This window comes from Acinetobacter sp. ANC_7655 (assembly GCF_056784015.1).
Map to the genome: position 1 here is coordinate 573,990 of NZ_JBWYJB010000001.1, position 216,812 is coordinate 790,801.

The following is a 216,812-nucleotide window of genomic DNA, read 5'->3' on the forward strand; positions in this document are numbered from 1 at the left end:
CATTGTATTATACGAAGAAATTGTTAAATTGCACTAAATATCTTCAGTTGATTGGCAAAATATTTGCTGGATTGATTGGCTTACCATCTAAACGAACTTGAAACTCAAGCATCGTACGGGTTGCACCACTCGAGCCCATTTCTGCAATTTGTTGCCCTGCACTTACGTTTTGCCCACTCTTCACTAACATCCGGTTATTGTGCGCATACGCAGTGATATAACCATCAATATGTTTAATGAGCACCAAATTACCATATTCTTTTAAACCATCAGCAGCGTAAACCACTTGACCATCAGCTGCTGCAAAAATTGGATCACCAACATTGCCACCAAAACGTAATCCCTTGACATTACTTGCCACATTGAAGTTTTCAATGACTGGACCATTCGAAGGTTTCACCCAGCGTAATGAAGTTGCTTTAGTCGAAGTCGTCGGTACTGCAGCAGTTACCGCTGGTACTGGTGTGGTTTGTGGTGGTGGCGTAACCACAGCTGGTTTTGTTGGTAACTGAATGGTTTGACGTTGAATCTGAGTTTCAGTCGCTGTCAAAGGACGCGTGGTCGAACGTGTCACTTGTCGATTGCCAGAGGGTTTTAATCTTAAAGATTGATTTACATAGATGCGATAAGGCGGTGCAATATCGTTCATCTCCGCAATGCTCAAATAGCTCAATCCATAACGTGCCGCAATTTTACTTAAAGTGTCGCCAGAACGAACTGTATAGAAGTCAGGGGCAACAGCATAACGAGCAGAATTGTGGATTTGGGGTTTCGATGCACAGCCCGACAAACCAAGAAAAGAAGCGACAGCAACCGCGATCAATGCTGAGTGAATAGATGGTTTAGACAACTTCAAAACTGTTTTGGGTCTGGCCAAAAGCATGATTTCCCTCTCTGACAAAAGATTAAAAAGACTGAATTCGGCTTAAGAGTAGCAAAATTAATGCTAAATTCACCGTTTCAAATATATTTTTCACAAAGTTATAACACATCCTACCTGTGGTCGTTCAATTAAAGCTCTAACTGAGATTCAAGTGAAGCCAACACCTGATAGTTGGTAGCATCCATTTGGATCGGTGTCACACTGACATATCCATTTGCAATGGCATAAAAGTCTGACTGATAACCCAGTTGGCTTTTTTCGGGATCTGTTACGGCCTCTCCAGCCAAACCAATCCAAACAACTTGACGACCTCTCGGGTCCACTTGTGTGGTAATCGGTTTCGTTTGTTTTCTTCTTCCTTGATAAGTCACCAATGTCCCTTTTATTTCAGCCGTATCTGGAATATTAATATTGAAAATATGACGCGGTGGTAACTCAGGCAAACCATTTTTAATAAACTCATATACCCAATTTGCAGCTTGTGCATAATCTTGAGCATCTTGATACGAACGAACATTTGGACCAGCCAATGAAACTGCGATTGCAGGTTGTTTCATGAGTCGGCCTTCAAACGCGGCCCCAACTGTACCTGAATACAACACATCATCGCCTAAATTCGCACCACTGTTGATCCCGCTTACAACTAGATCAAATTCAAAATCAAATAGACCATTCATGGACAGATAAACACAGTCCGCTGGTGTACCATTAATTGCCCATACATCTTCTGAAATTTGCACGGGTCGCAATGGACGATCAAGCGTTAATGCACTTGAAAAACCACTCCGCTCACTTTCTGGAGCAACCACGACCACTCGACCCAAAGGTTTTAATGCTTGTGCTAATGCTTGTATTCCTGGTGCGAACACACCGTCATCGTTGGCAATCAAAATATTCAAAACAATTCACTCAATTCATGTAATCCCATCTGTTCGATAGCCTAATCAAAATCCCCCAACACAACAATGAGCACACGCATAGATGTTGAGGTTTTAAACGCCTTTAATCTTGAAAATCTGCTTACCCTTTAATCTTGAAAACTCGGCATGTAGTCATCCCCCTGTTCATACCTGAACTTTTCTTCTTTACTTTCTGAGTTCCAACAGCATTAATACACTTTCTCTATTTTTTAAACACGAAAAAAGATTATTCTATTCTTATAACTAACTTACTAATTTTTGAGTCATTTATGCAAAACCGTTTTTTACAATTGATTTCAACCGCATTTATCAACAGCTCAATGTTATTTTCAAGTTTCACTTTCGCCAATGCTCAAGACTTAAAAGAAAATATCGAAGTTACTCAACAAAAAGTGACTAAAGATGAACTCGCTGCAATCTATGTCTTTTCAGAATCATGCCCAAGTTTAGTGGAAGAAGATGCGGCGTTTAAAGCAGGCTATCAAAAGCTATTAAAAGACTATTTACCTAACGAAAATTCACCTCAAACCACGCTGAACAATCTAATTAAACAACAGGATTATCAGCAAGCATTAGCTCAAGCGAGACAAGATGCGAAAAAAGCTGGAGATAAAGCAAATCAACAAGTGTGCGAGGATATAAAAAAATATCAGTCTTCAGTTAAATAGAGCACGAAATAGTTACAATTCGATTGAAATAAGCCGACTCCACTGCTAGAAGTCGGCTTTGCTTTGTCCTAGAATGCAAAGCTGATTTTTGCGTTCATACAAGATTGGAACTACATAGAATGACCCGAAAAAGCGCCATTGCTGCATTATTACTATTACCTTCATTTACTTATGCAGCAACTGTTTTATCTTCACCACCAGAACTCAATAACAAGTCTTACGTTTTGATGGATTATGAAACAGGTCAAATTCTCGCAAGTAAAAATGAAAATGAAAAACTTGCTCCTGCTTCAATGACCAAAATGATGACCAGTTTCATTATTGAACAAAAGTTGTTGAACGGTGAACTCACGGAAGATGAAAAAGTTCGTATGAACGAGTCTGCTTGGTGTCGTGGTAGTAGTACAGAATCTTGTATGTATGTACCTCTCAACGGCACAGCAACCGTATTGGAAATGTTACGCGGGATTATCATTCAATCTGGTAATGACGCATCTAAGGCGATGGCTGAGCATATTTCTGGTAATGAAGGTACATTTGTACACAGCATGAACCAAGAAGCAAAGCGTATTGGCATGACCAACACGAACTTTATGAACTCAACAGGTATGCCTGCTGAAGGTCATTATTCTACAGCGAAAGATATGGCTACCCTTGCGAAGCACATCATTCATGACAGTTCAAAGTATTATCCTATTTACTCTGAAAAAGAGTTTACTTTTAATGGGATCAAGCAAGGTAACCGTAACGCGTTGCTATATACAGATCCGAGTGTAGATGGTCTTAAAACAGGTCATACTTCTGAAGCTGGTTATTGTTTAACGACTTCAGCTAAACGTGGCCCAATGCGTTTAATTTCAGTGATTTTTGGTGCTCCATCAATGCAAGCACGTGCAACACAAACACGTGATTTGTTATCTTGGGGTTATGCAAACTTTGAAACTGTCAGTGTTCAACCCGCTCACAAAGAGTTGACCACTTCTAAAGTTTGGTTTGGTCAATCTAATCAAGTGAGTGTGGGGCTTGCTGAGAACTTCAACGTGACTATGCCAAAAGGTCAAGCAAATGCCATTCAGACTCAAATCGCGGTTCAACCGAACTTAAATGCCCCTCTTCAACAAGGGCAAGTTGTAGGTAAATTAACAGCGACACTTGACGGCAAAGTTATTGCGGAGAAGCCGCTTGTTGCTTTGCAAGCTGTTGAAGAAGCTGGTTTCTTCTCGCGTATGATTGATCATATCAAACAGTTCTTTAGTAATTTATTTTAATTCGCAGCTTGACTAAAGATATAAAGGCACTCAAATTCTTTTGGGTGCTTTTTTGTTTATAATGAATAAAAACAGGCAATTTTTTATGACTGAAAGTATCCGCAAATACTTAGAGACTTACCCAAAATTTGATACAACAAATTATATTGATCCAACTGCGTTAGTGATTGGTGATGTTGTCTTGGCTGAGAATGTTTCGGTCTGGCCTTATGCTGTGATCCGTGGTGATGTTAATTTTATTCGGATTGGTAAAAATTCCAATATCCAAGATCATTCCATGTTGCATGTCAGTCATAAGAAAGCGGATAAACCTGAAGGTTCACCGCTCATTATTGGTGAGGACGTTACTGTGGGTCATCATGTGAAATTACATGGTTGTACTATTGGTAATCGTGTTTTAGTCGGTATTGGAACGATTATTTTGGATGATGTTGTTGTTGAAGATGATGTGATGATAGGTGCGGGTTCGCTTGTTCCACCCAACAAAGTATTAGATAGTGGTTATTTGTATGTGGGTAGCCCAGTGAAAAAAGTGCGTCCACTGACTGATAAAGAAAAAGCGTTTCTGCCGTATTCAGCGCAGAATTATGTAAAGGTTTCGGGAAATTATAAATAATTTTGAATTCGCATAACAGCCATTATGTTAAATGGAAGATGGAAATGTATGGAATATAAAAAATTTTACTACCTAAATAAATAAAACATCAAAAATGTAAATTATTTACCATAAATATTTTTTATAGCTTAGATACTTGACCCTCACGTAACGTTAGCCTCTAGCATAAAACATGCCTAAGGGATAAAGGAGTCAAAAGATGTTATTACAAGTCGGTGAATTGGCGAAGCGAACAGGGTTAACTATTCGTACCCTTCATCACTATGATGATATCGGTTTACTTCAGCCTTCGGCCCGCTCCGACGCCGGTTATAGACTTTACAGTCGTCAAGATATTACTCGCTTATACCAAATTCAGGCATTGCGAGGGCTTGGAATGACATTGGCAGAAATTGGCGCGGTTCTTAATAGTCCAAACCTTGCACTCGCCCCATTAATTGATCGGCAGATTCAGGCAATCGATCAGATGATCATTAAGCAGACTCAACTGCGCTATCGTTTGAGCAGTCTCAAAAATCAACTGATGAATGGTGAAGAGCTGGAACTGGACAATTGGCTAAAAACATTGGAGCTTATGTCTATGTACGAACAATATTTTACAAAAGAGGAACTTGCAGAACTGACTTTTTTACAGGCAGATAGTAAACAACAAAAAGAATGGGAAGCGCTTGTCATCGAAGCCAATGCACTCTTTAAGGCCGGAGAATCTTCTAGTAGTGAAACTGCCCAAAACCTGGCTTCACGCTGGATGCTGACCCTCGAACAGAATACGGCTGCTAATCCTGAATGGTTGGCTAAATTGAATAGCATGCATTCAGCTGAATCGGCATTTCAGGAAAAATTGGGTGTGCGTCCGGAAGTGGTTGAGTTTCTACTTGAAGCATTTGCCGAGAGTAAGCTGAACGTTTTTGCACGTTATTTATCCGAGCAGGAATTTGCTTTTATGAAGCAACATTATGTACGTGAGATGAAAAATTGGCCCCAGTTATTGATTGGATTGGAGAAGGCCATTCGTGCTGGGATTGAACCTGACAGTGAACAAGCAAAATGTTTAGCACAGCAATGGCTCTCCATGTTACAGGGTTACGCAGGCAAAAATCCAGCGACACATGCGAAGATTCGCAATGCCATGCAAAATGAACCAAGTCTTGCCGAGGGAACCTGGCTCAAACCTACCACTTTGCAATTTTTAGAAAAAGCAGTAGCAGCTTTGATGCGTTGTGCTTAGTACATGCTTACCTCTATTCAAATAATCAAAGTAGTGTGGCTATCCCATAATACGGGGTAGTCATCAAGTTTATGATTTCAAAATATTTTATATAGAGAAAGTAGATTAAATGGTATTATCACAAACTTATCCAACTACACTATATAAGTTGGTTATTTTCGATTTTGATGGAACCTTAGCAGATTCATTTCCTTTCTTTGTTTCAACTATAAATCATCTGGCTGACATGCACTCTTTCAAGAAGATTCATTTAGATGAAGTGGAATCTTTTAGAGAAATACCTTCCCGAGAGCTAATGAAAACTCTTGGAATACCAGTATGGAAACTACCTGCGATTACTCAGAATTTTATAAAACTCATGAAGGTAAATCCTTCAAAGATTCCTCTATTCGACCATACCGATGAAATGCTTTCCCACCTTAATGAACATGGAATTACAGTGGGCCTGGTTTCTTCAAATGGATACGAAAATGTGACCCGTATTCTTGGTTCAAGCTGTCGATACTTTAATTACTTTGAATGTGGTGCATCTTTTTTTGGAAAAGCATCTAGGTTAAAGCAGCTTTTAAAAAAAGCAGGCTATAAACCCTCAGAAACTATCTATATAGGTGATCAGATTACCGATTATGAGGCAGCTAGATCGGTAGGAATTGCTTTCGGTGCAGTTTCATGGGGTTACAGCACAGAAAGACTTTTAAAGAAATTGTCACCTGATGAGACATTTGAAAATGTGTCTGCCATAAAGAGGATTACTGTCAGCAAAAAATAACCCTACTAAATTATGCTTATAAGCAGAGAATCGCCATTCTAGATACCCGAGGTAAATTATGCTTTCTTTAAAGATAACTACACATATTGATATTCATGCGACACCGGAGCAAGTTTGGCAGGTACTGACTGATTTTAAATCGTATGAGAGTTGGAATCCCTTTATCCGTAAAGTTTAAGGAAAGTTAAACATAGGTGAAAAACTAAAGATTAGGATTCAACCAACTAAGCAAAAAGCAATGGAATTTAAGCCTACACTATTGGAAGTTAAAAATGCTCAGTCTTTAAGCTGGCTAGGTCACTTTCTAATCTCTGGTCTTTTAGATGGTGAGCATCATTTTAAACTTTGCTCCCAAGAAGATGGCAGCACTTGTCTCATACATTCTGAGACATTTAGTGGTCTACTTGTACCTATGATGCGTAATAATTTGAAATCTATAAGGAAAGATTTTGAATACATGAATCAATCTCTAAAATTATTTGTAGAATCAAAACTTTAGATTTGAAATCATAGGGTAATAAATTGTTATTTTTATTAAAACAGATCCATGTAGGCACTTCGCTTCTTTATTCTTTCAATTTTTAAATTCCCCTAAAATTAACATAATACACCTTATGCGAAATTATCTTTTTTATTTCATATAAATCATAATCTTAAATTACATTCAAAAGCCCAATTTACTTAAATTGGGCTTTTTTGTTGATTCTTCATGTTCCACGCCCTTTATTAAATTATTGATCCAAAGAACTTCTTAGTTAAACTTAAGATAGAACGCCTTCAAAGAAATCCCCTCCCATCATAGCCACACACCTCAAAATTTTATACAATATGCCTTCCCTTCATCTGGTGCTTTTTTATGACCGCTTGGACTGCTCACGTCACTGTTGCAACAGTGGTTGAAAAAGATGGTAAATATCTGTTTGTAGAAGAACAAACGGAAGGTGTCATGCACACCGTTTTTAATCAACCTGCAGGTCATGTAGAAGCTGGTGAAACCCTTATTCAAGCCGCGGTTCGTGAAACCATGGAAGAAACAGGTCACCAAGTTGAAGTCACAGATTTATTGGGTATATACACCTATACCCCACCTATGTTTCCGGATCGTACCTATTACCGCTTCTGTTTTTTAGCAAAATCAACACAGTATTTTGCCAATGCAACATTAGATACAGGTATCGTAGGTGCAGTTTGGATGAGCCTAGATGAGCTATTAGAAACGGCTCGCGCGCGTAGCCCATTGGTCATCAAAGCCATTCAAGATGCCCAATCAGGACAAAAATTTCCTTTATCGCTCGTTTATGAGCACCAAAATTCTCCCTTAATTTCAAATTTGGATGCCTAATCCTATGCAACAACGTGTCATCGTCGGTATGTCAGGTGGTGTAGACTCATCTGTCTCTGCGGCTTTATTACTTCAACAAGGATATCAAGTTGAAGGTCTTTTCATGAAAAACTGGGAAGAAGATGACGGCACAGAATACTGCACGGCTATGGATGATCTTGCAGATGCGCAAGCCGTCTGTGATCGTATCGGCATCAAATTACATACAGCCAACTTCGCAATGGAATATTGGGATCGTGTATTTGAGCACTTCTTGGCTGAATATGCTGCGGGGCGCACCCCAAACCCAGATATTTTATGTAATAAAGAAATTAAGTTCCGTGCATTCCTCGATCATGCCATGAAATTAGGTGCTGACTTCATCGCAACAGGACACTATGCTCGTCGCGGTGAAACCATGACCAATTCTAAAGGTGAGCAATATGCGCCTTTACTCCGTGGCGTGGATAACAACAAAGACCAAACTTATTTCCTACATGCCGTTCATGGTCGTGAAATTAACAAGACCTTGTTCCCTGTCGGTGAGATCGAAAAGCCTCAAGTTCGTAAAATTGCTGAAGATTTAGGTCTTGTAACAGCGAAGAAAAAAGACTCTACAGGTATCTGTTTTATTGGTGAACGCCGATTTAATGACTTCTTGAAGCAATATTTACCTGCTCAACCGGGTAAAATTGTCCTTGAAGATGGTAAAGAGGTTGGTGATCATCACGGCTTAATGTACTATACGCTCGGTCAACGTGGTGGTATTGGTATCGGTGGAATGAAAGGCGCTGAAGAAGGTGCTTGGTTCGTATTACACAAAGATATCGAAGGCAATCGTTTAGTTGTTGGCCAAGGTCATGAGCATCCCCTCATGCAAAGTACCATGTTATGGTCTGAAGCGATTGATTGGGTTGCAGGTGAGCAAGAGATTCCAGAAAATGGTTTCCGTTGCACAGCGAAAACTCGCTATCGACAACCTGATCAAGCATGTGTCTTATTTAATGACCCAAATGCACCGCAAGGTGTACGTGTAGAATTTGATGAACCTCAACGTGCTGTTACGCCAGGACAAAGCGTTGTGTTTTACGCGGATGAAGTTTGTTTAGGTGGCGGTGTGATTCATCATACTAATGCGCCTAAACCTGATTTTATTTAAAGGAATTTTCAGGCATGACAGAGTTACCGTTCCAGCAGCTTCAGACTCTGAATGATCGTCAAAACAGAGCTTTGGCTTTGGCAGCAGTATTTCAATCGACTCAGCTGACACATATGACAGCCATTGCAGGTCGACAAAATATTGGCGAAAACGGTAACTTCTATTTAGAACAATTAATTAAGGCGAGTTTAAATATTCGCCCTACTTCCAATAAGAATTGTCAAACCTTAGATTTTTTTAACCAGCTTGCAGATATTTCTCTGGGATTAAAAACATTAGAAAGTAGCATCACCCAACCATTCAATACTGCACCAAAATCAAGAATACCTAAATTTGCCAATGCAAAACTTCCAATGTCCTATGCAATGGCATTATTACATTTAGAAAAGAAAGTATATAGCAACCCAAAATTCGTTGAAATTATTGAAAAATCACAAGAAAAAATACTAAAACAACTCTCCTTTTTTGATCATAATTATCTACATCCAAGTATTCTTGCAAACCTTGCTCAAACCTATGTCGAAACTGCAGGACAGATTAATCCTCGCATTATGGTGAAAGGCAATGCAGAAGCTTTTAAGGATTCTTCGCACACCAATCGTATTCGTGCTTCATTGTTTACAGGTTTACAGATGGCGCATTTATGGCGTCAGTCAGGTGGAAGTTCATGGAGCATGATCTTCACCAAACGCAAGTTACTGAAAGATATTCAAGATCTCGCTCGTTTACAGTTTCAGGTGGTTTAACCTGATGTATATCGAGTTCTGTTTTACGTTTCATTCCAAAGTTTAAGGAATTGCTATGAACGCTTTAACCGCACTTTCTCCATTAGATGGTCGCTATGCAAGCAAATGTGATGCTTTGCGCCCTTTCCTCTCTGAGTTTGGTTTAATCCATGCTCGTGTGACTGTTGAAGTGCGCTGGTTACAAGCACTTGCAAATCGCCCAGAAATTACTGAAGTGCCAGCTTTTTCTAACGAAACAAATGCAGCTTTAGATGCAATCGTTGCAAATTTCTCTGAAGACGATGCTAACCGTATCAAAGAAATCGAACGCACAACCAACCACGATGTAAAAGCGGTTGAATATTTCTTAAAAGAGAAAATTGCAAACATTGATGAACTTAAAAATGCGGGTGAATTCATTCACTTTGCTTGTACATCTGAAGACATCAACAACTTGTCTCATGCACTCATGCTGAAAAGCGGTCGTGAAGTACTAGCTACGTCTATGCAACAAATCGTGGACTCAATTGTTGCACTTGCAGAAAAACACGCTGATCAACCAATGTTGTCTCGTACACATGGTCAAACTGCAAGCCCAACAACATTGGGGAAAGAAATGGCAAACGTGGCATACCGTCTTGCACGCCAAATCAAACAATTCAACAATGTTGAGCTTCTAGGTAAAATCAATGGTGCAGTAGGTAACTATAATGCTCACCTTTCTGCTTACCCTGAAATTAACTGGCCTGCTCACTCGCAAGCATTTGTTGAATCTTTAGGTCTCACGTTTAACCCGTATACAACTCAAATTGAGCCACACGACTACATGGCTGAATTGTTTGATGCGCTTCGTCGTTTCAACACAATCCTTATCGATTTCAACCGTGATGTTTGGGGTTATATCTCTCTTGGTTTCTTCAAACAAAAATTAAAAGAAGGTGAAGTTGGTTCTTCAACAATGCCACACAAAGTGAACCCAATCGACTTTGAAAACTCTGAAGGTAACTTGGGTATTGCTAATGCAGTCCTTGCTCACCTTGGTGAAAAGCTTCCAATTTCTCGCTGGCAGCGTGACTTAACTGACTCTACTGTTCTTCGTAACATGGGCGTTGGTTTTGCACAAAGCTTGATCGCATTTGAAGCTTGCTTGAAAGGTGTGGGCAAACTTGAATTGAATGCCGACCGTATTCTTGAAGACTTAGACAACGCTCAAGAAGTTCTTGCTGAACCAATTCAAACAGTAATGCGTCGTTATAACGTTGAAAAACCATACGAAAAACTTAAAGCCCTTACTCGTGGTCAAGCAATGACTCGCGAAATGATGGTGAATTTTGTGAATGGTAACGAATTAGAAGCTGTTCCTGCAGCAGATCGTGCGCGTCTTGCTGAAATGACACCTGCATCTTATACAGGTAATGCTGCTGAGCAAGCGAAACAAATTAAAGATTTGATTGCTAAAATCTAAATAGCATTGAATAAAAAAGCGAAGCTTAGGCTTCGCTTTTTTGTATGAGACTCATCAAATGTTTCAATAAAAATCATGCTTCATCAGGACAGTAACGTATAAAGTCAGTTCTGAGCTTTTCTAATTCATCACCAGTTAAAACATCGCTATAGTAAATATAATGAGTCACTTGAGCATATTGAATGTCATGCCTAAACATCATTCCTCGGAGTGATACTGAGATCTCTTCAGGAAAGTCATTCAGAGTAAGCTCTTCAAACTCATAATGAAAATATGCATTTTGCTGTGCAAGAAAAGCAGCTGAAACCGTCATAATAAAAACTCAAAATAAATCATATTCTAACTCATCATCCTGATTGCAATGAGCTATTGATATAAACAACTATTTATAAAAATAATGCGATTTATAAAAATAATGCGATCTGCAGCTTATTCTCAGGATTGATCCATTACAATCATATGAAGAAATTAATCAAATCAACATATAACAAAATGCACTACAAAAAATTTACTCCTAAACACCACCTCGTATTCTTCATTTTCATAATGGTGCTGATCTTGGCAAGTATAAAGCCTCTTGAATATGCTTCTTATGGCTTACATCAACTTGGCACAGCTTTAATGCTAGTGTTTTTGATCTATATACAAAAGAAAGTTGGTTTGAGTTTTATCGCATTTTCTCTCTATATTGGATTTCTGATCATTCATATTCTTGGGGCACACTATTTATATTCGTATGTTCCCTATAATGAATGGTTGATGCACAACTTCGGCATAGATTTAAATGCACAGATGGGTTGGGAGCGAAATATGTATGATCGCTTGGTCCATTTTGCCTATGGTCTACTTCTCTATCCTTTTTTCCTGAGGATCATTCAATTCTATTTACCCCAATTATCTGAACGAGTACTTTTTCTTATTGTGGTTCAGTTTGTCATGGCCACCAGTCTCATTTACGAATGGATTGAATGGTTAATTGCGATTAATCTTTCCCCTGAGGCAGCAGAAAATTATAATGGTCAACAAGGTGATATTTGGGATGCCCATAAAGATATGCTGTTCGCAACACTTGGGTCCATGATCACAGGAATAGTGATGTTATATCGAAAATTAGACTCTCGACCATAGAAATGATAAATCATAAAAAAAAGCCAATCATTAGATTAGCTTTTTTTTATTTCATCGAATTTAAAATTTAGGATCACGTAGTTGCACTAAGTTCGCATTAGTTTTGACTAAAGTGTCCATAACTTTATTCATCACAGCAGGAATCAAACTGTCCGCCATTTGTGCCGCTTGCAGTCCTAATTTCTCACCTAAGGTAGGTTTACGGCGAGTTTGAATCAAGTAAACATCATGCACTGTCAATAAACTTAATAAATACTCATCCGAGGTTTGAAGCTTATCAACCAAATTCAAATCTAATGAATCTTGACCGTACCAATGTTCACCTGTTGCTACTTTTTCAACATTTAACTGTGGACGATATTTTTCAACAAAATGCTTGAACAATGCATGCGTTTGTTGCAACTCTTCTTCAAACTTTGCTTTACCCTCTTCCGTATTTTCACCAAACATGGTCACGGTACGTTTATATTGACCCGCAGTATAAAGCTCAAAATCAACATTATGTTCTTTAAGTAAACGATTAAAATTAGGCACTTGAGCAACAACGCCAATTGAACCAATCACTGCAAATGGAGCAGAAATAATTTCGTTACCGATACATGCCATCATGTATCCACCACTTGCTGCGACTTTATCAACACAAATGGTTAGATGAAAACCAGCATCGCGCAGACGCACCAGTTGAGCAGCCGCAAGTCCATAACCATGTACCATCCCACCTGGACTTTCCAAACGAACTACGACACGATCACGCCCTGCTTTAGCAGTCGCCAAAATCAAAGTAATTTCTTCACGAAGATTCTCTACAGCTGAAGCTGCCATGTCACCTTTAAAATCAATTACATATACTTTCTGATTATTCTTTTTACGCGTGCGTGCTTCTTTTGAAAACTGCTGAGACAACTGCAGAAGTTCAAGTTTAGATGCAGTACTTTGCGCAATTTTTTTTCGTTGTTCATTAATACGCGCATTTAAGTGAGTGACTCGAATTTCGGCAGGAAGTTTCGGCAAATGAAATAACATATAAATTCACATCTCTATAATTCATCTTTATGAGGATAACATGAGGTCAAAATAGACAAATTTCAATAGCTTTATTGAAATGTTATGCCAATCGTAGGATCAATTTGATCAACAATCGGCATAAAAAGTAGATACATTATGCATACTATCTCGATAAAAAATTATCGAACCGATGAGCATCCACGCATCATCTCATGATTGATATCTATCTTTAAAATCAATTAGAGACTCTTATATGATTTGAAAGTGAAGAAATTGAATTATATTAGGATAATAATTCTTAAAATCAATATCTTAATACTCATTATTTTACTTCTTAAACTTTTCTGAAATGCATTTTTAATGCGCCAAATTATGTCGTGTCAGCATATATTTTTCACTATTTTTTTGGCATGATGGTTCCATACAGTAATGATGAATAATGATAAATGACTCAAATGCGTTGGCTGGAACTGTTATCAACAGTTCGATTTGGTAGTTCAAAACAAAATACAGAACAAGCACGTAGCCCCTTCCATAAAGATTACGATCGTATTATTTTTTCTCAGAGTTTTAGGCAACTTAACCGTAAAACTCAAGTTCACCCCCTGACTCAACATGATGGCATTCATACGCGTCTAACACATTCCCTTGAAGTTTCTTGCATCGGACGCTCTTTGGGAATGCTGGCAGCTGAAAAAATTCGTGATGAGTTACCTATGTGGATCTCTCCTGCAGATGTCGGTGCAATTATTCAAGCAGCTTGTCTTGCACACGATATTGGTAATCCTCCTTTTGGTCATGCAGGTGAGTACGCTATTCGTGAATGGTTTGATGATGCATCACACGGCGATTTTTTATCGAGTTTAACCCCTGAACAGCAGGCCGATGTTCGCCAGTTTGAGGGCAATGCTCAAGGTCTTCGTTTACTCACGAAAATTGACTATCACCCTAATGACGGTGGAATGCGCCTCACTTACGCAACCTTAGGAGCTTACTTAAAGTACCCATGGCTTTCTAAAACCATTGACTCTCAGGGAAATACGCCTGCCAGTAAACGAGCTAAGTTTGGTTGCTATCAATCTGAAAAAGAAATTTTGCAACAAATTGGTCACCAATTAGGTCTTATACAATATGGTGAATATCATTTCTGTCGCCATCCACTCACCTATTTACTCGAAGCTGCGGATGATATTTGTTATGCCCTGATCGATTTAGAAGATGGCATTATTCTTAACATGCTCAGCTATGAGCAAGTCGAACCTATTTTTTTAAATCTGCTCGGTGACTATGGCACGCCTGCTGAACTTGCAATGCCATACACCACGTGGCAACAAAAGATTGCAGCATTGCGTGGTCGTGTGATGAAACGCTTGGTTGATGAAGTCACTTCCGCTTTTGCTAAACATCATTTTGAAATTTTGTCAGGACAGCTTAAAGGTAGTTTGCTCCAATATTGCTCGCCCGATATCGAAGCAGGAATTGATTGTGCAAAGAATTTAGCGCGGGAAAAAATCTTTGAGCATCCTCAAAAATCTGGTTTAGAAATCATTGCACATCAAAGCTTACAGCACATACTAGATGCCTTTATTCCGCTTACGACCCCCAATAAAATTCATAATTTTAAGGAAGGACGTTTACTGTCTATTATCTCAGGCTTAGGTGTACGTTTTAGTGATGATCACTATGACAATATCATGCAAGTCTTAGATGTGATCTCAAAATTTTCGGATCATCAGGCTTATCATTTGGCACAGGAACTTCAAGGGAATAAAGTTGGATTTTTATAAACCTTAAATTTAGTGTTCAGGAAAAGAGCATAAAGTGTTTTTTGATTTTGCGTTCTGAAGCAATGAACACTACTATGCTGACATAGTGAATTTAACATCGACAAATAAGTGAAATAATTGAATGATTGGATGTCTTATTGGTGAAGTGCTTGCTTTGGAAGCACCAACAGTTTTATTGAATGTAAATGGTGTTGGCTATGAGGTTGATACACCTCTTTCAACATTTTGCCAATTACAGAAAGGACAAAAAGTCACATTGTGGACGCATTTGGCTGTACGTGAAGATGCCCAATTACTGTATGGATTTTCCAACGCACAAGAAAAAAGTATTTTCCGCACTTTACTTAAAGTGAACGGCGTTGGTCCCAAAATGGCATTGGGTATTCTCTCAACACTCAGCGTAGACATGCTCATTCATACCGTTGAACATGAAGATGTAAACACTTTAGTCAAAGTTCCAGGTGTTGGTAAAAAGACTGCAGAGCGTTTGATGATTGAACTTCGAGATCGCTTTAAAGCGCTTGCAGCTCAGCCATCCACATCAAACTCTACAACAGCGCAAATTCAGTTTACGGGTAACTCTGCTGTCGCTGAGGCTGAAGCTGCTTTACAGTCATTAGGTTACAAGCCACTAGAAGCACAAAAGTTAGTCAATGCCGTTAAAGGTGACTTCACTGAGGCATCCGATATTATCCGTGCTGCTTTAAAATCGATGAATAAATAAGATCTCATATTATGCAAGACCGTATTATCAGTGGTTCTGAAAAACCAGAAGATCATTTTGATCGTGCCATTCGACCAACATCATTAGATGATTATATTGGTCAGCCTGTTGTGCGTGAGCAGATGGAAATTTTCATTGGTGCAGCTCGTGGACGTGGTGAAGCTTTAGACCATACCTTGATTTTTGGTCCTCCGGGTTTAGGTAAAACCACACTTGCCAATATTATCGCGCGTGAAATGGGTGGCAATCTCAAATCCACCTCAGGTCCTGTGTTAGAGCGCGCTGGTGATTTGGCAGCAATGCTCACTAACTTAGAAGAAGGTGACGTTTTATTTATTGATGAGATTCACCGTCTCTCTCCAGTGATCGAGGAAATCCTTTATCCTGCAATGGAAGATTACCAACTGGATATTATGATTGGTGAAGGCCCTGCTGCGCGTTCAATTAAGTTAGATTTACCGCCATTCACTTTAGTCGCTGCGACTACTCGTGCCGGTTTATTGACCTCTCCGCTTCGAGATCGTTTTGGTATCGTCCAGCGATTAGAGTTTTATTCGGTTGAAGATTTGACCCATATCGTGACTCGTTCTGCAAATCTGATGGATGTTCCAATCACTGAAGCTGGTTCGAAGGAAGTGGCTCGTCGTTCTCGTGGTACGCCTCGTATCGCAAACCGTTTACTGCGTCGTGTACGTGACTATGCTCAAGTGAAAGGTACAGGTGAGGTCACACAAGAAATGGCGCAACGTGCGCTTGATATGTTGAATGTGGACAAGGATGGTTTAGATACGCTCGACCGCCGTTATTTATCCATGTTATTAGAACGTTTTGATGGTGGTCCTGCAGGTGTTGAAGCTCTAGCAGCGGCAATGGCAGAAGATTCAGGCACGCTGGAAGATGTGATTGAGCCTTACTTAATTCAGCAAGGTTATGTCATGCGTACTGCTCGTGGTCGTATTGCGACGAATCAGGCATATTTACAGTTTGGGATGACACCACCTGAACCTAAAGAGAAGTGATGATAAAGCAGCTTAGGCTGCTTATTTATTGAGAATTTTTTTAAACTCATCTGCCAACTGATCACCCAAATTTGCAATGTCAGTCAAGGATAATAAATCATTTGATTCATCCCACTTTCTAGCATCTATTAATATCTTATTAACTTTTCTTATTAAACCCTCTTCAATAATAAACTTACTCACATAAATGTCTTTGGTATCGGTCTGTTTTATTAATTGATTGTTAAAATGCATTATTGAGATGATCAAAAGTTTCCCAAGTTGAGAAATTATTTTTTCTTTTTCATGCCCAACACTAAAATATAAATTTAGTTTAGTTAAACAAGCATTAGTATTTTCTGTAACGTCTAAAATTTCTTTTAATTTTGAACCAACTAATGTTGAATAATCACTTTTATCAGCTACAGGAAAATTAACAAAATTATCCTTAAATATCATAACTTTTTGAATATACTTAGCTAAAGAGTTAAGACAATCCGATGTAATACTTATGATCTCATCTTCCCATTTAAGTTGCTTAGTGTACTGAAATTCTTGTTTTCCTAACTCTCTTTGTTGCTCAAATAATTTTTGATTTAGATTAAAAGCAATTTGTTGTGAACTTTGTATTTCTAGTACTACTGTATTAAAAGACATTTCAGTTAATTTAAAACTTCTGACACCATACCAAATTGCAATGATTGTTGCTGAAATTCCTAGAATAAAAGCTATCGCCATTGCAATCATAAAAGACCAAATTGCAGTCGTATCAGTTGAGCTTACATTCAAATCCAAAGGAATTTTCTGCGTTTCAGGATCAACTTGAATACTCGTCGTATATAAAGGCGGTTGTGGCACGGTCCACGGAAGTTGAATCATGACATCTTGATGATGCTTAAGTTCTTCTTCAACGCTCATTAGCTCCCCCACAACCTTTAAAATAAATATTTAAAATGAATTACTTACAAATAATAACAACATTAAATCTATGGATAAAGCGTTAAAAATCAAAGCCTCATAGTTACTATACTTTTCATGTATTTTGATATACCTGTTAGGTTTTGCAACTATCAGAAGTGAATGAGAAGCTCATAAAACTTTTGGATTTTTAGGACATTGAGTTCATGATCTCTCTTAGGCTATTTTCTGCTTGTACCATCTTGCCCCTTTGTTCAACCTTGAGTTTTGCAGATTGGGTTGATGACGGTGTGAACGCCGTTGAACAACATACCATCAAATTAAGAGAACACATTCACCAACATCCCGAACTCGGCAATATGGAATTTAAAACCTCGGCTCTGGTTCAAAAAGAATTAAAAAAATATGGAATTGAAGTTCGCACAGGCTATGCCAAAACAGGTGTAATCGGAATTCTTAAAGGTGCAAAACCTGGCCCAGTAATGGCATTACGTGCAGATATGGATGCATTACCGATTGAGGAAAAAACAGGACTTTCTTTTGCAAGTAAAGCAAAGGCAACCTATCAAGGCAAAGAAACGCCAGTCATGCATGCCTGTGGACATGATGCTCACACAGCAATGTTACTCGGCGCTGCAAAAGTGCTTGCGGAAAATAAAGATAAAATTGCAGGTACTGTTGTGTTTGTCTTCCAACCAGCTGAAGAAGGTGGAGCAGATATTGATAACTTTAGCCATGGCGATCAAATTGGTTCACGTAAGATGATTGCAGATGGGGCTTTAAAAAATCCTAAGCCTGAAGTGATCTTCGGTATGCATGTTATGGCAGGTATGCCAAGTGGTCATATTTTTTATAAAGATGGCACTATTTTAAACAGTGCAGATCACTTGCGCATTCAGGTCAGTGGAAAACAAGTTCATGGTTCTATGCCATGGCTAGGACGTGATCCCATTTATGCTTCATCTCAAATGATTAGTAATATGCAGAGTTTGATCAGCCGTCGTGCAGATTTAACCAAAGGTATGGGGGCAATCAGTATCGGCAGTATCCAAGGTGGAACGGTAGGAAATGTGATACCAGAGCAAGTCAATATGGTTGGCACGATTCGATCAAATAATGAAGAGGTCCGCCAGAATATTCTCAAGGATTTACCGAAATTGATCGAACATAATGCTCATGCAAATGACGTAAAAGCCAAAGTAGAAATTGCCGCTTATGCCCCCGTCACCACGAACGACAAAACGCTAACTCAACTCATCGCGCCATCACTTGCGAAAGTTCACGGTGAAGATAAATTACATGTGCTCGAGAACAATGCGAGTGCAAGTGAAGACTTTGCCTATTATGGTCAACTTATGCCTTCATTGTTCATTTTCATTGGTGCAACACCTCAAGATCAAGAGATGAGTAAGGCTGCACCCAATCATAACCCTCAATTTATTGTAGATGATGCGACATTAAAAACTGGCGTTGAAAGCCACATTCGTTTTGTGATGGACTATCCGAATATTGCACAACAAGTTCAAAATGACTGGATAAAAACACACAATAAGGTTTAAATCATTTTAATGGTAAGTTGAATTAAGGAGAGTCTAGAACGATAATTCTTGACTCTTCTCAAATACATATTTTATTGAAATGCAAATTTCATTATTTCATTAAATTTCAATCGTACTTTTTATCTAATAAATGAAATGATGAAAACCATAAATCTAAAAAAACAAACAAGTTATTGATTTTTTAAAAAAATAAACATGGTACAACTATTGCAATATTCCTAATCAATTTCAAAGTAATGAAATTGACTATATTTAAAGGAATAAATTTGATGAAAAAAACAATACTCTGTACCAGTTTGGCCATAACGGTAAGCACCGCAATTTCTGCCTCACCTTTACTTTCGCATGACAAGTATCTACGGTTTGGTATTACCCAGATTGAAGCAGACAAACATCCTGGCCTGTTATTTAACAGTGTTGAAACCTCAATTGGTGAAAGTTATCGACCAACCCTAGCCATGGGGCTATTCCTCAGTGACAACATCAGCCTGGATTTATTAGCTGGTATCCCGCCACAACATAATTTTTATGGTGATGGAGTCAAACTAGGCAGCACCAAATATCTGCCACCCACCTTGAGTCTCCAGTACCATTTCAAACCCAAAGGTAATATTAATCCTTATCTAGGAGTCGGTTACAATTATGTCTATTTTTATGATACTGACAGCACAAATGGTTCAGATGTTGATCTGTCCAATTCACATGGCATCGCGTTTAACGCCGGCATAGAATATTTCATCAATAATAAAATTAGTCTAGGTTTTGATTATCGTTATGTCAAAGTAGACAGCGATGTGAAAATCAATGGTGCGGATGCAGGTAATCTCAAAATTGATCCAAGTCTCTACAGCCTTACACTGGCTTATCATTTTTAAGTAATTCGATAAAAAAAACAGCCATTTGGCTGTTTTTTTTATGTTCACCTATCAGGCAATTAGATATGTTTAAATAGTGCTGAACGTGATTGATCCGATGCGCCATCGGCCGCACTGAGAAAGCGTTCTGTATGAATATCTCGTTCAAACAGACGACTTTGCATTAACGTGGAAATCGCAGCATCAATCATGAGTGGTGGACCGCACAAATAAGCTTTATGACCAGAACATTTATTTTCAAAATAATCTGCTACGGCTTCATGTACAAATCCGGTAAATCCATCCCATTGGTCTTCGGGCTTCGGGGCATTCAAGGCTGGTATATAACGGAAATTCGGATATTGTTTTACCCAACCTTCAAATATTTCACGGTTATACAGTTCTGCAACATCACGTGCACCTTGGAATAAATAAATGGTACGGTTATCACCTTGTTCTAATAAATCTTGAATCATTGATTGAGGGCTAGATAGGCCCGAACCACCTGCAATAAAAATCACATCCTTCGTATCAGACTTGCGTACAAAGAATTGTCCATACGGTCCGGAAATTTCTAGCTGGTCGCCAGTCTTTAATGATTCATGGACATAAGTAGTCGCTGCGCCACGCGGTACTTGGCGGATATGTAATTCAACAATACCTTCCTCACTTGGGGAATTGGCGATTGAAAAGGCGCGTGTACCTTCAATTCCAGGGAATTGTATATTGATATATTGCCCAGCTTGGAATTGCATTGGACGGTCTAAAGCTAGACGTACGCCCTTAATTGTCGGTGAGAGATCTTTGATCTCAATCACTTCAGCCTGAAAATCTTCGACTAGATAACCAAGGAAGTCTTCATCCTCATCAACATCAGCTTCAATGACCATATCTGATTCTGGTTTGCAGCAACATGCGAGAACTTTATTTTCTTCACGCTCAATGTCCATTAATGCAAATGGAGAAGCTTCACCAACATCATAATATCCATCTGTCACCTGCACTTTACAGGTACCGCAGGTGCCATGACCACAGGCAAATGGAAGCCATACACCCTGACGTAATGCTGCATCCAAAATGGTTTGATCTTCTTCGACTTCAATGGTGGTTCCAATCGGTTCAATCGTGACTTGATAACTCATTTCAGCGCTCCTTAAACATGACGATGCTGGTAACCATCCAGCCCAGGTGTAATGAAGCGCAATAGTGATTTATGACCAATATTTTGACTTGCCAAGCTTTGATCCAGTTTCGGTTGGAACGACTGACCATCTAACAAATATTCGACTTTTGACCAATCAATTTCAGTAAATTCAGGATGTTGGTGGAAACCACCTTGTATCTGTTGATCAATTAAATCCTGAAAGCTTTGCTGTGGAGATGCCAACATGGCATGTGCCGCACAGTATAAGGTGTGATGATCCCATCCCACGTAAATCAGTATGTTGTCACCATAGTGTTTTTGTAAGTCACGTGGTTCAAAATCATATTGGTTGTTAATTGCTTTTACTGGCATTTCCCTAAACTCCTAAATTCCATGATGAAGGTGGATAGCCCTGTGAATGGCTATCCAAACATTCGACTTAAGCCACACCTTTCCATTTCTTCCAACGTGCTTGATCTGGAGAACCTTCGATATCTAAATTATCGGCACCGACATTAAAGCGGTAATATTCGCGCAACATCACTTCCAGATCAGGGCCACCACAATTACCTTGCAAAATTTGATTCACGGGTAACCACGCTTGAACGTACTTTTCCGGTTCTCGTTCGAAAATGTCATGACAACCATCTGAACAAGTGTGATAACGCTCGCCTTTATAGACACTGCTGCGGTAACTGAACATGGTCTGATCGCCATCCATTTCAGTAAAGGTCATCGGTACCTGACAGATTTGGCATAGCTGTGGCAAGCCCGCACTATAGAAACGTTTACCTTCCGCTTCCATCTTGCGTGCTAACTCCCAACGTGGACGGTAATACTTGTCAAACGTGTCTGGATATTTTTCTGATAACCAATCCATTTCTTCATCGGTTGGAATCCAAGTGTGGAAGCCAGCCGCATGACCAAAGTTATAGAAAATCCACCATGCTTGATGCGAGACATGCTCTTTTTCTTTTTCAATGACTTCAGAATATTTAGGCATACGAATGCCGTAGCGGCTCAAGTCTTTAAAGAGCGCACCACCCGCTTCTTCAAAATAGGTTTCCCATGCTTCTTTCCATGACATAACTTTGTTTGGCAGCATGTAATCCATCATCATGCCGACAATTGATAGTAATCGAGTGCCACGCCAGAACCATTTATCAATCCACTCCTGTACGATCGGCACGTTGTCTTCATGCTGTTCCAGTAGGAATTTGACAATTTCCAGTCCTAGTGTCATATGACGCGCTTCATCTGACTGCGCGCTAAAGCCGAATGTGACGGTTGCCATATCACCGTTATGTGCAGCACCAGACATGAAGGGTACAAACAGCAAGTTGGTCAACACATATTCAAAGGCAAAACTGATAGCCAGTAAGAATTCAAATGGGCCTGCAGAACGCGCATCTTCAAAGAATGATTTAGGTACAGACAAATACCAAACGCGGTCATGCATGTGTGACCAATCTTGGAAGCCATCAAAGAATTTGTTGTAATGACTCATCGCATGAATCTGCGTTTGCACATGACGCAATTCATCAATGGACTGCATTTGGGACGCAATACGTGCACCAACACCACTGAACTGACGTCCTACATGGGCATAACCTTGGAAGGCTTGATATTCCAATGGCGTTACAGCAGTTAAAAACAGTTTAATGGCATTTAAATAGCGTTCGTTGGTGACATTCAACTGACCATTATTTTGTGCAAAAGCATCAAAAATTGCGTAGAGCTTTTTCTCTTTTTCCGCTTGATATTTCCAGTAGGCATCCATGGTTAGGCGGAATGGATCTTCCCATTTCGACCAATCCGTAATTTTAATGCCTTCAAATTCTTCATAAGGAAATGCTTCTTTACGGTCTGCATAGGAAAATTCCCAGTCCAGATCACGCGTGAGTGCACGGTAACGATCTTTGGCATTCAGTTTTTTGCCAATTGCATTAATTTTAGAATTCATACCTAAGGTCCTTTATTCTTTTGATATACCGCTTCAATGCAGCACATTGACGCTTACTATTTTTTTTTAATTCCAGTGTAGACGGAACGTATCGTCATCTTCTTCAACGTTGCCGCCCAACGTGATCATGTTGAGCTGTAAAGATTGGATATCCCATTCTTGGCCCAATTTTTCCGAAACCGTTTCCGCACGAACAATCAGCCCTTTCTCACTTTCTACGCGAATCATGGCAGGTAAATACTGAATGGTGGCGTCAGGATTATCTTCTTCAATCGCTTCAATGATGTAACGTGAGGTATCGTTATCTTGTAATGCCAAATACACTTTAGACATGCTGCTTCTCCTTAAGCCTGTGCCACTTGTTCGAGATCTATTCCAATTTTTTTACTGCGCTCCAGCAGTTTTTGTTCAGCCACATCTATTGCGTCACTAGCTAAAGCTTTTTCAGCCCAAGGTGCAAATGCGGCTTTAACTTCGGGGAGGTATTCCGCCAGCCATTGACTTAACAATTGTTTATTTTCGATTGATTCTGCTGCCGCTGTTTTGAGTACGCTGTCTGACCATTTGCGCAGATCTGTTAAGGCTTCTTGCATAAACTCGGTGAGCATTGCCAAATCACGAGCTTGGTGATCTGCTAACCATTGATCAAATTGGGTATAGACCAGTTCAGACATAAAACTATCTATCACTAGGTTTTGTAATAAAAACAGCTTGAAATAGTCTTGTTCTGTCAGGCTCTGTTCACATAGCTTGCGTAAACCTTGCCAAGCTGTATCGTTCATCCATGCTTGTTTTGCAGGTGCGAGTGATTCACCAGTTCCCCCATCTAAAGCCAAACCCACACGAGAGATATACTGCGCCATCCCGAGTCGGTCCATCGCTGCATAAATACATGCTTGGGTTAGTACCGTGCCATAACCATAAGCACTTCCTGACATCATGTGCAGGTTGGCGGTTTGCTCCAAATGACGGAATGGAATAAACAACGTGATTACTTTTTCACGGACTTCTTCAGAAATATGTACAGCCAGCTGACGCTTCTCAAAAAAGTTAAAATTAGCTTCGGCAGTATCTTGTAAACGGGCGCGATGTTGCACATATGTCCCATAATAAAACTGACGTGGATCCTTAAATGCATACCAGTCCTGCATCACAATAGCTGTATGCGTTTTATCATTCAGTGTTTTCTCAGGTTTCCATAATGGTCGGTAATGGAAGTTGGTTTCAGCCTGAATATCAAAACTGACTTCCTGATAGCGGGTTGCAGGTTTATTGCCAAAACGGCGTTCAATGTAGGCGTAACTCAGGCGTATTGGTTCAATACTAGATGTTTTAATTTCAAGTGACATGGCTATCTCCTTAAGCTATTTCTAAAGATCTTCTTGATCTGGGATATATCGCTGTGCATTGACTAAAGTGACTTCAGTCCCATAGCGCCATTTTTCTTCTTCCTCATCATTTCTGGTTTTCTGTTCTTCAGTCATCTCGACGACTTGATTGGTCTCACAAAACTGTATAAAAGCTTCACGAGGTAGCACCAGTTCGACAAACAGACTTGGATCGTGAATAGCGAAATCAAATTCAACAAATTTAGCATCACGGTCACCCGTCACCCGGATATATTTGGTGAGTTGTGGCATCCCTATTTGATTTGTCATGACTAAGAATCCTTCTTGCTGGACAAACTTCCTTCCACATACATATATCAATTAGTGTGCCAACTTTTTAAGATATTGATTTATATAATATTTATTGTATTTAATGACTTTTTTTGAATTTTGATTTCATCAAATGATGAACACAATTAAAAAAATATTTATCAAATGATGAAAGACTATTTTCAACTCTTTTTTTTTATAAATATCCATCTGGCATTTTCATGCACTTTATGTACAGTATGATGATATGTATAAATTTTGAGTTCGTTATTAGTACACAAGTAATGAAAAAGTGCTTCATAGGATATTGAGCACAGAATAAAATGAAGGACATTGCGCATGCAGCCATTTTTGAAGCCACAACAAGATATTCAGGACCTGATTGACCGGATTAAGTTCGATGCCGCTCATGGTCAGATTTGGTTTGAAGAAAATCGTATGTTGTTGCTACATACCGATATTTTTGGTTTTCTACGCAAAGACTTGCACGATATGCTGGGTTATGAGCCAGCCAAAAGGTTCTTTATTCGTTGTGGTTATCAGGCTGGTATGCGAGATGCCGAAGCCACTGCACAACTTCGTCCAGACCTCAATGAAACAGAGGCTTTTATGGCAGGACCACAAATGCATGGTATTCGTGGGATGGTACAGGTCGAAGTCAATACACTTCAGCTGAGCCATCGCAACCATGAGTTCTATGCCGACTTTAACTGGCGACATTCCTTTGAAGGTGAAGTTCACCTGAGCGAATTTGGTAAATCCGATGAACCTGCTTGCTGGCTACAACTTGGCTATGCTTGTGGATATAGCAGCTATGTCATGGGACAAACCATTATTTATCAGGAAACCCAATGTATTGCCCAAGGTCATGATCATTGTCGGATCATTGGTAAACCCTTAACTGAATGGGAAAATGCCGAAGAACTTGTACAATTTATGTCTCCTGACCCTATATCGGACGAAATCATTGCATTACGCGCTGAATTGAATCAGCTAAAGCACGATATTTATACTCGTGCCGAGGTCGACTACAGCATGTTTAATGCGGTCGGAGAATCTGCGGCTTACCGCAATGTCTGTGACCTCCTCAAAAAAGCGGCTGGCAGTAAAGTGGCCGTACTCCTGTCTGGGGAAACAGGTGTTGGTAAGGAGGCTTTTGCACGAGGTATTCACTATGCTAGTCCACGCAAAGATAAGCCTTTTATCGCAGTTAACTGTGCTTGTATCCCACATGACCTGATTGAAGCTGAGCTCTTTGGCGTAGAAAAGGGGGCTTTCACAGGAGCAGTCAGTCAACGAATAGGTAAATTTGAACGTGCCCATCAAGGTACGATTTTTCTGGATGAACTGGCTGAGTTATCCCCTCGTGCCCAAGCAGCCTTATTACGAATGCTGCAAGAAGGTGAATTTGAGCGTGTAGGCGATTATCAGACCCGAAAAGTCGATGTTAGAGTGGTAGCTGCTACCAATGAAGATCTAGAATTAGCTGTCAAAGAGGGTCGATTCCGTGCCGATCTGTATTTTCGCCTAAACATTTTTCCGGTACGTATTCCGCCATTACGCGAACGGCGGGAGGACATTCCCCTGCTGGTCAGTCATTTTCTTAAACGCTTTGAAAATATCTATGACAAAAAATTTAAAGGACTGAGTGACAAAGCCAAACATTTCTTTATAAATTACAATTGGCCAGGCAATATCCGTGAATTAGAGAATGTGCTGGAACGCGCAGCACTACTCACAGATGATCAACAAGAGATTAAACTACGTGATTTATTTCCCGATGTTGTAGCCGCTGAGACAAATAGCTCTCGGGAAACATTCCCTTCCAAATCATTTAATTCACAAAAAATTGCAGAACTATTTACTCCTGACTTTTCATTGGAGCATTACGAACAGCAGATTATTGTACAAGCCATGCAACAGAGTCAGAACAATGTCTCCGAAGCAGCACGTTTACTCGGCATTAGCCGGGCAACATTGGATTATCGCTTAAAGAAATATAGGGCCTTATCCTAAGGCTCTATATTTCATACCCAAACACCCTCAACTTATATTACTGCGTGCTTTTTTAACCGGTATTCCAGTGCACTTCGTGTCATATTCAAATAACGTGCAGCTTTCGACACGTTGCCGCGATACTTTTGCAAAGCTGTTTGTAAAATTGTGGCTTCGACATATTCAATATCTAGCTGTTCTGAATTGTGCATCAGATTTTCAATGAACTGATCCAGATCACTATGAGTAGCAATGCCTTTGATGCCATTCACTTTCTGCTTATGCTGGCTAACAAAGCTCTTAATTACATTATCTTCCAACATCAGGTCTTCTAAGTCCAATGGCGCATCATTGGACAATAGCACTGCCCGTTCCACAATATTTCGCAGTTCGCGGATATTCCCTGGCCACTCATAACTGTTGAAGAAAGCATAAACCCGGTCACTAAATCCGTTGAAGGTCTTCTCGTACTGCTTTTCAAAGAACCGAATATAATATTCCAGCAGTAAATGAATGTCTTCCCGACGCTCTTTCAATGATGGGATTAATACTGGATAAGTGGCAAGCCTGTGATATAAATCACTGCGGAAACGTCCTTCATCTACTGCTTTTTTCAGACTTTCATTACAAGCGACCACCACCCTGACATTGGTCTTGCGGGTCTTGGTATCCCCCACCCGTTCAAACTCTCTAGTTTGCAAAACACGAAGCAAAGACGCCTGCGCTTTAGGGGATAGCTCGATAATTTCGTCCAGGAAAATGGTGCCCCATCTGCCCGTTCAAATTTACCAAAGCGGTTTTCAGTCGCCCCGGTAAATGCGCCTTTATTACTACCAAACAATTCCGCTTCAATCAGTTGCTCTGGCACACAGGCACAGTTAATTGCGACAAATTCTTTATCTTTACGGGCACTATTCTGATGGATACCACGCGCAAATGCTTCTTTCCCAACCCCTGTGCTGCCTTGTAGCAATACCGTAATATCCGACTCTGCTGCCTTGAGCAATAATTGGCACACCTTGGCAAAGGTCTTGGATTTTCCTATGGCATCAAAGTAGCTGTTGGAAAATAATGGTTTCAATAAAATGTTCAGATTTCAATCCAAAATGACGGTCCTGCCCTTCATGGCTTTCAATCCGGCAACACTCATCTCCTTTGGCAACACAATGTGTTTCGACATAATGAAAGGGAGCATTTAAAAATTTTGAGGTATAACCACTGGAATAACCCGTCAACCACCAGCAGCAACAGTGTGTCGAGTAAGACCTGTTCTTAATTTGTGCATAGGCTTCATAGGAGTCATTCCATTTGAATATACCTTTAAACTTGTTTTGCTTGGGATTGAAATCCAGCGTCTCAATATCAACATTTACCATGCCACGGATCTTGGCCAGTTGAGGTCCGACCACAAAAGCTGACAACTGATCATCTGCGCGCAGTTTGAGCGCTCGCACAGCATCTTCACTACCAATTTCATAACCCCAGCGATAGATAACTTTTTTAGCTAGATCAATCCCATATTCATCAATTAAAAAATGCTTCAGTGTATACAAACTATTCGCATTAAAGAGAAGTGATCGATCTCCCTCGAACCAGATTTTACCGTCCTCACTTTCAAAAGAAATTTTACTAATAAAATCGCTAACCGATATATCCATATAATTTTTCATTGAGTATTACTCCATCCCTCAATTCATTTCAAATTTCCTGAACTGTTTGAATATATTATTATTTTTATAAATAAGCAGGCGTTTCTAGGTCAGTGTATAGATCGCCAATTTAGAAATACAGTGTCAAAGATGACAAAACTACAAAACACTACGTTTTGCTCCTTTGATTCATTCTTCAATCTCATCGAGCATATCAAGCACATATCGATAAGATTAATGCGCTTTGAATGTGAAAACCAGCCATTCACTGGCTGGTTTTGAATGGGAGTTATTTCTTTAAAAATCGAGCAATTTCCTCCCGAATCGTCTTGTGTTCAGGCACGACTGCAGATAGCCAGAAAATACCATGTACACCACCCCGAATACGCTTGATGGTGGTGGTTATACCTTGCTCGATTAAACGGAATCCATAATATTCCGCATCATCCCGCGATACTTCATATTCTGTGGTCACGATTAAAGTTTCTGGCGCAGCGGATAGATTGTCATACTGTAAAGGTGAATATTGAACAGACTGCCCATCTTGGATCTGATAATTTTTCCAGAACCAGTCCATATCCTGTTGCGATATTAGATAACCATTTTCATCATTTCTTGAGGCAGAATCCATCTCAGGCTGTATCACTGGATATATTAAGATCTGTTTGGCAATCTTCATATCCTGTGATACAGCCCATAACGCAGATGTCGTTGCAAGATTTCCTCCTGCACTGTCACCTATGACTGAGATTTGATTCTCGTCACCTCCATATTCTTGAATATGTTGAAACACCTACTCCAATCCCTGTCTGGCATCTTCATGTGCGGCTGGAAAAGGATGCTCAGGCGCCAAACGGTAATCCACTGACACCACAATATGCTGATTCATTTGCGCCAGCACATGGCAAGTTTCATCGGCTACAGCCAGCGAACCAGCGACAAAGCCACCTCCATGATAATACACCAGCACAGGGAGTTTTTTTCCTGCAAGTTCTGGCTGATAAATGCGCAGATAAGTTCCTGTGCGGTACTCAACATCGGTCGTCTTAGTTTTCACCTCGACCGGCTTTTGCATGTTTTGGAAAGATTCAACTACTGCACGCACTTCATCTACCTGACTTTGATGAAAAGGTTTCACCCCTGCTTCTTGGATCTGACCGAGTAGAGTTGCTATTTCTTGAGTAATTGGCATATGAATTCTCCTGACCGATCAAGACACGTGTTGAAGTAAAGTACTGTTAGGATCGACTGCTTTAAAATGAAAACCCTGATAACCTTTAGCAATCATCTCATCACAAATCGCACGATACTTCGGTGCTCCACCTAAATACACCAGGCAACGGCGTGGTTTTCCGGGAATATTGGCACCCATATACCAAGAATCCGTATTTGGCAGCAGACTTGCCTGAGCCAGCTCATTGGCATGATTCACCCATTCTTCTTCCGCTTGAGCATCTACATCAACTTCAAGAAGCTGATGATCAATCATGTGTTGGATAATGCCTGTCGCAAGGTCAACATGATCTTCAATCGCTAAAGGCATGTTATATAGCACCGAAGGACTTTGTGGACCTGTCACAAAAAATAAATTCGGGAACCCACTCACGGTATGACCCAAATAGGTACGTGGTCCTTCTTTCCATTTTTCAGTCAGTTTTTCATGGTTCTTGCCTTGCATCCCTAACGCAAATAATGGTCCAGTCATGGCATCAAAACCGGTCGCCAGAATCAAGACATCCACCTCATGCAACTGATCACCAACCACAACGCCATTCTCATCAATACGGGAAATTGGAGTTTGTTTAACGTCAATTAAATGCACATTGTCCTGGTTAAATACTTCGTAATATCCACTTTCCATGGGTGGTCTTTTAGTGCCATAGCAATAATCTCTCGGTGCCAACAAATCTGCTACTTCTGGCTTTTTCACACGCGCATGAATTTTTTGACGAATAAACTCGGATACAGTTTCATTGGCTTTCGGATCAAACAAGATATCCTGATAACTATCAATAAACAGACGGAAACCACCACGCTGGTAACGGTCTTCATAAACTTTTAAACGTTCTTCTTCGGAAACTGCCAGTGCTGAAGGCTGTACTTCGTTATAAGGTACCCCCAGGAAATGATTGCGGGCATTATGTCGGATTAATGTATATTTGGCCTTGTTCTCGAGATCTTCCTCTGCCTGAGTAGGCCCATTACCCAATGGAGTGGAGTAGTTTGGTGTACGCTGGAACACATATAACTCACCGACTTCTTTGGCAATTTCCGTAATGAGCTGGATACCCGTAGAACCGGTGCCAATTACACCAACACGTTTGCCTTTCAAGCTGATTGGTTGTTTTGGCCAGTTGCCGGTAATCAGTGTTGGACCTTTAAAGTTTTCTACACCTGGGAATTCCGGTTTTTTCGGCACGGACAATGTCCCTACACCAGAAATAAAGAAACGAGATTTAATGACTTCACCCTGATTGGTCGTTACTGTCCAATATTTTTCTTGTTCATTCCAGACCACAGACGTGACTTTGGTATTGAAGGTGATGTCCTTTCTCAGGTCAAAGCGATCTGCCACATGATTGAGATATCGTAGAATTTCTGGCTGGGCTGCAAATTTCTCACTCCAGGTCCATTCTTGCTGTAATTTTTCATCAAATGAATAGGAATAATGCACACTCTCAATATCACAACGTGCACCGGGATAATTATTCCAGTACCAAGTTCCACCGACATCCGGTGCACTTTCAAACACGCGTACTGGAACTTTCATCTGATCACGCAGTTTGAATAAGGCATAAAGTCCAGTAAACCCTGCACCAACGACCGTCACCAAGGTGTCCACACCTTTTGTTAAAATACTTAAATTATCCATGAAACGTCTCCAGTGTTCTTAAATTATCCTTATGCTTAAATGTCCTATCTAAGCCACCAGATACTTCGCAAGGAGCATGCCAAAATTTAACTATATGTTTTTTATAAAAATATTTTATTTTCTAAGTAAAAAAAATTCATGTTTTAACTAAATTAACTCTAATTCTCACATAAACATGAATTTATAAAGGAGTTGAGAATGAAGGGAGTTCATTCATGGCATCAAAGATACATTCCAGCAGTCAAAAAAAATCCTCCTTGATGGAGGATTTTTTATTTGAAAAATTTATTTCTGCTCGATGAACTCTTTGAAATCTGCTTTACGAATCATCGCATGGATGCCTTTGGTTTTATCTACAACTTGAGAAACTTCAAAATCAGTCGCAGCACTGAGATAAGCATATGCAATTTCTTCACTTATGCCATATTCATTCACTAAGAAATTAATTGCTTCACGCGTAGATTTGCGCATTGCTTCATCCAAATCTTCATCTAAACCAGGTGTAATCCAAAATTGATCGTTTTCACCTAATGGCTGAGAAAGTTGCTTACCTGGAATATGATCTTTACCCGCTTTTAACACACTAATTTTAAACGTTGCACGCGCTGAACCTTCTAAAGCAGTTAATGCAACTTCACCATCACCTTGAACAAAATGACTATCACCTGTGTAGAATAATGCACCTGGAACTTGAACAGGATAATAAGCGGTTGCCCCAGCAGTTAAATCATTAATATCAATATTTCCACCATAAAATGAGGGTGGAACTGAGTGAACAGGTTCGCTGGTATTTGGTGCAACACCCATTGTTCCCATAAACGGATTTAATGGAAAACGAATCGCTTTACCAGATTCTGTTTGAATCACCCCCTCCCATACACCCTCTTTATTTTGCGCAATGGGTGTAAATACTGAAACATTGCCATAAGCATCTGGATTTTCTGGCGAAGCATGATCATGTTTTTGTCGTTTAGGGAATTCAGGCAATGTACCTTTACCATGGCGGTTCGAAATAACACCATAAGGAACACGTGGTTCTATTTTCAATATTTCAACTTTAAGCACGTCTCCAGGCATTGCACCTTCAACGTAGATCGGACCAGTAATAATGTGTGGACCATCTTTATGGAAATCATGCTTTAAATTAGAGCGGGTGATCAATTTCGCTTCATCTAAAATATGCTCTTTTTTAACACCTTTAGATGTAAAGTATTTTTCAGCATCACGCCCTTGATCCTCTAATAAACCTTCATGTGACACTGTATCAAAAGTCACATGACTCCCCGATGGAACCGTTAAAACTGGCTTAGCATCTTTATTCGGTAGATAACCCCATTGAATAGTATTGAGTGTGCTTGGAATATAATAGTGTCCAGCATATTCCCCTTTTTTTAGTAAAGTTGGCTTGCTTTCAATCTGTTTTAAAATTTTAAAATTTTCAGCCGAACTAAAAGTCGAAAAACTTAATATTGATGTAGCAATCGAAATCGATAAAGCTAACTTTTTTAACATGCACTCAAATCCAACTATAAATTTCATGTGAATTTATTAAAGCAATCCCTATGCCAAACATGATTAAAATTCAATTAAATCTGCATTTTCATCTTAAAATATTTCGCCCAATCTACAGCTATTTTTGAAATCTTGTGCCATTGGTCTGTAAAAATGGAGTGCTAAACTTCAAGCCTTTCAAACATTGTATAAATCAGCGTTTCGCATTCTTTGTCAAGAATGTTGCAAAACACTGGACTATTTAAAGTAATGGAACACCTGTATGGCGAACAAATTTGAATTTCAAATCCGAGTGTATATTGAAGATACAGATGCAGGAGGCATTGTTTATCATGCCAATCATATTCGCTTTATGGAACGCGCACGTACAGAATGGTTACGCGCTTCAGGGATTTCACATTACTGGCATCAAAAAGATTACAACTTTGTCGTGCATAAATTAGCGCTTAAATATTCACGCCCAATATTAATGGATGACTTAATTACTGTTACAGCAAGTGTAGTTTCGTGTAAAGCAACGTCTTTTGTATTGCAACAAAATATTTATCGTGGTGAAATCATGCTAGCTTCAGGGGAAGTAGAATTGGCGTGTATTAGTGCTGAAATGAAACCGCTGAGAATTCCAAATGAAATCCGTGATCTAATCGAAAAAGAATTAGCCCACGCATAAAAATATGATTGGCACATGTAACTATGGCAACACAACTCGAATCTTCACTTCACGTCACAGATTTAATTCTTCAAGCGAGTCCAGTCGTACAACTGGTCATGCTGGTGTTGGTACTAGCTTCACTCTTTAGCTGGTACCTTATTGCCAAGTTACATATGACGTTTAAGAAAGCTCGCCAAGGTGATGATCATTTTCAGAAGATTTTTTGGTCTGGTGCAGAACTCAACACTTTATATAACAATGCACAAGTCAACTCTAAGCGTGAAGGCTTGGAAGATGTTTTTTATCTTGGTTTTGCAGAATTTCTCAAACTCAAAAAAACCAAAGCTGAAACAGCACAAGTCATTGATGGCACAGAGCGTATTCTTGGGGTGGGTTTAAGCCGAGATCAGAGCCGTATGGAACAAGGCCTCAGTGCACTTGCCAGTATTGGTTCAGTTGCGCCCTATGTTGGTTTATTTGGTACAGTTTGGGGCATTATGAATGCTTTTATCGGCTTAGCCCAAGTCGATCAAGTGACGCTAGCAACTGTCGCACCAGGTATCGCGGAAGCCCTCATTGCGACTGCTATTGGTTTATTTGCTGCGATTCCTGCAGTACTTGCATTCAACCACTATACGGCCAAAAGTGAAGAAATTTACTCAGATCGTTCCTTGTTTGCTGAAGAAATGGTGGCGCTTTTACAACGTCGTTCTGTGGGTTCTACACAGGAAGCTGAATAAATGGCCGTTCGTCGCTCAGGGCGTTTCCAACGCATCAAAAAGCCACTTAACAGTGACATGAATGTAGTTCCTTATATTGATGTCATGTTAGTACTTTTAGTGATTTTTATGGTGACCGCACCAATGATCACAAGTGGCATAAAAGTTGATTTACCTGAAGCAAACAGTGTACCGATTGAATCTAAGGATGCACCAGCTATGGTGACTTTAGATCAACAAGGACAATACTTTTTAGAATACAAGGGTAGCCAACCAAGTCCACTGAGCTTGCAGGAATTACAACAGACACTTCGTGATGCACAACAAATTGCTGAACGTGAGAATAAACAATTTAGTGTCGTCATCAATGGTCATAATACTCGACCTTACGGTGAGGTGATGACGCTCATGTCTAACTTACAAGATGCAGGGATCAATCAAGTTGGCTTGCTGACCAAACCGATTCAATAAGCTATGAAAGAATCTAACTCCCGCTTTTCAAAAGAAAAGAAAATTGCAATCGGATTCACTGTTGCGGTCCATGTGATTGCGATCACAGGCTTATTGTTTCTTGGATTGACTCAACCTCCTGAGCCAACTAAAACTGTTAAAACAGTTTTAGTGAAACCTGAGGATCTAGTACCACCTGAACCCACGCCATTGGTTGAATCTGATCATTCAGATACAGCGCACCAGAACGTTAAAGAAAATGTTCAACAGACCAATGAGCCGATTCAAAATACACCAGTGATTCCTGTTGCACCTGCTGTACCTCCTCCAGCTCAACCAAAAGTCGAAGAGCCAAAATCCGACCGTAAAGCTGAGCAAGCAGCTGCGGTTAAAGCTCAACAAGAAGCCGAACGTAAAGCAGCGGCTGAAGCACAACGTCAAGCGACTCAAGAAGCGAATCGTAAAGCTAAAGCTGAGGCCGATGCTAGAGCTAAACAAGAGGCCGCCCAAAAAGCCAAAGCAGCAGAGCAAAACGCAAAACAGGAACAACAACAAAAGGCGAAAGCTGATGCGGCTTTAAAAGCGAAACAAGAAGCTGATCGAAAAGCTAAAGCTGAGGCAACTCAAGCCAAAGCTAAGCAAGAAGCTGATCGAAAAGCTAAGGCGGAGGCCGATGCTAAAGCCAAACAAGAAGCCGACCGGAAAGCTAAAGCTGCTGCTGAAGCCAAAGCCAAACAAGATGCTGATCGTAAAGCTAAAGCGGAAGCAGATGCAAAAGCCAAACAGGATGCTGATCGTAAAGCTAAGGCTGCAGCTGATGCCAAAGCTAAACAAGAGGCTGATGCTAAAGCTCGTCAGGAAGCACAAAGAAAAGCAGACGCTGAAGCCAAAGAACGTGCCGAAGCTGAAGCTCGAGAATCTGCCGCTGAAAAAGCTAGACAAGAAGCAGCCAACAAAAAAGCTGAATCTAAACGCATCGCTTCTTCAGCAAAAAGAGACTTTGAGCAAAAAATTAAAGGTGCTTGGAGAATGCCAATAGGCTCTTCAGGTCAAAAAGCGACAGCACGCGTGACATTATCTGACAGTGGTTCTGTGACTTCAGTCATCGTCAATGCATCAGATCCAGATGTCAAAGCCAGTGTCGAACAGGCTGTTCGTGCAGCAGCACCATATCCGATGCCATCCGATCCTGATGCAAGGCGTGAAGCTCGTAGTTTCACTTCTTCATTCACCGTGAAATAATAAAAAACCTTTCGATTCGTCGAAAGGTTTTTTCATGAATTGCGGATAATTACACGCTTTATATAGATTCGGTACGGAGCTATATGCTAAAAAGCTAGAATATTCGAAAAATTAGTATCTTGAGTACGTGACCTCTCATGAAAATGATCTCAAAACATCTTCTCGGTTTAGCAATTTTGGCAGCATTTAGCCCTGCTCTCATTACGACCTCTTATGCACAGCTTCATCTTGAAATTGCTAAAGCACCTGAAGAAGCACCAAAAATTGCTATCGTGCCATTCGTAGGTGATCAACGCTTATACCCTGTTGTAGAGCAAGATTTAAACCGTTCAGGTCGCTTTACCAGTTCATCTAAAAATTTACCTGCAACAGCAACCATCAATCAAGCCAATGGTGCTGCTTGGCAATCTGCAGGCGTACCTTATGTTGTGAATGGTGAAGTTAAAACCAATCCTGATGGTTCACTGGCTGTTCATTACCAACTCTATGATGTCCAAAAACAACAATATTTGCTCAATGAACTATTAACTGTACCACCATCGCGCATTCGATCTGCAGCACATATGATCAGTGATGCGATTTACCAAGCATTAACAGGTATTCCTGGTGACTTTAGTGGTCGCATCGCTTATGTTTTGCGAAATCCTGCGACTCCTGATAATCGCTACACTTTACAAATCGCAGATACTGACGGCGAACAACCACGCACTGTATTGAGTTCGCGCGATCCAATTTTATCCCCTGCTTGGACACCTGATGGCAAAAAAATCGCTTATGTTTCATTCGAAACCAAACGTCCAGCGATCTATGTTCAAGATTTAGCGACTGGACAACGTGAAAAATTAGCTGGCTTCCGTGGCTTAAACGGTGCGCCAAGTTTTTCCCCAGATGGTAAAAGCATGTTGTTCACTGCTTCAATGCATGACAACCCTGAAATTTATCAAATGGATTTAAATACGCGCCAAGTGAAGCGTATGACAAATAATACAGCAATTGATACAGAAGCTCGCTATACCCCAGATGGTAAAGGTTTTATCTTTACCTCAGACCGTGGTGGTTCAGCACAGATCTACCATTACACGTTTGCTGATGGTTCAACAAAACGTTTAACTTTCCGCGGAGCATTCAACGCACGTGGCAGTTTAAGTGCCGATGGTAAATATGTTGCTTTAGTACATCGTCCTTCTGGTAGCAACTATAAGGTAGCAATTCAAGAAATCTCAACTGGAATCACGAACATTTTAACGCCAACCAGTTTAGATGAATCACCAAGCTTTTCACCAAATGGTCAAATGGTCGTGTATGCGACACGTGAAGGCAGCCGCGGATTGTTATCGATTATGTCTACAGATGGTCGCTTCCGCATGAATTTACCTAGCGAACAAGGTGAAGTTCGTGAACCTGCTTGGGCACCTAAATAATCGAATTTAATCTTTCAAGGAGATGAACATGAACGCGATTAAAACGTTTGCTCTTCCACTCATTGCTGTAAGTTTAGTAATGACGGGTTGCGCAAGCCGTAAACCAGCAACTACAGATACCACTACGATGACACCACCATCAACGTCAACGTCTGTGAATACGACTGGTCTCAGTGAAGATGCAGCATTAAATGCTCAAAACTTAACGGGTGCTTCTGCTAAAGGGGTAACTGAAGCCAATAAAGCTTTCTTGGCTAAACGTGTTGTTCACTTTGATTATGACAGCAGTGAGCTATCTACTGAGGACTATCAAACCCTCCAAGCACATGCACAATTTTTATTGGCAAATGCAAACTCTAAAATCGCATTAACTGGTCATACCGATGAACGTGGAACGCGTGAATATAATATGGCTTTGGGTGAGCGACGCGCCAAAGCAGTTGAAAGTTATTTGGTTACAAATGGTGTAAATCCAAACCAACTCGAAGCTGTGAGTTATGGTAAAGAAATGCCAATTAATACAGGTAACAATGAAGCTGCATGGAAAGAAAACCGTCGTGTAGAACTCAATTATGAAGCAGTGCCACCACTTCTTCGCTAATGAATGCAAAAAAAAGCGCTCAATTCGAGCGCTTTTTTTATATCAGGTTTAAGACCTTTGCGAGTCTGGCATGGGCACTTGCATAGACTCAATCATGTCATGCTTATTAAACTCTTTATATTCAGGTTTAGCCTCGTACTGTTTCCATGCTTCCTTGGAACTCTCTGAACTAATTTCGTTTAAGTCGATTGCCTCACCTGGCGTTGGAGTTGCTTCAAACTTTTGAATGCTCATTTTAAAGCTCCTTTTAAAATCATCCTCCTATCAACATACCATGTTCTAAAACTCTGGCAAGTGCAAAATCACCACAAATAACGCAGGATAATTTCTATTTTGCACTGAACTCATCTAAAATAGCCCAAGATCCAAATTTTATTCTTTTAAAGCTTTTAGGAGCGTCCTTGTAATGTCATACCTCACCTTGTCACAATATCTTGCACAACAACAAGGAAATCTAACGCCTGAACTCTCTAATGTGATTGAAACAATTGCTGAAACGTGTAAAACCATCGATTCAGCATTGCAAAAGGGTGCCTTAGCGGGTGTGTTAGGTAGTGCTGGTAATGAAAACGTACAAGGTGAAGCGCAAAAAAAGTTAGATGTTATTTCAAATGACTATTTAATTGATGCGCTAAAAAACAACGAAAATGTAGGCGGTTTAGCTTCTGAAGAACTCGATGAGTTTACCCCAGCACAAGAGAACGGTAAGTATTTAGTTTTATTCGATCCACTAGATGGCTCAAGTAATATCGATATCAATATGTGTGTTGGCACCATCTTCTCTATCTTGCCTGCCAAAAATTCAGTGACACAAGCAGAAGATTTCCTTCAAGCAGGCACTGAACAAGTCGCAGCTGGTTATGTGTTATATGGCCCATCAACTATGATGGCATTAACCGTTGGTGCAGGTACTGTTTTCTTTACATTTGATCCAGAGTCAAAAACATTCCTGTTGACGACTGAAAATATCCAAGTGGATGCCGATACAAAAGAATACGCCATTAATGCTTCAAACCAACGTCATTGGGAAGAACCTGTTCAACGCTATATTGGTGAGCTACAAGCGGGTAAAACATCTGTACGTGAAAAAGATTTTAACATGCGTTGGGTTGCCTGCATGGTGGGTGATATCCACCGTATTCTTTGCCGTAGTGGGATCTTCTTATATCCTTACGATACCAAAGATCCTAAAAAAGCTGGTCGTTTACGTCTTATGTATGAAGCAAATCCAATGAGTATGCTCATGGAACAAGCAGGCGGTGCTTCGACAACAGGTCGCGTGCGTATTATGGAAATCCAACCGACTGAACTTCACCAACGTGTACCAGTCGTCATTGGTTCAAAAAATGAAGTTGAGCTTGTTACTGCTTATCATCAATAATTTACAATTGAGAGCCTATTGATTTAGGCTCTCATGGAAGTCAAACTGAATGGCCATCATCTTTTTAGAATCTAAAGACAACCCGAAAATTAAACATTTACGTGGTTTAATTGATCAAAATAGTTACCGTAAAAAGCAAGGCCAAACTGTTCTAGAAGGCACACATTTGTGCTTAGCTTGGTTAGAAAAAAATCGTAAATTGAATTCGATTTTTACCACTGAAAAAGCAATGGAACACGCCGATTTTGACGAAATCGCACAACACTATACAGGTTCAGTGTTTGTTATTAGTGAATCACTCTATAAAGACATTAGCACGCTAGGAACCACCTTAGCATGTTTAGCGATTGTAGATTTACCAACTCAACGTGATGCTCTAGATTATACTCAAGACACTTTAATTCTTGAAAATGTTCAAGATCCAGGCAATGTGGGTACATTACTTCGTTCAGCTGCGGCTGCAGGTATTGAACAAATTGTTTGCACCAAAGGTTCAGCATCTTTGTGGTCTCCTCGCGTATTACGAGCAGGAATGGGTGCGCACTTTTCATTAAAAACCTATGAAAACGTTGCGCTTGAAGATGTGCTGTCTCAATTCAAAATTCCCGTGTATGTCACGAGCTCACATGAATCAGAAAGTTTATATGCAAAAGACTTAACTCAAGCTTGCGTATGGGTACTGGGCAATGAAGGTCAAGGCGTTTCGGAATATGCCCTAGCGCATGCTTCAGCAATTACCATTCCCCAACCGGGTGGTCAAGAATCATTAAACGTTGCAGTTGCCGGATCGATTTGTTTCTTTGAAATGGTACGCCAACGGATATGATTCGTTAAAATATATTAACGAAGTCACTGAAAATAAAAAAATCTATTAAACTGCTAAAAAATAGTTGCTTAGATTGTCAACCTACCATTATGTTTTGACGTTATATAAGTAACGATTAGAAAATAATGGTGGGTACCCAATGACGGGATTTTCCATCTCTATGGATTTAGCACCAAAAAAAGTCAAGCCTGAAGATTCGAGTGTTCTTTTGAATACGGCAGAACAACGTCTTAAATATTTTATGCAAGACGTCACTGGGCGTGCATTGGTGATGATGGAAAGTGCAACTCAAGGACACAATGGCATTGCCATGGATTTAGTCCAAGAAGCTTTTATATCCTTGCATAAATCATATGCTGATAAATCCACTGCAGAGTGGTATCCCCTTTTCTATACCATTTTAAATAACAAACTTCAGGATTGGCGTCGTAAAGAATCTCGACGGGCTTTTCCATTCTCGTTATTTAAAAAAAATAACCACGATGAAGATGATGACGAAACCATCAATATTGTGGATGAATCAACACCTAATCCGCTGCAATTTCTTGCACAAGAGATGGCTGTTGAGGAGATTCAAAATGCAATTTCTAAGTTACCTGTTCGCCAACAACAAGCATTTATGTTGAGAGCATGGGAAGGGTTTGATACACAAACCACAGCCGAAATCATGAATTGTTCAGAAGGCAGTGTAAAGACCCATTACCATCGAGCTATACAGGGCTTAAGATCTGCTTTGTCTCACTTAAACCCAAATGACGGGGGATCATCGGATGAATCATGATGAATTTACGAAACAAGTGACTGAAAAATTGAATGTACTGGCATCACAACATCGCAATAAAGCGGTCGTGATGGAGCATGTACTTGATGAGATTAAAGACAAACCCTTATTTTCTCAGTTCATGACTTGGAAAGTTACTGGTTTTGCATTAGCAGCCGCAATCACAGGATTCGTGGTACTTCCTAATGCGTTTGATTTGGAAGAAGCTCCAAGCCCACAACAAGTGATTGTCACCCCTAAACTTTCTCCGCAAATGATGGAAGATCTAGAAATGTTATCTGTTTTTGGTGAGGATAAATCAGCTCATGGCAGCTAAAGGCTTAGCAATTGCACTCTGCACATTAGGTTTTTTACAAACCAGTTTTGCAGGCTATGAACGTTTTTGGATCTTCTCGAAAGACAATAATTCTGAACTTAATGAATCTTGGGAATCGCTTTCTGAAGATGAACAAAAAGCATTGATTAAACGCTATCAAAATTTGAAAGAAATTCCTGAAGAGCAAAGTGTTGTTCTACAACAAAGAATGGATTGGTTTACTAAACTGCCTGAACAAGAAAAGATACAAATGCGCGAAACTTGGCAACAGATGAGCTCAAGTGAACGAAATGATTTGCGTAAAAAAATGATGAACGCGACGACTGCCGAGCAGCGCAAAGAAATACGCGAAACTTATTTAAATAAATATATGCAACAAACCACCATGAAATAATAAAACTTTAAAGCCTCCACAAGAGGCTTTATTTTTTAGTTAAAGATATATACCCTCACGTTCAGGCTGATAGAGCACTTTATCAATTTTCACTTTCATTGTTTGCCCATCAGGCTGAGGCCATTCAATTTCTTGTCCTTCAGCCAAACCTAGGATTGCTGCACCAATAGGTGCAATCACATTAACCTGCCCCTTTTCACCTTTAAAGTCATGGGGATATACCAGCACAATCTCTGTAGATTCAGTGGACGGTGCAACCGTTATCAGTACTCTAGCATTCATCGTCACTACATTGGCAGGGATATCTTTAGGCTGTACGACTTCAGCACGAGCCAACTCATTTTCTAAATGCTCCATCGTTGGAGTAACCTGCTTCTGATGTTCCAACATGGTTTCTAAACGATTTAAATCCTGTTCAGAAATAATAATATTTGGATGGCTCATTTTCTGCTCCAATTCAAATGTATAACGACAATTGAATAATTAATAGATACATCAGTTATATCAGAACTATCTAAAAATGACAGATTTGACATTCCAACATTCAATAAAAAAGCCCCCTTGAGGGGGCTTTTCTCAAGTCGAAGATTATTTTGCGTAAACTGGGAATTTAGCGCATACAGTCTCAACTTTAGCTTTCACAGCGTTGATGACAGTTTCATCACCTTTAGAATCCAAGATATCCGCGATCCAACCTGCAAGTTCACGTACTTCTGCTTCACCGAAACCACGAGTTGTTACAGCTGGAGTACCGATACGGATACCAGAAGTTACGAATGGAGAACGTGGATCATTTGGTACAGAGTTTTTGTTCACAGTGATGTGAGCCGCACCTAACCACGCATCAGCATCTTTACCTGTAATGTCTTGTTTGATAAGAGATAACAAGAACAAGTGGTTTTTAGTTCCGCCTGAAACAACATCATAACCGCGTTCGATTAACACTTCAGCCATTGCTTGTGCGTTTTTTACAACTTGTTGTTGATATGCTTTGTATTCAGGAGCCATTGCTTCTTTGAAGCAGATTGCTTTAGCCGCTACAGCATGAACTAAAGGACCACCTTGATTACCTGGGAATACAGCAGATTGAAGTTTTTTCTCAATTTCTTCATTTGCTTTTGCAAGGATTAAACCTGAACGTGGACCACGAAGTGTTTTGTGAGTCGTCGTTGTAGTTACGTCAGCAATTTGAACTGGGCTTGGATAAACACCAGCAGCAACAAGACCAGCAACGTGAGCCATATCTACAAATAGATAAGCGCCTACTTTGTCCGCGATTTCACGGAAACGCTGCCAATCAACGATTTGGCTATAAGCAGAGAAACCTGCAACAATCATACGTGGCTTGTGTTCTACAGCTAAACGTTCTACTTCTTCGTAATCGATTTCACCTGTTTCTGGATTTAAACCGTATTGGATCGCATTATATGTTTTACCAGAGAAGCTAACTTTAGCACCGTGAGTCAAATGACCACCGTGAGCTAAGCTCATACCTAAAACAGTATCGCCTGGGTTAAGAAGCGCTAGATAAACTGCAGAGTTTGCTTGAGAACCAGCATGAGGCTGAACGTTCGCGTAATCAGCACCAAAGAGTTCTTTAGCACGGTCAATTGCCAATTGTTCAATCACGTCTACATATTCACAACCGCCATAGTAGCGTTTGCCTGGGTAGCCTTCTGCATATTTGTTAGTGAGTTTTGAACCTTGAGCTTCCATTACTGCTGGAGAGCAATAGTTTTCTGAAGCGATTAACTCAATATGAGCTTCCTGACGAGCATCTTCACTCGTAATAGCTTGAGCTAATTCTGGATCAAAGTCAGCAATAGAGATATTGGCAAACATTAGCGAGGTCCTATTAATGTAGGGCTTTTAAGCCGTGCTAAGATTGGCGCGTATTGTAACATGAACTTGTTAAGTTTCGAGAATGAAGTTTAAACAGTTTGCAATTAAATTTGATTAATTCTTGTGTGTTCACTCTATTACTATTAAAAACAAATATCTGAATTATGACTATTCTTTTTAAATTTATTCATTTTTAAAAATTATTTTTAACAACCTACAGTCTAAACTTGCAGCGTCAATATCATAGAAAACAAAATTTCTTTAAATGAGCACTTTATCTAAATAATTCCCATAATTTGTTCAATTCAGCATAATTTATACAATTTATTGACTTTATTACTGTGAGCTCAGATTTGAAAATGTTAAATTAATTACATCTTTATCATTAACTTGGACATTTGCATGCAAGCCATTATCTTGGATACTGAAACCCATACATTAAACGGTTTGCCCATAGAAATTGCATATGCTCCTATCCAGATTGAACAAGGCAAATTAAGTCTTGATCGCGAAAAAATCTTTGACCAACTATATAGCATTGGTGACGAAAAAATTTCCTATGCTGCAATGGCGGTTCATCATATTCTTGAAAGCGATTTAGTAGATCAACCCAACTTCAGAACCTTCGAGTTACCTCAAGAAACGACGTATATTATTGGTCATAATATTGATTATGATATTCGAGCTATTCAGCAATGCGGCGTTGAAACAAGTCATATTAAAGCCATCTGTACACTCGCTCTTTCTCGACTAGTTTGGCCTCATGCAGAAGCACACAACATTTCTGCTTTAATTTATATGATTAGTAAAGGCAGTAGCAAAGCTAGAGAGATGTTAAAAGGTGCCCATCGAGCTGACGCAGATATTATTTTGACGGCAAATATCTTAATGCACATTATTCATCATTTGGGTATTCAAGACATTGAAGAACTCTATGAAGTATCTGAAGATGCACGTATTCCTCGTACAATTAACTTCGGTAAACATCGTGGGACAGCCATTGTAGATCTTCCAAGTGATTATGTTTCATGGTTACTAAGACAAGAAGACTTGGATCCCTATTTGAAAAAAGCCTTAGAAAAAACTTTAATTGATACGCTTTAAGCAATATTTCATGACTCTCACTTTGAACCTAAACCTCAAAGTGAGAAATTAACTATTTTTTTAATACTTTTAAACGATTAAACTAAAATTTACACCAATAATTAAAATAATATAATCACATGATAATTAAATATTTTTTATTATTTTTATTCATTCAACACTGCCCACCTCATCCGCTATTAGACTAAGGCGAAGTAGAACATCTTTGTCATAAATATATTAATACGATCATACAACAACGGTATAAATAGGTGCCTTATGTCTAAACTCAGCCAAATTCTAGAATTTGATCCTTTAGATAATCCTATGTATCTTAAAAAAGTCGGAAATTGGGTTCTCACCTTCTTGCATGCCCATGACCAGGTGGAGAAAATCCAGCTCGCCATTACCAATGTTATTCCGCGTCAAGCAGATGGCTCATTGCAGCCTCGACGTATTATCATTGAGCAAGCTGATCAAGAACATCAATGGCAAATCAATCACATAGAATGTTTTGATAGCCTTGAAAATAAAGAAGTCCTGCTCAATGCTTCAGAACAAACGGGTGGATCGATCATTCAAGACCTGCTCAGTGAATTTCGAAAATATGATGTTGAAGTCATGTTTAAAGCATAATTCCGATATGAAAAAGCCCGCTTTACGCGGGCTTTATGTTGGAAGGCTAGTGTTAGATTTATTGTTCAACTGAACTCAACTAACTGTCATTGATCCGTCCAACTCGTCAGTAGCGTTGAATATTTACAACCTACTGTGATTTTTAATTTAATACTTTCAATATGTGATGTGAAGTAACTTTAACACTTTTCAACAACTGTATAAAAAAAATACAATTGAATTTTTTTATTTATAGATAAGAATAAGTTTCGCGAATATGAACAAAGTTTTAATTCAAAATAGTCGCCCCAAATGGGTCGACTTTTAATTCTAATTTTAAGCTCAGAATTAAGCCAAATGACGTGAACGATTATTTGAATGATTTACACCAAAACGTCCAGCAAAAATCGTCACAATCAATCCAATCAATAAACCAATGAATGACCATAAAGCAGCTTTTGCAGCAGCTTTAGTCGCATTAGCTGCTTTTTCACGAGCTTAATCTTTTAGTTCAGCATATTTTAATTTAGCAGATTGAATATTCGCCTCTAAATCATTAAAGAATTTATCCTGCTGTATAAGGAAATTATTGACAGCTTGATTCGCTTCTTGCGGAATTAGAGATGAATTTTTCGCTAAAGCAGCACTGACTTCATTCTTATTAATAGAAGCAGTCACAGATTGTGCACGAGTTTTTAATTGTTCTGATAACGTTTGAATAATAGCATCACTGTTATCTGGATGAATCACCAACTCTTTTGCAGTAACCTTAATTTGCTCCTTTGCCCACTCACCCTGCGCTTTTAAGAATTCGGGTTGCAGTTCCTCGATCCCAGTTTTGCGTAATACTTCTGACATCTTTTCATCACTATTTTCAAGCTTTGGTAAAGGAACTAATTCCTCAAAAGCTTGAACTCCGATCTGAGTTAAATTAACGCCACCTTGACCAATTCCTGATGCTACACTACCCGCAGCACTACTGACTGAACTAATCGCACTACCAGTAATTTTTGCCGCGCCGCTAATGGTCATTGCACCAAACCAGATACCTAACAGCAATGAAAGTGACCACACAATAAAGCCATGGATTGCACCATCAGCTTGAGCCAAGTGACCTGCAACAAATCCACCAATAGCCAACGATACTAACAATGAAATAATTGTCCATACGCTTACTGCTATCCATGAGCCATTTGTAATATCAGTGGTAGAGTGGATCTAGGAGCGCAAATCCTAATGCAACGCCTAGTAATGAGAGTAAAATTGAAATGCTAAGACAACAATAACGCCAGCGAAAATACTCGCCCACGAAATTCGATTTTGGATCAAAACTTTTTCTTCGTACATTGTTGTGCCGCTTATTTGAATTATTCACAATTTATGTGATTTATACGACAATACCGAAATTTAAATTTAAAATAAGCCATGTGAATTTTATGTGACAAATTTTGCATTTTTATGTTTATTTTGAGACTAGATATATTATTATTTTTCAATATTGGTGCATCTCACGATTCAATCGACTCAGATTAACAATTCAGATTACGCACTAAATTTTGATAAAATTTACTAAAAATATTTTAATTGACGGACTATGTTTTGTTTGAAAGACATAAAAGAAATGGTGCGCTCAGCGGGACTCGAACCCACGCCACAGGCTTCGGAGACCTGTACTCTATCCAGTTGAGCTATGAGCGCATTTTAGGAAGTGCGCACATCATAACAAAAAAAACTCTAAGGTAAAGCAACTATATATCTTTCCAATTTTTAGTGCTCATGCTTTATACAGCGTTTCATCATCAAAACAGAGAATTCTGATTACAAAGCTTGGTTTATTTTTCAAGATCACTCACAATATCTCAACTTTTCACCATTCGAGATATTCATGACTGATGCATTGACCTTAAGGGATTTGTCGAAGACCTATCGAAATGGTTTTCAAGCACTAAAAGGAATTAATTTAGATGTTCCAGAAGGTGAATTTTATGCACTTCTAGGCCCTAATGGTGCAGGTAAATCAACCACTATTGGCATCATCAGCTCTCTTACAAAAAAAACTGCAGGCACTGTCGAGATTTTTGGTCATAACCTCGATACACATCCTTCACAAGCTAAACAATGCTTGGGTGTAGTCCCCCAAGAATTTAACTTTGCGCAATTTGAGAAGACTTTCGATATTTTAGTCACGCAAGCAGGTTATTACGGCATTCCAAAAAAAGTTGCTGAAGCTCGTGCAGAGGAGTACCTGACCAAATTAGGTTTATGGGAAAAACGCTCTACTCAAGCCCGTATGCTATCTGGGGGAATGAAACGCCGCCTCATGATTGCCCGAGCAATGATGCATGACCCAAAACTGTTAATTCTAGATGAACCAACTGCTGGCGTTGATATTGAACTACGTCGCTCGATGTGGGACTTCTTAACAGAAATGAATCAGAAAGGTACATCTATCATTCTCACAACACATTATTTAGAAGAAGCAGAAGTACTGTGTCGCAAAATTGCAATTATTGATCGTGGCGTCATTAAAGAAGACACCACCATGAAGAATTTCTTAAATCAATTAAATGAAGAATCTTTCATTTTTGACTTGGCTGAACCTATAGAACCGATTCAACTTGACATTATTGGTGTGAAATTTAATTTGGTTGATCCGCTGACTCTAGAAATTACGCTTGATAAAGCACACAGCTTGAATGATCTTTTCCAACTTCTAGAATCACAAAATATTCAAGTTCGAAGTATGCGTAATAAATCAAATCGTTTAGAAGAGTTATTCGTCAAAATGGTCGAAAAGAATCTTGATGGAGCTGCGCAATGAATTTTAACCAACTCGCTGTAGCTTTATATACGATTATCCATAAGGAAATTCGTAGATTTATGCGCATTTGGCCACAAACATTGTTACCACCAGCAATTACCATGTCACTGTATTTTGTGATTTTTGGAAATCTAGTCGGTTCAAGAATTGGGGAAATGGGTGGCTTTACCTACATGCAGTTCATTGTACCTGGTCTAATTATGATGGCTGTCATTACTAATAGTTATGCCAACGTTTCATCAAGCTTTTTTAGTTCTAAATTTCAAAAAAGTATTGAAGAACTGATCATGAGTCCAGTGCCTTTACATGCCATACTTTGGGGTTATGTGCTTGGCGGTGTTGCTCGAGGCTTATTGGTTGCTATCATTGTGACTGCGATGAGTTTATTTTTTACTGACTTATATATTACCAACTGGTTCGTCACAATTTATACCGTCCTGATTACGTCACTACTGTTTGCATTAGGTGGATTTATTAATGCGGTCTATGCAAAGTCATTTGATGATATTTCGATTATTCCCACTTTTGTTTTAACTCCGTTGACCTATTTAGGTGGGGTGTTCTATGCAATTTCTGCATTAAGTCCATTTTGGCAAAATCTATCTTTGATTAACCCTGTCGTATATATGGTCAATGCATTCCGTTATGGAATTCTTGGCCATAGCGATGTAAATGTATCTATTTCTTTATTAGTAATCACAGCGTGTTGCGCCGTGCTATATGCGGTCGCTTATCACTTACTCTCCCGTGGTTCAGGAATGCGTGAATAATGAGCGTTGAACAATCTCTTTTAGGCAAAGACACCAACTATCCAACTGAATATCAACCTGAGGTGCTATTTCCAATTGCTCGCGCAGAAGCACGAGCGAAGTACGCACATGTAGACGGTATTAAACAAGGAATAGATTGGTGGCATATTTTTGAAATTTCTTGGTTGAATCTGTCAGGGATTCCTCAAGTTGCGATTGGTCGAATGCATCTTCCTGCTTCATCACCTTATCTCATCGAGTCAAAATCTCTTAAGCTATATTTCAATAGTCTGAATTTTGCTCAATTTGAATCTCAAAATCAGTTTATTGAGACAGTCGAGCGTGATCTTGCTAAAGCTGCTAATGCAGAAGTCAGACTTGAATTATTCGATGTTGATCAGTTGAATATTGCCCAGCCTGAAGGAATATGCATCGACCATTATGAGCCTGAACGTCTTGAAAACCACCCTGATGCGAGCTTACTCAAACTCGATGCAGCGTCTTCCGAAGAAATCGTTGAAATTCAATTATATTCGCATTTGTTAAGAAGTAACTGCCCAGTCACAGGACAGCCTGATTGGGGCACAGTTTTTTTAAGATATCGTGGCAAAAAACCTTGTTATCGTTCAATTTTAGCTTATATTATCTCCTATCGTCAGCATAATGGCTTTCACGAACAATGCGTTGAACAAATCTACGCAGACATTTGGGAAAACTTTAATCCTGAAAAGTTGATGGTATATGCGACTTATACACGCCGTGGTGGTTTAGACATTAACCCTTGTCGTGTATCGGACTTTGCATGGATGCCAAGCCCAATTCGATTGGCGCGACAATAAATTGAAGAATAGTTGAGGTTATACGATGTCATATTTTGGTTTTATTCCATCTGAATCTTTGTTAAAGAATATTCAAACTGGAATTGAGAAAAAAAATTCAAACGAACCACTTTACCCTTTGCGTGATCAAACTGCACTCGCTATTAATGATGAAATTATCGATGCAATTTTAGTTGAACTTGTACGTCGTTTCCCTGCAAGTGACAAACGAGAAACAGCTGAAAAACTTGCTGGTTATATTAAATCAACAGTATCGGTACTACTTAAACAGTTATTGGGTAAAGCACCAAATGACGTCGTGAGACAATCGATTGAATTCTCTGAAAAGAGTTTATTCAAAGATCCAGAGGGTAATTATCGTGTCGGTGCTCCATTACCCGCTGATTTAGTAACAAACTTAAAAAATAGCTTTGCAGAAGTACGTGCAGGCAATGATGTCAATCGTGCAGTTCTGTCTGAACAATACAAACAATTCGGTGAAGCTGCAGTTCGTCACTTTATGAATGATTTTAATAAGACCCTAGATTTGGGTATGATTAAACGTAAGGCGTCTGATATCGCTTCTTCAGCGGTTATCAAAGCTGTTCATATTGCTATTGATAAGCTCATTCCTAACTTCACTAAAGAAGAATTGTTAGCTGCAGCTGAATATCATGACACGCTATTTATTCAGGAATAAATCAGATTAATCAAAAACCTAGCTAAAGCTAGGTTTTTTTATGTTTTAAAGATGGTTCAACAATATTGAATAAATAAAAGACATAATTCATCCATTTTTACACTTTTTATGTAGGTTTTTGTGAATCCATCACGACCTAATGTTATCTTAATAAACATTGCGATTAATCAAATGATGTTGAACTTTTAATCCTTATCAACACTTATACCTTTGCGTCTACCACCGATAATAATTGGATCTTCTGCTGTTATGTTATTTGAAAATTTTAATGTTAAATTACAACGTATTGGTTTAGCACTCAGTGCGTTTATGATCACAAGTTTTGTTCAAGCCAATGACTTCGCTCAACATCCTCAATATCAAAATTTTAAACTAAAAACGATGCAGACCTATGGTTTGAGTGCTGAGCAAGTTGACTGGGCCATGAATGGATCAAAAAACCTACCAAATATTATCAACATTATGAATCGCCCAGGAGAAAGCAAGCCTTGGTACGAATATAAAAAGAATTTTTTAGCAGAAAGTACAATTCAACGTGGTGTGCGTTTTAAAAATCAATATGCAGACACTTTAAATCGAGCAGAACAGCAGTTCGGTGTTCCCCAGTCCATCATTCTCGGTATTCTCGGCGTAGAGACAGGTTTTGGGGCAAATAAAGGCTCATTCATCACACGTGATGCCCTAGCCACTTTAGGGTTTGGATATGAACGACGTGCACAATACTTTCAAGACGAATTAAGCGCTTTGATTGCATGGTCTTATAAGGACGGCATTCCAGCTAATTCAGTCGTTGGCTCTTATGCTGGTGCTGTGGGCTATCCTCAATTTATGCCAAGCAATATTCCGAAATTTGGTGTGGATTATGACGGTAATGGTCATATCGATCTCAGAAACTCTGCTGTAGATGCAATTGGTTCTATTGCAAATTATCTTGCTCAACATGGTTGGCAACGAGATCAACCGATTGCTTTTGCCGCACGCTACCAAGGAAATAATGCGGATGCCATCATAGCCAAAGACTTAACACAACCTACTCCATATGGTGCATTAAAAGTTCAAGGCATTAGCCCACTCAATCCTATTGTTAAAATAGATGACTTAGACATGGTCAATGTGATTCAACTACAAGAAAATTATGGACCAGCTTATTACCTTACATATCCTAATTTTCAAGTCATTACGACCTATAACCGTAGTCGAATGTATGCAACTGCACTGTGGCTTTTAGGGACTGAAATCGCGAGTAGATAAATATAAATCTACTTGTTTTCACAAAAGTCAATAAATATTTTTGTGATTAAGTTCACTATTTGCACATTTTACATATTTTGTTACACTATTGATTAATTTTTAACCATATTTTGTGATAATTTGTCGTTTTTGTAACTAAAGTGAAAATAAAGCTAGACACTTTTGTATCAGGATGAATATCATCCACTACCGTTAAATGCAGTTGCACAAGTAAATTTACAGACCATTTAGGTTAATTATCAGCAACTTAGATAATTAACTTAGGGTTCCAAGGAGTTAAACGATGCATGCTTCGCTGAAAATGTTATCAATATTAGGTATTAGTTTGGCTTTGACTCAAACTCATGCCGAGTTGGTTCAATCCTCTTATCTAAATAATGATGTTGACCAATCAAGTCTTGCTTCACGCGTGATTAGCAAAGACTCTACAAGTTTCAATTCACACTTCTCGAATTTAAACAGTTTAGCAATTACTGAAAGTTCAGGTGATAAAATTCGTCGTGAAACAATCGCAGCGAAAATTCAAGTACCTGTTGAAGAGCCTTCAGTGATTGACAAACTTAATAATGTTGCTTCAAACACTGTTCGTCGTTTTAGCCAAACAGGTGTTGCTTCTTGGTACGGTCGTCAATTTCATGGTCGTAAAACTGCAAGTGGCGAGACGTTTGATATGAATGCACTTACTGCAGCGCATCGTAGCTTACCGCTTAATTGCTATATTCGTGTAACAAATAAATCAAATGGTAAAAGCGTCGTTGTTAAAGTAAATGATCGCGGCCCATTTCATGGTAATCGTGTTGTAGATTTATCTTACGGTGCTGCGAAATCTCTTGGTATTACCAATGCTGGTACTGCGCGTGTCAGCATCGAACGTGTGGATGGTCCAAATTCTTAGGTCCTCATGATTCAGCGAAGCATTTAACGACAAGCCACTCATTGAGTGGCTTTATTATTTTTAATTTTTTTTGATGTGACCAATATACAAAAAAGAATCTTGATTTATCATCTTATGTCATACTGTCGTTTATAGAATAAATAAAATTCAAATAATCAGTGAAGGAAATAGGATGAAGACAATTACAGAATGGTTAGATGAATATAGTGATAGCCATCAAAACCCAACCAATAAAACATTACACTGGATTTGCGTACCCACGATTCTATTCTCGATTATTGGCATACTTGCTCATTTCAGCGCATTACTGACTACCCTTTTACTGGTGTTAACACTCATCTTTTATGCAAGATTAGATCTTGTACTCTCGGTTGCAATGGCAGCATTATTATTGGTCATGTCTTGGCTTATTATTATTCTTCCATTCGGGAAAGGATTCTATATTGCTCTGTTCGTTTTAGCTTGGATAGGTCAATTTTATGGGCACAAAATTGAAGGGAAAAAGCCTTCTTTCTTTAAAGACCTCCAATTCCTTATGATTGGCTCTCTATGGTGTATGGATGCTTACCTAGATAAGATACTACCCAATTGGAAATCACGCCAAATCAGCGCTTAAATTAGCAAATACAGCATGGGTTAAATTAGAATTTAATTTAGCCCGATGTTCATGCTCTAATTAAGTAATTTATGAGATAGAAAAACAGTAAAGTAAAAACTAAATTACTGATAACTTTTTGACTTATTAGCGCAAGCAGTACACAAAATATTGCTGCCCATAAATAGTGATTACTCGACATAACCCTTAATTCTGCTGCTTCATAAAACACAATCGGTACACATATTGCAGTCAACAAACATGGCGCAGAATATTTCAACATCTTTTTCAAAATTCTAGGAAGTGGCACATTTACCCTTGGCTCCAAGAATAAATATCGATTAATAAAGATCATGATCGACAACCCCAGCAAAAGCATCCAGCTCATTTTTAATCCCCTTCTGTTGTTTGCCATTTTTCAACTATCACACTGGCAAACATTCCACATAGACCAGAAATAATTAACGCTGCATTTACTTGGTAAGCTTCTAAAATTAAAGAAAAAATTATGGTAATCACAACACCAACAAGTATTGTAAGATTTTTTATCATTGGCACTATAATTAATATAAGCAGTGCAACGACTGAGAAATCAAGATGCAAATTTGATAAATTAGGAATGAAGTGAGCAAGCACAATCCCAAATAAACTAAATATCAGCCAAAAAATATAAAAACAAAGTCCTGCTCCAAATAAATATGCGAATGATCGTTGTGATTTATTTTTTACTCCAACCGCAAATAATTCATCCGTCAGCAGAAAGCCAAATACAATACGTTTAAATAGTGGAAATTTACTAACATCATTTCGAAAATTAAGCGCGTAAATTAAATGCTGACTCGTCAGAAAAAATATCGTCAGATAGATTGTCATCAGCGAAGCCTGCCCCGAAACCAATCCTAAGCTCACTAATTGTGCAGCACCAGCAAACATAAACAATGACATTGCAAAAGCTTGTATCGCATTCAATCCAGTCTGTATCGCCAAAGAGCCAGCCAATACCCCCCATGGCATGACTGCAATTGCCAACGGCATAATACCCAGCACACCATGTATAAAATTCTTTTTTGTATCACTCATCTTTTTCATCAATACATCTTAATCTGATTCACTTATCGATTATTATCATCTGATGAGTAATGATTGATCTTGAATAATATTGCGGCGCAAATTTAAGGAAAATTAATAGTTCAAAAGATATTGTCTAGGCGTTACACCTATTGCACTTTTAAAATGTCGATTTAAATGACTCTGATCAGAAAATCCAGTGAGTTGTGCAACCTCAGTTATTCGCACCCCCTGCTTAAGCAATTGTTTAGCTTTTTGAATTCTTCTTTGAACAAGCCAACTATGTGGAGGCAATCCCGTATGTTTTTTAAATTCACGTAATAAATGCCATGGGCTTGTATCTACATATTCAGACAACTCGTGTAGAGAATAATCATGTTCAGGAAAACTACTCATAAGTTCTTTTATTAGTTCAACTTTTTTCTCATTTCTGGTGTGTTGATTGGACTCAATTTCGCCCGCCCATAGCAATAGATCAATCTGGCCAATGTCGTCAAATAGAGGCTTTCTTTAAGCAAAGTATCCTCGCCCTGCTCAAATAAATCGAATAAAAATACTAGTTGCCTCGCCAAACCCAAATCATGAATCACTGCATCCGAGAACCATGGGACTGCATTCTTGGTTGTAAAAAAATCTCGACTCAGATCTAATATCATTTCAGGTGTTGGGTAAATTGCTCGATATTTCCAACCAGTTTCCACAGCGGATGAACCAGTATGTATTTCATCAGCATTCACCAGAATAATATCGCCTTTAGGTGCGATATGAAGCTTTCCAGAGCGGTAAAAACTTTGTGCCCCCTCTTCAATGACACCAATACAATAGCCCTCATGAGCATGTTTTGAAAATTGCTTACGTTGAAATTGAGCTTTTAATAATTCCAATCCGCCCAATTCTTTGAAATGAAGATAATTAGCAGACTCTTGCATCTGTTTTCTGGATATTACGCCTATAAAATTGCATAAAAATTATCACGCCTGCATTTTAAATCTAGAATGAAATTGCTCATCTCATATATTTATTTTTATAAAATTATTGATAACTTCGACCCTGATGCTTTAACCAACCATCAATATGCCGTTTTTGAGGATCATGGTGAGTCCAATGAATTACACCACCCTTGTCGGTATATTCATATTCACCATAGAACTCGACGATATCCCCTTTTTGAATATTTTCAACACGTGGTGCCAAGTCTATATTATGAGCCACCAAAACCGTCTGGCCATGATTAAGTTTTAAAATAAATTTCTGATGTCTAGATCCTTCATTATCCTCTTTTAATATTGCAACAACTTCTCCAGAAGCCCTAACTTGCACATCACTGATCTTTTTTTGAAAAAGTGTCGCTATTTTTGCGGCATCATCATTATCCGCAGAGGATAGTTCTCGTTGGTTAGCATCACTATAGTGAGTACTTGCATCTGTAGGATTTAGTGCGTGCTCATTACTCTGTTTTAAATCCTGTTTTAAATCGACACCGAAATATGCTGCGACCAACACTGCAATTAACGCAACAATACTCATTTTTGATTTCTGAGACATATTGATCTCTAAGTTATATTTTTATTTCATCCTAAAGTTTATATCATTTAGACTCATCAAAAAAAAGAAAAAGCCCTTAAAGGGCTTTTTCTTTTTCAAAATAATTGAATCAATTATTTTGCAGCAGCTTGAGCAGCAGCAACTTCTTCAGCGAAAGAAAGTTCAGCTTTTTTCTCAATACCTTCACCCACTTCGAAACGTACGAATTGAGCAACAGTTGTACCTGTAGACTTAAGAACATCAGCAACTTTCTTGTCGTTGTCGATAACGTACATTTGACGCTCAAGAACAACTTCATTTAAGTATTTTTCAACTGAACCAGTTACCATTTTTTCAACGATATTCGCTGGTTTACCAGATTCAATTGCTTTTGCTTCAGCAATTTCTTTCTCTTTAGCGATTAACTCAGCAGAAACACCTTCAGCATTTACAGCAACTGGGTTGAACGCAGCAACGTGCATTGCGATACCTTTACCAGTAGCAGCATCACCAGCAAATGAAACTACAACACCGATTTTTAAACCGTGTTTGTAAACTGCAAGGTTTTCACCTTCAACGATTTGAGCACGACGAACTTGAATGTTTTCACCGATTTTTTGAACAAGCGCAATACGAGCTTCTTCTACAGTTGCACCATCTTCAAGTTTCAATTCAGCAATTTGAGCAGCATCAGTTACATTCGCAGCAAGCGCAGCAGCAGCAACTTTTGCAGAGAAACCAGCAAAGTTTTCGTCTTTAGCAACGAAGTCAGTTTGACAGTTTACTTCTAAAAGAATTGCTTTATTGCCTTCTTGAGCAATTGTAATCGCGCCATCAGCAGCAATGTTACCTGCTTTTTTAGCAGCTTTTGCTTGACCAGATTTACGAAGGTTGTCGATCGCTAACTCGATATCGCCACCAGCTTCTGTCAACGCTTTTTTACATTCCATCATTGCTAGACCAGTACGATCACGCAACTCTTTAACCATGCTTGCAGTAATAGCAGTCATGTTATTCTCCTAAATTCGGTCGAGATATGTATCTGTTAACAAAAACGGCCCAAATTAATCATCTGGGCCGTTTTGCTTGATTGATGCTTAAGATGCCACGATTACGTGTCGCAAAAATGACAAATCCGCATCAAATCGCATTAAGCCTCAGGAGCTTCTTTAGCAGCTTCTTCGCCTTTAGCTTGCGCATTAGCTTGAGTTTGAGCGTATTCTTTACCAGCAATAATCGCATCAGCCATCGCAGTAGCGTAAAGAGTTACAGCGCGGATCGCATCATCGTTACCAGGAATAACGAAATCAACGTTATCTGGGTTAGAGTTAGTATCAACGATACCGATTACTGGAATACCAAGGTTCTTAGCTTCTTTGATTGCAATCGCTTCGTGGTCAACGTCGATGATGAACAATGCGTCAGGTAAACCACCCATGTTCTTAACACCGCCAAGAGCACGTTCAAGTTTTTCCATTTCACGAGTACGCTCTAAAGCTTCACGTTTAGTAAGCTTAGCGAAAGTACCGTCAGTAGACTGAGTTTGAAGATCTTTAAGACGGTTGATTGATTGACGAAGAGTTTTCCAGTTCGTCAACATACCACCTAACCAACGGTGATCCACATATGGTTGACCAGCACGTTGAGCTTGTTCACGGATGATGTTAGAAGCAGCACGTTTAGTACCAACGAACAATACTTTGTTCTTTTTGCTTGCTAGGTTGTTAACAAAGTTCAATGCATCATTTAACGCAGGAACAGTGTGCTCAAGGTTGATGATGTGAATTTTGTTACGCGCACCAAAAATGTATTGACGCATTTTTGGGTTCCAGAAGCGAGTTTGGTGACCGAAGTGCGCACCAGCTTGAAGAAGGTCGCGCATGCTTACGTTGTAATCTGCCATTTTCTTTACCTTAAAAGTTTGGGTTAGGCCTCCATATGTCCGCATTCTCCACCCTTACGGGCACCCAGAGTAATGTGTCGACATATGTGCGGATTTTATTAACCAACATATCATCCGATTAAGTGAATCTATTCACGAAAAGCATTTGATAAATTGGGCGGCTATTTATACCATAGTCACACACAAATTTCCAAAAGTTTTTAAAGATCATGAACAGTACTTATGAAGCACCACGTCGTTTAATTAAATCTGCTGAAGATATCGAAAAGATGCGTGTGGCGGGACGACTAGCGGCAGAAGTTTTGGATATGATCAAACCGCATATCAAGCCTGGTGTGAGTACACTAGAATTGGATACGATTTGTCATGATTATATTGTGAATAAACAAGATGCCATTCCTGCTTGCCTAGGCTATGGTGCTGCGCCTGGCCGTCCTGCATTCCAGCATACGATTTGCACATCAGTAAACCATGTGGTTTGCCACGGTATTCCCTCTGAAAACAAAATCTTAAAGAAAGGTGACATCTTGAATATTGATGTCACAGTGATTAAAGATGGATTTCATGGTGATACCAACATGATGTACATCGTGGGTGGCGAGACTTCTATTCTTGCAGATCGCTTATGCAAAGTTGCACAAGAAGCAATGTATCGTGGTATTGCTACGGTAAAACCTGGTTCGACGATCGGTGATATTGGTCATGCGATTCAAAAATATGTTGAGTCAGAGCGTTTCAGTGTCGTTCGTGAATATTGTGGTCATGGTATTGGCACTGTTTTCCATGATGAACCTCAAGTGCTTCATTACGGTCAACCAAATTCAGGCATGGTTTTAGAAGAAGGTATGACATTTACAATTGAACCAATGGTCAATGCTGGTGTATGGCAAACTAAACTTCTTGGTGATAAATGGACAGTTGTAACGAAAGATCATAAATTATCTGCGCAATATGAACATACTGTTTTAGTCACTAAAACAGGTGTCGAGGTATTAACTGCTCGCCCTGAAGAGGATTTATCCCGATTTCAATAATTTTAGTTAATTAATAAAGTTAAAAAAGTCAGACCAATTTAAATTGATCTGACTTTTTATTTTGCTAAGTCACTCAATAAGAAATAAATTAACAAACAAACCTAACAAATGTTGGATTTTTAAAATTTAAATTCATGATTTTTAAAAATTTTTTATCACAAAAATGAGTAAAAACGCTTTTCAAACTGATTCATTTTATGTTTATATAACGCTTAAAGAATGTAAAACAACAACTAGCAACAAAATCGGACAGGGAGTCCAAAATGACGAAAAAAGCATTCTGGTGCATGGTCGTACCTATTGTTTTTGCATCTACAACTATTTATGCAGAATCATCATTTTTTAATCTGGATGAAACTGAAGGGTTTAAACGATATTCAATTTCAGTCGGACCATTACATGTTATGCCTCAAGGTAAAGCCAAGGCACCTAAAATTCGTACAGCAGTAAAAAATGGTGAAGTTGCAAAAAATGGTGATATTACACTTTCTACAGTTTTTGAGAACTTAGATCCTGATAAAGAAAAAGAAAATCAAAGTATGCAAGCGCTTTTGAAGATCGTTGATGCTTTTAGTGATACTTATCCAGCCAGTCAAAGTGGAACTTCAACTGTAAGCGGCATTGAAAGTTGGAGTATGGATGGTTCTGGAATGACTGCAGATGATGTCACAACACTTGGCATCATGATCAATTACCATTTCAACGATAAGATCTCATTCGAGAGTAAAGCTGGATTCCCCCCAAAAGTAGATATTCAAGGTAAAGGTAAGATTACAGCACCATTTACAGCCGAAGCTAATTCAACACTTTTAGGTATACCTTTACCAACAATCTATCTTAAGAATGATCTGCCAATTACAGATCTTGAAAGTCATGGAAATTCTATTGCGACAGCTCGTGCATGGACCCCAATGTGGGAATTGCAGTACCATTTTGGACAGACTGGGATCAATAAATTTAGACCCTATGTTGGGCTTGGACTTATGGTCGCATACTTCAATGAATTAGAATTGAATCCAAGTCTTGAAAAAGACCTAATTGATTCAGGTCACATGATTGCCAATATGAAAAATGGACGCGGTGGCGATGCATTAATTAAAGGTAAAAAAAGTACAGCAAATCCCAAGGTTAAACTTGAGTCCGAATTGAGTTTTGCGCCAATAGCCACGCTTGGGTTTACTTACGACTTCAATCAGAACTGGTTTGCAGTTGCATCTATTAGTTATGCACATCTAACAGGTAAAACCACAATTGAAGTCAACGATGATAAACTCGGAACATTATTTTCATCGGAAGTTGATTTAGAAGTAAATCCTATCATTGGTTATGCTGGTGTAGGCTATCGCTTCTAAAACACTTGAGGCATATTGAAGCCATACCCCAATATGCCCAACCTATCACAAATAAAGAAAAAATAAGACAATTAACACACACTTTAAAATCCAACTTATATCATATTTTTCAATAATTTAACAATTGTAAATTAGGATAATAAATTTGATTTCAAGTGAACAAACTGCTTTGCATTTAGATGATTTAATGAATATAAAATGAACTAAAAATTGGACATGGAGTCCTTCAAACAATGAAGAAGTTTTTAGTTCCTACATTATTCGCAAGTTCATTCTTATCTACTCTGAGTTATGCGGAGTCAGGATATTTCAGCCTTTCTGATGAGGGGTTTAAGCGTTTTTCAATTTCAGTGGGTGCATTACATGTAATGCCGCAAGGTAAGGCCCAACCTTTTAATGTAAAAACAGTCATAAATGACAATTATGAATCAAAAGTTGGGGATATTAATGCTTCCACGGTAATCGATAACCTTGACCCAGATCGTAAACCAAATTATTTAGTAGAAGGTATTGTTAAATTAATTTCTGCTTTTCAAGGCAATGTCTCAGGGGCTATTAGTGGAAAATCCTATATTAATGGATTAGCTGAATGGGATAATCCGAATACGGGCTTGGAGGCTGATAAAGTTACAACAGTTGGCATCATGAGTAGTTATCACTTTACAGATAATTTGTCTGTGGAAATAAAAGGTGGAATTCCACCTAAAGTGGATATCAAAGGTATTGGAAATATTAAAGCCCCCTTCTCAGCTACTGCAGCACCGTTAGGTGGAATTGCGGGGAACTTAGACCTCAAAAATAATATTCATATTACTAATCTAGAACAATCTTCAAAAGCTGCTGAAGCTAGAGCATGGACCCCTGCTTTTGAATTACAATATCGTTTTGGTGAGACCGGGATTAATAAATTCCGCCCTTACGTTGGCGTTGGATTAATGTACGCTTATTTTAATGAGCTAAAAATGGATCCAGGTATTGAAAAAGATTTAGTCGCCGCTGGGCATATGATCCAAAATATTATTAATCAAAATGCTGGTGCAGCACTCGATAAGAAAGATACCAATGGAAAAATGAAAGTTAATTTAGAAGCAACTGATGTTTTTGCACCTATAGCTACAGTTGGATTCACCTACGACTTTAATGATACATGGTATGCAGTAGCATCTATTAGTTACGCTCACTTGCAGAATGAAACGAAGATCACAGTCGTCAATGAAAATACTGGACAAGAGTTAATCAACTCAAAAGCTGATATCGAGATTAACCCGATATTAGGCTATGCTGGGGTTGGCATGCGTTTCTAACGCATAGAGTAAGAAAAGAGGCAATTGCCTCTTTTTTTTGTAATCAAACAAAAACCAAACATAATTGGCAAATTATTACTACAATGTGTCTAAAAATAAATTTGATAATAAAAATACAAAAATAATCACTCTTTATTTACAGTTTTGGACATGGAGTTCCATAATGAAAAAAAAACTAGCTTACTTAGTTGCATCTATCAGTGCGTTAAGTTTTCCAGTCTTCAGTTATGCAGATTCACCTTATTTTAGTTTGAAAGATGGAGATGGCTTTAAACGTTTTTCTGTATCAGTGGGTGCATTACATGTAATGCCTCAGGGTAAAGCTCAACCGATTAGTATTAACACTGCTGTAGCCGAGGGTGAAAACACTCGCGTAGGTGATATCTCTATGAATTCAGTTATTGATAATTTAACTGAAGAAAATACAGGTTTAGCTGATTTAGTTAAATTTCTTGACAACTCAGGACTTAATCAATTACCTAGCCAGCTAAGCGGTACTGCTGATATCTATAATTTGTCACAGTGGAAAGCTGAAGGTACTGGTTTAGAAGCTGATGATGTCACAACACTCGGTATCATGACCAACTATTTTTTCACCGATAATATTTCATTTGAAATCAAAGCTGGTATTCCACCTAAAGTCGATATCCAAGGTAAAGGTCAAATTTATGCACCTTTTAAAGCTACAGCAAAACCAGAATTAGATCTTATTGAGTCAATCCCTGGTGGTATTGAACTTGGAGAAATGTACTTAGAAAAAAATCTACCAATCACTGATTTATCAGCCCACGGTAAAGTCGCAGAAGCTCGTGCATGGACGCCAGCATTCGAATTCCAATACCATTTTGGTAAAACAGGCGTAAATAAATTTAGACCTTATGTAGGGCTTGGTTTGATGTATGCATACTTCAATGAATTGGAAATGAACTCCAACCTTGAAGCTGATCTAGTCGCTGCAGGTCATAAAATTGCGAACATCAAATTAGGTGAAGCTGGGAAAGCACTTGATGGAATTGAAAGTACTGCGAATCCTAAAGTTAAACTCGAAGCTAAAGATGCTTTCGCCCCTGTAGCTACTGCCGGTTTTACTTATGATTTCAATGATCGTTGGTTTGCAGTCGGGTCAATTTCCTATGCGCATCTTAAAGGTGAAACAACAATTACAGTAAACGATACTGAACTTGGTGAATTAATCAATGCAAAATCAGATATCGAAATTAATCCGATTCTGGGATATGCCGGTATTGGTTATCGATTCTAATTTCCATCAGTCTTCATAAAGCGGCCAAGTGCCGCTTTATTCATTCTAATAACTAAATTTTATTGATTGATAAATTTTTATTCTGTCGTCATGATGCTACTGATCTTTTAAAATTACAAAAAATGCTAAGCGGATTGACCATGTCAGAAACCAAATTTTCAAAACCCCTCATCTTTATGCTCATTGGGAGTGCTTTTATTTTGGCACTCTCCTTAGGTGTCAGACATGGGTTTGGCTTGTATTTAGTTCCAATGAGTCATGAGTTTAATTGGAATCATCAAGTTTTCAGTTTAGCAATTGCCTTTCAAAATTTATTATGGGGTGCTGTTCAACCCTTTACGGGAGCGCTAGCAGATAAATATGGGAGTAAAAAAGTCGTTGCCGTAGGCGGCGCTTTATATGCGATTGGACTTGTGATGATGGCATTTAGCTCAACAGGGCTTCTCATCAATCTTAGTCTAGGTCTAATCATTGGTTTGGCTTTATCAGCTACTTCATTTTCTGTTTTGCTCTCTGCTGTCGGACGTGCAGCGCACCCAAGTCGACGTAGTATGGCTATGGGTATTGCCAGCGCAGCAGGCTCTTTTGGGCAATTTATTATGTTGCCAACCACACTTTTACTCTTACAAAATTTTGGTTGGTCATCGGCGCTACTCATCACAGCGATTTTAATTGCATTAATTGTACCCTTGGCTTGGATGCTAAAAGCTCCAATGTATCAAGCGCCTCAAGCAGTTGATGCGATTGCTAAACCTTCTTTAAGTTTTAAACAAATACTCATTGTTGCTAAAAACCACAAACCTTTTATCTGGTTAGCATTAGGATTTTTAGTTTGTGGATTTCAGGTCGTATTTTTGGGCATTCATTTGCCGGGTTATTTAACTGACCATGGTTTCAGCACCACCACTGGTACTATGTTTTTAGCCTTGGTTGGGCTATTTAATATTGTTGGAACTTACACAGCTGGTTGGCTGGGTGATAAATATTCCAAACCTAAATTGCTCATGTGGTTATATGGACTACGTGGCATTGCCATCATTTTATTCCTCGCATTGCCACTCTCGATCTTTACGATTTATAGTTTTGCCATCATTATGGGGTTGTTATGGTTATCAACCGTTCCCCTTACCAATGGTATTGTTGCGAATATGTTTGGAGTTAAGTATCTCACCATGCTAAGTGGAATTGTATTTTTTACTCACCAAGTCGGTTCATTTTTTGGAGGATGGTTGGGTGGCTTAAATCATGATATGACAGGCAATTACAATATTATTTGGATGATGTGTATTGCGCTCAGTATCTTCGGTGTATTCATTCATTTATTTGTTAATGAGGAGAATGTCGTCAATGACTAATCGCTTCAATTTGCTCAACATCAGCATATTCATCGGAGTCATCCTTCTGCTTAGTCTATCAATTGCTTTGTGGATGAACACTCCTGATTTATTTACATATTTTAACCAAGCTTTTTGCGCACATTAATTTATATAATTTCATGGTTTTGACAGCTCAGTTTTTTAAACTCCTCAATTAAATAATCTAATAAACATCTCACGGCAGGCATCATGCCTTGTCGTGATGTATAGGCAACATGAATAACGCCACGTGGCAACTCCCATTCAGGGACTAATTCTACAAGAGTGCCTTGATTAAGCTCTTCATATACAAACACTCTAGGTAATGATGCTATTCCAACACTGTTCAACACTGCAGATTTCATGGCGGCAAAATTATCAGTTTTGAGTCTTGGAAAGAATTCTATTTCTTGAAACTGATTAACTGTGTCAACTTTAGATTGAAATCTCCAAATCGATTTCGGGACATGAAAACCTATACTCGGAAGTTGTGCAAGGTTATCCAAATGGATAGGCTCATGAATCTGTTGAATTAATTCAGGCGTTGCCACTAACACATGTTGCCAAGCATCAAGCTCTCGTACAATCAAGTCGCTATCTTCAAGTGGTAAATTTCTCACCCTCACAGCCAAATCAATCCCCTCTTCTATGAGATCAATTTTACGATTTGTTGCGACCAGATGAACTTGAACACGTGGGTAATGTTGCATGAATTTAGCAATCATATTACCCAACGGAAACTCAACCAAACCAATTGGACACGAGATTCGAATTAAACCTGAAGGCTCGCTCGACAAACTTTGCTCTACAAAATTTTCTGCCGCCTCCACCTGATCCAAAATCTTAATACAATATTCAAAAAATTCTTGACCAACTGCGGTTACGGCAAACTTTCGTGTATTTCGTTGCAATAATCTTACGTGTAAACGGTTTTCCAAATCTGAAATATGACGAGACAACTTAGATTTTGTAATACCTAAAGCTTCACTTGCCTTAGTAAAACCTTGATATTTAACGACTTGCACAAAATAGTAGTAATCATTTAAATTTTGCATAATTGTTTCATTTTTGGAATTATCTGTTGAGAGAATCGCCCTGTAATCTCATCAATATACCTCAATATCATGATTAGAACGATATATAGAGGAATACAAATGACACAAGTTCAGAAAGTCTATACCAGCGATCGAAGCACATGGGTGGGTGATGGTTTTCCAACAAACTCCATGTTACCCATGCATGAAATAGGAAATCATACCAGCCCATTCTTGGTAATGGGTTATACAGGTCAATATCGATTTTCTCCAAGTCACCACCAACGCGGTGTTGGTTTACACCCCCACCGTGGTTTTGAAACGGTGACGATTGTCTATGACGGCGAATTAGAGCATCGTGACTCAAAAGGCAATCATGGAAAAATTGGTCCAAACGAAGTGCAATGGATGACCGCAGGTAAAGGTATTCTGCATGAAGAACACCATTCGGAAGCTTTTGCAAAAACTGGCGGAGTTTTGGATATGGTTCAACTTTGGGTAAATCTACCAGAGCATGCCAAGATGACTGAGCCGAGATATCAGGAATTGACTGAGCAAAATATTCCTGAAGTTTTATCTCACGATGAGCAAACCAAGATTCGTGTTATTGCTGGTCAATATCAAATCGGCTCAACTGTTTATCAAGGACCAGCTCAAACATTTAGCAACATGAATGTTTATGACATTAGACTTAATCATGGAGCACGCCTTCCATTAAATCTTATGCCAAACTGGAATCATCTGATTTTCATCCTTGATGGAGAAGTTGAGATTGATGGTCAGATCTATACAGCCATGCAAACGCTTTATCTTGACCCAAAATCAACACAGGTCGAAATATTTGCTCATCGTACGGCGAAAATTCTTTGCTTAAGTGGTGAACCATTGAATGAACCCATTGTTGCCCACGGTCCTTTCGTCATGAATACTCAGGAAGAAATCGTGCAAGCATTTGATGATTTCAGAAATGGAAATTTTGCTTAATTTAACATCCACAAGCCTTATCATTTTCAAGATAAGGCTTACCCCTCATCACTCCTTCATTCATTTCAAATACTTGTCATAATCGCCTATTAGACTTAGTTCAAAAACATCGTACGATTAATAAATGAAATCAGATAATTTTCCTAAAGTTAGCTTATCAGCACTATTTTTTATTTTTCTTAAATTAGGATGTATTTCATTTGGCGGTCCTGCAGCGCATTTAGTGTTATTTCATCGCACTTTTGTTGATCAACTCAAATGGTTAAGCTCTCATGAATATGGACAATTGGTCGCATTAGCGCAATTGTTGCCAGGTCCGACCAGTAGTCAAGTGGGGTTATCGATAGGATATTTATCCAAAGGATATTGGGGGGGCTTTATTGCTTGGTTAGGATTTACATTACCTGCCTTCATTCTAATGACTTCATTTGCTATTTTTGGTCAATATTTTTTTTCCGATATACCTCTCGAACTCTTTCACGTCATCCATTTGATTGTAATAGCCGTCGTCATTTGGGCTTTTTTACAAATGTTCAAAAGCTTCTGTACTGAAATTTGGCAGTATGTCCTGATGCTGAGTTCTGCTTTTTTTATTTATTTTACACAGTGGAGCTATAGTCAAATTTTCTTAATTTTAGTGGCTGGATTCATTGGCTTAGCTTTTACAAAAAAAGGAAAATCTCAGCCATCACCGCACATCAAAACCACTCAGACATCTCCAAAATATCATTATCTCTGGCTCATCCTGTTTGTAGCTTTATTTATTATTTTTCCTGCGTTGCAATTTATCTATTCATCAAGCTTGCTTAGAAATATAGAAAGCTTTTATCAAACTGCTTCAATGGTTTTTGGAGGCGGTCATATCATCCTGCCACTCATGTATGAAGATTTTGTGCTTACTCAACACATCACTGCGGAACAATTTGACTTAGGCTATGCATTTGCTCAACTTATTCCAGGCCCTTTATTTAGTTTTGCAGGATACGTTGGCACATATTTAGGATTTACCGCATCGCCTTTACTTAACGCTGCGATTGCAACCAGTATAATTTTCCTGCCCTCATTTCTGCTTATTTTCGGCACGCTCCCTTATTGGTCAAAATGGGTCAAAAACAAAAAGATTGCAGCAGCCGTAGCTGCAATTAATGCAGCGGTCATCGGGTTATTACTCTGTTTAATTGCTCAAATGGCTGAAAAACATCTACTCTCAATTTATGATTTTATTTTTATCGGCATTGTCATTCTTTTACTGAGATCAAAAATCCCTGTCATCATCTCTTTATTAGCGAGCTTTGTTAGCTATGGAGCTTTATTGTATTTTGTAATTTAAAGATCAAACTTAAATGCAAAAATAAAAAAACTCGCAAGCCTGGACTTGCGAGTTTTTTTTGTCATCAAGTCGCCTTAGAACAAGCGATTCATCCCGTTTAACGTTGCTACGCGATAAGCTTCAGCCATCGTTGGGTAGTTAAACGTTGTCTCAACAAAATACTTGATGGTATTGTTCGGACTATTCATCACGGCTTGACCAATATGAATAATTTCAGAAGCATTATTACCGAAGCAATGCACACCTAAAATTTCTAAGGTTTCGCGATGGAACAAAATCTTTAACTCACCCACTGTATCACCCGTGATTTGTGCACGAGCAAGGTGACGGAAAGACGCCTGACCAACTTCATAAGGAATTTTTTCTTCAGTTAATTCCTGCTCAGTTTTACCAATTGATGAAATCTCTGGAATGGTATAAATACCAGTAGGAATATCAACTACGGGTTGGATACCTTGTTCACCACTCATAATCGCGCCAGCACAGCGACCTTGGTCATATGCAGCTGAAGCTAGAGACGGCCAACCAATTACGTCACCCGCAGCATAAATATTTTCAACCTCAGTTTGATACTGCTCGTTCACTGATAGTTGTCCGCGGCTGTTTGGTTTGATGCCAACATTTTCCAAGCCAAGACCATCTGTATTACCAGATCGACCATTACACCATAGAATTGCATCAGCTTTAATTTTCTTGCCACTTTCAAGATGCAACACCACATGATCATCAAATGTTTCTAAGTGATCAATCTGCTCATTGTGGCGAATTAATACACCTTGTTCACGTAAGTGATATGACAATGCATCAGCAATTTCGTCATCTAAATAGCTCAGTAATTTATGCTGAGTATTAATCAAATCAACTTTGTGATCTAAGCCAATAAAGATAGATGCATATTCACAGCCAATGACACCAGCGCCATAAATAATGATTTTTTGAATTGAAAAATCTAGATCTAAGATTTTGTCAGAATCAAACACACGTGGGTGATTGAAATCTAAAATTGAAGGACGATATGGACGACTACCTGTCGCAATCACCAACTGTTTAAAAATAATCGTTTCTTTCACACCTTCAGGCGTGAAAATCACAACCGTATTTTGGTCTTGGATATAAGCACGACCGTGGAAAATATCAATGCGGTTACGGTCGTAAAAACGCGAGTGTGTATCCACTTGCTGTTGGATCACTTTATGCGCATTACGAAGCACTTGCTTCATGGTGAATTGTTTCCAATCACCCACTTTTTGGAACATTGGATCACGTTGATAACGGATAATGCTAGAAACCGTTTGACGTAAAGCTTTACTTGGAATGGTTCCTACATGCGTACAGTTACCACCAAGTTGTTCACGCATATCAACTACTGCAACGCGCTTGCCTGATTTGGCAAGTTTCATTGCCGCACCTTCACCAGCAGGGCCTGAACCTAAAACGACTGCATCATATTTGACAAAGGTTCCACTCACGACCTCTTTCTTACGCGGCATTCAATGCTCCTATACAATTATCTCTTCATTTATCTAACTTATATTATGACTGAAAATGCACACATTTGCTGTATTTCAATACCATATATTGCTTGATAGCCACATTTATTTTATGAATATCGTTTTTGCCCAATTTATGCATAAATTCGCTATAATAAGAGACCTATTTTTAATATTTCCTCCCGTCACACATTAGTGGAATCGTTGAATATGTCAGAAAACCGTAAACCAGTACAGGGTGAAAAACTTCGTGGCGCTGAGAAAGTTGCACGTATTCCTGTAAAAGTGATTCCTACGGTTGAAGCACCTCGTAAACCAGACTGGATTCGCGTCAAAATGGCTGCACCAGAAGAGGTTCAACGCATTAAATCAACTTTACGTGAACAAAAATTACATACAGTGTGTGAAGAAGCTGCATGTCCAAATCTTCCTGAATGTTTTGGTGGTGGTACAGCAACTTTCATGATTATGGGTGACATTTGTACACGTCGTTGCCCATTTTGTGATGTGGCACATGGTCGTCCGAATGCATTAGACCCAGATGAACCACGCCACATGGCTGAGACAATTGCAAACTTAGGTTTGAAATACGCTGTCATAACATCTGTAGACCGTGATGATCTACTCGATGGTGGAGCGCAACACTTTGTTGATTGTATTAAAGAAGCGCGTGCTTTAAGTCCTAATACATTATTGGAAATTTTAGTACCTGATTTCCGTGGTCGTATGGATGTTGCATTACGCATCATGACGGAATGTCCTCCAGATGTGTTTAACCACAACATTGAAACCGTACCACGTTTATACAAAGCAATGCGTCCAGGTTCAGACTATCAACATTCCTTAAATCTTCTTAAAATGTTTAAAGAATACTGCCCAGATATTCCAACTAAATGTGGCTTGATGGTAGGTATTGGCGAAACTGAAGAAGAAGTTCTCGCACTTCTTGATGACCTCAAAGCACACGATGTTGACTACGTAACAATTGGTCAATATTTACAACCATCGAAAGAACATGCACCAATTGATCGCTTCGTCACACCTGAAGAGTTCGAACGCTATACAGCACATGGGCAAAAATTAGGCTTTAAAAATATTTGGGCTGCACCAATGGTACGTTCAAGTTATTTTGCTGATCGTCAATACTATGGCGAACCAGTACCAGCAGTTCGTCGTAAAGCTGATCCTGCAAAGAAAATTACTGTTCAAACAATCGAAGCATAATTCTTCTTACTTTAAAGCCCTCGTATGAGGGCTTTTTTGTTTGTGGTTTTTATAATTCTCAATTACTTATTGACACATTTCTTATCTCTCTTCAGCTTGAATTTTGAATATTTTTCAAACAATCTTATCCAATATAAGTATTAATATGCGTCCGTTTTAGAACTCAACGCTTTCGTTTCACATTTCATGATCCAATATCGCTGTAGATCTGATGTTTGTGCTTTGATTAAATTTACTGTGGGTATTGGCTCCATGACCAAATCATAAATGGAGCAGTTCATAATGTTTTTTATACTCAGTTTAATTATTCTATTTATAACACTCTGGGCTATTTTTTATTTCGAATTCTCAAGAACTTCTGGGGCTATCACACTCACAGTCGTATCTATTTTAGTTGCGTTGATCAGCCCTTGGTCGCTGATACTCGGTATTCCTTTTATCCTAATTTCATTGATTGTCAGTATTGATACGTTAAGGATGAAATTTATTACACAACCTGCCTATAAAGCTCTAGCCAATGCAATGCCAACAATGAGTAGTACCGAGCGTGAAGCATTAGATGCAGGAACCAGTTGGTGGGAAAAAGAATTATTTATGGGGGCACCAGACTGGAAGAAATTTGATCAGTATCCGTACCCCACACTGTCTGAAGAAGAACAATCATTTATCGATCATGAAGTCGAACAGCTCTGCCAGATGCTGGATGAATGGGATATTCACCATCATCGTAAAGACCTCCCTGAAGAAGTCTGGTCATTTATTAAATCCAAAGGTTTTCTGGGTTTAATTATCCCTAAAGAATACGGCGGTAAACAATTCAGCTCATTTGCGCAAAGCCGTATCATGAGTAAGATTGCCTCGCGCTCACTTACCACTGCTGTCAGTTGTATGGTGCCTAACTCTTTAGGTCCAGGAGAATTACTCTTACACTACGGTACTGAAGATCAAAAGAATCGTTATTTACCAGGTTTAGCAAAAGGTGAAGAAATTCCTTGTTTTGGTTTAACAAGCCCTGAAGCAGGTTCAGATGCAGGTGCAATTCCTGACACAGGTGTGGTTTGTTATGGTCAATTTGAAGGACAAGAAGTTCTTGGCCTAAAAATGAATTTTTCCAAACGTTGGATTACACTTGCCCCTGTTGCTACGGTGGTCGGTTTAGCTTTCAAATTATATGACCCTGAAGGTTTACTAGGTGATAAAAACAAAACTGAATACGGAATCACCTGTGCCCTATTACCAGCTGATCATGAAGGTGTGATTGTAGGAGCACGCCATAATCCAGGTTCACCATTTATGAATGGTACCGTGGATGGTAAAGATGTCTTCATTCCGCTGGATTGGATTATTGGTGGTGTAGAAAATGCAGGTAAAGGCTGGCGTATGCTGATGGAATGTCTGGCAGTTGGCCGCGGTATTTCTCTTCCAGCACTATCAACAGCTGCAGGTGAAATGTGTTATTTAAATGTCGGCGCCTTTGCTCGTGTCCGTCAACAATTCAAAATTTCAGTCGGTAAATTCGAAGGTGTTCAAGAGGTTTCAAGTGATATCGCTAGCGATACCTATATGCTTGAAGCATTCCGTTACCTAGTGACTTGTGGCCTAAACCAAGGGGGTAAACCTGCAGTCATGACTGCAATGGCAAAATACTACGCAACTGAGACCATGCGTAAGATTGTTAATCATAGTATGGACATTGTGGGCGGGCGTGCTATTCAAATGGGTCCTCGTAACTTCTTGGCGCTCATGTACCAAGCGATCCCTGTTTCGATTACTGTTGAGGGTGCCAATATTCTGAGTCGTTCACTGATGATTTTTGGTCAAGGTTCGATGCGTTGTCATCCCTATTTATTTGAAGAATTACAACTTTTACAAGCCGAAAATAAAGATGCAGCATTAAAAGATTTTAATGACATTCTTTATAAGCATTTGGGTTATACATTTAATCGAACCGCTAAATCATTTGCTTATGGTTTTATAGGCGGATCAACAGAAGGCTCAGTAAAAGCTGATGATTTCAGTCGCCCTTACTACAAAACCATTAATCGTTTGAGTGCTAATTTTGCCTTAGTCGCAGATATGTGCTTAGGCCTCCTTGCAGGTGATATCAAACGCAAAGAAATGCTGTCTGGACGATTAGCAGATATGCATTCACATTTATTTATTGCGACTGCAATTCTTAAATTTTATGAAAATGGTCAACGTACTGAAGCTGAACAACTGCATGCTAAACTCGCACTTGAGAAAGCATTATATGCATCTCAAGAAGCTTTCTATGGTCTTTTTGATAACTTCCCTGTAAAAATCGCCGCAAGCTTAGTCAAACTCATTTGTTTCCCTTTTGGTCGTCCTATTGCTCAACCATCGGATGCCTTGAAACTTAAATTAGGTGAACTAATTCTTCAGGAAAATGCTTTCCGCAATGAATTAAAAAAACATGTCTTCTATAGTACTGATCCCGATGATGTCAATGGGCGCATGGAGTCTACATTCCAAATGTTGCTTCAAATTGAGGAATTATGGAATAAGTTTAAAAAGGCTGAATCCAAAGGCCAATTTACAGGTCTGACTTTTGAAGAGCACATTGAGTCTGCTCTTAATGACAAGTTCATCACTCAGGCTGAAGCAGATCAGTTACTTACGTATAACGCTAAACGTTTTGACAGTATGTTGACCGATGTTTTCGATACTGAACTTAACCAGAGTTTAGAACTTGAGAACCCTCACGCTCAGGTGTTGTCAAAATCTACACAATACTAGTCACTCAATTGCTTCTGAAAAAACGATCCTAAAGGGTCGTTTTTTATTTTTCATTCCACTTTTTATATTTCATTCCACTATGGTGTTATAGAAAACAACATCAAAATAAGCGAAATTAAATGAAAACAAAATAATGAATCTTTATTCATTTTTTATGATAATGTGATTACAACTAATAAAATAGCTGTCATTAAATTTTGAACATATGAAATTGACACGCATTTGAATCATATAAACTACAGGACAAGGATCAACGCTATGAGTCAAGAAATCGTATTAGTTGCAGGTAGCCGTACCGCTATGGGTAGCTTTCAGGGAGGACTTTCAAGCTTAACAGCCCCGCAACTTGGTGCTGAAGTCATTAAAGCCGTACTTGACCAATCTAAGCTTGCTGCAGACCAACTAGATGAAGTGATTATGGGCTGTGTTTTACCTGCGGGATTAAAACAAGGTCCTGCTCGTCAAGCGATGCGAATTGCAGGTGTACCAGATCATGTAGGTGCAACAACGATCAATAAAATCTGTGGGTCTGGCATGAAAGCCGTGATGCAAGCTGCAGATGCCATTAAAGCTGGCTCGGCAAATATTATTGTCGCTGGCGGAATGGAATCCATGTCGAATGCACCTTATCTCATGGACAAAGCACGCGCAGGTTACCGTATGGGACATGGCAAAGTGATTGATCACATGTTCCAAGAAGGTTTGGAAGATGCTGAAACTGGCTATTCAATGGGTATTCTTGCTCAAGAAATGGCAGATAAGAAAAACTACACACGTGAACAACAAGACGATTTCGCGATTCGCTCCTTAACTCGTGCTCAGAATGCGATTCAAAATAATTATTTCAAAGATGAAATCACCCCTGTTACAGTAAGTTCACGTAAAGGCGATGTCATCGTTGCCCAAGATGAAAATCCATTTACAGCAAAAATTGATAAAATTCCTACGCTACGCCCAGCATTTGCTAAAGACGGTACAATTACTGCAGCCAATGCCAGTTCAATTAGTGATGGTGCATCAGCATTTTTAGTGACTTCTGCTGAACTCGCAACAGCAAAGGGACTTTCAACTTTAGCAACGATTAAAGCTTACGCAACGCACTCTCAACACCCATCAGAATTTACCATCGCACCTGTTGGTGCAATAGAAAAAGTATTAAACAAAGCGGGCTGGACTGTTGAAGACGTGGATTTGTGGGAAATTAATGAAGCGTTTGCGATGGTGACCATGGCAGCGATCGATGCTTTTCATTTAGATCCTGAAAAAGTGAATATCCACGGTGGAGCTTGTGCACTCGGACATCCATTGGGGTCATCAGGTTCACGAATTATTTTGACTCTCATCCATGCATTAAAACGCTTAGGTAAAACAAAAGGTGTTGCCGCACTTTGCATTGGTGGTGGAGAAGCAACTGCGATTGCGATTGAAATCCCAGCTTAATATTTATGCTATAGCGCATCTCAAGATGCGCTTTTTTTATGAGGAAAAAAATGTCAAAACAAGATTATGAAAATGGTTTAAAAGTTCGTACAGAAGTGATGGGAGAAACTTTTGTCAAACGAGCACAAGACAATACAGTTCCATTTACTCAACCACTTCAAGATTGGATTAATGAGCATGCATGGGGTTCAACTTGGCAACGTGAAGGCGTTTTACCACGCAAGTATCGTTCGTTAATCACGATTGCATTTTTAACAGCCCAAAAAAGCCCAACAGAACTTAAAGGTCATGTACGTGGTGCTTTAAATAACGGCGCAACTGTTGAGGAAATCCAAGAGGTTCTTTTGCACAGCTTGCCGTACTGTGGTGCTCCAGCTACACAAGAAGCATTTATAGCCGCGTTAGAAGTCATTAATGAATATCAACAAAGCTAATCTCATTGAGCATTCATAGATAAACCGCTTAATCTACATTAAGCGGTATTTAAGGTATTTGGACGCTAGATTTAACTTAATTCAATTTTAGATTGATGTTCAAGCACCTGAACCACAGCTGAAAAATCAGAATCTTGAGCTTTCACTTTTTCAATTTGCATATACTGATTTTGTATAAGTTGCATCGCTGGCAAATTCAACGCTTGCTCTTGAATTAGATCAGTCGCAATTCCTATATCCTTTTGTAAAAGATCTAACGCAAAGGTTTTTGGAAACGCACGACTCAGAACACGTTGCGCCATAATATTTTCAGACATTGAACTTTTACCACTAGAATGATTAATACAATTCAATGCACTATTCAAATCTACTCCTTTTGACTTTAATACCGTCAATCCTTCTGCGAGTGCCCATAGATGGGTTGCCATCAACGTGTTATTCACTGCTTTAACAGCAAATCCAGAACCACTCTCCCCGACATATTCAATTAATCCTGCAAATGCCTGAATAATCGGTTTTGCACGCTTATAAGCATCGAAATCACCCCCAACCATTACCGTCAGTGTCCCTTTTTCAGCACCTATAGTTTGCCCAGAAACGGGGGCATCTAAATATTCAACACCATTAAATTTCAACTGATTTGCAAGTTTTAAAGCACTTACAGGTACACCACTGGTACAGTCGATCCATACGCTCCCCTTGACCGGAGGATTTTGAGCAATAAGCTGTTCGACATCTGCACTGGTGGGTAAGCAACTGAAAATAAAATCTGCTTTCACTGCTTGATCGACAGAGGTCGCTTTAGTACCAAATGTTTGTGCATGTGCTTCTGCTTTTTCAAAATTACGGTTCCAAACCAAAACTTCAAATCCTAGTTTTGGTAAATGGCTCGCCATGTGCCATCCCATAGCACCTAAACCGATAAATGCAATTTTCATTTTTAATTTCACCTTAAATTTGAGTGTTAGGGAGTGCCGTTGCTTCTGGTGAATGCGGTTTGTTCTCGAGCTCTACTGTTTGCACATTCTTATCTTCGCGATTTAAGAAAAGATTCAATAAAATAGCCGCTAATGTTGCAGTCCCTATTCCACCCAAATCAAAATTGCCAATTTGTAAACTATAATTGCCTGTCCCCATAATTAAGGTGACAGCAGCAATCAATAGAGTACTGTTTTTGGTAAAATCTACGCGGTTGTCCACCCAAATTTTAGCACCGGCCACTGTAATCAGACCGAAAACAACAATCGAAGCTCCCCCTAATAATGCGACAGGAATCGTACTAATAACCGCGCCAAATTTTGGTGATAGACCTAGCAAAATTGCAAATACGCCAGCAAATAAAAATATGGTGGTCGCATAAATTTTGGTTACCGCCATCACACCAATGTTCTCAGCATATGTTGTCATTCCTGTTCCACCCACTGATGCGGACAAGGTCGTACATACACCATCAGCAAAGAAACCTCGTCCCATATATGGTGAAAGATTACGTCCAGTCATTGCAGATACTGCTTTGAAATGTCCTAGATTCTCTGCAACTAAGATGATCGCTACGGGAGCAATAAGCAGCATGGCATTAAATTCAAACACTGGCGCATGAAAAGTAGGTAAACCGAACCAAGCTGCCTCACTGACTTTAGTAAAATCGATCGCTGTACCAAAACCCAAAACATTGGTGAGTAAAAAATAAATAAAGTAAGAAGCCACTAAGCCAATGAGCAATAACAATCTACGGATCATGCCCTTAGTAAATACGGCGATTACACTAATACAAATAATCGTGATTAGAGCCATCCATGAATCAAACTGATTAGCAGAGACACTTTTGATCGCCACTGGCGCTAAATGCAAACCAATGATCATCACAATTGCTCCAGTCACAATTGGTGGCATCAATTTTTCAATCCATGCTGTGCCAGTTTTCATCACGATCAAACCGATCAAGGCGTACAAAATACCGCATGCAATGGTACCGCCAAGTGCTAAGCCTAAGTTTGGATTTAAGCCAACACCGGTATAACCAGTGACTGCAATGACTGCTCCAATGAAAGCGAAGCTCGAACCTAAATAGCTCGGCATACGCCCCCCAGTCATTAGGAAAAATAATATTGTCCCAATACCCGTAATAAACATTGTAAGATTCGGATCGAAACCCATCAGTAAAGGGGCAAGTACTGTTGCTCCAAACATTGCAAATGCATGCTGCAGCCCCAATACCATACTTTTACCTGGCGGCAAGTACTCATCTACTTGAACTGCGGTCGTGTCTAGATTTCCTTGGAAAGGTTTAAATTTTGGAAACCATGTTTCTTTTGTGCTCATCGACCTTCTCCTGATCAAGCATGCTGTTTTAGACCATTGGAACTGGCTCGCAATATGCGCGTTTAAAATACATGAGGGCTTTTTCACCCGCTTGCTGTTTCATCCCCTTTACATGGCAGAACAAAACATCATGACTGCCCACCGATAAACTTTGTACGACTTCACAATCAAAACTCACTAGCGCACCTTCTAAAATAGGTGCACCTGTGACTAATGTTGACCAATCCCCCTTTTCGAAACGTTCTGCCATTGGAGTTTTACCCCCAAACACATTTGATAAATGCTTTTGACTACTACTTAAAGTATTGACACACAAAACCTGATTACTTTTAAATGTTTCAAATACTGATGCTGATCGATTTAGACATACCAGCAATGTTGGTGGCGTATCTGTCACACTACATACAGCTGAAGCTGTGAAGCCAGCTTTTCCTGCTAGACCAGCTGTAGTAATGACATTGACAGCTGCACCTAAATTCGACATTCCTTGCCTAAAAACCTGTTGGTCAATATTGAATGTGGCACTCACTGCCTCGGGTAAATTGATTGATTTCACATTTGCATTCATAGTGTTCTCCATCCCTCATCGCCTAAGCAGTCAGTGAGGGACTCATAATAGGGTGATGAAAGCTTTCAAATTAAACATGAGCAATCGAAGCAATTTCGATGAGTGCATCAGGTTTGACTAATCCTGTTTGAACACAGTAACGAGCTGGTTCTGCATTCGGAAAATATTCGGCATATACTTCATTCATTGCAGCGTAGTTTGCCCAATCTGTCAGAAAAATATGGTTGAAAGTAATGTCAGACATTGTTCCGCCAGCAGTTTCGATGACCTTCTTTATTGTTTCAAGGACATGGCGTGTCTGTGCTGCTACGTCTCCAACATGAACTACATTGTTGTTTTCATCAAAAGGCAAAGTGCCTGAAACATAGACAATGTTGTCTGCTTTAGTTGCTGGCGAATACGGTGCGAGTGGCTTACCTGAACCCACTGGAATAATGACTTCTTTTGACATGACTTATTTCCTAATTTTAAAATTTATAAATATCTATGCGCTTTCAGCGAGTGTTGGTTGATCTGCAAAACTACTGACAAAACTTTCTGTATCCGTCACCCATCCAAAGAAGGTTTTTATGTTATACATACTTGCGACATGGGCTTCTTTTGGCCCTGCTTGATGACAGGCATCGTCTAAAGCCACGCCAAAATATTCTAGAAAGAAGCCATCTCTGAGCGTCGATTCAACGCATACATTGGTGGCGATACCAACAAAAACCAAATTACGAATTCCACGCACTCTGAGCATGCTGTCTAGCGCTGTGTTAAAGAATCCACTATAACGAGGCTTTTCAATCACAATATCTTGAGGAGCTGGCACCAACTCATCAATCAACTCAAAATCCCAATCCCCTTTTGCTAACAATTTGCCTTGTAGCTCAGGACGCTTACGCATAGTCTTCAGTGCATTTGATTTATGAAAGTTTGGTGAATCAATACCACCTGCTTCACGATATTGATTATCCCAACCGTTTTTGAAATAGATCACTTGAATACCAGCATCATGTGCTGCAGAAACTGCCTTTTTAATATTTTCAACCACAGGTTTTGTCGTCGACACATCAAACCCAGCAAGATCTAAATAACCACCTTTTGACGTATACGCATTTTGCATATCAATCACGATTAATGCTGTTTGCTCAGGTGCAAGCACAATATTTTCCGGTTCGGCTTTGAGTTTTACACCCGTACCCGCTTGTGCAGTAAATCCAGCTTCAACGGTATTTTCTAAATGACTCATGCGATTTTCTCCAACACAGGTTCTGAACTCATTCCTTCAACCACAACATGTTCACGACATTTCATAAGCGGCTGAATCCGTTGTCCAAAACTTTCAACACCTTTAACAAAATCATCAAATGTCAGTAAAATGCCTTCAGTTCCTTTTACCTCGCTAATCTCATCTAGCATTTTTGCGATAGTTTCGTAAGAACCCACTAACGTCCCCATATTGATGTTGACTGGTGATACTGATGAAGCCATTTGACGAATATTAGTATCTGCACCGGATTTAGTATCTTTTCCGCCTTGATTCATTAACCAGTTGATCGCTTCAATATCAGCGCCATCGTTATAATGTTGCCACTTCGCCATCGCTTCTTCGTCTGTTTCAGCAGCGATAATCATGAACAAAACGTAGGTTTGAACATCACGACCCGTAATATCTGTTTTTGCTTTTAAACGATCGTTGATTTCTGCATATGCTGTTGGTGTATTAAGCCCTTTACCAAAAACAAAATTGTAATCAGCGTGTTGAGCAGAAAATTCCAAACCTGTATCCGATTGACCAGCGCAGATAATTTTCATCTCTGCTTGCGGGCGTGGGCTAACTCGGCAATCATCCATTTGGAAATGGTCACCTTTAAAATCAGATTTACCTGTTGCCCATAATTCACGCAGAATTTGTACGTATTCAGATAAGTATTCATAACGCTTTCCGAAATATTCATCACCGGGCCACATGCCCATTTGGGTATATTCTGGCGCTTGCCAACCTGTGACGACATTTAGGCCGAAACGACCATTCGAAATTGAATCAATCGTAGATGCCATGCGTGCAACTATGGCAGGCGGCATCACTAGCGTCGCAGCCGTTGCATAAATTTTTATTTTGCTGGTGACTGCAGCAAGACCCGCCATAAGCGTAAAAGTTTCTAAGTTGTGATCCCAAAACTCAGTTTTACCCCCAAAACCACGCAGCTTGATCATAGACAATGCAAAGTCAAAACCATAATGCTCTGCGCGTTGGACAATTTTTTTATTTAACTCAAAACTTGGTTTGTATTGAGGAGCATTTTCTGAGAGTAACCAGCCATTATTTCCGATCGGACAAAAGACACCAATTTTCATATCTAACACTCCTAATTTAACGATCAGTTAAATTTGATTTAGTAGGATTAAGCTTTCGAGCTTGTATTAGATATTTAGCAAATGATGTGCCAATTATTATTTCATTATATATTACAACAACTTAATAATCTTATATTTTACCTTATGATAAATTAATCACATAATCCCAATACCCATTACTCCTAAATAACGTCATAAAAAAGTGCACAAGATGTTCCAAAAAAATACCATTTGGTAAAATAATTAAAAAACCCACGATCTCAATCGTGGGTTTTTATATGCAATTGAAAAGTTTCAAATGCTAGAGTGATCGAAGAAATTGAATAAGTGCCTGATTAGTGATATTTGGCTCAGTCACAGTAGAAGCATGTGCACCTACATCAAAAATTGAGCATTGTGCATGTACAAAATTTTTCTGAAGATCAAGAGTCTTATGTACTGGAACCAAGAAATCATCACGATTTGCAATCAAGTGAATTGGAGTTCGTTGAAGTGCGGTGATATGTTCATTCGTTATTTTAAATTCCTTTAAAGCCTTCAGACGTCTCAGTACATTCTCTTTTGGTGGAAAGTTTCGGAGTTGATTATTTTCTGCTTGTTGTATTTGATCGATATTAACAGAGATCCATACAGGTGGATAAAGAAATAATGCTTGAGCTCTAACATATGCCTCTGCACCAGCATTTTGTAATAACGATTCTCGAGCTTCAAAACATTTGAGCGTATGTGGATCTAGTGAGTCCCACGCATTAATACTGGTCAAACTCAACATTTCCAATTTTGTATTTTGAATTAAAACGGCTAACTCCGCTCCAATATGCCCACCTAAAGCATGACCGATAAAATGGAATTCATCGATCTTTAGATCCTCTAAAATCTGTATCACTTGTATTGCCATATCGGTCATTGAATAAGTTGGTGCTAGTAATGCAGCATCTGCATGACATCCTTGTTGATCATATGTAATGACATGAAAAAATTGAGTCAATATATCTAATTGAGGATGCCAAAAATGTCCATGCCCTCCTAACCCTGAAGATAACAACACAAATTGAGCATCAGGATTAGCTTTGCAGTAAAAAACTTGATACGTCATAAATTTTAACTATCGATAAAAAATAACTACAACGCTGCAATTAACATGCCCAAGCTAATTCAATAAAAAAATTTATTTCTAAAATGCTAAATTTATAATTCTAAAGATAAACAATAATTGTTATCATTTACAATAATTACATACACTCACACTTTCTTACTTTTATGAACAGTACAGAATTCGAACTACCAGGCGAGTTAACACTTGGGAATCAAGTAAAAAAAACTCGTAAAACTACTAAATCAGTTTCTATTAGTTATCGCCTGATGGTGCTCTATCGTTTTTTATTGGCGGGTATTGGAGGTTATTTGCTTGCATCCCTCTCTGCTATCGTGATTGCACAAACATTTAGCACATATCAATCTAGCGCAGCGATGTCAGCAACGCTCATTGCTTTCTGTTTACAGTGTGCAGCGTTTATTTGGGTTTTTATGGTTCACAAAACCAGAAAAGCTACACTGGGCATCGTCTTACCTAGCCTTGCTTTATTTCTCATCTATAAAATCATGGGGAACTAATTCATGAGAAGTGATGCCAAAGCTGAAGGCCCACGCCAGTCTATGTCATGGTTACATACTTGGGCTAGTTTGATACTAGGATGGTTGCTGTATGCCATCTTTGTAACCGGTACTTTGAGTTTTTTCCAAGCAGAAATCAGCACATGGATGAAACCCGAGTATCACCAATCGATTCCAAGCCGATCTCAACTTGAGCAGACGCAAGTGGCTCTGCAATATTTGCAGAATAATCATGCTGATGCAGGGAGCTGGGGAATTCAATTACCCAATGCTCGTCAAAATTACACCACACTGAATATCCGGAGTGTCGGAGAAGATCCCAATGCTCGTCGCGGTGGTGAACGTGTGACGATTGACAGTGCCACAGGTAAAGTATTAGAAGCCCGTGAAACCCGTGGTGGTAGCTTTCTGTATCGTTTCCATTTTGAATTATACGGAATGCCACGTATATGGTCACGTTGGATTGTGGGCATAGCAACTATGTTTATGCTTGTTGCAATTATTAGTGGCATCATCACCCATAAGAAAATCTTTAAAGATTTCTTTACCTTTAGAACAGGTAAAGGACAGCGTTCTTGGTTAGACGCACATAATGCAACAGCTGTATTCGCACTTCCCTTTCATATCATGATCACTTTTAGTGGTTTACTTTTATTATTGTTTACCATCATGCCATGGGGGGTAGAGCAAATTTATGACAATCGTGGCGCCTTTCTACAAGACCAACGAAAATCCTTAATTCAAAATCCAGCAGAACCACAAGGGCAGACTCGTACTGATCAACCGCAAGGAAATCAGCGCTCAATGATGAATGCTCGTACAGAAATTGAGGCTCGTGGTACGCAGTCAGCATCAAATGAACATACTAACAAAATGGATGGTGAGAGAAAGAATCGAGGTGAAAGTCGACGTACGCGCAACCAAGATCGAAAAGATGAACCTGCACCACTCACAGATATTGCTCCGATCCTCACTCAAGCTGAAGCGAAGTGGAAAAACAATCCGATTGGTTCGATCACAATTAAAGCACCTAATACATCGAAGGCGACCATTGAGTTACGTGCTTTAAACGGCGCAAGTATCGCTCATCGTGGCGTATATGAAACTTTAGACTTCAATGGTGTGACAGGTCAAAACATTACAGATGATTCCGCTCAACTCAAAAATCCTTCTATTCCCAATGGCATTTACAATGTTGCCACTGTTCTACATGAAGCACGAGGAGTTGATTTAGCCTTACGTTGGATAATCTTTTTTTCTGGTATCGTTGGCACGCTAATGGTCGCAACAGGATTAATTTTATGGTGCGTCAAACGTGCACCTCAACAAGCGAAACAAGGTTATAAATCCTTTGGGTATCGTACGGTCGAGATTACCAACATCGCTGCGATTATCGGCTTACCAATTGCTTGTGCAGCTTATTTTTATGCAAACCGTTTTATCCCTGCCGATATGGAAATGCGTTTAAACTGGGAAATCCGTACATTCTTTATTGTGTGGCTCTTCACACTTGTTTATGCTGTTTTTCGCACCCATCGCCAAGCTTGGCTTGAATTACTGGGTCTCGCTACCCTGCTTTTCGCTTTACTTCCGCTTGTAAACTTTATCACAGGTGGTCAACCTTTATGGCGTTCTATAGCTCACGGTCAATGGGTTATTGCTTCGTTCGATCTGGCGATGCTAGTTTTAGCAATGGTTTTTTATTTTGTACTTTACAAAGTTCAAAATCATCAAGGAACTCCATTAAAAAAGAGTCAAGTTTTACCTAAGGTAGAGGGGTAATCACCATGAGCTTTTTTCTCCTCATTTGGGCAGTTTGTACTTTAGGTTTTATAGGTTTAGCCAGTGCAATGCAAAAGCATCAAAAACAAATTTTTGGTCAAACATTGAGTGCTAAACACCAGAAAATAGCCTCAATGGTTGGATGGGGATTCCTGTCGTTAGGGCTCATCCTCTGCATGAGCAAAGGACAAGTCAGTAATATGATGAGTTATTGGATTGGTGTACTGACATTCGCTGCGCTTTTTGTTGCACTTTGTCTGACCTATTTTGAGTCACAAATAAAAAAAATCATTTTGGGCGTATCCTTTATTGGATTCATTAGCTTGATCTTCTCAATCATTTAATACTTTACTTGATAAAAACCGACCAATATTTCATTTCAATATGGGTCGTTTTTTTTCTTCTTAAATTAGCTTTAAACGTGAATCACGCTGAAGTTCTAGCAATTCAAACGTATAATCAACCTCATTTATTATGGCGATTAAGGATCGGTACGCATGGAACTTCGACATTTGAAATATTTCGTCTCAGTTGCCGAAGAACTTAATTTTACGCGTGCTGCAGAAAAACTCTTTATAGCGCAGCCCTCTTTAAGTCAGCAAATTAAAGATCTTGAAGCGGAGTTAGGTACATCCCTGCTGATTCGTAAAAGCAGAAGCTTATCGCTCACAGAGGAAGGAGAAACTTTTTTAAAAGATGCACGTCATATCTTGAAACTTGCTCAAGATGCCAAACACAAGATTCAAATCATGGCGAATACCAAGAGAAATAAATTAAATATTGGCTTTTTACCTGTGGCAGAAATGAAAATTTTTCCCTATGTCATGCCTATTATTCGTGCACAACAGCCTGATTTAGATATTCAATTTCATAGTTTGAGCTGTGTACATCAAATCCAAGCACTTCGTGATCAAAAAATTGATGTCGCATTCACTCGCCAATGTATCGATGATGAGCATATTACCTCTATCGAATTGTTCAGTGAGCCTCTGATCTTGCTGATTCCTCGTCATTCAGCCCATGCGCATTTAGACTGTATTTCAAAACAGGATTTAATTGCCCAAAAATTTATCATGAGCGAGGAAACTGCCTCACCGATCTTATTCCAAAAAATTCAAAACATTTTTGAAGCTCTAAATACATCTATTCAAGTTGCTCAATACTCGAGTAACATTTTAATGAATATTAATCTTGTAGCGATGCAAGTCGGTTGGACCATTGTTCCAAAATATGTTGAAAGCTTGCTCAGTGAAAATGTCTTAATTAAATCAACTGAAATCGATTTACCGAATATCAGCTTATATTTGAGTTTCAGAAAACAAGATCAAAGTAAGCATTTGCAAACTGTGAAAAATATTCTAAGCCAACACTTTCATTGTCATATTTTTTAAAACTTTGAACGCTATTTTAAAAATAAAAAAACCTGCAAATTTGCAGGTTTTCTTTTAGATTAGTCTTAAACTTTTTGATTAAACGCCAAGTTTATCAAACAGTTTTTGACTGAGCTCTTCGCTCGTCTGAGGAATACTTAAGCCAGCGACAAATTTATCTGGTCTTAAAAATGCCATCGAGTATTGAGTACGACCAAACCATGCTCGAATCGCATGCTCCGTATCCCCAAGTGTCAATATTTCATCATCATGAGCATCAGTATTCAATTGTTCAGGTGGAACGACTTTAATAAATTTCACACCCAATGCTTTCCATTTTTGAATACTTGTTGGTGTGAGTCCCCAAGTCGGATCTACTCCCCAAGCAATAATAGCAAAGCCTTGACCAATAAAATCATCCAGTAATTTCACCTGACCTGTGCTGTCTTGCATTTTAGGTTGAATAAACATTTTACCGATTGGTGATGTCTTATTGACCTGTCCAACCAAAATACCAGATTTATATTGTGGCATTGGCTTAAAGCGCATTTCCAACAAATATTGTTTAACTGGTTTAATGTAATTTAGAACATATGAAATAGCATCACGCGCAGTACCTTGCCATTTTTTAGGCGGAGCTAGCACATGGCCTGCTGTAACAGATAAATCAATCATCGCTTTGGCATGATCATGACGCTCTTCTTGATAAGAATCTAGAACTTTAGAATCTACTTTACCTTGTACGACCATAGCCAGTTTCCAAGATAAATTGAACGCATCACGCATTCCACTGTTATAACCCTGTCCCTGCCATACTGGCATGATGTGCGCTGCATCTCCCGCAAGTAAGATACGACCTTCTTTAAATCTACTGGCAATACGTGCATTATGGGTATAAACACGATTTCGGATCACATCGATATTTTCAGTGTTTGGTAATACTTTGGATAAAAGTTTAGCCATGTTTTCAGGTTGACTCAGTTGCTCTTGCGTCTCCCCTGGCATCACCATAAATTCAAAACGACGGATACCATGTGGTAAAGCCGCTGACACATATGGACGTACTGGATCGCAACATAAGTAAATATGTGGTGTCGCCAATGGATCGTTTGCAATATCGACAACAATCCATTGGTTTGGTGCAGTTTTACCTTCAAAAGGAATATTCAACATACGGCGAACGTAGCTATTACCGCCATCACATGCCACAAGATACTTTGCAGTTATATATTCAATTGTTTTATCTTTATTTTGGATTTGAACTTCAACTTGATCTTCAGTCTGCTTAAAACTTTGAAGTTGACGAGAAAAAAGTACTTCCACATCATCAAAACGTTCTAAACCTTCCAATAATTCTGCATCAACATAAGGTTGTACGAATGCGTTACGACGAGGGAAACCAAACTCACGTGTTTTAGGTTGGATATCTGCAAAACAACGGCCTGAAGGCGTAAGAAAACGCATCGCATGATCGGGAGTGGTATGCGGCAATACTTTGTTGATCAAACCAATCGATTGCATTGTTCTTAGAGATTCATCATCAATACCAATTGCACGAGGATAATCAATCAATTGATCGAGCTGTTCAATCACTTTTACTTTTAAGCCCGCAAGGCCAAGGCCGTTCGCCATCGTTAAACCGACTGGGCCTGCACCAAGTACGATCACATCTGCTGAATAAGTGTTGGTCTGTGACATGGTCAATCTCCTCTAATATTCGCATTAGAGAGGATTTTCAGCATAGGAAAAAGTTATGCTAAGGTCTTATGAAATTTAAGAAATTGTCACTTTTACTTCAATTCCATCAAAAAACCTTAATTTATGTCGCTCATCTATAGCTTTTACCTATAGTTGAATTTGTAATTCATCTACAAAATATCTTAGTAAATAGGCTCGAACCATACTATTCAAGCTTTGAATCAGTTTTACAGTATAATCAGGGAACAACTTTAATATTTTTTGCTTCGCTTTGAAGCCATGGAATCCCACTATGACGAAACGTGTTACCGTCCCGATTGCTCTCGAAAATCGTGCTCATGCAGGTAATGCCGCTGCTCAATTTGAACTTGCTGAACTTTATATGACGAGTGAACACGATGAAGACATTGCGCTTGCAGAAGAATGGGCTTTACGTGCTGGTCAATTGGGTCATGTCGAAGCGATGTACTGGTTAGGGGAAGGTTATACCCATTATGCAAAAGAAGTTTTAGACGAAGATCCTGAAGATGCAAAACTAAACTTTGAGTACGGTTTTAACTGGCTCACGCAAGCTAGTAAACATCAACATGCTGCTGCAATTTTAGAGCTCGCAGGTTATTACCGTCGTGGTAATGTGGTCGAAAAAGATGTACAAAAATCTGTTGAATTGGTGACTCAAGCCGCTGAACTTGGTGATACTCAAGCAATGCGTGATTTATCTGCCATCTATGCACATGGTTTAGGTGTGGATGTCAACGAGGAAAAAGCTGATTATTGGCAGGAAAAGGCTCAATCAAGCACTTGAGATAAATCTCGTTTTTTGCCTCAAAAGCCTTCATGATTGAAGGCTTTTTATTGAACTACTTTAGATCTTTTTGAAACTATAACACACCTTAAGATAGCAACCCACTATAAGATAGAAACTTACTTTTAGATATTAATTAACTTCAGCGATGATGGCTTGTCTACAGATCCCGTCTACTGCCCTTTGCTGTTCAAATACTTTTTTCGGCATTGCTTCAAAACTATCAAAAAAGCAGATTTCCTCTTCATTGATGTCATATATCAATGAATGATTACCAATGCCTTCTAAAGTATCGTAATACACGATCACGAATTTATTGGCTTCAAATGCGATTTGAATATCTTGATAGCTGATTGCGGGGGATATTTTTAGCGCAAGTTTTTCAGCTTCTAAATAGCTTTGCTTTTCTTGCTCTTGAAGTGCATTGTCTTCATCTGTGGTAAATTCCACATCTAAGCCAAATTTTTTAAGTCCCACCGCTAGACCGATCGTGGTCGTTCCATCACCTTCTACATAACCACAGACTTCTTTTAGTTGTTCAATATCTGGGTCTAACCCAAGATGTTGAAAGAGCATCCATACGGCGTAAATGCCAGCATTAGCTTCGAGGTTAGCGAGTTCTTGGGGAATTTCCATCAAAAATATATATTATTTATTGAGCTATCAATTATAACAAATAATCTTCTTCAAAATTTAAGAAATTAAATACAAAATTCAAGCTCACTCATCTAAAAGTTTCAAAAAGTCTGGACATTGTAAATGGTCATCGTATGGACATTTTTCAACGTGTGTCAAAATTAAGAGCAAGTTATTTAAAGTCTCAATTTTATCTTTGATTTCGTTTTTTGCTTCCCTAACTTGATCTCTTTTAATTTTAATTTTTTCATGATCAATTGCCATATTTTTAATTTGGCTCAGCGTCATACCACCATTTTGGAAGATCTTGATTAATGAGATATTCTGTATTGCTCGGGATGAATACTGTCTTCTAAGCCCTTTCCTTCCAATAGATCGAATAAGTCCTTTTGATTCATAAAACCTAATCGTGGCAGTTGAAGTATTTGTCCGATCAGCTAGATCACCTATATCTATTTCCATTAATGCACCTTGACTTCAAGTTAGCTTTAAGTTGCACACTAGCATGACTTAAATTAGAGAGTCATCCTTTCATGAATATTTTAATTTACATTTTAGCCTTAGGCCTAAGCGCTACTTTAATTATGGATTTTTTAGGTTGGGCAAGAGCGATGATTTTTAAAATCCCCTCATTTAACTATGCTTATTTGGGTAGGTTTTTCTTTTTAGTTAAAAATAAAAAATACGTATACAGAAATATTACCGAAGCCCCTGTACACAAATTTGAATACATTACGGGTTGGGTATTGCATTATATAATCGGTATTTTTTTCGCTTTAATTTATACTTATATCGATAATTCACATACTACTTTGGAAGCTTTTATATCTTCTATTTTATTTGGACTTTCAACTGCTATTATCCCATTTTTGGTGATGCAACCTATTCTTGGATTTGGTTTCTTTGCGAGTAAAACGCCCAATCAATGGATCAGCATAAAAAATAGCTTAGTGGCACACTTAAACTTCGGAATCGGTTTATTTATAGCCCAAATTATTCAATCCTACATTTTCTCAACATTACACTAATGAAAGCTTGATAGATTGAATGATAAAAATTTTAAATTAAATTTCTAATACGTTGCCAAAATGAATAAATCAATCAAAGACAAAATTATTCGAATTTGTGATGAAAAAATCGATCGGAAGGGAGAATCTGTAGGTTTGTCATTTTATGCTTTCTTTTCAAATAAAAATAATGACCCCGATGCACTCATGGAAGTAGCTCATTGGTGGATCATGAAACATAAACTTGACCACTTTGAAAAAGCACAGAAAATAAAATCTCTAATATCATCGGAATCTGAAGTTGACGCGATTTAATTGAAATACTTTGAATCACCAATAACCAACTTAACATTGGAAATTCGCAAGTTTAGAAGTACAATACTGCCCTAGTCGAGGGATGCTGCGACGTTTTACAAGTACAAAATGTAAAAGCGCCAGGCTCGACGATCGGTCAATCTGCTCAGATCGACCAACAACGGCATCCGCGAACATAATGATCAATTTTTGTTTTTTATAAGGAGATCGTGATGAACGCGGTTAATGCTTCATTTACAGATTATAAAGTTGCCGATATTTCACTTGCTGACTACGGCCGTAAAGAAATCAAACTTGCAGAAGCTGAAATGCCAGCCCTTATGGGTCTGCGTAAGCGTTACTCTGCGGCTAAACCACTTGCTGGTGCTAAAATTTTGGGTTGTATCCACATGACAATCCAAACAGCTGTTCTTATCGAAACTTTGGTAGAGCTTGGTGCTGAAGTTCGTTGGACATCTTGCAACATTTTCTCAACTCAAGACCACGCTGCGGCAGCTATTGCAGCTTCTGGTGTTCCAGTATTTGCTTGGAAAGGCGAAACTGAAGAAGAATACATGTGGTGTCTTGAACAACAAATTAATGTAAATGGTACGCCTTGGGATGCCAACATGATTCTGGACGACGGTGGTGACTTAACTGCGCTTGTTCATGAAAAATACCCAGAAGTACTCGCAAAAATTCACGGTATTACTGAAGAAACCACGACAGGTGTTCAACGTCTTCTCGAAATGTGGAAAGACGGTTCATTGAAAGTGCCTGCGATCAACGTTAACGATTCAGTCACTAAATCTAAAAACGACAACAAATACGGTTGCCGTCACTCTCTAAACGATGCGATCAAACGTGCGACAGATATGCTGTTATCTGGTCGTCGTGCACTTGTAATTGGTTACGGTGATGTAGGTAAAGGTTCTGCGCAATCGCTTCGTCAAGAAGGCATGATCGTACGTGTTTCTGAAATCGATCCAATCTGTGCAATGCAAGCATGCATGGACGGTTATGAAGTAGTTTCTCCATACAAGAATGGCGTACAAACAGGTAAAAAAGAAGACGTTAACGCTGACCTTCTTCAAAATACTGACTTAATCGTAACAACGACTGGTAACTACCACGTTTGTGACGCTGCAATGCTTGATACATTAAAAGCAGGTGCAGTAGTTTGTAATATCGGTCACTTTGACACTGAAATCGATACCAACTACTTACGTGGTTATAAATGGGTTGAAGTTAAACCACAAGTTCACCAAGTATATCGTTCAGAAAATGAAAATGATTACCTCATTCTTCTTTCTGAAGGTCGCTTAGTAAATCTTGGTAATGCAACTGGTCACCCATCACGCGTGATGGACGGTTCTTTTGCGAACCAAGTTTTAGGTCAAATGCACTTGTTCGCAGAGAAATTTGCTGATCTTCCTGAAGATCAAAAACAAGCAGCGATTCGTGTTGAACTTCTTCCTAAGAAATTAGATGAAGAAGTTGCTGCAGCAATGGTTGCAGGTTTCGGTGGTGTTCTGACTCAATTAACTCAAGAACAAGCGGACTACCTTGGGGTTGCTGTTGAAGGTCCATTCAAATCTGACGCTTATAAATACTAATCTTTGAACAAGCAGGCTGAACAGCCTGCTTTTCTTTGAATTCTATTTTGCTGAAATAAGTACAAAGGATTTGAACATGTCTAAACAGATTCCAATTTCTTTTGAGTTTTTCCCAACCAAAACTGATGCAGGTGCGGAAAAACTTAAGGTTGTTCACCAAGAACTGCAGTTGCTGAATCCAGAGTTTTTCTCTGTGACTTATGGTGCAGGTGGTTCTACACGTGAACGTACACTTTCGACTTTAGCTGATTTTAATGGCAAAGGCACGCCTGTTGCTCCCCACCTCTCTTGTATTGGTGATAGCAAAGAACGTATTGCAGAATTACTGGATTTATATAAATCTCAAGGGATTGACCGTATTGTTGCACTACGTGGTGACTTACCTTCCGGTCAAGTTGGCTTAGGTGAATTACCGTATGCTCAGGATTTAGTACGCTTTATCCGTGAACATTCGGGTGACCACTTCCAAATTGAAGTTGCAGCTTACCCTGAAATGCATCCACAAGCAGATAGCTTTGATTTAGACATCAAACGCTTTTGTGAGAAAGCCAATGCAGGTGCAAATGCAGCCTTAACTCAATTCTTCTTTAATCCAGATGCGTATTTTTACTTTGTAGAGCGCATTCAAAAAGAAGGTGTGAATATTCCTGTTGCGCCGGGCATTATGCCAATTACCAATGCAAGCAATCTCATTCGTTTTGCGGATGGTACCGGTGCCGAAATCCCTCGTTGGATTCGTAAGCAACTTGCGGCTTATGGTGATGACACTGCTTCAATTAAAGCCTTTGGTCATGAAGTGATTGTGAAGCTATGTGAACGCCTCATTGCTGGTGGTGCGCCAAGCTTACACTTTTATACGATGAACACCACTGATCCAACTCGTCAACTTGTAAAAGACCTCGGTCTAGCATAAGTCTCCTGACTTCTTTTATCGACAGCTTAGGTTCACCTTATTTGATGTAGGGACTGAAGATAAAAGAAGTTTTTATTTTACCGATTTTAGAGTAATGCAGATGCCTCGTTTTTTTATTGAAGCAGACCTTAATGTAAATACAACAGTTGAACTGACTGAAACTGTATTTCATCATTGGGTCAAAGTTTTACGTGCACAAGTCGGTGAAAAAGCGACCTTGTTTAATGGTCAAGGTGGCGAATATCAAGTTGAATTAACTGAAGCCAATAAAAAAACAGGCTCGGTTCTAGTTCAAGAATTTAACCCAACCAATCGCACACCAAACTTTAATGCCTTACTTGGTCAAGTAATGAGTAAAGGTGACCGCATGGATTATGCTATTCAAAAAGCGGTTGAGTTAGGCGTATCTGAAATTCAACTTCTCACCTCTGAACGTTGCGAAATGCGTTTAAAGTACGACCGTGATCAGAAAAAACTTGATCATTGGCAAGGTGTAGCAATTGCAGCTTGCGAGCAGTGCGGAATGAATATTGTTCCAAAAATATTAGCTCCACTCCCTTTGGCACAATGGTTAAATAGCACACTCCCTGAAACGAAATTAGTCTTAGCCCCCAATAAAGATGAGGTCGATGTGTTAAATGATGCCTCCTCAAATATAACGCTACTCATTGGTCCAGAAGGTGGATTAAGTGAAGCTGAAATCCAATCTGCAAATCAGCATGGATTTATCAATTGGTGTATTGGTGAACGTGTTTTACGTACAGAAACTGCACCAGTGGTTGCTTTATCGATCTTAAATTACAAATTTTAATAAATATTTTCTCAAAATTCCGTGATTTAAATCACAATAGAATTGATTTTCTTCCAATTAGACAGTACTTTAATGAGAAAAGAGTTGTCGCGCTAAATTTATATTTTTTTAAGTTCGTACTCAAAAATAATACAAATAAAGTAGAAAGAAAATTAAGGTATTGCCAGTTATGAGTGAAGTTCAGGGAGAGCATGTTTCCAACTCTGTACTCGATAGCCAGATCAAAAGTGCGACTTCTAATTTGCATTTTTTTTTAGCGTGGGTGCTCTTTGCCTGCATCTATAATCAACTTATTTACTTCTTTTATTTCAAAAGCTTTTCAATACCTTATACCATTTGGCTCATTATATTTACCGCCATTCTTTTAATCTGTTTTTGCTTTACCCTCTTTTTTAAAAAATCTAATCAAATTAGTATTTTTAACTTAGACATGTGGGCACAATTGGTTTGCTTAATTACTGGAGCGGGTCTAGCTATTGGTATTTATACCGTATTACAGCTTATCCCCGAACATAATCCAGAAGTCAAAGATATACATATGTTGACTTTAGCTGGGTTAATGTTATCTATTGTTTATACTTTTGCTATTGTATTTTTATCACAGCGGTTACGATACTTCCTTTATGTTTTTTTGCCTTCAGCTTCGGCCATAGTCCTCTCCAATTTCCTTTTCTTAGATAATACTCCTGATGTTTTTAGTTTAATCTTTAATATTTGGTTTGGTGTATTACTTATTTGCGCTCTCCTTACCCATAAGATGTACCGCCGTCTTGGAATATTAAATAGTCACAATAAATTCTATTTATCTGAATCTAGAAAACATCTTATGGAGTCATCACTTCTCCAAGAAAAGCTAAAAAATGAGATTGAAAAATCCAAAGAAATTGAAAGCCAATTACAAATGCATAATCAATTACTCGAACAAAAAGTAATTGAACGAACCTACGATATTAATAAGATCAACGATCGACTGCAGCACCATCAAGCTAATCTCGATTTTGCGCATGAAACTGCTGGAATTTCATCTTGGCTATGGAATATTGAGAAAAGAACCATTGAAATTTCAGGAATTAAATATGGTAATCAGGTTTTACACTACCAAAGTGCTACTGATCAAATTAACGATTTTATTCACCCAGAAGATCAAGAAAATTATCGTAAAGAGCTCCGTAAACATTTAAGAGGAAATACTGAACGTTTTGAAGCACATTATAGAACTAAAGTAAAAGATCAGTGGTTTTGGATTAAAGATATTGGTCGAGTTATTACACGTGATCCTGAAAATAATAAACCTCTTAAAATGGTGGGTATTTTCCAAGACATTGAAAGTGAAAAAAAAGCACAAGAAAAATTGAAATTAGCTTCGAATGTATTTAATCAAGTAGCCCAAGGGGTTTTCGTTTTAGACAATAACTTGTGTTTTTTAGAAGTTAATCCTTATTTTAGTGAATTGGTCAATATCCCACCGCAAGATATTATCTCAAAACACATCTTTGATATTACCAAATCTTCCACATCCCAACTCAGCCAACATCACGCCGATATAACTCAAACGGTGTTACTCACCGGACAATATGATGCTGAGGTCACTGAAGAATTTATTTCAGGAAAAATATTAACCTTGTGGCTGCATATCAATGCAGTTCGTGATGATAAAAATAGAATTTTAAATTATGTAGGCATCATTTCAGATTTGACTGAACGGAAACAAAATCTTGAAAGAATGGCCTACTTAGAGAATTACGATCTACTTACAGATTTACCTAACCGTGTTTATTTTAATTTACAGTTACACCAGTATCTAATTAGTAAATCTAAAATTCTGAGCCATTTTTCTATTATTCGTCTCAACATTGATCGATTTAGACATTTTAATGAGTTTATTAATCATCAAACTGGAGATGAAGTTCTCAAAGAAGTTTCCCGAAGACTGAAATATACCTGTTCTAAAGCTGTTCTGATTTCATATTTAAATAATGATGACTTTGCTATGATTTACAACTTAAATCATAGTCATTACACGATCCAACAAGTCGTCGATCAGATCCTTGAGGCCTTTGAAATACCCTTTATCATCGATGGGCAAGAACACATGATTCATGTCTCACTGGGTATCGCAATTTACCCCAATCATGGTAGACAAATTGGTAGCTTAAATAGTCACGCGGAAAGCGCTTTAACAGAAGCAAAAAAACTAGGGGGCAGCACAGCCTATTATTATGACAACAAGCCTGAATCCATTTTTGGCAGTGACATTGAGCTCGAAAGAGATTTACGACTTGCTATAAAAAATCAGGACTTAGAAATTTACTATCAACCTAAGATAGAAAGTAAAACGATGCAAGTGAGCGGCTTTGAAGCGTTAATCCGCTGGAATCATCCAAAGTACGGCATCATCATGCCAGATCGTTTTATACCTATTGCTGAAATGACTAGTCTGATCTCAGATATCGGAAAATTTGTTATTTTCCAGACATGTAAGCAACTTAAAATATGGCATGAATTAGGATTTGATAAGTTACAAATTTCTATTAATGTCGTGGCGCAACAGATCCATCGTGGGGAATTTCTCAATTTTATTGATCAAGCCGTGCTTAAATACTCACTCAAGCCGGAGTTTATAGAGTTTGAACTTACCGAGTCATCATTGTTAGATAAATCATCTCATGTTTTTGATTTGTTAGACCAAATTAAGGATAAAAATTTCTCAATTGCCTTAGATGACTTTGGAACAGGCTATTCTTCACTTGCATATCTTGCCGACTATCCTATTGATACACTCAAGATTGATCGCGCCTTTATTTCAAAGATTGGCACTCGTAAAAATAATGCTATTGTCGATGCAATTATTTCAATGGGTAAAACGATGGGGATGAAATTAGTTGCTGAAGGTGTTGAGGATATCGAGCAAATTGAATATTTAAAAAAACAAGGTTGTGATTATTTCCAAGGTTATTATTTTTCGAGACCATTAAATAGCGCTGATAGCACTCAATTTCTGCAAAATGAATATCAATTCTCAAAAATTAAATAAAGGCTAGACCAAAGTCCTAAATATGTATGAAATTTCGACTTTTAACTGTGATCAATGTGCAACTAGTGGTATATTCGAACCGATATAACCAAAAAACCAGCAAGGCTGGAACATTGTAATAACTGGGATTCAGATGGACGATCAATCTTTAAAACAGCAAGCACTCTATTACCACGAATTTCCAACGCCAGGAAAAATCAGCGTTACTCCGAGTAAGCAACTCGTCAACCAACATGATCTAGCATTAGCATATTCCCCAGGTGTTGCAGTGCCATGTTTGGAAATTGAAAAAGACCCTTCTAAAGCAGCGCTTTATACTGCACGTGGTAACTTAGTCGCAGTCGTCAGTAATGGTACTGCAGTACTCGGTTTGGGTAATATTGGTCCCCTCGCCTCTAAACCAGTGATGGAAGGTAAAGGTGTCCTTTTTAAAAAGTTTGCAGGCGTTGATGTTTTCGATATCGAAATTGCAGAAAACGATCCAGATAAAATCGTAGATATTGTTGCTGCTCTTGAACCGACTTTCGGCGGTATTAACCTCGAGGACATTAAAGCTCCAGAATGTTTCTATATTGAACAGAAACTTCGCGAGCGTATGAATATCCCAGTTTTTCATGATGATCAGCATGGAACATCAATTATTGTAGGTTCAGCGCTTTTAAATGCTTTGCAATTGAACGGCAAAAAAATTGAAGATATCAAGATCGTCGCTTCTGGAGCAGGTGCTGCTGCACTGTCATGTCTAGATCTTCTTTGTGCGCTTGGTGCTAAAAAAGAAAATATCATTGTTGCTGACTCTCGTGGACTCTTAACAAAAAAACGTGAAGGTTTAGACGAGTCTAAAAAACGCTATGTTCAAGATATCGAAGGTTCTCAGCTTGGCGACGTAATTGCTGGTGCAGATATGTTCCTTGGTCTATCAGCTGCGGGTATTTTGACTAAAGAAATGGTCAAAGTCATGGCGAAGGATCCAATTATCTTCGCGCTTGCTAACCCAGATCCTGAAATTCTGCCTGAACATGCACATGAAGTTCGTGATGATGTCATCATGGCGACGGGTCGTTCAGACTATCCGAACCAAGTCAATAATGCGCTTTGCTTCCCATATATCTTCCGTGGTGCACTTGATGTAGGTGCAACAACCATTAACGAAGAAATGAAGATTGCATGTGTACACGCAATTGCTCGTATGGCACATGTAGAAGCTGATGCTGCATCTTATGGTGAAAAATCTGCATCATTTGGACGTGATTACCTAATTCCACGCCCACTAGATCAACGCTTGATTCTTGAAATTGCGCCTGCTGTTGCAAAAGCCGCGATGGATTCTGGTGTAGCAACTCGTCCAATCCAAGATTTCTCCGTGTATCATCAGCGTCTTTCTGAGTTCGTTTACAACTCAGCATTTATGATGAAACCAATTTTTGCTCAAGCGAAAACTGATCCTAAACGTATTGCTTATGCGGAAGGTGAAGATCTTCGTGTTCTTCGTGCTGTTCAAATTGCCGTAGACGAAGGCCTGGCAAAACCGATCTTGGTGGGTCGTACTGCTGTGATCGAAGCGAATATTAAGAAATTAGGTTTACGTTTAGAAAATGGTTTGAATATCACTATCGTTGATCAAGAAACAAATCCTGATTACGAAAAGTTTGCTGATGATTACTATAATCTGATGATGCGTAAAGGGGTAACACCTGAGTATGCACAACGTGAATCACGTCGTCGTTCGACCCTAATTGCAGCGATGTTAGTACGTCACGGCTTAGCAGATGGTATGCTATGTGGTACGTATTCTAGCTACGATATTCATTTAGATTTCGTGAGCAATGTCATTGGTTTAAAAGAAGGTCATAACACTTTCTTTACGTTAAATGCGTTGATGCTCGAAGATCGTAACTTGTTCATTGCAGATACATACATCAATCGTAATCCTACAGCTGAACAGCTTGCTGAAATGACTATTTTAGCAGCAGAAGAAGTCCGTCGTTTCGGTATTACTCCACGTGTAGCATTGTTGTCGCACTCAAGTTTTGGTTCTGACCAGACTGATCCTAGCGCTCAAAAAATGCGTAAAGTGTATGCAATCCTTTCTGAAATTGCACCTGAGCTTGAAGTTGAAGGTGAAATGCATGCAGATGCAGCGCTTGATGAAAATATCCGTAGCTTTGCATTCCCTAACTCGCGCTTCAAAGGTTCTGCGAATCTATTGATTATGCCGAATTTAGATGCTGCAAATATTTCATTCAACCTGTTGAAGTCAACTTCAGGAAATAATGTAACAATTGGTCCAATCTTATTAGGTGCGGCTAAGCCAGTTCATATCTTAACACCGACAGCAACTACGCGCCGTGTTGTGAATATGACTGCATTAACTGTTGCAGAAATTCAAGAAGAGGAAAAAAACGCGCTCTAATCCTTCATTTAGGGCACGTTTTGTGACTTGAGAAAACCTCTATTCTGATGCATGATGGTGCTAAGAATAGAGGTTTTTTATGCAAGTTTATTTAGTAGGCGGTGCAGTGCGAGATCAGTTGCTCGGACACCCCTATCATGAAAAAGATTATGTCGTTGTCGGTGCAACACCAGAACAACTTTTAAACCAAGGTTTCCAACCTGTTGGTAAAGATTTTCCTGTATTTCTACATCCCGAAACTAAAGATGAATACGCCCTCGCTCGTACTGAGCGTAAATCTGGGCATGGTTATCATGGCTTTGAATTTTTTACCGATCCCTCGGTAACCCTTGAAGATGATTTAATTCGTCGTGATTTGACCATCAATGCAATGGCTATGAATGAAGATGGTGAGTTGTTCGACCCTTATCATGGTCATCAAGATTTGAATCATCGCATTTTACGTCACGTATCTGATGCATTTGCAGAGGATCCACTACGAGTATTGCGTGTTGCCCGTTTTGCAGCTCGCTATCATCAGTATGGTTTTAAAGTAGCTGAAGAAACCATAGCCTTAATGAAAAATTTGGCTGATTCTGGTGAATTGCAAGCACTTACGCCTGAACGTGTTTGGAAAGAAACTTCTCGTGCTTTAATGGAACGTGATGCTGATATTTACTTCGAAGTCCTTCGTCAGTGTGATGCTCTCAAAATCCTCTTTCCAGAAATCGAAGCATTATTTGGTGTCCCACAACGTCCTGAATACCATCCTGAAATTGACTGTGGTATTCATACCTTGATGTCATTACAACAAGCTTGTAAAGCAGACTATTCGATGGATGTACGCTTCGCGGTATTAGTGCATGATCTGGGTAAAGCACTCACGCCTAAAGATGAGTTACCTCGCCATATCATGCATGAGGAACGTGGTGTTCAGCCCGTGACTGATTTATGTGAACGTCTTAAAGTTCCGACCCAAACCAAACAATTGGCAATTGCGGTGTGCAAAGAACATCTTAAATGCCATCAGGCGTTTACATTAAAACCAGGAACACTATGGCGTCTATTACAACGTTTAGATGTATTACGCCGTCCTGAACGTGTTGAGGCTTTTGTACAAGCATGTGAATGTGATGCCAAAGGTCGCTTAGGTCTCGAAGACCGTGAATATCCTCAAGCAAAATATGTATTAGATGCGGTACAGATTGTTCGTTCAATTAAAGCATCTGATTTACCGCCTGAGATCAAAGGCCCTGATATTGGTGAAATGCTGATACAAAAAAGAATCGAGGCTTTGGCAACGCACCGAGAAAAACATCAATCCTTGGTAAACGCATAATATTTACCTCCTGAAACTCAGGAGGTAATCGTATTTTAAAAGAATGATTGTTGAAAATATTTAAAAGAATCAATCATTGGTTTAATGATTGAAGCCACTAATAGTAGCGCCATACTGTAATTGAAAATTTTTAGATGCTGTGGCGTACGCACCAAAGTTTGTAATTTTTCTCCGAGTATTCCCCAAGCTCCCGTGCATGGAATACAGACTAACCCAAACACAACACCCAAAATGATATACCAATAAAATTCACTGCCTGCAGCTAAATAAGTCGTCACCGCGCCCATTGCCATAATCCAAGCTTTTGGATTGACCCATTGAAATAATGCAGCTTGCAAAAAAGTAATGGGTTTCGCTTGAGTTTTATCTAATTCAACTGAGCCTGATTGAGCAATCTTAATAGCTAAATAGATTAAATAAGCAATACCGATCAACTTTAGAATTTCGTAAACCAATTGATTTTGACTCAGTAATGTACCAATTCCTAAACCAACCAAAATCACCATGACCCCAAAACCGATCGCTACACCTAAAATGTGTCCATAAGTCGCACGGAGTCCAAAGTTCACTCCTGAGGTTGCGACCATCAAATTGTTAGGTCCAGGTGTTATGGATGTCACAATTGTATAAATTACAAAAGATAAAAATATAGAAAAAGACATATAGTCGCCTATGATTATTGTTTTAAATCTTCACGTTGAAAAAATGAATTAAATCCAAAATTAAAAGATAAAATATTAAATTTATCTAAACAAAATACATGAAAGATTAAATTATTTAAACATAGTTCAATTCATACTTATAAATCATGTTTCAATAGCCATGACAATACTGATTAAACCTGTAAATTTAAACCATGATGTTGCAGCGATCGCTGAATTGACTACCCAACTCGGCTATCCAACTCAAACAGAAGTTATGAAAGAACGTTTGATGAGGTTGCAAGCCCAGGAGCGTTATACAACCCTAGTATTTATCGATCATGGACAAGTTGTCGCATATATTGGTTTTGTTGAAGAAATATCATGTGAATGTGCTGATCCGTATTTTCGCATTCTAGTACTCATTGTAGATCAGGCGCATCGCGATAAAGGGATTGGTCAAAAACTGTTGGCTCACGTTGAACATATAGCCAGTCAACAAGGTATTCAAAAAATTGTGGTCAGTAGTGGTAATCGTGCTGAACGATTACCTGCACATCAGTTTTATTTGAATCACGGTTTTAAAGCGTATAGCACGACATTTGTCAAAATATTAGCTCCTCAAGATCGTCCTTTATCCTGAGGATAAAAAATCTTATGAGCGATCAGCAGGAAATGTAATCACTTGCTCTAATTTCATTTTCTCTGTTGCCACCATCAGTAAACGATCGATTCCTAATGCGATACCTGAGCATTCTGGCATTTTAGGCAATGCGGCTAAGAGATTTTCATCTATTGGCATAACATCTAAGCCTAATTTTTCGCGTTCAGCATTATCAGCTTCAAAACGGGAACGCAATACATCTGCATCAATCAACTCATCATAAGCATTTGCTAACTCTAAGCCCTCAATGTAAAGCTCAAAACGTGCTGCAACCAATTCCCCATCTTCATCAACTCGAGTTTTTGCAAGAGAAGCAAGTTCTGGTGGAAAATCCGTTAAAAATACAGGTGTATCAAAACCTAAGCTCGGTTCCACCATATGCGAAAATAACAGGTCGATATATCCTAGACGATCATCACCCAGATCTAGATTTAACCCAACACGATTACAACAATCCTTTAATTCCTCTAATGTGGATTTAAGTGGATTAAAATCTAAGCGATCTATAAATGCATGTTTATAACTTAAAATCGTAGGTCGCACTTCGCCAAAACGATGTGCCAAAGTGACATTGATTAAATCTGTGACTTCAAACATCAAGTCTTTGAGACTAAAATCAGGTCTATACCACTCAAGCATGGTAAATTCACTGTTATGTTTACGGCCATGTTCATCATCACGAAAAACTTTACAGATTTGATAAATTGGCCCTACTCCTGCTGCCAACAGTCGTTTCATGGCAAATTCTGGTGAAGTTTGAAGATAGTGCTTTTTCAAATGACCATGTACATGACGGCTTGCCTCAACTGACGCCAAGTGGACATCAGTTACTCCAGCATGAGATAAAATTGGAGTTTCAACTTCCAAAACATCACGTTCTAAAAAAAATTGGCGAATCTGTTGATACATCCTCGCTCTGGCTTTCATGGCAGCAAAATCGCAAGTTGGTAGATAGCTCAGAGAGTCAGTCATGCCTGAGGGCCTCCATGAGCAGCCCATTCACGGCGTAATGGATATGTTTTGCGTAATTGATCAAATGAGGCTTGATCTACTTTCCCATCTTTGAGGCATGCTCTTAAGTTCTGATCATCTCTAAAGATATCGTAGATATGGTTTAATTGAGTTTTCAGCGTGTGCTTGAGATCACTATTGTTAAAATATTGTTCACATGTAGGCAATTGGGTTTCGAACTGTTTTGAAGGTTTATGGCCGAAATGCTGACAGAAAGCATCATAAATCATCTGGGTACCACGCGCTTTACCCTCAAGACTATACCCCGCAATATGCGGTGTCACCAATTGCACAAGATCCAGTAACTCTTCCGTAATGACTGGTTCATGCTCAAAGACATCTAGTACAACTTTACGACCTGTTGCTCGAATATCTGCAATCAAAGCTTGTTCTTCAATGACTGACCCACGGGCAGAATTAATTAAAATTGTAGATGGTTTAAGCTTTTTTAAGGTCTCAGCATTAAACATATGTCGGGTTGCATGCATCCCTGAAGTGGTTAATGGCACATGGATAGAAATTGCATCTGCTTTTGAAAAAACTTCATCTAAAGTGACTTGCTGAATATTTTCTCTTTGTACAAAAGGATCAACCCCCATGACGCTCCATCCCAATAGTTTCGCCATATGTGCGAGTCGTGAACCGACATTACCCAGCCCAATAATGGCTAAAGTGAAATCTTGTTCAGCATCTAGAAGATGAGGATTTAGAGCTAATAACGCAGTAATAACATATTCAGAAACAGCTTGGGCATTACATCCTGCAGCATTTGACCAATGAATATTTTGTTGTTCAATTGCTGGAATGTCCAAATGATCTGTGCCGATCGTTGCACTACCCACAAAGGTTAATGCAGTATTTTGAATGAGCGCAGAATTCACTTTCGTCACAGAACGTACTAATAAGGCTTCAGCATCGACCACATCTTCATGCTTTAAGGTACGACCAGCTTTATTATCAATATCGCCAAATTCTGAAAAGAAATAATCTGTGAATGCGAGATTTTCATCTGCAACGATTTTCATGAGCCTACCCATCAAGATTTTAGCATTATGATAACGCTTCTGGGAGGGTTAGGCTATGTGGCTCGCAGCTTGAGCGACTGACTACCAACCACATAGCACCATTCCTTAAATCAATCTAAATAGAACGTTTTTAAAGGTGGATAACCATTAAATTCGACCGAAGCATAAGAGGTTGTATAAGCTCCAGTACTTAACCAATAGAGTCGATCTCCAATGCTCAAGTTTTTAGGTAACTGATAAGGCACTTTTTCATACATGATATCAGTTGAATCACAGGTCGGGCCTGCAAGCACAACACTTGAATGCTCAGGTGCTGAATGCATTTTAGGTGTGTATATAGGATATTTGATCATCTCACCTAAAGTTTCAATTAGTCCATTAAAGACGCCCACATCCGTGTAGACCCATCGTTTATCATCATGTGCTGATTTATTGGCGATAAGAACAATCTCTGAAACAATCACACCAGCATTACCCACCAACGATCTGCCTGGCTCCAAAAATAATATCACCTGATCATCAAAGTGTTCATCAAGATAGCGTTGAATCTCGTGCGCATAACTTTGAATACTGTCAACATCAGCTAAGTAATGTGCTGGGAAACCACCACCCAAATTGATTAATTGTAAACTGATACCGTATTGGTCTTTCAAAGTATTAAATATTTGCTTCACTACCGTTAAAGCTGAACGCCATACAGTGACATCACGTTGCTGACTACCGACATGGAATGACACGCCAAAGGGTATTAAACCCAATTGTCTAGCTTTCACCATTAAATCAACCGCCATATCTGGATGGCATCCAAATTTACGTGAAAGTGGCCAATCTGCTGTACCTCCCGACTCTACCATTGCCCTGACAAAGACTTTAGAGTTCGGTGCGAATTCGGCAATTTGTGCGAGATCTGCTTCCGCATCGGTAACAAATAAACGGATTCCTTTTCGGTAAGCGTATTCAACGTCTGAAGCTTTTTTAATAGTATTACCGTATGAAATACGATCTGGATGAATTCCACATTCAAGCGCTTTGTCTAACTCATAAATTGATGCAACATCAAAATATGAGCCAAGTTGATCAAGTTTATGAATAATTTCACGACCTGGATTTGCTTTCACTGCATAATAAATATGGGCTTTTGGAAAGCTATTTTGCAACTCAATAAATTGAGTTTGCACTTGATCTAAATCAACAACTAAAAAAGGGCTTTGCTTTGTTTCGGCAAAATTTTGGATTTTTTTCCATTGTTGATCAGAATAGTATTTTTCTAATTGCATGTAAGATCCACTCACGTTAGCGAATAATTTAACGAAAATGGCCTTTGGCTATAAGTACTTTGGCTAGGGCCGTTGATTATGCATATGTTGATTTTCAAGGTATGCACATTAGTCTTACATTAATCTCTATCCAATCTAAGACGATCACTCCATTCATTCAACGTTGGCTCCTCCACCAGATCTTGAAATTCAATTTGAAAGCCTTTTTCACGTAGCAATCCAACCAGCGTCATAAGACTGACTGAATCAAGTCCTAACATAAATAAATTATCCTCCTGCTGAATTTCATCTACAGGTAAATTCAATTGATGAGCGACCATATTTTTTAACTCAATCATGCTTAATTCATTCATGATCATTGCCCCTGACCTAAGGCGTTAATCACAGTCTGAGTATCCATGACTTTTGCACAGCGCCCAGTCGCATACTTTAGTGCAAGATCATGTTCTTCTCGGCTAAAATCCGCCAAGGCATCACCCACCATAAATGCTTGAATATCCAACATAAATGCTTCGGCAGCTGTTAATAAGCAACCAATATGGGCATATACTCCACAAATCACTAATTGATCGCGATTGGCTTGTTTGATTTGCTGCTCAAAATCACTTTTTTTAAATGCGCTATAGCGCCATTTTGTCAGCACGGTGTCTTCATTTTTTGGTTGAAGTGGATCAATAATTTTGGTCAATGCTGGATCAGCTGACAAACCTTTACCCCAAAAATCCGTTAATAGTTGACGATGTTCTTGCGTCTGATCTCCAGGTTGTGCGGTGTAATAGACTGGAATTCCTAGTGCATGTGCCTGATCAATAAGGGCTTTACAATTTCGGATTAATGTGGGAATGGGCGCTTGGGTCTGATCGTAAAAATCTAAAAAATATTGCTGAACATCATGTACCAATAAAACCGACCGTGACGCATCTAAAGTCCAATCAACTTTGTTAACTGGAAAATCTTGAGCAGATGGCATGGGATAACTTGCAATACGTGGGATTGCCATATTTTATTTCCTTAGTTAAATCGTGTCTTCGGTGAGGCGTTTTCTGAGTTGTTTCTTGTCGATTTTGCCCAATGCCGTATAAGGCATTTCTTCAATAAATTCGATGTGATCTGGGATCTTATAGGTCGCCAGACCGTATGCTTGAACGAATTGTCTAATTTGCAGTTTCAGCCTTGTTTCTGATGCATCTTGATCGTTAGGTCGCCATTGAATAAATACACAACTTTTTTCTCCTAACTTTGGATCTGGTTGTGCAACCAAGGCAGACAAGATGATTTGTTGGTGTTGATTTAAAACCTGTTCGACTTCTTCCGTCGCGATTTTTTCACCGCCACGATTAATTTGTTCCTTACTTCGTCCTTCAACAATAATATTGCCTTCTGGCGTTAATCGTACTAAATCACCAGTGCGATAAAATCCATCTAAGGTAAAAGCACTTCGATTATGTTCTGAAGCCCGATAATAACCTCTAATGGTATAAGGGCCGCGAGTTAAAAGATGCCCCACCTCACCCAATGGCAGCTCGTGATCCTCCTCATCGACGATTTTTATTTCATCATCTGGACTTATACGGGAACCTTGGGTACCTATAATGACTTCTTTCGGATCATCGTAACGCGTGTAATTCACCAAGCCTTCTGCCATACCAAATACTTGTTGTAATCGGCAGTGGTATTGATCAATCAACTTTTCAGCTAAAGCATCTGGCAACCTTGCCCCACCGACCTGTAAAGCCGTTAATTTCTTAAAAATATTTGTTGCGCCGTTTTGAACTGCTTCAGCCCATGTTGCTGCTAATGCAGGGACAAGAGCAACATGCGTAATATGGTGCGCTTCAATGAGTGGAAATGCAGTTTGGGGAGAAGGATCTTTCGCTAAAACAAGTGTTCCACCTGCATAAAATAGACCCAATGAACCAGCCGAACTCATACTGAAATTATGTGCTACTGGAAGCACCATAAGCATACGGCTTTCTGTATGAAGTTCACAAATATCTGCACTGGCACGAACACTATACAAATAGTCATCATGTGTTCGTGGTATAAGTTTCGGTGTGCCAGTACTGCCCCCTGAAAGTTGAAAAAAAGCCACATGGCGAGCCGTTATTTTGGGCTTTGAAACCATATGATTTTTAAACGATGCAAGATTCGGCCAAGGATCAAAATCGCCTGCATCACCAACGACAATCACTTGCTGTAAAGTCGGACATCTGCGCTGGCACTCTTGCGCTAAGGATCTGTAATCAAAGCCTAGATGCTTATCTGCACAGATATACAATTTGGCATCTGTTTGCTGAATAAAATGACTTACTTCGGCATGACGGTGTGCTGGTAAACTCATCACTGGTCGCATCCCTATCCGCAAAGCTGCAAAATAAGCAATAAAAAACTCTGCTATATTTGGCATTTGAATCACAATAGCATCTGCCAGCCCATAGCCTTGTTTAGTCAAGAAGACTGCAAATTGTTCAATATTTTGATTCAGCTCTTGATAAGAATACTGGCGATCACCACAAATCAATGCCACCTGATTGGCAAATTTCTGGGCTGATTCTTGAAAAAATTCAGAAATGGTTTGACCTTTCCAATATCCCTTTTGAATGTACCGTTCTACGAAATCTTCTGGGTATGGCACGATGCCATCCCAGAGCAAAGACTCGTCATTTACATTTGCATTCATTTTATTCCCCATGATTTAAGTGCTGAGAATCTAAACCCAATGCATTTAACATCGTTTTAAATTTCACGATGGTTTCTGACAGTTCACTGTTCGGCTGTGAAGCTTCAACAATTCCTGCACCCGCATAAAGACGCGCATAATGGTCAAAGATACGCCCACAACGTACATTCACTGCCCAAGCACCATTCCCTCGGGCATCACACCACCCCATAGTTCCTGCGAATAGGTTACGTTTAAAAGGCTCTAGTTCCGAAATCAACTGGCGAGCCATAGGGGCTGGTTGTCCACAGACTGCTGGCGTTGGATGTAAAATTGAGACCACATCAAAGATATGTTGCTCTGGATCTTTCAACGTTCCCTGAATTTTGGTCGCCAAGTGCCAAACCGCCTCTGTTTTAATCAGTGAAGGTGATTTTGGGATATTGAGCATTTTGCACAAGGGAGAGAGTTGATCTGCAATGGCTTCGATGACCACGGCGTGTTCATGCTGATCTTTTTGCGAAGCAAGCAATTTTTCAGCTTGTTGTTGATCCAGTGTTGGATCTGAATGACGTGCTAATGTTCCTGCAACTGGATGGCTAAACAAATATTCATTTTGCTTCGCAACGAGAAGTTCTGGACTTGCCCCCATAAACCAACCAGATTGTTTTGGGTTTTGGGCCAATGCAAATGTGTAGCCATCAGGATTAGAGGCCAACAACTGGTAAAATAAATCAATAATATTAATTTTGTGTTGGGTTTTAAGATCAATTGCCCGAGCCAACACTGCTTTTTCTAGCGGTGATGACCTCATCAATTCAACCAATTTGACGACTCCAGCAATGTATTCCTCTTGTGCTGGGATGAGAGTCGCTTGCACTTGATCATCAAGAAAAGACTGAGCCGAATGATCAATGCGCTCATTTACAAATGTGTTTTTTGCTTCCGCAATCGAGATTTCTGGTAAATCTCGATGATCAAAAGGCAAGCTCCCGACCAAAATAAGATCTTTATTCGCTGTTAATTCGATTTTTTTTTGTAGTGTAGATTTTGCTTGTTCGAGCCACTGTGCTTGCTGCTGATTAAAATTTAAATGAGAAGCTCGATCAAATTCGATATGTTCAATTAACTTTTTACTTGAAATGGTCCCCGTTGGCGTTGCGAACACGAAGCCAGGTTGATCTTCCTCAATTAACTCTTCCTTTTTTATGCCTATCATATTTTGAAAAACTGACGGTTCTATTGGCAACATATTTGTTCTCACGATTATCTGTTCGCACTGCGTGCATCAAACTTTCAACATTCACAAAAGGACAACCTCTAGGAGTTGAACGCAACCAATATAATAATTATTATTCCCAATTGAAAATGATTATCGTTTCAATTTGTTAATAAAATTAAAGGATACTTAAATGGGTTTATATATCGTGACGGGTGCAGCCAGAGGAATTGGCGCTGAAATTTGTCGTCAACTATTGCAGAAGGATCATCAAGTCATTGCAATTGATCGGATCGATGACATCAATCAATGGGAACTTTTTAAATTAATTCCTGAAGCATCACTCAACCATCTAGACCACATCAGCTGTGACATTCGTAAGACCAATGAGATTATTCAGCACATTGAAAATTCTATACTTTTTAAAGGCACGATCACGGGTTTAGTGAATGCTGTAGGAGTCTTAGAAATGGGATCTTTATTAAATACATCTGTTGAACAATGGCATGAAAATTTGTCGATAAATTTCATTGGCCCTGCCGAACTTAGTCGTTGGGTCGCTCACCAAATGATTCCGCAAAGAGAAGGTGCGATTGTGAGCATCAGTTCAAATGCAGCCCTCATTCCAAGAATGAATATGGGTTTGTATGCAACGACCAAAGCTACAGTGAGTCACTATTTTAAAAATCTTGCGTTGGAACTCGCGCCTCACAATATTCGCTGCAACTTAGTTTTACCTGGCTCAACCCTTACACAAATGCAAAAACAACTATGGACTGAGGATCGCCCTCCAGCAGGCATTGTCAACGGAAATCTAGAACAATTCCGAAATGGTATTCCATTGCAAAAGATTGCTGAGGCTGAAGATATTGCCAATGCCGTGATGTTTTTACTTTCAGAGCAAGCAGGCCAAATCACAATGCACGAATTAGTGGTTGATGGTGGAGCAACTCTAGGCGTGTAACAGCCCTATTGCCTCATTCAAAGGATAAACTGCCAGACTATTCTGGCAGTGGTTTGTGAATTTGAAGTTGTTCAAAAACAAGTTCTGGTTGAGCTAACCAAGTTTTCATCATCTCCATAAAATCATACCAATAAGCTTTGAGACTCGGCACATCATAAAGTTCTTTGTGTCCGTCAACAGCGAGATACAAACGCTCAATACCATTAACAAACTTATTGGTAATCGCGGTATCAAAGTCTTCAATTGGGCCAGCGGATATGGTTGTTTTTGTTAACTTACACCCTTCGAAATGTTCAGGTAAAGGATAAGGAATCCAATTCACAATAGGTCCAAATAAGATATTTTCATAGGGATCAAAATCTTCTAATACAAATCGCATTTGCTCAAAATAGCTTTGCTGATGCGGTCGAATTTCGGCAAACCTTTTCGTTAATAATAAAATGATTTCTTTTAAGTTTTCTTGTCCAGTAATGCCCAACCTCAATGGCAGGATATTCATGACTAAGCACGGAATACGCATAGATGAAGTACCCAACCGAGACATAAAAGGTACCCCAAAGCATTGTTGAGGATCTTTAGACTGTTTTATTAAATAACTCATCATCACTGCCATGACGATAAGAGCACTGGGCAATTTTAATTCAGTTGCTAATGCATTTAATTGTAGCTGTGTAGGCCAATCAATTACCTCTTCATAACGTGGCCCTTGTGAAAATGGTTCTTTTAATTTTCGTTTAAGTCGTTTCTTAGGGGCTTTCTCATATGAAAAATTAGCCTTCCAAAAGTCTAAATCTTTTTCAGCTTTTTCAGAGTGAAGGTAGCGCTGTTCTTCTGCAATAAACTTTTCATAATGATCGAATCCTTTAATTTTTAATTCAGTACCATTTTTGAGAGATTGATAATAATCAATAAATCGACTAATCATCAGTCCGTAAGCGTAGCCATCTAATGCAACGTGATGCGCTTTAAAAAATAATCCATACTTTTGCTCACCTAAGTGTGCAAACACATAGTCATATAAATGACCCGATTCTAAATTAAATGCTGGTTCTACTTCTTTTTCAGCCCACGCTAAAATTTCCTCCTCATCAAGCTGAGATAAATCAACGAAGCTAGGTTTCCGTATCGTCACATCATCTACTCGATAGACGTATTCGCTCTGAACTAAAGCTCGCCAATGAAGCGATTTAGCTTCCTTTAATGTGAGATAAACTGCTTTTTGAAAAAGCTCTCGATCTAATGGTCCCTCAATAACCAACCACTCCGCCGTATGAAAAGGATAACTGCCATGATAATGATGTCCTTTCCACATACTGTGTTGTGCACGAGTTAATAGATCATGGGATTCATTGATTTGCATAAGACAACCGCATACATTTAATTTTCATTATAAAATCAAAGCTTTACAAAATATCCTAACCTTCATATTTTGTGATTACACTTTGGCACAAAAAGATTATTAAATATAATGATTATCATTTGCAAATTTAATTTGTTTGATTTAGATTAATAACCATTCAAATCTGTCGACTGACGCACGTATTACTGTATCGACGATCTTCACTCCATTGATAAGTACAGAAGATTAAATAATGACGACACAATCTCCTCCTCTAGCTCGACATATTTCTGTCCATTCAACAGAACAAATTTCCACTCATTTACAGCGTATTAAGTTTAAAAGTGAAGATTTCACAGGTTATGCAAAATGTGATGGTGGTGCGCACATCAAATTGTTTTTTCCGAACCCTGATCAACAAGCACCTGACCTCCCGTTTCGAAATTCTTTAGGCAAAATTACGTGGCCATATGGAAAGAAACCAATTACTCGGACATATACTGTTCGAGATTTCGATGAAGAACTGCAACTTTTAGTCATCGATTTTGTAAGACATGAAGATTTTGGTATAGCGGCTGATTGGGCGAAGCATGCGAGTCCAGGTGATCTGTTAGGTCTAGCCGGTCCAGGAGGACCAGCACGTTTTAAAATCGATGCAGAATATTGGATTTTTGTTGGAGATCTTTCAGCAATCCCGATGATCGCTGCCTCACTTGAACAATTACCAAAAGACGCTCATGGTGAAGTTTGGATCGAGATCGAAGATGATTCAGACCAAATACATCTGAATAAGCCTGAACACATTAAGGTTCATTGGTGCAAAGGCCCTCATGAATTGAATAATAACATCCGTGATTCTTTGCAAAACTTAGACTGGAAAAATAAAGATATTTCAGTATCACTGGCAGGTGAAAATTCAACGGTGGTTGAACTTCGTAAAATACTGAGACAAAACTTCCAGCTACCCAAGAGCAATTTATATGCTGTGCCTTATTGGAAGCAAGGTCACAACGAAGAGGCTTATCATGAGGAACGCCATCAAGTGATGGATGCCGTTGAATAAGTGAATAGAATTATTTTAATGAAATATGTAGAAAGATATGAAATATAAAATTGCAATTATGTTGAGTGCTATCACTCTCTTCACAGCATGCTCTCAGTCAAATGAACCTTCTTCACGAGACAATAAAGCGACGGTTGAATCTCAAATAAATACGACACGACAAATTGAAGATGCTTTAGGTCGTCAAGTCACAATTCCTGTACAGCCACAACGTGTTGTGGTTTTAAGTGAACTTGATTTGGATAGTGCTATTGCGCTTGGAATAAAACCTATAGGCAGTAGTTATGTTCGAGGTCAAAGTAATTTTCCAGATTACCTCAAAAATGAAACACAACAAATCGCCTCCGTCGGTAACTTTGGACAACCGAGCATGGAACAAATTCTCACGTTACAACCTGACTTAATTATTGCTGGAAGCATGATTGATACACAAATGATTAATCAATTGCAGCAGATTGCACCCACTGCAGTCAGTTTTGCACGCGGAGAGCCATGGAAAGACAGTTTCAAAAAGGTAGCTCATTTATTAAACAAAGAACAACAAGCCCAAAAAGCTCTAGAAGCGTACGATCAATATGCGCAAGAAGCTCAACAGAAATTACAAGCTCAACAAGGTCAATCAGTCAGTGTCATTCGTTGGACAGCCAATGGACCTGTGTATATGCTAAATGATTCATTTGCGAGCCAAATTTTAAAAGATATTGGCTTAACACGACCTCAACATCAGCAACAACCAGGTGCAAGCCATACGCCTCCAATCAGTCGAGAGCGTTTTGATCAAATTGATGCAGACTGGCTCATCATTGGCAATCATCTAAACTCGGAAAAGCAACTGGCAGAACTAGAAAAATTACCAGAATTCCAACGTCTTAATGCTGCAAAAAACAAGCATTATTTCGTGGTTGATGCATCTATGTGGACTGGCATAGGTGGACCACATGCTGCTCGACATGCCATTGATGATGTAATGAAGCATCTCCATAATTAATATGCTGACGAATGCTACAACTGTACTTGACCGATTCCCGCTGATGGGAATCGTGCTTAGCTTGATTATTTTATGTTGCGCTGTTTTGTCGATCGCGTACGGCGCTGGTCAGCCCTACTTTACAGACAGTTTGCAACTTATTCTTCAGGCATTAAGTCAATGGTCCTTAGAACCAATCACTCCCCTATTGGAAATTAGAATTCCACGTACTATTGCGGCGGTGAGTGTCGGATTAGCTTTAGCGATCTCAGGCGTCATCCTTCAAAACTTGCTTAAAAACCCTTTGGCTGATAGTGGATTAATCGGAATTAATAGTGGTGCATCTCTTGCCATTGTTTTGGCAATTGTTCTTCAAATGGATACCTTCGGACTATTTTTTTGGGCGCTGATTGGAGCTTTAGTGAGTGCATTATTGGTCTTTGCAATCACCCCTCGTCAAATGACAGATCATAGCTCACTTACACGTTTAGTCTTGGCTGGACTGGCAATCACCAGTACATTCCAAGGTTTTATGGCTGCCATTCTTATTAGTTTCCAAAATGGTTTAGACGACTATCGTTTTTGGGTTTTGGGTTCGCTCAATCGCGTTGATATTCAATATCTCGGTCTTGCACTAATTTTAATGGCGATCGGACTCATCATCGCTGTATTGGTAATACGCCCTCTAGGTCTTAGTTTAGTTGGTGATCAACTGGCGAATAGCTTAGGCTTAAATACGAAACTACTTGATGCATTCTGCATTTTAGCTGTGGTTTTATTAACTGGAAGTGCCGTTGCATTAACAGGACCAATTGCCTTTTTAGGCTTGATTGCACCTTACTTTGCACGAGCTATTGGTGCTCTGAGTATTCAGAAACAACTCATCTATAGCGGACTATTTGGCATGTTGTTGTTGCTGATCGCGGATATCATTGCACGTGCAGTCGTGCAACCTTTCGAAGCCCCTGTCAGTATTCTTTTAGCCTTATTAGGTGCACCTATTTTGATATGGATGGTACGTCAAAATAACCTACAAAATATCATTCAAGCGGAGAAATAATATGTATTCTCTGTTGAATCGTTTAAAACAAAAATCAGTGATAAAGGCTTGGATAATCATTGCGATTCTACTGATATCACTTAGTTTATTTAGCCTGATGTACGGTGAAATCACATTAAATTTGAATACGCTATGGAATGTATTGACAGGCAATGCGTCAGCTCCACATCAACTTCTCGTTGAAAAGATTAGATTACCACGACTTTTGGCAGCCTTATTGATTGGCGCTGCACTCGCCTTATCTGGTCTCATTCTTCAAATTATCACCAAAAATCCTCTTGCGAGCCCAGATGTTTTTGGTATCAGTGACAGTGCAGTGCTTGCTTTGGCATTCACCATTCTCCTCTCAAGTTCTAGTATGTTAGGTCAATGGTGGCAAGCATTAGTGGGTGCGATCTTCTGTGTTTTTTTTATTTTAATTGCTTCAGGCGGCGTAGGAACACAGGGGTATCGTATTTTGGTCATCGGGGTCGGAATTGCAACACTCATGAAAGCCAGTTTTGACCTTATCCTTGCGACACTGCCAGTAATGCACACCAGTAATATTTTAATTTTTAGTAGTGGTAGTTTGATTGGTCGAAGCTACAGCATCTTGCTACCAACTTCGATTTTTATCATGCTGCTTGTCAGTATTATTGTGCTGTGGCGGCGACTATTTAGTGCAATGGTTCTCCCTGATTCTGTCATTGATAGTCTAGGAGAACCCTTACCTAAAATTAGACTGATGCTCATTATTATTGCTGCGTTTCTCGCTGGGACCGCTGTCAGTATTGCGGGCCCCATTGGATTCGTGGCTATTGCCGCACCAATCATCGCATTTAAATCATTTCCTCATCATTTATTTCCGATTTTCCCTACCATGTGTATTGGTGCATTAATGGTTTTAAGTGCTGATTTACTTGGAAAAAATTTGCTTGCCCCTGTCGAAATTCCCGCAGGCATTATTAGTGGCATGGTTGGTGGTCCACTGTTGTTGTGGTTGTTATATCGTCATTCTAGAAGTATGAGTCGTACATGAGTTTAATCATCAATCAATTAAGTGCTGGATATAATCATCATCAAGTTTTGAAGGGTATCAATGCTGAATTTCAGCAGGGTCAAGTCATCGTCCTCATTGGTCCAAATGGCTGTGGAAAATCGACCTTGTTAAAATGTATTGCTCAAATTCATCCATATGATCAAGGCGAAGTCATTTGGGAAAAAAATCAACTGAATATACTCAGTAAAAAGTTGCTCGCTAAACAACTTGCATTACTTCCACAGCATGTAACTGCACCCAACGGCATGACAGTTGAGCAGTTAGTACGCTTCGGTCGTTTTCCACATCAAGGTTGGTTTAAACGACTGAACATCGAAGACCAAAAAGCGATTGATGACGCCTTGTCTGCGACCCATTTAAGCGAATTAAAAAATCAAAATTTAAGCAATCTATCAGGAGGTCAACGTCAACGTGCATGGATCGCAATGGTCCTCGCACAACAGACCCCTTTAATTCTTTTAGATGAACCAATCAGTATGCTCGATATCGGTCATCAAGCCGATATTTTAAATTTAGTCCGCTCTCTAGCCTCACAAGGTAAAACCATAGTGATGGTTCTACATGAATTAGCCACTGCTGCACGCTGTGCCGATTTTCTAGTTGCCATGAAAGATGGTCAAATCATTGCACAAGGAAAATCAGAAGATGTTTTAACAAAGCAATTAGTTCATCAACTCTATAACTTAGATGCTGAAGTCAGACTGGTTGAAGATGATCAACACAAAAAAAGGTTACTGGTCATCCCAAATAAGTTTGGTGATTAAACACTCGAATAAAAAGCTTGAATATATAGAATAAAAAAAGCCCTGACAAATGTCAGGGCTTTTTGAATTTGGCGGAAGCGGTGAGATTCGAACTCACGGAGGACTCACACCCTCGTCGGTTTTCAAGACCGGTGCATTAAACCGCTCTGCCACGCTTCCATGTGCGCCATAATACGAAGCTTTTCATATCATGACAAGTAAAAATTACAATCAAACCATTCAAGTGAATATAGTTTCACCAAATGATTCAAATTTATTAAATTTTGGCTGCAATTTCAGCACCTTCACGAATCGCGCGCTTAGCATCAAGCTCAGCAGCAAGCTTTGCACCACCAATAATGTGATATTTCGCTAAAGTTGTTTCAGTCTCTGATGGCATAATCTCTTTAACAGATTCTTGCCCTGCACAAACAACGACAGTATCGACTCGTAATAATTGATCATGTCCACCAACTTCGATCCACAGACCTTCATCACTCACTGATTTGTATTGAACGCCACGCAACATTTTCACATGATGTTTTTTTAATTGGGCGCGGTGAACCCAACCAGAGGTTTTACCTAATCCTATACCCAAAGGCGTTGTCTTACGTTGCAATAAATATATTTCGCGAACTGGACGATCCACTTCAGCAGGTTGTAAACCACCTTCAGAAACATACTGAATATCAGGATCAACTCCCCACTCACGTTTCCATTCTGCCAAAGGTTGTGGCTGTGGCTGATGTTCAGGTTTTAATAAAAACTCTGACACATCAAATCCGATACCACCAGCACCAATTACTGCTACCTTTTGACCCACAGGCGCACCTCTTAATACTTCTGCATAAGATAAAACTTGTGGTGCATCACTTCCTTCAATCTTCAATGCACGTGGTACAACGCCTGTCGCAACAATCACTTCATCAAAGCCTTCACGCTCAAGCTGTTCACGATTAACTTTAGTATTTAAACGAAGTTCAACCCCAGTGCGCTCAATTTGGACTTTAAAATAGCGAATGGTTTCATGAAATTCTTCTTTCCCAGGAACAACTTTCGCTAAGTTGAATTGTCCCCCTACATCATTAGTGGCTTCAAATAAAGTAACCTGATGACCACGACTGGCAGCAACGGTCGCTGCCGACATTCCAGCTACACCACCACCCACAACAGCTACTTTTTTTGGCTTCTTGGTTTTTAAATAAACCAGTTCAGTTTCATAGGCTGCACGTGGATTCACTAAACATGTGGCACGTTTATTTTTGAAAGTATGATCCAAACAAGCCTGATTACACGCAATACACGTATTGATTTCATCAACACGATTAGTTGCCGTTTTATTCACCCAGAAAGCATCTGCCAATAATGGTCGAGCCATTTGAATCATGTCGGCTTTACCTTCAGCCAAAATAGCTTCGGCAGTTTCAGGCATATTGATTCGGTTGGATGCAATCACAGGCACAGACACATGTTTTTTCACCTCTGCGGTATAATCTACAAATGCCGCACGAGGAACAGAGGTTACAATTGTTGGCACACGAGCTTCATGCCAACCAATACCTGTATTCAATAATGTGATACCCGCTTCTTCTAGCGCTTTAGCGACGGTGATCACTTCATTCATTGTATTACCGTCGTGAACTAAATCGAGCATAGATAAACGGAAACAAATGATAAATTTTTCGCCAACTTTCGCGCGAATTGCCTTAACAATTTCAACTGCAAAGCGCATACGGTTTTCTATTTCACCACCCCATTGGTCTGTACGTTGATTGACATGACGACTCATAAATTGGTTCAGCAAATAGCCTTCTGATCCCATGATTTCAACACCATCATAGCCAGCTTTTTTCGCGATACTTGCTGTAGCCGCATAATCTTGAATCGTATCCAAAATTTGTTTTTCTGACATTTGTCGTGGTTTGAATGGTGAGATCGGCGATTTTATTGGGCTTGCAGAAACCACAAAAGGTTGATAACCATAACGCCCTGAATGCAAAATTTGCATTAAAATTTTTGCACCATGTTTATGAACTGCATGTGTCACTAATCGGTGTGGGGCAACATCACCTAAGGTATTCATTGTGCCACCAGCTGGAAGGAGCCAGCCTTGACGATTAGGCGAAATACCACCTGTAATGATGAGACCTACGCCCCCTTTAGCACGTTCACCAAAATATGCTGCTAATTTAGGATAATTATAAAAACGATCTTCTAGACCGGTATGCATCGATCCCATCACGACACGATTTTTGAGGGTAGTGAAACCAAGATCGAGAGGTTTTAATATATTTGCATAGCGAGTTGTCATGGCAATTCCTTATTTTATGGGCTTTGCAACTTGTTGCATAAAACTATACTTCTTTTTTCATAACTGTTTATGGCAATTTTTTTTCTTTTTCTATAATAAATTACCAACTATGAAATTAGATATTAATATTCAATCACTTACAAAAAATATTTTTCACTAAGTTCGCTTTGAAAAATTGCAATAAAATAAATTTATGCATAAAAATCTTCATAAATGCGCTGTATTCTTTTCAAGAAGAAATCATGAATTAGATTAAGCACTACCTATTACTTCTGAGTTTCGACGAAATATTGCTACTTATTCTAATATTTTTGCACCACGTATCTTTTTTTAAAAAAAATTACCAATGAAAAGTGCTACAATTGAAGAAATATATTTTTCAGGTTACCAATTTTCTAGGTGCCTATATTCTATCGTTAGGATGAACAATGTCTGATAATGCAACTATCTTACAGAATGTACCTGTAGGCAAAAAAGTTGGTATTGCCTTCTCTGGTGGTCTTGATACTTCTGCAGCTCTATTGTGGATGAAACAAAAAGGTGCTGAACCTTATGCGTATACAGCAAACTTAGGTCAGCCAGATGAAGATGATTACGATGCTATTCCAAAGAAAGCTGAAGCTTATGGCGCTGTTAAAGCACGCTTAGTGGATTGCCGTTTACAACTTGCATTAGAAGGTATTGCAGCAATTCAATGTGGCGCATTCCATATCTCTACAGGTGGTGTACCTTACTTCAATACAACGCCACTTGGTCGTGCAGTCACAGGTACAATGCTTGTTACCGCGATGAAAGAAGATGACGTCAACATTTGGGGTGACGGATCTACTTATAAAGGTAACGACATTGAGCGTTTCTACCGTTATGGTCTATTAACGAACCCAGCACTTAAAATTTACAAACCTTGGTTAGACCAAACATTTATCGATGAACTTGGTGGCCGTGCAGAAATGTCACAGTTCCTCATCGATAACGGTTTTGACTATAAAATGTCAAAAGAAAAAGCATACTCAACAGACTCAAACATGCTTGGTGCAACTCACGAAGCGAAAGATCTTGAGTATCTTGATGCTGGTATCAAAATCGTTGAACCGATTATGGGTGTTGCTTTCTGGAAAGAAGACGTTGAAATCGCACCTGAAGAAGTTTCAATCACATTTGAAGAAGGCTTCCCTGTTGCACTTAACGGTCAACGTATTGAAGATCCAGTTGAGTTAATTCTTGAAGCGAATCGTATCGGTGGTCGTCATGGTCTAGGTATGTCTGACCAAATCGAAAACCGTATCATCGAAGCGAAATCTCGTGGTATTTATGAAGCTCCAGGTATGGCACTTCTACACATTGCTTACGAACGTCTTGTGACTGGTATTCATAACGAAGATACCATTGAACAGTACCGCATCAACGGTTTACGTTTAGGTCGTTTACTTTACCAAGGTCGTTGGTTCGACTCACAAGCGCTTATGCTTCGTGAAACTGCTCAACGATGGGTTGCTAAAGCAATCACAGGTACTGTGACTTTAGAACTTCGTCGTGGTAACGATTACACTATTATGAACACTGAATCTGAGAACCTTACATATGAAGCTGAACGCTTAACTATGGAAAAAGGTGATTCTGTATTCACGCCAATGGATCGTATTGGTCAATTAACCATGCGTAACCTAGACATTACAGATACACGCGCTAAGTTAGGAATCTATACTGGTGCAGGTTTACTTGCTGTAGGTACAGGTTCTGCTGTTCCACAACTTAAAGACAAAAACTAAGATTTAGTTTAGTCCTAAAAAAACCGCGCTTTGAGCGCGGTTTTTTATTTGGACATGAAAATCTATCATTGTTCCCTAGATGAATAATGACTCATTCATCCAACGTATGCTTCATTTTTATATTAATCAGCACAAATAGATGTAAAACCCCTTTTATCGGCTTTTGTCGTTATCAATTTCAAGCAATATCGATTATCATCTATGTTATTTTTTCAGTAAGACTTGCCTTGAATACGATCACTTTAATCCAGCCAGATGATTGGCACGCTCATTTAAGAGATGGTTTAGCACTTCAACGTACTGTTCCTGATTTGGCGAAGCAATTTCATCGCGCAATCTGTATGCCAAATACAGTTCCACCTGTAAAAACTGTGGAAGAGGCACATGCCTATCGTGAAAGAATCATGGCGCATGTTCCTGAAAATGTAAAATTCGATCCTCGTATGGTGCTTTACTTTACGGATCATACTTCTCCTGAAGAAGTACAAAAAATTAAAAACTCTCCATATGTAAATGCAATTAAGCTTTACCCTGCTGGAGCAACCACAAATTCTGATAATGGCGTTAGTGATATACGTAAAGTGTATAGCGTCATTGAACAACTTGAAGAACATCAGGTTCCTCTCTTACTCCACGGCGAAGTAACACATCATCATGTTGATATTTTCGATCGTGAAAAACGTTTCTTAGATGAAGTTTTAGCACCGCTGCTTAAACAATTTCCAAAATTGAAATTAGTTTTAGAACATATCACCACAAGCGAAGCTGCACATTTTGTACTTGAGCAAGATCGCAATGTGGCAGCGACGATTACACCACAACATTTGTTATTCAATCGCAATGACATGTTGGTTGGTGGTGTTAAACCGCATTTCTATTGTTTGCCAATTTTAAAACGCCAGACACATCAGCAAACTTTGTTAGAAGTCGCAACAAGTGGCAACCCTAAATTTTTCTTAGGTACTGACAGCGCTCCGCATTCTAAAAATGCGAAAGAAAATGCCTGTGGATGTGCGGGATGCTATAGCGCTCCAACTGCAATTGAATTGTATGCTCAAGCATTCGATCAGGTAGGTAAAATTGAACGTCTTGAAGGTTTCGCTTCATTCTTTGGTGCGGATTTCTATGGTTTACCTCGTAATACTGAAACCATTACATTGATCAAAGAAGATCAAGTGATTCCTGAAAGCCTTGAATATTTAGATGGCGAACAGATCATTCCTCTTTATGCAGGTAAAACAATTCAATGGAGAAAAGTGTGACCACTGAAACATTACCTGTCATCGGTCAACGCTTCCGCGGGTTCCTACCCGTGGTTGTTGACGTGGAAACAGCTGGTTTTAATGCAGATACTGATGCATTGCTCGAAATAGCATGTATTCCAATCATTTACGACGAGTCTGGAAAGTTTGTACCTGGTCAAGCGCATCATGCACACATCAATCCATTTGAAGGTGCAAATTTAGATCGTCGCTCACTCGACTTCATTGGCATTGATCCTTTTAATCCAATGCGTGTAGCGATGGCAGAAGATGAAAAGTCTGCACTTAAACGTATGTTTAAAGCAATTAATGAGGTACGCAAACAACAACAATGCACACATGCTGTGCTAGTTGGACACAATGCTCATTTTGATCTTGGTTTTTTAAAAGCAGCAATTGCACGTACTGGAACTAAGAATCAAAATCCATTTCATAGTTTCTCGGTTTTTGATACGGTGACTTTGAGTGCTGTGATGTTCGGACAAACTGTTTTGGCTAAATCATGTATTCAAGCTGGCATCGAGTTTGATGGTAAAGAAGCCCACTCTGCTTTGTATGACACACAGAAAACAGCTGAATTATTCTGCTATATTTTAAATAAATTAGCGCCCCATTTACTCGAAACACTCGTTTCAGAGTAAAAATCTTTAAATACCCCAATATTTTAGAAATCTTGATCATCCTGTAGATTGATCTTAATTGAAAAGTATTGGGGCTTTTTGTTCCAATTTTTAACTATCGCTTTTTTATATTATGTTAATCGGAATATAGCATTGATACTTATTCTCATTAATATTGTGAAATAAGTATTATTAAATGATAATCGCTATCGTTTTTATTCTCTCAATGTTAAATCATGTCATTTGTACGCTCAAAATTAAATTTAGCCATTCTTACGATTCTCTCAACTACAGTTTGTGCAAATGAAACAGAAATAAATTCATTAGTTAATGATGATTCAATCAAACTCAATACAATCGTAACGAATGCAACTGAGCAACAAGAAGTTGGTAAAACCGTCTATACGAAGGATGATTTAGACAAGACACCCAATAGTTCTAAGAACATTACTGATTATTTAAAAGTAAATCCTAATGTGCAATTTGGTAATAATTTTAGAAGTGGCTTACAACAAGGTGAACTTAGCCCAGCCGAAATTAGCATCAATGGCGGTTTACCCTATGAAAATAAATTTCTAATCAATGGGATGAGCATCAACAATAATATTAACCCTGTGGGTGCAACAACATCGAACTCAAATAATGAACTACTCGGCTCTAGTCAAGCTGTTGCAGTCAATGCAGACCTGATTTGTAATATTAAACTCCTTGATAGCAATGTGAGCGCTGAATATGGTGAATTTACTGGCGGTGTAGTGAGTGCAGAAACCTGCGCACCAAAAACTGAGGTAGGCAAAATTCATGGTAATATTACCTATGATTATACATCTGATTCTTGGTCTAAAATCAACTTTCCTGATCCAGAAAGCCAACAGGAATTTGAAACCTCCAACAGTGAAAAAAATCAACCTTTCTTTACTAAACAAGGAGTCAGTGCAACACTGTATGGTAATCTCACAGACCAATTAGGCTTCAATGCTTTTGGCTCTTTTCGACATTCCTTAATTCCATTAAAAACGAATTTTATTGAGCCAGCAGAATTAGACCAAACACGTGCTGCGAGCAATTATGGTGTTGAACTCTTCTACACACCTTCAGATAAAACCTCATTAAAAATAGGAACTCAGCTATTTGAAAATAAAGGTGAATACTTCAATGCTACATTTTTAAACTCAGAAAACACGCAAATATCTGATAGTCAAAGTATTTATATCAATTTAAAAAATAAATTAAATGCTGTTCGGTTAGAACAACAACTTAATTATCAAACACAAAATAGCTCGCGAGAGGCAGAACAGGATGCGTACGTGTGGGCTCGATCATCAACAAAAAATTGGAATCCGAATTTAAGTACGCAATCTTATGGAAACTATGGTTCATTATCACAAGAAGAAAAAAAACTGGAATACTCAATCAAAGCCTTATTTGAACCAATAAAGTTTGCGAACTCATCACACCAACTCAAAGTGGGTGCTGGTTATGGTCATTATGAAGCGTATTGGGAAAGACCTGAAGTTTCTAATAACTATTACACAACTACTATCGCTTCAAAAAATATTGAAAACTTAAACTGTTACGCTTCTGATGGTCGTCGTTATGATGCTTGTGATGAAGGCAATTCAATTGACGGGCAATATTTAACGCAACGATTTAAATATGATGCAGGACAAATCAATGTACGCCAAGATCGTTGGCATGCATATCTCGAAGATTCAATTTATGTTAATCCATTTATTCAGTCTAGTTTAGGCTTACGAGCTGATTATGATTCACTGACTCAAAATACCAATATTGCACCTCGTAGTTCATTTGTGTTGAAGCCATTTGGCAATGATCAATTATTTATTACGGCTGGTTGGAATCGCTATTATGGTTTAAACGCATTCGCCAACGAATTACAAGATCAACGAGGTCGATTACAGACAAAATTTAAGAGAAATAGTCTTTCTGAAGGTTGGGAACCCGACCCGACGTATATGCCATCCTTCAAATCAAGGTCAGAGCTGGATACCCCGTTTTCAGATGAATCTGTATTTGCTTTTAACACCAATATTTGGAACATCAATACTGGTTTAAAATATGTTCAGCGAGAGAACAAAGACCAATTACGCCAGCAGCAAGGTAATAAGTCTTATAACAACTCAGGAAAATCTGAAGCTGATATCTTAACTTTCTCTTTAAAAAATATTAAACCGCTTGTATTTAAAAATACTGTGCATCATTTAAGCCTAAATGCCGATATGACAGACACAAATCGTAATTTTGATAGCTATGAAAGCAACTACTACACAGGCACATCACAAATTTATTATGATGGCAAACTGATTAATGCTGAAGATAAACCCACTGATAATTTCAATACACCATGGACAGTTAGACTGGATTGGAATATTGGTTTTAATAATATTCCTTTAAATATTAATCATTATCTTAGCTATCGTGCAGGGACACCAGGTATGAAAAAAACCCTGAGTACCAGTAAAACTGAATTTGTCTATGAACTAGATGGTATGAAATATGACACTTACACTGCATATAAAACGAAAAATGCTTTGAATTGGGATATGCGTACTAGCTACACAATACCGAGTTCAAAGAATACGCAAACTATCTTTGGTTTAACCATTAATAATGTACTTAACCGTAAAAATGAATACTTTTCTTCCAATACATCCTCATTGCCACCAACACCAAGTCCTGAAATTGGACGTCAGTTTATCGCTGATGTTACATTTAAGTTCTAACTCATGATTCCCATAGACCACTTAAGTGCTCTTTTTTCATTTATACCGCGTTAAACTTTTGGATTGCATAAAGAAAAAACAATTCAAGACTTGAAAAATATCAATTATCCTCGATATTACATAAAGTAATTCACTCAATCTTAGAATGAGCATATGAACAATCAAAACAAACCTGAAATTATTACGATAGAAGATCAAAGCTTTGGTAGCCATGTAGAACATTGGGCGCTGTTAACTGATGATCCGACTGTTCAGGTTCCAAAATGGTTGAGTGAAGCACTAAATGCACCTGTCATGCCGATGGGGATTTGTGCTGAAGAACAAGATATGGATCCGAATGTTTGGCTAATTCAAGGACCTAAACAACAACCTATCCAATTGGTTCAAGTCATTGCTGTAGAAGACAATAAACCTAAAGCAGTCAAAACAGCCTTCCCTACTTTTGATAGTCCTTATACGTTGAACGCGACGATTGAACGCATCATTACATGTAAGTCCAACACGCAAGCAGTGTTACAATTAAAAGTTAGTGATAATAGTGTGGTTTATGCTTTTGATAGCTTATACAGTGTTAACCAAATTCAATACCAAAAAAATCAATCTTATAAAGTCCAATTAAATGCGTGGGCTTATGAGCTAGAAAAAGTTGCTGATCAAGAACAAATTGTTGTGGATGATCCAGCTTCAATTAAACACCATCGTGCTTTAAATGAAATTTTGAGTGAACACAATGGTGTAGCGCCAGATAATTTACAGCAGCTGATTGATGCTTGGGAACCTAAATCAGATGCCGATAAAGAACCTGTAACGGTCGATTTTTCGAAAATGGTGGCTTACTTGTACGGTGAAACCATGGGTCAGGAAGATGAGGCTTGGTTCCAAGGAAAAGTGGTTGGCAAGACCCAAATGCAGTTCAACGATCAATTTTATCAACTTTATGATGTAACACTTATTTTGGAAGATAACCAACCTGCTACACTTATTCGTATCGCGACTAAGGATGAGAATTATAAAAATTTCGAAATTGGTCAATATATTCGTGGAAATATATGGATTCAGGCGAATATTTATGCTAAAAATACATCAAATAAATAGGATTTAACTATAAAGTAATATTTAGGCTCCTAGATGAAAATTATACCGGAACAATCAACAGGCTTAATGGAACAAGCACGCCCTCGTATTCGTGTAGACAAGGGTGCTTACTGTTTCTTTTTCTTAGGTGTTTTCCTCGCTGCTTTTATTTTCCACTTTACCAATCTTATTCCAGCATTTTAATAAAGTAGCATTGATTACTTTCATCTGCGTTTTAGTGCATAAAAAAAGCCTGTCATATGACAGGCTTTTTTTACAGACTGATTTTAAGCGTTACGCTTCGCAAAATCATCCATAAATTTCACAAGAGCTTGTACACCTTCAAGTGGCACTGCATTGTAAATACTCGCACGCATACCACCTACTGAACGATGTCCTGCAAGATTTAATAAATTATTTTCCTCTGCTTCTTTCAGGAATTGCTTTTCAAGTTCAGGCTTCGCCAATGTAAATGGCACATTCATAATTGAACGATATTCTTTCGCAATTGGATTTGCATAGAAGTCACTTGAATCAATATAACCATACAATAATTCAGCTTTATGCTGGTTCACTTGATGAATTGCCTCTACACCACCCTGTTCAAGCAACCATTCAAATACTAAGCCTGATAAATACCAAGCATAAGTAGAAGGTGTATTCACCATAGAATCGTTCTTCGCTTGCGCTGAATACTTCAAAATGCTCGGAATTTCTTCTTTTGCTTGGTCTAATAAATCATCACGAATGATTACCAAAGTTAAACCAGCAGGACCGATATTTTTTTGCGCACCCGCGTAAATAAGACCGAATTTTGAAACATCAATTGGTGCCGACAAAATACTAGAAGATAAATCTGCAACCAGTGGTTTATCCGTAGTTGGGATATTTTTAAATTGAATACCACCAATCGTTTCGTTATCTGCATAATGAACATAGGCAGCATCAGCAGATAAATTCCATGTACTTTCATCAGAAATTGCAAGATTACCATCTGCATCTTTAATACCAGCTTCGATCACGTTAATTTCGCCATAACGTTTTGCTTCTTTTAAAGCTTTTTCAGACCAAATGCCAGTATGGATATAATCTGCTTTGTTATTTTTCCCTAATAGATTCAATGGAATCGCAGAGAATTGTAGAGAAGCACCACCCTGTAAGAAAAGCACTTTGTAGTTCTCAGGAATATTCATCAACTTGCGTAAGTCTGCTTCTGCTTTTTCAGCAACAGCGACGTAGTCTGCACTACGATGACTCATTTCCATGATTGATAGGCCCTTACCCTGCCAATCAAGCATCTCAGCTTGAGCTTTTTCTAATACAGCAGTAGGTAATGCAGCAGGACCAGCACAGAAGTTGTACGCGCGCATGATTTTTCCTTTCAGAGTGAAACACAATAAAATGATGGCATTTAACCACAGATAACCATAGCTTGCAGTATATTCAACTTAAATAATTTCAATCTTGTTTTCACACTAAAGCTATTTTTTCAATAAGCTCTACATTTATCAGAGATTTATGTTTACTATATTTTGAGAGACATCGTAGTTAGTAAGTTTAAATCGCTCACTACAACAGCTCTCAATCTGACAAAATTTATTATGACTATTTCGTTGTATTGTCTTTCATTTCAAGCGAACACTTAAAACATCTCACCATACCATTCATAGCTGACTCTTTTAAAATGACTGTGTAATAAAAATCCATCTTTTATATCTTGATCTACAATTTCAACAACCATTTCATTATTTTTATCTTGAACTGCATTATAAAGCGCATCAGTATTTACAGCTGAATGTTTTGTTTATGAACAATATTCCTCAGATTCCCCTCTCTCCTTCATTCAGCTGAAATGAAAGGGTTCACTACATGCTGTTATAAACAGTGCTATTACAATCAGCAAGCTATAATTAAATTTGAGTTTCATTTTTAATTAAAATTCTTTTTTAGACTATTGTTAATTAAAAAAGGACGCTTCTGCGTCCTTTTTTAATTCCTACAAATTATTCATCTGTAGATTTTTCATCGCTATCAGTCGTATCAATTTCTTGAGTATCTACTGATTCATTAGATTCAATTGAAGCCTCTTCACCTTCAACTGATTCTATAAAATCATCTTCCTCAACAGCTTCAATCGCTTCAACACCAACCAATGTCTCGTTTTCACCTAAGCGGATTAAACGTACACCTTGTGCATTACGACCCGTTTGAGCAATTTCAGATGCACGAGTACGTACTAGCGTACCACCATCAGAAATCAGCATGACTTCTTTGCTGACATCGATCGCTACCGCACCAACTAGCTCACCATTACGATCAGATGTCTTGATCGCAATGACGCCTTTACCACCACGTTTCTTGGTCGGGAAGTCATCCACTGGCGTACGCTTACCGTAACCATTTGCTGAAGCACAAAGCACTTCACCTGTTTCCGGAACAACGACTAATGAAACAATACGGCTTAGGAAATTAGAATCCGTATCTTCATCTTCTGAATCTACATCATTATCTTCAATTTCTTCCGCTTGAGCCAATCCAATGGTGACACGCATACCACGTACACCTTTCGCAGATCGACCCATTGCACGTACATCAGTTTCTGCAAATCGAATCGCTTTACCTTCATTCGAGAACAACATAATTTGTTGTTCTCCGTCAGTAATCGCAACACCAATTAAACGGTCATCTCCAGCTAACTCGATTGCACGTAAACCATTTGAACGTACATTAGAGAACTGCTCAAGTTCAACTCGCTTGATCGTACCGTATTCAGTTGCCATAAAGACATAGAAGTTTTTACGTAAGTTTTCTGCAAGCTCAGCAAATTCAACTACTACTTCATCATCAAGATCTGTAGTTGATAATTCAACTCCTAACTCTTTCAGATGTGTACGCAATTCGTCCGATAGATCGTCACCATCTGCTAGATCAGCAAATGATTTTTCTAATGCATCATAGTGTGCAGCAATGATTTCGTTTTGCTGTAATTGAGCTTGATGAGATTTAACAAACTGACGGAAATCGGCTAGACGTTCTTTAAATTTCTTCGGTGCATCAATCACTGGCAGAATAGCAGTAATTGTCTCATTTTCATCTAATGGCAATAAGTTCACCATAGGACGACCTTTTGCACCACGAGAAGCTTGAGGCACTTCAAAAACTTTTAAGCGATAGACTTTGCCGACATTGGTAAAGCATAAAACTGTTGCATGGTTAGATGTCACAATCAAATGTTGAATGTAATCATCTTCTTTCATAGACGTTGCTGATTTACCACGCCCACCACGACGTTGCGCAGCATAATCAGAAAGTGGCTGTGTTTTCGCATAGCCTGATTGAGAAACGGTTAAAACAACTTGTTCTTCTGGAATTAAATCCTCACGAGAGAAATCTACACGAGATTCTACAATCGCAGTACGACGCTCATCACCGTATTGCTGAAGAATAAGTGAAAGCTCTTCACGAATCACGTTCATCAACAATTCAAAATCATTAAGAATTGCTGTCAACTCTGCAATTTGTGCCAAAATTTCAGAATATTCTGCATGCAGCTTATCTTGTTCTAAACCAGTTAAACGATGCAAACGTAATTCTAAAATTGCACCCACTTGAGTCGGCGAGAGACGATAAATATTGCCAGATAATCCAAACGGTTTATTAGGATCTTCACCCTCAATCTCATCTGGGCGAACAGAAACTGAACCTGCTTTTTCTAATAAAGCAACTACACCACCTGCAGACCATTCCCCTGCTTGCAAACGTTCACGTGCTTCTTGCGGATTCGCAGAGGTTTTAATGGTTTCGATGATGGCATCAATATTTGCTAAAGCAACCGTTAAACCTTCCAAGATATGACCACGTTCACGCGCTTTACGTAATTCGAACATCGTACGACGTGTTACAACTTCTTGACGATGGCGAATGAAAGCAGCAATGATGTCTTTTAAATTCATCAGCTTTGGCTGGCCATTATCCAAGCAAACCATATTAATACTGAATGAATTTTGAAGCTGAGTATTTTGGAACAAATTATTAACAATTACTTCAGCGTTTTCGCCACGCTTTAAGTCAATTGCAATACGCATCCCTTCTTTATCAGATTCGTCGCGTAACTCTGAAATACCTTCGAGCTTCTTCTCTTTCACAAGTTCAGCAATACGTTCAATCGTTTTTGCTTTGTTCACTTGATATGGAATTTCAGTGAATACAATCGTCGTACGACCTGTTTTTTGGTCTTCTTCTAAATGGTACTTACCACGAATAAATAAACGACCTTTACCAGTACGGTAAGCATCAACAATACCTGATTTACCGTAAATGATACCGCCTGTAGGAAAGTCTGGACCCGAAATATGTTCCATCAATCCTTCAATACTGATATTCGGATTATTGGCATAGGCTAAGCACGCATTGACCACTTCAGTCATATTATGCGGCGCCATATTGGTTGCCATACCTACAGCAATACCCGTGACACCATTAATGAGTAAATTTGGCACACGAGTTGGCATAACTTGTGGGATACGCTCAGAACCGTCGTAGTTATCTTCCCACTCTACTGTATCTTTTTCTAAATCAGCTAACAGTTCATGCGTTAATTTACGCATACGCACTTCGGTATAACGCATCGCTGCTGCACTGTCACCATCAACAGAGCCGAAGTTACCCTGACCATCAACCAACTGATAACGTAAACTGAAATCTTGTGCCATACGAACGATTGTTTCGTATACAGCAGAGTCACCATGAGGGTGGTATTTACCGATTACATCACCAACGACACGCGCTGATTTTTTGTAAGCTTTGTTATAATCATTTCCAAGCTCATGCATCGCATAAAGAACACGGCGATGAACTGGCTTTAAACCATCTCTAACGTCTGGTAGTGCACGAGAGACAATGACACTCATAGCATAGTCGAGATATGAGCTCTTCAGTTCATCCTCAATGGCAATCGGTCGAATTTCCGATACGCTCATGCATACTCCTTATTACAAACAGCTTGAAGAAACTGCTCGATTTATATAATCAATCTTGCAAAAAATTAGCCCAAAATCTATGGAGCTAAATTCTAAAACTCAGCCGAAAATTATAGCACAAATCCGTATTTTTGTGTCGAAATATTCAGCCTAACCTTGTTAATTATCTTCATTTTAGCGATCATTTTCTTGTTATTTCAAAACCAAAAATTAGCGCATCCAGACAGGATTTTTCAATATCCAAAATTTTGAGAAATACATTAGTACAAAAAAAATGCGCCAATCAACTGGCGCATCTTCATAATTTTTTCTATATTTTTATTGTGCCTGGTTCAGTACTTTACGATAGCTCAGCACAGCCACAATCAATAGAACTGGCAATAACATCTCCACCCCTTCCTCAATGGTCATAATCATGATTTGAGTATGCAGCACCAACTGGATGCCGAATTCATCTTTCAGGGTTGAGGTCGTGCGATCCAGCACTTTGCTTAGTCCGCCACAGGCAATGGTGAGGAAAATAAAAAAATGTGCAATATTCAATGAATCTTTCATGCTTAGTATGGTTTGAACCAATTTTTTCGCCAATACCAGAAAGACAAAGATAATGCCGAGCAATAAAATAAATCCGAGTAGCTTATCCATGAGCGGAATTTCAGCACTACGATAGAAATTAGTTTTGATAAAACTCATTTCAAACACCTGCTTATGAAAATCCATTTCCCGTAATCCCAACAATGTCGCTGCTATAGCCGTAAATACTCGGGTATGGGGTTTGATTTCAACATTAAGCAAACACAGCACTGCCAGCAAGTACCATAACCATGGACTCATGACTTCAAAAGCGCCTGACTCACTAAATAAATACTGAGTCACCTCAGGCGGTGCATTCAAGGCAGTATGAATACAAATACCAAGATAAAGCGCAATCAGCAGAAAACTAATGAACAGGATATGGGCGGCTTTGGAAAAGGGCATGATTAAAAACAGAAGAAAAAGCAAACTGGGATTTTATCACTTTTCATACAAATGAAATACTCTAGTTTCGATTGTCGAGTACTTTTAAAATTTTTGCATAAAAAAACGCCCTTACACAAAGCAGTAAAACATTGCTTTCACTGCTTGCACAAGAGCATTTTTAAACTGTGTTCAGGAATTAGATTTTAGAAACTAATTCTGGAACCACTGTATTTAAGTCACCTACTAACCAGTAGTCAGCTACTGCATTAATTGGAGCTTCTTCATCTTTGTTGATCGCAACGATCACCTTAGAATCTTTCATACCTGCCAAGTGCTGAATCGCACCAGAGATACCTACAGCAATATAAAGGTCTGGCGCAACGATTTTACCCGTTTGACCAACTTGCATATCGTTTGGAACGAAACCAGCATCTACTGCTGCACGAGATGCACCTTGAGCTGCACCAAGCTTATCAGCTAATGGATCAAGTACTTTATGGTAGTTCTCACCAGAACCTACACCACGTCCACCAGATACAACAATGCGAGCTGCTGTTAATTCTGGACGTTCTGATTTTACGATTTCTTCAGATACGAACTTAGAAATACCCGCATCACCAGTAGAAGTTGCAGCTTCAACCGCAGCAGATCCACCTTCAGCAGCAACTGCATCAAACGCTGTACCACGAACTGTACCAACAACAACTGATTCACCAGACTCTACAGTTGCAATCGCGTTACCAGCATAGATTGGACGCTTGAAAGTTTTAGGACCATCAACTGCAATAATGTCAGTAATCATACTTACATCAAGAAGTGCTGCAGCACGTGGAAGTACGTTTTTGCCCGTCGTTGTAGACGCCGCAAGAATGTGTGAATAGCCTGTACCAATTGAAGCAACAAGCTTCGCTACATTTTCAGCCAATTGGTTTGCATATGCAGCATCGTCAGCTAAAAGAACTTTGCTTACACCAGCAACTTTAGCAGCTTCATCAGCAACTGCTTGAGCGCCTGAACCAGCAACTAATACAGTGATATCACCACCGATTTTTTGAGCCGCAGCTACAACGTTTAAAGTTGCACCGTTAAGTGCTTTGTTGTCGTGCTCAGCGATTACTAAAATACTCATGATTTTTATCCTTCTGTATTAGATCACTTTCGCTTCATTTTTTAGTTTTTCAACAAGCTCATCAACAGACTTCACTTGAACACCAGCTTTACGTTCAGCAGGCGCTTCAACTTTAACAGTCTTAAGCTTAGTTGCAGGATTAACACCAAAATCTGCAGGAGATTTAGTATCAAGCGGTTTCTTACGTGCTTTCATGATGTTTGGAAGCGCCGCATAACGTGGCTCATTCAAACGTAAGTCAGTCGTAATGATCGCTGGAAGTGCAAGTTCAACAGTTTGTAAACCACCGTCGATTTCACGAGTCACTTGTACTTTATCGCCTTCAACTTTAACTTCTGAAGCAAATGTACCTTGACCAGCACCAAGTAATGCACCAAGCATCTGACCAACTTGGTTAGAGTCGTCATCAATTGCTTGTTTACCAAGAAGGATAAGTTGTGGCTGTTCAGCGTCTACAACGCCTTTAAGAATCTTCGCAACTTCTAAAGCACCAAGTTGGCTATCATCAGCTTCAACTAGGATACCGCGGTCTGCACCAAGCGCCATTGCAGAACGGATTTGTTCTTGCGCTTCTTTAGGACCAATAGAAACAACAACGATTTCTGAAACAGTTCCTTTTTCTTTTAAGCGAACCGCTTCTTCCACTGCGATTTCACAGAATGGGTTAATTGACATTTTAACGTTAGTAAGGTCAACCCCACTATTGTCCGGCTTTACGCGAACTTTAACGTTGGCATCAACCACACGTTTTACAGCAACAAGAGCCTTCATGTAATCCTCGGCTGTTTTAACAGAAGTAAATATTCAGAAAAGTTATAATAACTCTTCATTTAAAATTTTTAGGTGTCCTATCTTGCAATGTGTTTGGCATTTCGGTCAAGTCACAATTCACAAAACTGCTGTAAAAAAGCGTAATTTTCGTTGAACGGAGCGTTCACGAAATTATTTTGTTAATAAATTTGTCAGCTTTTCAATATTTTTTGTAAAAAATTAAACTTTGATTTTTAATATTTTTTTAATTTATTAACTACATCAGTTGAATTGATGCTGTAGACTCTTATTTTACGTTGAAAAGCGTTGGCGTGAGTCACCAAATTTGAGGTAAAAAATGTCATAACAGACAGCAAAAATTACAATAACAGCTATTCTTTTTGAGTATAATTTAACCAAAGTTAAATCTATTTGAATAGAAAGCGCAAACATCAGTTTGCGCTTTTTTAATGTTAATTCACAATGAGCCATGTTGCTGCCAATGAAAGCATCACTCCCGAACCACCATCAATCCATTTTTGACGTTTTTCATTTATCCCTGTTTTCTGTGTCAAAAATGCAAATACAAAACTCAATGATGAATAAATAATTAAGCATAATCCAATGAAGATTAGGGATAAGACAATCCCCTGTCCCATAATCGAAGAGGTATGCTGGTTAATAAATTGAGGCAAAATCGCAAAATAAATAAGCATACCTTTAGGATTAAGTAAGGATGTTATAAAACCGCGTCGAATCGGACTAATGACCTGGCTTTGTTTAATTTCAATATTTTTGTGATTAAGCGCAGATCGAATCAAATTAAATGCCAAATAAAGCAAATAACAGATTCCTAACCATTTGATCGTTTCAAAAATAATAGGGAAAGAAATAATGATAGCCGCAATACCCACAACGACTAAAAAAGAATGGACGAAATAACCCAAACACACCCCTAAAGTCGCCATAACGCCTGCTTTCGCATTTTTACCCATTACCTGTGACAGAATAAATAACATATCCGGACCAGGCGTAAAAATAAGAGGGATAACTGTCAAAGCAAATAACCAATAGGTAGACATTTTCTTTCTTCCATCATTAATGAAAATGAAAAAAAAGTATCTTCGAATTTACATAAAATAGGATTTCAAATATTCTATTTATTCTTTAATTTTTAGAATTTAATTCTAATATATGAAAATAATATCTAAATCAATTTCAGTTAAATTAGATCGTATCGATAAAAGTATCATTCATGAACTTCAAACCAACGGTCGAATTCAAAATAATGATTTAGCCAAAGAGATTGGCTTATCACCATCCTCTTGTTTAAGACGCGTAAAAATTCTCGAAGATGCTGGAGTCATCCAGCAATACACAACCATTGTTGATCCTCAAAAAATCGGATTACAACTTATTCTATTTTCGCGTATTTGGTTGGTGGGACAAGACGCTGAAACCATCGATACTTTTATTGAAGCGATGAAAGAACTCCCTCAAGTCATGGAGTGCTATATTATTTTGGGCGAATGTGATGCGATGTTAAAAGTTGTCGTACCTGATTTGGAGAACTATCGTAAATTTCAGTCAGAACACTTAACCAAAAAAAATGGGATTACCAGTGTGAAAACGGATTTACCCAGTCAAATCATTAAACAAAGCTATCAACTGCCCCTGCAATCAATTTAATACCATTAAGCAATCGATCCGACTGACTTTTCAGATCGGACCGATTATCCATTTTGATCAAGTTAAAAAGTTAAATGTTCAATGCTTTAAGTTTTTTCAACCTCGATTTTTTCATTCAAAATTTTTTCTAGAAGTACATGCTGATCCACTGATTCACTCAATTTAGGATCACAAATTTTGAGTCTCCGTTTCAGCTCTTCCTGCAAATACAATTGATCCTCAAGTTCCAATTCAGTTTGACTAAGTTGCTGAGCAAAATGCCGAATCACATCTTCAAATCGTTGATTTTGCTTCAATATAACGTATGCATAACCCAATACAAGCCCTTTGAAAATTTCCTGATAAGGCTTGCCACGTTGAAAATTGTATGCCAATGAAGATAGTACCCGCTCACCAAAACCTAACTTACGATATGGGTCTCGTGCCACTCGATCACATGGGTCTTTATAAGCCGTCTCACAAGAGTCGATAAAACTCTTCGCCAACAATTCTAAATTTTCTTTTCGATGTGGTAGTAGATCCTTTAATCCAACTTTAACCTCATGGAGTACTGCCAACATAAATTTAGAAATTTGCTCATCAGACAGTGCAATCCCGATCGTTTCATATTGTCGAAAACTTGCAGCCCATGCTGTCATTGCATGCACACCATTCCACATGCGATTTTTGATTAACTGTATCTCTTCAATCTCTTCAACCAGAATCATTTGGCGCATTTTTGCCAATAAAGGACTGTTATTTTCCACATAAAGTGGCATATCTGTTTCGGCATGAAATAAGATCAATTCTAGATTTTGTAGAATATGCGCCGATTTGAATTTTTCGTATAGATCGTCAATATACTGAGTAGCCAATTGTTCTTGTTCAGCATTTAAACGCGTCCCTTCATCCACATCCGTCACGTCTAAATCATGCTCATCCTGCACATGTCTAAAAATATTGTATTTGATTTTTAACTGTCTAAATAGTTTTTGATCTGTAATTTTCGCTACCATTCGATTGACTACTGTATCGCAAAAATAGTGCTGCGACATGATGATATTGACTGTCTTCGCATCCGTAATTTCATGCAAAGCACTACAAATCTGTTGTTCAATTAATGATTTTGCGCCTACTTTGTTTAAAACAATTAAAACTGTTAGAGGATTCAACTGTTCTTCAAAATGGATATAACGCGCATACAACCCTTGAGCAATGGTTTTAGCCTCTTGCTCGATTGCCTTTTCAGGTAAACACAGTGCAATTAAACTTGATTCAATATACATGTGCTGCATCATTTCAATATTTGATGCATCTATGACGGTTATATTGTCTATTCGCTCGTCATGAGAGTGTTGCCCATAACGAATACTGTAACCACCAAAAGTATTCACACTATTTCTATAGAGTGAATTCCGCGTTGAAGCATAGATTTGTTTTGGTCGAGTATATCCATCCCAATGAGACAATACTTGGGCAATGTAGCCACCACCTATTGCCCCAAAACCATGTATCCCCACGACATGCTGATTTAAAGTCTGAGGAAAAGAGTCAAATAGAGCAGGCATTTTTAATTTTGGTGTAAATTGATTCAAATCTTCCAGAAAATCATGCATGCTTTCGTAAAAGAAATTCGCTTTTTCGAGCATGGTTGAATTAGGTTCTTTGATATCTTGAAGTAATACCGTTAATCCACCCGCTTCAAACGCCGACATCACTCCATTTTCTGAGTCTTCAAACATTAAACATAAAGTTGGATCAATGTTCAGTTGCTCAGCAGCTTTTAAGAAAATTTCTGGGTGTGGTTTTCCATTAGCAACCTCATCGCCGCATACGATAATGTCGAAAAACTTATATACATTGGCATTGATTAAATACTCTTCAGCTATTTCACGTCGACTCGAAGTTGCTACTGCCATTTTCAGATTGGACTTTCTTAAACGTTCAAGAACTTGCATGAGTCCAAATTTAATCGGCACTCCGTATTTTCTTACATGCTCAAGTTCTAGCTGATCTGCTCGCTTTCTAATTTCCGCATACGGTACTTCTTGACCATATTGCTGATTTGCCAGTTTTTCGGCACTACGAGCACTTAAACCCAAACAAGATAATAAATATGCGTCTGTAAATTCGACACCAATGAGTTCTAATGATGCTTGCTTCAAAGTTTGAAAACGAAGTCGCTCCGTATCAAACATTGTGCCATCCATATCAAAAATGGCGGCATGGATATTATTTTCATGAAATTTAATCATTTACCCCTCTCCAAAAAAAATCAAAATTACTAGACAAGTGTAAAGAATTTGACTGAATCGAATGAGCAGAATAAATATATGAAACAAAATTGAACGTTATTTAATCAATAATTTTATCTTTATGTATTGAGTTGTTGGAAACGGGTAAATATAATTTTCTATAAAGTAACAGAGCTAAAATTATTAGCCCTGTTTTTTAAATGATTTTTTTCAAACTTGATTGAGCGCCGCCAAGTAATCACGATGGACGTGACTCAATTCAATAATAGGATATTGTTCTAGTTCAAAAATTTTCCAAACTTCAATAAAGTCTTCTTTCAAATCAACTCCTTGATCTGCAATAGGTCTTTCTTGCCATTGCTGATCAGAAATCCACAAATAAGTCTTAGATGCTATTGGATCAATCGCTTGGATTTTTCCTTCAGTATTAATACCCTGCACATAGGCATTGTTAGGTAGAGCGGCCTCAATCATCGGTAAATTGATTTCCACAAAATGTTTCACCTGACGTAAACCATAACCTGCAAAAATGTCTTTTTGTGCTGAAGAGAGTTGCTGATACTTTTGATCAATATTGTCAATCATGGCTTGACCTAATCATTCCTGCAAAATATTTTTTAATTTGTATACAACTTAAATCCATCTATTAAAGTTATACCTTAAAAATCGTATTAAAAAAAATCAATTCGAAAAATTTAAGCTAAAGTTTAAGGGAAAATTATTTTTAAAAGCGCAGCTTTCAAAAGCTCAATCCCAACAATACATTATTTTTCAAATAATTTTATTCGCATTAAATTAACGCATTTTATTTATATCAATGGTTATTAGCTATTTTCTGGAGCATAAAACTGTAAATTTCATTCATTCTAGAGTGGCACATTCATTGCTTAACCAGTTTGAACTTAATCTGGGGAATGCACATGATCACATTTAAAAAAACTTTGCTTGTTGTCACGATAGCAACTTTCTTAACAGCCTGTGGTGACAATGAAAGTAGCACAAATAATTCTAACACGCCGCCTCCTGTCCCGTTTAATCCTGTAGAAGCAACCATTAGTGATTTGCATAACTCGATTTTAAGCAAAGGTTCATCTTGTGTTGATGTTGTGCAAGGTTATTTAAATCGTATATCAGCTTACGATCGACAAGGTCCTGAGCTCAATAGCATTATTTCTTTAAATCCAAATGCACTTAAAGAAGCAGAAATGCTCGACCAACAATTTGCAAAAAATTCAAAACTTTCAGGACCTCTTCACTGTGTCACTGTACTCGCTAAAGACAATATTGATGCTGTAGATATGGCGAACACAGCAGGTTCTGTAGCATTAAAAGATAATTTTCCAAATGATGATGCCTATATCATAAAAAATATCAAAGAAAATGGCGGAATCATTTTAGGAAAAGCCAATCTTGATGAGTTCGCTTTCGGCTTTGGCGGAAAATCAACTCTAGGTGATCAAACTAAAAATGTGTATGACTTAAGTAAAGGCTCAGGTGGTTCATCATCAGGAACTGGCGCTGCCATATCTGCAAGTTTTGCAATGGTGGGAATAGGAACTGATACGGGAGGGTCAATTCGTGTGCCTTCATCAGTACAGGGTCTTGTCGGTTTACGACCATCTTTACGTCTTTTGAGCCAAGATGGAATTATTCCACTGGCACCAACTCAAGATACTGCTGGACCAATGTGTAGACAAGCTATTGACTGTGCAAAATTAATGGATGCAATGATCGGATTCGATAGCTCATTAAGTTCAAATCAACGCAGTGAATTTGCGCGTACTTCTCCCCTTCTAAAATCAGAGTCTGCTTACCGCGAATTGATTAATCAACCGAATAGCTACGTTCCTCATGACACTGTAAGTCTTGTAGGAAAGCGTATTGGTATATTACAAGCACTTTACCCTTCCGAAGGTTCAACCACTCAACAGAAAGAAGACTACAATCTCGTTAAAGAAGCAATGGATAACGCAATTACTAAACTTGAAGAGGCTGGAGCAACTGTAGAAATAGTTACAATAAGCGATCTAAATACAATTTTGACACGTTATTCGAGTCTTTCAAGTGCTGAATTTAAAATATCACTTACAGAGTATTTAAAGACCACAAGAAGTATTTACCAATCGTATGAAGATTTACTCGCTAGTGGACTAATGATCCGTAACTTCAGCGGCTATAATTCTGATCCAACAAGTGCTTCATATATAGAGAATTATGAGCGCAACACCACTGAAAGAAGTCCATTCGTGCGCTTACGCATGAATAGTGCTTTAAATAATGTTGAACTAGATGGTACTCGTAAAGGCGTACAATACGACGCTTTAGCCTACCCTTCTATTACTGGGTTTGCTGGCAATTTAGGAAGTAGCCCGACCACAGGTACCAATAATCGCCTAAGTCCGTTTAGTGGTTTTCCTGCATTATCTATGCCTGCTAAATCAGTGAACTCAAGTCGCAGTAGTTATCCTATGAATGTTAACATCGAGTTTATTGCTCGTGAATTTGATGAGCCGACTTTATTTGAAATCGCAGTCGCATTCCAAAAAGTGAATCCCGCACGTATGATACCTATACACACACCAGCACTTTAAACAGATAACTTTATCATTCAGTACAGTATTAAGTATATTCAATATACTTAATACTGAGGATTAAGATTTTTGGGCTCTAGGGTGAGCTTTATCGTAGACTTGAGCCAAACGATCAAAGTCTAACTGAGTATAAATTTGTGTCGTAGATAGATTACTATGACCTAGCATTTCTTGAACTGCTCGTAAATCACCACTGTTTGAAAGCAGATGACTAGCAAAACAGTGTCGCAATAAGTGAGGATGTAAATCCACATTTACGCCCGCTCTCTGTGCTTGCAATTTGACTCGATTTTCAATCTGTCGATTGGTCAATCGATTCCCTTTTTTAGTAATAAAAACTGGGGAATCTAACTCAATTTCCCCACACCAGATACGATGGACTTTGAGCCATTCAATTAAACCTGTTTTCGCTTTCAAACCAAAAGGAACAACCCGAGTTTTATTTCCCTTACCCGTAATTCGAAGTAATTGTCGTGTAAAATCGATATCTCGAATATTCAATCCTTGTACTTCGGCTAATCGTAAACCACTTGAATAAAGCAGCTCCAAAATAGCTTTATCTCTTAACCACAAGAGATGATCTTGAGAGGATTCAGGTGCAGGTTGATCCAAAATTTGCTGAATCGTTTCGACATCAACCATACCCGGCAAAGGCCTTGGCTGTCTTTTTAACTTAAAATCATGAATGGGATTATTCGATAGATATTTCCCTTCCACAGCCCATTTCATGAATTGACGAATGGCTGTTAAATGACGTTGTAAGCTTGCACTATTGAGTTGATGTTGTTCAACCTTATAAGCCATATATTCTCGTAAATCAGATGCTTCAACCTGATTTAATTCAATTTTCTTTTCATAACAAAAGTCAATAAAACCAGACACATCACGGAAATACGCCTCAAGCGTATGCTCAGATTGATTTTGAATCTTTCTCTCTTTCAACCACATTGACAGCAATTGCATTGCGCCATATTGCATTTGGCTTTCTCTCTATTGAATCGATGTCTAATCATCAATACTCGTGGGCATTCCAACAAATCATAAAGTAAAAAGCCCTGAATTTCAGGGCTTTTTAGTCAGGAAATAAGTTTTATTGAAAATAACGTAGATCCAAACGACCTTCATAAACCGTTGCAGTTGGACCAGTCATCCAAACCACATCTCCCTCTTTCCATTCAATCAGCAATTTACCGCCGGCAAGTTCGATTTCCACATTGCTAGACAATAAACCACGGCGCATACCTGAGACAGCAGCAGCACATGCACCTGTACCACAAGCTAATGTTTCTCCCACACCACGTTCAAAAACTCGTAATCGAGCATGTTTTTCATCAACGATCTGCATAAATCCAGCATTTACACGCTCAGGAAAACGTTCGTGAGATTCCACTTGAGGGCCTATTTTAGCAACATCAGCAGTTAACACGTCTGGCACAATGGTCACTGCATGCGGATTTCCCATATTGACCACATCGATGCTGATCGTCTCATTATCCGCTAAAGCTAAATCATATAAAGCAGCAGGCGCTTCTGCTAAAAATGGGATTTGGTTCGGTAAGAACTTCGGATACCCCATGTTCACACGAACCCATCCATTCGCACCCAACTCAGGCTCGACAATCCCCGCCTTTGTTTGCACTTTGAATTTAGTTTTATTGGTTAAATGACGATCATGAACAAATTTGGCAAAACAACGAACCCCATTACCACATTGCTCAACTTCAGAACCATCCGCATTAAAAATGCGATATTTGAAATCCACATTCGGATGATCTGGTGTTTCAACTATTAATAACTGATCAAAACCGATGCCAAAATTACGGTCAGCCAAACGGCGAATCATGACAGGATCTAGATAAGCACGTTGGCTGATTAAATCAACCACCATGAAGTCATTACCCAGACCATGCATTTTAGTAAATTCTAGCAACATCTATTGTCTCCTTAAGGCAATAAGGACTCACGTTCCCACAGAGACTCAATCGTTTCACGTTGACGTATTAAGTGTGCTTGATCACCGTCAACCATCACCTCTGCTGCACGACCTCGGCTGTTGTAATTTGAACTCATCACAAAACCATAGGCACCTGCACCTAAAACGGCCAAATGATCGTTCGCTTGAATCGCAAGTTCACGCTCTTTACCGAGGAAGTCACCTGTTTCACAGATCGCACCAACCACATCCCAAACTTTTTTCTCAGTTTTCGAATTTTGATTAACCTCTTGGATATCCATCCAAGCTTCGTACAAAGAAGGACGAATCAAGTCATTCATTGCTGCATCAACAATTGCAAAATTGCGATGATTGGTTGGTTTTAAAAGATCAACTTTCGTCACCAATACGCCAGCATTCGCCGAAATACTACGCCCTGGCTCCATATACACTTTAAGGCCAAGTTTTTCTAATGCAGGACGTAAAGCATTTGCATATTCTTCAACTGTCGGTGGAACTTCATCTTTATAAGTCACACCAAGACCACCACCAATATCAATATGTTTGAGGTTGATCCCTAATTTTTTCAATGCTTCAATCATGTTCATGACACGATCAAGTGCATCAACAAAAGGTTGAGTTTCAGTCAATTGTGAACCAATATGACAATCAATTCCTACGATATCTAAGTGACTTAAACTTGCTGCATACTGATAAGTTTCATATACCGAATCAGAAGGAATACCAAATTTATTTTCTTTAAGACCAGTCGAGATATATGGATGTGTTTTGGCATCAACATCTGGATTTACCCGAAGTGAAATTGGAGCTTTTACATTAAGTTCTGCTGCAACTTTTTGAATACGGTCAAGCTCTGCATATGATTCCACATTAAAACAAGCAATACCCACTTCTAATGCTTGACGAATGTCAGCTTCAGACTTGCCCAAACCAGAGAAGACAATTTTAGAAGCGTCACCACCTGCGCGTAAAACACGTGCTAATTCACCTCCAGTCACGATATCAAAACCGCAACCAAGTTTCGCCAACACATTAAGAACTGCGATATTTGAGTTTGACTTCACTGCAAAACAAATTTGGTGATCGATAAAGTTAAAAGCACGATCCATATCCAAATAATGTTTTTCAAAAGTTGCTTTTGAATAAACATAAAGTGGTGTACCAAATTGCTGAGCAAGTTGATCCAATGAACATTGTTCTGCGTGCAAAACCCCTTGAATGCGAGGGAAACTCATGGATGTATCCTTTCTAAATTGCGCTGGAGAAAAAAAATAAATGAATATTAATCTTGAGTAGGTGCAGCATCTGCTTTAGGTTCAGCTTGATCCTGACTTGGGCGATCATTGTTTTTATAAATTAAATATTGTGCTCGCTTGTCATAGTTTGGATCACTGGGTAGTTGTAATGCACCAGTCTGACCACATCCAGCCAAGATTGAAACAACGGCTGCACTGATAACTCCGATCAAAATACGCATACCTACACCTATCAGTAAAATTTATAGAAGTATACCTTGATCATCTAATTCACCAAAGTATTTAACGCAACAGATTAATAACAGAAATAAAAAAACGCCAGTAATTACTGACGTTTCTTTTGACCTAAATTGCAAATCATTTATAAGTTTTTATTTTTTCTTATAAAAACCAAAATAACCAATGATCAGAATAACAAACCAAATCGGGCTCACCATCAATGCACGGCGAGTATCATCTTCTAAAGCCAATACTCCAATCATGCCAATAAAGAATATAGCAACAATCGCACATGTCACCAATCCACCTGGTAGTTTAAATTTCGATTTGGCATGAAGTTCTGGGCGTGTTTTGTAATACACCACATAACTCCAAATAATCATCAACCATACACAAATAAATAAAATGGTGGAAAGTGTTGTCGCTAAAGTAAATGCTTCCACCGTATTCGGTACGAAGTATTGCAGTGCTGCCCCTAGTAACAAACATACTGCTGAGAAATACAAGGCATTCGCTGGCACAGCTCGCTTATTCAGTCTTCCAAAAGCTTCAGGAGCTTGAGTCTCGCGCGACAAGCCAAACAGCATGCGGCTGGTTGAGAATACGCCACTGTTCATCGATGACATCACTGAAGACAATACAACCAAATTCATAATAATAGCAGCGGCTGCAATACCTGCTTGACTAAACAAGTTTACAAATGGGGAAATATTCGGATCAATCTTATTCCATGGTGTAACCGACATCACCACCAGCAACGACAAAACATAGAAAATAATGATTCGAATAGGAATCGAGTTGACAGCTTTCGGCAAGTTCGTTTCAGGATCTTTAGTTTCAGCTGCGGTTGTACCCACCAGTTCTACACCCACAAAAGCAAAAATTGCGATTTGGAAGCCTGCCAAGAAACCGATTGCACCTGTTGGGAAGATCCCGCCGTTTGACCAAATATTGCTAAATGCTGCGATTTCACCTGATGTAGAAGTGAAACCTGTAAATATCATCCAAAAGCCAACGCCAATTAAAACCACAATTGCGATAATCTTGATTAAAGCAAACCAGAATTCTAATTCACCAAACAGTTTCACTGTAACAAGATTCAATCCCATAATAAATACGATTGCAGCGATGCTAATCATTACCCCTTCTTCAGGGCTAAAAGGCATCCCATTATTGAAGAACTGAAGGTAATAAATGATCGCCGATAAATCTGCAATACCGATGGTGATCCAACACAGCCAGTAGGTCCAGCCCACAAAGTAACCTGCCCATGGTCCAATTAAATCCGTGGCGAAATCTATAAACGACTTATATTGCAAATTTGAAAGCAACAATTCGCCTAGTGCTCGCATCACTAAAAAAACCATGAAACCGATGATCATGTAAATTACAAGAATTGAAGGACCAGCTAGGCTAATTGTTTTCCCAGAGCCCATGAACAAACCTGTTCCAATTGCGCCTCCAATTGCAATTAACTGCAAATGTCGATTGGATAGACTTCGTTGTAATTCACCATTTTGCTGAGGCGAATTTATATTTTGATCTGACATTTTCAAATTCACCAAATATATTAATCGGCACAACTTAACTGAAAAAAATCAGATTTCAAAAAGAAAATTAGCACGATCAATATTTTCTAATTAGTTTAAAGTATTAATTCATTTTTCTTATATATCACCAGAATGATCAATTATTCATCATATTTATTTATCTTATTTTGAGTAAAATATTGAAAATCTTGTTGTTATATGTAAAAAATATAAGTGCAAAAAATAATCAAAAGGAATGATGTGTTTGATCGCACAAAAGTATGGCATATCCCTTGCTTGATCATGCATGTAAAAAACAATCAGGAAAATAAGAAGGTAATTTATGCAAGAAATACAATCAATCATGGAAACACTCAGCGGCTTAGTCTGGGGACCTTATATGCTGGTGCTGATTGTTGGGACAGGTGTTTTCTTAACATTCCGTCTACTTTTTTGGCAATTCAGGATGCTTCCATTAGCATTCAAACAAGTGTTTGGGAAACACCCCGATAAAAAAGACTCGGGAGATATCTCACAGTTTGCCTCACTCATGACTGCACTTTCAGCCACGATTGGTACAGGTAACATCGCAGGGGTAGCGACAGCTTGTGTGCTGGGTGGTCCAGGTGCTGTCTTCTGGATGTGGATGACTGCATTTTTCGGTATGGCAACCAAATACGGTGAAGGTGTTCTGGCAGTCAAATATCGTGTAAAAAATGAAAAAGGTGAAATGTCTGGTGGTCCAATGTACTACATTGAACGAGGACTTGGTGCAAAATGGAAGTGGCTCGCTGTCCTCTTCGCATTATTTGGTACATTGGCATCCTTTGGTATTGGTAGCTCAGTTCAATCAAACACAGTGGCATTAGCAGTAGAAAATAGTTTGGGTATAAGCACGCTCACCACTGCCATCATTATTACGATTTTATCTGCTTTGGTGATTTTAGGTGGCATCAAATCTATTTCGAAAGCATCCTCAATTATTGTTCCTGTCATGGCCCTGGGTTATATCATCGGCGGCTTAATTATTATTTTGAATAATTTAGAATTGGTATTACCAGCTCTTAAAATGATTATCACCTATGCTTTTACAGGCGAGGCAGCAGCAGGTGGAGCCATCGGTGCAGCGATTCGTTACGGTGTTGCCCGTGGTGTATTTTCAAACGAAGCTGGTATGGGCTCTGCTCCAATTGCAGCGGCAGCAGCTAAAACTGATCACCCTGCCCGTCAAGGCCTAGTTTCAATGACAGGTACATTCATTGATACGATTATTGTGTGCTCAATTACGGGTATTGTTCTTGTTATGGGTTTCATCATGGCAGGACAAACATTTGGTGATCAAACTGGGGCTGTTTTGACCATTAGTGTTTTTGACAAATTACTACCAGGATTTGGGGGCTGGGTTGTTACGTTCGGAATCATCTTTTTTGCTTATTCAACTATTTTAGGTTGGAGTTATTACGGTGAAAAATGTTGCACCTATTTACTGGGTGAAAAGTCAGTATTTATCTATCGTCTCATTTATATTGCTTCGGTATTTGTAGGCTGTCTCGTCACACTTGATTTAGTTTGGCTTTTCGCAGACACCTTCAATGGTTTAATGGCAGCACCAAACTTAATTGCCTTATTATTACTTTCTGGAGTCATTGCAAAAGAATCTAAAGACTTTATTGAACGTCGAAAATCTGGTGAGCTTTATTAAACAAATTAATAGAATTAAACCAATAAAAAAGCCTCATTGATGAGGCTTTTTTATCTTTTCACGAAAATTTCTGATCATTCAAATTTTGTTTTTCCTCTTGATCCTTTGCAATTTCTTCCGCAACCTCTAAGCTCAATACAAAAAATAGAACATGTTCAATTTTCATATTGCCTTGTTCATCTTCAAGATAATTTTTAACCAGCTGATACTGCTTATTTTGCTCATCAAAAGGAATATCTAGATATAGGTCACCCAGATAGCTATCAATTTCATCCTCACCTGACAAACCTAGACATGGCTCAAATTCAATTTCATGTTGTTCAAGCCATGTAATCACAAGATCTCGAATATTTTCTTCCTCATTCTGATCATCCGTGTAATTCTCAAAATGAATAAACAGCACATCACGCTGTATTTCACGTGCGATGGCATCAATATGTTGGGCGTACAAGCGCATATCAAATAACTCAGTCGATTCTTGATATGAGTATAAATTAATTCATGATCGCTTTAATTCAATATCTCGTTAAAGCACACGTCATGACTTGTCTTATTGTTTTTAAATTTGATCAATATTTTTTTGTTTTCGCGACCTTTACTCAGTATGCTCAGCATATAGAAAATCACAAAACCTATATCAAGTTATGGCTAAAGCAAAAAGTGTATATCGCTGTGAACAATGTGGCGCAGATCATCCTAAATGGGCAGGTCAATGCTCAGAATGCGGAGAATGGAACAGTTTAGTTGAAGTCACCATTGCCCCAGCGATTACGCATCGCGCAAATCCAAAAATTGCAGGCGGTTATGCTGGTCAAGCAGCATCAATCACTACTTTGAATCAAGTTTCAGTTTCTCACGAAACACGTTTAGCAACAGGGATTGGAGAATTTGATCGCGTTTTAGGCGGAGGGCTTGTTACTGGTTCAGTTGTACTGATCGGTGGTGACCCTGGTATTGGTAAATCAACAATTCTTTTGCAGACGGCAACCCATATGGCTGCTGCGAAAAGTTCCGCCCTATATGTCACTGGTGAGGAATCTTTATCTCAAGTTGCATTACGTGCCAATCGTTTGGATCTTCCAACTGATCAATTAAAAGTGATGGCTGAGACGTGCGTAGAGCGTATTTGCGAAGTATTAGCGCATGAACGACCTGCTGTCGCGATCTTAGACTCGATTCAAACTTTATACACTGAAACTTTACAGTCTGCGCCAGGCGGCGTTTCTCAAATTCGAGAATCTGCAGCCCTTCTGACACGTTTTGCGAAGAACAGCGGAACAGCTTTATTTATTGTGGGTCATGTGACCAAAGAAGGTGCTTTAGCTGGCCCTCGTGTTTTAGAACACATGGTCGATTGCGTACTTTATTTTGAAGGTCAATCTGATTCACGTTATCGAATGATTCGAGCTGTTAAAAATCGTTTTGGTGCAGTCAATGAACTCGGTGTTTTTGGGATGACTGATAAAGGGCTTAGAGAGGTTGCCAATCCCTCAGCCATCTTTCTTAGCCGATATGATGAAGCGATTCCTGGTTCTATCGTCATGATTAGTCGAGAAGGCACACGTCCACTCTTAGTTGAAGTGCAAGCCCTAGTAGATGACGCGCATGGTCAACCTCGCCGTGTTGCATTGGGTCTTGAGCAAAACCGTTTGAATATGCTACTCGCCGTCATGCACCGTCATGGTGGTGTTCAAACTTCTGGTCAAGACGTATATGTGAATGTTGTTGGTGGCTTAAAAATTACTGAAACAGGTTCAGATCTCGCCGTCTTATTGGCCTGTGCTTCAAGTTTGAGAGCAAAAGCACTCCCTCAGCAATTGGCTGTATTTGGCGAAGTGGGATTATCGGGAGAGATTCGTCCCGTACCTAACGGGCAGGAACGGTTGAAGGAAGCAATTAAGCACGGGTTTAAATATATTATAGTCCCTAGAGCGAATGCACCACAAAAGGATATTCCTGGTGTTCGCATTATCGCCGTTGCCCGTCTACATGAAGCTTTAACTGAAGCGATGAGCTTAGCGGATGAACATTAATTCAGCTGATCAATTTATTTAACTATACACTGTGTATGAATACTGAAAAAAATTGAGGTTTAAGTTGAAATTTAAGCCAAAAGACTGCATAAATACAGTGTGAAATTAACTTTTTAAAATAGGAATTTTAGATGGAAGTTCGACAGCGTAGTTTAGTTGCGGGTATTTTAATGGCGACACTCATGGTAGCGCCTTTTGCAGAAGCAAAACGTGCTGGTGGTGGTAAAAGCCATGGTATGAGCCGTTCTGCTGCTCCAACCCAATCATATCAGCAACCACGTCAAGCTACTCCTGCCCAACAACCTGCTGCTCCAGCGACTGCGCCTCAAAAGTCTGGTCCTGGTGTGGGTGGTATGGTCGCTGCTGGTGTTGCTGGTGCTGCAATTGGTGCAGTCGCAGCAAATGCTTTAGCAGATGATGATACTGTTCCAGCAAGTCAAGCAGAAGTTGCTGCACAACCTGAGGAAGATGGTGGTATCCCAAGTTGGGTATGGTTGTTGATTATTGCTGCTGCTGCGTTCTTCATCTTCCGTAAATTCGGAGCAAAAAAAAAATTAGCGGCTAACAACCCTTATGCACCAAACAGTTCAGGTCCACAATCTGCACCGTTTGGTCAAACTGCTGCACCTCGCCCTTCAGTGTCTAATGACAATACCAATATTTTTGGTCAATCTGTGGGCGGTGGCACAGCTGCATCTCAAGCGCCATTTGGTCAAGCACCACAAGCTCCTTTTGATGCAGCAACAATGTCTAGTGGAAGTCAGCTACCTGACGGAACTGAACCAGCTGCTTTCTTACGCATTGCACGCCAACGCTTCAACCATATTCAATCAATGAATACGGCAAGTAATATTGCTGAGATTCAACGTTATTTGACGCCTGATCTTTATCAATCGATGTATAACGATATCATGGCTAACCAAGATCAAGACGTAGCTGAGTTTTCAAATCTGAATGCTATGGTTGTTGATTCTGCAACTGAAAATGGTCAATACGTTGTTAGCGTTCGTTTCACGGGTACGGTAAGTGAAGACTTAAACAGCCTTCCACAACCGTTTGCTGAAGTCTGGCATTTCGTTAAACCAGCGGGTTCTAGTCAAGATTGGTTGGTTGCGGGTATTCAACAGGAAAGCTAATTTTATTCTTTTAAAAAGCCAGTGAACCACTGGCTTTTTTTGTTTCGTACACTGTTTAATCATTGTTGAATGAATTCAATTCTGCATGTATTAAAACCCTATCTCACCGTCACTTAGGAATGCATGACCGTATTTAAATCACTAAGTAGCAGATTTATTCAGATCTATTCAAAGGTTTGAAACAATATAGAATCTCAGAATTATAAAAAAGCCCCATTACTGGGGCTTGTTAATTTAACGACGAGGTAATGGAATATACTGGCTATTACGATCGCTGGTTTCAGCTGGTCGTTCACCAATAATCACTTCAGTATTGATGCTCTTACCTTCACGTAAAATCTCAATTTTCGCAGAGGTATTCGGTGATTGCATTGCAACATAATTAATCAATTGTGATGGATTATTGATCTCCTGATCATTTACTTTCATGATCCGATCACCAACTTTAATCTTAGCTTTATCTGCAGGACCAGACTCATAGACGCTGCTCACAATTACCCCCTTCTCACGAGGCTGTAATACATCGAGTTGCGTCGGATTCGCCAAACCAATACCTAGCCACCCACGAATCACTCTACCTTCTTTTAATATTGAATTCAAAACTTGCTGACAGACTTTAGCAGGAATAGCAAAACCAATTCCCAAAGAACCACCCGATTGCGAGAATATTGCGGTATTAATCCCAATCAAATTACCAGCAACATCAATGAGTGCTCCCCCAGAGTTTCCTGGATTAATAGCAGCATCGGTTTGAATGAAATCTTCATAGAAATTTATACCCAATCCCGAACGCTCTGTCGCAGATATGATCCCTTGCGTGACTGTTTGCCCCACGCCAAATGGATTACCAATTGCGAGTACAACATCTCCAACCTCGTTTCCACTCAGTTTGAAAGGAAGCACTGGTAGTTTGTCCATTTCGATTTTAATGACTGCTAAATCAGTGTCAGGATCTGTTCCAATCACTTTGGCTTCTGCTCGACGACCATCATACAACGCCACAATAATCTGATCAGCCTGTGCAATCACATGATTATTAGTCAGAATATAACCATCAGGTCGAACAATCACCCCTGAACCCAAACTATTTTCATTTGGTCCTTGTCCAAAACGTTCTGGTAATTGACCACCAAAAAATTCTCTAAAAACAGGATCATTTAGAATCGGATGATCAATTTTTTTAACAGTTTGTGTTGTAAAAATATTGACGACTGCAGGTGCTGCAACTTTTACCGCAGCATTGTATGAAACCACTCCCCCAGAACGTGTCGTATCCACTAAAGGTTCTACTTTTTCAGCCGGCATTTTATAACCATCAGCTGCTATTTGAGGCTTTGGTTGATTTAGCTTTTGCCACGTGACAAAACTAATAATTACAATGATGAGTAACACCCATGGTAACCATGTAAAGGACCGGCGCACTTTAATATCCTCTGAGAATTTTAATTTATTGATGAGAAAAGTATTTATGACAGCATATTGTAATCAAAAAAAATTTATATACCTAAAATTGTGAAAATAGTTTTGTTCGGCTTTAGTTAATATTAAAAATATGCTTTGATCTTTATATTTTCACAGACTTAAGAACATTATGGTAAAGCTAAACGACATTATCCAATGGTGTGATCAGACCCTAAAAGCCAATGAATTTAAAGATTACGCTCCTAATGGTCTGCAAATCGAAGGCAAAACAGAAGTAAAGCGAATTGTTTGTGCTGTATCGGCTTCTCTATCAGCCATTGATGCTGCAATCGAGCTGCAAGCTGATGTTTTATTGGTTCACCATGGCTATTTTTGGAAAGGTGAGCCATCTCCGATTACAGGAATGCGTGGCAAGCGAATTAAATCACTCATTCAACATGATATTTCACTATTAGCTTATCATTTACCTCTCGATAGCCACCCTAGCTTGGGAAATAATGCTGCGATAGCAGATTTACTTCATCTTGATCAAATTGAAGCACTTGATCCGAGTGAACGTCATCCCATTGGAAATATCGGCTATTTAAAAAATGCAATGACACCAGATGAGTTCAAAGCTTTTGTGTCACAACAACTTAATTATGATGCGATACATTTGATGGCTGATAAACCAAGTATTCAAAAAGTTGGATTTTGTACTGGCGGTGCTCAAGACTTTATCACTAAAGCTGCCGAACAAAATTGCGATGCTTATATTTCAGGTGAAGTTAGTGAGCGTACCTTTTATCAAGCTTTAGAATTAGATGTGCATTATTACGCATGTGGACATCATGCGACTGAACGTTATGGTGTTCAACGACTAGGTCAAGCAATTTGTGAACAATTTGGTCTTGAATATCATTACGTTGAACTCAATAATCCTATTTAAATTGATTTAACCACGCGTTTTAAATTGGAGTGAGCTTATACGTATTAATTCACGCTTTATTCTGTATTCTTATTTATAAGTAATGCGCAAAATATGGTGAGAATCTATTACAATAAGTGCACTTCGATGTAAAACCCAGCACAATGCAAGGAACTTAAAACATGACAACGATTACTTTACCAGCTCTTCCGTACGGTTACGAAGATCTTGCTCCACACATCAGCAAAGAAACTTTAGAATACCACCACGACAAACACCACAATACTTATGTTGTTAATTTAAACAACCTAATTGCAGGTACTGATCTTGAAGGTAAAACGCTTGAAGAAATCATCAAAGCTTCTGCTGGTGATGCTTCTAAAGCGGGTATCTTCAACAACGCAGCACAAGTTTGGAACCACACATTCTACTGGAACTGTATGGCTAAAAACGGTGGTGGTAAAGCGACTGGTGCTTTAGCTGCTAAAATTGACGAAGCTTTCGGTTCTTACGAAAAATTTGCTGAAGAATTTGCTGCTGCTGCTACAACTCAATTCGGTTCAGGTTGGGCTTGGTTAGTTGCTGATGAAGTAAATGGTAAACTTTCTATCATGAAAACTTCAAATGCTGATACTCCACTTGCTCATGGTAAAGTAGCTGTATTAACGATCGATGTTTGGGAACATGCTTACTACATCGACTTCCGTAACGCTCGTCCTAAGTATATTTCTACTTTCTTAGAAAGCTTAGTGAACTGGGATTACGCTAACGCGAAATATGCTGGTCAAGAAGCTGGCGTAGAAAAATAAGATTTAACCGTCTTATTACGTTTAAAAAACCATCCTTTTAGGATGGTTTTTTTGTTATTTACATCAATTTGAGTATTAATAAATCAAACTATTCATTTCTTTACAATAATTGGTTGACGACTAGTAATTTCAACCCTAAAATGCGCATCAGATTCTCCAATAGCTCAGTCGGTAGAGCGACGGACTGTTAATCCGCAGGTCCCTGGTTCGAGCCCAGGTTGGAGAGCCAATCTAATCTCCCATAGCTCAGTCGGTAGAGCGACGGACTGTTAATCCGCAGGTCCCTGGTTCGAGCCCAGGTGGGAGAGCCAAGATTCTAAAAACCCAAGCATAATGACTTGGGTTTTTTTATGCCTAAATTTTTGATTTGCTATAGAATTATTCTAATTTTCTAAAAAAGTCTAAAAATGAATACACCTTGGCTTAAATCACTGATTTTCTGGTCTCTACTTGTTGGCAGTCTCATCTTTATATTTCAATGCACTCAGAAATCTGAACATAATAAAGTAGCCCCTGCACTTATGTATGAACGTTTGTATCACTGCACTTCAGAACTATCCCCTGAACACGCACTCCTGATCAAAAAAATTCAAAACGAGGTAAATGTGGAATCATCACAACAAACCATGATGGAACTTATGAGTTTATGTCGTAAAGCGAATCCACTGAAAAGCAAAGCAGAGTATGTCCATTTATTAAAAAAGCTATAGATCGTTTCACTTAGATTAAATTTAAATCAGTTGATTCATATTTCTAATATTTTTCAATGTTAAGGCTTGACCTCTCTTCATTTGACTCATAGAATGCGTACCAGATTCTCCAATAGCTCAGTCGGTAGAGCGACGGACTGTTAATCCGCAGGTCCCTGGTTCGAGCCCAGGTTGGAGAGCCAAGATTCTAAAAACCCACTCAATCGAGTGGGTTTTTTCTTATATGTGCTTTTATTTACGAATTCCTGTGCTTCAATCCAGTCAAATTACTTTCTTAATTATTGGTGTTATTGCAACCCTTGCCCTGCTCACCATTATCTTTCAACAATTATTTAAAAAGCCACAACGCTTTTACCCCAAACGCATTATTACCGCATTTGAAAGTAAAATGTTTTTTAGATTAAAAGAGAGTTTTCCGCAATACCATGTGCTTGCTCAAGTCGCTTTTAGCGCTTTAATCACAAACCCCAGTCTAAAGATTCGAGCTAAATTTAATCGAAAAGTGACTGACTTTGTCTTACTGGATGATCAGCTTAAAGTTATTGCCATTATCGAACTCGATGATCCAAGTCATCTTGGTAAGGAACAAGAAGATGCTGAACGCGATCAAATGTTTTATGAAGCAGGATATCGAGTATTTCGCTATAACGATATCCCAAGTGTTCAAAGCCTCAAAAAAGATATTCTTGCTAAAAATAATTAGTTTAAAGGCTCTGCTACAGACGAAGCATTCTGCTCAAGCTGCTCTTGTTTTTCTCTAGCTTCAATTCGCGCGGCTTGTTCTGCACGTAACCGATCGTACTCTGCTTTGTTCTTTGCATCACTCTTTACTGCAAAAAAAGCGATCGCAATGATAAGCAACGGGATAAGGGGACCAAGACTTGCCAATAAAATAAATTTAGTGGTGAATTTCTTTTTTGATGAAGTCATCAACAAAACCTGTGTTATTGAGTCCGAGGCAATATAACAGAATAAAGTCATAGAAAAAACTTTAGCTTTAAGTGTCAACTAGGATGCAACACCCTAGCTGACATAGTCACGTTTAGCGCACCGGTAAATACGATTTAATAAAATCAACAACCTCATCATTTTTCTCAACAATCGCTTGTGTATGCGATGCTCCTGCCACAATATCTAATACAATTGGAGGTTGAGTCCCCAATCCATTTAACTGATTTACTAATTGTTGTGTTACTTGATATGGGACAGCGGTGTCATTTTCACCTTGAACCACATAAACCGGTTTCATGAGTTTTTGAGTTCCAGGCTGATTATTACTTAAAAAACTACTCACCACTGGATCATTTTCAAAGCCAACCTTTAACCCAGGATAGTCCATTACTTTTTGTGTTGAATTTGATTCCAAATAAGTCTTAATGTCTTTTCTAAACTCATCAATTAATGGCATCAAGCATAGGCCATTTTCACCAGTCGACCCCTCAGCTTTCTCTGCCACAGCTTGAGACCTAGATTGGAATATCGTTGCTAATGAAAATCTAGGTTCATATGCTTTAATCCCTACACCTGTATAAGCAGCATAAGCTAATAGCTCTGAATAAATAGCGATTGCCAAATCTCTATTTTGACTTTCTATCGCTGAAATGGCATTTGGTGCGACTTGGGTAATAATGTAACCCAAACTGGATGCTGGAGCAGTCGCTACAGCCCCTTTGTAATACGGATCATTATTGGCATATTGTGCAATTCCTAATGATGCATGACCACCTTGGGATTGGCCGACAGACATCCAAGATTTATTTAATCGTGATGGATATGCTTGGTGAACTGACTTTATTGCATGAATCGCAGATTGTGCAGCACTAGATAGATGAAGATAAGGATGAATCCCTTTAACCCCCAAACCTTCATAATCAGGGGCTACAATGACATAACCTTCTTTAAGAAGATTGTTCGCTAAAATTTCAAAATTCGAATTGAGTACATTATTGCTTGGTGCACATTCGTCTCCAACACCAGTTGTTCCATGTGCCCATACCACTACTGGCCATCCTGCTGCTGGCTGAGCAGTCTTAGGAAACATGACCATTGCTGTAGCCTTAGTTTTCTGACCCAGAACATTCGGCATTAAATAAGTCATAATTTGGATTTTGGAAGCTTGCTCTAGACTATCTTTTTGATAAGCTTTCTCAGCAACAAACACTTTTTCTTGAAAAATATTTTTATCATCATCACTATTACAAGCCGTTAAGAGTAATGCTGCCGTACAGCACATTGCGATAACCGTTTTTTTAATTGTACTCTTCATAATTCTTTCCATTCATTATTATCACTCTCCATGAGTACTTTTAATTAAACATAAAAAAAAGCATCCGACTAGGATGCTTAATTAGTTTATTTTTATTTAATGTTAAGATTAAATTAATGCAATAAAAATCCCCATAAAGATCATCACCCCTACCCATCGGTTATGTCTAAATGCCCAGAAGCACCATTGCGGATCTTTATCACGTGTTTTGGTCCATTGATAGATGAAATCACCTACCACGAGCACTAATGCGATTAATCCAAAAGGGACAAGTATGTGTTCAAGCCATAGTGCAGTACCAATTAAAATAACACTCATCGCCTGCAATAAACTGATAATTTTAATATCATTTTTTCCAAACAAAATAGCCGTCGACTTAACCCCAATCTTTAAATCATATTCGCGATCCGTAATTGCATATTGAGTATCATAAGCCACAGTCCAAGCCAAATTACCGAAATAAAGTAGCCAACACGTCCAATCCAAAGGCTTACCCATTGCAGTAAATGACATCGGTATACCCCATGAGAATGCCATCCCCAGTACCACTTGAGGTAAATGCGTATAGCGCTTCATAAATGGATAGATGAAAGCAAGTACCAGCCCAATTAAAGCACAATAAAAAGTTTCAATAGGCAGGAAGAACAATGTACAAGCACTTGCAGCAACCAGTGCGATAAACACCCAAACTGCTTCTTTTGCCGAAATCACACCTGTGGCTAATGGACGATTTTTAGTTCTTTCTACGTGTGCATCCACTTTACGATCAGCAAAATCATTAATGGCACATCCCGCTGCACGCATAAATATAGTGCCACATACGATGGCAAGCAGTGTCACTACATCAGGTATTCCACCAGCTGCAATCCACAGCGCCCATAAGGTGGGCCACAGGACTAACTCAGTACCAATTGGCTTATCGAAACGACATAAATAGTAATAAGCGCTTAAACGCTCGCGCCAGGTGATTGCTTGTGCGGTTGCCATAAAGTCTAGCTCAATGAGTTTTTATAAAACGTTCAAATGCTGGTAAAAATGTTTCTTGGACAATAAATTTACAGCCATGCCAAGTATAACAGCTCTGTCTGGTCCATCCATCCTCAAGTAAGATCACGCGACGTTGGCATTGCGGTTCTGTGCGTTGGAACAGGAATCGACCTATAGGCTGATTTCCAATATGTTGAAAGAGACGTGCTTTTTTTTGAAGGCTGGTAATTGGGAAAATAGATTTCGCTTTTACCCACGGTTCACACTCAGAACCAAATAAATGAGTCTCTCTAACCCAAGAAGTATGCTGATGTGATACACCCATCCAGCTGGCATTATGAAAATTTAAACGTTGAAATCGTTCTTGGATTCGTTGAACTTTGAATGTTCCATCAGCTAAATCTGTCAGTTGTTGGGTAAGTGAGCCTGAGGCGTACAACCATTTTTTTAACTCAGGACACATTAATTTTTCCTGATGATTAAATTGACGGCTTTCAAGCATATTTCAGACTACCATTATTTTATACTCTCAAGTGTACCCAAGCTTTAGAACGAATGCACCAAACCTATGGTTTAGTTTAAGGCATCACACTCACACATTTCATACTGCACCCCCCAAAAAAAATGCTATAAACATTCATTCGTAAACAACTTCATTAAACATGCTTAAATTTAGCTTGTACTTATTTATATCACTGTTATTTCTTTCCCAAGCTCATGCTCGTCAATTAGCACTGAGTTTTGATGATGGATTAAATCCAACTATTGATCCTACTGCTCCACACATTAATCAACAAATACTAGCGCATTTAAAAAACAAAAATATTCAATCTATCATTTTCCCAAGTTACATCAAAATCGGTGACAATGCGGGTAAAGACTTAATACGTCAATGGGATAAACACGGACACATTGTTGGCAATCACAGTGCTTTTCACGAAAATTTAAATAAACCTGAAGTTTTGGCGAAAGACTACATCAAAAGCATTAAAATTAATGAATTGGTTTTTCATGATTTACAAAACTTTAGGAAAATTTTTAGATATCCCTATCTAAAAGAAGGTAATAATATTGCGAAAAGAGATCAAGTCCAAAACTGGTTAAAACAAAATCATTACCAGCATGGTGGTGTCAGTATTGATGCAAGTGACTGGTTTTATAATTAAAAATATCTAGCATATCTAAAAGCAGGAAAAACGTCACACATTAAAAGATTGAAGCGTGCTTATATTGATCATCTTCTTGATCGAGCTGAATATTATGATTCACTCGCATTGCAAACCCTTCAACGCTCTCCTCAGCATGTATTGTTACTCCACACGAATGCGATTAATGGACAGTTTCTAGGCGAGATTATTTTAGCCTTAGAAAGCAAAGGGTGGACAATAATCAATGCAACAGATGCTTATGTTGATCCGCTATATCAGAATTTCAGCCCTAATATCCCCGCTGGGGAGAGTGTTATATGGTCTATCGCCAAAAGCCAAAATATTGAAAGTTTAAGATATCCTGCTGAGGATGCACCTTATGAGCGTGAAAACTTACTCAAATATGACTTGGATGATCACAAGGAATAAATCTTATTTTTTAGGCGCAGACTAACACATTCAAGCATTGTCTGATTTTGCAATCACTTCAAATTTACCTTGTGCTGTTTTTACTAAAATAAAACCTTCGGCACTGATATAAAATTCATTTGGATAATCAAATTGTAAAGCCAAATCAGGATTTCTCAGTTCAAGAAATTGTGCCTGTTTATAGCCTTCCATGGTTCTGCCAACTTCCAAATAGGTCACTTCAGAAAAATTGAGCTTAAATCCTTTTTCGTGGTCACTTGGATCATTCCAAGGAAAAAATCCCGTGTGCTTTTTACGTGGCTTTGCCATGAAATATTTCTCATATTTGACTACATTTATTTTAACTCAAAACACAAAAAAACCCGCGCATTGCGCGGGTTTTTTACAGTGAAATTCGTGAACGAATTAGAGGCTGTAGTACATATCAAATTCAACTGGGTGAGTTGTTGTATTAAGACGACGAACTTCTTCAGTTTTAAGCTCAATGTAAGCATCAAGCATTTCTTTAGTGAATACGCCACCTTTAAGAAGGTAATCGTGATCCGCTTGAAGAGCTTCTAAAGCCATATCCAAGCTGTGTGCAACTGTAGGAATTTTTGCTTCTTCTTCAGGAGGTAGATCATACAAGTTCTTGTCTGAAGCTTCACCTGGATGAATCTTGTTTTGAATACCGTCGATACCCGCCATTAACAATGCAGCAAAACCTAAGTACGGGTTCATCATTGGATCTGGGAAACGTGCTTCAATACGTTTACCTTTCGGGCTAGAAACGTATGGAATACGGATAGAAGCTGAACGGTTACGCGCTGAGTAAGCAAGCATAATTGGCGCTTCATAATGTGGCACTAAACGCTTATACGAGTTTGTAGAAGGGTTAGTAATCGCATTTAATGAGCGTGCGTGCTTGATGATACCGCCAATGAAATACAATGCCATTTCTGAAAGGCCTGCATATTCATCACCAGCAAACAAGTTCTTGCCGTCTTTAGAAATTGACATATGAACGTGCATACCAGAACCGTTATCACCAACCATTGGTTTAGGCATAAACGTTGCAGTTTTAGCATATTGATGAGCAACGTTCCAAACAGCATATTTAAACTGTTGTACTTCATCAGCTTTACGAACCATTGTGTTGAAGCTCACACCAATTTCTAATTGGCAAGATGCAACTTCATGGTGATGTACTTCTACACGACCTGGCCCCATGATGTCTTCAATTTTCGCACACATTTCTGCACGCATATCGTGGTGAGAATCAACTGGAGGCACTGGGAAGTAACCACCTTTAACGCGTGGACGGTGGCCTGAGTTACCTGATTCGTAAGAATTACCTGTAGACCAAGCAGCTTCTTCAGCGATTAATGTATGGCGAGCACCAGACATATCGATGTCCCATTTAACTTCGTCAAATACGAAGAATTCTGGTTCTGGACCAAAGAAAGCAGTATCACCAATACCAGTAGATTTTAAATATTCTTCTGCACGGCGAGCAATTGAACGTGGGTCACGGTCATAACCTTGACCAGTAGATGGCTCAATAACATCACAAGTCACCACTACAGTTGGCTCTGCAAAAAACGGGTCGATAAAACCTGTTTCAGCATCTGGACGTAAGATCATGTCAGACGCTTCGATACCTTTCCAACCAGCAATTGAAGAACCGTCGAACATTTTACCATCTTCAAAAGTATCTTCATCGATAGTATCTGCTGGGTAAGTAACATGTTGTTCTTTACCCTTAGTGTCCGTAAAACGGAAGTCTACCCATTTTGCGCCACTTTCTTGGATGAGTTGTAGGACCTTGTTCGCCATGCTCATTTTGCTCCGATGATTTTTTGTTGCACATTTAGTGCGTGTTAGTAGTTGGTAGTTTTAAAGCAATTACCGTACCAACTTTTAAAAGCAAAGCTAAAATCTTGAAATCCTTATCAGATTAACAGCTTTATTCACTTTGCTTTGCGACTATTATACTGTGCTTAAAACTAAATGCACCATATTCAGGCACAGTTCATCGCAATAAAAAATATTTATTTACAACCTGTATCAAAATGGTGCATCTCAGAGCATGATCGTTTAATTATTAAACTTAAAGTCAAGTTTATTCAGGGATTTAATTACCTAATTTACCAAACGATATATTTTATAAATTTTTATAAATTAGAAAAATGGATCAAATTTTCAGACACATGCGTTTAACACATTGTTTTATATATCATTAAATAAAAAATTTTAATATTTTATTTTTATTTGGAAGACAAATAATCCAACTCAATCATAACTTTATTAATACACATCGAGCCATGATAAATCTAAATTTTGTGCATCATATTAGTTCAGTAAAATTAAATATCTTAGATAAATGATGTAAAAGTGAACGACCGCGAGACTAAATCTTATAAATTATAAATTTACTGAGTGCATTTTGTTTGTTTGTTTTTAACACAAATCTCACTCATCAAACACAATGATTAAAAAAACTTATGAATAACACGTATGAGCTTTTAGATTCAGATCAATATTTCATTTATTAGCGCTATTCACCTAGAACCATTCATTCACACATTAATTTGATTTAAGTGATCAATATTGCTGATGTTTTGAACCCCAAAATTTAACCTGCGCTGATAAAAGAATCTGCTATGATAACTGCCACTTAATCGCTTTGAGTTACTAGACAAGGATGCAGTCAACACCCTGTGATGCATCTTATCAATGTGAATAACAAAGCTAAATTAAGTTAAATTATAAATTTCAAGAGGTTAAGCTTAAAATGCTTCTGATGATCGACAACTATGACTCTTTTACCTACAACATCGTCCAATATTTTGGCGAGTTAAATCAGGAAGTAAAAGTGGTCCGTAATGATGCCGTGACTTTGGAGGATATTGAGCGATGGCAACCAAAATATCTCGTCATTGGACCTGGTCCCTGCTCTCCCTCTGAGGCAGGTATATCAATCCCAGCGATTCAACACTTTTCAGGCAAGATTCCACTGCTTGGGGTGTGCTTAGGTCACCAAAGTATCGGGCAAGCATTTGGTGGAGATATTGTTCGTGCAAAAAAAGTAATGCACGGGCGTTTATCTGACATGTACCACTCTGATCAAGGGATCTTTAGCAATCTACCCTCTCCATTCTCAGCGACTCGCTATCACTCTTTAGTCATTGATCAAGCGACTTTACCTGAATGTTTAGAGGTGACGTGTTGGACCAATGAAGAAGATGGTTCTATGGAAGAAATTATGGGTGTGAAACATAAAACCCTTCCCGTTGAAGGTGTTCAGTTCCATCCAGAATCGATACTCAGCCAACATGGCCACAAAATTTTCCAAAACTTCTTAGAAATTTATGCGTAAGAGCAAGACATGAATATTCAACAAGCATTAAACAACATTACGAAAAATATTGAATTAACACAGCCTCAAATGGAAGCTGTTATGCGCACCATTATGGATGGTGAAGCGACTGATGCACAAATCGGTGCATTAATGATGGGTTTACGTTTAAAAGGCGAAAGTATTGACGAAATTACTGCTGCTGCACGCGTGATGCGTGAATATGCGATCAAGATTGATGTCAGTGATCTTCCATACTTAGTCGATATTGTTGGCACGGGTGGTGATGGACAAAACCTGTTTAATGTATCAACTGCATCAAGTTTTGTAATTGCAGCTGCAGGTGCAACGATTGCCAAACACGGTGGCCGAGGTGTGTCATCAAAATCAGGCTCGTCAGATCTATTAGAACAAGCTGGTATTAATCTCGACCTAAATATGGCACAGACTGAACGCTGTATCCGCGATTTGGGTGTGGGTTTTCTCTTTGCTCCAAACCATCATAAAGCAATGAAGTATGCAGCAGGTCCTCGTAAAGAATTGGGCTTCAGAAGCATTTTCAACTTACTTGGCCCGCTTACGAATCCGGCTGGTGTAAAGCGCTTTGTAATTGGCGTGTTCTCAACAGAATTATGTCGACCTATTGCTGAAGTTCTTAAGCAACTTGGTGCTGAGCACGTCATGGTTGTTCACTCTAAAGATGGGCTAGATGAAATCAGTCTTGCTTCATCCACCTATGTTGCTGAGTTAAAAAATGGTGAAATTACTGAATGGGAAATCCTCCCTGAGGATGTAGAGATTGAGTCTCAAACATTGACGCATTTATCTGTTGATAGCTCTGCTGAAAGTTTGGCACTGATCAAAGATGCACTAGGTAAGAAAAAATCACCGAAAGGTGAAAAAGCGGCCAGTATGATTGCATTAAATGCTGGTGCTGGTATTTATGTCTCAGGTTTAACTTCGAGTTATAAACAAGGTGTGGCATTAGCACATGACATCATTTATGGTGGTCAGGCACTTGAAAAGATGGATGTGCTTTCTGAATTCACAAAAACAATAAAACATTATGAAGCTTAATTAAGTCAGGACATTCTTATGTTAGATATCGCGAATACTATTCTTGGCAAAATTGTTGACCGTAAACAAGAAGAGTTTGCTGCACGATTAAAACAACGTAGTTATAAGGACGTCGAAGAACTCGCTCAAGCCGCTAGCCCTGTTCGCGGTTTTGCTCAAGCACTACAGCACAAACGTCCTGCTGTCATTGCTGAAATCAAAAAAGCATCTCCATCTAAAGGCATTATTCGAGAAAACTTCCATCCTGCTGAAATAGCTGAACAGTATCAATCAGCAGGTGCGGCATGTTTATCAGTACTTACAGATATTGATTTCTTCCAAGGTGCCGATGAGAACATTCATATTGCTCGTTCTCACTGTGATTTGCCTGCACTAAGAAAAGATTTCTTAATCGATCCTTATGGTGTGATTGAAGCTCGCGCATTGCATGCAGACTGTATCCTTCTCATTGTTGCATGTCTTTCAGATCAACAACTTGAGGAAATGTCGAAAACTGCATTTGAACATCATTTAGATGTACTGGTTGAAGTGCATGATGAATATGAACTAGAACGTGCTCTCAAATTATCAGATCGTTGTTTATTAGGCGTTAATAATCGTAATTTAAAAACTTTCGATGTTGATTTGAACACATCAATTCGTCTAAAAAAACAACTTGCACCATCTCGTTTATTAGTGACGGAAAGCGGCATTGCAACCTCAGCGGATGTCACCATGATGCAAGAAAATGACATTCACACTTTCCTTGTGGGTGAAAGTTTTATGAAACAGCCTCGTCCTGATCATGCCTTTACCGCATTGTTTGGCGAACCTCAGAATATTTAACTCTAATATTCTGCGGTAAATTGTTCGACTAAAAATAATTCAATCTCATAAGAATGGATTTCCGAATCCATTCTTGCCTCCATTAATGCCAACAACAATAGCTAGAACAAATTCAAAATAAATTAGATTAATAATCAATCTCTTTTTTTGCTTTATCCCTTAAGTTATCTCCACTTAATTCAACACCTTAAAATCAACTTAAATACTTCTCACTACAAAGTTAAGGGATTTTCGGATTATAATCACATTCATTCCTCTTCCACTTTAAAGTTACAAGCACGTTATGAGTAAACATGATTCTTCTTTATCAAAAGATCAATTTAATTTACTGAAACAGTTTAAGAAACAAATCAGTAATCCTGCTCCTCGTGTTGAAGCTCCTAAACCTATTGAAAAGACGGTTGAACAAGAGCATGAGGAAGATTTAGAACTCTTTCGTCAGCAGATGCAAGGCGTTCAAAAAATTGATCATGGCAATATTGCAAAAATTGAGAAACCAGTAAAAAAGAAATTGGATGCTCAAACCTTAGCTAAACGTGCTGCTGCTGAAGGTCCAATGCATACTGATGAAACAGTGATGTCTGATACTCAAGCCATGCTCAATCCAGTTGGCAGTCAGGCTAGTCTGAGTTATCGAATTGCGACCTTACAACATAAAGTATTTGAAGATCTGAAAGCTGGAAATTTACGTTGGTTTGAAGCAGTTGATTTGCATGGCTGTACCGTAGAAGAAGCACGTTCAGCTGTATTGCAAATTATTCAGATGGCGAAAGAGCAAAATCAAAACGTCATTAAAATTGTTCATGGTAAAGGCCCTGAAGCTGTTTTAAAAACCTATGTTAATAGTTGGCTCAGACAACATCGTGATGTTTTGGCTTTTGTCAGTGCGCCTGAAAAACAAGGTGGCACTGGCGCGGTCTTAGTTCTGCTTAAACGTGCAGAAAAGAATCCAAAATTTACTCAATAATCGGAATTTTTTCTGAATATACGGCATTGTAATCGTTTTCTGATACAATGCCGTCCTTGTTCAACATCTGTGTAAGTGAACACGTCTTATGTCTATGCAGCAATCCTACGCCAACATTTTAACTGCCGTTGGCGAAGATCTTACTCGTCCTGGTCTTAAAGATACACCAATGCGTGCTGCTAAAGCTTTTTCGTATTTGACGTCAGGTTATAGCCAAACGCTTGAAGAAGTGACCAACAATGCGGTCTTCCCTTCAGACAACCGTGAAATGGTTTTGGTCAAGAACATCGAATTCTATTCGCTTTGTGAACATCATTTACTGCCGTTCTATGGACGTGTGCATATTGCCTACTTACCAGAAGGTCAAGTTTTAGGTTTATCTAAATTTGCACGTATTACTGAAATGTTTGCCCGTCGTCTACAGATTCAAGAAAATCTAACTCAACAGATTGCTGAAGCTGTGGCTCAAGTGACTGGTGCTAGAGGCGTAGCTGTTGTCATTGATTCAGCACATATGTGTATGATGATGCGTGGTGTAGGCAAACAAGAGTCAACTACTCGTACAGTATCATTTGTTGGGGACTTTAAAACTAACAAAGATGAACGTCGCGAGTTTCTGAGCGCTGTTCCAGAAAGTTATTAATTCATAAAAACCTCAACCCTGTTGAGGTTTTTTTTAGACCGTATTCCAAGGCTCAATTTCTTAAGGTGAATATATGACATCTCTTCATGTTGCAGGTCAAGGTCAACAACACGCAGAAAAATCAGTCGACTTCCCGCGTCCTGATCGTCTCGTCCAAGGCAATCCCGAACGTCACACCTACAGTCTTTATGAACACGAGCATATGGAATGTGGGATTTGGGAATGTGAAGTTGGTGCTTGGAATATTCAATTTGCCGACAATAAACAAGAATTCTTTCAAATTATAGAAGGAAAAGTTCGCATCCACACTCAAAACAAAAATCACTTTATCGAAGTTTCGGCAGGTCAAGCAGGTGTAATCCCACCAGGATTCATTGGCACATTTGAAGTCGTTGAGCAAGTAAAAAAGTACTATGTGAATGTAATCGTTTAAAAACAAGCTTCACCTTTCAGCACAGTACTTCCTAGTACTGTATATTTACCAATAGCGCGTAAATCCCAAACTAGTTTGATGCCAATCATGCTGTTTTTGTAATTGATAATTCCAGTGAATAGAGATAGCACTTTGCGAGTTAGGTGCATACTGAAGTGAGGATCTTAGTCCGAGCTGCCAAGCCTGCTGATCCTCCCAAAAAGGGATTTCAACTTGCACTAAACTATTCACTCGATCTGACCATAAACTTTGGCAACCTACAGTTGGCCCTAGCCCCAATCTCCAACCCTTTTCTAAACTTTTTCCAGCTTGAATATGATTTTGCATCTGCGCATAACACAGTTGTTCACGATCTGCATCTGCCCAACTATATCCAAACTGTGTTGATAGATTCAAAACACCATGTTGCTCGGTATCACTGAAATTTCCAGAATCATCAATTGAGATTTGCTTCCAACCGAATCCAAATCCCCAGCTCAACGGCGTCTTAAAAGGCGTAATTGGATTATAAGAATTCACTTCTAAAAGATCTAAATCAGCCAACTTGAATTGATCATTCCGTAACTCGAGACTTCCCTCAAAAAATTTCAACTGTGTTCCAAGTCGGTATCCACCCTGAGGATCAGATAAATCGTGATAGGCTTGTCGATGGTTGATCTGCACAAACGTATCGTCCTGCACTCGTCCAAATTCAATCGATGTTTTTCGAGCATGATGCCCATCCACAGGGTCAATTCGTGGTCTTGCCACTTCAGTACGTTGTTTTTCAACAGGGAGTTGGCTTCTTAAACTCAAAATTTGTCGTATTTTAGGTTGCGCAATACTCGCTTCGATTTTTTGAGAAATGAGCTGTAGATACAAATGATCATATGCCATCTCAAGAATACGCGCCTGATCCTTGGCCGTAAATTGAGCTAAAAATTCACGCATTTGTGCTGGTTGCACCAGCGTTAATTGATGTGCCGAATGTGCTAAGTCATTACCATGTTGTTTTGCTTGATGAAGTAACTGCGTTTCAAGTGCTGGGCGATAAACAGTATCTTTAATGAGGCCTTGCTGCTGCACCGCTTTGATGGTTTCGACTGGAATTGCAATATGACTAAACTGTGCTTGTAGATTGGCATCGGGTTTTACCAAATCAATGAGTCCCAATAAGCGGTAGGCACAATTATCACTTATAAAATAATAGGGAAATTGGACATGCTTTAACTCCCAGATATGTTGTACTAAACGTGTGGTTTCTTCTGGGTTTAATGCTAATTCGTATTCCCACAAATCACGGCTTTCGAAATCACCATACTCTTTTACTTTTCGATAGTAGGGCATTAACGAATATTCACCTAGATATTGACCCGTTAAGCCTTTCCAAGCAAAAGAAAAACTATCACTATTTTCGACCGTCGCAGCGTAGTTGACTGCATAAGAAATAAGATTAAGCTCTTTTTGATCTTTAGGGTCAAGACGTAGCAAGGTATGACCAAACATCGAACTTGGATTTCCCATGAAATCTGTCGCATAAATCAATGTTGCTTGATACGGTTTAATCTGTCCAATCCATTCCTCTAGAGCAGGACAATCTGCTTTAGGAAGCTCCTCTTGTTTTATTTTCAGTTGTTCTATTAACCATGCAGAGCGAGCTGGGAAACGACATATAATGGATTGATCTTGTCCTCGATCTATAAATAATTCACGAATATTTGCATTCAGCTCATCTTGTAAATTATCTGCACCATTTGCACTAAAAAAAAATCCTGAATAGCTGACTTCACTCTTCGCTTGATGTGCATACATTAATCTTTGCCAAGTTTTATTTTTATCAAGCTGATGGTGTTGTGCTTGTGCAATATATTGTTCAACTGGAGAAGTATATGCATGTGTCAGAAAGCTACTGACAATCAAGGCAGAAAAAAAAGCAAATTTCATAAAATGAACTTAATAATGATGAAACAAAAAAACCCTGCCATAAGACAGGATTTTCGCAATTAAACGTAAGCTTTTAATACTTCGTCTTGAGACATAACAGTTTGAAGAGATGCAAGGACTTGGAATGCATCTTGATTGTCCGCTGAATAAATTTCAGAGAAATTTTCTTTTGATACTGCAAAGAAACGTGCTTTATCTTCAGATTTAATATTCAGAAGCTCTGCAAGGACGTTAAGACTTTCCCCCTCACCTACCGCCATATCACGTGCAAGAGCTTCGGCATTTTCATTTGTAAATGTTACTGCTTGTGCTGTTACTGTACCTGTACCACTACAGCCTAACGTCCCGAAAGTAATACCGAATAATTGGTTAGCAAATAAACCGTTGGTCGTACCTGCTAAGATTTTTGCAACTTTACCAGACTGACCTGCCCAAACTTGTGAACCGATACCACAACCAACATCACGGTCAGCAAATGCAGCTGTTGATCCTACTGCCAATACCGCAGCTAAAGCTAATTTTTTATACATAACATCACTCCAAACTTGATGTGCTCAAGTGTTCTTTATTGTTCCAATTTTGTTCTTTTACGAACTTCTTTAACATAGCGATATCAAGCCAAGAACGCAAAACAAATCTTACCAATGCCATCAAGTATTGAGTTTTTTTGATGAATTAACTTATTCGCCCTTCAATCGCCACAAACCCTGTGAATTCCGTTCACCTAAGATTTTTAACACCAATACTAAACTCAGCATTAGTAGGAGATACCAAGAACCAAGTTTCCCCCATCCCACCATATGCCACTGTTCCACTTGCGTTGGATACAACCAAATTTGATAAAAAGTACTGATATTTTCAGCAATCCAAATAATAAATGCCAACAACAAAAGCACAGGAAGCATTGGCAAGGTCATCTCATGATATTTAAGCTTGAACGTTATTTTAGTTTTCCAAAATATCAACACGCTCGATGCAAACAATAAGTATCGTATATCTGGGATAAAGAACTTCGTCATAAAGTTTAAATAGGACAAGATCGCTAAACTCATCATATTGAAAAAACTAGGTAAGTTCTCAATTTCTACGCGATAGAGCCTGAGTGAACGAGCAAAAAAACTGCCTACGGCAGAATACATAAATCCCGCAAAAAGTGGTACGGTCATAATCTTAAATGCCGCAGGTTGCGGATATTGCCATGATGCAATCTGTGGATGTGTCAGGAAAATCTCCATGACCATTGCCAACATATGAAATATTGCAATAACTTTGGCTTCAGCCCAAGACTCTAACTTTAAAAGCAGTAAACAGACCTGAATAACCACTGCATAAATCAAGAGGTAGTCGTATCGGTACAATCCATAATATTCTTGATGCCCTATCGAAGCCGTCAAAGCAAAGGCTAGCAGTAATAAAATACCAAATAAGGCAGCGGATGCTGCCTTATAATGAAACTCAAATAATGATTTTAAAAAGCTCACACATTCATCCTAAATGTTTAGCCTAAATATTTTGCGCTGTACTCATGTACCGTATCAATGAAAACTTTAGGATTCGCAGGATCTACCCATTGGGTGATACCGTGTCCAAGGTTTGCAACATAACCCGTTTTTTCACCAGCAGCATATGCATCATCGAGCATTAATTTTACTGACTTTTCGATACTCGCAGGAGAGCCATATAATGTTGCAGGGTCTAAATTACCTTGTAGGGCAGCGCGACCAGCAACAGTTTGACGTGCAACATTTAAAGGGGTTGTCCAATCTAGTCCAAACGCATCTGCGCCAGTTGCGATCATAGGTTCTAACCATTGACCACCACCTTTGGTAAATAAAATTACTGGTACTTTGCGGCCTTCATTTTCACGATTTAAACCCTTCACGATTTTGTGCATATAATTGAGGGAAAATTCTTGATATTCTCGATGTGCAAGTGCACCACCCCAACTGTCAAAAATTTGAATCGCCTGCGCACCTGCCTCAATCTGTGCGTTCAAATAATCTATGACTGAATAAGCCAAATGATCTAACAAGGCATGTAAAACTTCAGGTTGTGCATACATCATTTGCTTGGTGTAACGGAAATCTTTACTAGACCCACCCTCGATCATATACGTCGCGAGTGTCCATGGACTCCCAGAAAACCCGATTAGCGGTACCTGGCCACATAATGCTGATCGGATTGTCGACACTGCATTCATGACATAATCTAAGTCCGATTTAGCATCAATTTTTGGTAATTGGGCTACATCCTGCTCAGTACGGACTGTTTTCTTAAATTTTGGTCCTTCCCCTGCTTCAAAATATAGTCCTAAGCCCAAAGCATCAGGAACAGTCAAAATATCTGAAAATAGAATGGCTGCATCTAAGTCATAGCGACGAAGCGGCTGTAAAGTCACTTCACAAGCAAAGTCATTATTTTTGCACAAAGAAAGAAAATCACCCGCAGTTGCGCGTGTCGCACGATATTCAGGTAAATATCGACCAGCCTGACGCATCATCCAAACTGGCGTGCAGTCCACAGGTTCACGTAATAAGGCACGCAGAAAACGATCATTTTTTAAGGTCGTCATTTACTTTCTCGATGCAAAATTGAAATTCCATTCATCATACCAAAAAGCTGCACTTTAAAGTATTTAGTTAGAATGAAAATAAAGATTGAGACTATCGCAATTTATTTGATTTAAACAAAACAAATACTGCATATCCGTGTTTTTTCTGCAATACTTTATCCGTGTTTTTATAAATCAATATGAATAATTCTTAAGGTTGAATTACATGTTCGTTCGCTCAATTCTTGCTTTGAGTTTAAGTTGTATTATGTCTGGAACTGCATTGGCTGCTTCTGGTACTGCTGAACAACCGCTTTCTCCAATTACAAAAACGAGTTTAGATACTATTCAAGATCCAATTGATCCTCTCGCGGTAGAATCTAGCTCTGAAGCCCAAATTAGCCAGCAAGAGCAAAATGATCTAAATCAAGCTGCAGATACGCTTCAAAACCTAGAAAGAACTGAGGATAGCACTGCGGACATTGGCAGTGCACCTGCATCTTCAGCAGTGACAAATCCAGCTTCATCTACATCAGCACCTGCTACAGCAAACTCATGGACGCTAGACAGTCTGAATAATGCTGAATGGTATGAAAATATTGGCAAAGGTCAATTCCCTGTATATGCCCGTGCACATGTAATGTTAAATAATTCACATGCTTCACCAGGTGCTATTGACGGTACAAGTGGAAAAAATACACTTAAAGCAATTGCTTCATTCCAGCAAATGAATGGTTTAAAGGCTACAGGTGTTTTGACGAAAGAAACTTGGGATGCTCTAGTTGCACGCCAAGCTGGTAAACCTGCTTATGTTGAATATACGATTACCGAAGCAGACCTAAAAGGTCCTTATGCAGCCTCAATTCCTCATGACTATGCTTTACAAGCGAAAATGAAAGGTCTTTATTACACTCGTGTAAGTGAAATGCTGGCTGAAAAATTCCATATGGATGAAGAGTTTCTCAAGAAACTAAATCCTAAAGCGACATTTAAGAAAGCGGGTGAAAAGCTTATTGTGACCAACATTCGCAATGAACTTCCAGAAAATATTCATTTAATCGTGGCACATAAAGGCGCTAAACAACTTTATTTGTTTAACCAACAAAACCAAATGGTTGGTTCATTCCCAGCAACTATCGGTAGTGCTGACACTCCATCACCGACAGGAACATACAAAATTACTGGCGTAGCGAAAAACCCTTGGTATAGCTATTCACCAAGTAACTTTGTACAAGGTAAAAACTTGAAGCCACTTTCATTACCACCTGGTCCTAATGGCCCTGTAGGTAATATCTGGATCGGTTTAAGCAAAAAATCGTTCGGTATTCACGGCACACCTAATCCATCAAGTATTTCAAAGACAGCTTCACACGGTTGTATCCGCTTAACCAACTGGGATGCGAATGATTTGGGTAATAAAGTTCGTTCTGGCGTTACAGTAAAATTCTTAGAATAGTCTAATTTTAAAAAGCCTGCTTCAAGCAGGCTTTTTTATCCTTTTTATGTTTCAAAATTAGAACGATACGTTGTCCTAATCCACTATCTTATTCATTTTAAACTATTAAAATAAAATCATGTTTAAGAATAATGAAAGGAGCATCATCATGAATGCTTATTTACATCGCAGTGAATCACGTGGTCATGTAAAAATGGGTTGGTTAGAATCCAAACACAGCTTCTCATTTGGGAACTGGTATGACCCTAACCACATGGGCATCAGTGCTCTCCGTGTCATTAATGATGATCTCATTGCTGGTCATCAAGGTTTCGGTACACATCCACACGACAATATGGAAATTCTCACCTGTGTATTACAGGGAGCGATTACACATAAAGATAGTATGGGTAACCACGGTGATATCAAAGCTGGTGAATGGCAACTGATGAGTGCTGGTACAGGCATTCAACACAGTGAAATCAACCAAGGTGATGAAACAGTTCATTTACTGCAAATCTGGATTATTCCAAATCAGCGCAATGCAGAGCCGAATTACCAACAAATTCAACTCGATCCTGCTGAACAACCGAACAAATGGCATCTGATTTGTGGACCGACAGAACAAGCACCCATGCATATTCGCCAAAATGCGGAGGTTAAAACAGCTGTTTTGGAGAAAGGTCATTCACTTGAAGTTGTTGCAACACAACATGTCAGCTATCTACATGTGATTAGTGGTTCAATTCAAGTCGCAGAGCACACTGTGAATGCTGGAGATGCTATTGCATTTATTGATCCAGCGCAGATTGAAGCATCAGAAGATGCTCGTGTGATTTGGTTCGATCTTCCAGAAAAAGTGGTTTAAACGCTGTAGAAAAACCACCTTAGGGTGGTTTTTTATGCCATGCTCAAAAGTTAAATAAAAAAAGTAAATATCTATCTTAGTATCGCACCAACATGAAGAAAATAAAAAAGCCACTAATAATTAGTGGCTTTTTAAAAATTTGGCGGAAGCGGTGAGATTCGAACTCACGGAGGACTCACACCCTCGTCGGTTTTCAAGACCGGTGCATTAAACCGCTCTGCCACGCTTCCAATGGCGGCTATCATATAAATATTTTTTAAAATTGGCAAACACTTTTCTAAGAAATTTTGCTCGCCTGCCTATTTTTAAATCAGAAATTACTATTTTGATGAATTTTCGAGCTTTTCATAGCGAATTGAATTAATAACCCATGTTTTTTTTCCCAAGGGTGTATGTACCTCAAATTCATCATCTACTTGCTTACCTAACATTGCACGTGCCATAGGTGAATCTATTGAAATATGTTGAGGATGATGATCATAAATTTCATCTACACCGACAATCCGAATCGTCTTTAATTGTCCTTCCTCGTTCTCGATGTCTACCCAAGCGCCAAAATATACTTTGCCCTCTTGTTCAGGAGAAAAATCGATAATTCGCAACTCTTCAAGTCGTTTACCGAGGTAACGAACACGACGGTCTATTTTTCGTAAAATTTGTTTATTGTATTGATAATCTGCGTTTTCAGAACGATCACCTAAACTGGCAGCCCAATTCACTTTTTTGGTGATTTCAGGTCGTTCCTCATGCCATAAATACTGTAGTTCTGCGACCAATTTGTCATGCCCACTTCGGGTAATTAAATTCGATTTCATAGGCGATAAAATGAGTATTTTGCTTACGTTATAGCGACACATTGCAACATTTTATACCGCATTTCTACATGGAAAAATTTTATAAAGTTTTTTCTTTTTATTTATCAATACCTTAAAACCATGTTTTTTATTTTTTTTTGTACAAAATTTGACATGAGTAAAATTGACCATTAATATGCGCCCATGTTTTATCTTGATTACTTTTTGTACGAAGATCTTTTCTTCAATATTTTATCCACCCACACATGTCATTTTGAATGACGTTCATGACGCCCACCCTAATTGAATTTATCAACTTTAAATAAAAGTTTAAGGCGGTACTGCTTTTGCTTTTTTTGGGCATAAATTACTTGTAGCGGAGACAACATGCGCAGTAGTTCAAACACTGGATCGAGGCTTTGCCTTAATTCACTAACTTCTTCTCTCTCGTTTAAAGCGATGGTCCTCGCTACAGCATTTATCCCATTTCATGCATTAAATGCAACAAAGACCGACAACCAATACAACTCCATTGTAAATTCGAACAAACTTACAGTGGTGGCCGTGTCAAATCCCACCGTGGTTTTTAAAGACGGTAACTTCAAACATGGCTTTGGCTATGACTTGGTGAGCAGTTACGCTCAAAACTTAAATGTAAAACTCGATTTTAAAACGGTTCAAAGTAATGAAGCCGCTTTGAAAATGGTGCAGCAAGGTAAAGCTCATTTCGCGGTGACCACAGCATCGATCATGACCATTGAGCAAAAGAATCTTTCAGGTTTTTCCGCATCATGTGGTGACCTTGAAAGCTTACGCAAAAATGGGCTTAATCCAGAAATCAATTGGGTTTTTAAAAATGCTGCTGATCCTTTAACAGATACTGCCAGCGGTTTTGTTTGTCAAAGCAAGCAAAATGGTGCTATCCGTCAAATGGCATCTTTCTACAACCGCAACGTGGTTAAACAAGATGATTGGGATACTATTCAGCGCAATCTTAAAACACGTATGCCAATTTATAAAGCTAGCTTTAAAAAGTCAGCCCAAACATACGACTTAGATTGGCACTTCCTCGCTGCGATAGGCTATCAAGAGTCGTTCTTAAAACCGAATTCTGTGTCTCCTACAGGTGTGCGTGGCATCATGATGCTCACCAACAACACAGCAAAAGCAATGGGTGTGTCGAATCGTGTTGATCCTGCTCAAAGTATTGCAGGTGGTGCGAAGTATTTTGATCTGATGATGTCGAAATATGATTATATTCCTAAACATGATCGTTATTGGTATGCCCTCGTGGCTTACAATATGGGGCCAGGTGCCACAGATGCGATTATGAAGCGCCTAAAAGCCCAAGGAAAAAATCCGAATGATTGGATACAGGTATATGATTTTCTTTACCGTAATCAATCGCACAATACGCGTTATAAGCAAGCGATCCAATACGTCACTCGTATTCGTGCTTATTTAGAACATATTAAAACGACACCAAGTTTGGTGAGTATTTAACAAAAAAAAGCTTACCTAAAGGTAAGCTTTTTTTGTTTAAAAAGTCTTAAGTAGTTTGCTCTAAAACTTTTTTGAACAAATCTTTTTGTTCTTGGCTTGGCTTCGCTGTTTGTAAAGCCATCAATTGAGACATATCGCCTTGAACTTTGATTTTACCAGTCATAAATGCTTGCATAGCAGCAGCCATGTCAAACTCTAAGAATACTTTGCGTAAAGTATCCGCATCTAAGTTTAAAGTTGTTTTAGCATTCGCAGAAGCGCCTTTTTGGATCTTACCGCTATCAAGCGCTAATTCAGTCGTTCCTTCGCTACCTGTTACTACAAGATTCAATGCTAGATTTGCTAATGATGGTGGTAAGTTCAAATCACCAGCTTCAGCTGTAAGTTTCTCAACGTTTGCAAACCAATCATCAGTTAAAAATGCAGGCATGTTCTTTCCTCGATGTATTTATTCAATTTATTGCGTTACCTATCCAAGATAACAACATGTAGAAGCTTTACGCTTGAGAGAGTTATAGCATGATATTTTCCAAATGCGATACGTTTTTTTGTACTCTGCGTTCGATTTTTTTTGTAAATAAAACTAATCGCCTAAATATCATCAAATCTTTATTTTTTCACAAGTTTGTCAATGATTTTTTGTATCGGTACTACGACCTAAAGTGACAAAAAACATCATTTTGTAAATCGACTCAACACCTTCATTAAAATGTAAAAATCTAAGAAATAAAAAAAGCACTTCGAAAAGTGCTTTTTTTTATTAAGACGAATTACTCAGCAGCAAAACCGAGATTGACCATGCTAATACGCTTATTTGGTGTGTCCCCTTCGGCTGTTGAACAAGTTACATCAAAATCAACTTCACGTTGTCCATCTAAGGCTTCAAAATCGAAAAGATCTCGGTCGGCCAATTGCGATGGCGAGACATTCTGTAACGCGCCAAAAATGCTGTGTAAACGTTTTGGATGAGCTTTATCCCATTCACGCAACATATCATTGATGATTGCGCGCTGTAAGTTTTCCTGCGAACCACACAAGTTACATGGAATAATTGGGAATTTGCGCATTTCAGCATATTTGATGATGTCTTTCTCTTCAACATACGCCAAAGGACGAATCAAAATATTCTTTTTATCCGATGAAAGTAGTTTTGGTGGCATCGCCTTTAAACTACCGCCATGGAATAGGTTCAAGAAGAACGTTGCCATAATATCATCACGATGATGACCTAAAGCAACTTTGGTCGCGCCAATTTCTTGAGCAAAACCATATAAAGAACCACGGCGCAAGCGTGAGCACACTGCACAATAGGTTTTACCTTCAGGTGTAAGCTTTTTGGTAATGCTATATGTATCTTTTTCTAAGATGTAGTACGGAATGTTATTTTCTTCTAAATAACGGGGTAATACATCCTCAGGGAACCCTGGTTGTTTCTGATCAAGATTCACAGCCACAACATCAAAATTGATTGGTGCTATGCGTTTAAACTGCAGGAGAATGTCCAGCATGGTATAGCTATCTTTACCACCTGAAATACATACCATGACCTTATCGCCATCCTCAATCATTTTGTAGTCACGGATTGCATGACCTACTTGACGACGAAGTTTTTTTAATAAACGATAATATGCAGAACTTGTAGGTGGCTCTGGCTTAAAATTAAATCCTTGGTTGGATTCAACTGGCGAGTACATAGACGACATTAACCATAAAAAAAATACTGCGCAATTTTAGCCGATTCAGTGCTTAATCGCATCTAAAGAATCTGTTTTTTACATCTAATTTTTATTTTTTCATAACACTGTCTTATTCACACATCTAAAATGGACGCTTGGGTTCATTTTTTAGTCGAATTGCTTATCTTTTGGACTTTTCCACAGTTTTCCACAAAACCTGTGGATAAAATTGTGGACTTTTTAGGGGTTGACAAAGTTTTGGCAAGATAAGATGGTGCTTTCCCTTAGATTGATCATTTTTTAACCACTATTCTATATCCTTAAAATTCAATAACTTATACGTGTCAAGCAGTTGTTTATAAATAAAAATAAATAATTTTTTTGGATATTAAGCCAACAATTAAGACTTGATTTTTTTACAACGAATTGTTAAAAAACATTACATAGTCGAGAGACATCTCCATTGCAGAAAATCACCCACATATCATTTAGGGACAAAAATAGTGTTCGAATGATGAAAACTACAAATAAAATAAAAGTCATAGCGTTATTTGGGTGTGTGAATTTTCTAATATTCTCGCCACAGGCTTCTGCAGGTCAAACAATCTATCAGCTGAAAGATTCAAACGGCACTACCGTACTGACCAACCGCAAAAACAAATACAACCATCTTAAAGTTGAAAAGAAAACCTACTATCCAGATAGCAATATTCATAGTTACAGCAATTGGGGAAGCAACGAAGCATCTGTTCTCCCAAGCCATAGTAAAAATCGAAATGCCTTTGATGGCTATATTCGCCAAGCAGCTCAACGACACGGCATTTCTGAAGGACTCATTAAAGCGGTGATGCACACAGAGTCTGGTTTTAATATACATGCACGCTCCCCTGTTGGTGCTCAGGGTCTTATGCAATTGATGCCTGCGACTGCACAACGATTTAATGTCAATAATGCATATGATCCTGAACAAAATATTTTCGCTGGTGCAAAATATTTGGCTTGGCTATTGAAACGCTTTAATGGCAATACGCAATTGGCATTAGCGGGTTATAATGCTGGCGAAGGAAATGTTGCTAAATATGGTGGAATACCGCCCTTTCGTGAAACTCAAGACTATGTCAGACGTGTACTCAGTCGTTACAATAATTTATACGCCAATGGTGTAGGCTCAAATCCAATCAATAGTTATTCAGCATCGGTATCTTCTAAGTTAAGTTCACCGAGCTATAACAATCAGAATTTATCAGCTCAAGTGACTGCACCATCTAAACCAAAGTCACCTCCTCGCCAAATTATTGTGGCCGCTGATGGCAGTTTTACTGACGCACCAGCTGGTTCATATTCTACAAATAATGCCACAGCATCAGCGAAGATCTATATTTCGAATTAATCTCAATTTTTTTCGTTATATTTTTTATTTTTTTCTTGAAATTTTCCCTATTCGAAAGCATATTTGACGTAGGTTTTTTAATTCAAAAAGCTTATTAAATTTTATTTATAAGAGGATTTTCTCGATGATGCGGATTGGTTTGTTTTTGCTGACCAACCTCGCGGTACTGGTGGTAGCTGGCATAATCTTGTCACTCTTCGGTGTCGGTAGTTACCATGGCGCGGGTGGCTTGAATCTTGGCAATTTACTTGTGATCTGTTTTGTCTTTGGTATGGTGGGTTCTTTAATCTCCCTATTCATGTCAAAGTGGATTGCAAAGAAAACCACAGGTACAGAGTTAATTGATCCCAATGCTCCACGCAACCAAGCGGAAGCATGGTTACTCAATGAAGTGGCACAACTTTCTCAACGTGCTGGTATTAAAATGCCAGAAGTTGGTATTTTCCCATCTTATCAATCAAATGCTTTCGCAACTGGTTGGAACAAAAACGATGCTTTAGTCGCTGTTTCAACAGGCTTATTGGAACGCATGAATAAAGATGAATTACGTGCAGTGTTGGCGCATGAAATTGGTCACGTTGCTAATGGTGACATGGTCACCCTTGCTTTAGTCCAAGGTGTAGTCAACGCGTTTGTGATGTTCTTCGCGCGTATCGTCGGCGACTTTGTAGATCGCAACGTATTTGGTCGTGAAGAAGGTGAAGCACCGGGCTGGAGCTATTTCCTCATTACAATCGTGTTAGATATCGTATTCGGTATTCTTGCTTCGGCAATTGTCATGTGGTTCTCTCGCTATCGTGAATATCGTGCTGATGAGGCTGGCGCGCGTTTAGCGGGTAAACAAGCGATGATCAGTGCATTACTTCGCTTACAAGCAGAAACTGAAATGCCAGATCAAATGCCTAAAGAAATGAAAGCTTTCTCAATTTCATCAGGTCGTGAAGAAGGATTCAGCCTTGCTGCACTCTTCCAAACACACCCAACAATTGAGCAACGTGTAGCAGCATTACAACAACTTGATTGTCCTTAATCTGCTTCTAAAAAAAGCCTCCATAGGGAGGCTTTTTTAATGGACTCAATCTATAAGACTTTAAATAGATTGAAACCATTGCCATAAGAACGTTACACCAAACCATAAGGCAACACCAAAAATAATTAAAAACAGAAGACCCAGTAAATCAGGAATATGAATCCAAATCCATGCCACGACAGGATTTCGCCAGAAGGCAGAGTTCTGCTGTTTACGCTCTAAGTTTTCATGTAAAAATGGGTGTACCACATGATGGTCTGAATGAATCTGATACTCTTCACGAATATGATCATGAACCACATCTAAAGCCTTGCGACTCGGTCGAATAAACACATCAAAGAGTGTACCTGCAACAGGGATTAAACCTACTACACCATCCATCACAGCAAGTTTAAGCACGCCATTCAATTTAGATTGGGGCACACCGATTTTTCGAGCTTGTAATATTGCATAACACGTAAGTACAAATCCAGCTACGTCACCCGCCACAGGAATCGTACTCAATGCTGCATCAGCCCCTACCCCTTGTTTAGTGAATGGAATTCTTACGACGGAATCCATCATGTTTGCGAACTTGGCAAGATCGCGTTCCATTTTGATGACTTCAGCTTGGGTTAATTTATTTTTATTTGTCATTTAAGCAACATCCTGCAAAGATACTCCATCAGTCATAGCCTTAGAATAAGAGTTGTGAAGCAATAAATAAATAGACCAATACACCAGTTGCATCACATATTGAAGTGACCAAGGGCGCAGATGCGCTTGCAGGATCGAGTCCTAACTTATTGAGTACAAATGGTAAACTCATCCCGATCATACAGCCCATCATGACAATACCCATCATACTGATCGCAAGCACTAAAGCGACCATCATATCTCCACGGATATAGCCAAGAATTGAAACAGCTGCAGCCATCGTTGCACCCAAACATAGAGCAACCATCGCTTCACGACCAAGCAACACAAACCAATCCTTGGCTTTTACATCGCCAGTTGCGATTGCTCGAACCATCAAGGTTGCAGATTGGGAGCCTGCGTTACCACCACTCCCAACCAATAGCGGTAAAAAGAAGACCAAAACAATATGCGCAGCAATGATGTCTTCATAATGGGCGATCCCAATACTCGAAAGTAGGCTGCCAAAGACCAGAAACACTAGCCAAAAAACACGTTGTCTAAATAAAAATAATATTGGTGCTGAACGAATACTGATATTTTCTTTAAGCTCTACCGCCCCACTTTTCAAAAAGTCCTCGGTAAATTCTTCTTGGAATACATCCATAGCATCATCATAAGTGACGATACCGAGTAGATGATCATCATGATCTAAAATGGGTAAGGCGATAAAATCATAGTGGCTTAATTTTTTTGCCACTGATTCCTGATCCTCATCTACCCGTCCGTAAATGACCTCAGTGGTCATGACTTCTTGGACTGTTTTATCCAAAGGTGCTTGCACAATTTCTCGAAGAGAAATTACACCCTCAAGTTTCTGAAATTGATTGGTAATATAGATCAGATATAAGGTTTCAGTATCTTTGGCGGAATGGCGCAAAATCTCTAAAGCTTGTTGCATTGAGATGTCTGATGGCAAAGTGACATAATCAGATGTCATGATCGCACCAGCTGTTTCCTCAGCATACAATGCCAAAGATTGAACTTGCTGCTTCGTTTCTCGATCTAAATTCGCAAAAATAAATGTTTTAATTTGATCCGGTAAGGCTTTGTACAAATCTGTTCGAGCGTCTGAATGCATTGAACCAATTAACTGGACTGTACTTTTACCGTCCATTTTTTTAACCAACTGTACTTGATGATTGAGTGGCAAAAACTCAAATACATATGCTGCGTTTTCTAAATGGTGGATAAGTTGTATTTGTTGATCAATTTCTAATTGCTGTAAATACAAAGCCAAATCTGCAGGATTAATCGTATCCGCAATATGATCAATCTGAGCGACATCAGAATTGATCAATGCTTGTTGTAATGCTTCAATTTTATGATCTTGTTTAATTTGATCCATAATCGCTTCATTTATTATCGTTTAGAATTACGCAAGGCATGCTAACACTAATTGAAAATGTTAGTGCGTATTGATCTTGTCAAAAACTGATATTTAAAAGTGGATTAAATCAACCGCAGTACCATACTCTTTATACTGCGGATACCACATTAAGTTTCAGATGCTGATTTTGATTTATATTTGAAAATATTCCGAACGATAACAAACATAAAGGGAATAAAGGCTAGAACTAAAATTGTGCCGAAAATTACCCCACCAAGGACACTGACACCAATTTCTTGACGACTGGCAGCACCCGCACCTGAAGCAAATACCAAAGGTATAACCCCTGCACCAAAAGCAAGCGAGGTCATTAAAATTGGACGTAAGCGCAAACTTGCACCTTGTAAAGCAGCAGCAATCGCGTTAGCTCCACGCTCCTGAGCCATTGCCGCAAATTCAACAATTAAGATGGCATTTTTACATGACAACCCAATCGTCGTAAGTAACGCAATTTGGAAGTAAATATCATTTGGAAATCCGACCAACCAACTAAAAATAATATTACCGCCAATACCCAATGGAATAGCAGCAATCACAACAGAAGGTATCGACCAACTTTCATATAAGGCAGCCAAACATAGAAAGATAAAGCCAACAGAGATGAGATAAAGCCAAATGGCTTGTGTACTCGATTGTTGCTCTTGAAACGATAATCCACTCCATGCTAGCCCAACCCCATCTAATTGATCAACCATAGACTTGATATCACGCATTGCAGCACCACTGCTCACATTTTTTGCAGTGTCTGCTTCCATTTGTAGCGCGGAATAACCTTGGAAACGAGTCACCACATCAGGGCCTCCATCCCAATCCACAGTGGCAAAATTACCAAATGAAATCATTTGATTTTGATTGTTTCGTACAGACCATAAATTGAGATCTTCAGGCTTTGAACGATACTCGGCATCACCCTGCATCATGACGCGTTTAATACGTCCGCGATCAATAAAGTCGTTCACATAGGAACCACCCCAAGCTGCAGCCAAAGTGCTGTTAATCGCAGATTGTGAAAGACCATTCGCCATCACTAACTTTTGATTGATATTCACTTTCAATTTGGCTTTATCTGGATTAGAGCGTTTGCCCAAATTTTCAAAAGTCGTGAAGTTGATTGCCTGTCGTTCTAGCGCTTGAAATTGATCTTCTAAATACTGTCGTCCTTCTCCATTTAAATCTTGCAGCCAAAACTCGATGCCGTTGGTATCGCCAAGACCACTTACAGAACCTGGCAAACTCACCATAATCCGAGCGCGACTGTCTTTTCTAAAGAACTCCATCGCTCGTTCACGAATGGATTGTGCAGAGTTTGCCTCACCTGGACGATCATCCCAATGATGTAATGCTACAAATCCTGTTCCTAAATTTTGACCCGTTCCTGAAAAATTTCGTCCATAACGAATTTGAACCAACCTAACATTCTGTTTTTCTTGTTCAAGAAAATACTCTCGAATACTTTCACCAACAAGCTGACTTTCTGTCATAGGTGCGCCTTCAGGTAAACTGAATTGGATACTGATAAAACCTTGATCTTCACTTGGAATAAAGCTGGTTGGAAGCGACTTATAAAACAAAGCAAAAATCACAATTAACCCAGCAAAACTGGTTAAAACGATCCATTTTAGTGACAGGCTTTTCTCAACCCACTTTAGATAATGCAATCGTAATGATTCCATTTTTGTATTAAACCATGTCGCCCATTTTGCTTCTTGTTGTTTAGGTTTAAGAATAATCGCACACAATGCTGGTGTGAGAATTAACGCGACCAATAATGACAGTGCCATGGCTGCAATCAAGGTAATTGAAAACTGACGGTATATAACTCCTGTCGATCCTGTAAAAAAAGCCATCGGAATAAATACTGCAGTTAGCACCACTGTAATTCCAATTAAAGCCCCCGTCATCTCTTGCATAGATAAGATGGACGCTTGCTTTGCAGATAGCCCCTTTTCATGCATTAAACGTTCGACATTTTCGACCACCACAATTGCATCATCTACAAGTAATCCAATCGCAAGAACTAATGCAAAAAGTGTCAATGTATTGATGGTCATTCCGAGCGCAAATAAGACGGCGAAAGTGCCCAAAATAACAATTGGAACCGTGACCGTTGGAATAAGTGTTGCGCGCCAGCTTTGTAAAAAGATAAACATGACCAACACAACCAAGATAATGGCTTCAACTAAGGTCTTTACAACTTCTTTAATGGACTCTTGAACAAACGGCGTGTTATCTCGTGGGTATACAATTTGGTAGCCTTCAGGAAGTTTTTTCTTGATGTCTTCAAGGACTTCTTTAATTTTTGCAGAGGTTGCCAAAGCATTCGCACCAGATGACATTGAAACAGCCAAGCCTGCTGAAGGTGATCCATTAATGGTATTAAAAGCTTGATAATTTTCAGCACCTAACTCAATGCGTGCTACATCTTTTAAATAAATAAAACTTCCATCAGGGGTCGCTTTGACAATGATATTTTTAAATTCATCGACTGTTCTTAGTCGTGATCCAGCGGTAACTTTTGCATTAAGATACTGGTCTGCTACTGTCGGTAAATCTCCGATTCCACCTGCAGCAACTTGTGTATTTTGTGCTTCAATTGCGGCACGAATATCACTAGGCATCAACTGATATTGTTTCAATAAGTTCGGATCTAGCCAAATACGCATGGCATATTGAGAACCAAAGACATCAACCTCACCAACACCTTCTACACGCGCAATTTCTGGTTCAATGTGATCAGCCAAATAATCTGACAACGCAATATTATTACTTTGGTTCGTAGTGTCATATAACCCCACCACCATAAAGGTGTCACCTAAGGATTTATAGACATTGACCCCTTGACGCTGCACGTCTTCAGGCAAACGATTGATCACCCCATTAATGCTATTTTGAACTTGGACTTGTGCTGTGTCTGGATCAGTTCCGTTTTCAAAACTTAAACTAATTCTACTATTCCCAGATGCATTACTGGTAGAGCTAAAATAAAGTAAGTTATCAATTCCTTTAATTTGTTGTTCTATGACCTGTGTGACACTTTCCTCAACTGTTTCGGCATCAGCTCCTGTGTAAGTTGCTGATACAGTAATTCTTGGCGGAGCAATATCAGGATAGCGTTCTACCGGTAAGCTCATCACCGCAAATATACCAATTGCCATGACAATGATCGCAAGTACGCCAGCAAAAATAGGTCGTTCAATAAAGAACTTAGATAACATAGTCGTAAAGCCGTCAAAAGAATTCTAGAAAGTGTTTTCATTAAAATATATAAAAATTTAATTGATATTCAGTGACTATGAATAAAAAAACAAGAACTAATAACAGAAACGATCAACATTGATTGAATTAAGAAGAGAATATGAAGCCCTCACCTATGAACCGCTTATCTGATCCTTCAAAAAAAATATGCGCAATTTCTCAAAAGTAAAAAACTTCTAAAATTACGCAGCATTAATGCCATCACCCCCCTCCCAATTTGAGGATAGTCATATTCAATTTTTTAAAACTATATTCGAGGTACAAAAATACGAATGATTTGGGGGAAATGATGAAAAAAGCTCTTCTAACACTGGCGCTCAGTACCTGTTTAGCAGATTGTGGTGGTTCGGATAAATCCGCAAAAAATGATGATCAGATTAAAATAGGAATACTGACTGACAGCCCAGTAGCAGGTGCGACGTATATCGTGAATGGCAATAATGACAATGCGAAGAAAACCAATGCAAATGGGGAATTTGAATATCAAGATGGAGATGTCATTACATTTAAAATTGGTGATATCGAAATTGGTACTGTACAAGGTTTAGCTCGTGTGACACCAAATGAACTCGTGGATGAAGATTTAAATGCAGATGAACGTAACAAGAGAATTATCAATCTACTGATTTTTTTACAATCACTGGATATCGATGAGGATAAAGAGACCATACAAATCCCTGATGATGTTTCAACTCTCTCGCCTTCAGCGATTGATTTCAGCAACACGACAAGTGATTTTAGAGAGCGACTTCAAGCTCAAATTATCAATATTCCTGAAATTGCCTCCAATACAGTAGTCAGTGAAGAGCAAGCTAAAGAACATTTTAGCAGCTCACTGCTCAAAGACATTCAAGGCGTATGGTATGCAAAAAACAATGAGTCTGAAATTGTGTTATTTATTGGAGAGAATGGCGAATATATGCTTGGTGAACCAATCCCAAGTGAGCCCAATAGTTCTTCAAATGGCATGGAATACGCCAAGATTAATCTAGATGCTTTGAGTGGTAGCTTTTATACTTCTTCCATAAATAGTACTACGCCTGTGATTGACACAAATGAAGATTGGGGACTTCTCGATGATGGGGAATCACGTTCATTAAGGCTATCTTTTAATGGTTCTAAACTCAAAATTTTTGATGATGATAATCTTGATGAAAGTGCAGAATTTACGCGAGTTCCTCGAAATAATAGTGGAATTGTAGGCGCATGGCAGTCCTCAAGTGGTAAACAAATTTTCGTATTTAATTCTAATAACACTTTCATTATGGTAGATGCTATTGGCGATGATCAACCAGATCCATATGATGGACCTTGTGGTGGCCCTGGTATTGAGTATGGTCGTTATCAATTACGCGACAACAAGCTCTTTGTTACCACGCCCCTCAGCATTGATACAAATGGTTGTGCTGGATTATCCGATACAGACGCGCATTTAGGCTTACCATTACAAATTTCTACTCAAAGTTTAAGCTTTACCGTAGCAGATGAAGGCACATTTACACTGACCAGAATGAATTAATTTTATCCCCCTTCAACATCTTCGTTAAAGGGGGATTATTCAATATGCTGAAAAGCATCAATAAATTCGATCAAAATCCGCATCATTTCAGCTTGTGAGGAGCATCCTAGCTTCTGATAAATCGTTTTCAGATATGTCCGCAGTGAACTCAGCGTAATCCCACATTTCAAAGCAATATTATCAAGATGCTGATCGTCCATAAAATGCTGACAAATTTCAATTTCTCGAGCTGTCAGTTGGAATGTTGACTTCAGTAACATTTTAGACAAGCGTTTTCGATCCTGCATTTTTGATAAGAATAATGCAACTTGATTATTGTCTAAGATCATTGAATCTGACAGCACCTTAAGTGGTGAGACTGTGATTAAGTAAGCTGATTGATGTCGATCGCTATATAACTGCATTGCACCCCCAACTTCTTCTTGATCATGCCTCTCTAATGAATAACGCTCATTCTTTTTGAATGTGCTCTGCACCAATTTTTTTAATTGAGCATTATAAGGCTCGATTATTTTTAATCTATTATGCAAATCTATTTCAATCATACTCGTATCATTCAAACAATCCTTCGCATACTGATTCACAAATCTCACTTCTAGATTAGATTGAACGATGAGTACACCCACATTCAACTTATCTAAAATTTCGGTGTAATTACTTCTATCATTTTGAAGAAACTTAATTTGTCTATGAATTTGAATCGCTCTTCTAAAGTGTTTTGCGAGTCTTTCTAAACTTTGTAATTCAGCAGCCTCATAAGCAACTGCATCTGAGGGTCTATGTACCGCAAGCACGCCCCATTTATATTTTCCATACTCTAGCAATACCCCACTGAGATAACAGATGTTTGAAGGAACTAAACAATATTCATAAAAGCTTTTCAAATCCTCATTATCTGTTTCAGCATATGATCGACAATCAATTTGATAGGCATGCTCTAATCCATAGGTATTCATTAACTCACCATGAATACGCATGTCTACGACATCTAAGTTATACGTTTGATAATTTTGAATTCCATCAATCGGGATATTAATGGTGTAAATAAAATTTTGTTCGGGCCGAAGCTGATCAAAGTAAGTAAAGATCGCCGTTGAACTCTGTGTAAATTCCACGACCTGTTTTAAAACATTTTCCCAGTGATGTGGCTTTAAGGCAGCCTCATAAATTTCTTCTATGATTTGATTTTCTTGAACAGTTAACATCATCACCCCCAATCATGGTGTTAATGTTCCTTTAGATTAGCGCTCTACTAGGATTTTATTCAATATTTACAATAGTATTCAAATATTTATCAGACAGATGACAAAAAAAATCCCCGCTTAAAGCGGGGATTTTTTAGGCTGTGGGATGAATTACATCATACCGCCCATACCACCCATACCGCCCATGTCAGGCATAGCTGGTTTATCTTCTGGGATCTCTGTAATCATGCACTCAGTTGTTAACATTAAGCCCGCAACAGACGCAGCATGCTCAAGTGCAGAACGAGTAACTTTCGCTGGATCAAGAATACCCATCTCTAGCATATCGCCGTATTCACCAGTCGCAGCGTTATAACCAAAGTTGCCTTCGCCATTTTTAACTGCATTAATCACTACAGATGGTTCGTCACCTGCGTTAGATACGATTTGACGAAGTGGCGCTTCAATCGCACGACGAAGGATGTTGATACCTACGTTTTGATCATCGTTAATACCCGTTACACCGTCAAGTGCTTTAGCTGCACGTACTAATGCAACACCACCACCCGCAACAACACCTTCTTCAACAGCAGCACGAGTTGCATGAAGAGCATCGTCTACACGATCTTTCTTCTCTTTCATTTCAACTTCAGTTGCAGCACCGATTTTGATCACTGCTACACCGCCTGCTAATTTAGCAACACGCTCTTGAAGTTTTTCTTTGTCGTATTCTGAAGTTGATTCTTCGATTTGCGCACGAATTTGTTGAACACGCTCAGCAATTTGATTCGCATCGCCTGCACCATCAACAATCACTGTGTTTTCTTTAGATACAGTTACTTTGTGTGCAGTACCTAAATGTTCAAGTGTTGTTTGATCTAACTGCATACCGATTTCTTCAGAAATCACAGTACCACCAGTTAAGATCGCGATATCTTGAAGCATTGCTTTACGACGATCACCGAAGCCTGGTGCTTTAACAGCACATACTTTGATGATGCCACGCATGTTGTTTACAACAAGCGTTGCAAGTGCTTCACCTTCAACATCTTCAGCGATGATTAGAAGTGGTTTACCTGTTTTCGCAACTGCCTCAAGAACAGTAATCAACTCACGGATGTTGCTTACTTTCTTATCAACAAGAAGGATAAATGGGTTTTCCAATTCAGCAGTTAATGTATCTTGTTTGTTTGCGAAGTATGGAGAAATATAACCACGGTCAAACTGCATACCCTCTACAACATCTAGAGAATCTTCAAAGCCTGAACCTTCTTCAACAGTGATTACACCTTCTTTACCCACTTTTTCCATCGCTTGAGCGATCAGTGAACCAACAGTCGTATCAGAGTTCGCAGAAATCGAACCAACTTGTTCAATCGCTTTCGAATCAGATGCTGGTTTAGCCGTTGCTTTAATATCTGCAACAACAGCTTTAACTGCAATATCAATACCGCGTTTCAAGTCCATTGGGTTCATACCCGCAGTTACTGACTTGATCCCTTCGTTCAAAATTGCTTGAGCCAAAACAGTTGCCGTTGTAGTACCGTCACCTGCGATGTCATTTGTTTTAGAAGAAACTTCACGAACAAGTTGAGCACCCATGTTTTCAAACTTGTCTTTTAATGTGATTTCTTTCGCTACAGAAACACCATCTTTAGTGATGTGTGGCGCACCGAATGAACGATCGATAACTACGTTACGGCCTTTAGGACCAAGTGTAACTTTAACCGCATCTGCAAGGATATTCACACCTGCGATCATTTTTGTGCGAGCTGAATCACCAAACTTAACGTCTTTAGCTGACATATTTGACTCCGAATATTATTAAAATTACTAAATCTGATTGATTAAATGAGTAGTATTAAAAAGAATCAATTAGCCTTCTAAAACAGCTAAAATATCTGACTCTTTCATGATTAATAGTTCTTCGCCATCTACTTTCACAGTTGTTCCTGCATAAGTACCAAACAATACCTTGTCACCTACTTTTACATCTAAAGCGCGAACGCCATTGTCAGTGATCTGACCATTACCAACTGCAATAATTTCACCTTGAGCAGGCTTTTCTGCAGCAGAACCTGGCAATAAAATGCCGCCAGCTGTTTTTGTTTCTTCTTCAACACGACGAATTACTACACGGTCATGTAATGGACGAATGTTGCTCATAAAAATACTCCATCAGACTAAGTCTTTTGATTAATAGTCGTGATCTTAATTTCCTTAGATCACCACCAAAATTATTTGATGTCACTTTTGTGGGGATGGAAAAAATTGCTTCAAGGGGAAAATGAAAAAAAATTTATTTTTTTGTATTTTTTTTAGGCATTCCGATAATTTAGCCTTCATTCCGATTTGCAACTAAATAAAATTTCTTGAATCTCGAATCAAAGCGATATTCACGCACCTTCAGTTTTTCATCAATTAGATTAAAACTATTAGAAAAGTCATGATGTAAACGATGTGACGTAGCGGTACCTGCATGAATATCCAATATTGGATGTTGAGCATTAAGTTGGAAAATCTTATTCAGATCATAAACAGCAGATACATGTAAATGACCATGTAGAATTGCATTCAACCCTGAGCTTGCCCATGTCTTTAGGGCTTTTTCAGTATTTTTAGGACGATCTTTAGACATATTTATACCGTGATCACCACTATAGAAAGGTTGATGCGTAAGCAGAATTTTTAATTTATCTTGAGGAGCTTCCTTAATTTTTTGATCAACATCCTGAATTTGAAACTCAGTAATACGACCTTTGGTATGGTACTTAGGGTGAATTGTATTGATTCCTATAATATAAAAATGCTCAGTTTCTAAGGTCTGTTCCATGTCACCAAAAAACAACTTATACCGATGAAACGGACTTAAAAATCTGCGCCATAAATGAAACAAAGGAATATCGTGATTACCCGGAATCACAATATAAGGAACATTAAGTTCTTCTAGAAATTTTTTGCAGTGATAAAACTGTGAAAATCTTGCCCTTTGAGTGAGATCACCACTGACCACAACAGCTTCGATCAAATGTTCTGCAACAAAGTGAGTAATTGCATCTAAGCAATCTTGTTGCTCAGTCCCAAAATGCAAATCAGACAAATGTAAAATCATTGTGGCACCATTAAGGTCAGTGCATTTCTTTCAACATGAATATCTAATGGTGAATCCAGTTGAATAATTTCTCCATCGATTGCTACAGTCATCTTTTTTTGATGAGAACGTATGCGCACATGATCCGCACTAAAACTATATACGTCTGCTGCCTGATCTAATTTTCCACGAACGAGTTGGATGAGTGTTTTAAAAATACTCAGCTTATCCGTGCGAGCAAGTACAACTCCCGCAACCCGACCCTCTTCTGCCGTTTTAGCGATATTGAGGTTCATTTCTTTTAATTGAAGTTGGTTATTACCTAAAAATAATAAAGGGGTTTTAACTGCATAATTTACACCATCCACCTCAATTTCTAACTTTAATTCTTTACGATCACGAATCAACACGTCTAAGCCAGAAGTATAGGCATGTAATGGTAGACGCCCTAGTTTTTGGTTATATAACTCTCTTTTTTTAATAAACAATGGATAAAGACCCAAACTCGCATTATTTAGATAAATGGCATCATTAATTTTTGCCACATGTACCGCTTTAGGCTTACCTTCAACCACCAGTTTTGCAGCTTCGAGAATATCTAAAGGAATATTCAAAACCCGTGCAACATAATTGAACGTCCCTAAAGGTAAAATTGCCAAAGGGATGGTTTGATGTAATAAATAATTAGCCACAGAATTTAACGTTCCATCCCCGCCAGCAACCACAATCACCCCCTGATTATCATGATTTAAATGTCGAAGATGAACTTTTTCGATGAGTGCTTGAACACTCATTTCTGAAGCAATATCAAAAACTTGTATTTCAAAACCTAGATCTGTCCAATAATGCATAAGTTGTTCATAAATTTGATCATTATTGGTGGCATGAAATCCAGATTTTTCATTAAAAATCATAGACAAAGGCTTTAGCATTGAATTCATTTTATGAGTTTAAAAATTGAATTACTTTAAAATTTCGTCTATTTACTACTCAATTAAAAGCCAATTTATGTAATTTTTAAATGATGTTCATTTGATTTTTCGATGATGAGAATTGATCTCATATTTTAATTAAGTTTTTATTTTAAATGAATATTTTAACTATAAATACCAAACATAAAATTTAAAAATGAAAAAGAAATTACTCATTTTTTAAAAAAATATCAAATAATTACATAAACTTAACACCAAACAAGTCTTAAGCACTATTTAAGCCTTTGGTCTTATTTTTTTTAAGAAAATATGCTTTAATACAGCCACTTTTTTTCATACTGAATCTAGAGTCTGCAAACCAGCATCTAGATATTATTTGTACACCACATTGTACACTTTTGATATAGGCCTCACCATGACCCAAGTGAACGCACCAGAATTCGTTCGTCACCCTAAGCTTATTGCTTGGGTGGAAGAGATTGCTAAACTAACAAAACCAGCAAAAATTGAATGGTGTGACGGTAGCGCAGAAGAATATCAACGTTATATCGACTTGATGATCGCTAACGGCACAATGCAAGCGCTTAACCAAGAAAAGCACCCTGGTTCATATCTTGCAAACTCTGATCCTTCTGACGTTGCTCGTGTTGAAGACCGTACTTTTATCTGCTCTGAAAACAAAGAAGATGCTGGCGCAACTAACAACTGGGAAGCTCCAGCGGTTATGCGTGAAAAATTAAACGGTTTATTTGACGGTTCTATGAAAGGTCGTACTTTGTACGTTGTACCTTTCTCTATGGGACCTTTAGGTTCTCATATTGCTCACATTGGTATCGAACTTACTGACTCTCCTTATGTTGCAGTCAGCATGTCTAAAATGGCTCGCATGGGTAAAGCTGTTTATGACGTTCTAGGCACTGATGGCGAATTTGTTCCATGTGTACACACTGTAGGTGCACCATTGGAAGAAGGTCAAAAAGACGTTGCTTGGCCTTGCAACAAAGAAAAATACATCGTTCATTATCCAGAAACTCGTGAAATTTGGTCATTTGGTTCTGGTTATGGTGGTAACGCATTGCTTGGTAAAAAATGCTTAGCATTACGTATCGCATCATTCATGGGTCGTCAACAAGGCTGGTTAGCTGAACACATGCTCATCCTTGGTGTGACAAATCCACAAGGTGAAAAACATTACATCGCAGCTGCATTCCCATCTGCTTGTGGTAAAACAAACTTTGCAATGTTAATTCCACCAGCAGGTTATGAAGGTTGGAAGATTGAAACTGTAGGTGACGATATTGCTTGGATCAAACCAGGTGAAGATGGTCGCTTATATGCAATCAATCCTGAAGCAGGTTTCTTCGGTGTAGCTCCTGGTACAAATACGAAGACTAACCCGAACTGTATGGCTACGCTTCATAAAGACGTGATCTATACAAACGTTGCCGTGACTGACAACGGTGAAGTATGGTGGGAAGGTCTTTCTAAAGAAGCACCTGCCAACCTAACGAACTGGAAAGGTCAACCACATACTGGTGAAGAAAAAGCAGCTCATCCAAATGCGCGTTTCACAGTTTCAGCTGGTCAATGCCCTTCTATTGATGCTGACTGGGAAAATCCAGCAGGTGTTCCAATCTCTGCGTTCATCTTTGGTGGTCGCCGTGCAGACACAGTGCCTCTAATTTCAGAAGCATTTGACTGGGTTGACGGTGTTTATAAAGCTGCAACAATGGGTTCTGAAACAACTGCTGCTGCTGTTGGTCAACAAGGTATTGTTCGTCGCGATCCATTTGCGATGCTTCCATTTGCTGGCTACAACATGGCTGACTACTTCACACATTGGTTAGAAATGGGTGAGAAAGTTGGCGAGAAAGCTGCAGCTGCTGGTAACAAGCTTCCTGGTATTTACAACGTGAACTGGTTCCGTCGTGATGCTGAAGGCAACTTTGTATGGCCTGGTTTCGGTCAAAACATGCGTGTTCTTGAGTGGATTATCGATCGCTGTGAAGGTCGTGCTGACGCTGTTGAAACTCCAATTGGTCGTGTTCCAACTTACGAACAGTTGAACTGGACTGGTTCAGACTTTACGAAAGAGCAATTTGACCTTGTGACTTCTCAAGACAAAGAGCAATGGATCAAAGAACTTGAAAGCCATACTGAATTATTTAACAAACTTGGTGATCGTTTACCAGAAGCGTTGAAAAAACGTCAAGCTGAGCTTTTAGAAGCGGTTAAATCTGCTTAAGCATGATGAGAAAAAAGGTCACTTCGGTGACCTTTTTTTTACTTCAAACAAACTGAATAAAGTGTATTTAGTAACGTTTATTAGTACCAATAAGTTGTCACACTTATGGCATACTAATTTAAACAGCTTATTAGGATCAGATAATGAAAAAAATAGAAATGATTGGCTCTTGTTTAATCGCCCTTATGCTTACAGCCTGTCAATCTGTTCCGCGACAGCACAATGGAGCTACAGGATATCAAATTGAAAACAAATCAGAAAATTCTGCCACTATTTCGTATACCCTCTCTGCACGTGCCAACCAAAATATTGATGAACACAAATTGCAACGCACTTGCCAACAAGTTTTAGGACATACTCAACAGTATAAAACCACCATTTTGAGTGTAAATGAAATTGCTAATCCCAATTACAAAACTCAAGAAACTCAACAGGTTCAAATTGGCCAATCACGAACATCATTCGGACTCTCAAACACTCAAAGTCTATACAGCAATGAAGACTACAATACACGTCTTTCTTTAGAAACTAAGCCTAGTCTCTTACAAGTCGTTCGCTTTAACTGCACACTCTAAACTTAAGACACTCAATGTACTTCATTGAGTGTCTTATAAAAACTGACATTTCTAAATTCAGGTGATTCATCTAAGTCTGGCCATGTCGTTGCACTGCGCTCATCAAGCTTTTCATATTTCGGATGACTAAAGTTTTTCACACGACTATCCGCCACCCATACCTCGGGTGCAAATTTTAAAAACTCATCTAAGAAGAAACGGTTGCACTGGTCATATAACACATCAGCCGCCAACAAGATATCAACTTGCTCAGCTTTATATAAGTCATCCAAATATTCAAGCTCAACATCATTCAATTCAGCATTGGCACGACACGCATCCAAACTAATTTGATCAATGTCACAACAAATGACACGTTTTGCCCCAGCCATTTTCGCCGCAATCGCAACTACGCCTGAACCTGCGCCAAAGTCTAAAACCACTTTGTCTTTCACATGATGCGGTTCAGCCAATAACCATTGTGCCATTGCTAAACCTGATGCCCAACAGAAAATCCAATATGGCGTATCATTCCATATACGACGAATAACTTCATCATCTAGCTTATCGGTTGGAAAAACAGGTGGAATGAGCCAAAGTGAAATTGGTGTATCAGGCAATTGCTGTGCATGAAGTTCACAACCTGGAATCACATCATGTAAGGCTTTTAGTAAATGTTCAGGCGCTTTAGGAAATTGGAAAGTACAGCTCATTGGATTTTATTTTTAAATATACAAAATTTGAGTTTCAAAAACGAAACCTAAATTAATAAAGAGAATTCCCTCTCCTTTTAAAGGAGAGGGTTAGCGAGAGGATTTATCTAACTCAATACCCTCACCCCAACCCTCTCCCTGAGCCGTATACGGCGCAAGAGAGGGAGATAATATTAACCTAAAGCTTTTTCAGCTGCTTCAACTGTTTGACGAATCAACGTTGTGATTGTCATTGGACCTACACCACCCGGTACTGGTGTGTAAGCTGAAGCAATTTCTTCAATACCAACAAGTTGAATATCGCCCACACCACCGCCATCACGTGGATGGAAACCAGCATCAACAACTACTGCACCAGGTTTAATCCAATCTTTTTGAATCAATTCAGCTTTACCCACTGCACCCACAATGATATCCGCTTGCTTCACAAAGCTAGCAAGGTCTTGTGTACGAGAGTGACAAATCGTTACAGTAGCATTCGCCTCGAGAAGCATAGCTGCCATTGGTTTACCTAAAATTGCAGATCGACCTACAACAACCGCATGCTTACCTTCGATTTCGATGTTGTTTTCTTTCAGAATCGTCATAATACCAGCAGGTGTCGCAGAACCGTAAGCCGCTTCACCCATTGCCATACGACCATAACCAAGGCAAGTAACACCATCCACATCTTTTTCAAGTGAGATCGCATCAAAACACGCTCGCTCATCAATTTGCGCAGGTACTGGATGTTGTAAAAGAATACCGTGAACATCAGGATTTGCATTGAGTTTTTCAATTTCAGCAAGCAATTGTTCTGTCGTCGTTTCTTTTGGTAGTTCAACTTTAAGTGAATCCATACCAACACGGCGGCATGCATTACCCTTCATACGCACATAAGTTGCAGATGCACCATCGTCACCTACTAAAATCGTCGCAAGAATTGGAGTACGTCCTGATTTTGCTTTTAACGCTTCTACGCGAGTTAACAAATCAGCCTCAATTTGTTTTGCCAATGCACGACCATCTAAAACTAATGCCACGGCACATCTCCCAAGTGTTGATATGAATCAATTTCGCACATTCTACATGAATATTTTAAATAATTTCCGTTATATGCTGTTTTTCTGCACATACGAATAAAAGCACTATTGTTTTTTTTTCAGAGCTTGTTAATATACGCATCAACAAGACATGGCGGGGTGGCAGAGTGGTCATGCAGCGGACTGCAACTCCGTGTACGCCGGTTCGATTCCGACCTCCGCCTCCATCTTGTTAAGCCCGAGTGGTGAAATCGGTAGACACAGGGGATTTAAAATCCCCCGCCCACAAAGCGTGCCAGTTCGAGTCTGGCCTCGGGCACCATTCTTCTAATAGAGAATAATGGTGTAAATAAAGAACCCAGCGTAAGCTGGTTTTTTTATGTCTGCATTTTCTTTAAACTCATCTGCTATAATCACTCATCTTCAGAATTTCATATTCAAATGAATCAAAATCAGCAAGTTGCTCAATATCTTCAAGAACTAAAACAACAATATCCTCAAGCGTTTAAAAAAAACTTCTTGCTCTATAGTCAGTTAAAGACCAAAGGGATTCTAGATGAGCGTAAAGAACTGATCCCGCTTGCACTTGCATTAATGATTTTCCTCCCTTGCTCATATTTGTTAACCCTTTTGCTTAAACAACACATTGTTTTTTTAGAAGGCTTTCAATCTGGCGGGAGTGCTGTGTTGTGTATCATGTTATTTTTTATGCTGATTACGCCAATCATCCTCAAACAGATCAAGCATAGTAGCATCTCAACTTACCAGCAACTTAAAAATACCCCATTCAAACTGACCACCCTCATTCTTTTACAAAGTTTAAATATCGCTTTTATGGAAAGTTGGTTCTTACAGGGAATTTTGTTTTATTTCGCTATGAATTTTGGTTTCGTTAAATTTTATAAAGAGAATTTATTCCGAGAAAATACTTCTAAAGAAAACTATTACTACATTCAAGAAATTCGTAGAGTGGCTTTCTGGAGTTATAAACAAAATTTTAAGCTTTACTTAAAACTAATCTTTTCATCCAAAAACTCAAAGCAGCATCAATTATTGATTGAACAAAAACAAAAAAATGCGCAACTTTATGTTCATTTGATGAACTATGAAAACAAATTGTGTATGCGCTACAAGCATACCGATATAGAAAAATATATCGATAGCATCATGTAGCGCTACGATCAACTTGCTTGCTGCATTACTTTAATTATATTCAAATTGGTATCATACGTTGTTGAGTGCAATCTGAGTTGATCAACTTGATACTTCTGTGAATGAATATCTGTTAAAAACAACCAATCTGCACTCAATTGCGTAGAATCAAAGCTCAATTTTAAATAGCCTCGTTGATTCAAATTACAAAAGCTTAATTCATCAATCAATTGGATAAACACTTGTTCAAATTGTTGCATTAAGTTCTCAGGTAAATTGAGATATTTCTCCATACCTGGTGAAGAAACTGAACTTGTTGCTAATTCAATCCCCACCTTCTCACCATTTTGTTGATGTAATGCAGACTCCCACGCATTATGGGTATCTCCAGCCAACACAACAACTTTCTTCTGATACTGCTCATACAAAGCATAAACACGCTCACGCTCAGCATAATAACCATCCCAAGCGTCTAAATTATAAGGAATCACGGTTAGGATTCTTAATAATTCAGCGTCAGTTAAGCTCGGGTCACTATTTTTATAACGCAATTTAATCGCGACCAACTCCATCAGACGTTTTTGAGCTTCTATTAAAAAGTTGTCATCTACCATTCCACTTTTGGCAACATTTAATATTTGCAATACTTCAGCAGGTACCAACATTTTCGCCATCAATACTTGCTGACCCAATACATTCCATATTGCACGAGAACTCTGAAGACTATTCGCCAACCAATTTAACTGATCTATCCCTATTAGCTGTCGCTGCTCATTCAATAATGCCGCTCTAAATTGCTCAACATTTAGATTTTCACCATCCATAAATGAAGCAAAAGCCAGTTGCTCATCTCGTGCCAACATACGTGTATCTAGCATATTAAGTTGAACTAAATCACCAAAATTAAACTGACGATAAATATGAAGAATATCGTTATTGCTTTTTTCGCGGATTGGCATCCACTCAAAATAAGCGGTTAGGGCTGCTGTTCTTCGTGCTACGAAATCTCCCTCTAAATCAGGTTGATGATTCTGCGCACCAGCTCTCCATGCATCATTTGTCAGCTCATGATCATCCCAAATCAGAATAAATGGATGACGTTGATGAACCGCTTGTAAATCAGGATCTGTTCGATATTTTGCATAACGTTTTCGATAATCTTCTAGACGGTAAATCTCGTTTTGATTATCCACATCGAGTGTTCTACCAAGCTTTTCGGCTTGTTCAGCTGCATACCCATCTTTGCCATATTCGTAAATATAGTCACCCAGATGCAGCACAGCATCCACGTCCTGCTTCGCAATTTCACGGTACACATAAAAATAACCAGCAGGATAATTTGAGCATGAGCATACCGCAAAGTTAACCGCATTGGACTTGGTTGCTAAGGTCTTCGTACGACCAATTGGAGAATGTATCTGCCCATATTTAAATCGGTAATAATAACGAGTATCGGCACTCAAATTAAGTACATCGACTTTCAAGCAAAAGTCTTTAGCAGCAGAAGTCTTGATTTTCCCCATCTGAACAATATTTGAAAAATTCTCATCAAGTGCAATTTCCCAATCTAATTCATATGTTGCCGCCACATCTGTAGGTGTTATTCGCGACCAAAGAATTATTCGATCCTGTAATGGATCTCCACTCGCCACTCCATGCAAAAAATCAACTTTATGCTCATTGCTGGTTTGACCATCGCCATTACATGCTGTAATCAGAACAGGCAGTGAAATCGCACCTAATCCAGCCAATGAATTTTTAATTAATGCGCGTCTTGAGATTTTATTTTTCATTTTATTTACGAATTGGCGAGTTATTTTAACTTCGAACTTAAACCGTATTTATGAAGCTAAAATTGCAATCAGATGACAATTTAATGTACAAATATCATAAACCATCGCCCCAAAATTTATATTTTTTAATCTAATAAATGCAAGTTGATTGAAAAGAAAGCAAATAATACGATTTTCTCTTGCCAAGCTTAAAAGTGTCCTCTATTATTGCGCACATGCCCGAGTGGTGAAATCGGTAGACACAGGGGATTTAAAATCCCCCGCCCTCAAAGCGTGCCAGTTCGAGTCTGGCCTCGGGCACCATTCTTCTGATAGAGAATAATGGTGTAAATAAAGAACCCAGCGTAAGCTGGTTTTTTTATGCCTAGCGTTTAGCCACAACAATAACAACACAAAAAAATAGAGAGCGATTTACCACTCTCTATTTGAAACAAGTTCTTCCATTTCGATATCTAAGAATCCCTCTTCCTGAACGACCATCATCATTGCCTCAGCAATATAGTCTGCTGCTGCATCATCAAGAGAAGAATCAAGATCTTCGAACTGAGGTTTCATCTCATTAATTTCCGCCACAATATCATTGGCGATTTGATAAATCTCAGCATCGGAATTCACCTTAGATACCTTCTTTGAGAATTTTTCAATGAGTTGCTGAATTTCAGCCACGAGAATATCAGGATAATATTCATCGTCGAACATCGGGAGAAGTACATCATTCAACATATTAAAGCTCAAGTAATAGCATTAACAAAAACCGAGCTTATATAACACAAGCTAGACATTAAACCAACAATAAAAACGAGGAGTAAATCTCACTTTTAATCAAAGTATAACTAAGCTAATATTTTCATTGATGATTTTAACCGTCTTAAATCTGCCTTTAATTTAACTAACACTATTCATTGCTGCCCAAATTTGAATAGCTTGCACCATTTCTTTTACATCATGTGCTCTGACCATACATGCTCCTTGCTGTATGCTTAACAGATGCCCCGTCACCGAACCCACTGCACGTTCATGGGCAGGTACACCACCTAAAGCTTCACCAATAAATCGCTTACGAGATAATGCAGAAAGCATTGGATAGCCCAACTCATTTAATTTATACAACTCTTTTAATAATTTCAGATTTTGATGTGCATTTTTTGCAAATCCGAAACCCGGATCAATCATGATATTTTCAGGTTTAATTCCTGCATTTAATGCTGCATCTAATCGAGTTTGCAATTCTGAAATCACATCTAAAGTAATATCATCATATTGATCCAACTGGTTCATTGTGGTTGGCTCACCACGCATATGCATGATAATGACTGGAATATCTAATTCCGCAGCTGTTTCTAAAGCATGTGGCTTTGTTAATGCTCTGACATCATTCCAAATATGCGCTCCAGCTTTAACCGCCTTTTTAATCACTTCTGGTTGAGAAGTGTCGATTGAGATCACTACATTCAATTTTGACAACGCTTCAACGACCGGAACTACACGATCTACTTCATCTTGAACATCAACAGCAGATGCGCCAGGGCGAGTTGACTCACCACCTACATCAATAACACTCGCCCCTTCAGCAATCATTTGCTTTGCTCTCTCTAGTGCCGCCTCTACACTATTGTGTTTACCACCATCACTAAACGAATCTGGCGTTACATTTAACACACCCATTACATGAGGCTTTGACAAATCAAGTTCCAATGCACCACATTTAAGAATCTGATTAGGTAAAGAGATAAGTTGCATATTGATGTTCCTAGAAAATCTATTCACATGATATCAAGTAAAATTTAAACATGAGGGATAATTTCAACACAAAAAAAAGAGCCTCATAAGAGGCTCCTTCATTTTAGCTTGCTGGTAAAGGTGGAGGCGTTGAAGGACCATCTGTAGGGGTTACATCTACAATTGGATTCTCAGCCACATATACCTTAGGTGGTTGAGGTTCACGACCTTCCATAATGTCACGGATTTGATCACGATCAATCGTTTCCCACTCAAGCAAAGCTTTTACCATCGCATGGGCAATATCTTTATTATTTTCTAAGATATCACGTGCAACTTTGTACTGCTCATCTAGGATACGGCGAATTTCACGATCAACTTCAAGTTGAGTCGTTTCAGAAATAGTACGACCACCTAGACTACCCATAAATGACTGTTGAGCATCTTCTTCATAAACCATGACACCCATCTTGTCAGACATACCGTACTTAGTCACCATTGCACGCGCCATTTTTGTTGCACGTTCAAAGTCATTAGAAGCCCCAGTCGACATCTGATTAATGAAAATTTCTTCTGCAATACGACCACCAAACAGAATAGAAAGCTCATTCAACATTTTGTCTTTGTAATGACTGGTTTGATCAAACTCTGGAAGCTGCCAAGTTACACCTAATGCCCAACCACGTGGCATGATCGTGACTTTATGTACTGGGTCTGTGCCTGGAAGCATTTCAGCTACAATCGCATGACCTGCTTCATGATAAGCCGTTGCGCGACGCTCTTCTTCACGAAGAACCATTGATTTACGCTCTGGCCCCATATAAAGCTTATCTTTTGCATCTTCAAAGTCATGCATATCGACCGTATTTTTATTACGACGTGCAGCAAATAACGCAGCTTCATTGACTAAGTTTGCCAATTGCGCACCAGAGAACCCTGGAGTACCACGTGCCAATACTTTGACATCCACACCAGTCACTGAAGGTAATTTTTTCAAATGCACATTCAGGATTTGCTCACGACCTTTAATATCTGGAAGTCCAACCATCACTTGACGGTCGAAACGTCCCGGACGAAGCAAAGCTTTATCTAGAACGTCAGCACGGTTAGTCGCAGCAATAACGATGATACCTTCATTACCTTCGAAACCATCCATTTCTACCAACATCTGGTTCAAGGTTTGTTCACGCTCATCATGACCACCGCCAGTACCTGAACCACGATGACGACCCACCGCATCAATTTCATCAATGAAAATGATACACGGCGCATGGCGTTTCGCTTGCTCAAACATATCACGTACACGTGATGCACCAACACCAACGAACATTTCTACGAAGTCTGAACCTGAGATACTAAAGAATGGAACCTTAGCCTCTCCAGCAATCGCTTTCGCAAGTAAAGTTTTACCTGTACCCGGTGGACCTACCATCAGGACACCGCGAGGAATGCTCGCACCAAGACGCTTAAACTTTGTTGGATCTTTCAAGAAATCAACAATTTCAACGACTTCTTGTTTCGCTTCGTCACAACCCGCAACATCTGTGAAAGTGACTTTGATTTGGTCTTCTGAAAGCATTTTTGCTTTTGACTTACCAAAACTCATCGGGCCGTTTTTACCACCAGCACCGCCACCCATGTTGCGCATAAAGAACATGAATAACAAAATGATTAAAAGTACTGGAAAGCTTGCGATCAAAAGCTGCATCAATAAACCTTGACGTTGCGGAGCAGTGCCCTCAACAACGACATTATTTTTGATGAGATTCGGCATTAACTCAGGATCTTGAACCGCAGGACGAATACTCTCAAATGGAGAACCATTTACTTTTTCGCCACTAATTCGTTCACCGTCAATGGTAACTTGTTTAATTTGACCAGCATTAACCGCTGCAACAAATTCTGAATAGTTCAATGCAGCAGGCTTATCACGGTCACTAATGTTGCTGAAAATTAATATCAGCACACCAAGTATAACAAGCCATAAAACGGCATTCTTAAAGAGATCGCTCAAAGCTTTATTCCCATATCAATCTAATTTGATCATGCCCAAAATTGGGTGACCTTTAACAAAAAGCGAGTAAATCAATTTCGCAATAAAATATTCAAAAGGTACAAAATGCACATTTTTTAGCGACTTGGCAAGTCACTTTATTGCGATTTCTTTTTACGGCCCTGTCCAATTAAAAAAACTTCCTTCGAACGAGCACGCGAAGCAGCAGGCTTTGCAGTTTTTAATACTTCAAAACTGTCTACAACTTCCTTACGGAATTCGTCAAAACCAGTTCCTTGGAAAACTTTGACAACAAACTGTCCTTTCGGACCTAAAACTTTATTGGCAAAGTCTAATGCAAGTTCACACAAATAAATTTGTCGAGGTTGATCAACGGCCTTATTACCTGATGTATTGGGGGCCATATCTGAAATTACAACGTCTACAGTTCGTCCATTTAAAATATTTAACAATTTTTCGAAAACTTCCTCTTCTCGAAAGTCTCCTTGCAGGAACGTCACATCTGGAAGTGCATCCATTTCCAAAATATCTGATGCAATCACTAAACCTTTATCACCCACTAATTTTCCGGCGATTTGGGACCAACTACCAGGTGCAGCACCAAGGTCCACGACAGTCATACCAGGTTTAATGATTTTGTATTTCTCTTGGATTTCAAGCAATTTATATGCAGCACGCGCACGATAACCTTCCTTTTGTGCTTTTTTCACAAACGGGTCATCTAAATGCTCTCTCATCCACGCACGACTACTTTTGGATAACTTCTGATTGGTAATGCGTGTTGCCATAACTCTTTAAATACACGTAATCTTCTAACTTTTTATTGTACGTGAATTTTATCCCCCTTGCAGTATTCATCTGTATCTAATTCAAGATTATCGTTTATGTTTTTTTGATTTAAGTTGATCGATTATTTCTGAGAAACATAAGCGTTTGATCTCTTGATTTGCTATACTAAGTCGTTTTTAAAATTAGGTTATCTTTATGGCGGCTTTATCAATTCAGGAACGCAAACGTTTGCGTCAAATCGGACATGCACTTAACCCAGTGGTAATGTTAGGTGGTCAAGGTTTAACTGAAAATGTCATTGAAGAAACTCAACGTGCTTTAAATGATCATGAGTTAATTAAAGTAAAAATTGGCGGTGAAGATCGTGATGCTCGTGCAGCAGTCATTACTGAAATCGCCGAAGTCACTGGTGCAGAGGTTGTTCAAACCATTGGAAAGATTGCACTTTTATATAAGAAAGCGGCAAAACAAAATCCTAAACTTTCGAATCTTGTTCGCCACGCACATCTTTCTAATTAATTTGAGTTGCATTGAATGGCAAGTTACGAACTAAATTCTTTTGACCGTTACTTTGATATCTCCTTGGTTGGTGCAATTGAACAAGCGAGTCCATACACACTAAATGTGGGCTATTGGTTACGTGACCCAAATCAATACTTAGTTTATCCGGAAATTGTAGCTGGTCATCCACGACGAGATTTTCTTTGGGAAGAAACCTGCTTTGAAATTTTCATTGGGGTGAAAGATCAGGACTTTTATCGTGAAGTCAATCTCTCCCCTTCTCAAGCTTGGCAAGCGTATCAATTTGAAGAGTATCGTTACCCTGAAGATATGCCACCTCAAGCAGCTTATGACATAGAACTGAATTCACTCAAAAAGACGCACTATGGTTTAAATGTGAGCCTTGATCTAACGGAGTTTATGTTAAAACATAAATTGAAATGGCAGGATATTTTTATTGGCTTATCCGCTGTATTAAACACATCGCAAGCTAAACATTATTATGCGATGCAGCATAGTAGTCCTGAGGCTGACTTCCATAACAAGCGCGATTGGTTGCATCAGTTTTAAAAAAAAATAGTGAGATTTAATCTCACTATTTTTTTTACCCCAATATTTCAGTTCTATAGTTGTAGACTCTTCCCACCTCTTTTAGAGTTAAGTTTTATACAGCTGATCTCAACGTGTTATATCTAGTTATATTTGTAATTCCTGTTATTCATTTCTAATTTCAAAATTGTCCTTAATCACTTGAACAGCCAAATCTGCTCTTAAATATTTTTTCACAAACACCGAAGTAGCGTCAAATCTCTTTAAATTCGATCTCGGTTTAATTTTTAAAACCCAGCATGCTAACTACCAATTTCATCTTTAAATAATTGAACCTACGCTTTTAACAAGCAATTCAATATTTACCTCTATTTTCCATATTTAATCAGTCCTTTCTAAAATACTTGTAAATTGACCTAATTAGTACTTTTTTCGGACTTTTAGGAAGCATTTGGAGCAACTTCAACATTTGTTCTATTTAACAAATCAGCTTTTCAGAAGCTTTGTTATTCTGTTTCAGAAACTTAGCTTATTAATTGTAAGTCTACATAAATTTTGATAAATCGTGATAAAACTTAACTTTTGAATTATTAAACAATTCTTACATTCTTAGACTTTTGTCCAAAGTTTAAAAAGCAGACTTTTAAACAAATTACAAGGTATATATCTGACGAATTCAGGTTTATTTACGTGGACTTTATCAAGGTGTTTGCGTATAATGCCGTGTTAAGTTCAAGCGAGCAGATGTAAGGAGGGTGGGTTTTAAAGTAGCCTTCCTTTTTTTTCGTCTACTCGCTTTTTTACAGCCTAAATTTCAGGAGCTTTGGTTTGAGCACCCCAGCAATTTTAGCCCTTGCCGATGGTACGATCTTTAAAGGAACGTCAATCGGTGCATCGGGTAGTACGACTGGTGAAGTCGTTTTCAACACTGCCATGACTGGCTATCAAGAAATTTTGACTGACCCAAGTTATGCACAACAGCTTGTTACGCTTACCTATCCACACATTGGTAACACAGGTTGTAATGATGAAGACGCTGAGTCAGGTCGAATTCATAAAGTATGGGCAAACGGATTGATCATTCGTGACCTACCTTTATTGCACAGCAACTTCCGATCTACGCAATCTTTAGGCGAATACTTAAAATCTCACAATGTTGTCGCTATCGCTGACATTGATACACGTAAACTGACACGTATTTTACGTGCTAAAGGTGCACAAAACGGTTGTATCTTAGCTGGTGAAAATATTACAGAAGAAGAAGCTTTAGAAAAAGCTCGTGCATTCGGCGGTCTGAATGGTTTAGACCTTGCGAAAGAATGCTGTGATCCAAACGGTTTCGAATGGACTGAAGGTTCTTGGAAATTAGGTCAAGGTTTCTCCCAACCAGAAGCAAAATTTCATGTTGTCGCATATGATTACGGTGTCAAAACCAACATCTTACGTATGCTCGCAGACCGCGGTTGTAAATTAACTGTTGTACCTGCACAAACTCCTGCTGAAAAAGTTCTTGCTCTAAATCCAGATGGCGTATTCTTATCGAATGGTCCTGGCGATCCTGCAGCATGTGACTATGCAATTGAAGCTGTAAAAACAATTGTTGAAGATGCTCGTAACGTACCTGTATTTGGTATTTGCTTGGGTCACCAAATTCTTGCTCTCGCTTCTGGCGCTAAAACGGTGAAAATGCCTCATGGTCACCATGGTGCGAACCATCCTGTACAAAACATCGAAGATGGTACAGTGATGATTACTTCTCAAAACCATGGCTTCGCAGTGGATGCAGAAACATTACCTGCAAACCTTAAAGCGACGCACAAATCATTGTTCGATCAAACTCTTCAAGGGATTCATCGTACAGATAAGCCTGCGTTTAGTTTCCAAGGTCACCCAGAAGCAAGCCCAGGTCCACATGACTGCGCACCATTGTTCGATCATTTCATCGAACTTATTGAAGCATCTAAGAAGTAATTGAGGAGCAAATAATGCCAAAGCGTACGGATATTAAAAGCATCTTAATTATTGGTGCTGGTCCAATTGTTATCGGTCAGGCGTGTGAGTTTGACTACTCAGGTGCACAAGCATGTAAAGCATTACGTGAAGAAGGTTACCGTGTAATTTTGGTAAACTCTAACCCTGCAACGATCATGACTGACCCTGCAATGGCAGATGCAACGTATATCGAGCCAATCACTTGGCAAACTGTTGCAGCGATCATTGAGAAAGAACGTCCAGACGCAGTTCTTCCAACAATGGGTGGTCAGACTGCATTGAACTGTGCCCTTGCCCTTGATGAGCATGGCATTTTAGAAAAATTCAATGTTGAATTGATTGGTGCAACGAAAGAAGCGATCGAAAAAGCGGAAGACCGTAAACTTTTCGACCAAGCAATGCGTAAAATTGGTCTTGAATGTCCAAAAGCAGCAATCGCTGAATCGATGGAAGAAGCTCTAGAGATTCAAGCACGTTTCGGCTTCCCAGTGATTATCCGTCCATCATTCACCATGGGTGGTTCAGGCGGTGGTATCGCATACAACAAAGAAGAATTCCTTGAAATCTGTGAACGCGGTTTCGATCTTTCTCCAACTAAACAATTATTGATCGATGAATCTTTAATTGGTTGGAAAGAATATGAGATGGAAGTTGTTCGTGACAAAAACGACAACTGTATCATCGTATGTTCGATTGAAAACTTTGACCCAATGGGCGTACACACAGGTGACTCAATCACTGTTGCACCTGCACAAACATTAACAGATAAAGAATATCAGTTAATGCGTAATGCATCTTTAGCAGTGTTGCGTGAGATTGGTGTAGAAACAGGTGGTTCTAACGTACAGTTTGGTATTTGTCCAAATACTGGCCGTATGGTTGTGATCGAGATGAACCCACGTGTATCTCGTTCTTCTGCATTGGCTTCAAAAGCAACTGGTTTCCCTATTGCAAAAATCGCTGCAAAATTAGCGGTTGGTTATACCCTTGATGAGCTTAAAAACGACATCACTGGCGGTACAACTCCAGCATCTTTCGAACCTGCGATTGACTACGTTGTAACTAAAGTTCCACGTTTCAACTTTGAGAAATTCCCACAAGCTGACGCAACTTTAACTACACAGATGAAATCTGTTGGTGAAGTGATGGCGATTGGTCGTAACTTCCAAGAGTCTATGAACAAAGCACTTCGTGGTCTTGAAGTAGGTGCAACTGGCTTTGATGAAAAAATCGAAGTGGGTGCTGAAGGCGCCCGTGAGAAAATCTTACAAGAACTTCGTGTTCCGGGTCCTGAGCGTATTTGGTATGTTGCTGATGCATTCCGTCACGGCTTTACATTAGAAGATGTATTCCAAGCGACTAAGATCGACAAATGGTTCTTGATCCAAATCGAAGACATCATCAAAACAGAAAACCAAATCAAAACTTTAGGTTTTGGCGATTTAAATGCGGACAACATCCGTTCATTTAAACGTAAAGGTTTATCTGACCTTCGTATTGCGAACTTGATGGGTATTTCACAAAAACAATTCCGTAAACATCGTTGGAACTTGGGCGTAACCCCAGTTTACAAACGTGTAGATACTTGTGCTGCTGAGTTTGAATCAGACACAGCGTATATGTATTCAACTTACGATGACGAATGTGAATCAAACCCGTCTAGCAAAGACAAGATCATGGTGATCGGTGGTGGTCCTAACCGTATTGGTCAAGGTATCGAATTCGATTACTGCTGTGTACACGCGGCTCTTGCAATGCGTGAAGACGGTTATGAAACTATCATGGTGAACTGTAACCCTGAAACAGTTTCAACTGACTATGACACTTCAGATCGTTTGTACTTTGAACCAATTACGCTTGAAGATGTGTTAGAAATCGTACGTATTGAGAAGCCAAAAGGCATCATCGTACAGTACGGTGGTCAAACACCACTTAAATTGGCTCGTGCTTTAGAAGAAGCTGGTGCACCAATTATTGGTACATCTCCTGATGCGATTGACCGTGCAGAAGACCGTGAACGTTTCCAACAAATGATTCAACGTCTGCAACTTCGTCAACCAAACAACAGCATTGTAAAATCTGCTGAAGAAGGTATGGCTGAAGCAGCGAAAGTTGGCTATCCACTTGTAGTACGTCCATCATATGTACTTGGTGGTCGCGCGATGGAAATCGTATACAACGATGAAGAGTTACGTCGCTATTTACGTGATGCTGTTCAAGCTTCTAACGATGCCCCTGTTCTTCTTGACCGCTTCCTAGACGACGCGATCGAAGTTGACGTAGACTGCGTATCTGACGGTAAAGACGTGGTGATCGGCGGTATCATGCAGCACATCGAACAAGCAGGTATCCACTCAGGTGACTCTGCATGTTCGATCCCTCCTTACTCTCTTTCTAAAGAGATTCAGGACGAAATGCGCCGTCAAACTATCGCGATGGCGAAAGAGCTTGGTGTTGTTGGTTTAATGAACGTACAGTTTGCTGTTAAAGGCGAAGACGTTTACATCTTAGAAGTGAACCCACGTGCATCACGTACAGTTCCATTTGTATCTAAGTGTATCGGTGAGTCTTTAGCGAAAGTCGCTGCACGTTGTATGGCGGGTCAATCTTTAGAATCTCAAGGATTCACTACAGAGATTATCCCTGAGCACTTCTCTGTTAAAGAAGCAGTGTTTCCATTCAACAAGTTCCCTGGTGTTGATCCAATCCTTGGGCCTGAGATGAAATCTACAGGTGAAGTAATGGGTGTTGGTAAAACATTTGGTGAGGCGTTCTATAAAGCTGTATTAGGTGCAAATGAGCGTTTACCAGGTCTTCCAACGGAAGGTGAAGTTAAACATGCGTTCATCTCTGTACGTGATTCTGATAAACCACGTGCAGCTGGTATTGCAAAACAACTTGCTGACTTTGGCTTCAAAATACTTGCTACTGGTGGCACATACGATGTCATCAAAGCGGCTGGTATTGAATGTGAACGTGTAAATAAAGTGACTGAAGGTCGTCCAAATATTGTGGACCGCTTGAAAAATGGCGAAATACACCTCATTATCAATACAACAGAAGGTAAACAAGCTCAGCAGGATTCGTTCTCAATCCGCCGTTCTGCACTTCAAGGTAAGGTCTATCATACGACTACCCTTAATGGTGCAGATGCAGTTTGCCAAGCTTTAGCAATCAAATTGCCAATGGATGTATATCGTTTGCAAGACTTACAAACAGTAGGTTAATACACTACCAAGAAGTCCCGTCACCTCTTGGTGGCGGGCTTTTTTTCATTTATAGACTTAGTATTTTTTCATACTTACTTTTTTGAGGGACAACTATGCAACGTTATCCTATGACACCTCAAGGCAAAGAAGCGCTTGAGAAAGAATTACACCAACTTAAAACTGTAGATCGTCCTCGTATTACAGCAGCGATTGCTGAAGCGCGTGAACACGGAGATCTTAAAGAAAACGCGGAATACCACGCTGCACGTGAGCAACAAGGTTTCTGTGAAGGCCGTATCCAAGATATCGAAGGAAAATTGGGTGCTGCACAAGTGATTGACGTTAAAGAACTTGAGCAAAATGGACGCGTTGTTTTTGGCGTGACTGTCACAATTGAAAATTTGGATACTGAAGAACGTAAAACGTATCAAATTGTTGGTGACGACGAAGCAGATTTTAAAATTAACAAAATATCTGTGAATTCCCCTATCGCGCGTGGTCTTTTGGGTAAAAATGAAGGCGATGAAGTTAAAATTACGACACCTCAAGGTGAAGTTGAATACGAAATTGTGAGCGTAGAATATCTTTAATTCTTGATATTTTAGGCTATAAACCCCTCTGATGAGGGGTTTTTTATTTTCATTTTAATTGATTCATTGTTTTTGCTAGATGCACTTTTCCAGCTTCATGAAGCTTCGTAATAACATTACGAAAATCTTTTTCCTCTCTATTTTGACTTAGTTTTGATTTAGCAATGATTCTTTCAATTTTAATTTCAAATACAACAAAATGGTTGAGCATTTCCATCAAGAAATCTTTTGGTGCATCTGCCATTTTCCAAGCATTTTTACCATTCGTGATACGTTCATGTTGTTGGGTGAGTTGACCTAATACTGCAAGTTTAGTTTTCTGATCATGATAAAACTGAATTTCACCATTAATGTGTACGACTTGATAATTCCAAGTAGGTACTTTTTTGTGATCTTCAAATTTTGAAGGATAATAATTCGGTGAAATATAAGCATCCTCTGCTTTAAAGATGCATAGTATTTGATTATTCAAAATCGAATGATTGAATAGTGTATTCTGCAATGAAACATGTCCTCTCAATGTTTGTTCATCTACTAATATGAGCGGGATATGTTCAGCAATTAACCCTGTTTGAGTCTGTGCGACCAAAGATGCAAGAGGATACTCCTTTATTATTCTATATATTTCTTCAGGTCTATCTTCTCTAAATTCTGTTTCAACAAACATAGCTTTTCCATTCTTCTAATGCTCAATGAATATAAAAGTTTTTATTCAGGATGTAAGTTTTAATTGGTATATAATGCCCTGAAATATTCTCCTTTTATTTCACCATGTCTGAAAAGCTGATCAACTCCCCTGTCAATCACTGGTGCGAATTCGAATTTATCTCTAAAACAGTCAAAAATCCGAATATTCATATTAAAGGCAATTACAGTTATTACTCAGCCTATTGGGATCAAGGTTTTGAGCGTTGTGTAGTGCGTTATCTACATGACAAACCTTCGACACCAGAAAAACCCATCGATCAGCTTTATATTGGCAATTTTGTCTGTTTTGGCGCTGAGTGTGTCATCATGATGGGTGGAAATCAGTTACACCGTACCGACTGGATTTCAGCATTTCCTTTTGATACGCGTAGTTTTGTGCCTGCTGGCGATACTGTCATTGGTGATGGTTGTTGGATTGGTAGTCGTGCCATGATTATGCAAGGGGTAAAACTTGGTGAAGGTGCAGTCGTTGCTACAGGTGCAGTCGTGACCAAAGATGTACCGCCTTATGCTGTCGTCGGTGGTGTACCTGCTAAAATTATTAAATACCGTTTCCCTGAACAAGATATTAAAAAATTGCTTTCTCTTAAGCTATATGACTTAGATGAAAAGCAGTTTTTAAAAATGCGTGAACAGTTGCAGACCGATGATATTGAAAAATTATCAATATTTTTCAAATAGTCCTGTTTTTATATATTGCATCCAAATCGAATTAAAATCCTTAATATCTTTTAATTTACTAATACAATAAGGGCTCAAGAACCTTTGAAGAGTTTGATTTTTATGATCCTTTTGCCCTACAGTCTTAAATCTTTCTTCTATATCTAAAAGTGTTTCATACAAATTGCAAATAATAATGTCATCGATATTTTTTTCGTTCAATAATTGCTGTCGGATAAAATAAGATTTTGTCGTATATCCATTTTCATCGCCGTTTAAATAGTTGAATAAATAATCAATTATCTTATGCAAATAATTAGCTGAAATATTAAAATTTTCATCAAAGATGAAAGCAATTAAAATTAGATTAAGCTTGAAATCATTTGTTCTCAAGAGTGCATATTGATTAATTTTTTTCACCAACTCTCTAGAATTGTATTCTTTGCTAGATTGCAAACTTAAAATCCCAAAAAACAATTCATTTTTAGTATCTACAGATGTTAATTCGCCGATACGATATAACTGCTGTGCTATTACCTCTTCATACAACTGCGTCTTTCCTAAGTTAGGAAATTCAACAGTAAAATCAATAAACTTTGTTAAATATTCTTCACCAAGACTTTCATCATAACCATAGTTATGACAAACCACTTTTGAAAATTGGGTTTTATCCATTACCAAAACAAAAACAATTTTTGGAATGTCAAAAAAATGTTTAATCCTTTCAATTAAACGAATAGCAAAATCAGGTCGGCAACGATCTAGCTCATCAATAATAAATACCAATGGCTTTTCTAATTTTGCAGCAAGTTCAGCGAGCTCTTGCTTAAAATCTTGAATGGTTTGCTTTTCGATATGATGATTTTCAATCTTCTTCTCAATGTGCTCTTTAACTTTATTGGCTATTTCTTCACTTGCTGTGTCATATACATCTTTGCCCTCTTTATAGACCTCTTGTAAAGCTTCACCTGCACCGCCTAGTCCTACCAAATGCAAACCTGCTTTTGCAGCAATTAATGGCATGACAGCCGCCAAAGAAATTAATACCGAAGCAGTCTTAGAGTTAAAATCTTTAATATCAGCATCATCGATCTCATTTGCATCGTTCAAAGCATGGCTAATCTCTGCTGCAATCGTCAAAAATGGATCATCTAAATAATCATTGGCAAAAGCATCTAAATAAACAACTTGGTGACTTTGATCTTCTAAATGCTTTTTCCAATGCCTTACAAACCAGGTCTTACCTTCACCCCAACGAGCATCTAAAGCTAGAACAGCACCACAATTTAAGCGATCTACATAACGTTCTAATTGCTCACCTAGACGACGACGATCCCATAAATCGCCTTCCCAAGCGATTTCAATATTCTCAAAATCATCATGAATGATATTTACTGGATAATCTTTCATTGTTGTTAAAATTCAGTTGCTTATTTTCCAAATATCTTATCATTATCACTCTTAAAGACATAAAAAACCCACTCAAACGGAGTGGGTTTTCAAAATATAGTCGCTAAAGTAAGGCTTATACTTTTTAATTCTAATTATAGACTCCATACTTTATAAAGATATCTGACGCATCCTTAATTACATCTCTACCCATCACAATATTTTCAAATTGATCTTTTTATGATTCAGTTAATCAAATTTCATTCTTCATAGTTCGTTACCATCTTATATCTCTAAAATTTTAAGATAATAAATCAAAAACAATAACTTAATATAAAAAACCATAGCTTTACACTTGGTTTTATTTTGAACAATTTAGGTCTATGATGAACTTATACACTTTTAAATAGAACGGTTAAAAAAGGAGAACAACATGAATTATCAAAATATCCTCGTTCCAGTGGATGGTTCAGAAGTAGCACTCAACGTCGTTCAGCATGCTGTTGAATTGGCTAAAGCATTTAATAGCAAAATTACCGTTGTTCAAGTGATGACACTCGATCCCTATATCGCAGCCGAATATCTCTCAGATGGGCAGTCAAATCTTTTAATTGAACGAGCACGAAAATTTATTGAAGATAACCTAGCTCAAGCTAAAGCAAAGTTTAATGAATATGGAATAGATGTAGAGACTAAAATACTCGAAGGAGAAAGTATTCACCGTACAATAATGAAAGCGATTGATGAGCTTAATATTGATTTGATTGTTATCAGCTCGCACGGTCGCACAGGATTCAAGAAATTAATTATGGGCAGTGTCGCACAAAGCCTCATTACCGAAGTCAATGTACCTGTTTTTGTCGTAAAGCAATAATAACGGATAGCTCCGTATACCGTCATACGGAGCTACTCGAACCATCCAAAAATCTTGAAATCTATTTTGCCATTGTTAAACACAACTCCCTCTTCAAGTAATCTAGCTTGCTGGCAATTAAAACCTTGATCATCCAAACGCTGATGACTAATTTTACCTTGCGCATTAATGACACGATGCCAAGGCAAGTCGCTACTCACATCTAATTGATTCAAAACACGACCAACTAACCGGGCATGTTTAGGCAGTCCTGACATCGCAGCAATTTGGCCATAACTGGCTACTTTCCCATAAGGAATTTGTGACACTGTGGCCAAGATCAACTGTGCCATTTCCGCTGATACTGATCGATTCATCAATAATTGACCTATAGTTTATCGGATGATTGATTTGAGCAAATGCATTTCATAACAGACTCACTTAATCTAAATTTGCACAATAACAATACACAGAGAAATACAATGAAAAGGATATTTTCACACTTACTTGCTGCTTCAATTGCAGTTGGTACAATCTCTATTACATCGACAACTCAAGCCGCGCCAAGCAGTATAAATATACAAAATATTTTACAACAAGAACGTGCTTGGGCTGGACTTAATACCAAGCGCATTAAAGTCTCCGACATCGATTGGGCTTACAGTGAAGGTGGAACTAAAGGCAAACCAGTACTTATGCTTGTGCATGGTCTTGCAGGCAGTCGGGATAATTGGAATCGAGTCGCTCGCTATCTGACACCACATTATCACGTCATTATTCCTGATTTACCTGGACAAGGTGATAGTAAAGTAGCTGCAGATTTTGATTATTCAATTCCAAATCTAACCGAAAAATTACGTCGCTTTGCGGAAGCCATTCATGTTGATCAAAATCTAAATGTTGCCGGTCACTCCATGGGCGGTGCTGTAGCATTACTCTATGCAGCTCAGTATCCAATCGATACTAAATCATTACTACTCATTAACAGTGCAGGTGTATTTAAATCAGCCAATACGCCTTACTTAAAAGACCCAAACTTACTCAAAAATTTTATCGTTTCTAGACCTGGAGATTTTGATCGGTTATTTAAAATTGCTACGCAGCAACCTCCATTTATACCGAACGAACTGAAAGTCGAACAAGAAAAGCTCATGATATCCAATGTTACGAATAACACAAAACTCGTCGAGCAACTTATTCTCATGTCCAAATCATTTACACCTGAAACATTTGCGCTAGCGGCTCGTTCAATCGATCAACCATCACTCATCATATGGGGAGATCGTGATCAAATTATTAATGTAGAAGCTGCAGCTGAACTGAAAGGATTACTGAAAAATGCTCAAGAGCCTATCATCTTAAAAGGTGTAGGTCATACACCAATATTGGAACAAGAACAAATCCTCGTACAACATTATTTAAATTTTCTTAATCTACTCAAATAAGTTATAGACAATGAATGGGACATTTTAAATGTCCTATTTTTTTCAAGAATAAAAAAAGAGGAACCGAAGTTCCTCTTTTTCACATTAGTCTATTAGAACAACAAGTGGTTTTTGTTCAACAAGTCTTGAAGTGAAACATCAGTATTGTTGAAAGTAATGAGGTCAACCTTGTTATAAGTTGTACCTGCACCATCACGATCAATACTTAACTTCGTATTGTTTCCATCTTTCTCGACAAAGATGAATTTATCAATGTTTTGAGCAGTTGCACTATCAGATAACAACTCAGAAACATCAATCTTCACATTGCTGCCTAATTGGAAGTCATTGATTGTGTCAACACCGTTACCACCGTTATGGCTGTTGTCATTTAACACATTAAAGATCAACTTATCCAAACCTTTAGCAGAAACTGTTTCATTCAAGTAAGTAGAATTAAACTTACCTGCTGTTTCATTCGCCAATGCATCAGCATCATTCGCATTTGCTTCTGGTGTGAATTTGCTCCAAGCCAATGGTGAACCTGATTTAGAATCAATTTGAAGTACTAATTGAGCTGTATCAGACTTACCAGTTACAGGATCAGTAATCGTGTATTTAAAGACATCCGTTTTACCAATCGCGTTTAAGTTTGCATTTGGCTTATAAGCGTATGTACCGTTTGCATCGATAGTTAATGTACCAAACTCGCCTTTAATTGTTGTTGCACCATTAATCGCAACACCATTTACAGCTTTCACAACAGCACCGGCAACTACAAGATCTTTACCATGTACAGCATCAAGATCAGTAATCACATTACCTTTCGCTTCAGTGATTGACTTCACAACAGGCGTTGTACTTGTATTAGTTTCTTTAATTACTAAATTAGTCTGTACATAACCTGGTAAAGAAGCAAGGTTACCATTACTCATTTCTATGCAATATTTACCTGCAGGTAAATCTTCTAAATTGATATGAGCAACTTCTCCAAATAAGCCGATGAAATCAAATAATCCTGCAGATTTATTATTGGCAATTGGTACCCACTTACCAGAACTATTTTGCTGGTAAAGAACAATTGATACTGAGTCTAATAATGTTCCCCATGATGCTGATTTTACTTGAAGCTGCACATCTGCAGTTTTGTTTGCACCAATTGTAAACTCTGTAGCACCACTTGTTTTACCAATCGCAAAACCGGCGAAGCCAATCAACCAATTATAAGAAATTGCATCTTTAATGAATTTCTCTGTAACAGGATACTCGTATTCAATACCAGCTTTAGCAACATTATCAATGGCATCCAACGGAATGTTTGGAGCAGTCACTTGACGTGGTGCAGATTCACCCGCTACATCCGAAGCGGTCACATATACATTTTGTCCATCGTTTAAACTTGGTATCAACTTAATTGAGTAGTTTCCATTGCTATCCGCAGTGGTTGTACCAATCACGTTGTTGTTTGCATCTTTTACTTTAACAGTTGATAAAGCTTGTGCAGTACCTGTTACTAATGAACCATCTGCATTAAATGTTGCCGTTGGCGCATCTGGAGGAGTCACATCCAAATCGAAGCCGATGCTTGATGAAGGACCGACATTTCCAGCTTCATCAATCGCTTTAGCTTCAACGATAATTGTACCTTCTGGTAAATTATTGTTGATTGGATATGTCCAATTACCATTTTGATCAGCAGGAACAAGTGCAGAATCAATAATTCGACCGGTAGAGTCCTTAATCACTAATTCGACAGTAGTATTCGCTTCAGCTTTACCTGTTAATACTGGTTTCAAGTCACTTGGATCTGTAATTGGATTAATAATCACAGCATCAGGAGCTTGAGTATCAACTGTTAATTGCTGAGTTTCAGTTTTTTTGTTCTTAGCTAAATCAGTAGATGTTACTTCAACTGTGTAATTTCCATCCGCTAAATCTCTTGGCGGTGTAAATGTCCAATTGCCTGAGCTATCTACAGAAGCTGGTGCATCTACAACAGTATTTCCATTCTTATCTTTGATCACGACTTGAACTTTAGAATATTGTTCAGTTGAACCAGAAATTGCTGGAGTAGTATCGTTTGTAGGATATAACTCTTCAACTGACAAATCAGGTGAAAGCGTATCTACACCAAATTTTAAAGAAACTGTACGGCTAGTATTACCTGCAGCATCACGTGCAGTGGCTACAAGTGTATATATACCATCTGCTAAAGGTTCTGCTGGTTTATAACTCCAACGGCCTGTAGACAACACTGCTAAACCACTAGATACCACAGCACCGTTAGCATCTTTAATCTCTACAGCAACCTCTTTAGGATTATTTACTGTATTACCACTAATCGTACGTTGTGGATCATTAGTATAGTTAATACTTGGATCAACCGCCGTTACTTGAGCTGCTGTGACTACTGGTTCAGCTACAAATAATGAGCGTGCAGCGAAAGCAGAGAATGCAGCAATTTGAGGCTCAGCAGCTAATGATACTGCCTGTACAGATGCAGCTTCACTCACATCCCATGCAGCTTCTTCATCATCCCAAGGATCGATATCTAACCAAGGATCATTATCATCTTCCCACGGATCAATATCGATATCTGGTGGTGTCAAGTCGATTACAAAATCTTGTTCAGTTGGATTACCTACGTTTCCAGCTTCATCTTTAGGAGTAGCTTCGATTTTGTAGTCACCTTCTTCCAACTCAGCTTCTGGTTTATACGACCATTTACCATCTTCTCCAACTTCAACAGTGGCCTTCTCTTCGAAGCCATCTGGACCGGTGATCACGATATCCACTAGCGAACCTTTCTCACCTGTTCCTGTAATTTCAGGTTGAGGATCATTCGATTCGAAATCATTACCACCAATTGGATCAATAGTAATGTCAGAAGGAGGTGTTGTATCAACTTCTAACTGTTCTTTAGAAGTATCACCTTTGTTACCCGCTTTATCAGTCGGAGTTACTTCAATATCGTAATGACCTTCTGGTAATTCTTCAGTCGGTGTATACGTCCAGTTACCTTCTGGATCAACTTCTGCTTTACCTTCAGAGACAATTTCACCGTCTTTGTCTTTGATCACAACATCAACTATCGCTCCCGGTTCTGTTTTACCAGTAATTTCAGGAGTGGTATCGTTTGTTGGCTTAAGCTCATCGATGGTTAATTCAGG

Annotated in this window: 202 protein-coding genes, 9 tRNA genes and 3 pseudogenes; 115 read left to right on the top strand and 99 right to left on the bottom strand. The window is 38.8% G+C overall.

Annotated elements, in window-relative coordinates:
* Positions 1 to 43: 43 nt before the first annotated feature.
* Both AC1M9N_RS02885 and surE read right to left on the bottom strand, forming a co-directional pair.
* On the bottom strand, positions 44 to 883 hold the full coding sequence (locus AC1M9N_RS02885) for a peptidoglycan DD-metalloendopeptidase family protein (RefSeq protein WP_179998373.1): 840 nt from the start codon (positions 881 to 883) through the stop codon (positions 44 to 46).
* Between the two features lie 128 nt (positions 884 to 1,011).
* Complete coding sequence (gene surE / locus AC1M9N_RS02890) at positions 1,012 to 1,782, bottom strand: 5'/3'-nucleotidase SurE (RefSeq protein ID WP_035270482.1); 771 nt, start codon at positions 1,780 to 1,782, stop codon at positions 1,012 to 1,014.
* 290 nt (positions 1,783 to 2,072) lie between these two features.
* Here surE and AC1M9N_RS02895 point away from each other — a divergent pair, with 290 nt between their 5' ends.
* The 11 genes from AC1M9N_RS02895 (at position 2,073) to purB (ending at position 11,022) form a co-directional block, all read left to right on the top strand.
* Positions 2,073 to 2,471 (top strand): MCR_0457 family protein, encoded by a 399-nt coding sequence (locus AC1M9N_RS02895; protein WP_481954244.1) that lies wholly within the window; start codon positions 2,073 to 2,075, stop codon positions 2,469 to 2,471.
* 119 nt (positions 2,472 to 2,590) lie between these two features.
* Complete coding sequence (gene dacC / locus AC1M9N_RS02900; protein ID WP_035270478.1) at positions 2,591 to 3,739, top strand: D-alanyl-D-alanine carboxypeptidase PBP5/6; 1,149 nt, start codon at positions 2,591 to 2,593, stop codon at positions 3,737 to 3,739.
* 85 nt (positions 3,740 to 3,824) lie between these two features.
* On the top strand, positions 3,825 to 4,355 hold the full coding sequence (locus AC1M9N_RS02905; protein WP_481954245.1) for a gamma carbonic anhydrase family protein: 531 nt from the start codon (positions 3,825 to 3,827) through the stop codon (positions 4,353 to 4,355).
* 199 nt (positions 4,356 to 4,554) lie between these two features.
* Positions 4,555 to 5,583, top strand: a complete 1,029-nt coding sequence (locus AC1M9N_RS02910; RefSeq protein ID WP_035265745.1) for a MerR family transcriptional regulator — start codon at positions 4,555 to 4,557, stop codon at positions 5,581 to 5,583.
* A gap of 109 nt (positions 5,584 to 5,692) precedes the next feature.
* Complete coding sequence (locus AC1M9N_RS02915) at positions 5,693 to 6,352, top strand: HAD-IA family hydrolase (RefSeq protein ID WP_035265744.1); 660 nt, start codon at positions 5,693 to 5,695, stop codon at positions 6,350 to 6,352.
* A gap of 58 nt (positions 6,353 to 6,410) precedes the next feature.
* Entirely contained in the window at positions 6,411 to 6,530 is a 120-nt protein-coding gene (locus AC1M9N_RS02920) for an SRPBCC family protein (RefSeq protein WP_481586643.1), read from the top strand.
* Between the two features lie 60 nt (positions 6,531 to 6,590).
* Entirely contained in the window at positions 6,591 to 6,851 is a 261-nt protein-coding gene (locus tag AC1M9N_RS02925) for a hypothetical protein (RefSeq protein ID WP_481608332.1), read from the top strand.
* Positions 6,852 to 7,208: 357 nt separating this feature from the next.
* Positions 7,209 to 7,694 (top strand): NUDIX hydrolase, encoded by a 486-nt coding sequence (locus AC1M9N_RS02930; RefSeq protein ID WP_035265740.1) that lies wholly within the window; start codon positions 7,209 to 7,211, stop codon positions 7,692 to 7,694.
* A gap of 4 nt (positions 7,695 to 7,698) precedes the next feature.
* A complete protein-coding gene (gene mnmA / locus AC1M9N_RS02935; RefSeq protein ID WP_481588454.1) occupies positions 7,699 to 8,832 on the top strand; it encodes a tRNA 2-thiouridine(34) synthase MnmA in 1,134 nt (377 codons plus the stop codon).
* Positions 8,833 to 8,846: 14 nt separating this feature from the next.
* Complete coding sequence (gene hflD, locus AC1M9N_RS02940; protein ID WP_092766084.1) at positions 8,847 to 9,578, top strand: high frequency lysogenization protein HflD; 732 nt, start codon at positions 8,847 to 8,849, stop codon at positions 9,576 to 9,578.
* 55 nt (positions 9,579 to 9,633) lie between these two features.
* On the top strand, positions 9,634 to 11,022 hold the full coding sequence (gene purB / locus AC1M9N_RS02945) for an adenylosuccinate lyase (protein WP_092766083.1): 1,389 nt from the start codon (positions 9,634 to 9,636) through the stop codon (positions 11,020 to 11,022).
* A gap of 73 nt (positions 11,023 to 11,095) precedes the next feature.
* Here the strand turns inward: purB and AC1M9N_RS02950 are convergent, their stop codons facing one another.
* The gene (locus tag AC1M9N_RS02950; RefSeq protein WP_035265735.1) at positions 11,096 to 11,335 is read right to left on the bottom strand and encodes a hypothetical protein; all 240 of its coding nucleotides are present in this window, start codon (positions 11,333 to 11,335) and stop codon (positions 11,096 to 11,098) included.
* A 179-nt stretch (positions 11,336 to 11,514) separates the two neighbouring features.
* On the opposite strand from AC1M9N_RS02950, the gene AC1M9N_RS02955 reads away from it, so the two are divergent.
* The gene (locus AC1M9N_RS02955) at positions 11,515 to 12,150 is read left to right on the top strand and encodes a DUF2238 domain-containing protein (protein ID WP_481586640.1); all 636 of its coding nucleotides are present in this window, start codon (positions 11,515 to 11,517) and stop codon (positions 12,148 to 12,150) included.
* Positions 12,151 to 12,210: 60 nt separating this feature from the next.
* Here the strand turns inward: AC1M9N_RS02955 and sohB are convergent, their stop codons facing one another.
* The gene (gene sohB, locus AC1M9N_RS02960) at positions 12,211 to 13,173 is read right to left on the bottom strand and encodes a protease SohB (protein WP_481586639.1); all 963 of its coding nucleotides are present in this window, start codon (positions 13,171 to 13,173) and stop codon (positions 12,211 to 12,213) included.
* A 428-nt stretch (positions 13,174 to 13,601) separates the two neighbouring features.
* Between sohB and AC1M9N_RS02965 the strand changes: the two genes are divergently transcribed.
* The 3 genes from AC1M9N_RS02965 (at position 13,602) to ruvB (ending at position 16,685) form a co-directional block, all read left to right on the top strand.
* A complete protein-coding gene (locus AC1M9N_RS02965) occupies positions 13,602 to 14,942 on the top strand; it encodes a deoxyguanosinetriphosphate triphosphohydrolase (protein WP_035265731.1) in 1,341 nt (446 codons plus the stop codon).
* Positions 14,943 to 15,063: 121 nt separating this feature from the next.
* Positions 15,064 to 15,666 (top strand): Holliday junction branch migration protein RuvA, encoded by a 603-nt coding sequence (gene ruvA / locus AC1M9N_RS02970; protein ID WP_035265729.1) that lies wholly within the window; start codon positions 15,064 to 15,066, stop codon positions 15,664 to 15,666.
* 11 nt (positions 15,667 to 15,677) lie between these two features.
* Positions 15,678 to 16,685 carry a Holliday junction branch migration DNA helicase RuvB gene (gene ruvB / locus AC1M9N_RS02975; protein ID WP_035265728.1) on the top strand — a complete coding sequence of 336 codons (1,008 nt, stop codon included), beginning with the start codon at positions 15,678 to 15,680 and terminating at the stop codon, positions 16,683 to 16,685.
* A gap of 21 nt (positions 16,686 to 16,706) precedes the next feature.
* Here the strand turns inward: ruvB and AC1M9N_RS02980 are convergent, their stop codons facing one another.
* Positions 16,707 to 17,582: a hypothetical protein gene (locus tag AC1M9N_RS02980; protein ID WP_481954246.1), complete on the bottom strand. Its 876-nt coding sequence runs from the start codon at positions 17,580 to 17,582 to the stop codon at positions 16,707 to 16,709.
* Between the two features lie 206 nt (positions 17,583 to 17,788).
* Here AC1M9N_RS02980 and AC1M9N_RS02985 point away from each other — a divergent pair, with 206 nt between their 5' ends.
* Together AC1M9N_RS02985 and AC1M9N_RS02990 are read left to right on the top strand one after the other, a co-directional pair.
* A complete protein-coding gene (locus AC1M9N_RS02985; protein WP_481954247.1) occupies positions 17,789 to 19,141 on the top strand; it encodes an amidohydrolase in 1,353 nt (450 codons plus the stop codon).
* Positions 19,142 to 19,437: 296 nt separating this feature from the next.
* On the top strand, positions 19,438 to 20,016 hold the full coding sequence (locus AC1M9N_RS02990) for an OmpW/AlkL family protein (protein WP_481954248.1): 579 nt from the start codon (positions 19,438 to 19,440) through the stop codon (positions 20,014 to 20,016).
* Between the two features lie 59 nt (positions 20,017 to 20,075).
* On the opposite strand, the gene AC1M9N_RS02995 is transcribed toward AC1M9N_RS02990, so the two are convergent.
* From AC1M9N_RS02995 to AC1M9N_RS03020, 6 genes are all read right to left on the bottom strand, one after another.
* Positions 20,076 to 21,137 (bottom strand): 2Fe-2S iron-sulfur cluster-binding protein, encoded by a 1,062-nt coding sequence (locus tag AC1M9N_RS02995; RefSeq protein WP_481588462.1) that lies wholly within the window; start codon positions 21,135 to 21,137, stop codon positions 20,076 to 20,078.
* Between the two features lie 11 nt (positions 21,138 to 21,148).
* Positions 21,149 to 21,511 (bottom strand): phenol hydroxylase subunit P4, encoded by a 363-nt coding sequence (locus AC1M9N_RS03000; protein WP_180027549.1) that lies wholly within the window; start codon positions 21,509 to 21,511, stop codon positions 21,149 to 21,151.
* A gap of 67 nt (positions 21,512 to 21,578) precedes the next feature.
* On the bottom strand, positions 21,579 to 23,102 hold the full coding sequence (locus AC1M9N_RS03005; protein ID WP_179998392.1) for an aromatic/alkene/methane monooxygenase hydroxylase/oxygenase subunit alpha: 1,524 nt from the start codon (positions 23,100 to 23,102) through the stop codon (positions 21,579 to 21,581).
* Between the two features lie 66 nt (positions 23,103 to 23,168).
* Positions 23,169 to 23,435 carry an MmoB/DmpM family protein gene (locus AC1M9N_RS03010; protein ID WP_179998393.1) on the bottom strand — a complete coding sequence of 89 codons (267 nt, stop codon included), beginning with the start codon at positions 23,433 to 23,435 and terminating at the stop codon, positions 23,169 to 23,171.
* A gap of 11 nt (positions 23,436 to 23,446) precedes the next feature.
* Positions 23,447 to 24,451 (bottom strand): aromatic/alkene monooxygenase hydroxylase subunit beta, encoded by a 1,005-nt coding sequence (locus AC1M9N_RS03015; RefSeq protein ID WP_481954249.1) that lies wholly within the window; start codon positions 24,449 to 24,451, stop codon positions 23,447 to 23,449.
* A 21-nt stretch (positions 24,452 to 24,472) separates the two neighbouring features.
* The gene (locus tag AC1M9N_RS03020; protein WP_481588464.1) at positions 24,473 to 24,760 is read right to left on the bottom strand and encodes a phenol hydroxylase subunit; all 288 of its coding nucleotides are present in this window, start codon (positions 24,758 to 24,760) and stop codon (positions 24,473 to 24,475) included.
* A gap of 339 nt (positions 24,761 to 25,099) precedes the next feature.
* Between AC1M9N_RS03020 and mobR the strand changes: the two genes are divergently transcribed.
* Positions 25,100 to 26,776 carry a phenol degradation transcriptional regulator MobR gene (gene mobR / locus AC1M9N_RS03025; RefSeq protein ID WP_481611687.1) on the top strand — a complete coding sequence of 559 codons (1,677 nt, stop codon included), beginning with the start codon at positions 25,100 to 25,102 and terminating at the stop codon, positions 26,774 to 26,776.
* A 32-nt stretch (positions 26,777 to 26,808) separates the two neighbouring features.
* Here mobR and AC1M9N_RS03030 read toward each other — a convergent pair whose 3' ends face one another.
* The 6 genes and pseudogenes from AC1M9N_RS03030 to AC1M9N_RS03055 all read right to left on the bottom strand — a co-directional run bounded on the left by AC1M9N_RS03030 (position 26,809) and on the right by AC1M9N_RS03055 (position 32,788).
* Positions 26,809 to 27,078 carry a helix-turn-helix domain-containing protein gene (locus AC1M9N_RS03030; RefSeq protein WP_481954304.1) on the bottom strand — a complete coding sequence of 90 codons (270 nt, stop codon included), beginning with the start codon at positions 27,076 to 27,078 and terminating at the stop codon, positions 26,809 to 26,811.
* 54 nt (positions 27,079 to 27,132) lie between these two features.
* Positions 27,133 to 27,773, bottom strand: a pseudogene (locus AC1M9N_RS03035) (sigma 54-interacting transcriptional regulator); the annotation flags it as partial.
* Positions 27,774 to 27,804: 31 nt separating this feature from the next.
* Positions 27,805 to 28,425, bottom strand: coding sequence for a XylR N-terminal domain-containing protein (locus AC1M9N_RS03040; protein ID WP_481954250.1), 621 nt, complete (start codon positions 28,423 to 28,425; stop codon positions 27,805 to 27,807).
* 268 nt (positions 28,426 to 28,693) lie between these two features.
* Positions 28,694 to 29,596: pseudogene (locus AC1M9N_RS03045) on the bottom strand (alpha/beta hydrolase).
* A gap of 18 nt (positions 29,597 to 29,614) precedes the next feature.
* A complete protein-coding gene (locus tag AC1M9N_RS03050) occupies positions 29,615 to 31,276 on the bottom strand; it encodes a flavin-containing monooxygenase (protein ID WP_481954251.1) in 1,662 nt (553 codons plus the stop codon).
* Between the two features lie 285 nt (positions 31,277 to 31,561).
* Positions 31,562 to 32,788, bottom strand: coding sequence for an acetamidase/formamidase family protein (locus AC1M9N_RS03055; protein ID WP_481954252.1), 1,227 nt, complete (start codon positions 32,786 to 32,788; stop codon positions 31,562 to 31,564).
* 262 nt (positions 32,789 to 33,050) lie between these two features.
* Here AC1M9N_RS03055 and ybgC point away from each other — a divergent pair, with 262 nt between their 5' ends.
* From ybgC to pal, 6 genes are all read left to right on the top strand, one after another.
* Positions 33,051 to 33,458 carry a tol-pal system-associated acyl-CoA thioesterase gene (gene ybgC, locus AC1M9N_RS03060; RefSeq protein ID WP_035265725.1) on the top strand — a complete coding sequence of 136 codons (408 nt, stop codon included), beginning with the start codon at positions 33,051 to 33,053 and terminating at the stop codon, positions 33,456 to 33,458.
* 23 nt (positions 33,459 to 33,481) lie between these two features.
* Positions 33,482 to 34,180, top strand: a complete 699-nt coding sequence (gene tolQ / locus AC1M9N_RS03065; RefSeq protein WP_179998400.1) for a protein TolQ — start codon at positions 33,482 to 33,484, stop codon at positions 34,178 to 34,180.
* A complete protein-coding gene (gene tolR / locus AC1M9N_RS03070) occupies positions 34,181 to 34,630 on the top strand; it encodes a protein TolR (RefSeq protein ID WP_481589753.1) in 450 nt (149 codons plus the stop codon).
* 3 nt (positions 34,631 to 34,633) lie between these two features.
* Positions 34,634 to 35,851: a cell envelope integrity protein TolA gene (tolA, locus tag AC1M9N_RS03075; RefSeq protein WP_481954253.1), complete on the top strand. Its 1,218-nt coding sequence runs from the start codon at positions 34,634 to 34,636 to the stop codon at positions 35,849 to 35,851.
* A gap of 137 nt (positions 35,852 to 35,988) precedes the next feature.
* Positions 35,989 to 37,272 carry a Tol-Pal system beta propeller repeat protein TolB gene (gene tolB, locus AC1M9N_RS03080; RefSeq protein WP_179998402.1) on the top strand — a complete coding sequence of 428 codons (1,284 nt, stop codon included), beginning with the start codon at positions 35,989 to 35,991 and terminating at the stop codon, positions 37,270 to 37,272.
* A 28-nt stretch (positions 37,273 to 37,300) separates the two neighbouring features.
* Entirely contained in the window at positions 37,301 to 37,873 is a 573-nt protein-coding gene (gene pal, locus AC1M9N_RS03085; RefSeq protein ID WP_035265718.1) for a peptidoglycan-associated lipoprotein Pal, read from the top strand.
* Between the two features lie 48 nt (positions 37,874 to 37,921).
* Here pal and AC1M9N_RS03090 read toward each other — a convergent pair whose 3' ends face one another.
* Positions 37,922 to 38,107, bottom strand: coding sequence for an NF038105 family protein (locus AC1M9N_RS03090; protein WP_035265716.1), 186 nt, complete (start codon positions 38,105 to 38,107; stop codon positions 37,922 to 37,924).
* Between the two features lie 172 nt (positions 38,108 to 38,279).
* Here AC1M9N_RS03090 and AC1M9N_RS03095 point away from each other — a divergent pair, with 172 nt between their 5' ends.
* From AC1M9N_RS03095 to AC1M9N_RS03115, 5 genes are all read left to right on the top strand, one after another.
* Positions 38,280 to 39,254, top strand: coding sequence for a class 1 fructose-bisphosphatase (locus AC1M9N_RS03095; RefSeq protein WP_180027536.1), 975 nt, complete (start codon positions 38,280 to 38,282; stop codon positions 39,252 to 39,254).
* 49 nt (positions 39,255 to 39,303) lie between these two features.
* On the top strand, positions 39,304 to 40,080 hold the full coding sequence (locus tag AC1M9N_RS03100) for a TrmH family RNA methyltransferase (protein ID WP_035265712.1): 777 nt from the start codon (positions 39,304 to 39,306) through the stop codon (positions 40,078 to 40,080).
* A 160-nt stretch (positions 40,081 to 40,240) separates the two neighbouring features.
* Positions 40,241 to 40,861, top strand: coding sequence for an RNA polymerase sigma factor (locus tag AC1M9N_RS03105; protein WP_171260669.1), 621 nt, complete (start codon positions 40,241 to 40,243; stop codon positions 40,859 to 40,861).
* The gene (locus AC1M9N_RS03110; protein WP_035265708.1) at positions 40,851 to 41,177 is read left to right on the top strand and encodes a hypothetical protein; all 327 of its coding nucleotides are present in this window, start codon (positions 40,851 to 40,853) and stop codon (positions 41,175 to 41,177) included. The genes AC1M9N_RS03105 and AC1M9N_RS03110 overlap by 11 nt, the downstream gene beginning before the upstream one ends.
* A complete protein-coding gene (locus AC1M9N_RS03115) occupies positions 41,167 to 41,571 on the top strand; it encodes a DUF3106 domain-containing protein (protein WP_481588469.1) in 405 nt (134 codons plus the stop codon). The genes AC1M9N_RS03110 and AC1M9N_RS03115 overlap by 11 nt, the downstream gene beginning before the upstream one ends.
* 39 nt (positions 41,572 to 41,610) lie before the next feature.
* On the opposite strand, the gene rnk is transcribed toward AC1M9N_RS03115, so the two are convergent.
* A complete protein-coding gene (rnk, locus tag AC1M9N_RS03120) occupies positions 41,611 to 42,015 on the bottom strand; it encodes a nucleoside diphosphate kinase regulator (RefSeq protein ID WP_481588470.1) in 405 nt (134 codons plus the stop codon).
* 144 nt (positions 42,016 to 42,159) lie between these two features.
* Positions 42,160 to 43,413 (bottom strand): serine hydroxymethyltransferase, encoded by a 1,254-nt coding sequence (gene glyA / locus AC1M9N_RS03125; protein WP_035265704.1) that lies wholly within the window; start codon positions 43,411 to 43,413, stop codon positions 42,160 to 42,162.
* A gap of 402 nt (positions 43,414 to 43,815) precedes the next feature.
* Here glyA and AC1M9N_RS03130 point away from each other — a divergent pair, with 402 nt between their 5' ends.
* Positions 43,816 to 44,517, top strand: coding sequence for a putative quorum-sensing-regulated virulence factor (locus AC1M9N_RS03130; protein WP_481954254.1), 702 nt, complete (start codon positions 43,816 to 43,818; stop codon positions 44,515 to 44,517).
* 258 nt (positions 44,518 to 44,775) lie between these two features.
* Entirely contained in the window at positions 44,776 to 45,132 is a 357-nt protein-coding gene (locus AC1M9N_RS03135; RefSeq protein ID WP_481592887.1) for a hypothetical protein, read from the top strand.
* A gap of 477 nt (positions 45,133 to 45,609) precedes the next feature.
* On the opposite strand, the gene AC1M9N_RS03140 is transcribed toward AC1M9N_RS03135, so the two are convergent.
* Together AC1M9N_RS03140 and AC1M9N_RS03145 are read right to left on the bottom strand one after the other, a co-directional pair.
* The gene (locus AC1M9N_RS03140; RefSeq protein ID WP_481951718.1) at positions 45,610 to 46,263 is read right to left on the bottom strand and encodes a hypothetical protein; all 654 of its coding nucleotides are present in this window, start codon (positions 46,261 to 46,263) and stop codon (positions 45,610 to 45,612) included.
* 470 nt (positions 46,264 to 46,733) lie between these two features.
* Positions 46,734 to 46,809 (bottom strand) — tRNA-Arg (locus tag AC1M9N_RS03145).
* A 187-nt stretch (positions 46,810 to 46,996) separates the two neighbouring features.
* On the opposite strand from AC1M9N_RS03145, the gene AC1M9N_RS03150 reads away from it, so the two are divergent.
* The 7 genes from AC1M9N_RS03150 to AC1M9N_RS03180 all read left to right on the top strand — a co-directional run bounded on the left by AC1M9N_RS03150 (position 46,997) and on the right by AC1M9N_RS03180 (position 52,961).
* A complete protein-coding gene (locus tag AC1M9N_RS03150; protein ID WP_481951719.1) occupies positions 46,997 to 47,932 on the top strand; it encodes an ABC transporter ATP-binding protein in 936 nt (311 codons plus the stop codon).
* Positions 47,929 to 48,702, top strand: coding sequence for an ABC transporter permease (locus tag AC1M9N_RS03155; RefSeq protein WP_481951720.1), 774 nt, complete (start codon positions 47,929 to 47,931; stop codon positions 48,700 to 48,702). Before AC1M9N_RS03150 ends, AC1M9N_RS03155 begins: the two co-directional genes overlap by 4 nt.
* Positions 48,702 to 49,520, top strand: a complete 819-nt coding sequence (queF, locus tag AC1M9N_RS03160) for an NADPH-dependent 7-cyano-7-deazaguanine reductase QueF (protein ID WP_481951721.1) — start codon at positions 48,702 to 48,704, stop codon at positions 49,518 to 49,520. Before AC1M9N_RS03155 ends, queF begins: the two co-directional genes overlap by 1 nt.
* Before the next feature lie 25 nt (positions 49,521 to 49,545).
* The gene (locus AC1M9N_RS03165; protein WP_035265692.1) at positions 49,546 to 50,199 is read left to right on the top strand and encodes a hypothetical protein; all 654 of its coding nucleotides are present in this window, start codon (positions 49,546 to 49,548) and stop codon (positions 50,197 to 50,199) included.
* Positions 50,200 to 50,508: 309 nt separating this feature from the next.
* Positions 50,509 to 51,450, top strand: a complete 942-nt coding sequence (mltB, locus tag AC1M9N_RS03170; protein WP_416224309.1) for a lytic murein transglycosylase B — start codon at positions 50,509 to 50,511, stop codon at positions 51,448 to 51,450.
* Positions 51,451 to 51,733: 283 nt separating this feature from the next.
* A complete protein-coding gene (locus tag AC1M9N_RS03175; RefSeq protein WP_218947276.1) occupies positions 51,734 to 52,345 on the top strand; it encodes a septal ring lytic transglycosylase RlpA family protein in 612 nt (203 codons plus the stop codon).
* A gap of 172 nt (positions 52,346 to 52,517) precedes the next feature.
* Positions 52,518 to 52,961 carry an Mpo1 family 2-hydroxy fatty acid dioxygenase gene (locus tag AC1M9N_RS03180; protein ID WP_481954255.1) on the top strand — a complete coding sequence of 148 codons (444 nt, stop codon included), beginning with the start codon at positions 52,518 to 52,520 and terminating at the stop codon, positions 52,959 to 52,961.
* Between the two features lie 49 nt (positions 52,962 to 53,010).
* Here the strand turns inward: AC1M9N_RS03180 and AC1M9N_RS03185 are convergent, their stop codons facing one another.
* From AC1M9N_RS03185 to rpsB, 6 genes and pseudogenes are all read right to left on the bottom strand, one after another.
* A complete protein-coding gene (locus AC1M9N_RS03185) occupies positions 53,011 to 53,328 on the bottom strand; it encodes an AzlD domain-containing protein (RefSeq protein WP_092766028.1) in 318 nt (105 codons plus the stop codon).
* Between the two features lie 2 nt (positions 53,329 to 53,330).
* The gene (locus AC1M9N_RS03190) at positions 53,331 to 54,029 is read right to left on the bottom strand and encodes an AzlC family ABC transporter permease (RefSeq protein WP_481595583.1); all 699 of its coding nucleotides are present in this window, start codon (positions 54,027 to 54,029) and stop codon (positions 53,331 to 53,333) included.
* Positions 54,030 to 54,122: 93 nt separating this feature from the next.
* Positions 54,123 to 54,937: pseudogene (locus AC1M9N_RS03195) on the bottom strand (AraC family transcriptional regulator).
* A gap of 103 nt (positions 54,938 to 55,040) precedes the next feature.
* Complete coding sequence (locus AC1M9N_RS03200; RefSeq protein ID WP_481951724.1) at positions 55,041 to 55,553, bottom strand: DUF3465 domain-containing protein; 513 nt, start codon at positions 55,551 to 55,553, stop codon at positions 55,041 to 55,043.
* A 113-nt stretch (positions 55,554 to 55,666) separates the two neighbouring features.
* Positions 55,667 to 56,542: a translation elongation factor Ts gene (gene tsf, locus AC1M9N_RS03205; protein WP_035265686.1), complete on the bottom strand. Its 876-nt coding sequence runs from the start codon at positions 56,540 to 56,542 to the stop codon at positions 55,667 to 55,669.
* A 140-nt stretch (positions 56,543 to 56,682) separates the two neighbouring features.
* The gene (gene rpsB / locus AC1M9N_RS03210; RefSeq protein WP_035265684.1) at positions 56,683 to 57,435 is read right to left on the bottom strand and encodes a 30S ribosomal protein S2; all 753 of its coding nucleotides are present in this window, start codon (positions 57,433 to 57,435) and stop codon (positions 56,683 to 56,685) included.
* Positions 57,436 to 57,644: 209 nt separating this feature from the next.
* Here rpsB and map point away from each other — a divergent pair, with 209 nt between their 5' ends.
* The 5 genes from map to AC1M9N_RS03235 all read left to right on the top strand — a co-directional run bounded on the left by map (position 57,645) and on the right by AC1M9N_RS03235 (position 63,741).
* Positions 57,645 to 58,469, top strand: coding sequence for a type I methionyl aminopeptidase (map, locus tag AC1M9N_RS03215; protein ID WP_035265682.1), 825 nt, complete (start codon positions 57,645 to 57,647; stop codon positions 58,467 to 58,469).
* Positions 58,470 to 58,732: 263 nt separating this feature from the next.
* Positions 58,733 to 59,821, top strand: a complete 1,089-nt coding sequence (locus AC1M9N_RS03220; protein WP_081403241.1) for an OmpW/AlkL family protein — start codon at positions 58,733 to 58,735, stop codon at positions 59,819 to 59,821.
* Between the two features lie 233 nt (positions 59,822 to 60,054).
* Positions 60,055 to 61,125 carry an OmpW/AlkL family protein gene (locus AC1M9N_RS03225; protein WP_035265681.1) on the top strand — a complete coding sequence of 357 codons (1,071 nt, stop codon included), beginning with the start codon at positions 60,055 to 60,057 and terminating at the stop codon, positions 61,123 to 61,125.
* A gap of 160 nt (positions 61,126 to 61,285) precedes the next feature.
* On the top strand, positions 61,286 to 62,386 hold the full coding sequence (locus AC1M9N_RS03230) for an OmpW/AlkL family protein (protein WP_481951779.1): 1,101 nt from the start codon (positions 61,286 to 61,288) through the stop codon (positions 62,384 to 62,386).
* A gap of 140 nt (positions 62,387 to 62,526) precedes the next feature.
* Positions 62,527 to 63,741 (top strand): MFS transporter, encoded by a 1,215-nt coding sequence (locus tag AC1M9N_RS03235; protein ID WP_481588481.1) that lies wholly within the window; start codon positions 62,527 to 62,529, stop codon positions 63,739 to 63,741.
* 128 nt (positions 63,742 to 63,869) lie between these two features.
* On the opposite strand, the gene AC1M9N_RS03240 is transcribed toward AC1M9N_RS03235, so the two are convergent.
* Entirely contained in the window at positions 63,870 to 64,796 is a 927-nt protein-coding gene (locus AC1M9N_RS03240) for a LysR substrate-binding domain-containing protein (protein WP_481588482.1), read from the bottom strand.
* 99 nt (positions 64,797 to 64,895) lie between these two features.
* Here AC1M9N_RS03240 and AC1M9N_RS03245 point away from each other — a divergent pair, with 99 nt between their 5' ends.
* Together AC1M9N_RS03245 and chrA are read left to right on the top strand one after the other, a co-directional pair.
* Positions 64,896 to 65,759: a pirin family protein gene (locus AC1M9N_RS03245; RefSeq protein WP_481607065.1), complete on the top strand. Its 864-nt coding sequence runs from the start codon at positions 64,896 to 64,898 to the stop codon at positions 65,757 to 65,759.
* 124 nt (positions 65,760 to 65,883) lie between these two features.
* The gene (gene chrA, locus AC1M9N_RS03250) at positions 65,884 to 67,089 is read left to right on the top strand and encodes a chromate efflux transporter (RefSeq protein ID WP_481954256.1); all 1,206 of its coding nucleotides are present in this window, start codon (positions 65,884 to 65,886) and stop codon (positions 67,087 to 67,089) included.
* Between the two features lie 74 nt (positions 67,090 to 67,163).
* Here the strand turns inward: chrA and sthA are convergent, their stop codons facing one another.
* Positions 67,164 to 68,579 (bottom strand): Si-specific NAD(P)(+) transhydrogenase, encoded by a 1,416-nt coding sequence (gene sthA, locus AC1M9N_RS03255; protein ID WP_035265673.1) that lies wholly within the window; start codon positions 68,577 to 68,579, stop codon positions 67,164 to 67,166.
* Between the two features lie 210 nt (positions 68,580 to 68,789).
* Between sthA and lipA the strand changes: the two genes are divergently transcribed.
* The 4 genes from lipA (at position 68,790) to AC1M9N_RS03275 (ending at position 74,434) form a co-directional block, all read left to right on the top strand.
* A complete protein-coding gene (lipA, locus tag AC1M9N_RS03260; RefSeq protein WP_035265671.1) occupies positions 68,790 to 69,803 on the top strand; it encodes a lipoyl synthase in 1,014 nt (337 codons plus the stop codon).
* Positions 69,804 to 70,085: 282 nt separating this feature from the next.
* A complete protein-coding gene (locus AC1M9N_RS03265) occupies positions 70,086 to 72,560 on the top strand; it encodes an acyl-CoA dehydrogenase (RefSeq protein WP_481954257.1) in 2,475 nt (824 codons plus the stop codon).
* A gap of 258 nt (positions 72,561 to 72,818) precedes the next feature.
* Positions 72,819 to 74,000 (top strand): thiolase family protein, encoded by a 1,182-nt coding sequence (locus tag AC1M9N_RS03270; RefSeq protein ID WP_481588487.1) that lies wholly within the window; start codon positions 72,819 to 72,821, stop codon positions 73,998 to 74,000.
* 50 nt (positions 74,001 to 74,050) lie between these two features.
* A complete protein-coding gene (locus AC1M9N_RS03275) occupies positions 74,051 to 74,434 on the top strand; it encodes a carboxymuconolactone decarboxylase family protein (protein WP_481954258.1) in 384 nt (127 codons plus the stop codon).
* A 71-nt stretch (positions 74,435 to 74,505) separates the two neighbouring features.
* Here AC1M9N_RS03275 and AC1M9N_RS03280 read toward each other — a convergent pair whose 3' ends face one another.
* The 7 genes from AC1M9N_RS03280 to rutD all read right to left on the bottom strand — a co-directional run bounded on the left by AC1M9N_RS03280 (position 74,506) and on the right by rutD (position 80,763).
* The gene (locus tag AC1M9N_RS03280) at positions 74,506 to 75,372 is read right to left on the bottom strand and encodes an NAD(P)-dependent oxidoreductase (protein WP_481609410.1); all 867 of its coding nucleotides are present in this window, start codon (positions 75,370 to 75,372) and stop codon (positions 74,506 to 74,508) included.
* 13 nt (positions 75,373 to 75,385) lie between these two features.
* A complete protein-coding gene (rutG, locus tag AC1M9N_RS03285; RefSeq protein WP_035265665.1) occupies positions 75,386 to 76,756 on the bottom strand; it encodes a pyrimidine utilization transport protein G in 1,371 nt (456 codons plus the stop codon).
* A gap of 28 nt (positions 76,757 to 76,784) precedes the next feature.
* Entirely contained in the window at positions 76,785 to 77,324 is a 540-nt protein-coding gene (gene rutF, locus AC1M9N_RS03290; RefSeq protein WP_481954259.1) for an NADH-dependent FMN reductase RutF, read from the bottom strand.
* A 70-nt stretch (positions 77,325 to 77,394) separates the two neighbouring features.
* Positions 77,395 to 77,775, bottom strand: coding sequence for a pyrimidine utilization protein C (gene rutC, locus AC1M9N_RS03295; protein ID WP_035265663.1), 381 nt, complete (start codon positions 77,773 to 77,775; stop codon positions 77,395 to 77,397).
* Between the two features lie 33 nt (positions 77,776 to 77,808).
* On the bottom strand, positions 77,809 to 78,558 hold the full coding sequence (gene rutB, locus AC1M9N_RS03300; protein WP_481954260.1) for a pyrimidine utilization protein B: 750 nt from the start codon (positions 78,556 to 78,558) through the stop codon (positions 77,809 to 77,811).
* Positions 78,555 to 79,667 (bottom strand): pyrimidine utilization protein A, encoded by a 1,113-nt coding sequence (gene rutA / locus AC1M9N_RS03305; protein ID WP_481591316.1) that lies wholly within the window; start codon positions 79,665 to 79,667, stop codon positions 78,555 to 78,557. Before rutA ends, rutB begins: the two co-directional genes overlap by 4 nt.
* A 301-nt stretch (positions 79,668 to 79,968) precedes the next feature.
* Entirely contained in the window at positions 79,969 to 80,763 is a 795-nt protein-coding gene (gene rutD / locus AC1M9N_RS03310) for a pyrimidine utilization protein D (RefSeq protein WP_481591315.1), read from the bottom strand.
* A 164-nt stretch (positions 80,764 to 80,927) separates the two neighbouring features.
* Between rutD and AC1M9N_RS03315 the strand changes: the two genes are divergently transcribed.
* From AC1M9N_RS03315 to AC1M9N_RS03330, 4 genes are all read left to right on the top strand, one after another.
* On the top strand, positions 80,928 to 81,281 hold the full coding sequence (locus AC1M9N_RS03315) for a hypothetical protein (RefSeq protein ID WP_035265656.1): 354 nt from the start codon (positions 80,928 to 80,930) through the stop codon (positions 81,279 to 81,281).
* 3 nt (positions 81,282 to 81,284) lie between these two features.
* Positions 81,285 to 83,063, top strand: coding sequence for a PepSY-associated TM helix domain-containing protein (locus AC1M9N_RS03320; protein ID WP_481954261.1), 1,779 nt, complete (start codon positions 81,285 to 81,287; stop codon positions 83,061 to 83,063).
* Positions 83,064 to 83,068: 5 nt separating this feature from the next.
* Positions 83,069 to 83,407 carry a DUF3325 domain-containing protein gene (locus AC1M9N_RS03325; RefSeq protein ID WP_481954262.1) on the top strand — a complete coding sequence of 113 codons (339 nt, stop codon included), beginning with the start codon at positions 83,069 to 83,071 and terminating at the stop codon, positions 83,405 to 83,407.
* A 153-nt stretch (positions 83,408 to 83,560) separates the two neighbouring features.
* Positions 83,561 to 84,454 carry a LysR substrate-binding domain-containing protein gene (locus AC1M9N_RS03330; protein ID WP_481591312.1) on the top strand — a complete coding sequence of 298 codons (894 nt, stop codon included), beginning with the start codon at positions 83,561 to 83,563 and terminating at the stop codon, positions 84,452 to 84,454.
* Positions 84,455 to 84,532: 78 nt separating this feature from the next.
* Here AC1M9N_RS03330 and AC1M9N_RS03335 read toward each other — a convergent pair whose 3' ends face one another.
* Positions 84,533 to 86,131: a bifunctional 3-(3-hydroxy-phenyl)propionate/3-hydroxycinnamic acid hydroxylase gene (locus AC1M9N_RS03335; RefSeq protein WP_481954263.1), complete on the bottom strand. Its 1,599-nt coding sequence runs from the start codon at positions 86,129 to 86,131 to the stop codon at positions 84,533 to 84,535.
* A gap of 292 nt (positions 86,132 to 86,423) precedes the next feature.
* On the opposite strand from AC1M9N_RS03335, the gene AC1M9N_RS03340 reads away from it, so the two are divergent.
* Positions 86,424 to 86,936 (top strand): tetratricopeptide repeat protein, encoded by a 513-nt coding sequence (locus tag AC1M9N_RS03340; protein WP_481954264.1) that lies wholly within the window; start codon positions 86,424 to 86,426, stop codon positions 86,934 to 86,936.
* 132 nt (positions 86,937 to 87,068) lie between these two features.
* On the opposite strand, the gene AC1M9N_RS03345 is transcribed toward AC1M9N_RS03340, so the two are convergent.
* Both AC1M9N_RS03345 and AC1M9N_RS03350 read right to left on the bottom strand, forming a co-directional pair.
* Positions 87,069 to 87,572, bottom strand: coding sequence for a cysteine peptidase family C39 domain-containing protein (locus AC1M9N_RS03345; RefSeq protein WP_481954265.1), 504 nt, complete (start codon positions 87,570 to 87,572; stop codon positions 87,069 to 87,071).
* Between the two features lie 84 nt (positions 87,573 to 87,656).
* Positions 87,657 to 88,034: a MerR family transcriptional regulator gene (locus tag AC1M9N_RS03350; RefSeq protein ID WP_092766006.1), complete on the bottom strand. Its 378-nt coding sequence runs from the start codon at positions 88,032 to 88,034 to the stop codon at positions 87,657 to 87,659.
* Positions 88,035 to 88,105: 71 nt separating this feature from the next.
* On the opposite strand from AC1M9N_RS03350, the gene AC1M9N_RS03355 reads away from it, so the two are divergent.
* The 8 genes from AC1M9N_RS03355 to AC1M9N_RS03390 all read left to right on the top strand — a co-directional run bounded on the left by AC1M9N_RS03355 (position 88,106) and on the right by AC1M9N_RS03390 (position 98,978).
* Positions 88,106 to 88,600, top strand: a complete 495-nt coding sequence (locus AC1M9N_RS03355) for a DUF2938 family protein (protein ID WP_481954266.1) — start codon at positions 88,106 to 88,108, stop codon at positions 88,598 to 88,600.
* A gap of 60 nt (positions 88,601 to 88,660) precedes the next feature.
* Positions 88,661 to 88,894, top strand: a complete 234-nt coding sequence (locus AC1M9N_RS03360) for a DUF6500 family protein (RefSeq protein ID WP_092766004.1) — start codon at positions 88,661 to 88,663, stop codon at positions 88,892 to 88,894.
* Positions 88,895 to 89,106: 212 nt separating this feature from the next.
* Positions 89,107 to 90,489: an adenosylhomocysteinase gene (gene ahcY / locus AC1M9N_RS03365; RefSeq protein ID WP_481588499.1), complete on the top strand. Its 1,383-nt coding sequence runs from the start codon at positions 89,107 to 89,109 to the stop codon at positions 90,487 to 90,489.
* A 76-nt stretch (positions 90,490 to 90,565) separates the two neighbouring features.
* Positions 90,566 to 91,402 carry a methylenetetrahydrofolate reductase [NAD(P)H] gene (gene metF, locus AC1M9N_RS03370; protein ID WP_035266512.1) on the top strand — a complete coding sequence of 279 codons (837 nt, stop codon included), beginning with the start codon at positions 90,566 to 90,568 and terminating at the stop codon, positions 91,400 to 91,402.
* Positions 91,403 to 91,502: 100 nt separating this feature from the next.
* Positions 91,503 to 92,213 carry a 16S rRNA (uracil(1498)-N(3))-methyltransferase gene (locus AC1M9N_RS03375; protein WP_092766002.1) on the top strand — a complete coding sequence of 237 codons (711 nt, stop codon included), beginning with the start codon at positions 91,503 to 91,505 and terminating at the stop codon, positions 92,211 to 92,213.
* Positions 92,214 to 92,382: 169 nt separating this feature from the next.
* Positions 92,383 to 95,247 carry an EAL domain-containing protein gene (locus tag AC1M9N_RS03380; RefSeq protein WP_481954267.1) on the top strand — a complete coding sequence of 955 codons (2,865 nt, stop codon included), beginning with the start codon at positions 92,383 to 92,385 and terminating at the stop codon, positions 95,245 to 95,247.
* Positions 95,248 to 95,380: 133 nt separating this feature from the next.
* Positions 95,381 to 97,660: an NADP-dependent malic enzyme gene (locus AC1M9N_RS03385; RefSeq protein WP_481954268.1), complete on the top strand. Its 2,280-nt coding sequence runs from the start codon at positions 95,381 to 95,383 to the stop codon at positions 97,658 to 97,660.
* A gap of 79 nt (positions 97,661 to 97,739) precedes the next feature.
* Positions 97,740 to 98,978: a multifunctional CCA addition/repair protein gene (locus AC1M9N_RS03390; protein ID WP_481589724.1), complete on the top strand. Its 1,239-nt coding sequence runs from the start codon at positions 97,740 to 97,742 to the stop codon at positions 98,976 to 98,978.
* A gap of 35 nt (positions 98,979 to 99,013) precedes the next feature.
* On the opposite strand, the gene AC1M9N_RS03395 is transcribed toward AC1M9N_RS03390, so the two are convergent.
* Positions 99,014 to 99,640, bottom strand: coding sequence for a LysE family translocator (locus AC1M9N_RS03395; protein WP_481589723.1), 627 nt, complete (start codon positions 99,638 to 99,640; stop codon positions 99,014 to 99,016).
* A gap of 160 nt (positions 99,641 to 99,800) precedes the next feature.
* On the opposite strand from AC1M9N_RS03395, the gene AC1M9N_RS03400 reads away from it, so the two are divergent.
* Complete coding sequence (locus tag AC1M9N_RS03400) at positions 99,801 to 100,262, top strand: GNAT family N-acetyltransferase (RefSeq protein ID WP_481607084.1); 462 nt, start codon at positions 99,801 to 99,803, stop codon at positions 100,260 to 100,262.
* Between the two features lie 12 nt (positions 100,263 to 100,274).
* Here AC1M9N_RS03400 and epmA read toward each other — a convergent pair whose 3' ends face one another.
* From epmA to AC1M9N_RS03435, 7 genes are all read right to left on the bottom strand, one after another.
* On the bottom strand, positions 100,275 to 101,255 hold the full coding sequence (epmA, locus tag AC1M9N_RS03405) for an EF-P lysine aminoacylase EpmA (protein ID WP_481954269.1): 981 nt from the start codon (positions 101,253 to 101,255) through the stop codon (positions 100,275 to 100,277).
* Entirely contained in the window at positions 101,252 to 102,319 is a 1,068-nt protein-coding gene (locus tag AC1M9N_RS03410; RefSeq protein WP_481954270.1) for a 4-phosphoerythronate dehydrogenase, read from the bottom strand. Before AC1M9N_RS03410 ends, epmA begins: the two co-directional genes overlap by 4 nt.
* A gap of 110 nt (positions 102,320 to 102,429) precedes the next feature.
* The gene (locus AC1M9N_RS03415) at positions 102,430 to 103,596 is read right to left on the bottom strand and encodes a type III PLP-dependent enzyme (protein WP_481589720.1); all 1,167 of its coding nucleotides are present in this window, start codon (positions 103,594 to 103,596) and stop codon (positions 102,430 to 102,432) included.
* Positions 103,597 to 103,715: 119 nt separating this feature from the next.
* Positions 103,716 to 103,949, bottom strand: coding sequence for a phosphopantetheine-binding protein (locus AC1M9N_RS03420; RefSeq protein WP_481593149.1), 234 nt, complete (start codon positions 103,947 to 103,949; stop codon positions 103,716 to 103,718).
* 2 nt (positions 103,950 to 103,951) lie between these two features.
* On the bottom strand, positions 103,952 to 104,596 hold the full coding sequence (locus AC1M9N_RS03425; protein ID WP_481593150.1) for an isochorismatase family protein: 645 nt from the start codon (positions 104,594 to 104,596) through the stop codon (positions 103,952 to 103,954).
* Between the two features lie 15 nt (positions 104,597 to 104,611).
* Entirely contained in the window at positions 104,612 to 106,276 is a 1,665-nt protein-coding gene (locus AC1M9N_RS03430; RefSeq protein WP_481954271.1) for a (2,3-dihydroxybenzoyl)adenylate synthase, read from the bottom strand.
* Between the two features lies 1 nt (position 106,277).
* Positions 106,278 to 107,507, bottom strand: coding sequence for an isochorismate synthase (locus AC1M9N_RS03435; protein ID WP_481589718.1), 1,230 nt, complete (start codon positions 107,505 to 107,507; stop codon positions 106,278 to 106,280).
* Between the two features lie 160 nt (positions 107,508 to 107,667).
* On the opposite strand from AC1M9N_RS03435, the gene AC1M9N_RS03440 reads away from it, so the two are divergent.
* Positions 107,668 to 108,438 carry an SDR family oxidoreductase gene (locus AC1M9N_RS03440; RefSeq protein WP_481589717.1) on the top strand — a complete coding sequence of 257 codons (771 nt, stop codon included), beginning with the start codon at positions 107,668 to 107,670 and terminating at the stop codon, positions 108,436 to 108,438.
* 37 nt (positions 108,439 to 108,475) lie between these two features.
* Here the strand turns inward: AC1M9N_RS03440 and AC1M9N_RS03445 are convergent, their stop codons facing one another.
* Positions 108,476 to 109,798: a condensation domain-containing protein gene (locus tag AC1M9N_RS03445; RefSeq protein ID WP_481609391.1), complete on the bottom strand. Its 1,323-nt coding sequence runs from the start codon at positions 109,796 to 109,798 to the stop codon at positions 108,476 to 108,478.
* A 232-nt stretch (positions 109,799 to 110,030) separates the two neighbouring features.
* Here AC1M9N_RS03445 and AC1M9N_RS03450 point away from each other — a divergent pair, with 232 nt between their 5' ends.
* From AC1M9N_RS03450 to AC1M9N_RS03470, 5 genes are read left to right on the top strand one after another with little or no spacing between them, the layout of a single operon-like run.
* The gene (locus tag AC1M9N_RS03450; protein ID WP_481954272.1) at positions 110,031 to 110,840 is read left to right on the top strand and encodes a siderophore-interacting protein; all 810 of its coding nucleotides are present in this window, start codon (positions 110,031 to 110,033) and stop codon (positions 110,838 to 110,840) included.
* Positions 110,841 to 110,877: 37 nt separating this feature from the next.
* Positions 110,878 to 111,828, top strand: a complete 951-nt coding sequence (locus AC1M9N_RS03455; protein WP_481954273.1) for an ABC transporter substrate-binding protein — start codon at positions 110,878 to 110,880, stop codon at positions 111,826 to 111,828.
* Position 111,829: 1 nt separating this feature from the next.
* Positions 111,830 to 112,867, top strand: coding sequence for a FecCD family ABC transporter permease (locus AC1M9N_RS03460; protein ID WP_481608293.1), 1,038 nt, complete (start codon positions 111,830 to 111,832; stop codon positions 112,865 to 112,867).
* Position 112,868: 1 nt separating this feature from the next.
* Entirely contained in the window at positions 112,869 to 113,885 is a 1,017-nt protein-coding gene (locus AC1M9N_RS03465) for a FecCD family ABC transporter permease (RefSeq protein ID WP_481954274.1), read from the top strand.
* On the top strand, positions 113,882 to 114,670 hold the full coding sequence (locus tag AC1M9N_RS03470) for an ABC transporter ATP-binding protein (protein WP_092765983.1): 789 nt from the start codon (positions 113,882 to 113,884) through the stop codon (positions 114,668 to 114,670). Before AC1M9N_RS03465 ends, AC1M9N_RS03470 begins: the two co-directional genes overlap by 4 nt.
* Before the next feature lie 69 nt (positions 114,671 to 114,739).
* Here the strand turns inward: AC1M9N_RS03470 and AC1M9N_RS03475 are convergent.
* Together AC1M9N_RS03475 and AC1M9N_RS03480 are read right to left on the bottom strand one after the other, a co-directional pair.
* Positions 114,740 to 114,829: transfer RNA gene (locus tag AC1M9N_RS03475), tRNA-Ser, on the bottom strand.
* Between the two features lie 97 nt (positions 114,830 to 114,926).
* Positions 114,927 to 116,960 (bottom strand): FAD-dependent oxidoreductase, encoded by a 2,034-nt coding sequence (locus tag AC1M9N_RS03480; RefSeq protein ID WP_481595615.1) that lies wholly within the window; start codon positions 116,958 to 116,960, stop codon positions 114,927 to 114,929.
* A gap of 428 nt (positions 116,961 to 117,388) precedes the next feature.
* On the opposite strand from AC1M9N_RS03480, the gene argG reads away from it, so the two are divergent.
* The 6 genes from argG (at position 117,389) to AC1M9N_RS03510 (ending at position 124,633) form a co-directional block, all read left to right on the top strand.
* Positions 117,389 to 118,729: an argininosuccinate synthase gene (gene argG, locus AC1M9N_RS03485; RefSeq protein WP_092765981.1), complete on the top strand. Its 1,341-nt coding sequence runs from the start codon at positions 117,389 to 117,391 to the stop codon at positions 118,727 to 118,729.
* Between the two features lie 227 nt (positions 118,730 to 118,956).
* A complete protein-coding gene (pyrC, locus tag AC1M9N_RS03490; RefSeq protein WP_035266516.1) occupies positions 118,957 to 119,991 on the top strand; it encodes a dihydroorotase in 1,035 nt (344 codons plus the stop codon).
* Positions 119,976 to 120,632 (top strand): ribonuclease T, encoded by a 657-nt coding sequence (gene rnt / locus AC1M9N_RS03495; protein ID WP_035266446.1) that lies wholly within the window; start codon positions 119,976 to 119,978, stop codon positions 120,630 to 120,632. Before pyrC ends, rnt begins: the two co-directional genes overlap by 16 nt.
* A gap of 215 nt (positions 120,633 to 120,847) precedes the next feature.
* On the top strand, positions 120,848 to 123,355 hold the full coding sequence (locus AC1M9N_RS03500; protein ID WP_481954275.1) for a TonB-dependent receptor plug domain-containing protein: 2,508 nt from the start codon (positions 120,848 to 120,850) through the stop codon (positions 123,353 to 123,355).
* Positions 123,356 to 123,508: 153 nt separating this feature from the next.
* A complete protein-coding gene (locus AC1M9N_RS03505; protein WP_481954276.1) occupies positions 123,509 to 124,450 on the top strand; it encodes a hypothetical protein in 942 nt (313 codons plus the stop codon).
* Between the two features lie 33 nt (positions 124,451 to 124,483).
* Positions 124,484 to 124,633, top strand: coding sequence for a hypothetical protein (locus AC1M9N_RS03510; RefSeq protein WP_171076764.1), 150 nt, complete (start codon positions 124,484 to 124,486; stop codon positions 124,631 to 124,633).
* Between the two features lie 83 nt (positions 124,634 to 124,716).
* Here the strand turns inward: AC1M9N_RS03510 and serC are convergent, their stop codons facing one another.
* The 6 genes from serC to AC1M9N_RS03540 all read right to left on the bottom strand — a co-directional run bounded on the left by serC (position 124,717) and on the right by AC1M9N_RS03540 (position 133,329).
* Complete coding sequence (serC, locus tag AC1M9N_RS03515) at positions 124,717 to 125,799, bottom strand: 3-phosphoserine/phosphohydroxythreonine transaminase (protein ID WP_481954277.1); 1,083 nt, start codon at positions 125,797 to 125,799, stop codon at positions 124,717 to 124,719.
* Positions 125,800 to 126,432: 633 nt separating this feature from the next.
* Positions 126,433 to 129,408, bottom strand: coding sequence for a DNA gyrase subunit A (gyrA, locus tag AC1M9N_RS03520; protein WP_481954278.1), 2,976 nt, complete (start codon positions 129,406 to 129,408; stop codon positions 126,433 to 126,435).
* A gap of 318 nt (positions 129,409 to 129,726) precedes the next feature.
* A complete protein-coding gene (locus tag AC1M9N_RS03525; RefSeq protein ID WP_481608288.1) occupies positions 129,727 to 130,386 on the bottom strand; it encodes a hypothetical protein in 660 nt (219 codons plus the stop codon).
* Between the two features lie 178 nt (positions 130,387 to 130,564).
* On the bottom strand, positions 130,565 to 131,497 hold the full coding sequence (locus tag AC1M9N_RS03530) for an FAD-binding protein (protein WP_092765976.1): 933 nt from the start codon (positions 131,495 to 131,497) through the stop codon (positions 130,565 to 130,567).
* A gap of 18 nt (positions 131,498 to 131,515) precedes the next feature.
* Positions 131,516 to 132,268, bottom strand: coding sequence for an electron transfer flavoprotein subunit beta/FixA family protein (locus AC1M9N_RS03535; RefSeq protein ID WP_035266425.1), 753 nt, complete (start codon positions 132,266 to 132,268; stop codon positions 131,516 to 131,518).
* 452 nt (positions 132,269 to 132,720) lie between these two features.
* Positions 132,721 to 133,329: a LysE family translocator gene (locus AC1M9N_RS03540; protein ID WP_035266421.1), complete on the bottom strand. Its 609-nt coding sequence runs from the start codon at positions 133,327 to 133,329 to the stop codon at positions 132,721 to 132,723.
* Positions 133,330 to 133,441: 112 nt separating this feature from the next.
* Between AC1M9N_RS03540 and AC1M9N_RS03545 the strand changes: the two genes are divergently transcribed.
* Positions 133,442 to 133,936, top strand: coding sequence for an Lrp/AsnC family transcriptional regulator (locus AC1M9N_RS03545; protein ID WP_092765973.1), 495 nt, complete (start codon positions 133,442 to 133,444; stop codon positions 133,934 to 133,936).
* 86 nt (positions 133,937 to 134,022) lie between these two features.
* On the opposite strand, the gene mtlD is transcribed toward AC1M9N_RS03545, so the two are convergent.
* Both mtlD and AC1M9N_RS03555 read right to left on the bottom strand, forming a co-directional pair.
* The gene (gene mtlD, locus AC1M9N_RS03550; RefSeq protein WP_481608287.1) at positions 134,023 to 136,170 is read right to left on the bottom strand and encodes a bifunctional mannitol-1-phosphate dehydrogenase/phosphatase; all 2,148 of its coding nucleotides are present in this window, start codon (positions 136,168 to 136,170) and stop codon (positions 134,023 to 134,025) included.
* 210 nt (positions 136,171 to 136,380) lie between these two features.
* Complete coding sequence (locus AC1M9N_RS03555; RefSeq protein WP_481588525.1) at positions 136,381 to 136,755, bottom strand: hypothetical protein; 375 nt, start codon at positions 136,753 to 136,755, stop codon at positions 136,381 to 136,383.
* Positions 136,756 to 137,090: 335 nt separating this feature from the next.
* On the opposite strand from AC1M9N_RS03555, the gene AC1M9N_RS03560 reads away from it, so the two are divergent.
* Positions 137,091 to 138,761, top strand: coding sequence for an amidase (locus AC1M9N_RS03560; protein ID WP_481954279.1), 1,671 nt, complete (start codon positions 137,091 to 137,093; stop codon positions 138,759 to 138,761).
* A 60-nt stretch (positions 138,762 to 138,821) separates the two neighbouring features.
* Here the strand turns inward: AC1M9N_RS03560 and AC1M9N_RS03565 are convergent, their stop codons facing one another.
* The 5 genes from AC1M9N_RS03565 to AC1M9N_RS03585 all read right to left on the bottom strand — a co-directional run bounded on the left by AC1M9N_RS03565 (position 138,822) and on the right by AC1M9N_RS03585 (position 143,740).
* The gene (locus AC1M9N_RS03565) at positions 138,822 to 139,739 is read right to left on the bottom strand and encodes a tyrosine recombinase XerC (RefSeq protein ID WP_481611469.1); all 918 of its coding nucleotides are present in this window, start codon (positions 139,737 to 139,739) and stop codon (positions 138,822 to 138,824) included.
* 112 nt (positions 139,740 to 139,851) lie between these two features.
* Positions 139,852 to 140,694: a diaminopimelate epimerase gene (dapF, locus tag AC1M9N_RS03570; RefSeq protein ID WP_035267038.1), complete on the bottom strand. Its 843-nt coding sequence runs from the start codon at positions 140,692 to 140,694 to the stop codon at positions 139,852 to 139,854.
* Positions 140,695 to 140,705: 11 nt separating this feature from the next.
* Positions 140,706 to 141,950, bottom strand: a complete 1,245-nt coding sequence (gene lysA / locus AC1M9N_RS03575; RefSeq protein WP_481591278.1) for a diaminopimelate decarboxylase — start codon at positions 141,948 to 141,950, stop codon at positions 140,706 to 140,708.
* Between the two features lie 47 nt (positions 141,951 to 141,997).
* Positions 141,998 to 142,192, bottom strand: coding sequence for an LPS translocon maturation chaperone LptM (lptM, locus tag AC1M9N_RS03580; protein ID WP_092765967.1), 195 nt, complete (start codon positions 142,190 to 142,192; stop codon positions 141,998 to 142,000).
* A 150-nt stretch (positions 142,193 to 142,342) separates the two neighbouring features.
* Positions 142,343 to 143,740 carry an amino acid permease gene (locus tag AC1M9N_RS03585; protein ID WP_481595626.1) on the bottom strand — a complete coding sequence of 466 codons (1,398 nt, stop codon included), beginning with the start codon at positions 143,738 to 143,740 and terminating at the stop codon, positions 142,343 to 142,345.
* Between the two features lie 322 nt (positions 143,741 to 144,062).
* Between AC1M9N_RS03585 and AC1M9N_RS03590 the strand changes: the two genes are divergently transcribed.
* Complete coding sequence (locus AC1M9N_RS03590; protein ID WP_481613688.1) at positions 144,063 to 145,421, top strand: alanine/glycine:cation symporter family protein; 1,359 nt, start codon at positions 144,063 to 144,065, stop codon at positions 145,419 to 145,421.
* A 58-nt stretch (positions 145,422 to 145,479) separates the two neighbouring features.
* Here the strand turns inward: AC1M9N_RS03590 and AC1M9N_RS03595 are convergent, their stop codons facing one another.
* Positions 145,480 to 145,878 carry a hypothetical protein gene (locus AC1M9N_RS03595; protein ID WP_481613687.1) on the bottom strand — a complete coding sequence of 133 codons (399 nt, stop codon included), beginning with the start codon at positions 145,876 to 145,878 and terminating at the stop codon, positions 145,480 to 145,482.
* Between the two features lie 187 nt (positions 145,879 to 146,065).
* Here AC1M9N_RS03595 and radA point away from each other — a divergent pair, with 187 nt between their 5' ends.
* Together radA and AC1M9N_RS03605 are read left to right on the top strand one after the other, a co-directional pair.
* On the top strand, positions 146,066 to 147,454 hold the full coding sequence (gene radA / locus AC1M9N_RS03600) for a DNA repair protein RadA (protein WP_035267023.1): 1,389 nt from the start codon (positions 146,066 to 146,068) through the stop codon (positions 147,452 to 147,454).
* A gap of 131 nt (positions 147,455 to 147,585) precedes the next feature.
* Entirely contained in the window at positions 147,586 to 148,590 is a 1,005-nt protein-coding gene (locus AC1M9N_RS03605) for a Tim44 domain-containing protein (protein ID WP_481954280.1), read from the top strand.
* A gap of 234 nt (positions 148,591 to 148,824) precedes the next feature.
* Here AC1M9N_RS03605 and AC1M9N_RS03610 read toward each other — a convergent pair whose 3' ends face one another.
* Complete coding sequence (locus tag AC1M9N_RS03610) at positions 148,825 to 150,012, bottom strand: trypsin-like peptidase domain-containing protein (RefSeq protein ID WP_481954281.1); 1,188 nt, start codon at positions 150,010 to 150,012, stop codon at positions 148,825 to 148,827.
* Positions 150,013 to 150,181: 169 nt separating this feature from the next.
* On the opposite strand from AC1M9N_RS03610, the gene AC1M9N_RS03615 reads away from it, so the two are divergent.
* The 7 genes from AC1M9N_RS03615 to AC1M9N_RS03645 all read left to right on the top strand — a co-directional run bounded on the left by AC1M9N_RS03615 (position 150,182) and on the right by AC1M9N_RS03645 (position 153,141).
* Positions 150,182 to 150,940, top strand: a complete 759-nt coding sequence (locus tag AC1M9N_RS03615; protein WP_481954282.1) for a Nif3-like dinuclear metal center hexameric protein — start codon at positions 150,182 to 150,184, stop codon at positions 150,938 to 150,940.
* Between the two features lie 161 nt (positions 150,941 to 151,101).
* Entirely contained in the window at positions 151,102 to 151,728 is a 627-nt protein-coding gene (locus tag AC1M9N_RS03620) for a superoxide dismutase (protein WP_092765960.1), read from the top strand.
* A gap of 153 nt (positions 151,729 to 151,881) precedes the next feature.
* Positions 151,882 to 151,957, top strand: a tRNA-Asn gene (locus AC1M9N_RS03625).
* A gap of 6 nt (positions 151,958 to 151,963) precedes the next feature.
* Positions 151,964 to 152,039: transfer RNA gene (locus AC1M9N_RS03630), tRNA-Asn, on the top strand.
* Positions 152,040 to 152,135: 96 nt separating this feature from the next.
* On the top strand, positions 152,136 to 152,438 hold the full coding sequence (locus AC1M9N_RS03635) for a hypothetical protein (RefSeq protein ID WP_481609372.1): 303 nt from the start codon (positions 152,136 to 152,138) through the stop codon (positions 152,436 to 152,438).
* A 106-nt stretch (positions 152,439 to 152,544) separates the two neighbouring features.
* Positions 152,545 to 152,620, top strand: a tRNA-Asn gene (locus tag AC1M9N_RS03640).
* A 41-nt stretch (positions 152,621 to 152,661) separates the two neighbouring features.
* Positions 152,662 to 153,141 (top strand): DUF2726 domain-containing protein, encoded by a 480-nt coding sequence (locus AC1M9N_RS03645; protein ID WP_092765958.1) that lies wholly within the window; start codon positions 152,662 to 152,664, stop codon positions 153,139 to 153,141.
* Here AC1M9N_RS03645 and AC1M9N_RS03650 read toward each other — a convergent pair.
* From AC1M9N_RS03650 to AC1M9N_RS03665, 4 genes are all read right to left on the bottom strand, one after another.
* The gene (locus AC1M9N_RS03650; protein ID WP_051586562.1) at positions 153,138 to 153,368 is read right to left on the bottom strand and encodes a hypothetical protein; all 231 of its coding nucleotides are present in this window, start codon (positions 153,366 to 153,368) and stop codon (positions 153,138 to 153,140) included. The two genes, AC1M9N_RS03645 and AC1M9N_RS03650, sit on opposite strands and share 4 nt — an antisense overlap.
* 112 nt (positions 153,369 to 153,480) lie before the next feature.
* On the bottom strand, positions 153,481 to 154,704 hold the full coding sequence (locus AC1M9N_RS03655; RefSeq protein ID WP_481589694.1) for an alpha/beta hydrolase family protein: 1,224 nt from the start codon (positions 154,702 to 154,704) through the stop codon (positions 153,481 to 153,483).
* Positions 154,705 to 154,812: 108 nt separating this feature from the next.
* The gene (ubiA, locus tag AC1M9N_RS03660) at positions 154,813 to 155,691 is read right to left on the bottom strand and encodes a 4-hydroxybenzoate octaprenyltransferase (RefSeq protein WP_481608280.1); all 879 of its coding nucleotides are present in this window, start codon (positions 155,689 to 155,691) and stop codon (positions 154,813 to 154,815) included.
* Between the two features lie 10 nt (positions 155,692 to 155,701).
* Positions 155,702 to 156,193 carry a chorismate--pyruvate lyase family protein gene (locus AC1M9N_RS03665; protein WP_481954283.1) on the bottom strand — a complete coding sequence of 164 codons (492 nt, stop codon included), beginning with the start codon at positions 156,191 to 156,193 and terminating at the stop codon, positions 155,702 to 155,704.
* A 160-nt stretch (positions 156,194 to 156,353) separates the two neighbouring features.
* Here AC1M9N_RS03665 and AC1M9N_RS03670 point away from each other — a divergent pair, with 160 nt between their 5' ends.
* Together AC1M9N_RS03670 and AC1M9N_RS03675 are read left to right on the top strand one after the other, a co-directional pair.
* Complete coding sequence (locus tag AC1M9N_RS03670; RefSeq protein ID WP_481954284.1) at positions 156,354 to 156,857, top strand: polysaccharide deacetylase family protein; 504 nt, start codon at positions 156,354 to 156,356, stop codon at positions 156,855 to 156,857.
* A 48-nt stretch (positions 156,858 to 156,905) separates the two neighbouring features.
* Positions 156,906 to 157,268, top strand: a complete 363-nt coding sequence (locus AC1M9N_RS03675; protein WP_481954285.1) for a hypothetical protein — start codon at positions 156,906 to 156,908, stop codon at positions 157,266 to 157,268.
* 30 nt (positions 157,269 to 157,298) lie between these two features.
* On the opposite strand, the gene AC1M9N_RS03680 is transcribed toward AC1M9N_RS03675, so the two are convergent.
* Together AC1M9N_RS03680 and glnA are read right to left on the bottom strand one after the other, a co-directional pair.
* The gene (locus tag AC1M9N_RS03680) at positions 157,299 to 157,577 is read right to left on the bottom strand and encodes a hypothetical protein (RefSeq protein ID WP_481595635.1); all 279 of its coding nucleotides are present in this window, start codon (positions 157,575 to 157,577) and stop codon (positions 157,299 to 157,301) included.
* Positions 157,578 to 157,673: 96 nt separating this feature from the next.
* Positions 157,674 to 159,089, bottom strand: coding sequence for a type I glutamate--ammonia ligase (gene glnA, locus AC1M9N_RS03685; protein ID WP_171076768.1), 1,416 nt, complete (start codon positions 159,087 to 159,089; stop codon positions 157,674 to 157,676).
* A gap of 952 nt (positions 159,090 to 160,041) precedes the next feature.
* On the opposite strand from glnA, the gene AC1M9N_RS03690 reads away from it, so the two are divergent.
* From AC1M9N_RS03690 to AC1M9N_RS03715, 6 genes are all read left to right on the top strand, one after another.
* Positions 160,042 to 160,626, top strand: a complete 585-nt coding sequence (locus AC1M9N_RS03690) for an anthranilate synthase component II (protein ID WP_092765952.1) — start codon at positions 160,042 to 160,044, stop codon at positions 160,624 to 160,626.
* Positions 160,627 to 160,635: 9 nt separating this feature from the next.
* Positions 160,636 to 161,682, top strand: a complete 1,047-nt coding sequence (gene trpD, locus AC1M9N_RS03695) for an anthranilate phosphoribosyltransferase (RefSeq protein WP_035266991.1) — start codon at positions 160,636 to 160,638, stop codon at positions 161,680 to 161,682.
* Between the two features lie 18 nt (positions 161,683 to 161,700).
* On the top strand, positions 161,701 to 162,507 hold the full coding sequence (trpC, locus tag AC1M9N_RS03700; protein ID WP_481607116.1) for an indole-3-glycerol phosphate synthase TrpC: 807 nt from the start codon (positions 161,701 to 161,703) through the stop codon (positions 162,505 to 162,507).
* A gap of 283 nt (positions 162,508 to 162,790) precedes the next feature.
* The gene (locus tag AC1M9N_RS03705) at positions 162,791 to 163,474 is read left to right on the top strand and encodes a Smr/MutS family protein (RefSeq protein ID WP_092765950.1); all 684 of its coding nucleotides are present in this window, start codon (positions 162,791 to 162,793) and stop codon (positions 163,472 to 163,474) included.
* Between the two features lie 94 nt (positions 163,475 to 163,568).
* Positions 163,569 to 164,117: a GTP cyclohydrolase I FolE gene (gene folE, locus AC1M9N_RS03710; protein WP_171076769.1), complete on the top strand. Its 549-nt coding sequence runs from the start codon at positions 163,569 to 163,571 to the stop codon at positions 164,115 to 164,117.
* Between the two features lie 73 nt (positions 164,118 to 164,190).
* Entirely contained in the window at positions 164,191 to 164,550 is a 360-nt protein-coding gene (locus AC1M9N_RS03715; protein WP_481593179.1) for a cupin domain-containing protein, read from the top strand.
* Between the two features lie 45 nt (positions 164,551 to 164,595).
* Here the strand turns inward: AC1M9N_RS03715 and AC1M9N_RS03720 are convergent, their stop codons facing one another.
* The 4 genes from AC1M9N_RS03720 to hemE form a co-directional block, all read right to left on the bottom strand.
* Positions 164,596 to 166,473 carry an Lnb N-terminal periplasmic domain-containing protein gene (locus AC1M9N_RS03720; protein ID WP_481954286.1) on the bottom strand — a complete coding sequence of 626 codons (1,878 nt, stop codon included), beginning with the start codon at positions 166,471 to 166,473 and terminating at the stop codon, positions 164,596 to 164,598.
* A gap of 59 nt (positions 166,474 to 166,532) precedes the next feature.
* The gene (locus tag AC1M9N_RS03725) at positions 166,533 to 167,003 is read right to left on the bottom strand and encodes a DUF3015 family protein (protein ID WP_035266978.1); all 471 of its coding nucleotides are present in this window, start codon (positions 167,001 to 167,003) and stop codon (positions 166,533 to 166,535) included.
* Positions 167,004 to 167,153: 150 nt separating this feature from the next.
* Positions 167,154 to 167,954 carry a DUF817 family protein gene (locus tag AC1M9N_RS03730; RefSeq protein ID WP_481586569.1) on the bottom strand — a complete coding sequence of 267 codons (801 nt, stop codon included), beginning with the start codon at positions 167,952 to 167,954 and terminating at the stop codon, positions 167,154 to 167,156.
* Between the two features lie 17 nt (positions 167,955 to 167,971).
* Positions 167,972 to 169,045, bottom strand: a complete 1,074-nt coding sequence (hemE, locus tag AC1M9N_RS03735) for a uroporphyrinogen decarboxylase (protein WP_481954287.1) — start codon at positions 169,043 to 169,045, stop codon at positions 167,972 to 167,974.
* A 205-nt stretch (positions 169,046 to 169,250) separates the two neighbouring features.
* Here hemE and AC1M9N_RS03740 point away from each other — a divergent pair, with 205 nt between their 5' ends.
* Together AC1M9N_RS03740 and AC1M9N_RS03745 are read left to right on the top strand one after the other, a co-directional pair.
* On the top strand, positions 169,251 to 170,480 hold the full coding sequence (locus AC1M9N_RS03740; RefSeq protein ID WP_180028682.1) for a L,D-transpeptidase family protein: 1,230 nt from the start codon (positions 169,251 to 169,253) through the stop codon (positions 170,478 to 170,480).
* A 148-nt stretch (positions 170,481 to 170,628) separates the two neighbouring features.
* Positions 170,629 to 171,327, top strand: coding sequence for a pirin family protein (locus tag AC1M9N_RS03745; RefSeq protein WP_481954288.1), 699 nt, complete (start codon positions 170,629 to 170,631; stop codon positions 171,325 to 171,327).
* Positions 171,328 to 171,467: 140 nt separating this feature from the next.
* Here AC1M9N_RS03745 and AC1M9N_RS03750 read toward each other — a convergent pair.
* Together AC1M9N_RS03750 and greB are read right to left on the bottom strand one after the other, a co-directional pair.
* Positions 171,468 to 171,557, bottom strand: a tRNA-Ser gene (locus AC1M9N_RS03750).
* A 90-nt stretch (positions 171,558 to 171,647) separates the two neighbouring features.
* Complete coding sequence (gene greB / locus AC1M9N_RS03755) at positions 171,648 to 172,142, bottom strand: transcription elongation factor GreB (RefSeq protein WP_481954289.1); 495 nt, start codon at positions 172,140 to 172,142, stop codon at positions 171,648 to 171,650.
* 366 nt (positions 172,143 to 172,508) lie between these two features.
* On the opposite strand from greB, the gene AC1M9N_RS03760 reads away from it, so the two are divergent.
* On the top strand, positions 172,509 to 173,624 hold the full coding sequence (locus AC1M9N_RS03760) for a transglycosylase SLT domain-containing protein (RefSeq protein ID WP_035266964.1): 1,116 nt from the start codon (positions 172,509 to 172,511) through the stop codon (positions 173,622 to 173,624).
* A 46-nt stretch (positions 173,625 to 173,670) separates the two neighbouring features.
* On the opposite strand, the gene AC1M9N_RS03765 is transcribed toward AC1M9N_RS03760, so the two are convergent.
* Both AC1M9N_RS03765 and ttcA read right to left on the bottom strand, forming a co-directional pair.
* Positions 173,671 to 174,054 (bottom strand): SCP2 sterol-binding domain-containing protein, encoded by a 384-nt coding sequence (locus AC1M9N_RS03765; RefSeq protein ID WP_092765941.1) that lies wholly within the window; start codon positions 174,052 to 174,054, stop codon positions 173,671 to 173,673.
* 340 nt (positions 174,055 to 174,394) lie between these two features.
* A complete protein-coding gene (ttcA, locus tag AC1M9N_RS03770; protein WP_035266955.1) occupies positions 174,395 to 175,318 on the bottom strand; it encodes a tRNA 2-thiocytidine(32) synthetase TtcA in 924 nt (307 codons plus the stop codon).
* Between the two features lie 514 nt (positions 175,319 to 175,832).
* Between ttcA and AC1M9N_RS03775 the strand changes: the two genes are divergently transcribed.
* Together AC1M9N_RS03775 and htpX are read left to right on the top strand one after the other, a co-directional pair.
* The gene (locus AC1M9N_RS03775) at positions 175,833 to 176,690 is read left to right on the top strand and encodes a lytic transglycosylase domain-containing protein (protein ID WP_416224308.1); all 858 of its coding nucleotides are present in this window, start codon (positions 175,833 to 175,835) and stop codon (positions 176,688 to 176,690) included.
* A gap of 124 nt (positions 176,691 to 176,814) precedes the next feature.
* Complete coding sequence (gene htpX / locus AC1M9N_RS03780) at positions 176,815 to 177,720, top strand: protease HtpX (protein ID WP_035266954.1); 906 nt, start codon at positions 176,815 to 176,817, stop codon at positions 177,718 to 177,720.
* Positions 177,721 to 177,780: 60 nt separating this feature from the next.
* On the opposite strand, the gene AC1M9N_RS03785 is transcribed toward htpX, so the two are convergent.
* From AC1M9N_RS03785 to AC1M9N_RS03795, 3 genes are all read right to left on the bottom strand, one after another.
* A complete protein-coding gene (locus AC1M9N_RS03785; RefSeq protein WP_481954290.1) occupies positions 177,781 to 178,356 on the bottom strand; it encodes a DUF4112 domain-containing protein in 576 nt (191 codons plus the stop codon).
* Positions 178,357 to 178,396: 40 nt separating this feature from the next.
* Complete coding sequence (gene mgtE, locus AC1M9N_RS03790; protein WP_481954305.1) at positions 178,397 to 179,734, bottom strand: magnesium transporter; 1,338 nt, start codon at positions 179,732 to 179,734, stop codon at positions 178,397 to 178,399.
* Positions 179,735 to 179,892: 158 nt separating this feature from the next.
* Positions 179,893 to 183,000, bottom strand: coding sequence for a multidrug efflux RND transporter permease subunit (locus AC1M9N_RS03795; RefSeq protein ID WP_481954291.1), 3,108 nt, complete (start codon positions 182,998 to 183,000; stop codon positions 179,893 to 179,895).
* 329 nt (positions 183,001 to 183,329) lie between these two features.
* Between AC1M9N_RS03795 and AC1M9N_RS03800 the strand changes: the two genes are divergently transcribed.
* The gene (locus AC1M9N_RS03800) at positions 183,330 to 184,559 is read left to right on the top strand and encodes a hypothetical protein (RefSeq protein ID WP_481954292.1); all 1,230 of its coding nucleotides are present in this window, start codon (positions 183,330 to 183,332) and stop codon (positions 184,557 to 184,559) included.
* A 35-nt stretch (positions 184,560 to 184,594) separates the two neighbouring features.
* Here AC1M9N_RS03800 and AC1M9N_RS03805 read toward each other — a convergent pair whose 3' ends face one another.
* From AC1M9N_RS03805 to AC1M9N_RS03825, 5 genes are all read right to left on the bottom strand, one after another.
* A complete protein-coding gene (locus AC1M9N_RS03805; RefSeq protein WP_481954293.1) occupies positions 184,595 to 185,764 on the bottom strand; it encodes a LuxR C-terminal-related transcriptional regulator in 1,170 nt (389 codons plus the stop codon).
* A 150-nt stretch (positions 185,765 to 185,914) separates the two neighbouring features.
* Positions 185,915 to 187,549: a chaperonin GroEL gene (gene groL, locus AC1M9N_RS03810; protein WP_035266940.1), complete on the bottom strand. Its 1,635-nt coding sequence runs from the start codon at positions 187,547 to 187,549 to the stop codon at positions 185,915 to 185,917.
* Positions 187,550 to 187,618: 69 nt separating this feature from the next.
* On the bottom strand, positions 187,619 to 187,909 hold the full coding sequence (locus AC1M9N_RS03815) for a co-chaperone GroES (protein WP_004810787.1): 291 nt from the start codon (positions 187,907 to 187,909) through the stop codon (positions 187,619 to 187,621).
* 169 nt (positions 187,910 to 188,078) lie between these two features.
* On the bottom strand, positions 188,079 to 188,855 hold the full coding sequence (locus AC1M9N_RS03820; RefSeq protein ID WP_481607126.1) for a metallophosphoesterase family protein: 777 nt from the start codon (positions 188,853 to 188,855) through the stop codon (positions 188,079 to 188,081).
* Positions 188,852 to 189,775: a diacylglycerol/lipid kinase family protein gene (locus tag AC1M9N_RS03825; RefSeq protein WP_481589682.1), complete on the bottom strand. Its 924-nt coding sequence runs from the start codon at positions 189,773 to 189,775 to the stop codon at positions 188,852 to 188,854. Before AC1M9N_RS03825 ends, AC1M9N_RS03820 begins: the two co-directional genes overlap by 4 nt.
* 406 nt (positions 189,776 to 190,181) lie before the next feature.
* Here AC1M9N_RS03825 and AC1M9N_RS03830 point away from each other — a divergent pair, with 406 nt between their 5' ends.
* Entirely contained in the window at positions 190,182 to 192,011 is a 1,830-nt protein-coding gene (locus AC1M9N_RS03830) for a phosphoenolpyruvate carboxykinase (GTP) (protein ID WP_481588545.1), read from the top strand.
* Between the two features lie 143 nt (positions 192,012 to 192,154).
* Positions 192,155 to 192,586 (top strand): hypothetical protein, encoded by a 432-nt coding sequence (locus tag AC1M9N_RS03835; RefSeq protein WP_035266928.1) that lies wholly within the window; start codon positions 192,155 to 192,157, stop codon positions 192,584 to 192,586.
* An 11-nt stretch (positions 192,587 to 192,597) separates the two neighbouring features.
* On the opposite strand, the gene AC1M9N_RS03840 is transcribed toward AC1M9N_RS03835, so the two are convergent.
* Both AC1M9N_RS03840 and folD read right to left on the bottom strand, forming a co-directional pair.
* Complete coding sequence (locus AC1M9N_RS03840) at positions 192,598 to 193,278, bottom strand: class I SAM-dependent methyltransferase (RefSeq protein ID WP_481612882.1); 681 nt, start codon at positions 193,276 to 193,278, stop codon at positions 192,598 to 192,600.
* 173 nt (positions 193,279 to 193,451) lie between these two features.
* Positions 193,452 to 194,300, bottom strand: coding sequence for a bifunctional methylenetetrahydrofolate dehydrogenase/methenyltetrahydrofolate cyclohydrolase FolD (folD, locus tag AC1M9N_RS03845; RefSeq protein ID WP_481595648.1), 849 nt, complete (start codon positions 194,298 to 194,300; stop codon positions 193,452 to 193,454).
* Positions 194,301 to 194,453: 153 nt separating this feature from the next.
* Here folD and AC1M9N_RS03850 point away from each other — a divergent pair.
* The 3 genes from AC1M9N_RS03850 (at position 194,454) to AC1M9N_RS03860 (ending at position 195,473) form a co-directional block, all read left to right on the top strand.
* Positions 194,454 to 194,527: transfer RNA gene (locus AC1M9N_RS03850), tRNA-Cys, on the top strand.
* Between the two features lie 9 nt (positions 194,528 to 194,536).
* Positions 194,537 to 194,622, top strand: a tRNA-Leu gene (locus tag AC1M9N_RS03855).
* Between the two features lie 119 nt (positions 194,623 to 194,741).
* Positions 194,742 to 195,473 (top strand): hypothetical protein, encoded by a 732-nt coding sequence (locus AC1M9N_RS03860; protein ID WP_481954294.1) that lies wholly within the window; start codon positions 194,742 to 194,744, stop codon positions 195,471 to 195,473.
* 8 nt (positions 195,474 to 195,481) lie between these two features.
* Here AC1M9N_RS03860 and AC1M9N_RS03865 read toward each other — a convergent pair whose 3' ends face one another.
* On the bottom strand, positions 195,482 to 197,245 hold the full coding sequence (locus tag AC1M9N_RS03865; RefSeq protein ID WP_481954295.1) for an alkaline phosphatase D family protein: 1,764 nt from the start codon (positions 197,243 to 197,245) through the stop codon (positions 195,482 to 195,484).
* A gap of 217 nt (positions 197,246 to 197,462) precedes the next feature.
* Here AC1M9N_RS03865 and AC1M9N_RS03870 point away from each other — a divergent pair.
* Positions 197,463 to 197,548, top strand: a tRNA-Leu gene (locus tag AC1M9N_RS03870).
* 108 nt (positions 197,549 to 197,656) lie between these two features.
* On the opposite strand, the gene AC1M9N_RS03875 is transcribed toward AC1M9N_RS03870, so the two are convergent.
* The 4 genes from AC1M9N_RS03875 to rlmE all read right to left on the bottom strand — a co-directional run bounded on the left by AC1M9N_RS03875 (position 197,657) and on the right by rlmE (position 201,766).
* A complete protein-coding gene (locus AC1M9N_RS03875; protein ID WP_035266912.1) occupies positions 197,657 to 197,968 on the bottom strand; it encodes a DUF5713 family protein in 312 nt (103 codons plus the stop codon).
* A gap of 162 nt (positions 197,969 to 198,130) precedes the next feature.
* Positions 198,131 to 198,985: a dihydropteroate synthase gene (gene folP, locus AC1M9N_RS03880; RefSeq protein WP_481586561.1), complete on the bottom strand. Its 855-nt coding sequence runs from the start codon at positions 198,983 to 198,985 to the stop codon at positions 198,131 to 198,133.
* 103 nt (positions 198,986 to 199,088) lie between these two features.
* The gene (gene ftsH, locus AC1M9N_RS03885) at positions 199,089 to 200,978 is read right to left on the bottom strand and encodes an ATP-dependent zinc metalloprotease FtsH (protein WP_035266907.1); all 1,890 of its coding nucleotides are present in this window, start codon (positions 200,976 to 200,978) and stop codon (positions 199,089 to 199,091) included.
* A gap of 137 nt (positions 200,979 to 201,115) precedes the next feature.
* Positions 201,116 to 201,766 carry a 23S rRNA (uridine(2552)-2'-O)-methyltransferase RlmE gene (gene rlmE, locus AC1M9N_RS03890; protein ID WP_035266905.1) on the bottom strand — a complete coding sequence of 217 codons (651 nt, stop codon included), beginning with the start codon at positions 201,764 to 201,766 and terminating at the stop codon, positions 201,116 to 201,118.
* A 196-nt stretch (positions 201,767 to 201,962) separates the two neighbouring features.
* Between rlmE and yhbY the strand changes: the two genes are divergently transcribed.
* From yhbY to greA, 5 genes are all read left to right on the top strand, one after another.
* The gene (gene yhbY, locus AC1M9N_RS03895) at positions 201,963 to 202,286 is read left to right on the top strand and encodes a ribosome assembly RNA-binding protein YhbY (RefSeq protein ID WP_035266903.1); all 324 of its coding nucleotides are present in this window, start codon (positions 201,963 to 201,965) and stop codon (positions 202,284 to 202,286) included.
* A 15-nt stretch (positions 202,287 to 202,301) separates the two neighbouring features.
* Positions 202,302 to 202,838, top strand: coding sequence for a DOMON-like domain-containing protein (locus AC1M9N_RS03900; RefSeq protein WP_180028122.1), 537 nt, complete (start codon positions 202,302 to 202,304; stop codon positions 202,836 to 202,838).
* A gap of 807 nt (positions 202,839 to 203,645) precedes the next feature.
* On the top strand, positions 203,646 to 204,788 hold the full coding sequence (carA, locus tag AC1M9N_RS03905; protein ID WP_035266900.1) for a glutamine-hydrolyzing carbamoyl-phosphate synthase small subunit: 1,143 nt from the start codon (positions 203,646 to 203,648) through the stop codon (positions 204,786 to 204,788).
* Between the two features lie 14 nt (positions 204,789 to 204,802).
* Positions 204,803 to 208,036: a carbamoyl-phosphate synthase large subunit gene (carB, locus tag AC1M9N_RS03910; protein ID WP_180028121.1), complete on the top strand. Its 3,234-nt coding sequence runs from the start codon at positions 204,803 to 204,805 to the stop codon at positions 208,034 to 208,036.
* A 95-nt stretch (positions 208,037 to 208,131) separates the two neighbouring features.
* Positions 208,132 to 208,608 (top strand): transcription elongation factor GreA, encoded by a 477-nt coding sequence (gene greA, locus AC1M9N_RS03915; protein WP_035266896.1) that lies wholly within the window; start codon positions 208,132 to 208,134, stop codon positions 208,606 to 208,608.
* A gap of 49 nt (positions 208,609 to 208,657) precedes the next feature.
* Here the strand turns inward: greA and AC1M9N_RS03920 are convergent, their stop codons facing one another.
* Positions 208,658 to 209,275 carry an FMN-binding negative transcriptional regulator gene (locus AC1M9N_RS03920; protein WP_481596730.1) on the bottom strand — a complete coding sequence of 206 codons (618 nt, stop codon included), beginning with the start codon at positions 209,273 to 209,275 and terminating at the stop codon, positions 208,658 to 208,660.
* A gap of 104 nt (positions 209,276 to 209,379) precedes the next feature.
* Between AC1M9N_RS03920 and AC1M9N_RS03925 the strand changes: the two genes are divergently transcribed.
* Positions 209,380 to 209,997 carry a CatB-related O-acetyltransferase gene (locus AC1M9N_RS03925; protein ID WP_481596729.1) on the top strand — a complete coding sequence of 206 codons (618 nt, stop codon included), beginning with the start codon at positions 209,380 to 209,382 and terminating at the stop codon, positions 209,995 to 209,997.
* Here AC1M9N_RS03925 and AC1M9N_RS03930 read toward each other — a convergent pair.
* Positions 209,980 to 211,386 carry a KAP family P-loop NTPase fold protein gene (locus AC1M9N_RS03930; RefSeq protein ID WP_481954296.1) on the bottom strand — a complete coding sequence of 469 codons (1,407 nt, stop codon included), beginning with the start codon at positions 211,384 to 211,386 and terminating at the stop codon, positions 209,980 to 209,982. The genes AC1M9N_RS03925 and AC1M9N_RS03930 overlap by 18 nt on opposite strands.
* A gap of 412 nt (positions 211,387 to 211,798) precedes the next feature.
* Here AC1M9N_RS03930 and AC1M9N_RS03935 point away from each other — a divergent pair, with 412 nt between their 5' ends.
* Positions 211,799 to 212,239, top strand: a complete 441-nt coding sequence (locus AC1M9N_RS03935; protein WP_481595655.1) for a universal stress protein — start codon at positions 211,799 to 211,801, stop codon at positions 212,237 to 212,239.
* Positions 212,240 to 212,271: 32 nt separating this feature from the next.
* Here AC1M9N_RS03935 and AC1M9N_RS03940 read toward each other — a convergent pair whose 3' ends face one another.
* Positions 212,272 to 212,595: an MGMT family protein gene (locus tag AC1M9N_RS03940; protein WP_481596726.1), complete on the bottom strand. Its 324-nt coding sequence runs from the start codon at positions 212,593 to 212,595 to the stop codon at positions 212,272 to 212,274.
* A 105-nt stretch (positions 212,596 to 212,700) separates the two neighbouring features.
* Here AC1M9N_RS03940 and AC1M9N_RS03945 point away from each other — a divergent pair, with 105 nt between their 5' ends.
* Positions 212,701 to 213,663: an alpha/beta fold hydrolase gene (locus tag AC1M9N_RS03945; protein ID WP_481612889.1), complete on the top strand. Its 963-nt coding sequence runs from the start codon at positions 212,701 to 212,703 to the stop codon at positions 213,661 to 213,663.
* A gap of 92 nt (positions 213,664 to 213,755) precedes the next feature.
* Here AC1M9N_RS03945 and AC1M9N_RS03950 read toward each other — a convergent pair.
* On the bottom strand, positions 213,756 to 216,812 hold a 3,057-nt coding region (locus AC1M9N_RS03950; RefSeq protein ID WP_481954297.1), incomplete at its 5' end, for a BapA/Bap/LapF family large adhesin.

Excerpts from the sequence above, each read along its gene's own strand:
- groL (WP_035266940.1), bottom strand. The coding sequence starts at position 187,549 with ATGTCAGCTAAAGACGTTAAGTTTGGTGATTCAGCTCGCACAAAAATG.
- AC1M9N_RS02980 (WP_481954246.1), bottom strand. The coding sequence starts at position 17,582 with ATGAGCGTTGAAGAAGAACTTAAGCATCATCAAGATGTCATGATTCAA.
- rutD (WP_481591315.1), bottom strand. The coding sequence starts at position 80,763 with ATGACGTATCAAGTTTTTTACTGCAAAGCTAATCCTGATGCTCAATTT.
- AC1M9N_RS02955 (WP_481586640.1), top strand. The coding sequence starts at position 11,515 with ATGCACTACAAAAAATTTACTCCTAAACACCACCTCGTATTCTTCATT.
- AC1M9N_RS03010 (WP_179998393.1), bottom strand. The coding sequence starts at position 23,435 with ATGTCTAAAGTGTATTTGGCATTACAAGATAACGATACCTCACGTTAC.
- AC1M9N_RS03335 (WP_481954263.1), bottom strand. The coding sequence starts at position 86,131 with ATGTCACAGACCAACACTTATTCAGCAGATGTGATCGTACTTGGTGCA.
- AC1M9N_RS03105 (WP_171260669.1), top strand. The coding sequence starts at position 40,241 with ATGGATTTAGCACCAAAAAAAGTCAAGCCTGAAGATTCGAGTGTTCTT.
- AC1M9N_RS03665 (WP_481954283.1), bottom strand. The coding sequence starts at position 156,193 with ATGCTTGAAAGCCGTCAATTTAATCATCAGGAAAAATTAATGTGTCCT.
- AC1M9N_RS03785 (WP_481954290.1), bottom strand. The coding sequence starts at position 178,356 with ATGACAAATAAAAATAAATTAACCCAAGCTGAAGTCATCAAAATGGAA.
- AC1M9N_RS03430 (WP_481954271.1), bottom strand. The coding sequence starts at position 106,276 with ATGAATGCAAATGTAAATGACGAGTCTTTGCTCTGGGATGGCATCGTG.
- dacC (WP_035270478.1), top strand. The coding sequence starts at position 2,591 with ATGACCCGAAAAAGCGCCATTGCTGCATTATTACTATTACCTTCATTT.
- AC1M9N_RS02885 (WP_179998373.1), bottom strand. The coding sequence starts at position 883 with ATGCTTTTGGCCAGACCCAAAACAGTTTTGAAGTTGTCTAAACCATCT.
- AC1M9N_RS03225 (WP_035265681.1), top strand. The coding sequence starts at position 60,055 with ATGAAGAAGTTTTTAGTTCCTACATTATTCGCAAGTTCATTCTTATCT.
- AC1M9N_RS03705 (WP_092765950.1), top strand. The coding sequence starts at position 162,791 with ATGAGTAAACATGATTCTTCTTTATCAAAAGATCAATTTAATTTACTG.
- radA (WP_035267023.1), top strand. The coding sequence starts at position 146,066 with ATGGCTAAAGCAAAAAGTGTATATCGCTGTGAACAATGTGGCGCAGAT.
- AC1M9N_RS02895 (WP_481954244.1), top strand. The coding sequence starts at position 2,073 with ATGCAAAACCGTTTTTTACAATTGATTTCAACCGCATTTATCAACAGC.
- AC1M9N_RS03930 (WP_481954296.1), bottom strand. The coding sequence starts at position 211,386 with ATGAAAGATTATCCAGTAAATATCATTCATGATGATTTTGAGAATATT.
- folE (WP_171076769.1), top strand. The coding sequence starts at position 163,569 with ATGCAGCAATCCTACGCCAACATTTTAACTGCCGTTGGCGAAGATCTT.
- AC1M9N_RS03635 (WP_481609372.1), top strand. The coding sequence starts at position 152,136 with ATGAATACACCTTGGCTTAAATCACTGATTTTCTGGTCTCTACTTGTT.
- greB (WP_481954289.1), bottom strand. The coding sequence starts at position 172,142 with ATGAAATCGAATTTAATTACCCGAAGTGGGCATGACAAATTGGTCGCA.
- lipA (WP_035265671.1), top strand. The coding sequence starts at position 68,790 with ATGTCAGAAAACCGTAAACCAGTACAGGGTGAAAAACTTCGTGGCGCT.
- AC1M9N_RS03720 (WP_481954286.1), bottom strand. The coding sequence starts at position 166,473 with ATGAAATTTGCTTTTTTTTCTGCCTTGATTGTCAGTAGCTTTCTGACA.
- ruvA (WP_035265729.1), top strand. The coding sequence starts at position 15,064 with ATGATTGGATGTCTTATTGGTGAAGTGCTTGCTTTGGAAGCACCAACA.
- AC1M9N_RS03235 (WP_481588481.1), top strand. The coding sequence starts at position 62,527 with ATGTCAGAAACCAAATTTTCAAAACCCCTCATCTTTATGCTCATTGGG.
- AC1M9N_RS03135 (WP_481592887.1), top strand. The coding sequence starts at position 44,776 with ATGTCTAAACTCAGCCAAATTCTAGAATTTGATCCTTTAGATAATCCT.
- AC1M9N_RS03360 (WP_092766004.1), top strand. The coding sequence starts at position 88,661 with ATGAATAAATCAATCAAAGACAAAATTATTCGAATTTGTGATGAAAAA.
- AC1M9N_RS02920 (WP_481586643.1), top strand. The coding sequence starts at position 6,411 with ATGCTTTCTTTAAAGATAACTACACATATTGATATTCATGCGACACCG.
- AC1M9N_RS03480 (WP_481595615.1), bottom strand. The coding sequence starts at position 116,960 with ATGACAACTCGCTATGCAAATATATTAAAACCTCTCGATCTTGGTTTC.
- rutF (WP_481954259.1), bottom strand. The coding sequence starts at position 77,324 with ATGAATGCAAATGTGAAATCAATCAATTTACCCGAGGCAGTGAGTGCC.
- AC1M9N_RS03345 (WP_481954265.1), bottom strand. The coding sequence starts at position 87,572 with ATGGAAATTCCCCAAGAACTCGCTAACCTCGAAGCTAATGCTGGCATT.
- ruvB (WP_035265728.1), top strand. The coding sequence starts at position 15,678 with ATGCAAGACCGTATTATCAGTGGTTCTGAAAAACCAGAAGATCATTTT.
- AC1M9N_RS03565 (WP_481611469.1), bottom strand. The coding sequence starts at position 139,739 with ATGCAATATGGCGCAATGCAATTGCTGTCAATGTGGTTGAAAGAGAGA.
- AC1M9N_RS03875 (WP_035266912.1), bottom strand. The coding sequence starts at position 197,968 with ATGTTGAATGATGTACTTCTCCCGATGTTCGACGATGAATATTATCCT.
- AC1M9N_RS03540 (WP_035266421.1), bottom strand. The coding sequence starts at position 133,329 with ATGTCTACCTATTGGTTATTTGCTTTGACAGTTATCCCTCTTATTTTT.
- rpsB (WP_035265684.1), bottom strand. The coding sequence starts at position 57,435 with ATGGCAGATTACAACGTAAGCATGCGCGACCTTCTTCAAGCTGGTGCG.
- AC1M9N_RS03200 (WP_481951724.1), bottom strand. The coding sequence starts at position 55,553 with ATGTCTCAGAAATCAAAAATGAGTATTGTTGCGTTAATTGCAGTGTTG.
- mnmA (WP_481588454.1), top strand. The coding sequence starts at position 7,699 with ATGCAACAACGTGTCATCGTCGGTATGTCAGGTGGTGTAGACTCATCT.
- AC1M9N_RS03395 (WP_481589723.1), bottom strand. The coding sequence starts at position 99,640 with ATGTCTTTTTCTATATTTTTATCTTTTGTAATTTATACAATTGTGACA.
- AC1M9N_RS03390 (WP_481589724.1), top strand. The coding sequence starts at position 97,740 with ATGCAAGTTTATTTAGTAGGCGGTGCAGTGCGAGATCAGTTGCTCGGA.
- lptM (WP_092765967.1), bottom strand. The coding sequence starts at position 142,192 with ATGCGTATTTTGATCGGAGTTATCAGTGCAGCCGTTGTTTCAATCTTG.
- AC1M9N_RS03245 (WP_481607065.1), top strand. The coding sequence starts at position 64,896 with ATGACACAAGTTCAGAAAGTCTATACCAGCGATCGAAGCACATGGGTG.
- AC1M9N_RS03110 (WP_035265708.1), top strand. The coding sequence starts at position 40,851 with ATGAATCATGATGAATTTACGAAACAAGTGACTGAAAAATTGAATGTA.
- AC1M9N_RS03030 (WP_481954304.1), bottom strand. The coding sequence starts at position 27,078 with ATGTTGGAAGATAATGTAATTAAGAGCTTTGTTAGCCAGCATAAGCAG.
- carB (WP_180028121.1), top strand. The coding sequence starts at position 204,803 with ATGCCAAAGCGTACGGATATTAAAAGCATCTTAATTATTGGTGCTGGT.
- tolQ (WP_179998400.1), top strand. The coding sequence starts at position 33,482 with ATGGCAACACAACTCGAATCTTCACTTCACGTCACAGATTTAATTCTT.
- tsf (WP_035265686.1), bottom strand. The coding sequence starts at position 56,542 with ATGACTGCTATTACTGCAAGCATGGTTAAAGAGTTGCGTGATCGTACT.
- mtlD (WP_481608287.1), bottom strand. The coding sequence starts at position 136,170 with ATGATTAAATTTCATGAAAATAATATCCATGCCGCCATTTTTGATATG.
- rutB (WP_481954260.1), bottom strand. The coding sequence starts at position 78,558 with ATGAGTCATTTAGAAAATACCGTTGAAGCTGGATTTACTGCACAAGCG.
- AC1M9N_RS03530 (WP_092765976.1), bottom strand. The coding sequence starts at position 131,497 with ATGAGTATTTTAGTAATCGCTGAGCACGACAACAAAGCACTTAACGGT.
- AC1M9N_RS03585 (WP_481595626.1), bottom strand. The coding sequence starts at position 143,740 with ATGTCAGATCAAAATATAAATTCGCCTCAGCAAAATGGTGAATTACAA.
- glyA (WP_035265704.1), bottom strand. The coding sequence starts at position 43,413 with ATGTTTGCCAATATCTCTATTGCTGACTTTGATCCAGAATTAGCTCAA.
- AC1M9N_RS02925 (WP_481608332.1), top strand. The coding sequence starts at position 6,591 with ATGGAATTTAAGCCTACACTATTGGAAGTTAAAAATGCTCAGTCTTTA.
- AC1M9N_RS03415 (WP_481589720.1), bottom strand. The coding sequence starts at position 103,596 with ATGCAATTAGAAAAATACTATTCTGATCAACAATGGAAAAAAATCCAA.
- AC1M9N_RS03020 (WP_481588464.1), bottom strand. The coding sequence starts at position 24,760 with ATGACAAATCAAATAGGGATGCCACAACTCACCAAATATATCCGGGTG.
- AC1M9N_RS03650 (WP_051586562.1), bottom strand. The coding sequence starts at position 153,368 with ATGACTTCATCAAAAAAGAAATTCACCACTAAATTTATTTTATTGGCA.
- pal (WP_035265718.1), top strand. The coding sequence starts at position 37,301 with ATGAACGCGATTAAAACGTTTGCTCTTCCACTCATTGCTGTAAGTTTA.
- AC1M9N_RS03380 (WP_481954267.1), top strand. The coding sequence starts at position 92,383 with ATGAGTGAAGTTCAGGGAGAGCATGTTTCCAACTCTGTACTCGATAGC.
- AC1M9N_RS03410 (WP_481954270.1), bottom strand. The coding sequence starts at position 102,319 with ATGAAAATCGTTGCAGATGAAAATCTCGCATTCACAGATTATTTCTTT.
- ybgC (WP_035265725.1), top strand. The coding sequence starts at position 33,051 with ATGGCGAACAAATTTGAATTTCAAATCCGAGTGTATATTGAAGATACA.
- AC1M9N_RS03945 (WP_481612889.1), top strand. The coding sequence starts at position 212,701 with ATGAAAAGGATATTTTCACACTTACTTGCTGCTTCAATTGCAGTTGGT.
- AC1M9N_RS03005 (WP_179998392.1), bottom strand. The coding sequence starts at position 23,102 with ATGAATTCTAAAATTAATGCAATTGGCAAAAAACTGAATGCCAAAGAT.
- AC1M9N_RS03455 (WP_481954273.1), top strand. The coding sequence starts at position 110,878 with ATGAAATATAAAATTGCAATTATGTTGAGTGCTATCACTCTCTTCACA.
- AC1M9N_RS03795 (WP_481954291.1), bottom strand. The coding sequence starts at position 183,000 with ATGTTATCTAAGTTCTTTATTGAACGACCTATTTTTGCTGGCGTACTT.
- AC1M9N_RS03165 (WP_035265692.1), top strand. The coding sequence starts at position 49,546 with ATGTCATATTTTGGTTTTATTCCATCTGAATCTTTGTTAAAGAATATT.
- AC1M9N_RS03820 (WP_481607126.1), bottom strand. The coding sequence starts at position 188,855 with ATGATTTTACATTTGTCTGATTTGCATTTTGGGACTGAGCAACAAGAT.
- AC1M9N_RS03445 (WP_481609391.1), bottom strand. The coding sequence starts at position 109,798 with ATGCAAATCAATGAATCCCATGATCTATTAACTCGTGCACAACACAGT.
- AC1M9N_RS03740 (WP_180028682.1), top strand. The coding sequence starts at position 169,251 with ATGTTCGTTCGCTCAATTCTTGCTTTGAGTTTAAGTTGTATTATGTCT.
- AC1M9N_RS03745 (WP_481954288.1), top strand. The coding sequence starts at position 170,629 with ATGAATGCTTATTTACATCGCAGTGAATCACGTGGTCATGTAAAAATG.
- tolB (WP_179998402.1), top strand. The coding sequence starts at position 35,989 with ATGAAAATGATCTCAAAACATCTTCTCGGTTTAGCAATTTTGGCAGCA.
- AC1M9N_RS03460 (WP_481608293.1), top strand. The coding sequence starts at position 111,830 with ATGCTGACGAATGCTACAACTGTACTTGACCGATTCCCGCTGATGGGA.
- AC1M9N_RS03265 (WP_481954257.1), top strand. The coding sequence starts at position 70,086 with ATGTTTTTTATACTCAGTTTAATTATTCTATTTATAACACTCTGGGCT.
- AC1M9N_RS03280 (WP_481609410.1), bottom strand. The coding sequence starts at position 75,372 with ATGAAAATTGCATTTATCGGTTTAGGTGCTATGGGATGGCACATGGCG.
- AC1M9N_RS03840 (WP_481612882.1), bottom strand. The coding sequence starts at position 193,278 with ATGAGCTGTACTTTCCAATTTCCTAAAGCGCCTGAACATTTACTAAAA.
- rlmE (WP_035266905.1), bottom strand. The coding sequence starts at position 201,766 with ATGGCAACACGCATTACCAATCAGAAGTTATCCAAAAGTAGTCGTGCG.
- AC1M9N_RS03595 (WP_481613687.1), bottom strand. The coding sequence starts at position 145,878 with ATGCGCTTGTACGCCCAACATATTGATGCCATCGCACGTGAAATACAG.
- tolA (WP_481954253.1), top strand. The coding sequence starts at position 34,634 with ATGAAAGAATCTAACTCCCGCTTTTCAAAAGAAAAGAAAATTGCAATC.
- AC1M9N_RS03270 (WP_481588487.1), top strand. The coding sequence starts at position 72,819 with ATGAGTCAAGAAATCGTATTAGTTGCAGGTAGCCGTACCGCTATGGGT.
- AC1M9N_RS03385 (WP_481954268.1), top strand. The coding sequence starts at position 95,381 with ATGGACGATCAATCTTTAAAACAGCAAGCACTCTATTACCACGAATTT.
- rnk (WP_481588470.1), bottom strand. The coding sequence starts at position 42,015 with ATGAGCCATCCAAATATTATTATTTCTGAACAGGATTTAAATCGTTTA.
- AC1M9N_RS03350 (WP_092766006.1), bottom strand. The coding sequence starts at position 88,034 with ATGGAAATAGATATAGGTGATCTAGCTGATCGGACAAATACTTCAACT.
- AC1M9N_RS03590 (WP_481613688.1), top strand. The coding sequence starts at position 144,063 with ATGCAAGAAATACAATCAATCATGGAAACACTCAGCGGCTTAGTCTGG.
- mltB (WP_416224309.1), top strand. The coding sequence starts at position 50,509 with ATGATCACAAGTTTTGTTCAAGCCAATGACTTCGCTCAACATCCTCAA.
- AC1M9N_RS03725 (WP_035266978.1), bottom strand. The coding sequence starts at position 167,003 with ATGTATAAAAAATTAGCTTTAGCTGCGGTATTGGCAGTAGGATCAACA.
- AC1M9N_RS03435 (WP_481589718.1), bottom strand. The coding sequence starts at position 107,507 with ATGTTGCCAATAGAACCGTCAGTTTTTCAAAATATGATAGGCATAAAA.
- purB (WP_092766083.1), top strand. The coding sequence starts at position 9,634 with ATGAACGCTTTAACCGCACTTTCTCCATTAGATGGTCGCTATGCAAGC.
- trpD (WP_035266991.1), top strand. The coding sequence starts at position 160,636 with ATGAATATTCAACAAGCATTAAACAACATTACGAAAAATATTGAATTA.
- AC1M9N_RS03680 (WP_481595635.1), bottom strand. The coding sequence starts at position 157,577 with ATGGCAAAGCCACGTAAAAAGCACACGGGATTTTTTCCTTGGAATGAT.
- AC1M9N_RS03825 (WP_481589682.1), bottom strand. The coding sequence starts at position 189,775 with ATGAATTCAATGCTAAAGCCTTTGTCTATGATTTTTAATGAAAAATCT.
- htpX (WP_035266954.1), top strand. The coding sequence starts at position 176,815 with ATGATGCGGATTGGTTTGTTTTTGCTGACCAACCTCGCGGTACTGGTG.
- AC1M9N_RS03535 (WP_035266425.1), bottom strand. The coding sequence starts at position 132,268 with ATGAAGGCTCTTGTTGCTGTAAAACGTGTGGTTGATGCCAACGTTAAA.
- AC1M9N_RS03760 (WP_035266964.1), top strand. The coding sequence starts at position 172,509 with ATGCGCAGTAGTTCAAACACTGGATCGAGGCTTTGCCTTAATTCACTA.
- AC1M9N_RS03690 (WP_092765952.1), top strand. The coding sequence starts at position 160,042 with ATGCTTCTGATGATCGACAACTATGACTCTTTTACCTACAACATCGTC.
- AC1M9N_RS02915 (WP_035265744.1), top strand. The coding sequence starts at position 5,693 with ATGGTATTATCACAAACTTATCCAACTACACTATATAAGTTGGTTATT.
- AC1M9N_RS03340 (WP_481954264.1), top strand. The coding sequence starts at position 86,424 with ATGACGAAACGTGTTACCGTCCCGATTGCTCTCGAAAATCGTGCTCAT.
- AC1M9N_RS03450 (WP_481954272.1), top strand. The coding sequence starts at position 110,031 with ATGACGACACAATCTCCTCCTCTAGCTCGACATATTTCTGTCCATTCA.
- AC1M9N_RS03940 (WP_481596726.1), bottom strand. The coding sequence starts at position 212,595 with ATGAATCGATCAGTATCAGCGGAAATGGCACAGTTGATCTTGGCCACA.
- AC1M9N_RS03470 (WP_092765983.1), top strand. The coding sequence starts at position 113,882 with ATGAGTTTAATCATCAATCAATTAAGTGCTGGATATAATCATCATCAA.
- AC1M9N_RS03440 (WP_481589717.1), top strand. The coding sequence starts at position 107,668 with ATGGGTTTATATATCGTGACGGGTGCAGCCAGAGGAATTGGCGCTGAA.
- hemE (WP_481954287.1), bottom strand. The coding sequence starts at position 169,045 with ATGACGACCTTAAAAAATGATCGTTTTCTGCGTGCCTTATTACGTGAA.
- AC1M9N_RS03670 (WP_481954284.1), top strand. The coding sequence starts at position 156,354 with ATGCTTAAATTTAGCTTGTACTTATTTATATCACTGTTATTTCTTTCC.
- AC1M9N_RS03155 (WP_481951720.1), top strand. The coding sequence starts at position 47,929 with ATGAATTTTAACCAACTCGCTGTAGCTTTATATACGATTATCCATAAG.
- metF (WP_035266512.1), top strand. The coding sequence starts at position 90,566 with ATGTCTAAACAGATTCCAATTTCTTTTGAGTTTTTCCCAACCAAAACT.
- yhbY (WP_035266903.1), top strand. The coding sequence starts at position 201,963 with ATGGCGGCTTTATCAATTCAGGAACGCAAACGTTTGCGTCAAATCGGA.
- AC1M9N_RS03860 (WP_481954294.1), top strand. The coding sequence starts at position 194,742 with ATGAATCAAAATCAGCAAGTTGCTCAATATCTTCAAGAACTAAAACAA.
- chrA (WP_481954256.1), top strand. The coding sequence starts at position 65,884 with ATGAAATCAGATAATTTTCCTAAAGTTAGCTTATCAGCACTATTTTTT.
- AC1M9N_RS03615 (WP_481954282.1), top strand. The coding sequence starts at position 150,182 with ATGGTAAAGCTAAACGACATTATCCAATGGTGTGATCAGACCCTAAAA.
- AC1M9N_RS02950 (WP_035265735.1), bottom strand. The coding sequence starts at position 11,335 with ATGACGGTTTCAGCTGCTTTTCTTGCACAGCAAAATGCATATTTTCAT.
- AC1M9N_RS03330 (WP_481591312.1), top strand. The coding sequence starts at position 83,561 with ATGGAACTTCGACATTTGAAATATTTCGTCTCAGTTGCCGAAGAACTT.
- AC1M9N_RS03275 (WP_481954258.1), top strand. The coding sequence starts at position 74,051 with ATGTCAAAACAAGATTATGAAAATGGTTTAAAAGTTCGTACAGAAGTG.
- AC1M9N_RS03315 (WP_035265656.1), top strand. The coding sequence starts at position 80,928 with ATGAACAGTACAGAATTCGAACTACCAGGCGAGTTAACACTTGGGAAT.
- dapF (WP_035267038.1), bottom strand. The coding sequence starts at position 140,694 with ATGTTGCTAGAATTTACTAAAATGCATGGTCTGGGTAATGACTTCATG.
- rutC (WP_035265663.1), bottom strand. The coding sequence starts at position 77,775 with ATGTCAAAAGAAGTCATTATTCCAGTGGGTTCAGGTAAGCCACTCGCA.
- map (WP_035265682.1), top strand. The coding sequence starts at position 57,645 with ATGAACAGTACTTATGAAGCACCACGTCGTTTAATTAAATCTGCTGAA.
- AC1M9N_RS03055 (WP_481954252.1), bottom strand. The coding sequence starts at position 32,788 with ATGTTAAAAAAGTTAGCTTTATCGATTTCGATTGCTACATCAATATTA.
- gyrA (WP_481954278.1), bottom strand. The coding sequence starts at position 129,408 with ATGAGCGTATCGGAAATTCGACCGATTGCCATTGAGGATGAACTGAAG.
- ttcA (WP_035266955.1), bottom strand. The coding sequence starts at position 175,318 with ATGTACTCGCCAGTTGAATCCAACCAAGGATTTAATTTTAAGCCAGAG.
- tolR (WP_481589753.1), top strand. The coding sequence starts at position 34,181 with ATGGCCGTTCGTCGCTCAGGGCGTTTCCAACGCATCAAAAAGCCACTT.
- rnt (WP_035266446.1), top strand. The coding sequence starts at position 119,976 with ATGGAGAAAAGTGTGACCACTGAAACATTACCTGTCATCGGTCAACGC.
- AC1M9N_RS03375 (WP_092766002.1), top strand. The coding sequence starts at position 91,503 with ATGCCTCGTTTTTTTATTGAAGCAGACCTTAATGTAAATACAACAGTT.
- AC1M9N_RS03835 (WP_035266928.1), top strand. The coding sequence starts at position 192,155 with ATGAAAAAAATAGAAATGATTGGCTCTTGTTTAATCGCCCTTATGCTT.
- AC1M9N_RS03180 (WP_481954255.1), top strand. The coding sequence starts at position 52,518 with ATGAAGACAATTACAGAATGGTTAGATGAATATAGTGATAGCCATCAA.
- AC1M9N_RS03425 (WP_481593150.1), bottom strand. The coding sequence starts at position 104,596 with ATGGCAATCCCACGTATTGCAAGTTATCCCATGCCATCTGCTCAAGAT.
- AC1M9N_RS03000 (WP_180027549.1), bottom strand. The coding sequence starts at position 21,511 with ATGCCAGTAAAAGCAATTAACAACCAATATGATTTTGAACCACGTGAC.
- AC1M9N_RS03220 (WP_081403241.1), top strand. The coding sequence starts at position 58,733 with ATGACGAAAAAAGCATTCTGGTGCATGGTCGTACCTATTGTTTTTGCA.
- AC1M9N_RS03500 (WP_481954275.1), top strand. The coding sequence starts at position 120,848 with ATGTCATTTGTACGCTCAAAATTAAATTTAGCCATTCTTACGATTCTC.
- AC1M9N_RS03190 (WP_481595583.1), bottom strand. The coding sequence starts at position 54,029 with ATGAAAAAGATGAGTGATACAAAAAAGAATTTTATACATGGTGTGCTG.
- AC1M9N_RS03865 (WP_481954295.1), bottom strand. The coding sequence starts at position 197,245 with ATGAAAAATAAAATCTCAAGACGCGCATTAATTAAAAATTCATTGGCT.
- argG (WP_092765981.1), top strand. The coding sequence starts at position 117,389 with ATGTCTGATAATGCAACTATCTTACAGAATGTACCTGTAGGCAAAAAA.
- AC1M9N_RS03805 (WP_481954293.1), bottom strand. The coding sequence starts at position 185,764 with ATGTTAACTGTTCAAGAAAATCAAATCATAGAAGAAATTTATGAGGCT.
- AC1M9N_RS03920 (WP_481596730.1), bottom strand. The coding sequence starts at position 209,275 with ATGTTTGTTGAAACAGAATTTAGAGAAGATAGACCTGAAGAAATATAT.
- AC1M9N_RS03130 (WP_481954254.1), top strand. The coding sequence starts at position 43,816 with ATGCAAGCCATTATCTTGGATACTGAAACCCATACATTAAACGGTTTG.
- AC1M9N_RS03815 (WP_004810787.1), bottom strand. The coding sequence starts at position 187,909 with ATGAGCAACATTCGTCCATTACATGACCGTGTAGTAATTCGTCGTGTT.
- AC1M9N_RS02995 (WP_481588462.1), bottom strand. The coding sequence starts at position 21,137 with ATGAGTTATCAAGTCACGATTGAACCGATTGGAACCACCATTGAAGTC.
- AC1M9N_RS03420 (WP_481593149.1), bottom strand. The coding sequence starts at position 103,949 with ATGAATGAATTAAGCATGATTGAGTTAAAAAATATGGTCGCTCATCAA.
- AC1M9N_RS03925 (WP_481596729.1), top strand. The coding sequence starts at position 209,380 with ATGTCTGAAAAGCTGATCAACTCCCCTGTCAATCACTGGTGCGAATTC.
- sthA (WP_035265673.1), bottom strand. The coding sequence starts at position 68,579 with ATGCCGCGTAAGAAAGAGGTCGTGAGTGGAACCTTTGTCAAATATGAT.
- AC1M9N_RS03645 (WP_092765958.1), top strand. The coding sequence starts at position 152,662 with ATGTGCTTTTATTTACGAATTCCTGTGCTTCAATCCAGTCAAATTACT.
- AC1M9N_RS03100 (WP_035265712.1), top strand. The coding sequence starts at position 39,304 with ATGGCCATCATCTTTTTAGAATCTAAAGACAACCCGAAAATTAAACAT.
- AC1M9N_RS03620 (WP_092765960.1), top strand. The coding sequence starts at position 151,102 with ATGACAACGATTACTTTACCAGCTCTTCCGTACGGTTACGAAGATCTT.
- serC (WP_481954277.1), bottom strand. The coding sequence starts at position 125,799 with ATGCGCGCGTACAACTTCTGTGCTGGTCCTGCTGCATTACCTACTGCT.
- AC1M9N_RS03240 (WP_481588482.1), bottom strand. The coding sequence starts at position 64,796 with ATGCAAAATTTAAATGATTACTACTATTTTGTGCAAGTCGTTAAATAT.
- rutA (WP_481591316.1), bottom strand. The coding sequence starts at position 79,667 with ATGAAAATTGGTGTCTTTTGTCCGATCGGAAATAATGGCTGGTTACTC.
- AC1M9N_RS03655 (WP_481589694.1), bottom strand. The coding sequence starts at position 154,704 with ATGAAGAGTACAATTAAAAAAACGGTTATCGCAATGTGCTGTACGGCA.
- sohB (WP_481586639.1), bottom strand. The coding sequence starts at position 13,173 with ATGTTATTTCATTTGCCGAAACTTCCTGCCGAAATTCGAGTCACTCAC.
- AC1M9N_RS03830 (WP_481588545.1), top strand. The coding sequence starts at position 190,182 with ATGACCCAAGTGAACGCACCAGAATTCGTTCGTCACCCTAAGCTTATT.
- hflD (WP_092766084.1), top strand. The coding sequence starts at position 8,847 with ATGACAGAGTTACCGTTCCAGCAGCTTCAGACTCTGAATGATCGTCAA.
- AC1M9N_RS02910 (WP_035265745.1), top strand. The coding sequence starts at position 4,555 with ATGTTATTACAAGTCGGTGAATTGGCGAAGCGAACAGGGTTAACTATT.
- trpC (WP_481607116.1), top strand. The coding sequence starts at position 161,701 with ATGTTAGATATCGCGAATACTATTCTTGGCAAAATTGTTGACCGTAAA.
- folP (WP_481586561.1), bottom strand. The coding sequence starts at position 198,985 with ATGCAACTTATCTCTTTACCTAATCAGATTCTTAAATGTGGTGCATTG.
- AC1M9N_RS03560 (WP_481954279.1), top strand. The coding sequence starts at position 137,091 with ATGATCACATTTAAAAAAACTTTGCTTGTTGTCACGATAGCAACTTTC.
- AC1M9N_RS03800 (WP_481954292.1), top strand. The coding sequence starts at position 183,330 with ATGAAAAAAGCTCTTCTAACACTGGCGCTCAGTACCTGTTTAGCAGAT.
- AC1M9N_RS03185 (WP_092766028.1), bottom strand. The coding sequence starts at position 53,328 with ATGAGCTGGATGCTTTTGCTGGGGTTGTCGATCATGATCTTTATTAAT.
- AC1M9N_RS03510 (WP_171076764.1), top strand. The coding sequence starts at position 124,484 with ATGAAAATTATACCGGAACAATCAACAGGCTTAATGGAACAAGCACGC.
- AC1M9N_RS03050 (WP_481954251.1), bottom strand. The coding sequence starts at position 31,276 with ATGGATAATTTAAGTATTTTAACAAAAGGTGTGGACACCTTGGTGACG.
- queF (WP_481951721.1), top strand. The coding sequence starts at position 48,702 with ATGAGCGTTGAACAATCTCTTTTAGGCAAAGACACCAACTATCCAACT.
- AC1M9N_RS03715 (WP_481593179.1), top strand. The coding sequence starts at position 164,191 with ATGACATCTCTTCATGTTGCAGGTCAAGGTCAACAACACGCAGAAAAA.
- AC1M9N_RS02985 (WP_481954247.1), top strand. The coding sequence starts at position 17,789 with ATGATCTCTCTTAGGCTATTTTCTGCTTGTACCATCTTGCCCCTTTGT.
- AC1M9N_RS03525 (WP_481608288.1), bottom strand. The coding sequence starts at position 130,386 with ATGCCCTTTTCCAAAGCCGCCCATATCCTGTTCATTAGTTTTCTGCTG.
- AC1M9N_RS03505 (WP_481954276.1), top strand. The coding sequence starts at position 123,509 with ATGAACAATCAAAACAAACCTGAAATTATTACGATAGAAGATCAAAGC.
- rutG (WP_035265665.1), bottom strand. The coding sequence starts at position 76,756 with ATGAGCACAAAAGAAACATGGTTTCCAAAATTTAAACCTTTCCAAGGA.
- AC1M9N_RS03935 (WP_481595655.1), top strand. The coding sequence starts at position 211,799 with ATGAATTATCAAAATATCCTCGTTCCAGTGGATGGTTCAGAAGTAGCA.
- AC1M9N_RS03090 (WP_035265716.1), bottom strand. The coding sequence starts at position 38,107 with ATGAGCATTCAAAAGTTTGAAGCAACTCCAACGCCAGGTGAGGCAATC.
- AC1M9N_RS03900 (WP_180028122.1), top strand. The coding sequence starts at position 202,302 with ATGGCAAGTTACGAACTAAATTCTTTTGACCGTTACTTTGATATCTCC.
- AC1M9N_RS03400 (WP_481607084.1), top strand. The coding sequence starts at position 99,801 with ATGACAATACTGATTAAACCTGTAAATTTAAACCATGATGTTGCAGCG.
- AC1M9N_RS03150 (WP_481951719.1), top strand. The coding sequence starts at position 46,997 with ATGACTGATGCATTGACCTTAAGGGATTTGTCGAAGACCTATCGAAAT.
- mobR (WP_481611687.1), top strand. The coding sequence starts at position 25,100 with ATGCAGCCATTTTTGAAGCCACAACAAGATATTCAGGACCTGATTGAC.
- AC1M9N_RS03465 (WP_481954274.1), top strand. The coding sequence starts at position 112,869 with ATGTATTCTCTGTTGAATCGTTTAAAACAAAAATCAGTGATAAAGGCT.
- AC1M9N_RS03555 (WP_481588525.1), bottom strand. The coding sequence starts at position 136,755 with ATGATTGACAATATTGATCAAAAGTATCAGCAACTCTCTTCAGCACAA.
- AC1M9N_RS03765 (WP_092765941.1), bottom strand. The coding sequence starts at position 174,054 with ATGCCTGCATTTTTAACTGATGATTGGTTTGCAAACGTTGAGAAACTT.
- AC1M9N_RS03040 (WP_481954250.1), bottom strand. The coding sequence starts at position 28,425 with ATGAAAAATTATATGGATATATCGGTTAGCGATTTTATTAGTAAAATT.
- AC1M9N_RS03605 (WP_481954280.1), top strand. The coding sequence starts at position 147,586 with ATGGAAGTTCGACAGCGTAGTTTAGTTGCGGGTATTTTAATGGCGACA.
- epmA (WP_481954269.1), bottom strand. The coding sequence starts at position 101,255 with ATGACTGACTCTCTGAGCTATCTACCAACTTGCGATTTTGCTGCCATG.
- AC1M9N_RS03115 (WP_481588469.1), top strand. The coding sequence starts at position 41,167 with ATGGCAGCTAAAGGCTTAGCAATTGCACTCTGCACATTAGGTTTTTTA.
- glnA (WP_171076768.1), bottom strand. The coding sequence starts at position 159,089 with ATGAGCATGGCGAACAAGGTCCTACAACTCATCCAAGAAAGTGGCGCA.
- AC1M9N_RS03325 (WP_481954262.1), top strand. The coding sequence starts at position 83,069 with ATGAGCTTTTTTCTCCTCATTTGGGCAGTTTGTACTTTAGGTTTTATA.
- AC1M9N_RS03015 (WP_481954249.1), bottom strand. The coding sequence starts at position 24,451 with ATGTCACTTGAAATTAAAACATCTAGTATTGAACCAATACGCCTGAGT.
- ubiA (WP_481608280.1), bottom strand. The coding sequence starts at position 155,691 with ATGGCAACCGCACAAGCAATCACCTGGCGCGAGCGTTTAAGCGCTTAT.
- AC1M9N_RS02965 (WP_035265731.1), top strand. The coding sequence starts at position 13,602 with ATGACTCAAATGCGTTGGCTGGAACTGTTATCAACAGTTCGATTTGGT.
- AC1M9N_RS02930 (WP_035265740.1), top strand. The coding sequence starts at position 7,209 with ATGACCGCTTGGACTGCTCACGTCACTGTTGCAACAGTGGTTGAAAAA.
- AC1M9N_RS03175 (WP_218947276.1), top strand. The coding sequence starts at position 51,734 with ATGCATGCTTCGCTGAAAATGTTATCAATATTAGGTATTAGTTTGGCT.
- ahcY (WP_481588499.1), top strand. The coding sequence starts at position 89,107 with ATGAACGCGGTTAATGCTTCATTTACAGATTATAAAGTTGCCGATATT.
- AC1M9N_RS03355 (WP_481954266.1), top strand. The coding sequence starts at position 88,106 with ATGAATATTTTAATTTACATTTTAGCCTTAGGCCTAAGCGCTACTTTA.
- AC1M9N_RS02905 (WP_481954245.1), top strand. The coding sequence starts at position 3,825 with ATGACTGAAAGTATCCGCAAATACTTAGAGACTTACCCAAAATTTGAT.
- AC1M9N_RS03545 (WP_092765973.1), top strand. The coding sequence starts at position 133,442 with ATGAAAATAATATCTAAATCAATTTCAGTTAAATTAGATCGTATCGAT.
- AC1M9N_RS03320 (WP_481954261.1), top strand. The coding sequence starts at position 81,285 with ATGAGAAGTGATGCCAAAGCTGAAGGCCCACGCCAGTCTATGTCATGG.
- AC1M9N_RS03095 (WP_180027536.1), top strand. The coding sequence starts at position 38,280 with ATGTCATACCTCACCTTGTCACAATATCTTGCACAACAACAAGGAAAT.
- greA (WP_035266896.1), top strand. The coding sequence starts at position 208,132 with ATGCAACGTTATCCTATGACACCTCAAGGCAAAGAAGCGCTTGAGAAA.
- lysA (WP_481591278.1), bottom strand. The coding sequence starts at position 141,950 with ATGAGTTTCCCTCGCATTCAAGGGGTTTTGCACGCAGAACAATGTTCA.